The organism is Streptomyces sp. NPDC021093 (genome assembly GCF_044333135.1).
In the GTDB taxonomy this organism is placed as follows: Bacteria; Actinomycetota; Actinomycetes; order Streptomycetales; family Streptomycetaceae; genus Streptomyces.
The window spans coordinates 454,685-652,004 of sequence record NZ_JBIRQJ010000007.1 but is presented as its reverse complement, the minus strand read 5'-3'; the positions used below and the strand labels follow the sequence as shown (position 1 = coordinate 652,004).

173 protein-coding genes, 3 tRNA genes and 1 rRNA gene (1 of these 177 only partly in view) are annotated in these 197,320 nt (G+C 70.4%); 101 read left to right on the top strand and 76 right to left on the bottom strand.

The annotated features are described in order from the left end of the window. From rrf to ACH4SP_RS24970, 9 genes are all read left to right on the top strand, one after another. A 5S ribosomal RNA gene (gene rrf / locus ACH4SP_RS25010) occupies window positions 1-93 on the top strand; the annotation flags it as partial. A gap of 74 nt (window positions 94-167) precedes the next feature. Then, complete coding sequence (locus ACH4SP_RS25005) at window positions 168-812, top strand: HAD family hydrolase (protein WP_398417743.1); 645 nt, start codon at window positions 168-170, stop codon at window positions 810-812. Between the two features lie 102 nt (window positions 813-914). Further along, window positions 915-2,135 (top strand): MFS transporter, encoded by a 1,221-nt coding sequence (locus tag ACH4SP_RS25000; protein WP_398417742.1) that lies wholly within the window; start codon window positions 915-917, stop codon window positions 2,133-2,135. Next, window positions 2,104-3,279, top strand: a complete 1,176-nt coding sequence (locus ACH4SP_RS24995) for an acetoin utilization protein AcuC (RefSeq protein ID WP_398417741.1) — start codon at window positions 2,104-2,106, stop codon at window positions 3,277-3,279. The genes ACH4SP_RS25000 and ACH4SP_RS24995 overlap by 32 nt, the downstream gene beginning before the upstream one ends. Window positions 3,280-3,626: 347 nt before the next feature. Next, a complete protein-coding gene (locus tag ACH4SP_RS24990; RefSeq protein WP_398417740.1) occupies window positions 3,627-4,442 on the top strand; it encodes a phosphatase in 816 nt (271 codons plus the stop codon). Window positions 4,443-4,571: 129 nt separating this feature from the next. Next, on the top strand, window positions 4,572-4,784 hold the full coding sequence (locus ACH4SP_RS24985) for a helix-turn-helix domain-containing protein (protein ID WP_398417739.1): 213 nt from the start codon (window positions 4,572-4,574) through the stop codon (window positions 4,782-4,784). A gap of 129 nt (window positions 4,785-4,913) precedes the next feature. Beyond that, window positions 4,914-5,012 carry a 30S ribosomal protein bS22 gene (locus ACH4SP_RS24980; RefSeq protein WP_003948845.1) on the top strand — a complete coding sequence of 33 codons (99 nt, stop codon included), beginning with the start codon at window positions 4,914-4,916 and terminating at the stop codon, window positions 5,010-5,012. Between the two features lie 213 nt (window positions 5,013-5,225). Then, a complete protein-coding gene (locus tag ACH4SP_RS24975; RefSeq protein ID WP_398417738.1) occupies window positions 5,226-6,341 on the top strand; it encodes an NAD-dependent epimerase/dehydratase family protein in 1,116 nt (371 codons plus the stop codon). Window position 6,342: 1 nt separating this feature from the next. Next, window positions 6,343-7,413, top strand: a complete 1,071-nt coding sequence (locus ACH4SP_RS24970) for a lysophospholipid acyltransferase family protein (protein WP_398417737.1) — start codon at window positions 6,343-6,345, stop codon at window positions 7,411-7,413. A 204-nt stretch (window positions 7,414-7,617) separates the two neighbouring features. Here the strand turns inward: ACH4SP_RS24970 and ACH4SP_RS24965 are convergent, their stop codons facing one another. The 3 genes from ACH4SP_RS24965 to ACH4SP_RS24955 all read right to left on the bottom strand — a co-directional run bounded on the left by ACH4SP_RS24965 (window position 7,618) and on the right by ACH4SP_RS24955 (window position 11,242). Further along, the gene (locus ACH4SP_RS24965) at window positions 7,618-8,853 is read right to left on the bottom strand and encodes a DUF5667 domain-containing protein (protein ID WP_398417736.1); all 1,236 of its coding nucleotides are present in this window, start codon (window positions 8,851-8,853) and stop codon (window positions 7,618-7,620) included. Between the two features lie 254 nt (window positions 8,854-9,107). Next, window positions 9,108-9,893, bottom strand: a complete 786-nt coding sequence (locus ACH4SP_RS24960) for an ECF subfamily RNA polymerase sigma factor, BldN family (RefSeq protein WP_398417735.1) — start codon at window positions 9,891-9,893, stop codon at window positions 9,108-9,110. Between the two features lie 389 nt (window positions 9,894-10,282). Further along, on the bottom strand, window positions 10,283-11,242 hold the full coding sequence (locus tag ACH4SP_RS24955) for an HAD family hydrolase (RefSeq protein ID WP_398417734.1): 960 nt from the start codon (window positions 11,240-11,242) through the stop codon (window positions 10,283-10,285). A gap of 124 nt (window positions 11,243-11,366) precedes the next feature. Here ACH4SP_RS24955 and ACH4SP_RS24950 point away from each other — a divergent pair, with 124 nt between their 5' ends. The 5 genes from ACH4SP_RS24950 to ACH4SP_RS24930 all read left to right on the top strand — a co-directional run bounded on the left by ACH4SP_RS24950 (window position 11,367) and on the right by ACH4SP_RS24930 (window position 17,021). Further along, window positions 11,367-11,642 carry a glutaredoxin family protein gene (locus ACH4SP_RS24950; protein WP_398417733.1) on the top strand — a complete coding sequence of 92 codons (276 nt, stop codon included), beginning with the start codon at window positions 11,367-11,369 and terminating at the stop codon, window positions 11,640-11,642. Between the two features lie 390 nt (window positions 11,643-12,032). Beyond that, complete coding sequence (locus tag ACH4SP_RS24945) at window positions 12,033-12,815, top strand: redox-sensing transcriptional repressor Rex (RefSeq protein WP_398417732.1); 783 nt, start codon at window positions 12,033-12,035, stop codon at window positions 12,813-12,815. Further along, a complete protein-coding gene (locus ACH4SP_RS24940) occupies window positions 12,812-14,365 on the top strand; it encodes a glutamyl-tRNA reductase (RefSeq protein ID WP_398417731.1) in 1,554 nt (517 codons plus the stop codon). Before ACH4SP_RS24945 ends, ACH4SP_RS24940 begins: the two co-directional genes overlap by 4 nt. Next, the gene (hemC, locus tag ACH4SP_RS24935) at window positions 14,362-15,336 is read left to right on the top strand and encodes a hydroxymethylbilane synthase (RefSeq protein ID WP_398417730.1); all 975 of its coding nucleotides are present in this window, start codon (window positions 14,362-14,364) and stop codon (window positions 15,334-15,336) included. Before ACH4SP_RS24940 ends, hemC begins: the two co-directional genes overlap by 4 nt. After that, complete coding sequence (locus ACH4SP_RS24930) at window positions 15,333-17,021, top strand: uroporphyrinogen-III synthase (protein ID WP_398417729.1); 1,689 nt, start codon at window positions 15,333-15,335, stop codon at window positions 17,019-17,021. The genes hemC and ACH4SP_RS24930 overlap by 4 nt, the downstream gene beginning before the upstream one ends. 117 nt (window positions 17,022-17,138) lie before the next feature. On the opposite strand, the gene ACH4SP_RS24925 is transcribed toward ACH4SP_RS24930, so the two are convergent. After that, window positions 17,139-18,017, bottom strand: a complete 879-nt coding sequence (locus ACH4SP_RS24925; protein WP_398417728.1) for an ANTAR domain-containing protein — start codon at window positions 18,015-18,017, stop codon at window positions 17,139-17,141. 81 nt (window positions 18,018-18,098) lie between these two features. On the opposite strand from ACH4SP_RS24925, the gene hemB reads away from it, so the two are divergent. Beyond that, window positions 18,099-19,097, top strand: coding sequence for a porphobilinogen synthase (gene hemB, locus ACH4SP_RS24920; RefSeq protein WP_398417727.1), 999 nt, complete (start codon window positions 18,099-18,101; stop codon window positions 19,095-19,097). Here hemB and ACH4SP_RS24915 read toward each other — a convergent pair. From ACH4SP_RS24915 to ACH4SP_RS24895, 5 genes are all read right to left on the bottom strand, one after another. Continuing rightward, window positions 19,091-20,419 carry an META domain-containing protein gene (locus tag ACH4SP_RS24915; RefSeq protein WP_398417726.1) on the bottom strand — a complete coding sequence of 443 codons (1,329 nt, stop codon included), beginning with the start codon at window positions 20,417-20,419 and terminating at the stop codon, window positions 19,091-19,093. The two genes, hemB and ACH4SP_RS24915, sit on opposite strands and share 7 nt — an antisense overlap. Window positions 20,420-20,483: 64 nt before the next feature. Then, on the bottom strand, window positions 20,484-21,425 hold the full coding sequence (locus tag ACH4SP_RS24910; protein ID WP_398417725.1) for an META domain-containing protein: 942 nt from the start codon (window positions 21,423-21,425) through the stop codon (window positions 20,484-20,486). Window positions 21,426-21,464: 39 nt separating this feature from the next. Beyond that, window positions 21,465-21,980: a hypothetical protein gene (locus tag ACH4SP_RS24905; RefSeq protein WP_398417724.1), complete on the bottom strand. Its 516-nt coding sequence runs from the start codon at window positions 21,978-21,980 to the stop codon at window positions 21,465-21,467. A gap of 142 nt (window positions 21,981-22,122) precedes the next feature. Beyond that, window positions 22,123-22,356: a DUF397 domain-containing protein gene (locus tag ACH4SP_RS24900; RefSeq protein WP_398417723.1), complete on the bottom strand. Its 234-nt coding sequence runs from the start codon at window positions 22,354-22,356 to the stop codon at window positions 22,123-22,125. After that, the gene (locus ACH4SP_RS24895) at window positions 22,353-23,147 is read right to left on the bottom strand and encodes a Scr1 family TA system antitoxin-like transcriptional regulator (RefSeq protein ID WP_398417722.1); all 795 of its coding nucleotides are present in this window, start codon (window positions 23,145-23,147) and stop codon (window positions 22,353-22,355) included. Before ACH4SP_RS24895 ends, ACH4SP_RS24900 begins: the two co-directional genes overlap by 4 nt. A gap of 152 nt (window positions 23,148-23,299) precedes the next feature. On the opposite strand from ACH4SP_RS24895, the gene ACH4SP_RS24890 reads away from it, so the two are divergent. Then, window positions 23,300-23,794: an ATP-binding protein gene (locus tag ACH4SP_RS24890; protein ID WP_398417721.1), complete on the top strand. Its 495-nt coding sequence runs from the start codon at window positions 23,300-23,302 to the stop codon at window positions 23,792-23,794. Here the strand turns inward: ACH4SP_RS24890 and ACH4SP_RS24885 are convergent. Further along, window positions 23,713-25,098 (bottom strand): META domain-containing protein, encoded by a 1,386-nt coding sequence (locus ACH4SP_RS24885; RefSeq protein ID WP_398417720.1) that lies wholly within the window; start codon window positions 25,096-25,098, stop codon window positions 23,713-23,715. The two genes, ACH4SP_RS24890 and ACH4SP_RS24885, sit on opposite strands and share 82 nt — an antisense overlap. 51 nt (window positions 25,099-25,149) lie before the next feature. Beyond that, entirely contained in the window at window positions 25,150-26,028 is an 879-nt protein-coding gene (locus ACH4SP_RS24880; RefSeq protein WP_398417719.1) for an NAD(P)-dependent oxidoreductase, read from the bottom strand. A gap of 278 nt (window positions 26,029-26,306) precedes the next feature. Here ACH4SP_RS24880 and ACH4SP_RS24875 point away from each other — a divergent pair, with 278 nt between their 5' ends. Then, window positions 26,307-30,668, top strand: coding sequence for a hypothetical protein (locus ACH4SP_RS24875; RefSeq protein ID WP_398417718.1), 4,362 nt, complete (start codon window positions 26,307-26,309; stop codon window positions 30,666-30,668). Between the two features lie 5 nt (window positions 30,669-30,673). Here ACH4SP_RS24875 and ACH4SP_RS24870 read toward each other — a convergent pair whose 3' ends face one another. After that, window positions 30,674-31,504 (bottom strand): DUF4232 domain-containing protein, encoded by an 831-nt coding sequence (locus tag ACH4SP_RS24870; protein ID WP_398417717.1) that lies wholly within the window; start codon window positions 31,502-31,504, stop codon window positions 30,674-30,676. A 209-nt stretch (window positions 31,505-31,713) separates the two neighbouring features. Here ACH4SP_RS24870 and ACH4SP_RS24865 point away from each other — a divergent pair, with 209 nt between their 5' ends. Beyond that, on the top strand, window positions 31,714-33,303 hold the full coding sequence (locus tag ACH4SP_RS24865; protein ID WP_398417716.1) for a helix-turn-helix domain-containing protein: 1,590 nt from the start codon (window positions 31,714-31,716) through the stop codon (window positions 33,301-33,303). 72 nt (window positions 33,304-33,375) lie between these two features. Here ACH4SP_RS24865 and argS read toward each other — a convergent pair whose 3' ends face one another. Next, a complete protein-coding gene (gene argS / locus ACH4SP_RS24860) occupies window positions 33,376-35,157 on the bottom strand; it encodes an arginine--tRNA ligase (RefSeq protein ID WP_398417715.1) in 1,782 nt (593 codons plus the stop codon). Window positions 35,158-35,379: 222 nt separating this feature from the next. Here argS and lysS point away from each other — a divergent pair, with 222 nt between their 5' ends. Together lysS and ACH4SP_RS24850 are read left to right on the top strand one after the other, a co-directional pair. Continuing rightward, window positions 35,380-37,131 carry a lysine--tRNA ligase gene (lysS, locus tag ACH4SP_RS24855; protein WP_398417714.1) on the top strand — a complete coding sequence of 584 codons (1,752 nt, stop codon included), beginning with the start codon at window positions 35,380-35,382 and terminating at the stop codon, window positions 37,129-37,131. Window positions 37,132-37,411: 280 nt separating this feature from the next. Then, entirely contained in the window at window positions 37,412-37,627 is a 216-nt protein-coding gene (locus ACH4SP_RS24850; protein WP_398417713.1) for a hypothetical protein, read from the top strand. Window positions 37,628-37,659: 32 nt separating this feature from the next. On the opposite strand, the gene ACH4SP_RS24845 is transcribed toward ACH4SP_RS24850, so the two are convergent. The 3 genes from ACH4SP_RS24845 to ACH4SP_RS24835 form a co-directional block, all read right to left on the bottom strand. Continuing rightward, window positions 37,660-39,069 carry a DUF2637 domain-containing protein gene (locus ACH4SP_RS24845; protein ID WP_398417712.1) on the bottom strand — a complete coding sequence of 470 codons (1,410 nt, stop codon included), beginning with the start codon at window positions 39,067-39,069 and terminating at the stop codon, window positions 37,660-37,662. A gap of 237 nt (window positions 39,070-39,306) precedes the next feature. Next, the gene (locus ACH4SP_RS24840; protein WP_398417711.1) at window positions 39,307-40,044 is read right to left on the bottom strand and encodes a DUF3558 family protein; all 738 of its coding nucleotides are present in this window, start codon (window positions 40,042-40,044) and stop codon (window positions 39,307-39,309) included. 71 nt (window positions 40,045-40,115) lie between these two features. Then, window positions 40,116-40,991 carry a DUF3558 domain-containing protein gene (locus tag ACH4SP_RS24835; protein ID WP_398417710.1) on the bottom strand — a complete coding sequence of 292 codons (876 nt, stop codon included), beginning with the start codon at window positions 40,989-40,991 and terminating at the stop codon, window positions 40,116-40,118. A 191-nt stretch (window positions 40,992-41,182) separates the two neighbouring features. Here ACH4SP_RS24835 and ACH4SP_RS24830 point away from each other — a divergent pair, with 191 nt between their 5' ends. Both ACH4SP_RS24830 and ACH4SP_RS24825 read left to right on the top strand, forming a co-directional pair. Continuing rightward, complete coding sequence (locus ACH4SP_RS24830) at window positions 41,183-42,376, top strand: RtcB family protein (protein WP_398417709.1); 1,194 nt, start codon at window positions 41,183-41,185, stop codon at window positions 42,374-42,376. 134 nt (window positions 42,377-42,510) lie between these two features. Then, window positions 42,511-43,359, top strand: coding sequence for a pentapeptide repeat-containing protein (locus ACH4SP_RS24825; RefSeq protein ID WP_398417786.1), 849 nt, complete (start codon window positions 42,511-42,513; stop codon window positions 43,357-43,359). Between the two features lie 974 nt (window positions 43,360-44,333). On the opposite strand, the gene ACH4SP_RS24820 is transcribed toward ACH4SP_RS24825, so the two are convergent. Next, window positions 44,334-45,092, bottom strand: coding sequence for an SDR family NAD(P)-dependent oxidoreductase (locus tag ACH4SP_RS24820; protein WP_398417708.1), 759 nt, complete (start codon window positions 45,090-45,092; stop codon window positions 44,334-44,336). Window positions 45,093-45,156: 64 nt separating this feature from the next. Continuing rightward, on the bottom strand, window positions 45,157-45,492 hold the full coding sequence (locus tag ACH4SP_RS24815) for a YnfA family protein (RefSeq protein WP_398417707.1): 336 nt from the start codon (window positions 45,490-45,492) through the stop codon (window positions 45,157-45,159). Window positions 45,493-45,558: 66 nt separating this feature from the next. On the opposite strand from ACH4SP_RS24815, the gene ACH4SP_RS24810 reads away from it, so the two are divergent. After that, window positions 45,559-46,071 carry a hypothetical protein gene (locus tag ACH4SP_RS24810; RefSeq protein WP_398417706.1) on the top strand — a complete coding sequence of 171 codons (513 nt, stop codon included), beginning with the start codon at window positions 45,559-45,561 and terminating at the stop codon, window positions 46,069-46,071. A gap of 51 nt (window positions 46,072-46,122) precedes the next feature. Here the strand turns inward: ACH4SP_RS24810 and ACH4SP_RS24805 are convergent, their stop codons facing one another. From ACH4SP_RS24805 to ACH4SP_RS24780, 6 genes are all read right to left on the bottom strand, one after another. Continuing rightward, entirely contained in the window at window positions 46,123-47,613 is a 1,491-nt protein-coding gene (locus ACH4SP_RS24805; RefSeq protein WP_398417705.1) for an FAD-dependent monooxygenase, read from the bottom strand. A gap of 117 nt (window positions 47,614-47,730) precedes the next feature. Continuing rightward, complete coding sequence (locus tag ACH4SP_RS24800; protein ID WP_398417704.1) at window positions 47,731-48,465, bottom strand: Mut7-C RNAse domain-containing protein; 735 nt, start codon at window positions 48,463-48,465, stop codon at window positions 47,731-47,733. A 195-nt stretch (window positions 48,466-48,660) separates the two neighbouring features. Further along, window positions 48,661-51,276, bottom strand: coding sequence for a PEP/pyruvate-binding domain-containing protein (locus ACH4SP_RS24795; RefSeq protein WP_398417703.1), 2,616 nt, complete (start codon window positions 51,274-51,276; stop codon window positions 48,661-48,663). 124 nt (window positions 51,277-51,400) lie between these two features. Continuing rightward, on the bottom strand, window positions 51,401-52,543 hold the full coding sequence (locus tag ACH4SP_RS24790) for a magnesium and cobalt transport protein CorA (protein WP_398417702.1): 1,143 nt from the start codon (window positions 52,541-52,543) through the stop codon (window positions 51,401-51,403). A 42-nt stretch (window positions 52,544-52,585) separates the two neighbouring features. After that, entirely contained in the window at window positions 52,586-52,774 is a 189-nt protein-coding gene (locus ACH4SP_RS24785; RefSeq protein WP_398417701.1) for a hypothetical protein, read from the bottom strand. A gap of 137 nt (window positions 52,775-52,911) precedes the next feature. Continuing rightward, the gene (locus ACH4SP_RS24780; RefSeq protein WP_398417700.1) at window positions 52,912-53,517 is read right to left on the bottom strand and encodes a hypothetical protein; all 606 of its coding nucleotides are present in this window, start codon (window positions 53,515-53,517) and stop codon (window positions 52,912-52,914) included. A gap of 124 nt (window positions 53,518-53,641) precedes the next feature. On the opposite strand from ACH4SP_RS24780, the gene hemL reads away from it, so the two are divergent. From hemL to ACH4SP_RS24740, 8 genes are all read left to right on the top strand, one after another. Then, window positions 53,642-54,949, top strand: a complete 1,308-nt coding sequence (hemL, locus tag ACH4SP_RS24775; RefSeq protein WP_398417699.1) for a glutamate-1-semialdehyde 2,1-aminomutase — start codon at window positions 53,642-53,644, stop codon at window positions 54,947-54,949. Further along, window positions 54,946-55,644 carry a histidine phosphatase family protein gene (locus ACH4SP_RS24770; protein WP_398417698.1) on the top strand — a complete coding sequence of 233 codons (699 nt, stop codon included), beginning with the start codon at window positions 54,946-54,948 and terminating at the stop codon, window positions 55,642-55,644. The genes hemL and ACH4SP_RS24770 overlap by 4 nt, the downstream gene beginning before the upstream one ends. Window positions 55,645-55,815: 171 nt before the next feature. Then, window positions 55,816-57,075 (top strand): hypothetical protein, encoded by a 1,260-nt coding sequence (locus ACH4SP_RS24765; protein WP_398417697.1) that lies wholly within the window; start codon window positions 55,816-55,818, stop codon window positions 57,073-57,075. Window positions 57,076-57,237: 162 nt separating this feature from the next. Next, a complete protein-coding gene (locus tag ACH4SP_RS24760; RefSeq protein ID WP_398417696.1) occupies window positions 57,238-57,861 on the top strand; it encodes a TlpA family protein disulfide reductase in 624 nt (207 codons plus the stop codon). 5 nt (window positions 57,862-57,866) lie between these two features. Next, window positions 57,867-58,631 carry a cytochrome c biogenesis CcdA family protein gene (locus ACH4SP_RS24755; RefSeq protein ID WP_398417695.1) on the top strand — a complete coding sequence of 255 codons (765 nt, stop codon included), beginning with the start codon at window positions 57,867-57,869 and terminating at the stop codon, window positions 58,629-58,631. A 4-nt stretch (window positions 58,632-58,635) separates the two neighbouring features. Beyond that, window positions 58,636-60,369: a cytochrome c biogenesis protein ResB gene (locus ACH4SP_RS24750; RefSeq protein ID WP_398417694.1), complete on the top strand. Its 1,734-nt coding sequence runs from the start codon at window positions 58,636-58,638 to the stop codon at window positions 60,367-60,369. Next, window positions 60,366-61,529: a c-type cytochrome biogenesis protein CcsB gene (gene ccsB / locus ACH4SP_RS24745; protein ID WP_398417693.1), complete on the top strand. Its 1,164-nt coding sequence runs from the start codon at window positions 60,366-60,368 to the stop codon at window positions 61,527-61,529. The genes ACH4SP_RS24750 and ccsB overlap by 4 nt, the downstream gene beginning before the upstream one ends. Before the next feature lie 64 nt (window positions 61,530-61,593). Then, window positions 61,594-62,115 carry an SRPBCC domain-containing protein gene (locus ACH4SP_RS24740; protein WP_398417692.1) on the top strand — a complete coding sequence of 174 codons (522 nt, stop codon included), beginning with the start codon at window positions 61,594-61,596 and terminating at the stop codon, window positions 62,113-62,115. A 76-nt stretch (window positions 62,116-62,191) separates the two neighbouring features. On the opposite strand, the gene ACH4SP_RS24735 is transcribed toward ACH4SP_RS24740, so the two are convergent. The 5 genes from ACH4SP_RS24735 to ACH4SP_RS24715 form a co-directional block, all read right to left on the bottom strand. Further along, window positions 62,192-62,797: a DUF4291 domain-containing protein gene (locus ACH4SP_RS24735; RefSeq protein WP_398417691.1), complete on the bottom strand. Its 606-nt coding sequence runs from the start codon at window positions 62,795-62,797 to the stop codon at window positions 62,192-62,194. Between the two features lie 67 nt (window positions 62,798-62,864). Next, a complete protein-coding gene (locus ACH4SP_RS24730) occupies window positions 62,865-64,544 on the bottom strand; it encodes an MFS transporter (protein WP_398417690.1) in 1,680 nt (559 codons plus the stop codon). Next, complete coding sequence (locus tag ACH4SP_RS24725) at window positions 64,537-65,253, bottom strand: HAD family hydrolase (protein WP_398417689.1); 717 nt, start codon at window positions 65,251-65,253, stop codon at window positions 64,537-64,539. The genes ACH4SP_RS24730 and ACH4SP_RS24725 overlap by 8 nt, the downstream gene beginning before the upstream one ends. A gap of 72 nt (window positions 65,254-65,325) precedes the next feature. After that, window positions 65,326-67,050 (bottom strand): carbamoyltransferase, encoded by a 1,725-nt coding sequence (locus ACH4SP_RS24720; protein ID WP_398417688.1) that lies wholly within the window; start codon window positions 67,048-67,050, stop codon window positions 65,326-65,328. Between the two features lie 243 nt (window positions 67,051-67,293). After that, window positions 67,294-67,773 carry a PLD nuclease N-terminal domain-containing protein gene (locus ACH4SP_RS24715; RefSeq protein WP_398417687.1) on the bottom strand — a complete coding sequence of 160 codons (480 nt, stop codon included), beginning with the start codon at window positions 67,771-67,773 and terminating at the stop codon, window positions 67,294-67,296. A 97-nt stretch (window positions 67,774-67,870) separates the two neighbouring features. Between ACH4SP_RS24715 and ACH4SP_RS24710 the strand changes: the two genes are divergently transcribed. The 3 genes from ACH4SP_RS24710 to ACH4SP_RS24700 all read left to right on the top strand — a co-directional run bounded on the left by ACH4SP_RS24710 (window position 67,871) and on the right by ACH4SP_RS24700 (window position 70,988). Then, window positions 67,871-69,322, top strand: coding sequence for a menaquinone biosynthesis decarboxylase (locus tag ACH4SP_RS24710; RefSeq protein WP_398417686.1), 1,452 nt, complete (start codon window positions 67,871-67,873; stop codon window positions 69,320-69,322). After that, the gene (gene mqnP / locus ACH4SP_RS24705) at window positions 69,319-70,230 is read left to right on the top strand and encodes a menaquinone biosynthesis prenyltransferase MqnP (RefSeq protein WP_398417685.1); all 912 of its coding nucleotides are present in this window, start codon (window positions 69,319-69,321) and stop codon (window positions 70,228-70,230) included. Before ACH4SP_RS24710 ends, mqnP begins: the two co-directional genes overlap by 4 nt. Before the next feature lie 62 nt (window positions 70,231-70,292). Further along, window positions 70,293-70,988 carry a UbiX family flavin prenyltransferase gene (locus ACH4SP_RS24700; protein WP_398417684.1) on the top strand — a complete coding sequence of 232 codons (696 nt, stop codon included), beginning with the start codon at window positions 70,293-70,295 and terminating at the stop codon, window positions 70,986-70,988. 14 nt (window positions 70,989-71,002) lie between these two features. Here the strand turns inward: ACH4SP_RS24700 and ACH4SP_RS24695 are convergent, their stop codons facing one another. Beyond that, entirely contained in the window at window positions 71,003-71,143 is a 141-nt protein-coding gene (locus ACH4SP_RS24695) for a hypothetical protein (RefSeq protein WP_398417683.1), read from the bottom strand. A 156-nt stretch (window positions 71,144-71,299) separates the two neighbouring features. Here ACH4SP_RS24695 and ACH4SP_RS24690 point away from each other — a divergent pair, with 156 nt between their 5' ends. The 7 genes from ACH4SP_RS24690 to ACH4SP_RS24660 all read left to right on the top strand — a co-directional run bounded on the left by ACH4SP_RS24690 (window position 71,300) and on the right by ACH4SP_RS24660 (window position 78,960). Further along, window positions 71,300-71,755, top strand: coding sequence for an Lrp/AsnC family transcriptional regulator (locus tag ACH4SP_RS24690; RefSeq protein WP_398417682.1), 456 nt, complete (start codon window positions 71,300-71,302; stop codon window positions 71,753-71,755). Window positions 71,756-71,857: 102 nt separating this feature from the next. Beyond that, on the top strand, window positions 71,858-73,021 hold the full coding sequence (gene mqnE, locus ACH4SP_RS24685; RefSeq protein ID WP_398417681.1) for an aminofutalosine synthase MqnE: 1,164 nt from the start codon (window positions 71,858-71,860) through the stop codon (window positions 73,019-73,021). 100 nt (window positions 73,022-73,121) lie between these two features. Further along, entirely contained in the window at window positions 73,122-73,655 is a 534-nt protein-coding gene (locus ACH4SP_RS24680) for a GNAT family N-acetyltransferase (RefSeq protein WP_398417680.1), read from the top strand. A 68-nt stretch (window positions 73,656-73,723) separates the two neighbouring features. After that, window positions 73,724-74,026: a DUF4229 domain-containing protein gene (locus tag ACH4SP_RS24675; protein ID WP_398417679.1), complete on the top strand. Its 303-nt coding sequence runs from the start codon at window positions 73,724-73,726 to the stop codon at window positions 74,024-74,026. A gap of 353 nt (window positions 74,027-74,379) precedes the next feature. Continuing rightward, window positions 74,380-75,768, top strand: coding sequence for a dicarboxylate/amino acid:cation symporter (locus ACH4SP_RS24670; protein ID WP_398417678.1), 1,389 nt, complete (start codon window positions 74,380-74,382; stop codon window positions 75,766-75,768). Between the two features lie 262 nt (window positions 75,769-76,030). Further along, window positions 76,031-78,010 (top strand): hypothetical protein, encoded by a 1,980-nt coding sequence (locus tag ACH4SP_RS24665; RefSeq protein WP_398417677.1) that lies wholly within the window; start codon window positions 76,031-76,033, stop codon window positions 78,008-78,010. 320 nt (window positions 78,011-78,330) lie between these two features. Continuing rightward, window positions 78,331-78,960: a TetR/AcrR family transcriptional regulator gene (locus tag ACH4SP_RS24660; protein ID WP_398417785.1), complete on the top strand. Its 630-nt coding sequence runs from the start codon at window positions 78,331-78,333 to the stop codon at window positions 78,958-78,960. A gap of 12 nt (window positions 78,961-78,972) precedes the next feature. Here ACH4SP_RS24660 and ACH4SP_RS24655 read toward each other — a convergent pair whose 3' ends face one another. The 3 genes from ACH4SP_RS24655 to ACH4SP_RS24645 all read right to left on the bottom strand — a co-directional run bounded on the left by ACH4SP_RS24655 (window position 78,973) and on the right by ACH4SP_RS24645 (window position 81,184). Continuing rightward, a complete protein-coding gene (locus ACH4SP_RS24655) occupies window positions 78,973-79,536 on the bottom strand; it encodes a Uma2 family endonuclease (protein WP_398417676.1) in 564 nt (187 codons plus the stop codon). A 178-nt stretch (window positions 79,537-79,714) separates the two neighbouring features. Next, window positions 79,715-79,921, bottom strand: coding sequence for a ferredoxin (locus tag ACH4SP_RS24650; RefSeq protein WP_398417784.1), 207 nt, complete (start codon window positions 79,919-79,921; stop codon window positions 79,715-79,717). A 48-nt stretch (window positions 79,922-79,969) separates the two neighbouring features. Then, a complete protein-coding gene (locus tag ACH4SP_RS24645) occupies window positions 79,970-81,184 on the bottom strand; it encodes a cytochrome P450 (RefSeq protein WP_398417675.1) in 1,215 nt (404 codons plus the stop codon). A 360-nt stretch (window positions 81,185-81,544) separates the two neighbouring features. Here ACH4SP_RS24645 and ACH4SP_RS24640 point away from each other — a divergent pair, with 360 nt between their 5' ends. Next, on the top strand, window positions 81,545-88,684 hold the full coding sequence (locus ACH4SP_RS24640; protein ID WP_398417674.1) for a LamG-like jellyroll fold domain-containing protein: 7,140 nt from the start codon (window positions 81,545-81,547) through the stop codon (window positions 88,682-88,684). Window positions 88,685-88,756: 72 nt separating this feature from the next. On the opposite strand, the gene ACH4SP_RS24635 is transcribed toward ACH4SP_RS24640, so the two are convergent. Genes ACH4SP_RS24635 through ACH4SP_RS24625 form a run of 3 tightly spaced genes read right to left on the bottom strand, consistent with a single transcriptional unit; the run spans window position 88,757 to window position 90,284 of the window. Continuing rightward, window positions 88,757-89,176: a hypothetical protein gene (locus ACH4SP_RS24635; protein WP_398417673.1), complete on the bottom strand. Its 420-nt coding sequence runs from the start codon at window positions 89,174-89,176 to the stop codon at window positions 88,757-88,759. Then, the gene (locus tag ACH4SP_RS24630) at window positions 89,176-89,421 is read right to left on the bottom strand and encodes a DUF397 domain-containing protein (protein ID WP_398417672.1); all 246 of its coding nucleotides are present in this window, start codon (window positions 89,419-89,421) and stop codon (window positions 89,176-89,178) included. Before ACH4SP_RS24630 ends, ACH4SP_RS24635 begins: the two co-directional genes overlap by 1 nt. Continuing rightward, window positions 89,418-90,284: a helix-turn-helix domain-containing protein gene (locus ACH4SP_RS24625; RefSeq protein ID WP_398417783.1), complete on the bottom strand. Its 867-nt coding sequence runs from the start codon at window positions 90,282-90,284 to the stop codon at window positions 89,418-89,420. Before ACH4SP_RS24625 ends, ACH4SP_RS24630 begins: the two co-directional genes overlap by 4 nt. A 128-nt stretch (window positions 90,285-90,412) precedes the next feature. Between ACH4SP_RS24625 and ACH4SP_RS24620 the strand changes: the two genes are divergently transcribed. Together ACH4SP_RS24620 and ACH4SP_RS24615 are read left to right on the top strand one after the other, a co-directional pair. Beyond that, entirely contained in the window at window positions 90,413-90,835 is a 423-nt protein-coding gene (locus tag ACH4SP_RS24620; RefSeq protein WP_398417671.1) for an ATP-binding protein, read from the top strand. Between the two features lie 101 nt (window positions 90,836-90,936). After that, window positions 90,937-91,581, top strand: coding sequence for a dihydrofolate reductase family protein (locus tag ACH4SP_RS24615; RefSeq protein ID WP_398417670.1), 645 nt, complete (start codon window positions 90,937-90,939; stop codon window positions 91,579-91,581). An 18-nt stretch (window positions 91,582-91,599) separates the two neighbouring features. Here ACH4SP_RS24615 and ACH4SP_RS24610 read toward each other — a convergent pair whose 3' ends face one another. Beyond that, window positions 91,600-92,460: a helix-turn-helix transcriptional regulator gene (locus ACH4SP_RS24610; RefSeq protein ID WP_398417669.1), complete on the bottom strand. Its 861-nt coding sequence runs from the start codon at window positions 92,458-92,460 to the stop codon at window positions 91,600-91,602. Between the two features lie 228 nt (window positions 92,461-92,688). Here ACH4SP_RS24610 and ACH4SP_RS24605 point away from each other — a divergent pair, with 228 nt between their 5' ends. Further along, window positions 92,689-93,468, top strand: coding sequence for an NAD(P)H-dependent oxidoreductase (locus tag ACH4SP_RS24605; RefSeq protein ID WP_398417668.1), 780 nt, complete (start codon window positions 92,689-92,691; stop codon window positions 93,466-93,468). 41 nt (window positions 93,469-93,509) lie between these two features. Here ACH4SP_RS24605 and ACH4SP_RS24600 read toward each other — a convergent pair whose 3' ends face one another. Both ACH4SP_RS24600 and ACH4SP_RS24595 read right to left on the bottom strand, forming a co-directional pair. After that, the gene (locus tag ACH4SP_RS24600) at window positions 93,510-94,280 is read right to left on the bottom strand and encodes a response regulator (protein ID WP_398417667.1); all 771 of its coding nucleotides are present in this window, start codon (window positions 94,278-94,280) and stop codon (window positions 93,510-93,512) included. Then, window positions 94,277-95,524 (bottom strand): sensor histidine kinase, encoded by a 1,248-nt coding sequence (locus ACH4SP_RS24595; protein ID WP_398417666.1) that lies wholly within the window; start codon window positions 95,522-95,524, stop codon window positions 94,277-94,279. Before ACH4SP_RS24595 ends, ACH4SP_RS24600 begins: the two co-directional genes overlap by 4 nt. A 138-nt stretch (window positions 95,525-95,662) precedes the next feature. Here ACH4SP_RS24595 and ACH4SP_RS24590 point away from each other — a divergent pair, with 138 nt between their 5' ends. Together ACH4SP_RS24590 and ACH4SP_RS24585 are read left to right on the top strand one after the other, a co-directional pair. Continuing rightward, window positions 95,663-96,073: a DUF4190 domain-containing protein gene (locus tag ACH4SP_RS24590; RefSeq protein WP_398417665.1), complete on the top strand. Its 411-nt coding sequence runs from the start codon at window positions 95,663-95,665 to the stop codon at window positions 96,071-96,073. Window positions 96,074-96,162: 89 nt separating this feature from the next. Then, complete coding sequence (locus ACH4SP_RS24585; protein ID WP_398417664.1) at window positions 96,163-97,731, top strand: alpha/beta hydrolase; 1,569 nt, start codon at window positions 96,163-96,165, stop codon at window positions 97,729-97,731. Window positions 97,732-98,279: 548 nt separating this feature from the next. Here ACH4SP_RS24585 and ACH4SP_RS24580 read toward each other — a convergent pair. The 11 genes from ACH4SP_RS24580 to ACH4SP_RS24530 form a co-directional block, all read right to left on the bottom strand. Beyond that, a complete protein-coding gene (locus tag ACH4SP_RS24580) occupies window positions 98,280-98,597 on the bottom strand; it encodes a hypothetical protein (RefSeq protein ID WP_398417663.1) in 318 nt (105 codons plus the stop codon). A gap of 565 nt (window positions 98,598-99,162) precedes the next feature. After that, on the bottom strand, window positions 99,163-99,765 hold the full coding sequence (locus ACH4SP_RS24575; protein ID WP_398417782.1) for an RNA polymerase sigma factor: 603 nt from the start codon (window positions 99,763-99,765) through the stop codon (window positions 99,163-99,165). 233 nt (window positions 99,766-99,998) lie between these two features. After that, a complete protein-coding gene (locus tag ACH4SP_RS24570) occupies window positions 99,999-101,057 on the bottom strand; it encodes a VWA domain-containing protein (RefSeq protein WP_398417662.1) in 1,059 nt (352 codons plus the stop codon). Between the two features lie 134 nt (window positions 101,058-101,191). Continuing rightward, the gene (locus ACH4SP_RS24565) at window positions 101,192-101,959 is read right to left on the bottom strand and encodes a nucleotidyltransferase domain-containing protein (protein WP_398417661.1); all 768 of its coding nucleotides are present in this window, start codon (window positions 101,957-101,959) and stop codon (window positions 101,192-101,194) included. A 125-nt stretch (window positions 101,960-102,084) separates the two neighbouring features. Beyond that, window positions 102,085-102,570, bottom strand: coding sequence for a GNAT family N-acetyltransferase (locus ACH4SP_RS24560; RefSeq protein WP_398417660.1), 486 nt, complete (start codon window positions 102,568-102,570; stop codon window positions 102,085-102,087). Between the two features lie 57 nt (window positions 102,571-102,627). Then, window positions 102,628-103,779: a serine hydrolase domain-containing protein gene (locus ACH4SP_RS24555; protein ID WP_398417659.1), complete on the bottom strand. Its 1,152-nt coding sequence runs from the start codon at window positions 103,777-103,779 to the stop codon at window positions 102,628-102,630. A gap of 511 nt (window positions 103,780-104,290) precedes the next feature. Next, window positions 104,291-105,142: an MBL fold metallo-hydrolase gene (locus ACH4SP_RS24550; protein WP_398417658.1), complete on the bottom strand. Its 852-nt coding sequence runs from the start codon at window positions 105,140-105,142 to the stop codon at window positions 104,291-104,293. A gap of 230 nt (window positions 105,143-105,372) precedes the next feature. After that, entirely contained in the window at window positions 105,373-105,792 is a 420-nt protein-coding gene (locus tag ACH4SP_RS24545) for a PIN domain-containing protein (RefSeq protein ID WP_398417657.1), read from the bottom strand. Continuing rightward, a complete protein-coding gene (locus ACH4SP_RS24540) occupies window positions 105,792-106,013 on the bottom strand; it encodes a type II toxin-antitoxin system VapB family antitoxin (protein ID WP_398417656.1) in 222 nt (73 codons plus the stop codon). The genes ACH4SP_RS24545 and ACH4SP_RS24540 overlap by 1 nt, the downstream gene beginning before the upstream one ends. Before the next feature lie 385 nt (window positions 106,014-106,398). Beyond that, a complete protein-coding gene (locus ACH4SP_RS24535; protein ID WP_398417655.1) occupies window positions 106,399-107,583 on the bottom strand; it encodes a lipase family protein in 1,185 nt (394 codons plus the stop codon). A 191-nt stretch (window positions 107,584-107,774) separates the two neighbouring features. Beyond that, entirely contained in the window at window positions 107,775-108,800 is a 1,026-nt protein-coding gene (locus ACH4SP_RS24530) for an AraC family transcriptional regulator (RefSeq protein WP_398417654.1), read from the bottom strand. An 86-nt stretch (window positions 108,801-108,886) separates the two neighbouring features. On the opposite strand from ACH4SP_RS24530, the gene ACH4SP_RS24525 reads away from it, so the two are divergent. Further along, entirely contained in the window at window positions 108,887-110,680 is a 1,794-nt protein-coding gene (locus ACH4SP_RS24525; protein ID WP_398417653.1) for an AMP-dependent synthetase/ligase, read from the top strand. A 163-nt stretch (window positions 110,681-110,843) separates the two neighbouring features. On the opposite strand, the gene ACH4SP_RS24520 is transcribed toward ACH4SP_RS24525, so the two are convergent. Next, on the bottom strand, window positions 110,844-111,050 hold the full coding sequence (locus tag ACH4SP_RS24520; RefSeq protein ID WP_398417652.1) for a cold-shock protein: 207 nt from the start codon (window positions 111,048-111,050) through the stop codon (window positions 110,844-110,846). A gap of 353 nt (window positions 111,051-111,403) precedes the next feature. Between ACH4SP_RS24520 and ACH4SP_RS24515 the strand changes: the two genes are divergently transcribed. After that, window positions 111,404-112,276, top strand: coding sequence for a menaquinone biosynthetic enzyme MqnA/MqnD family protein (locus ACH4SP_RS24515; protein WP_398417651.1), 873 nt, complete (start codon window positions 111,404-111,406; stop codon window positions 112,274-112,276). A 21-nt stretch (window positions 112,277-112,297) separates the two neighbouring features. Here the strand turns inward: ACH4SP_RS24515 and ACH4SP_RS24510 are convergent, their stop codons facing one another. Continuing rightward, window positions 112,298-113,314, bottom strand: a complete 1,017-nt coding sequence (locus tag ACH4SP_RS24510) for an alpha/beta hydrolase (RefSeq protein ID WP_398417650.1) — start codon at window positions 113,312-113,314, stop codon at window positions 112,298-112,300. A 252-nt stretch (window positions 113,315-113,566) separates the two neighbouring features. On the opposite strand from ACH4SP_RS24510, the gene ACH4SP_RS24505 reads away from it, so the two are divergent. Further along, window positions 113,567-115,282 carry a serine/threonine-protein kinase gene (locus tag ACH4SP_RS24505; protein ID WP_398417649.1) on the top strand — a complete coding sequence of 572 codons (1,716 nt, stop codon included), beginning with the start codon at window positions 113,567-113,569 and terminating at the stop codon, window positions 115,280-115,282. A 77-nt stretch (window positions 115,283-115,359) separates the two neighbouring features. Here ACH4SP_RS24505 and ACH4SP_RS24500 read toward each other — a convergent pair whose 3' ends face one another. Further along, entirely contained in the window at window positions 115,360-116,286 is a 927-nt protein-coding gene (locus ACH4SP_RS24500) for a hypothetical protein (protein ID WP_398417648.1), read from the bottom strand. Window positions 116,287-116,411: 125 nt separating this feature from the next. On the opposite strand from ACH4SP_RS24500, the gene ACH4SP_RS24495 reads away from it, so the two are divergent. The 5 genes from ACH4SP_RS24495 (at window position 116,412) to ACH4SP_RS24475 (ending at window position 120,885) form a co-directional block, all read left to right on the top strand. After that, the gene (locus ACH4SP_RS24495; protein WP_398417647.1) at window positions 116,412-116,876 is read left to right on the top strand and encodes a hypothetical protein; all 465 of its coding nucleotides are present in this window, start codon (window positions 116,412-116,414) and stop codon (window positions 116,874-116,876) included. A 363-nt stretch (window positions 116,877-117,239) separates the two neighbouring features. After that, window positions 117,240-118,436 carry a cyclic dehypoxanthinyl futalosine synthase gene (gene mqnC, locus ACH4SP_RS24490; RefSeq protein WP_398417646.1) on the top strand — a complete coding sequence of 399 codons (1,197 nt, stop codon included), beginning with the start codon at window positions 117,240-117,242 and terminating at the stop codon, window positions 118,434-118,436. Between the two features lie 7 nt (window positions 118,437-118,443). Next, window positions 118,444-118,998, top strand: a complete 555-nt coding sequence (locus tag ACH4SP_RS24485; protein ID WP_398417645.1) for an imidazolonepropionase-like domain-containing protein — start codon at window positions 118,444-118,446, stop codon at window positions 118,996-118,998. A 217-nt stretch (window positions 118,999-119,215) separates the two neighbouring features. Continuing rightward, window positions 119,216-119,908, top strand: a complete 693-nt coding sequence (locus tag ACH4SP_RS24480) for a demethylmenaquinone methyltransferase (RefSeq protein ID WP_398417644.1) — start codon at window positions 119,216-119,218, stop codon at window positions 119,906-119,908. Next, window positions 119,908-120,885 carry a glutaminase gene (locus ACH4SP_RS24475; RefSeq protein WP_398417643.1) on the top strand — a complete coding sequence of 326 codons (978 nt, stop codon included), beginning with the start codon at window positions 119,908-119,910 and terminating at the stop codon, window positions 120,883-120,885. The genes ACH4SP_RS24480 and ACH4SP_RS24475 overlap by 1 nt, the downstream gene beginning before the upstream one ends. Before the next feature lie 197 nt (window positions 120,886-121,082). On the opposite strand, the gene ACH4SP_RS24470 is transcribed toward ACH4SP_RS24475, so the two are convergent. Then, window positions 121,083-121,616 (bottom strand): GNAT family N-acetyltransferase, encoded by a 534-nt coding sequence (locus ACH4SP_RS24470; RefSeq protein ID WP_398417642.1) that lies wholly within the window; start codon window positions 121,614-121,616, stop codon window positions 121,083-121,085. A 117-nt stretch (window positions 121,617-121,733) separates the two neighbouring features. On the opposite strand from ACH4SP_RS24470, the gene ACH4SP_RS24465 reads away from it, so the two are divergent. Both ACH4SP_RS24465 and ACH4SP_RS24460 read left to right on the top strand, forming a co-directional pair. Then, window positions 121,734-123,017 carry a geranylgeranyl reductase family protein gene (locus ACH4SP_RS24465; protein WP_398417781.1) on the top strand — a complete coding sequence of 428 codons (1,284 nt, stop codon included), beginning with the start codon at window positions 121,734-121,736 and terminating at the stop codon, window positions 123,015-123,017. A gap of 246 nt (window positions 123,018-123,263) precedes the next feature. Then, the gene (locus ACH4SP_RS24460) at window positions 123,264-124,190 is read left to right on the top strand and encodes a threonine/serine dehydratase (protein ID WP_398417641.1); all 927 of its coding nucleotides are present in this window, start codon (window positions 123,264-123,266) and stop codon (window positions 124,188-124,190) included. A gap of 97 nt (window positions 124,191-124,287) precedes the next feature. Here ACH4SP_RS24460 and ACH4SP_RS24455 read toward each other — a convergent pair whose 3' ends face one another. The 3 genes from ACH4SP_RS24455 to ACH4SP_RS24445 form a co-directional block, all read right to left on the bottom strand. Continuing rightward, on the bottom strand, window positions 124,288-125,604 hold the full coding sequence (locus ACH4SP_RS24455; RefSeq protein ID WP_398417640.1) for a TolB family protein: 1,317 nt from the start codon (window positions 125,602-125,604) through the stop codon (window positions 124,288-124,290). Window positions 125,605-125,910: 306 nt separating this feature from the next. Continuing rightward, on the bottom strand, window positions 125,911-126,774 hold the full coding sequence (locus tag ACH4SP_RS24450) for an NAD(P)H-binding protein (RefSeq protein ID WP_398417639.1): 864 nt from the start codon (window positions 126,772-126,774) through the stop codon (window positions 125,911-125,913). A gap of 174 nt (window positions 126,775-126,948) precedes the next feature. After that, window positions 126,949-127,824 (bottom strand): C40 family peptidase, encoded by an 876-nt coding sequence (locus ACH4SP_RS24445; protein ID WP_398417638.1) that lies wholly within the window; start codon window positions 127,822-127,824, stop codon window positions 126,949-126,951. Between the two features lie 738 nt (window positions 127,825-128,562). Here ACH4SP_RS24445 and ACH4SP_RS24440 point away from each other — a divergent pair. The 15 genes from ACH4SP_RS24440 (at window position 128,563) to recQ (ending at window position 146,845) form a co-directional block, all read left to right on the top strand. Continuing rightward, entirely contained in the window at window positions 128,563-128,922 is a 360-nt protein-coding gene (locus tag ACH4SP_RS24440) for an NADH-quinone oxidoreductase subunit A (RefSeq protein ID WP_003967084.1), read from the top strand. An 18-nt stretch (window positions 128,923-128,940) separates the two neighbouring features. Continuing rightward, window positions 128,941-129,495: a NuoB/complex I 20 kDa subunit family protein gene (locus tag ACH4SP_RS24435; protein WP_384350743.1), complete on the top strand. Its 555-nt coding sequence runs from the start codon at window positions 128,941-128,943 to the stop codon at window positions 129,493-129,495. Continuing rightward, window positions 129,492-130,208 carry an NADH-quinone oxidoreductase subunit C gene (locus ACH4SP_RS24430; RefSeq protein WP_398417637.1) on the top strand — a complete coding sequence of 239 codons (717 nt, stop codon included), beginning with the start codon at window positions 129,492-129,494 and terminating at the stop codon, window positions 130,206-130,208. The genes ACH4SP_RS24435 and ACH4SP_RS24430 overlap by 4 nt, the downstream gene beginning before the upstream one ends. Continuing rightward, window positions 130,205-131,545 carry an NADH-quinone oxidoreductase subunit D gene (locus tag ACH4SP_RS24425; protein ID WP_398417636.1) on the top strand — a complete coding sequence of 447 codons (1,341 nt, stop codon included), beginning with the start codon at window positions 130,205-130,207 and terminating at the stop codon, window positions 131,543-131,545. Before ACH4SP_RS24430 ends, ACH4SP_RS24425 begins: the two co-directional genes overlap by 4 nt. Window positions 131,546-131,562: 17 nt before the next feature. Next, window positions 131,563-132,408 (top strand): NADH-quinone oxidoreductase subunit NuoE, encoded by an 846-nt coding sequence (nuoE, locus tag ACH4SP_RS24420; RefSeq protein ID WP_398417780.1) that lies wholly within the window; start codon window positions 131,563-131,565, stop codon window positions 132,406-132,408. After that, a complete protein-coding gene (nuoF, locus tag ACH4SP_RS24415; RefSeq protein ID WP_398417635.1) occupies window positions 132,408-133,775 on the top strand; it encodes an NADH-quinone oxidoreductase subunit NuoF in 1,368 nt (455 codons plus the stop codon). The genes nuoE and nuoF overlap by 1 nt, the downstream gene beginning before the upstream one ends. After that, the gene (locus ACH4SP_RS24410) at window positions 133,772-136,339 is read left to right on the top strand and encodes an NADH-quinone oxidoreductase subunit G (protein ID WP_398417634.1); all 2,568 of its coding nucleotides are present in this window, start codon (window positions 133,772-133,774) and stop codon (window positions 136,337-136,339) included. Before nuoF ends, ACH4SP_RS24410 begins: the two co-directional genes overlap by 4 nt. Further along, window positions 136,336-137,697, top strand: coding sequence for an NADH-quinone oxidoreductase subunit NuoH (gene nuoH / locus ACH4SP_RS24405; protein WP_398417633.1), 1,362 nt, complete (start codon window positions 136,336-136,338; stop codon window positions 137,695-137,697). The genes ACH4SP_RS24410 and nuoH overlap by 4 nt, the downstream gene beginning before the upstream one ends. Next, window positions 137,690-138,304, top strand: coding sequence for an NADH-quinone oxidoreductase subunit NuoI (gene nuoI, locus ACH4SP_RS24400; protein WP_398417632.1), 615 nt, complete (start codon window positions 137,690-137,692; stop codon window positions 138,302-138,304). Before nuoH ends, nuoI begins: the two co-directional genes overlap by 8 nt. Further along, window positions 138,301-139,149, top strand: a complete 849-nt coding sequence (locus tag ACH4SP_RS24395; protein WP_398417631.1) for an NADH-quinone oxidoreductase subunit J — start codon at window positions 138,301-138,303, stop codon at window positions 139,147-139,149. Before nuoI ends, ACH4SP_RS24395 begins: the two co-directional genes overlap by 4 nt. After that, on the top strand, window positions 139,146-139,445 hold the full coding sequence (gene nuoK, locus ACH4SP_RS24390) for an NADH-quinone oxidoreductase subunit NuoK (protein WP_069927518.1): 300 nt from the start codon (window positions 139,146-139,148) through the stop codon (window positions 139,443-139,445). The genes ACH4SP_RS24395 and nuoK (ACH4SP_RS24390) overlap by 4 nt, the downstream gene beginning before the upstream one ends. Before the next feature lie 16 nt (window positions 139,446-139,461). Further along, a complete protein-coding gene (nuoL, locus tag ACH4SP_RS24385; RefSeq protein WP_398417630.1) occupies window positions 139,462-141,357 on the top strand; it encodes an NADH-quinone oxidoreductase subunit L in 1,896 nt (631 codons plus the stop codon). Window positions 141,358-141,362: 5 nt separating this feature from the next. Next, complete coding sequence (locus tag ACH4SP_RS24380) at window positions 141,363-142,934, top strand: NADH-quinone oxidoreductase subunit M (protein WP_398417629.1); 1,572 nt, start codon at window positions 141,363-141,365, stop codon at window positions 142,932-142,934. After that, window positions 142,931-144,598 (top strand): NADH-quinone oxidoreductase subunit NuoN, encoded by a 1,668-nt coding sequence (gene nuoN, locus ACH4SP_RS24375; RefSeq protein ID WP_398417628.1) that lies wholly within the window; start codon window positions 142,931-142,933, stop codon window positions 144,596-144,598. The genes ACH4SP_RS24380 and nuoN overlap by 4 nt, the downstream gene beginning before the upstream one ends. A 159-nt stretch (window positions 144,599-144,757) precedes the next feature. Continuing rightward, window positions 144,758-146,845, top strand: coding sequence for a DNA helicase RecQ (gene recQ / locus ACH4SP_RS24370; RefSeq protein WP_398417627.1), 2,088 nt, complete (start codon window positions 144,758-144,760; stop codon window positions 146,843-146,845). Window positions 146,846-147,200: 355 nt separating this feature from the next. On the opposite strand, the gene ACH4SP_RS24365 is transcribed toward recQ, so the two are convergent. Both ACH4SP_RS24365 and ACH4SP_RS24360 read right to left on the bottom strand, forming a co-directional pair. Then, the gene (locus ACH4SP_RS24365) at window positions 147,201-148,403 is read right to left on the bottom strand and encodes an FAD-dependent oxidoreductase (protein ID WP_398417626.1); all 1,203 of its coding nucleotides are present in this window, start codon (window positions 148,401-148,403) and stop codon (window positions 147,201-147,203) included. Between the two features lie 146 nt (window positions 148,404-148,549). Beyond that, a complete protein-coding gene (locus ACH4SP_RS24360; RefSeq protein WP_398417625.1) occupies window positions 148,550-149,740 on the bottom strand; it encodes an ATP-grasp domain-containing protein in 1,191 nt (396 codons plus the stop codon). Window positions 149,741-150,015: 275 nt separating this feature from the next. Here ACH4SP_RS24360 and fahA point away from each other — a divergent pair, with 275 nt between their 5' ends. Both fahA and ACH4SP_RS24350 read left to right on the top strand, forming a co-directional pair. Further along, the gene (fahA, locus tag ACH4SP_RS24355) at window positions 150,016-151,242 is read left to right on the top strand and encodes a fumarylacetoacetase (protein ID WP_398417624.1); all 1,227 of its coding nucleotides are present in this window, start codon (window positions 150,016-150,018) and stop codon (window positions 151,240-151,242) included. Between the two features lie 165 nt (window positions 151,243-151,407). Continuing rightward, window positions 151,408-152,088 carry a GPP34 family phosphoprotein gene (locus ACH4SP_RS24350; RefSeq protein WP_398417623.1) on the top strand — a complete coding sequence of 227 codons (681 nt, stop codon included), beginning with the start codon at window positions 151,408-151,410 and terminating at the stop codon, window positions 152,086-152,088. Between the two features lie 104 nt (window positions 152,089-152,192). Here the strand turns inward: ACH4SP_RS24350 and ACH4SP_RS24345 are convergent, their stop codons facing one another. Beyond that, window positions 152,193-154,184 carry a CocE/NonD family hydrolase gene (locus ACH4SP_RS24345; protein WP_398417622.1) on the bottom strand — a complete coding sequence of 664 codons (1,992 nt, stop codon included), beginning with the start codon at window positions 154,182-154,184 and terminating at the stop codon, window positions 152,193-152,195. A 61-nt stretch (window positions 154,185-154,245) separates the two neighbouring features. Next, the gene (locus tag ACH4SP_RS24340; RefSeq protein WP_398417779.1) at window positions 154,246-155,661 is read right to left on the bottom strand and encodes a peptide MFS transporter; all 1,416 of its coding nucleotides are present in this window, start codon (window positions 155,659-155,661) and stop codon (window positions 154,246-154,248) included. A gap of 415 nt (window positions 155,662-156,076) precedes the next feature. On the opposite strand from ACH4SP_RS24340, the gene ACH4SP_RS24335 reads away from it, so the two are divergent. The 6 genes from ACH4SP_RS24335 (at window position 156,077) to ACH4SP_RS24310 (ending at window position 162,713) form a co-directional block, all read left to right on the top strand. Further along, window positions 156,077-157,087, top strand: coding sequence for a polyprenyl synthetase family protein (locus ACH4SP_RS24335; protein ID WP_398417621.1), 1,011 nt, complete (start codon window positions 156,077-156,079; stop codon window positions 157,085-157,087). 120 nt (window positions 157,088-157,207) lie between these two features. Continuing rightward, window positions 157,208-158,206, top strand: coding sequence for a CHRD domain-containing protein (locus tag ACH4SP_RS24330; RefSeq protein WP_398417620.1), 999 nt, complete (start codon window positions 157,208-157,210; stop codon window positions 158,204-158,206). A gap of 236 nt (window positions 158,207-158,442) precedes the next feature. After that, window positions 158,443-159,717, top strand: a complete 1,275-nt coding sequence (locus ACH4SP_RS24325) for an outer membrane lipoprotein carrier protein LolA (protein ID WP_398417619.1) — start codon at window positions 158,443-158,445, stop codon at window positions 159,715-159,717. A gap of 27 nt (window positions 159,718-159,744) precedes the next feature. Then, window positions 159,745-160,728, top strand: a complete 984-nt coding sequence (locus tag ACH4SP_RS24320; protein ID WP_398417618.1) for an ABC transporter ATP-binding protein — start codon at window positions 159,745-159,747, stop codon at window positions 160,726-160,728. A gap of 229 nt (window positions 160,729-160,957) precedes the next feature. Continuing rightward, on the top strand, window positions 160,958-161,821 hold the full coding sequence (locus ACH4SP_RS24315) for an ABC transporter permease (protein WP_398417617.1): 864 nt from the start codon (window positions 160,958-160,960) through the stop codon (window positions 161,819-161,821). A gap of 304 nt (window positions 161,822-162,125) precedes the next feature. Beyond that, entirely contained in the window at window positions 162,126-162,713 is a 588-nt protein-coding gene (locus tag ACH4SP_RS24310; protein WP_398417616.1) for a TetR/AcrR family transcriptional regulator, read from the top strand. A 60-nt stretch (window positions 162,714-162,773) separates the two neighbouring features. On the opposite strand, the gene ACH4SP_RS24305 is transcribed toward ACH4SP_RS24310, so the two are convergent. The 9 genes from ACH4SP_RS24305 to ACH4SP_RS24265 form a co-directional block, all read right to left on the bottom strand. Then, entirely contained in the window at window positions 162,774-164,174 is a 1,401-nt protein-coding gene (locus ACH4SP_RS24305) for a M28 family metallopeptidase (RefSeq protein ID WP_398417615.1), read from the bottom strand. A 224-nt stretch (window positions 164,175-164,398) separates the two neighbouring features. Further along, on the bottom strand, window positions 164,399-164,911 hold the full coding sequence (locus ACH4SP_RS24300) for a hypothetical protein (RefSeq protein WP_398417614.1): 513 nt from the start codon (window positions 164,909-164,911) through the stop codon (window positions 164,399-164,401). A gap of 309 nt (window positions 164,912-165,220) precedes the next feature. Further along, window positions 165,221-166,861 carry a ribosomal protection-like ABC-F family protein gene (gene abc-f, locus ACH4SP_RS24295; protein ID WP_398417613.1) on the bottom strand — a complete coding sequence of 547 codons (1,641 nt, stop codon included), beginning with the start codon at window positions 166,859-166,861 and terminating at the stop codon, window positions 165,221-165,223. Between the two features lie 306 nt (window positions 166,862-167,167). Continuing rightward, window positions 167,168-168,169, bottom strand: coding sequence for an EamA family transporter RarD (rarD, locus tag ACH4SP_RS24290; RefSeq protein ID WP_398417612.1), 1,002 nt, complete (start codon window positions 168,167-168,169; stop codon window positions 167,168-167,170). A 232-nt stretch (window positions 168,170-168,401) separates the two neighbouring features. Then, window positions 168,402-169,403, bottom strand: a complete 1,002-nt coding sequence (locus ACH4SP_RS24285; RefSeq protein ID WP_398417778.1) for a 2-oxoacid:ferredoxin oxidoreductase subunit beta — start codon at window positions 169,401-169,403, stop codon at window positions 168,402-168,404. Between the two features lie 124 nt (window positions 169,404-169,527). Next, window positions 169,528-171,438 (bottom strand): 2-oxoacid:acceptor oxidoreductase subunit alpha, encoded by a 1,911-nt coding sequence (locus tag ACH4SP_RS24280; RefSeq protein ID WP_398417611.1) that lies wholly within the window; start codon window positions 171,436-171,438, stop codon window positions 169,528-169,530. 463 nt (window positions 171,439-171,901) lie between these two features. Continuing rightward, a complete protein-coding gene (locus tag ACH4SP_RS24275; RefSeq protein WP_398417777.1) occupies window positions 171,902-172,561 on the bottom strand; it encodes a response regulator in 660 nt (219 codons plus the stop codon). An 813-nt stretch (window positions 172,562-173,374) separates the two neighbouring features. Further along, window positions 173,375-174,700, bottom strand: a complete 1,326-nt coding sequence (locus tag ACH4SP_RS24270; RefSeq protein ID WP_398417610.1) for a sensor histidine kinase — start codon at window positions 174,698-174,700, stop codon at window positions 173,375-173,377. A 105-nt stretch (window positions 174,701-174,805) separates the two neighbouring features. Beyond that, on the bottom strand, window positions 174,806-176,071 hold the full coding sequence (locus ACH4SP_RS24265) for a sensor histidine kinase (protein ID WP_398417609.1): 1,266 nt from the start codon (window positions 176,069-176,071) through the stop codon (window positions 174,806-174,808). Between the two features lie 208 nt (window positions 176,072-176,279). Between ACH4SP_RS24265 and ACH4SP_RS24260 the strand changes: the two genes are divergently transcribed. The 13 genes from ACH4SP_RS24260 to ACH4SP_RS24200 all read left to right on the top strand — a co-directional run bounded on the left by ACH4SP_RS24260 (window position 176,280) and on the right by ACH4SP_RS24200 (window position 188,368). After that, window positions 176,280-176,729: an NADH-quinone oxidoreductase subunit A gene (locus ACH4SP_RS24260; RefSeq protein WP_398417608.1), complete on the top strand. Its 450-nt coding sequence runs from the start codon at window positions 176,280-176,282 to the stop codon at window positions 176,727-176,729. Further along, window positions 176,720-177,373, top strand: coding sequence for an NADH-quinone oxidoreductase subunit B (locus ACH4SP_RS24255; protein ID WP_398417607.1), 654 nt, complete (start codon window positions 176,720-176,722; stop codon window positions 177,371-177,373). Before ACH4SP_RS24260 ends, ACH4SP_RS24255 begins: the two co-directional genes overlap by 10 nt. After that, window positions 177,370-178,656, top strand: a complete 1,287-nt coding sequence (locus ACH4SP_RS24250; protein ID WP_398417606.1) for an NADH-quinone oxidoreductase subunit C — start codon at window positions 177,370-177,372, stop codon at window positions 178,654-178,656. Before ACH4SP_RS24255 ends, ACH4SP_RS24250 begins: the two co-directional genes overlap by 4 nt. Further along, window positions 178,653-179,621 (top strand): NADH-quinone oxidoreductase subunit H, encoded by a 969-nt coding sequence (locus tag ACH4SP_RS24245; protein ID WP_398417605.1) that lies wholly within the window; start codon window positions 178,653-178,655, stop codon window positions 179,619-179,621. The genes ACH4SP_RS24250 and ACH4SP_RS24245 overlap by 4 nt, the downstream gene beginning before the upstream one ends. A 2-nt stretch (window positions 179,622-179,623) precedes the next feature. After that, complete coding sequence (locus ACH4SP_RS24240) at window positions 179,624-180,295, top strand: NuoI/complex I 23 kDa subunit family protein (RefSeq protein WP_398417604.1); 672 nt, start codon at window positions 179,624-179,626, stop codon at window positions 180,293-180,295. Window positions 180,296-180,303: 8 nt separating this feature from the next. Beyond that, on the top strand, window positions 180,304-180,954 hold the full coding sequence (locus tag ACH4SP_RS24235) for an NADH-quinone oxidoreductase subunit J (protein ID WP_398417776.1): 651 nt from the start codon (window positions 180,304-180,306) through the stop codon (window positions 180,952-180,954). Then, entirely contained in the window at window positions 180,954-181,358 is a 405-nt protein-coding gene (gene nuoK, locus ACH4SP_RS24230; RefSeq protein ID WP_398417603.1) for an NADH-quinone oxidoreductase subunit NuoK, read from the top strand. Before ACH4SP_RS24235 ends, nuoK (ACH4SP_RS24230) begins: the two co-directional genes overlap by 1 nt. Next, a complete protein-coding gene (locus ACH4SP_RS24225) occupies window positions 181,355-183,400 on the top strand; it encodes an NADH-quinone oxidoreductase subunit L (protein WP_398417602.1) in 2,046 nt (681 codons plus the stop codon). The genes nuoK (ACH4SP_RS24230) and ACH4SP_RS24225 overlap by 4 nt, the downstream gene beginning before the upstream one ends. Window positions 183,401-183,427: 27 nt before the next feature. After that, the gene (locus ACH4SP_RS24220) at window positions 183,428-184,984 is read left to right on the top strand and encodes a NuoM family protein (RefSeq protein WP_398417775.1); all 1,557 of its coding nucleotides are present in this window, start codon (window positions 183,428-183,430) and stop codon (window positions 184,982-184,984) included. Window positions 184,985-184,995: 11 nt separating this feature from the next. Next, on the top strand, window positions 184,996-186,588 hold the full coding sequence (locus ACH4SP_RS24215; RefSeq protein ID WP_398417774.1) for an NADH-quinone oxidoreductase subunit N: 1,593 nt from the start codon (window positions 184,996-184,998) through the stop codon (window positions 186,586-186,588). 157 nt (window positions 186,589-186,745) lie between these two features. Next, window positions 186,746-187,609 carry a zinc metalloprotease HtpX gene (gene htpX / locus ACH4SP_RS24210; protein WP_398417601.1) on the top strand — a complete coding sequence of 288 codons (864 nt, stop codon included), beginning with the start codon at window positions 186,746-186,748 and terminating at the stop codon, window positions 187,607-187,609. Next, window positions 187,606-187,998: a YccF domain-containing protein gene (locus ACH4SP_RS24205; RefSeq protein WP_398417600.1), complete on the top strand. Its 393-nt coding sequence runs from the start codon at window positions 187,606-187,608 to the stop codon at window positions 187,996-187,998. Before htpX ends, ACH4SP_RS24205 begins: the two co-directional genes overlap by 4 nt. A 97-nt stretch (window positions 187,999-188,095) precedes the next feature. After that, window positions 188,096-188,368 carry a GlsB/YeaQ/YmgE family stress response membrane protein gene (locus ACH4SP_RS24200; RefSeq protein ID WP_398417599.1) on the top strand — a complete coding sequence of 91 codons (273 nt, stop codon included), beginning with the start codon at window positions 188,096-188,098 and terminating at the stop codon, window positions 188,366-188,368. 19 nt (window positions 188,369-188,387) lie between these two features. On the opposite strand, the gene ACH4SP_RS24195 is transcribed toward ACH4SP_RS24200, so the two are convergent. The 3 genes from ACH4SP_RS24195 to ACH4SP_RS24185 form a co-directional block, all read right to left on the bottom strand. Next, a complete protein-coding gene (locus ACH4SP_RS24195; RefSeq protein ID WP_398417598.1) occupies window positions 188,388-189,044 on the bottom strand; it encodes an alpha-ketoglutarate-dependent dioxygenase AlkB family protein in 657 nt (218 codons plus the stop codon). Window positions 189,045-189,057: 13 nt separating this feature from the next. Further along, window positions 189,058-189,564: a methylated-DNA--[protein]-cysteine S-methyltransferase gene (locus tag ACH4SP_RS24190; protein ID WP_398417597.1), complete on the bottom strand. Its 507-nt coding sequence runs from the start codon at window positions 189,562-189,564 to the stop codon at window positions 189,058-189,060. A gap of 248 nt (window positions 189,565-189,812) precedes the next feature. After that, window positions 189,813-190,301, bottom strand: coding sequence for a YajQ family cyclic di-GMP-binding protein (locus ACH4SP_RS24185; protein ID WP_398417596.1), 489 nt, complete (start codon window positions 190,299-190,301; stop codon window positions 189,813-189,815). A gap of 203 nt (window positions 190,302-190,504) precedes the next feature. Here ACH4SP_RS24185 and ACH4SP_RS24180 point away from each other — a divergent pair. Next, window positions 190,505-190,586: transfer RNA gene (locus ACH4SP_RS24180), tRNA-Tyr, on the top strand. 132 nt (window positions 190,587-190,718) lie between these two features. On the opposite strand, the gene ACH4SP_RS24175 is transcribed toward ACH4SP_RS24180, so the two are convergent. The 3 genes from ACH4SP_RS24175 to ACH4SP_RS24165 all read right to left on the bottom strand — a co-directional run bounded on the left by ACH4SP_RS24175 (window position 190,719) and on the right by ACH4SP_RS24165 (window position 193,515). Then, the gene (locus ACH4SP_RS24175) at window positions 190,719-191,216 is read right to left on the bottom strand and encodes a GyrI-like domain-containing protein (protein WP_398417595.1); all 498 of its coding nucleotides are present in this window, start codon (window positions 191,214-191,216) and stop codon (window positions 190,719-190,721) included. A 103-nt stretch (window positions 191,217-191,319) separates the two neighbouring features. Then, on the bottom strand, window positions 191,320-191,976 hold the full coding sequence (locus ACH4SP_RS24170) for an NAD(P)H-binding protein (protein ID WP_398417594.1): 657 nt from the start codon (window positions 191,974-191,976) through the stop codon (window positions 191,320-191,322). A 240-nt stretch (window positions 191,977-192,216) separates the two neighbouring features. Then, window positions 192,217-193,515: an amidohydrolase family protein gene (locus ACH4SP_RS24165; RefSeq protein WP_398417593.1), complete on the bottom strand. Its 1,299-nt coding sequence runs from the start codon at window positions 193,513-193,515 to the stop codon at window positions 192,217-192,219. Window positions 193,516-193,764: 249 nt separating this feature from the next. On the opposite strand from ACH4SP_RS24165, the gene ACH4SP_RS24160 reads away from it, so the two are divergent. From ACH4SP_RS24160 to ACH4SP_RS24130, 7 genes are all read left to right on the top strand, one after another. Further along, window positions 193,765-193,837 (top strand) — tRNA-Thr (locus ACH4SP_RS24160). Between the two features lie 48 nt (window positions 193,838-193,885). Continuing rightward, window positions 193,886-193,958 (top strand) — tRNA-Met (locus ACH4SP_RS24155). Between the two features lie 89 nt (window positions 193,959-194,047). Continuing rightward, on the top strand, window positions 194,048-194,212 hold the full coding sequence (gene rpmG / locus ACH4SP_RS24150) for a 50S ribosomal protein L33 (RefSeq protein ID WP_007265873.1): 165 nt from the start codon (window positions 194,048-194,050) through the stop codon (window positions 194,210-194,212). 138 nt (window positions 194,213-194,350) lie between these two features. Next, a complete protein-coding gene (locus tag ACH4SP_RS24145; protein WP_362417159.1) occupies window positions 194,351-194,806 on the top strand; it encodes a MaoC family dehydratase N-terminal domain-containing protein in 456 nt (151 codons plus the stop codon). A gap of 1 nt (window position 194,807) precedes the next feature. Next, on the top strand, window positions 194,808-195,236 hold the full coding sequence (locus ACH4SP_RS24140) for a MaoC family dehydratase (protein WP_398417592.1): 429 nt from the start codon (window positions 194,808-194,810) through the stop codon (window positions 195,234-195,236). A gap of 146 nt (window positions 195,237-195,382) precedes the next feature. Continuing rightward, entirely contained in the window at window positions 195,383-195,940 is a 558-nt protein-coding gene (locus tag ACH4SP_RS24135) for a TetR/AcrR family transcriptional regulator (protein ID WP_398417591.1), read from the top strand. An 81-nt stretch (window positions 195,941-196,021) separates the two neighbouring features. After that, window positions 196,022-197,320, top strand: the 5' portion of a protein-coding gene (locus tag ACH4SP_RS24130; RefSeq protein WP_398417590.1) for a DHA2 family efflux MFS transporter permease subunit. It continues 141 nt past the right edge of the window; the window shows 1,299 of its 1,440 coding nt (coding positions 1-1,299); it begins with the start codon at window positions 196,022-196,024; the stop codon falls past the right edge of the window.

Sequence of the window (197,320 nt, the reverse complement as noted above, 5' to 3'; positions counted from 1 at the left end):
ACGCCCGGTTACATTCCGAACCCGGAAGCTAAGCCTTTCCGCGCCGATGGTACTGCAGGGGGGACCCTGTGGGAGAGTAGGACGCCGCCGAACAAATTTTAAAAAAGCCGCTGCCCCCGAGTCTGTTGACTCGGGGGCAGCGGCTTTTTTGCGTTTATGGTCAGTTCATGCGCTACGAACTGGTGATCTTCGACAACGACGGCGTGCTCGTGGACAGCGAGCCGCTCGCCAACCGGATTCTCTCCGGGTACCTGACCGAGCTCGGGCACCCCACGACGTACGACGAATCCCTGCGGGACTACATGGGAGCCGCCGTGCACCGTGTGCACGACCTCATCAGGGAGAGGACCGGACAGGAACTGCCGACGGACTTCGAGCAGACGCTGCACCAGAGAATCGTGGCCGGTTTCGAGCGGGAGCTTCAGCCCGTGCCCGGAGTCGAGGACGTCCTGGGCGGCCTGGTCGCCGACGGGGTTCCGTACTGTGTGGCCTCCTCGGGGAGTCACGACCGGATCAGGGCAGGGCACCTGAGGACCGGGCTCGACGAGTGGTTCGAGGAGGAGTGGCTGTTCAGCTCCGAGGACGTGGGGAAGGGGAAGCCGGCGCCGGATCTGTTCCTGTACGCGGCCGAGCGGATGGGGGTGGCGCCCGAGCGGTGTGTGGTGGTCGAGGACAGTCCGCTCGGGGTGGCGGCGGCACGGGCCGCCGGGATGGACGTGTACGGGTTCACCGCGATGACGCCCGTCGAGCGGTTGGACGGAGCCAACGGGTACTTCTCGGACATGAAGGAACTGCTCGGGCTGCTCGACTGAGAGCGGGGCGGGGCCGGCCCGGATGGGGTGCCGGAAGGGGTGCCGGATTGGGTGTGTGATCCATCTACCCATGGGTAGTCCGGGGTCGTACTCTCACCGTTCATGACAGATGCGCGCCTGCGGCACGGCAGGGCTTCCTTGGCGTTGAGCTTCTTCGCGCAGGGCCTGGCCTTCGCGATCCTCGTGACCCGAATACCGGCGCTGCAGAAGCAGTACGGGATGTCGGACGCGGTGCTTCCGATCTTCCTGGCCGCGGTGCCGATCCTGGCCGGGGCGGGGAGCTTCGTGGCCGAGGCGTTGGCGAAACGGGTGGGGCCGGCGCGGGTGCTGCGGTGGTCCCAGCCGGTCGTGCTGCTCGCCCTCCTCGGTGTGGGGGCGGGCCGCGAGATGTGGCACGTGGCGCTGGCGCTCGGGGTGTTCGGGCTCGCGGTGGGCATGCTGGACGCCTCGATGAACATGCTCGGGGTGAGCCTTCAGCGGGCGTACGGGCGCAGCATCATGCTCGGTTTTCACGCGGCGTACAGCCTCGGGGGGATCGCCGGGGCCTCGTTGGCCTGGGTGGGGGCGCACTGGGAGCTGTCGCTCCTGGTGTCGTATCTGCCGGTGGTGTGTGTTCTGGTGCCCGTGGTGCTGGTGGGGAGCCGGTGGTACGTGGACGCGGTGGCAGGAGAGGGGCAGGGGGCCGTCGCCGCCGGTGCCGGGGTCGGTGCGAAGGGGGCGGGGGGCTTCTCGTTCAAGCTGTTGCTGCCGCTGTGCATGGTGATGGCCTTCGCGTACATCGGCGACTCGACGGTGTCGAACTGGAGCGCCAAGTACCTGCAGGACGTGCTGGGTTCGTCGGAGGCGCTGGCGACCGTTCCGTACAACGTCTACATGGTGACGACGCTGCTCGGGCGGGCCGTGGGGGACTTCGGGGTGCGGCGGTTCGGAGCGGTGGCGGTGGTGCGGTGCGGGGCCGTTGTCGCCGCTGCGGGGTTCGCGGTGGTGGCGGCGGCTTCCGGGGCGTGGCTGGGGATGGCTGGATTCACGCTGCTGGGGCTCGGGTTGTGCGTGATCGTTCCGCAGACCTTCGCGGCGGCGGGGCGGATGTTTCCGGCCCACAGTGATGTGGCGGTGGCTCGGCTGAACGTCTTCAACTACGTGGGATTCCTGGTCGGGTCGCCCTTGGTGGGGGCGATCGGGGACGCGTGGAACTACCGGGGGGCGATGCTCGTGCCGATGGTTCTGGTGCTCGTGACGCTGGTGTACGCCCGGTCGTTCGAGGCCGAGGGCGACCGATACGGTGGCGGGCATGAGCGGCCGCGCACTGTTGATGTGGGATGACGCCGTCACGGCGTACAACTTCGGGAAGAACCATCCGATGGATCCGGTCAGGCTCGCGCTGACCATGGGGCTGGTACGGGCCTACGGGCTCGACGGGGCGGTGGAGATGGTGGCCGCGCCGGCGGCGGGGGACTCCACGTTGCAGCTCGTGCACCGGGAGGACTACGTCGCGGCGGTGCGGGCGGCTTCGAGGGCGCCGCGGGACGCGGATCAGGCGTACGGGCTGGGGACCGACGACGATCCGGCCTTCGTGGGCATGCATGAGGCGTCCGCGCTGATCGCCGGGCAGTCGGTGGGGGCCGCGGAGGCGGTGTGGCGGGGCGACGCGTCGCACGCGGTGAACTTCGCGGGCGGACTGCACCATGCGATGCCGGGGGCTGCGGCGGGGTTCTGCATCTACAACGACGCGGCGCTGGCGATCGCGCGGCTGTTGGAGATGGGTGTCGAGCGGGTCGCGTACGTCGATGTGGATGTGCATCACGGGGACGGTGTGCAGACGGCCTTCTGGGACGATCCGCGGGTGTTGACGATCTCGTTGCACGAGCACCCGAGGTTGTTGTTTCCGGGGACGGGGTGGCCGGAGGAGACGGGTGGCGAGGGCGCCGGGGAGGGCAGCGCGGTGAATGTGGCGCTGCCGGCGGGGACCGGGGACGCGGGGTGGCTGCGGGCCTTCCATGCGGTGGTGCCGGAGCTGTTGGCGGATTTCCGGCCGCAGGTGCTGGTCAGCCAGCATGGGGCGGATACGCACTTCGAGGACCCGTTGGCGCATCTGGCGGTGTCGCTGGACGCTCAGCGGGCGGTGCAGGCGGCCTGTCATGAGCTGGCGCACGAGTACGTGGAGGGTGCGCGGTGGATTGCCCTCGGGGGCGGGGGATATGCGGTGGTGGACGTGGTGCCGCGGTCGTGGACGCATCTGGTGGGGATCGCGGCGCATCGGCCGGTGGATCCGGAGTCGGTGATTCCGGCCTCTTGGAAGGACGAAGTCTTCGCGCTGACGCGGGAGTTGGGGCCGGGGCGGATGACGGATGGGCGGACGGTGGCCTGGCGGGGGTGGGAGGAGGGGTACGACCCTTCGGATCGGGTGGATCAGGCGGTGGTGGCGGTGCGGAGGGCGGTGTTTCCGTTGAGGGGGTTGTTGGCGTAGGGGGGTGGGGGCTTCCCCCTGCGCTCCCCCTCCTTGCCGGCTCCGGTTCGGCGTGCCGGTCGGGCGGGAGTGGGCGTGGGCCGGGGTGGGCGGGGGTGCTCCGCGTGGGGGCCGCCCCCTTGCCCACCCGTTCCGCCCCCGGGGGCGGCCCCGCTGCCCAAGGAGACGGCGGGAGCGGGTGAGGGGCGGCCCCGCTGCCTAAGGAGACGGCCGGGGGGGGAGAGCGGGTGAAGGGGCGGCCCCGCTGCCCAAGAGGGCTAGGGGCTGGGGGGTTGGGGGTTAGGCCAAGGGTGTGGGTGGGGTGGGGTTTTGGGGACAGGGGGTGGGGGGTTCGGGAGCATGGTGGGGTGTTGAGGAGCGGGGCGCTCAGGGCGCATTTGGTGCAGGCCGGATTGGCGGGGGTCGTGGCTACTTCGCGGGAGGCGAGTCTGCGGAGTTATCGGGCGTTCGGGGCGGGGGATCCGCGGGTGTTGTTGGGGCTGGAGCCCGAACGGGGGTGGGGGGAGGGGGAGTTGTTGGAATTGATGGCGGAGAGGTGCGGGGTGTCGGCGGATCCGGGATATCGGGTGGGGCCCGATGTCATTGATCCGGAGCGGACGTTGGTGGCGCTCGATGCCTTTGCGGAGAGGGTGGGGGAGGCGGCAGGGAAGGGGCTCCCGGTGCTGTTCGGAACCGGGCATCCGCACCGCCTGACGGCGTTCTACGGCGGCTTGGCAGACGCTTTGTCGGCGGCGGGGTGTGAAGTGCTCACCCCCGCGCAGGGGCGCCGTGTCGACATAACGACCCGGTTCGGCGTACGTACGTACAACCTTGACTACGTACGAGGAGTCGCGCTGGTGCGAGAACCCGGCGCACGGGGGAGCACGAGTGACACCGGCGTGCACTCCCATTCCCCGCTCCCGGTTCGGGTGGTTCTGGAGGCTGCGGCAGAGGGTGGAGGGCCGCTTCCGGGGCTGGTTGTGGGGGACCACGGATGGGTCTGCGGTGCAGGTCAGCTGGGGTTTGAGGCGATCGGGTTGGCGGATGTGGACGACCCCGCGCTGTTCGTCGGAGAGGCCGAGGGGCAGGTGTCCGTGGTCGTTCCACTTGATGACGGTGTGCGGTCTGATTACTACCGACCGCTTACTCGCTATGTACTCAATCGAGCGTGTCTGTCACGGTAGCGGGCCGATCGCATCTCCTCTTCCCCACTCGCATCACACGCCCCTAGTCTGGGGAGTGAGCGCACAGCGACGAAGAGTCACCGGAAGGGGAAGCCGGTGCGCGTCATGTGCGGAAGGTACAGGTGGGTCATGACTGCTGCAGGCGAGAGGCCTCTCAACGAGGTCAAGTTTCTGACCGTGGCGGAAGTCGCCTCGGTGATGCGAGTGTCGAAGATGACCGTGTACCGCTTGGTGCACAGCGGTCATCTGCCGGCGATCCGGGTGGGCAGGTCTTTCCGGGTTCCGGAGCAAGCGGTGCACGAGTACCTCCGCGAGTCCTTCGTGGGGGTGGAGACGGCTTAGATTCCCCTCGGATTACGTCACTCACTCGGTGGCGGGTAGGCTAGGCCCTTGCTAGGTCGTGTGGGCCCAGACGCCCCGCACCGATCTCCGCTGACGCGGAGGTGTTCCGAGTAGTGAGCGAGGGTAGTCGTGGGCTCTGTTATCAAGAAGCGGCGTAAGCGGATGGCTAAGAAGAAGCACCGCAAGCTGCTGAAGCGCACTCGCGTTCAGCGTCGCAACAAGAAGTAAGCGACAGCTGTACGCAATACGGAGCGGCCCCTTTGCCAGCAATGGCAAAGGGGCCGCTCTGCGTTGTGGGCGGCGGTGTTACGGGGCCTGTGGCCGAGTGTGCTGTGCGGTCATCACAGCGCAACATCCAAGCGCTACGGTGGCTCTCAGGGGACCCGGGGAGACTCGGGGAGACCCGGGGGAGCCCGGGGAGACCGAGGGAAGGCGCTGATCTTGGGCAAGGTCGTGCTCGTCACAGGTGTGGCCCGGCAGCTGGGGGGCCGCTTCGTGCGGCGCGTGCAGCGGGACCCCGAGGTGGACCGGGTGATCGGGGTCGATGCCGTTCCGCCCGAGCACCATCTCGGCGGGGCGGATTTCGTCCGGGCGGACATCCGGCAGCCCGCGATCGCCCGGGTTCTCGCCGAGTACGGGGTCGACACGGTCGTCCACATGGACGTGACCGGGACCCCGCTGGCCGGTGGCGGCGGCCGGACCACGGTCAAGGAGACCAACGTCATCGGCACCATGCAGTTGCTCGGCGCGTGCCAGAAGTCGCCGGCCGTGCAGCGCCTGGTCGTGAAGTCCAGTACGAGCGTGTACGGGTCCGCCTCGCGCGATCCGGCCGTCTTCACCGAGACGACGTCCCCGAAGGCGCTGCCCAGCGGCGGCTTCGCGAAGGACGCCGTCGAGGTCGAGGGGTACGTCAGGGGCTTCGCGCGGCGGCGTCCTGACGTGGCGGTGTGCGTGCTGCGGTTCGCGAACATCCTGGGGCCGTGTGCGGACTCGCCGCTCGCCGACTACTTCTCGCTGCCCGCGCTGCCGACGGTGCTCGGGTACGACCCGAGGCTCCAGTTCGTGCACGAGGACGACGTGGTGGAGGTGCTGCGGATCGCCGCGCACGAGCCCCGGCGTTCCACGCTGAACAGCGGGACCTTCAACATCGCGGGCGACGGGGTGCTGCTGCTGTCGCAGTGTGCGCGCAGGCTGGGGCGGCCGACGGTGCCGTTCCTGCTGCCCGCCGTACGGTGGGTGGGGTCCGCGCTGCGGACGGTGGGGATGAGCGACTTCTCGCCCGAGCAGATCCGGCTGCTGACGCACGGGCGGGTGGTGCGGACCACGCAGATGCGCGAGACGCTCGGCTTTGAACCCAAGTACACGACCGTGGAGGCCTTCGCGGACTTCGCGCGCAGCCGGGGCGGGGGGCTGCTGCCGCCCGAGATGCTGGCGTCCGCCGTGGACCGGACCGCCGCTTTCGTCCGCCGGAACGGCCCGAACGGCCAGGACCAAGTGAACGGCGAGAACGGCCAGGACCGCCAGAACCGTACGGAAGAACCCAAGGAGCGCATCTGACATGGCCGATGCCAAGGTCATCCCCTTCGGCGACGAGCCGCGGTCGCGGCGGGGCACCGGGGCCGCGCGCCCGGCCTCGGGGAAGCGCGGCGCCGGCGGCCGGAAGAGCGGGTCAGCGGCGGCCGGCGGGGGCGCCGCGCTCGCGCCCGTACCGGAGCAGCAGGGGACGTCCCCCGAGGCTCCCGAGACGCCCGAGGTCCCCGCGGCGGCCCCCGAGGCCGTCGAGCAGGGCGGCGGCTGGGACCGGCGGATCGCGGGCGGTCTCGCCTTCCTGCGGCGGCGGATCACCGGGGACTACGAGGTCGACGAGTTCGGGTACGACAAGGAGCTCACCGACCAGGTCCTGATGTCGATGATCCGGCCGTTCTACGAGAAGTACTTCCGGGTGGAGGTGAAGGGCATCGAGAACGTCCCCGCCGACGGCGGGGCGCTGATCGTCGCCAACCACTCCGGGACGCTGCCGCTGGACGGGCTGATGCTCCAGGCGGCGGTGCACGACGAGCATCCGGCGGGGCGGCACCTGCGGCTGCTCGCCGCCGACCTCGTCTTCGTACTGCCGGTGGTGAACGAGCTGGCGCGCAAGGCCGGGCACACCCTGGCGTGCGCGGAGGACGCGCAGGCGCTGCTGGAGCGCGGCGAACTGGTCGGGGTGATGCCCGAGGGGTTCAAGGGGATCGGGAAGCCGTTCAGCGACCGCTACAAGCTGCAGCGGTTCGGGCGGGGCGGCTTCGTGTCGACCGCGATGCGGGCGGGGGCGCCGATCGTGCCGTGCTCGATCGTGGGCGCGGAGGAGATCTACCCGATGATCGGGAACGCGAAGACACTGGCCCGGGTGCTGGGCTTCCCGTACTTCCCGATCACGCCGACGTTCCCGTGGCTGGGGCCGCTGGGGGCGGTGCCGCTGCCGACGAAGTGGACGATCCAGTTCGGCGAGCCGATCGAGACCAAGGGGTACTCGGCGGAGGCGGCGGAGGACCCGATGCTGATGTTCAACCTGACGGACCAGGTGCGCGAACAGATCCAGCACACGCTCTACAAGCTGCTGGTGCAGCGGCGGTCGGTGTTCTTCTAGGCCGGGGCCTTCTGGGCCGAGGGGCTTGCCGGCTCAGGGGATGGGCTGCAGGTCGGCGGACGGAGTCCGGCGCAGCTGTCCGAAGCCCGCGCAGCGGTGCGAGGACAGCAGACGGAGGGGCCAAGCTGCTGGTGCAGCGGCGGTCGGTCTTCTTCTAGGCCGAAGAGAGCGAACCGGCCGCCGCTGCACGGCAGTTGCTGGCGATTACTGCTTGCCGAGGTCCTCGCCGTCGATGCCCAGGCCCGGGAGTACGTCCGGGAGGATGGGCGGGATCGTGACGTCGGGGACGGTCGGGTTCTTGCCGGGGTCGCCCGGCTTGCCGGGTGCGGCGGGCGGGGCGGGCTTGCCGGACGGGGGGTCCAGCAGGTCGCCCGCGCCGCCGATCAGGCCTTCGGACGGCTTGCCGTCGGAGGTCGCGGGCGGTGGGCTGCCCGGTCGGCCCTGGTGGGGGCTGCCGGGGGTGGAGCCGGGTGCGGCGGGGCGCGTCCCGTCGTAGCGGTGGGGGGTGCCGGGGCGGTCCTTGTGGGCGCCCGGGGCGGCTGGCTTCTGGTCCGACTGCGGAAGCTTGGGCAGCAGCGACCGCAGCGGTCCGACCTCCTGGTCTATGGCGTCGAAGACCGAGCTCACCTGCGAGCCCACGTCGCCGAGCTGGGCGGGCAGCAGACCGCGCAGACTGCTCCAGCTGTCGCGGTGGGACTGGGCGAACGCGTCCAGGGCCTGGATGGGGCCGATGTTCCCGTCTCTCTCGTACGCCTCGTGGAGCAGCCGGTGGCCCTCGCCCACGTCGTGCTTCATCCCGGTCAACGTGCGTCTTACTTCGCCCAGTTGCTCGTGGTCGAGGTCGGCTGCCCTGCCCCGTTCCATGAGGCGTCGGGCCTCCTGGAGCCTGGTGGACGCCTGGTCGAGGTAGATCTGGCCCCGGTCGGACTCGTCGTCCGCCATGGTGAGCTTCAGATCTTCCATGCCGCGCTTGAGCCCGTACAGCGAATCACCGGGGAGGGCGTTGGAGCTGGCAGCGGCTACGCCGCCGAAGGCTCCGCCGACCACACCCACGGTGAGTCCGCCCGCCGCCAGGCCTTTCGACCAGCGGGAGCGGGGGCGCAGTTTGCGGAGGGCGGTCGCCCGGTGGGCGCCCCGCCCCGTGCGCTGTTCGGGCACTTGAGGGCCCGTGGGGCCCGCTGCGGTGCCTTCCAGCATCATGGCTTCCATGGCGGCGACGAGCTGGGCTCGTTGCACCACTTTGACCTCGGGGTCCATCTTCGGTGCGGGCAGGCCGCCCAGGTCTGTGACCAGGGACAGCAGTGCTCCCTGGTCAGCAGGCCTTTCGGCTGCTCCGGCCGTACCTTCGGGCTGTTCGGCCGCCGTGCCCTGGAGTTCCTGGTCCTCCAGGGCCTGGGCGAAGGCGTTGGCCCGCCGGTGCGCCGATACATTCGCGATCACTGGCGGCACCTCCTCTCGTCATGACGATCGACTCCCCGGGTGGTCCGGAAGGTTGCACGCCATGAGCGCATCCACACGATTGGGTGAGTGGCTGCGGGCATGGCGTGACCGCAGGGAGCCTGCATTCCGCACAACGAGCCTCTGGGCACTTGGGTTACGGACGAAAGATGATCCGACTGCCAGTTGTGCAGGATTGCGCGCGAACTTCGACGCCCGGTGATCGAACGGTCACCGGGCGTCGTCGGGGGATGTCGCTAGCGGGCGTCGTCGGGGAGGAGCCGGGCCAGGGTGCGGACGGCCCGGTACTGGAGGGTCTTGATCGCACCCTCGTTCTTGCCCATGACACGGGCGGTCTCGGCGACCGAGAGCCCTTGCAGGAACCGGAGTGTGACGCATTCCTGCTGCTGTGGATTGAGCTTTCGCACGGCTTCCAGGAGGGCCGCGTTGGAGAGCGACTCCAGGACGGAGTCCTCCGGACTTCGCTCGACTTCATTGGCATCGAGCATTTCGCCCGTGGTCACTTCGAGCCTGAACCTGCTCGATTTGAAGTGGTCCGCGACCAGGTTCCGGGCGATGGTGACCAGCCAGGCGCCGAAGTCACGGCCCTGCCAGGTGAAGGTGGAGATCCTCCGCAGGGCGCGCAGGAACGTCTCGCTGGTCAGGTCTTCTGCCGTCGCCTTTCCGCCGACGCGGTAGTAGATGTAGCGGTAGACCGTGTCGCTGTACTGGTCGTAGAGGCGGCCGAAGGCCTCGGCCTCGCCGCCCTGCGCCCGCTCGACGAGGTCCATCATGCGCGCGCTGTCGCTGTCGGCGGTGGGCCGACGGACGGTGGACGTGCCGGTGCCCGGGCTGGCGGCGCCGCGGCTGCGTCTGCCGACAGCGGCACCGCCGTCGGCCAGGGCGTAGCAGTGGCCTGCAGCTACAGGGGTGGCAAATGCGGGGACGGCGTACGCGGTGGGGACGAAGCCGCGCAGTCGGTCGATGACCGTTGCGCGCAGCGTAGCCAGGCCCGAGGCGTCAACCCCGACGTGTGGGTACACGGGACTCCCAGAGGCAGAGCTTCCATCACGTGCAGTGCCGGACTGTTCACTCGTGATGCTGATGAATGGGTTCCGGAATGCGTCTGAGGAGAATAACGCTTCGTACAGGCAGCACTACACCCAGTTGCTCAAATCATCGTTTCCGTCGCTTCTGTTACGTCTACGGGGCGGATCAAGGAGCAGATCTTGACTAGTTGTTGATCGAATCGGGTCACGATCTGCCTGATTGCAGGATCTGTTGTGGCCGAGTGCAGACAGGACGACTGGCGGGGGCGCCCCGGGGGTAAGACCTCGGGATTGGCCGTGGGACACGGAAGGGCCGGGCCCGCCCCACTGAAGTGGGGCGGGCCCGGCCCTTGTTCGTATCGGCCGTACGGAAGCGGAAGGTGTCAGCGGCGGCGGCGGTGCAGCGCGAGGGCCGCGGCGGTGCCGCCCGCGAGAGCGCCGACGCCCGCGGCGGCCGGGATGCCGACCTTCGCGGCCTTGCGGCCTGTGCGGTAGTCGCGCAGCCGCCAGTCGCGTTCGCGGGCGTGCTTGCGGAGCTTGGCGTCCGGGTTGATCGCGTACGGGTGGCCGACCAGGGACAGCATCGGGATGTCGTTGTGGCTGTCGCTGTACGCGGCGCAGCGGGTGAGGTCGAGGCCCTCGGCGGCGGCCAGCGCGCGGACCGCCTCGGCCTTCGCGGGGCCGTGCAGGGGTTCGCCGACCAGGCGGCCAGTGTAGATGCCGTCGTGGGACTCGGCGACCGTGCCCAGGGCGCCGGTGAGGCCGAGGCGGCGGGCGATGATCGTGGCCGTCTCGACGGGGGCGGCCGTCACCAGCCAGACCTTCTGTCCCGCGTCGAGGTGGGCCTGGGCGAGGGCGCGGGTGCCGGGCCAGATGCGCTCGGCCATGTACTCGTCGTAGATCTCCTCGCCGATGGTCATCAGCTCGGAGACCTTGTGGCCCTTGACGATGGACAGGGCGCTCTCGCGGGCGTCCTGCATGTGCTCGGGGTCCTCGACGCCGGCGAGGCGGAACCAGGCCTGCTGCCAGGCGAACCGGACCAGCTCCTGGCGCTCGAAGAACTTCCGCTTGTACAGGCCGCGGCCGAAGTGGAAGATCGCGGCGCCCTGCATGACGGTGTTGTCGAGGTCGAAGAAGGCGGCGGCCTTGGTGTCGCCGGGGACCGGGAACTCGGGTTCGGCGGGGGTTTCGTCGGCGGAATCGGGCGCGGCGGCGCGGGCCGCCTCCAGCTCTTCGAGCTCCTGTGACGACTTGCGTGCTGCTTCGGCTGCAGCCTCGCCCGCCAGCACGCTCCGTGCGGTCGCGGAGCGCCTACGGGGGGTGAGCCATCCCAGTGCGGCCATGTCGTGAGCATAGCCATTCTGTTCGGGAGTTCCCGATCCGGTGGGATGCGGGGGTGTGAACTCTCCGGGTCCGGACTGTTACGGCGGCGCCGGGGGCGCGCCGGACGGCGGCCAGAATGGGGGGATGAGCCCTTTGCTGCGACGTAGGAAGAAGGAGTCCGGTGAGCGTCTCGTCACGCTGATCGGCAAGCCCGGATGCCATCTGTGCGACGACGCGCGGGCGGTCGTCGGGGCGGTGTGCGGGGAGTTGGGGGTGCGGTGGGAGGAGAAGGACATCTCCGTGGACGCGGAACTGCACCGGCAGTACTGGGAGCAGATTCCGGTGGTGCTGGTGGACGGGGAGCAGCACACCTTCTGGAAGGTGGACGCCGGGCGCCTTCGGCGGGAGCTCGGGGGGTAGGGGGCTGGAACGTGCGGGCACGTCGTGGCTGGTCGCGCCCACGCGGCGGAGCCGCACAGTGATGCGGCCCCGCGCCCCTGAAGGCGCGGCTGCGCCGGCCTCAGGGGCTTGGGGCCGCAGGGATGCCGCGTACCATCGGGGGCGGTTTGGGTTGAGTTGGGGGCTGGCTTGTGAGGAGTGTGTACCGGTTTGCCCCCGATGGGACCGCGAGGTCACCGTGCGTATTTCGGTTCCAGGGTGACGTGGCGTGAACGCGTGACCCCGGTCACTTTGCTTGGACAAATCGGACACAATCTTTGTGCACGCGTTCACAAAGACATAGCCTGCATCCGACGGGGCGGTCTTGGGACATACGGCCGCCTACAGCCCCGCTCATCCCGCAGGAGCACCGTGGCAACTGGCCGAACTCACCGACCGGCGACCCGTAGCCGAGGCATTCCCGAGGCCACCGTCGCCCGCCTTCCGCTGTACTTGCGCGCCCTGACCGCGCTCTCCGAGCGCTCGGTCCCGACCGTGTCGTCGGAGGAACTCGCCGCAGCCGCGGGGGTCAACTCCGCGAAGCTGCGGAAGGACTTCTCGTACCTGGGCTCCTACGGGACGCGCGGGGTCGGCTACGACGTCGAGTACCTCGTCTACCAGATCTCGCGCGAGCTGGGCCTGACCCAGGACTGGCCCGTGGTCATCGTCGGCATCGGCAACCTCGGCGCCGCGCTCGCCAATTACGGCGGCTTCGCCTCCCGCGGATTCCGGGTCGCCGCGCTGATCGACGCCGACCCCGCGATGGCCGGGAAGCCGGTCGCCGGGATGCCCGTCCAGCACACGGACGAGCTGGAGAAGATCATCGCCGAGAACGGTGTGTCCATCGGCGTCATCGCGACCCCGGCGGGCGCCGCCCAGCAGGTCAGCGAGCGGCTGATCGCCGCGGGCGTCACCTCGATCCTCAACTTCGCGCCGACGGTCCTCCAGGTGCCGGAGGGGGTGGACGTGCGCAAGGTCGACCTGTCGATCGAGCTGCAGATCCTCGCCTTCCACGAGCAGCGCAAGGCCGGCGACGCCGAGGCCGCCGCTGCCGCCCTGCTGCCGCCCGCCGCGCGCGGCGGCGACGCGGGTCCGAACGCGGGCCCGAACCGGAAGGGACCCGACGGCGACGTGCCCGCCGTGATGCCGGCATGAGTCTTCTGGTCGTCGGGCTGAGCCACCGCAGCGCGCCCGTCAGCGTGCTGGAGCGTGCCTCGCTCGCCACGGACGCCAAGGCGAAGCTGCTCCAGGACACCCTCGCGTCCGAGCCGGCCGCCGAGGCGACGGTGCTCGCCACCTGCAACCGCATCGAGCTGTACGCCGACGTGGAGAAGTTCCACGCGGGCGTCGCCGAGCTGTCGACGCTGCTCGCCCAGCACAGCGGGGTGGGGCTCGAAGAGCTGACCCCTTATCTGTACGTGCACTACGAGGACCGGGCCGTCCACCACCTCTTCTCGGTGGCCTGCGGGCTCGACTCGATGGTCGTCGGCGAGGGGCAGATCCTCGGCCAGATCAAGGACGCGCTCGCGCTCGGGCAGGAACTGCACACCGCGGGCCGCCTGATCAACGACCTGTTCCAGCAGGCGCTGCGGGTCGGCAAGCGGGCGCACTCCGAGACCGGGATCGACCGGGCCGGACAGTCCCTCGTCACCTTCGGCCTCGAACAGCTCGCGGCCGGGGCGCCGGTCGCCGAATGGGCCGTCGGCAAGCGGGCGTTGGTGATCGGCGCGGGCTCGATGTCCTCGCTGGCCGCCGCGACCCTCGTCCGGGTCGGAGTGGCCGAGGTCGTCGTCGCGAACCGGACGGCCGAGCGCGCCGAGCGCCTCGCGGAGATCCTCAACGAGTCGGGCGGCGCCGCGCGCGCCGTACCGATGGACGACGTGGCCGAGGAACTGACACGAGTCGACGTCGCGGTCTCCTGCACCGGCGCGACCGGCCTCGTCCTGACCGTCGAGGACGTCGCGGGCGCACTGGGGCTGCAGGCCGACGCCGCCGCACGCGCGGCCGAGTCCGGTCATGTGCCGCAGATACGCGCCGAGAGCGACCCCAACTCCCTTGAACTGCACGGCGCCTGGGCCGACAACGGAGAGCTCGCCGCGCAGGCGCAGCCCCGGGTCAGGCCGCTGGACGCCGACGGGAAGGCCGTGCGGCTCGCGCTGCTCGACCTGGCGATGCCGCGCGACATCGACGGCGCCGCGCACCGGCTCGACGGCGTGCGCCTGGTGGACATCGAGTCCCTGGCCGACGCCGCGGCCGACGCGCCGATGGCGGCCGACGTGGACCGGGTGCGCTCCATCGTCGCCGACGAGGTGGCCGCCTTCGGCGCCGCCCAGCGGGCCGCCCAGATCACCCCGACCGTGGTCGCCCTGCGCAGCATGGCCGCCGACGTCGTGACCAATGAAGTGGCCCGGCTGGAGGGCCGTCTGCCCGGCCTCGACGCCAAGCAGCGGGCGGAGATCACGCAGACCGTACGGCGCGTGGTCGACAAGCTCCTGCACGCGCCGACCGTACGGGTCAAGCAGCTGGCCAGCGAGCCCGGCGGCGCCGGGTACGCGGACGCGCTGCGCGAGCTCTTCGACCTCGACCCGCAGACGGTCGCGGCGGTGAGCCGGGCCGACGGCCTCAAGGGCGGCCCCGAGAAGGGCCCGCAGGCCGACCGAGACGACACCGACGGTGCCGAGAGTGCGAAGAGAGGGCGGGCATGACTGATGCCGCTAAGGCCGGATCGGCCTTGAAGCTGGGGACTCGGCGCAGCAAGCTCGCCATGGCCCAGTCCGGACACGTCGCCGAGGCAGTGCGTCAACTGACCGGGCGCGACGTGGAGTTGGTGGAGATCACCACGTACGGCGACGTGTCGAAGGAGCAGCTGGCGCAGATCGGCGGCACCGGTGTCTTCGTCACCGCGCTGCGCGACGCCCTGCTGAACGGCGAGGTCGACTTCGCCGTGCACTCGCTGAAGGACCTCCCCACCGCGCAGCCCGACGACCTGGCGCTGGCCGCCGTACCCGTGCGGGAGGACCCGCGCGACGTGCTCGTGGCGCGTGATGGGCTGACCTTCGCGCAGCTGCCCGAGGGGGCGCGGGTCGGTACCGGCTCGCCGCGCCGGATGGCGCAGCTGAACGCGTACGCCCGCAGCCACGGGATGAAGATCGAGACTGTGCCGATCCGGGGCAACATCGACACCCGGGTCGGATACGTACGAAACGGCGAGCTGGACGCGGTGGTTCTCGCCGCGGCCGGGCTGCGCCGGATCGGCCGCGTCGACGAGGTGACCGAATTCCTGGCCACCGACCTGATGCTGCCCGCCCCCGGTCAGGGGGCGCTGGCCATCGAGTGCGCGGCGTCCAACGCCGACCTCGCTGCCGTGCTCGCCGAGCTCGACGACCCGCAGACGCGGTTCGCCGTGACGGCCGAGCGAGCCCTGCTCGCCGCCCTGGAGGCCGGTTGCAGCGCACCTGTGGGTGCCCTGGCCGACTTCTTGGTTGACGGGCAGATTGTCAATGAAATGCGCCTGCGGGGCGTTGTCGGCTCGACCGACGGCGCCGAGCTGGTGCAGCTGTCCACTACCGGTCCCGTACCCACGTCGCACCATGGCGCGCAGGCTCTGGGGCGCGAACTCGCGTCCGAGATGCTCGCCAAGGGTGCGGCCGGTCTTATGGGGGAGCGAGCACTTTGAGCCCCACCACCACACCTGCATCCTCGGCGTCCTCGGTGTTCTCCGCACCCGGGCACGTCACCTTCCTCGGCGCCGGCCCCGGTGATCCGGGCCTGCTGACTCTGCGTGCCGTCGAGGCGCTGGCGAGCGCCGACGTGCTGATCGCCGAGCCGGCTGTGCTCGACGTCGTACGTGCTCATGCCAAGGCGGGCGTAAGTACGCCCCAACTGGCCGTAGTTGACGACTCGTCAGTAACTTCGGGCACGTCTGCGATCCGGACGCCCATGTCGTCCAAGGTCGTGGTCAATCTTGTCATGGAGGCTGCGCGCGGCGGCAAGCGGGTCGTCCGTGCGGTCTCCGGCGACCCCGGCCTCGACGGCAACGCCGCCGAGGAGATGCTCGCCTGCGCGGCCGAGGGCGTCGCCTTCGAGGTCGTCCCGGGCGTCGCCACCGCGGTCGGCGTGCCCGCCTACGCGGGTGTTCCGCTGCGGGACGCGGCCGGGGCCGACGTGCGCTTCATGGACGCCCGTACGGCGGACGAGCGGTGCTGGAGCGAGGTCGGGGCGAGCGACGCCACGGCCGTCGTCTCCACGACGCTCGACTCGGTCGCCGCGGCGGCCGGCGAGCTGGTCTCGGCGGGCCGCAAGCCCGACACCCCGATGACGGTCACCGTCGCGGGCACCACCACGCGCCAGCGCACCTGGAACGCCACGCTCGGGACCGTCGCCCAGGTCCTCAAGCAGGCGAAGGTGCTGCCGTCCCCCGATGGCCACCAGCCCGTCATAGCCGTGGTCGGCGAGCGCAGCGCCGCTGCCCAGCGCGACCAGCTGTCGTGGTTCGAGTCGAAGCCGCTCTTCGGGTGGCGGGTGCTCGTTCCGCGTACGAAGGAGCAGGCGGCTTCGCTCTCCGACCAGCTGCGTTCGTACGGCGCGGTGCCGCACGAGGTGCCGACCATCGCGGTCGAGCCGCCGCGCACCCCGCAGCAGATGGAGCGGGCGGTGAAGGGCCTGGTCACCGGACGGTACGAGTGGATCGCCTTCACGTCCGTCAACGCCGTCAAGGCGGTGCGGGAGAAGTTCGAGGAGTACGGGCTCGACGCGCGTGCCTTCGCGGGGATCAAGGTCGCCGCGGTGGGCGAGCAGACCGCCGCCTCGCTGGTCGAGTTCGGCGTGAAGCCGGACCTCGTACCGAGCGGTGAGCAGTCGGCCGCCGGTCTGCTTGAGGACTGGCCGCCGTACGACCCGGTCTTCGACCCGATCGACCGCGTCTTCCTGCCGCGTGCGGACATCGCGACGGAGACGCTGGTCGCGGGCCTCATCGAGCTGGGCTGGGAGGTCGACGACGTCACCGCCTACCGGACGGTGCGCGCTTCGCCGCCGCCGGCGGACACGCGGGAGGCGATCAAGGGCGGCGGCTTCGACGCGGTCCTCTTCACCTCCTCCAGCACGGTGCGCAACCTGGTCGGCATCGCGGGCAAGCCGCACAACGTGACCGTCATCGCGTGTATCGGCCCTGCGACGGCCAAGACCGCGGAGGAGCACGGGCTGCGGGTCGACGTGCTGTCGCCGGAGCCCTCGGTGCACAAGCTGGCCGAGGCGCTGGCGGAATTCGGCGCGGCCCGGCGGGCGGCGGCCCTGGAGGCCGGCGAGCACGTGGCACGGCCGAGCGAGCGGCGGCCGGGGTCGCGGCGGCGGCGGACCACGTAGCACCGTGTGAGAAGTGTGCGGGGCGGGCCGGAGGTTTCTTAACCTCCGGCCCGCCCCTTTCTCGTACTTCTCGTGCTTCTCGTGCTTCTCGCACTTCTCGTACGTACGGGGCCTGGTTCAGCGGCGTCTGGAGGCGGTGCCGCGGCGGCGGGTGCCCAGGGCGTGGAGGTACTCCAGGGCGTCGAGCAGGACCGTGCGGTTGTACCAGGCGAGCCACTGGCCGGCCTGGGCGCCGAGCTCCGTCATGGCCGCGCTCTGCGCGGTGGTCATCGCCCTGACCGGACTCTCCATGTGCGCCGAGACCATGCCCAGGCAGACCCCGGCCGGGGTGAACAGCGGTGCGCTGTGGGAGGCGCGGCTGCCCGCCTCCAGGATCGCCCGGCGGGAGGGCTCGTCGAGGAGCGGGTCGGACTCGATGTTCCTGATGGTCACCTGGGAGACGATGCGGGCGGCCTCGGCGCACGAGGTGCCTTCCTCGCCGACGTGGGCGAAGAAGTCGACGAACTCCTCGGAGAGACCGGTGTGGTGTTCGAGGCGCAGGCCGCCGCGCACCCGGTCGGGGAGCTGCACGTTGCCCATGTCGGTGCCGGTCACGGCGAGCAGCTGGCTCAGTACGGAGCGCAGGACGGTGCCCTGGTGGAGGGCGTCGCCGTTCGTGCGGCGGGCCGCCTCGTAGGTGAGCGGCGGGGCCGGGAGGCGGGTGCGCCGCGGGAACCAGAGGGGGTGGTGGCACGGGTCCGGCTGCGGGGTGCGGATGACGGCCTCGACGAGCAGCCGCATGCGGACGTTGTGCTGTTGGGAGGCGCGCTGGAGGAGGGCGAAGGCGGATTCGCCGTCGGGGAGGGTGTAGCGCTCCTGGAGGATGCCCTGGGCCTGGGAGATGAGGGGGTGGGTGTGGGCGCGGGCGCGGAGGTGGCGGAGTTCGGCGTGGAGGCGGGCCAGGTCGGGGTGGGGAGGGGGTTGGTGGTCGGTCTGGTGGTCGGTCTGGTCCGTCACGGTGATTCCTTTCGGTGTGGGTGGAGGGGGACCGGCAGGGTGTCGGTAACGGGGGGTGCGGGGCGGGTTTAGCGTGGACGTATGACTGACTACGGATCCTTTCCGGGGGCGCGGCCCCGCCGACTTCGGACGACGCCTGTGATGCGGCGCATGGTGGCGGAGACGCGGCTGCACCCCGCCGATCTGATCCTGCCCGCGTTCGTGCGGGAGGGCATCAGCGAGCCGGTGGCGATTTCCGCGATGCCCGGGGTGTACCAGCACACGCTGGACACCTTGCGCAAGGCGGCAGTTGAGGCCGTGGCGGCAGGGGTCTCCGGGATCATGCTGTTCGGCGTGCCCGAGGACGCGAAGAAGGACGCGGCGGGGACGGCGGGGACGGACCCGGACGGGATCCTTCAGGTCGCGCTGCGTGCGGTGCGGGAGGAGGTCGGCGACGACCTGGTGGTCATGTCCGACCTGTGCCTGGACGAGTTCACCGACCACGGGCACTGCGGAGTGCTCGACGCGGAAGGGCGCGTCGACAACGACGCGACGCTGGAGCGGTACGCGGAGATGGCCCAGGTGCAGGCCGACGCGGGCGCCCACGTGGTCGGCCCGAGCGGCATGATGGACGGTCAGGTCGGCGTCATCCGCGATGCGTTGGACGGCATCGGGAGGGAGGACGTGTCGATTCTCGCGTACACGGTGAAGTACGCGAGCGCCTTCTTCGGGCCGTTCCGGGAGGCCGTCGGGTCCTCGCTGCAGGGCGACCGCAAGACATACCAGCAGGACTACGCCAACACCCGTGAGTCGCTGCGGGAGTTGGCGCTGGACCTGGCGGAGGGCGCGGACATGGTGATGGTCAAGCCGGCCGGTCCGTACCTCGACATCCTCGCGAAGGTCGCCGAGAGCTCGGACGTACCGGTGGCGGCCTACCAGATCAGCGGCGAGTACGCGATGGTCGAGGCCGCCGCCGAGAAGGGCTGGATCGACCGCGAGCAGGCGATCCTGGAGTCGCTGACCGGGATCAAGCGGGCGGGTGCGCAGATGATCCTGACGTACTGGGCGACGGAGGCGGCACAGAACCTCTCGCGTCAGTGAGGTAGTTGGGCGGGGGCTTGCGGGCGGGGCAGGAGGCGGAAGTCCTGCCCCGTCGCCGTGGACTTGGCGTCCCAGCCGTCGCCCCGTGCGTCGCGGGCGTACGTGAAGCCCGAGCCGATGCGGGTGAGGAAGTCCCGGCCGGCCGTTCGGTCCCGGTCCGAGCAGGTGGCTTCGTCCGCCGTCACCTCGACCAGATCCTGGATCCGCACCCGGTCGGGCGTGATCCTCGCGCGTGCGGCGAAGACCTCGCAGCCGGTGTGGCCCAGGAGGTACCCCTCCTCGTCGATGTGGAAGTACGGGGCCGGTGCGCCGCCGGAACCGGCGGACGGCACCGTCCAGGTGGCTCCCGCCAGGTCGTCGTCGGTCGCGCGGTCGGCGGGATCGGCGGGCCGGGGGACGGGCCCTCCCGCCGGGAGGGGGCGGCCCGGCGTGAACGAGGCGAAGGGCTTGCTGCCGTCCTCGCGCCCCTTGAGGATCAGCATCCGGAAGCGGTGGGTGTAGTTCCAGCGGCCGTCGAGGCGCCCCAGGAACTTCTTCTCGTACGCCCGCTGCTCGTCGGTGGTGCAGGAGGACGGGGCCTGCCGGGTCAGGCCGGAGAAGTCGATGGTGTGGTCGGCGGCCGACACCCGGGCCCGTGCCGTGAACCGGCGGCAGCCGCCGAAGCCGCGTACCGTGCCGTCCTCCTCGATCCAGAAGTACGGCGCCCGGTCCACTGGCCGGACCGGGGTGTCGGGGAACCACTTGGTGCCGGTGACCGGGCCGATCTGCTCCGGGGTGAGGGGCGCGCTGTCCGATGCGAACCCGCTGGATTCCAGGCCGGCGCTGTTGCTGATCTCCATGCGGGAGCCGTCGTACACCGTGTAGCTCATGTCCGGCTGTTCCAGCATTTCTTTCCAGCCGGACTGGGCGAAGGGAGGCTCCTCTTCAGGGCACTTGTTCTCCCCGACGGCGGTCAGGTTCTTGAAGACGATCTTCTTGTCGAGGGGGGCGGGGAAGCTGACACGGCCGGTGAAGTCGTGGCAGCCCGTGCTGCCGGACACCGAGTGGTCGTCCGCGATGGTGAAGTGCACGCCCTCGATGGGAGGGGACCAGTCGCCCTGGCCGTTCGTCCGGTTGGAGACGACCCACTTCCTGCCGACCAGGGGAAGCGGGCGGCCGGGTTGAAACACGGTGCTGGTGAAGGGAGTTGAGGCGGCCGGTTTCACGGGGCGGGGGCCGGAACCGGGGTCGTCGCCGGTGTTGCACGCGGTGGTGGCGAGCAGGGGCAGGAGTATGAGGGCGGCGGCGGGAGGGCCGATTTTCCGGCCGGGTGGGCGGGGCATCGTCGGATGGTAGCGAGTCGGCCGAGACCAACTCGCTTGAATTCGGCGGGGGTTGTGGCGTGACTCACTTCTTGTGGCGCAGGTGCAGTGTGCCCTCGTCGCCGCCGCTGAGGTCGAGGGCCCGGATGTCCGCCTGGTAGGTCCAGCTGAAGATGCCGTCGGTCAGCTTGTAGAACCCGGCGTCGAACTTGCCCATGGCGGAGGCGGGTTCGGCGTCGCACGCGCCGCCGTCGCGTCGTACGCCGGAGAACTTGACGGTGTCGTACGACTCCCCGTAGGTCCAGGTGCCCTCGAACTCCGAGCAGCCGGTGTCGCCCGCCACGGACCCGTCCTTGCCGAACTCGATCCACGGCTTGCCGCCGGTCCGTTCCGCCAGAACGGTCTTCGAGTTCCCGTCGAAGCCCGTCACCACGGCGTCCATCGACCACCTCTTCTGGTCCGTCAGGAGGGTGGGGGAGTGGGGTGCGGCCTTGATCGCGATGGTTCCGGTGCTGTAGGGGTCGCCGTCGGGGTCCAGGTAGAAGTCGCCCGTGTCGATGGTGCCCCGGTAGTTCAGCTCCACGTCGGTGAGTTTGGAGTGGAGGTTCTCCTCCCAGCTCTTGTCGTCGTTCGAGCAGGGCTTGGCGGCGCCCTCGGGTTCGTTCGGCTCCCTGACGAAGTCCGTGAACACGACGGTGTCCTTGCCCTTCCACCGTGCCCGGCCCGTGAAGTCGTGGCAGCCGAGGTTTCCGCGTACCGAGTCGTCGTCCTCGATGAAGAAGTACGAGTGCGGGATCTCGGGGCCCTGGTCACCCTGCTGGTTCGTCGTGTGCGTGACGTACCAGCGGATGCCCTTCGTGAGCAGGCCGCCGTTGGCCGCCTGCGGGGAGGAGGTGGGGGTGAGTACGTGGGGGACGGGGAGGGGGTCGCCGCTGCCGGTGCCTGTGTTGCCGCTGCAGGCGGTGAGGGCGAGCAGCAGGATGGCGGGTATCAGCAGGTGGCGGGGTCTGCGTGTGAAGAGGGACATGGGGCCAGAGGGTGGCACATGCCCTCCGCCGGCTGGCCGTCAGTGCCAGCGGGGGCGGTCGCCGGGGGCGGCCTGGCAGGTGATCGCAGTGCCGTTCGCGTCCACCGTGCTCACGCCGCGCAGCCTCTTCGGGCAGAACTGGCCGGCCTCGTAGTGCCTGCCGCTGGGGGAGAGGATCGCGCCGCTCGCCGGGGCCGGATCCGGAGCCGGGGCCTTGGTGCGCTTCGGCGGCTTCGGGGTGTGGGTGCGCTGGGGGGCGGGCGGCTCTACGAGGCGGAGCGGGGGCGCGGGGGGCGCCGGGGGCGCCGGGGGCTTCGGTGTGGCAGCGGAAGGTGTCGGTATCGCCGTGGGCGTGCTGGTCGCGGTCGCGGTGGGGGTCGGCGTCGGGGTCGCGGACTCGGTGGGGGTCGGCGATGCCGTGGCCGGTACGGACGGGGACGCGGAGCGTACGGGCGCCTTCGTGGTGTCCTGGCAGCCGGTGACCAGCAGCGCGGCGAGCAGGGCCGTGCCGGGCAGGGCGAGGCGGCGTACGAAGGTGGACGTGCGCGGAGACATGCGGGGCCGATCCTGGGCTGGGGTGGGGAGGGTCAGTCCCAGGTTCGTACGGGGCGGGTGGGGAAAGGCGTGCCGTTCGGCCCGTTTGGAGCGGCCGAAGGCCCCGGATCGGCGGGGCTTTCGGCGGGGTGCGGCGGGACCTTCAGACCGTACGGGCGAAGGCGGCCCAGGCAGTGGGGGTGAGGGTGAGGGTGGGGCCGTCGGGGTTCTTGGAGTCGCGGACGTGGATGGCGGTGGGGTGGGTGGCGATTTCGACGCACTGGCCGCCTTCGTCGCCGCTGTGGCTCGACTTGCGCCAGTCGTAGGCGATTTCGAGGCACTCGCCGCCGTCGCTGCCGCTGTAGCTCGACTTGAACCAGTGCAGTGTGGTGGTCATTCTTCTCCCAGCAGCTCGTCCAGCCAGGCCTTGGATCTCTGGGGTGTGAGGGCCTGTGACCGCAGCATTGCATATCTGCTGGCGAGGATGGATACGTCGTCCGGAACGGAAACCCACTGGCTGCCGCGCTGAGTTTCGGTGTACGCGATGTGCTGGTGATCCGGGGTCTCCATGAGGACGAACGGCCCGTCTAGGGCTGCGTGTTCGGCCGACGCGAGGGGCAGGGCCTGGACGGTGACATTAGGGAGGTCCATGCAGGCGCGTACGTGCAGCAGTTGCGTCCGGTGATCCTCCCTGTTCGTGCTCAGGGTTAGGCGGAGGACTGGTTCCCAGATGACGTAACTCACCTCGGGCGGGTCCTCGGCGTACAGGATCTTCTGCCGTTCGATGCGGGCCGTGGTGAGCGCTTCGATCTTCTCCGGGGTATAGCCGGGGACGCGGTTGTGGAAGACGTTGCGCGCGTACGACTCGGTCTGGAGCAGGCCCGGGAAGACCTGGTTGGCGTACAGCGAGATGGTGATCGCTTCCTGTTCCTGGGCCATGAACTTCTCGGCCCAGAGCGGGAATTGGTCGACCTCTGGCATGTTGTCCACGCCTGCGGCCAGCGTCCCTTTGGTGTCCAGGACGGCGTCGAGGATCTCGGCTAGTTCGAGCTGGAGGAGCCTTCGGCCCTGCTCGATCGAGGCGATGGTCTCTTCGTCGGCCGGTACGTCCGGGTGCTCGGACAGGGCTCGTTGGGTGTATCCGGCCGCGCGGCGGGCGGCGCTGAGTTGCTTGCCCACCATTTTCATGGCGGACGTGTTCTTCCGTGGACGCCTACCGGGGCTCATGCTCATGAAACTCCCCATACCGTACGGGACTTGACCCTGTGCGCGCCCGTACAAAAAAGGTGTACGGGTGCATGCCGTGTACCACGGTAGTTACTCTCCGCAACTCTCGTCCCGTGAACGAGACAACACAGGCGGCCCAACCGCCGCTGCTGCGAGAGAAGTGGTTCCGCCGGGACCGCAGGTCCGTCCCCGCCGCGCGGGCGTTCGCCCGCTGGGCGCTGGAGGACTGGTCCATGCGCGCGCTCGTCGACGACGTACTGCTGTGCGTCAGCGAGCTCACCACCAACGCGTTGGAGCACGGCGTCCCGCGGGGACGCGGGTTCCAGCTCCGGGTACTCGCCGAGAGTGATCTGCTGCGCATCGAGGTGCACGACAGTGGTGGCGGGACTGTGGCGGTCGGGCGGCCGGAGCTGGAGTGCGAGTACGGGCGCGGGCTGCTGCTCGTCGGGCTGGTGGCCGACCGGTGGGGGGTCGGGGAGCGGGAGGTCGGGAAGGTCGTGTGGTGCGAGTTCGAGGGGGACGGGGGTCAGGAGGTGGTGAGGGTGAACCCCGGTGTGCCGTTGAGGGGTTCGGCCCTCCAGCCCGTACCCGACTCGTCGCGTTCGTAGCGGAAGCCGGAGGCGAAGCGGGTCAGGAACTCGTGGCCTGCGGTCCGGTCGGGTTCGGAGCAGCGGGTGCCGTTCGTCGTCACCTCGGCCACGTGATGGACGGTGACCCGGTCGGCCGTGATGTTCGCCTGGGCGGTGAACGTCTCGCAGCCGGTGTGGCCGATGGCGAAGCCCCGTTCGTCGATGCGCAGGTAGGCGCCGGGGGCGGGGGCGATGCGTTCGCTGCCGGAGCCGGAGGAGTCGGGCTTCGGGGCGAGGGAGTCCACCGTCCAGCGGGGGCCGGTGAGTTCGTGGTCGTCCTGCCATGTGTCGGCCGGTGACGCAGGGGGTTCAGCGGTCTCCGGCGGACCGGGGGTGTAGGCGAAGAAGGCCTTGTCGTCCGACGTTCGGCGCATGAAGACCCGGTGGAAGCTCTGCTCGTACTTCCACGTCTCGTCGAACTTCCGGAGGAAGGCCTTCTCGTACGTCCCTTCCTCGTCCCCGCAGCTGCGGGGGCCCTGCGTCTGCGGACCGGAGAACGTCAGGCGATGAGTGGTGGTGTCGGTCTTCGCGCGGGCCGTGAAGGGGCGGCAGCCGGTGTGGCCGCGTACCGTACCGTCCTCCTCGATCCAGAAGTACGGGGCCGTGTCCTCGCCCACCGGCCAATTGGGCTTGTCCGGGTACCACTTGGTGCCGGTGAGGGGGCCGAGCTCCTCAGAGGTGAGCGGCGCGACCCTGGCGTTGATGTGCGTCGCGGCCAGAGCTCCCCCGGTCATGAGCGCCAGCGAGTCCTCGTAGGGGAGCTGGACGTACGTCAGTCCGGGTGTCCGGAGCGTGCTCTGCAGCAACCCTTCGAGGCTGTCGCTCAGTTCCGTCCGGCATTTCGCCTTCTTGTCGACGGTGACGTCGTGGAAGGCGATCGGGTTCGGAGTCTCGTCCGCGTGGTGCGCCTTCTGTTCCGGTGTGAGTGCGGGGAAGGAGACGCGGGCGGTGAAGTCGTTGCAGCCGGTGAACCCGCGTACGGAGAGGTCGTCGGCGATGGTCATGCGGGCGTTGTTCTCGAACCCGACTTTGCCGTCGCCGCTGCCGTCGTGCGTGTCGGTGAACTGCCAGGTCACGCCGGTGAGGGGGAGGGGTGCGCCGGGCTGGAGGTCCGCCGCGCGGAAGGCGGAGGCGCGGGTGGGGGCGGGTGCCGTTTTACGGGCTTCGGTCCCGCCGTCGCCGCCCGTGGCGCATCCGGCAGTGAGGAGGAGCAGCGCGGCGGTCACGCCGAGTGCTCGTTGTCCGGTCCGGCCGGCGGGCGGATATGCGGATGTGCGGAACATCCCTGGAGGGTACGCACAGCGTCCTGGAGCACCGGGAGCGGCCAGTGGCTGCTACCTGCTGAGGACTTCCGCGAGGCGGGAGAGGCCGTCGTGGCCGTGGCCCTCGGCGACCGCGCGGTCCAGCAGGGGCTGGAGGCCGGTGATCAGGTCGACCGGGAGGCCCTGGTCGAGGTGGGTGGTGAGGAGGTTGGGGAGGGCGGCCTGGTTGACGTTCAGGTTGGAGACGTCCGTGAGGTGGCTGTCGGTGTCGAGGGCCTTGCCCCAGTGGGCGGTGGAGGGGGCCATCGCGGCCAGCCACTGGTTCAGTTCCTCCGCGAACGGGGCGGTCGGCAGGCCCGCCGAGCGGATCAGGGCGAGCGCCTGGGTGGCGCCCGAGAACAGCCCGTACATGCCGGTGAGCAGCGCGACGTCGTACAGCGCGGCGAAGCCCGGGTCGGTGCCGACGAAACGGGTGTCGCCGAAGCGGGCGAGGGTCGGGCGGTGGGCGGTGAAGGCTTCTTCGTCGCCGCTGTAGTACACGTACGCGGCGGGGCCGCCGATCATCTCCGGGACGGCGATGATGCCGCCGTCGACGTACGCCGCACCGTGGTCCTTTGCCCAACTGGCAATCTCCCGCGCTTGGTTGGGGGTGCCGTTGGTGAGGTTGACGAGGGTCTTGCCGGTGAGGCCGCCGGACTCGGCGACGGGGGTCAGGGCCTCGGTCACGGTGTCGTTGGTGAGCAGGCAGGCGATGACGAGCTCGCTCGCGGCGACCGCGTCGGCGACGGTGGCGGCGGGGGTCGCGCCCCGGGTGGCGAGGGGGCCGGTGCGGGCGGGGGTGCGGTTCCAGACGGTGGTGGGGTGACCTGCCGTGAGGGCTGCGGAGGCGAGGGCCTGGCCCATGTTGCCGAGGCCGAGGAAGGTGACGGGGGCGGGTGTGTTCGTAGGCATGGCGGGGTGCTCCTCCGGGGAGTGGGTGCGGGTTTGGTGGACCCCTCGAAGGGGTCCTTCGAGGATGGGCGCGAGGGGTCCGGCCGATCAAGTACGCACCTATTTGTGGGTGGTTACCGCGAGGTGCGTGGGGAGGGGGAAAGTGCAGGTGGGAGGGGGTGAGGGGGCGTTGTCAGTGGGGGAACCTAGAGTGGATGCACTGATCGGGAACGGGTCGGCGGGCGGGCGGAGTGCGGCTGCTCACGGGGTGAAGTGCGGGCGGGACGGGGGCGGTTCGGGTGCTGTGGAAGATCGAGGTCGACGGGTACGCGGCGGGGCTGGACGCGGAGCTGGCGTGGGTGTTCCGCAATCCGCGGGGCGGGAAGCTGAAGCAGCTGCCCCGGAAGGTGGAGGGGCATCCGGAGCTGGCGCGGATGCGGCGACTGAAGCAGATCGCCCGTGCGCACGGGCGGGAGTGCGCGGAGCGGGCGGAGGAGTGGGCGGCTTCGGACGTCGTCGTGCCGGAGGAGCTGGCGGCGGCCGATCCGGTGTGGCGGGAGGCGCTGGAAGCGGCGGGGGTCCGGGTCCGGGACGGAGCCGGGGGCCGGGTCCGGGATGGTGCGGGGGTCCAGGTTCGGGACGGTGTCTCGGGTGAGGCCGATGAGGGGTTGATCGCGAGGGCGTACGTCCACGCGGTCAGTGGGCGGCGCCTTGTCCAGGTGATGGGGGAGGAGACCGCGCCTTACCGGGACGTGGTGATGCGGCACGACGGCTGGGAGCGGGCCGAGGGGTTCGCGACCGGGCTGTCGGGCCGCGTGGGCGATGCCGAACTGCCTTTCCCCGAGCGGGTGTTGGCCGCACACCCCGGCATGGTGGAGGTCGTGCTCGAAGCGGCGGACGGGCTGCGCGAGTGCGGGGCGTACAAGAAGAGCATCGACGCCTTCCTCAAAGGGCTGGAGAAGTCCGCGCCGGTGCTGCTGCCGGTGTTCCTCGACGCGGCGGCGGAGGCCTGTCTCGACGCCGAGTTCGGGGCGGACCCGGACGCGGCGGGGGCCTACTTCGGGCGGTCCAGGAAGGCGGAGCGGGAGCGCGGGCACCCGATGGACCAGGAGTGGGTGCGGGCGCGGTACCTGAAGTACGCGGACGCGAAGGCGCTCTCGGCCACGGCGGTGCGGGCGCGCGCGAAGGAACTGGGCGTCAAGGGCGCCTGCACGCCCGCGCGGGCGGCGGAGTTCCGGGAGCTGGTGACCCGGCGCGCGGCTGCCGCGGGCGGGGGCGACGGGGTCTACCCGCAGCTGGCGGCGGATGTGCGCAAGCTGGCCAAGGGCGCCGGGCTCGATCCGGAGGAGGAGCTCGCGGCGGTCCTCGTCGATTCGGGACTGGTGCGGGACATCTGGCTGAACAAGGACGAGTTCTGGACGGACGTGCTGAAGGGGAAGGCCTTCGACCTGGCGGTGGCGCGCGAGCCGGAGGCCGTGCGGGCGGGGGCGCTGCGGCTGGTTCCGGGGCCCTGGACGTCCTGGCAGGGACTGTGGGCGGAGCTGCTCGACCGCAGTGGCCTGATGGCCAGGCTCACCGGGAAGGAACCGGGACTGGCCGATGGGGAGACGGCGAGGTGGCTGCGCCGCTGTCTGAACTCGCTCAACGGCCGGCGCAACTGTCCGAAGCAGTGGATGTACGACCTGGCGGAGCGGCTGGCGCCACGGCTGACGGCCGACGGGGTGCCGGTGGACATCTGCTACGACCCGTCGAGCCGGGGCTGGCCGCAGGGACTGCCCCTGGACCTGGTCGACCTGCTGCTGGAGCACGGAGTGCCGGTCACGGACCCGCCGGAGCTGCTGGGCGGGTTCAGGCTCTCCTCGGTGCACGTGGAGCGGCGGCCGGAACTGCGGTTCGTACGGGCGGACCCCCGGTTCGCCAGGGAGCTGCGGGCGTTGCTGCGGGCGGGACTCGACATGCGGGGCGACGTCACCTATGGCGGCAACACCTGGTACCAGCCGCACGAGGCCAAGGGCTGGGCCGAGCTGCCGCCGCTGTACGCCCATGGGACGGGGCACGAGGTGGTGCGGGAATGGTGCGCGGCGGAGCGGGAGCTGCTGGCGAGGGGGCCCTCGCTGGAGCAACTCGCCCTGCTGCTCGGCCGGTTCGCGCACGCGGGGGCGGCGGTGGACACCGCGCTGAAGGACGCGGGGGCCGCGGAGCAGTTCGCGGCGGTGGACGTGGTGGAGCTGGTGCGGGCGGAGCTGCCGGAAGGGCCGGAAGGAGCGGCCGCGGACCGGTCCGAGGTGGCGGAGCTGCTCGCGGGAACGGCCGTGAAATCCGTCTACGCGAGCGAGCGGGCCCGGCTGGGGAGCCGGGGGTACGTGCTCCAGGTCGGGGCCAACTGTCTGGCGGGGCTGGAGCGGACGGTGGCGCAGCTGGCTCCGGAAGGGTGGAGGACGGCGGCCGCTGTCCGTGCGGAGGGCGGCGGTGCGGCCGGTGCCTCGGCTTCGGCAGGGGCATCGAATACCTCGGCTGAGGCAGGGGCGTCGGAGGGCGCGGTTTCGGCAGGGGCGTCAAACGGCGCGGGGAATCGCACGGGTGCGCACGAGCCGTCCGGGGGCTCCCACCCCCGGCCCCTCGGCAGCGGTTCCGGGGAGGGGCAGGGCGGGGGAGAGCCCGCCCTGAGCGGACTCGGTCTGGTCTGTCACCGGCTGGCGGAGCTGGCCACGGACCCGTCCGTCGCGATCTGGCGCGGCGAGCTCACGGCCCCGAGCGCCAAGTTCGAAGCGGGTCACGGCCTGGCTCGACAGCTGAAGAGCCTGCACGCCTTCACTGCCCGCCAGGCCCTGAGCCACGAGTCCCGCGGGCCGAACCGTAGCGCCGTGGCACCGGCGGTGTTCGCCGACTACGCGCACCTGCCGTTCGTCGGCGCCGCCGCCGAGCAGGCCGGCCGCTGGCGGGTCGTCCGTACGGAATGGAAGGGCGAGCGGGCCGGATTCGTCGGCGCGGCATACCGGACGGAGACCTCGGCCGCCGTCGTACTGGAGGCGTCGCCGAACCACCGGATCCTGCTCGAACACGCCCCGCGGGGCGAGTTCGGCGAAGGCGGCCCGCTGGCAGCGGGCGGCTGCGGGGCCACCTCCGCACAGCTGCTGAAGCCCCAGCGGGACGCCTCCTGGTACGCACGGTTCGCCGAGCTGTGGGCGGAACGGGGGCGGGTGCCCGCCCGGCCCGAGCTGGCCGTCGATTTCGCCGGGCGGACCGGCCTGCCGGTGGCGGACGCGGCACTGCTGCTCGTCGCGCACCTGGACTGCGACCCGTACCAACTCGCCACCGCGAACCCGGTGTTCACCACGATCGCCTGGCCGGAGGCCTGGCAGCTGAAGCGGGCGGAGGTCGACGCCGCGGCGGACGGCCTGGCCGGGCTGTTCGACCGGGCCGACATCACCGCGCTGTACGAGCGGCTGCTGCCCGACGACCCCGAGCGGCTGTGGACCGAGGGGCCGGACGTCGAGCGGGCGGTGCGCTGGTGGCGGGAGCGGTTCGGAGAGCCGATGCCCGTGCCGATCGAACTGCTCCCGCTCGCGGGCAAGGAGTCCGTACGGCCCAAGGGAGAAGACGCGCTGCCGCGCGACCGGGGCCGGGACCGGATGTGGTGGCCCACCTTCCGGTTCAACGCGGCCGCCGGGCGGCTCGTCTCGGGGGACGAGGTGCTCGCCTCCGGGCTGCCGCCCCTCGCCGGGCCGCCCGACCTGCTCGGTCCGGTGCGGGTCGCGGCCTGGCTGGCGTACCGGACCCCGGTGGGCGACCCGGTCCGGCCGGCCGTCGGTGCGGCGATCGGCCGGCTGCGGTCCGAACTGGCGGCGGGCCCCGGCCCGCTCACCCTCTTCTCCGTCCAGTCCAACTACCTGATGGGCGCCCCCGAATCGCCCGAGGACGCGGGCCTGACCACGCACCCCGCGGTGACGGTGGAGGACGACGCCACGTACGACATGCGCAACGTCCGGGTGGACCCGGCCCTGCTCTCCGGGGCGGACGACCCGGTCCTCGACCGGCTGGACGACTACCTGGACTCGGTGCTGCCCTCGCAGTGGGTCCCGGCGAGGAACGGGCTGCCGGGCATCGCGGACCTGCGGATACTCCTGTCGCCCGAGTTCGGGGAACTGGGCGAGCAGCTCGCCGGTGAACGGGGCGATCAGCTCGCGGGGGAGCACGCGGGGGGCAGCGCGAGGGGCAGCGCGAAGGGCAGCGCGGCAGGGTGGGCACAGGATCCCGCGCGGTCGGTGCCGCACCTGGTCTCGGCCTGCGCGGCGGCCTACGGGCTGAGCGCGGACGCGGCGGCGTACTTCCTGATGCTGGCAGCGCTGCCGGACCCGACCGACCGCATGGTCAAGCAGTGGACCGGCTGGAGCCCGGCCCGCTTCAAGGCCGTACGGGAGGAACTGGCCGCTTCCGGGCGGGTGGTGCAGGTGACCAGGTCGCGCGCCGGACGCGGTCTTTTCCTGGCCGGGCTCTGGCAGGAGCGGAAGGTTCCGCGCCTGCCGCTGGAGGCCGCCAAGCTGCGGCTGCTCGGCCCGACCGCCGCCGAGCGCCGCTCCACCTCCCACATGGCGACCGTTCCGCACGGGACGGTGGCGACGCTGTTCGAGAGGTGCGCGGCGGAGCGGGGGCTGGTGTAGGCCGGTCAGAGGCTGCTGACGGCGTCGAGGTCGTTCTGCCAGTAGGAGACGCGGACGGACGAGTCGATGTAGACGCCGTCCTTGCCGGAGAGGGGGACGTTGACGAAGCCGTCGAGGGGCTTCTGCTTGATGTTGTAGAAGCCCACGGAGAGGGTCTTCGCCCAGTAGCCGGGGTCGTCGGTCTTGTCGCCCTGGGTGAGCTTCACCGCCGCGTACGCGCTCTCGCCGGGCTTGATGCTGGTCACGGCCTGCCCCTTGGTGTCCTCCATGGCCGGCGGTACGGACTGCGCGCCCTCGAAGCGGAGGATGGGCGCTCCGCCGAAGTCGCACAGCTTCGAGCCGGTGTTGGTGGCCGTGAGCAGCATGGTGTCGATGGGGCGCTTCACCACCTGGGCGGTGATCTTGATGTTGCGGGAGTCGCAGATGGCGCGGTTCTTGGGGTCGTTGGGGTCGGAGGCGCCGGTGGAACCGGAGGAGCCGGAGGTGTGGGAGGAGCCGTTGGAGGAGCTGGAGGAGGAGCCCTTGGAGTCCTGGGAGCCCTGAGAGTCCTTGCCGGTGCTCGTACCGCTGTTGCCGTTTCCGGTGGTGGTGCCGGTGTTTCCGGTGGAGCCGCTCTGGCCCGGCTTGGATCCGTCGGCGGGCTTGCCGTCCGATCCGCCAGCCTGGGCGGAACCGCCGGTGGGGGCTACGGAACCGTTGGCTGCCCCCGCGTCCTTCGAGCCCTCGCCGTTGTCGCAGGCGGTGAGCGAGAGCGCCGCGGTGAGTGCGACTGCCGATACGGCGAGCAGGCGGGTGCGGCGGGCGGTGCGGGTGATGCGGGTGATGCGTGCGGACATGAGATGTCTCATTTCGGTGCGGTGGTTGGGAAGGAAGGGGGCCGCTCGGCCGGTGGAGCGGAGCGGCGTGCTTTGATGCCTGAAGCTTTGATCGAGGTGCGTCCCAGCCGCCAGAGCTGACGGGCAGTCGGGGACGCTGGAACGTTCGTACCGGCTGTGACCTGCGACGATGTGCCGTCCCTGGAACGCCGGAATGGGATGGAGGACCGGTGGCGGGGGCAGCAGAAGCGGCCGATCTCGCGGAATCGCTGCGCGAACTGAAGGGCCGTTCGGGCCTCAGTTACGGAGTGCTCGCCAAACGGCTGCACATGAGCACGTCGACGCTTCACCGGTACTGCAACGGGGACGCCGTACCGACGGAATTCGCACCGGTGGAGCGGCTGGCCAGGCTGTGCAAGGCCACGCCCGACGAGATGGTGCGGGTGCATCGGCAGTGGATCCTGGCGGATGCGGCGAGGGGGAAGAAGAGTTCCGGGGCGGGAGCGGAGGCGAGGGCTGGGTCCGCTGCCGGCTCCGGATCCGGGGACGGCTCTGAGGCGGCCGAGGCATCTGAGGTGTCCGAGGCGGCGGGGGCGGCGGAGACGGCCGAAGCAGCGGAGGCTCCTGATGAGGCCGGAGCATCCGCCTCCTCGTCCGGCGCTTCCGGCGCTTCCGGCGCGTCAGGTGTGTCACCTGTGTCAGGTGCGTCCGGTGAATCCGACGGCCTGCTTGTTTCGCTCCGTACGGACACCAGCACCGGCCTCGACACGGGTACCGGCACCGGCACCCGTACCGGTGCCGCCACCCGCTCCGGTGCCCCCGCCCGCAAGTCCCGGCGGAACGTCCTCATCGCCGTGGCCACCGTCCTCGCCGTCGGCGCCGCCACCGTGCTCGGCGTGAACCTGCTGGGCGGTGGGCCCGACGACGGTTCGGGCGGCAAGCGGTCCGTGGGCGCCGCGGCCTCGCAGCAGTCGGACGGCAGCAACCCCGACGGCCGGGCCGACCGCCCGGCACAGTCCCCTTCGACCCCCGGAACCGATGCCTCCGGCACCCCAGCCTCCCCCGACCCGGACGGTTCCGCCCCGGCCGGAGACGGGACCGGAACCGGCAAGGGCAAGGACGGCGAGGACGGCAAGGACGGCGGCAAGAACAGCGGCGAGGCCGGCGGCAAGAACAGCGGCAGCGGTGCCGCGAACGGCTCCACCCCGTTCACCGTCGCCACCCGCTCCTTCGTCTACGCGGACCCGTGCACCCAGCACTTCCTCGTCGACAGCGGGCCGAAGGACGTCTCCCCGCCCCCCAACGAGCAGGACGCCCCCGGCTGGGCCGCCTCCTACCGCGCGGTCTCCGCCGACGACCAGCTCGTCGGCCTGACCCTCCAGGGGAAGTCGCAAGAGACCGTCGTACTGGAAGCCCTGCACGTACGCGTCGTACAGAGCGGTCCGCCGCTGCCCTGGACCCTGTACTCCACGGGCGTCGGCTGCGGCGGTGGCGTCGAGACCAAGTCGTTCAGCGTCGACCTCGACGAGAGCCGCCCCGCCACCCGCCCCAAGGCGGGCCAGCGGGACTTCCCGTACAAGATCAGCGAGAACGACCCCGAGGTCTTCTACGTCTCCGCCCGCGCCCGCAGCCACGACGTCAGCTGGTACCTGGAGCTGGAGTGGTCCAGCGGCGGCAAGCGCCGCATCGAGGTCATCAACGACCACGGCAAGCCGTTCCGCACGAGCGGCGCGATCGGACGCCCCTACTTCCAGCACCCGCCCGGGGCGAACGAGTGGGGGTCCGTCCCCCCGAAGACCGCGGAGGACTACCAGTACTAGCGGCAACGTACACGGGCGGCCCCGGCGGAATCACTTCCGCCGGGGCCGCCCGTGTACATACGAAGGAGCAGGTCAGAGGCGCTCGGGGGTCCGGATGCCCAGCAGGGCCATGCCCTGGTGCAGGGTCGCGGCCGTCAGCTCCGACAGGAACAGACGGTTGGCCGCCACGTCCGCCGGGACCTCCGACTTCAGGATCGGGCACTGGTCGTAGAACGTCGTGAAGAGCGACGACAGCTGGTAGACGTACGCGGCCAGCTTGTGCGGCTCGTACGCGGCGGCCACCTCGGCCACCGTCTCGCCGAACTGGTCCAGGTGCAGGCCCAACGCCCGCTCTGCCGGGGCGAGTTCGAGCTCCGGGTGCGGCTTCGGCTCGACTGCGCCCGCGGCGTTGCGACTGATCGACTTCGACCGGGCGTACGCGTACTGCGAGTACACCGACGTGTCCCCGTTCAGCGACACCATCTGGTCCAGGTCGAACTTGTAGTCGCGCGCGGCCGACGTCGACAGGTCGGCGTACTTCACGGCGCCGATGCCGATCTGCGCACCGTTCTCGACGATCTCGTCCTCGGAGAGGCCGACCTTCTCGTTGTTCTTCTCGCGCACGACGGTCGTCGCCCGGTCGATCGCCTCGTCGAGCAGGTCCACCAGCCGTACGGTCTCGCCCTCACGGGTCTTGAACGGCTTGCCGTCCTTGCCGAGCACCGTGCCGAAGCCCAGCTGGTGCGCCGTGACGTCGTCCGTCAGCCAGCCGGCCCGCCGCGCCGTCTCGAAGACCATCTTGAAGTGCAGCGACTGCCGGACGTCGACGACGTACAGGAGGGTGTTGGCCTTGAGGTCGCCCACCCGGTTGCGGATCGCGGAGAGGTCGGTGGCCGCGTAGCCGTAGCCGCCGTTGGACTTCTTGACGATGAGGGGGGTCGGGTTGCCGTCCGGGCCCTTCACGTCGTCGAAGAACACGCACAGCGCGCCCTCGGAGCGGACCGCGACGCCCGAGTCCTCCAGGATCTGGCAGGTCTCTTCGAGCATGTCGTTGTAGCCGGACTCGCCGACCACGTCCGCGTCCTCGATCTGCATGTCGAGCTTGTGGAAGACGGAGTAGAAGTAGATCTTCGACTCGTCGACGAACCGCTGCCACAGCGCGCGCGACTCCGGGTCACCGGCCTGGAGCTGTACGACCCGGTCGCGGGCGCGCGTCTTGAACTCCTCGTCGGAGTCGAAGAGCACCCGGGACGCCTTGTAGATCCGGTTCAGGGCGGACATCGCCTCCTCGCCGTCGACCTGGTCGCCCTCGGCGCCGCCGTGGTCCAGCTCGCTCGGGTGCTCCACCAGGTACTGGATGAGCATGCCGAACTGGGTGCCCCAGTCGCCGATGTGGTGGCGCCGGACGACCTTCTCGCCGGTGAACTCCAGGATCTCGACCATCGCGGCGCCGATCACGGCGGAGCGGAGGTGCCCGACGTGCATCTCCTTGGCGACGTTCGGCTGGGCGTAGTCGATGACCGTGGTGCCCGCGTGCTCGTTGAACGGGACGCCGAGCCGGGCGTCCGCGGCGCGGGCGGCGAGGGTCTCGACGATGGCGCGGTCGGAGACGGTGATGTTGAGGAAGCCGGGGCCCGAGACCTCGATCTCCTTCAGTACGTCACCGGTGGCCAGACCCTCGACGACGGTGGCCGCCAGCTCCCGCGGGTTCGCCTTCGCCTTCTTGGCGAGGGCCAGGATCCCGTTGGCCTGGAAGTCGGCCCGGTCGCTTCGGCGCAGCAGCGGGTCCGCGGGAGCCGCATCCGGCAGGGCTGCCGAGAGTGCGTCCGCGAGCCGCTGGTTGACGGTCGAAGCGAGGGAGGGGACCGAGGCCATGGGGTGCCGTTCCTGTTGGTGGGTTCTTGGCATGCTGTGCCTTCGAGTATTTCACGCAGCTCCTCAGGGCCCGGCGCAACCTAATTCGGGAGGCCGCCGTCTGCCTGTCTGGGAGAATGGCGTACGCCAGCCTTCAAGGAATGCTGGCGTACGCCAGCTTTCAAGGAATGGCTGACGCAGCCTTCAAGACGCAGCCCTCAAGGAACCCGGAGAACCAAGGACGTGCCGACCGTGGCTCAGAGCAGCACCCCCGAGACCGACTGGGTCTCCCGTTTCGCGGACGATGTCATCGCCGAGTCGGAGCGACGTGCGCCTGGCAAACCGGTCGTCGTCGCGTCCGGCCTCTCCCCGTCGGGCCCCATCCACCTCGGCAACCTCCGCGAGGTCATGACCCCGCACCTGGTCGCCGACGAGGTCCGCCGCCGCGGGTACGAGGTCCGCCACCTCATCTCCTGGGACGACTACGACCGCTACCGCAAGGTGCCGAACGGCGTCCCCGGCATCGACGAGTCCTGGGCCGAGCACATCGGCAAGCCGCTGACCTCGGTCCCGGCCCCGGCCGGTTCCGCGTACCCGAACTGGGCCGAGCACTTCAAGGCGCCCATGGTGGCCGCCCTGGCCGAGCTCGGCGTGGAGTTCGACGGCATCAGCCAGACCGAGCAGTACACCGCCGGTACGTACCGCGAGCAGGTGCTGCACGCGATGAAGCACCGCGCGGACATCGACGCCGTCCTGGACAGGTACCGCACGAAGAAGGACCCGTCGAAGCCGGGCGGAACCGGCAAGAAGCCCCAGCAGAAGCCGGTCGACGAGGCCGAGCTGGAGGCCGCCGAGGGCTCCGGCGCCGCGGCCGAGGACGACGGCACGAGCGGCTCCTCGTACTACCCGTACAAGCCCTACTGCGGGCAGTGCGAGCGCGACCTCACGACCGTCACCTCCTACGACGACGAGTCGACCGAGCTGTCGTACACCTGCGTGTGCGGCTTCGCGGAGACCGTCTTCCTGAAGGAGTTCAACCGCGGCAAGCTGGTCTGGAAGGTCGACTGGCCGATGCGCTGGGCGTACGAGGGTGTGATCTTCGAGCCGAGCGGCGTCGACCACTCGTCGCCGGGGTCGTCCTTCGTCGTCGGCGGGCAGATCGTGCGCGAGGTCTTCGACGGCGTGCAGCCGATCGGGCCGATGTACGCGTTCGTGGGCATCAGCGGCATGGCCAAGATGTCGTCCTCCAAGGGCGGCGTGCCGACCGCGGGCGACGCGCTGAAGATCATGGAGGCGCCGCTGCTGCGCTGGCTGTACGCGCGGCGTCGTCCCAACCAGTCCTTCAAGATCGCCTTCGACCAGGAGATCCAGCGGCTGTACGACGAGTGGGACAAGCTGTCGTCGAAGGTCGCCGACGGGTCCGTCCTCCCGGCGGACGCGGCGGCGTACGCGCGGGCGGTCGGGACGGCGGCGGGCGAACTGCCGCGTACCGAGCGGGTGTTGCCGTACCGGACGCTGGCCTCGGTGGCCGACATCACGGCCGGTGCCGAGGACCAGACGCTGCGCATCCTGAGCGAGCTGGACCCGTCGGACCCGATCGTGTCGCTGGACGAGGTGCGACCGCGCCTCGACCGGGCGGAGTCGTGGATCACCGCGTACGTCCCGGCCGACCAGCGGACGCTGGTGCGGTCCGAGCCGGACGCTTCGATGCTCGGCGAGCTGGGTGACGCGGACCGGGAGTCGCTCCGACTCCTCGTCGAGGGCCTCGACACGCACTGGTCGCTGGACGGGCTGACGACGCTCGTCTACGGCGTCCCGAAGATCCAGGCGGGGCTGCCGGCGGACGCGAAGCCGACGCCGGAGCTGAAGGTGGCACAGCGGACCTTCTTCGCGCTGCTGTACCAGCTGCTGGTGGGCCGGGACACGGGGCCGCGGCTGCCTACGCTGCTGCTGGCGGTGGGGGCGGAGCGGGTGCGGAAGCTTTTGGGGGCGTAGGGGGGCGGTCTCGGGGGCGGGCGGTCGCGAGCGGTCGCGGGCGCGTGCCGTCGTGAGGGGGCGTGCTCCGCGTGGGGGCCGCCCCCTTGCCCACCCGTTCCGCCCCCGGGGGGCGGCCCCGCTGCCCAAGGAGGCTGGGGGCTGGGGGCTAGGGGGCTAGGGGGCTAGGCATCGTGGCTCTCAGGGCGAGAGCCCGCTGCACCTTTTGGTGGATTGCGGGGCTCTCCGTTCCGACCCGCGCAGGACGCGCTCGTAGCCCGCAGCGCGCGATCCTGGTCCCATGAAGAACGAAATCGTCCTCACCATCGGCTGGGTCGTCGCCATCCAGGGCGTCCTCGGCTTCGTCGGCCGCACCTGGTTCGACAACGACTGGGGCCTGCTGCACCTGTGGTTCACCCCGCCCACCGCGCTCTACATCGCGATGGCCGTCGTCGGCGCCGCACTCGCCTACGTCGGCGAGACGGCCAAGAAGCGCTCCAAGGCCCGGACCTACTGAGCGCTGCCTACTGAGCGCTGCCCATCGAGCGCTCAGGCGATGTGCTCGTCCAGCTCCAGCTGGAACCGCTCCTCGTACCGCTTCGTGTACGTCTCCAGCTCCTCCACCGGCAGCTGCTGCCCGTACAGGTCCTCCAGGTACGAACCGAACTGCAGCGGCGTCGGGAACGCCCCGTTCGCCCCCGCGCACTTGCGGAACGCGTCGTAGTACGCGTCGTCGTCCAGCACGAAATCGGCCTCCGCAGCGCCCTCGACGGACGCGAAGTCGGGCCCGAACTCGGCGTCGTAGTCAGGGTTGTAGCCCCCGAGCGGCCGGCTGCGACCGGGACCGGACGGCACCATCACCGGGTGCGCGTCCCCGTCGGCGCCGTACTGCCCCTGCTGCCCCTGCTGCTCCGGATACGCAGGCCCCTGCGAGTGCCCGACCGGCGCCGCGAACCACGGGCTCGGGTGTCCCTGCGGCTGCTCGGCAGGGACGGGACGGTCGGTGTCGGCGTCGGCGTTCGCGTCGGTCTCAACGTTGGCCTCGGTCTCAGCCTCCGGCACCTGCTTCTCCAGGTTCGCCCGGGGCCGGTCCTGCGCCTCGGGGCGACCGTGCACCTCCTCGGCCATCTCGGCTATCGGACCCGGGGCATCCGCACCCGTGTCCGCCGCATCCGCCGTACCCGCACTCTCCCCCTCCCGCCGCGCCGCAGGCAACGCCGGAGCACCGGCCGCAGCCGACGCCCCCACCGGTGCCGGAGGCAGCAGCATCGGCTCGATACCCGCCGCCGCGAGACCCGCCGCCGCGGTGTCCGCGATCGGGATTCCGTACTTCGCGAGGCGCAGCGGCATCAGAGCCTCCACCGGCGCCTTCCGCTTCCACGACCGCCCGAACCTGGCCTGCAGCCGGGACTGGTAGATCAGCCGGTCCTGCTCCAGCTTGATCACCTGCTCGTACGAACGCAGCTCCCAGAGCTTCATCCGGCGCCACAGCTTGAAGGTGGGCAGCGGCGACAGCAGCCACCGCGTGAGCCGCACGCCCTCCATGTGCTTGTCGGCCGTGATGTCCGCGATCCGCCCCACCGCATGGCGGGCCGCCTCGACGGAGACGACGAACAGGATCGGGATCACCGCGTGCATGCCCACGCCCAGCGGGTCCGGCCAGGACGCCGCACCGTTGAACGCGATCGTCGCCGCCGTCAGCAGCCACGCCGTCTGCCGCAGCAGCGGGAACGGAATCCGCATCCAGGTCAGCAGCAGGTCCAGCGCCAGCAGGACGCAGATCCCCGCGTCGATGCCGATCGGGAAGACCAGCGAGAAGCTGCCGAAGCCCTTCTCCTCCGCAAGCTCGCGCACCGCCGCGTACGAACCCGCGAAACCGATCCCCGCAATGACCACCGCACCGGCGACCACCACGCCGATCAGTATTCGGTGAGTGCGTGTCAACTGCATCGCGGCCACCCGCGATCCCCTCCCGTACGTCCACACCCGGCGGTACCAGCCCGGCGGCCACAGCCTGGCACACGCACGCGGGGGCCCGATCCCCGGATAAGGACCGAACCCCCGCAAGCCATCCCAAACCGGGCCCAGTTGTAGTCAAGTCGTTGACTACCCCCGTACGCACCGGCCGCTACTGCCCGCCGACCGAGACTGCCTGCCGACCGCGACTGCCCGTCGGCCTCTACTGCCCACCGGCTGCTACTTGTTCGCCGCGGCGATCGCCGCCACGACCTCCTTCGCCGCCTTCTGCGCACCCTGCATCAGGTCCGCCGAGTCCGGCAGCTTCGCGCCCGAGTAACCCGCACCGTTGTAGTCCAGCGTCACCACGACATTGCCCGTACGGGTCACCACGACCGCGTGCTGGAAGTCCGTGCCCGACTCGCGCGCCTTGTACGAGGTCATCGACGCCTCGTCACCGATCCCGCTCACCGGATTGGTCCTGGCGTCCTTCGCCCCGTCCTTGCCCTTCACCTTGGTGACCTGCTTGGCCAGCTGCTCACCGGCCCGCTTCTCACCGCTGCCCAGCGCCAGGTTCGACTCGAAGCGCTGCAGGGAGTAGGTCAGGTAGTGGTACTGCGAACCCTTCACGCCCTTGTCGTCCAGGCCCTTCCAGGAGCAGCCCCGGCGGATCTCCGGGTCCGAGGACTTGTCCGCCGTGCCGCCGGCCTCCTCGGCCTTCGGCACCAGCTCCTCGATGGTGTCCTTCGTCAGGGCCTTGCACGCGTCCGGCAGCTTCGGGAACTTCGCCGGAGCCACCGTCGGAGCGGCCGACGGCTTCTGCGTCGCCGCGGCACTCTGGTCCTTCTTCGCGCCGCCGTCAGAACCGGAACCCGAACCGGAACCGGAGTCCGACGAACAGCCGGCCACGACGAGCAGTGCCGGAGCGGCGACCGCGCAGGTCAGTATGCGGGCGATACGGGGGGCTTTTCGGTACATGGTTCCTGTGGTTCCTTCTCTGTCGCGCGCTGTGCGGATCACTCGCTGCTGTCGGTCACTCGCTCTTTCGCTCACTCGCTGCTGGAGGAGAACTGCTCGGCGAGTTTACGGGCCAGGCCCTGTGCCCGGTCCTGGAGCGCCTTGCTGTCCGGGATCTGGCCGGTGCCGCCCGGCTGCTCGACGTACTTGACGCTCACGATCACGTTGGACGTCCGGAAGACGACCGAGACCGTGAGGTCCTGGGCCGCGGCCGACCCCGCCTTCGTCTCGTCCAGGAAGGCGGCGTCCCCGAGACCGCCGAGGGTACGCGGCTCAAGGCCGGTCGAGTCGGCGGCCGGGGGCGTACCGGAAGGAGAATCGGGGGCTCCGGGGGTGCCGGTCACGGCCGGGGCGGAGGGGGACGCGGTCGAGGACGGGGTGGCGGGAGGGGCCGCCGGAGTGCGCGGCACGGGCAGGTCCGCGGCGTCCAACTTCTCTTCGTACACAGCCTGTGCGCGGTCGTCGTCGCTCACCGCGGCGTCGTACGAGACGACCCGCTCGAAGTCCACGCTGAGCAGGTGCGTGGCGTCCGGCGACTCCGCCTTCCAGTGGCAGCCGACCCGCCGGTCCGTGTCGTACGTCACCGCGGGATCGCCGCCGAACACCAGCTGCTGCTGCTCGTCGGGCAGCGTCTCCGCCCCCGGCAGCAGCGCCTTCAGCGTGGGCCGGTCGATGGTCCGGCAGGGCTCGGGGAGCGTGCGGTACTTGCCCGGCTGGGCGGCCGTCGCGGCGGACTCCCCGGACTTGGCGTCGACCGCGCCGTCCGCGGTGCCGCTGTCGCTTGAGCAGCCGGTGGCGCCCATGGTGAGGGCGGCGAGCAGCGCAAGGCCGGGCACCAGGCCGGGGACGCGCCCCCTGGCGGGCCCCTTGACGTACCCCTTGACGTACACAGACGGCTTTCGCGGCACGTTCGCAGGCCTCCTTCGGAGGAAATCTAGTTGCCGCCCGAAGGTGGCCGATGACCACAATGTGTATCGCACACGCCGGTGTGGATGCCGGTCCGCTGTCCATTTCGCGGGCTTTACCCACCCTTTTTGCGCTTTGCGAAAGTTGCTTGCATCTCGGGGGATCACTAAAACTTCGGGGGAATTGAGGAGAAATGTCGTACGTAGAGGTACCGGGTGCGAAGGTCCCGATCCGGATGTGGGCCGACCCGACGACGGTCGAGGAGGGCGCGATGCGCCAGCTCCAGAACGTCGCCACGCTCCCCTGGATCAAGGGCCTGGCCGTGATGCCGGACGTCCACTACGGCAAGGGCGCCACGGTCGGCTCGGTCATCGCGATGCAGGGCGCGGTCTGCCCGGCGGCGGTCGGCGTGGACATCGGCTGCGGAATGTCCGCAGTCAAGACCTCCCTCACCGCCAACGACCTCCCCGGCGACCTCTCCCGCCTCCGCTCCAAGATCGAACAGGCGATCCCGGTGGGCCGCGGCATGCATGCGGATCCGGTGGATCCGGGGAGGCTGCACGGTTTCGCCACGGCGGGGTGGGAGGACTTCTGGGGGCGGTTCGAGGGGGTGGCGGATTCGGTCAAATTCCGTCGCGAACGTGCCACAAAGCAGATGGGAACGCTTGGCAGCGGCAACCACTTTGTCGAGTTCTGTCTTGATGAGACAGATTCGGTCTGGCTCATGCTGCACTCCGGTTCGCGGAACATCGGCAAGGAGCTTGCCGACCACCACATCGGGCAGGCCCAGAAGCTTCCGCACAACCAGGGTCTGGTCGACCGTGACCTGGCAGTCTTCATCTCCGACACCCCGCAGATGGCGGCGTACCGCAATGACCTCTTCTGGGCCCAGGAGTATGCGAAGCACAACCGCGCGATCATGATGGGCCTCTTCCAGGACGTGGTCCGGAGGGAGTTCAAGAAGGCCAGGGTGACCTTCGACCCGGTCATTTCCGCTCACCACAACTACGTCGCGGAAGAGCGTTACGACGGGATGGACCTCCTGGTCACCCGGAAGGGTGCGATCCGGGCCGGTTCCGGGGACTACGGGATCATCCCGGGCTCGATGGGCACGGGTTCGTACATTGTGAAGGGCCTCGGCAACGTGGCGTCCTTCAACTCGGCGTCGCACGGCGCGGGTCGGCGGATGAGCCGTGGCGCCGCGAAGAAGCGCTTCTCCACGAAGGACCTGGAGGACCAGACGCGGGGTGTGGAGTGCCGCAAGGACTCTGGCGTCGTGGACGAGATCCCGGCCGCGTACAAGCCGATCGAGCAGGTCATGGAGCAGCAGCGGGACCTGGTCGAGGTGGTCGCGAAACTGAAGCAGGTCATCTGCGTCAAGGGGTGAGCCGTCGCCGGGACGCTGCTGCGAAGCTGCTGAGAGCTGTTGCCCCGCCGACACGGACGGGCCCCGGTTAAGGTGCCGGGGTCCGTCCGTATTGCCGTTTCTGTACAAGTGGAGTTTCCGGCGTGTCCGTGCCCGTGCCCCTTTCCGAGAAGTCGTCCGAGCTGCGTTCCGACTGTGGGAGCTGTTTCGGGCTGTGCTGTGTGGCGTTGACGTTGACGAAGTCGTCGGACTTCGCCATCGACAAGCCGGCCGGGAAGCCGTGCCCGAATCTGGGGGAGGAGTTCCGGTGCGGGATTCATTCGCGGTTGCGGGGCGAGGGGTTCTCCGGGTGCACCGTGTACGACTGTTTCGGGGCCGGGCAGAAGGTGTCGCAGGTGACCTTCGCCGGGGTCAACTGGCGGGGTGAGCCCGGGAGTTCGGAGCTGATGTTCGCTCTGCTGCCGGTGATGAAGCAGCTGCACGAGCTGCTCTGGTACGTGGGGGAGGGGCTCGCTGCCGATGCCGCGCGGCCCGTGCACCGGGAGTTGCGGAAGCTGAGCGACGAGACCGAGGAGCTGACCCGGGGGAGCGCCGAGGAGTTGGTGGCGCTCGATGTGGAGGGGCATCGGCAGAAGGTCAACGCGGTGCTGGTGCGGGTGAGTGAGCTGGTGCGCGCGGAGTGGGCCGCCGCCGTGCCGAGGAAGAAGAACGGGAAGAAGCGGAAGACGGATCTGCGCGGGGCGGATCTGATGGGGGCCCGGCGGGCCGGGGCGGACCTGCGTGGGGTGAATCTGCGCGGGGCGTATGTGATCGCTGCGGATTTGAGCGGGGCGGATCTGCGTGGGGCCGATGTGATCGGCGCGGACTTCCGGGATGCGGATGTACGGGGGGCGGATCTGAGCGCCGCGCTGTTCCTCACGCAGACGCAGGTGAATGCGGCGCGGGGGGACGCGGGGACGCGGATCCCCGAGGCGCTGGAGAGGCCTGGGCATTGGGTGGGGTGAGGGGATCCGTGGGCTCAGGCCCAGGGGGATGTGCGGGTGATCGTCCGGGGTGGAGCGGCGAAGGGGGACGCTCCGCTCGGCGATGAGGGGACGTTCGGGGTTGGGACTGGGGCCGGGACTTGGGGCCGGGGCCGGGCCGGTGGGAGTGTCGGTGGGGGCGCCGGCCTGTGGGCTGCTGCTGGGATGTAGGCGGGGCCCTGCGGGCCGCTGGTGGGATGCAGCAGGGCAGTGGGGGTTCCTGCGGGCCGCTGGTGGGATGCGGCAGGGCAGTGGGGGTTCCTGCGGGCTGCTGGTGGGATGCAGCCGGGGTCTCGCCGGGCCCTTGTCCGGCTGTCGCCGAGTCCCTGCCGGGCTAGTCGGGGCCGGGCCCCTGCCCGGCTGTCGTCGGGACCCTGTGCGGGCTGTTACCGGGATCCTGCCGGGGTTCCGCCGGGGTTCCGCCCGGCTCCCGCCGGGGTTCCGCCCGGCTCCCGCCGGGGTTCCGCCCGGCTCCCGCCGGGGTTCCGCCCGGCTCCCGCCGGTCTGCCGGTGGGAGCCACCGGCTTGCTGGGCTCCCGCCGGGGTGTCTCCCGCTCCTGCCGGGGTGTCCCCCGCCTCTGCCGGGGTGTCCCCTGCTCCTGCCGGGGTGTCTCCCGCCTCCGCCGGGGTGTCTCCCGCTCCTGCCGGGGTGTCCCCTGCTCCTGCCGGGGTGTCTCCCGCCTCTGCCGGGGTGTCCCCTGCTCCTGCCGGGGCGCCTCCCGCCTCTGCCGGGGCGTCCCCAGCCCCCGCCGGGCTGTCCCCCCCCGCCTCAGCCGGGGCACCCCCAGCCCTCCGCCGCAGTGCCCCCCAGCCTCCGCCGGGTAGCCAATACGCACGACCGTGCGTGGATTCGAGCGATCATCGCTCGAATCCACGCACGGTCCGCGGGATTGGGCTGCTCGCCCGGCCCGGCCCCGCTCCCGCTCCCGCTCCGGCCCCGCCCCGCCCGGCCAGGGCTACAGCTCGCGGTGGACCTTGGTGTTGGAGGCCTGGGCGCGGGGGCGGACGACGAGCAGGTCGATGTTGACGTGGCTGGGGCGGGTGACCGCCCAGGTGATCGTTTCCGCCACGTCGTCGGCGGAGAGCGGTTCGGCCACGCCCGCGTAGACCTTTGCCGCCTTCTCCGTGTCGCCGTCGAAGCGGGTGAGGGCGAATTCTTCCGTTTTGACCATGCCGGGGGCTACTTCGATCACCCGGACCGGGGTGCCGACGATCTCCAGGCGGAGCGTTTCCGCGAGGACGTGCGAGCCGTGCTTGGCCGCCACGTAGCCGCCGCCGCCTTCGTACGTGCCGTGGCCTGCGGTGGAGGAGACGATGACGATCGTGCCGTCGCCTGACGCGGTCAGGGCCGGGAGCAGGGCCTGGGTGAGGTTGAGGGTGCCGAGGACGTTCGTCTCGTACATCTGGCGCCAGTCGGCGGGGTCCGCCGTGGCGATCGGGTCGGCGCCGAGTGCGCCGCCCGCGTTGTTGACCAGGACGGCGATGGTGCGGAAGGCGGTGGCGAACTCGTCGACGGCCGCGCGGTCGGTGACGTCGAGGGCGTAGGGCATGGCCTGGTGGCCGGCTGCCGTGAGCTCCTCGGCGAGGGCTTCGATGCGGTCCTTGCGGCGGGCGGTCAGGACGACGCGGTAGCCGGAGGCGGCGAGCTGCCGGGCCGTGGCCGCGCCGATTCCGCTGCTCGCTCCGGTGACGACGGCGATGGGGGCGCTGGGCATGCGGCTGCTCCTCGTACGTAGGACGGTTGGCTTTCGTACGAGGATACGAGGGCGGCGGCCGAGGTCAGCGGCCTCGTGGGGCGTACATGATCAGGGCCATGCCGAGGAGGCAGACGAGTGCGCCCGCGATGTCCCAGCGGTCCGGGCGGTAGCCGTCCGCGACCATGCCCCAGGCGATCGAGCCCGCGACGAAGACTCCGCCGTACGCGGCGAGGATGCGGCCGAAGTCGCCGTCGGGCTGGAGGGTGGCGACGAAGCCGTAGAGGCCGAGGGCGATGACGCCGGCGCCGATCCAGATCCAGCCCCTGTGCTCCCGCACGCCCTGCCAGACCAGCCAGGCGCCGCCGATTTCGAAGAGGGCGGCGACGAGGAAGAGGGCTGCTGAGCGGTCTACGTGCATGGGCATAAGGGTGGCATGCGGGAGTGGCGGTGGGGGGTTTGGGGGGAAATGGGTAAGGGGGTGGGCATGTCATCTTTGTTGCGCAAGGGGTTGTTGGTGCTGGTTGCGGGGCTGCTTCCGCTGGGAGTGGCGGGAGTGGTGGGAGTGGCGGGTGCTGGGGGCGTGGCCTTCGCCGCCGACGGCGAGGCCGATCTCGGGCACCACGGACAGGTCGTGTATCAGGGCGGGCGGCTGGCCATGCAGCTGCGGACCTGGAACCACGGGCCGGTGAGCCTGGACTCGGGAGCGGTGCGGGTGTCCTTCTCAGCACCGGTGGAGGGGAAGATTCCGCGCGCGTGCGTGCGCCGGGCGCCCGCCGTGCTGGTCTGCGAGACCGGTGAGCTGCGGGCCGGGGCGGCGAGCGCGCGGGGGCTCGGCTTCGATCTGCGGGTGAGCGGGGCGCCCGTCGAGGTGGTGGTGGAGGTACGGACGGTACGGATGGGGTCGGCGGGACCGGGTCCGACGACGCGGGACCTCAACCCCGGCAACGACCGCCGACGGGTGCTGGCCCCGGACACCGGGGACGTCTACTACTTCTGACGAGCGGGCCCGGGGATGACGAGCGTCCCCGGGGATTTCTCAGGCCGCCTGCTAGCGCTTCTCGCGGCGCTCGTTCCGCCTCCGCGCCCGTTTCCCCGGTGCGTACGCCGCCCACGCCACGTATCCGTCCGGCCGGACCAGGAGCGACGACTGCCGGGCCCAGTGGGCCCGTACCGTGTGCGGCGGTACGTCGGTGGGGGTCGGTCCGTCGGCCGCCGCCACCAGTACGTACTCGCCCTTGCGCAGCAGCTCGTACAGGCGGCCCTCGGTGAGTGCCAGGTCCGGGACGCGGCGGCCGACCAGCGGGTGGGCGCCGCGCGGGGCGCCGTACGAGATGCCGATGCCGGAGACCATGCCCATCGCGCGCGCGGTGACGGGGCGGAGGGAATTGACCAGGCGGGTGGCGACCGCGCGGCCGGTGCGCTGGAGCGGGGTGTGGGCCATGGCGATCCGGATCAGGGCGCCGCTGGTGCGCAGGACCATCGCGCCGACCGGGTGGCGCTCGGCGTGGTACGTGTCGAGGAGTTCGTCCTCGGCGCGGCCGCGCAGTACGGCGGCGAGTTTCCAGGAGAGGTTCGCGGCGTCCTGGAGGCCGGTGTTCATGCCCTGGCCGCCGGCCGGTGAGTGCACGTGTGCGGCGTCCCCCGCGAGGAAGACGCGGCCGGTGCGGTAGGCGGGGGCCTGGCGTTCGTCGCTGTGGAAGCGGGACAGGAAGCGCTCGTCGTGCATGCCGAAGTCGTTGCCGAGCGCGGCGCGGGCGATGTGCCGGATCTCGGCGATGTCGACGGGGTCGGACTCGGGGACCTCGTGGTTCCGGTCCCAGCCCATGACCCGGTAGTAGCCGTCGCCGAACGGGACCATGAAGGTGAAGGCGTCGCCCTGGCCGCCGATGGTGAGGACGCCCTCGGGTTCGTCGGCGAGGCGTACGTCCGCGAGGACGATCGACTTGATGACGGACTCGCCGGGGAACGGCAGGCCGAGTGCGGTGCGGACGGTGCTGTGGACTCCGTCGGCGCCGATCAGGTACGGAGCGCTGAGCTCGCTCTCGGTGCCGTCGGGGGTACGGACGCGGGCGGTGACGGCGGTCGTGTGCGGGGTGAGGCCGAGGAGTTCGGTGTCGTAGCGGAAGTCCACGCCCGCGGCGAGTGCGCGGCGCTCCAGCAGGTGCTCGACCTCGTACTGCGGGGTGATCAGGACGAGCGGGAAGCGGGACCGCAGGCGGCTGAGGTCGAGGCTGAGGTTGCCGAAGAAGTTGAGGTGGGTGAGTTGCCGGCCCGTTTTGAGGAGTTCGTCGGCGAGGCCCCGGGCGTCGAGCACTTCGAGGGTGCGGGCGTGCACGGCGAAGGCGCGGGTGAGGTTGCCCGCGGTGTGCGCGCGGCGTTCGACGAGGGTGACGCGCAGGCCGGCGGCGGCGAGGTCGCCCGCGAGGAGCAGGCCCGTGGGGCCTGCGCCGACGACGATCGCGTCGGCCGTCCTGGGGGCGTCGGCGGGGGCCGGCGTCGGGGCTGCTTGAGGTGTCGGGGCGTCCTGGGGGCTCGGCATGACGGCACCCTCCCCGCGTCCTCGGCCGCGTACACCCCTGGAAGGGGAGACTCCGGAACGAACCCCCGGAGGCTCGGGAGCAAACCCCCGGAGGCTTGGGAACGAACCCCCGCAAGCTCACGAAGCCTGTTGGCCGAACTCCGCCACTGCCGTCTCCACGACCTCCGCCAGCCGCGCGTGATGTGCCCCGCGCCAGTACGGGCGGTCGCAGACCGTGCACTGGGCGAAGACGTCGTAGGAGCGTTCCGTGCCGCCGTGCAGCAGGTCGGCGACCGATTCCTTGGTGGCTTCCGTCAGCTCGCCGTTGCAGGCCGTGCAGCGGGTCCACGGGGTGAGGACGGGGGCGAAGCGGCCCAGTACGTCGCGGAGTTGCTCATCGGGCCGGTCGCTGTAGACGTACGCGCCCGCCCACAGCTCGCGGCGGCGCAGCAGTCCCCGGTCCCGGGACAGCAGGACGCGCTGTTCGCGTGCGGAGTGGGTGGCGAGTGCCGGGTCGCCGATGTCCTCGCTGAAGTAGGCGGTGTCGACGCCGAGCAGCCGCAGCCGGCGGGCGAGCGTCCCCAGGTGGACGTCGAGGAGGAAGCGGAGCGGGGCGCCGGGGACGGACTGGGGGCGGGTGAAGGGCCGTACCTCGATGTGCTCTCCGGCGGCGGGGATGTGCGCGGCGGTGACCGGCCGCCCGTCCACGTGCAGTTCGCCCGCCTCGGTCAGCGGTACGCCGAGCGATTCGACGACGTGGCCGAGAGTGGAGGCGCCGTCGGTGACGGCTTCGGTGCGGCCGGTGCGGCGGTCGGGGGCGACGAAGAGGTGGAGTTCGGGCGCGAAGGTTATGTGGATCCGTGGTCCGTTCACCGGGTCAGGATGCCATCGGGGGGCCGGGGGAGCACGGAGGTTTCGGCGCGGTGCGGCCGAGTGCGGCACGGTGCGGCCGTGCGAGCGGCACGGTGCGGCCGTGCGAGCGGCACGGTGCGGCCGCGCGAGCGGCGCGGTGCGGGCCCGTCGTCCGTGCGCGACGGTCGACGGCCCGCAGGTCCGCTGCTGCCCCGGTTACCGCCGGACGATCTCCACCGTGCCGCGTCCGCCGTCGACCCGGACGCGGTCGCCGGTGCGGATGCGGGTGGTGGCGTTGCCGCAGCCGACGACCGCCGGGATGCCCAGTTCGCGGGCGACGATCGAGGCGTGCGAGAGGTTGGCGCCGACGTCGGTGACGATCGCCGAGATCCGGGTGAAGAGGGGCGTCCAGCCGATGTTGGTGACCGTGGTGACCAGGATTTCGCCGCTCTGCAGCAGGTCGCCCTCCTCCACGGTGGCGATGACCCGGGCGGTGCCCTCGACGACGCCGCCGGACGCGGGCGAGCCGGTCACCGTGTCGGAGGGATCCGCCGGGGCGGCGGAGTGCGCGTGCGCGTCGTGGAAGTCGGCGCGGCGGTCCGGGTCGGCCGCCCAGCGCGCCGGGTCGAACTCGCCCCGGACGAGGGTCGGGTACGGGGGCAGCGCCGAGTAGCCCTCGTACGCGGCCCGGCGTGCGGGCACCGCTGCCAGCGGGGCCCGTTCCCCGTCGAGCACGGCGCGGATCTCGTCCGTGTGCAGGAAGAACAACTCCTCGCCGTCCCCGGTCAGTTCACCGGCCCGTACGACGAAGGTGCGCAGCAGCCAGAAGACCCGGGCGATCTCGGTACGGGCCGCTTCGCGCAGCCTGGCCGCCTGCGACCACTTGCGGACGGCCGCCCGCATCGGCGCCGCCTGCTTGGGGTGCGCGGCTTCGAAGCGGGTCCAGGCGGCGGTGCGGGCCTTGTCCTGGCGGCCGAGGCGGAGTGCGGCGTTCTCCTCGACGCGGCCGAGGGCCGCGAGCTGGGCATCGATCCAGTGCGGGTCCTCGGCCGGGCGGGGGCGCGAGATCTCGAACTCGTGCGGGCTGCGGTGTCCGTACCTGCGCAGGTAGGTGTCGCGGCCGATGGTTCCTGCGGCGAGCTGTTCCAGGCCCAACAGGGGCCCCATGCTGGCGAGTTGGCCGCCGTCCGCGGTCAGTCCCGTCGTCATCAGGTCGGCGTCCGTCTCGCCGGCCAGGTCGCGCAGCGAGCCCCGTACCTCGACCAGCATGTCGCCGTCCTGGCGGGTGGCGGCCTGGAGCATGTGGCAGCAGAGCCGGAAGTACGGGGCGATCTCGGTGTCGTACAACTCCCGCAGGGAGGAGGGGTGTTGGGTGCCGGACGTGCGTTCGCGGAGGTCGGTGCAGCGGTCCGGGGCGGTGGTGAGGAAGTCGTCGAGGAGGCGGCCGTTGGCGCGGACCCGCCGGGTGACGCGTATCGCCTCGCCGAGGGTGTCGCGGACGACGCGCAGGCGGGAGGCGGGAAGGAGGGGGACGGTGACTTTGTCGGGGAGGCGGCCGAAGACCAGCTCGTTCGCCTTGCGGAACTTCTTGGACTGGCCGAAGGCGGCGGCGAGCGTCGCCGTGACGGAGAGGTTCATGTAGAAGCGGCCGCCGATGTTGCCGTACATCGGGCGTCCGTCGAGCGTCGCGCCGACCATGACGTCGCCCATGAAGGCCTGGATGAACGACCAGGCGGCCGGGGTCATCACGTCCGGGACGGCCTCGCCCAGGTTCGCGCTGGTCCACAGGGAGTCGGTGCCGAGGCTGTCGTTCCACTCCTCCGGTACGGGGGTGGGGGCGGTGGTCGTGATCGGGCGGGCCTGGAGGATGTAGAAGGTGCCGTCCCTGCGGGCCCATTCGATGTCGCGGGGGTCGCCGTACAGGTCTTCCGCGTCCTGTCCGTGGCGGGCGAGCCGGGCCGCTTCGGCGGCGGAGAGCACGGCCGTGCGGCGGCGGTCCTGCGGAACCGGGGCCTCGTGCGTGCCGCCCTCCTCGGTGCGGACCGTCATCACGGTCTTGTCCGCCACCCTCTCCTCGACGACCGCCCCGCTCGCCCGGTCCACGAGCACCGTGTCGGGTGTGACCAGGCCGCTGACGACGGCCTCGCCGAGCCCCCACGCCGCGTTGATGAGGAGGCGGTCGGTGCGGCCGGTCGTCGGGTCGACGGTGAACAGGACGCCGGCGGCGTCCGCGTCCACCAACTCCTGTACGACGACGGCCAGTCGGACGTCTTGGTGGGGGATGTGGTTGCGGGCCCGGTAGTGCAGCGCGCGGCCGGTCCAGAGGGAGGCCCAGCAGTTCCTGACGGCTGCCAGGACCGCTTCCGTGCCCTGGACGTTGAGGTACGTGTCCTGCTGCCCGGCGAAGGAGAGGCCCGGCAGGTCCTCGGCGGTCGCGGACGACCGTACGGCCATGACGGCGCGGCCCCCGCCCACCGCCTCGTACGCCGAACCCACTTCCTTGGCGAGGTGCTTGGGCAGCTCCGCGCCCCGGAAGAAGCCCCGGATCCGTGCGCCCGCCGCCTCCGCGCGGTCCGCGTCGTCGGCCCCCGCCAGGCCCGCCAGGACGGCCTCGATCCGTTCGTCGATGCCCGCCGCCGTCACGAACTCCCGGTAGGCGTCCGTCGTGACGTGGAACCCGCCGGGCACCGGCAGTCCGCCTCTGGCCAGCTCCGCGAGCGCGGAGCCCTTGCCGCCGACGGCGTCGAGCGTGGCCGCCGGGTCGTCGAGCGGCAGGACGTACGGCAGGACGGGTGAGGCGGGGCGGGCGGGACGGAGCGGGTCGACAGCCATGATCGTGTTCTCCCACGAGGCGAAGTCTTCGGCACTTCTGTATCTTCAGAAGTTCGTGAAATGACTGTAGACGCGGAAGCGCCCCGAGGGCCAGTCGCGTACCGAGATCTTTTGGCGGGCCGCCTCACAGCCACCCGTTGCGCCGGAAGCTCCGGTGCACCGCGAAACACGCAAGCCCCATCACCACGAGGGCCAGCGGGTATCCGTACGTCCACTCCAGTTCCGGCATGTGCGCGAAGTTCATGCCCCAGACCCCGCACCCCATCGTCGGCACAGCGATGATGGCGGCCCAGGCGGTGATCTTCCGCATGTCCTCGTTCTGCGCGACCGTCACCTGCGCGAGGTGTGCCTGGAGTATCGAGTCGAGGAGGTTGTCGAAGGAGGTGATCTGCTCGACGGTACGGGCGAGGTGGTCGGCGACGTCCCGGAAGTACGGGTGGAGGTCCGGCGTGACGGGCGGCAGCGGCCGCAGCGGGTCGGCGAGCGTCTGGAGCGGGCGGGTGAGCGGGGTCACCGCGCGCTTCAGCTCCAGGAGTTCGCGCTTGAGCTGGTAGATCCGGCCGGGGTCGACGCGCCCGGAGTCCGCGCTGAAGACCGCGGTCTCGACCGCGTCGATGTCGTCCTGCACGGCCTCCACCACGGCTTCGTACTCGTCGACGACGTGGTCGGCGATCGCGTGCAGCACGGCGGCGGGGCCCTGCGCCAGCTGCTCCGGCGAATCCTCCAGGGCCTCCCGGATCGGGCCGAGCGACCCCGACCCGCCGTGCCGGGCGGTGATCACGAAGTCGGGTCCCGCGAAGACCGTCAGCTCGCCGGTGTCGACGATCTCGCTCGTCGCGGTCAGCTCCTCGTGCTCGACGTAGCGGACGGTCTTGAAGACGGCGAGGAGGGTGTCGTCGTGCCGCACCAGTCTGGGCCGCCGATGGCCCTGGGCGGCGTCCTGCACGGCGAGCGGGTGCAGCCCGAACAGGACGGCCAGCTCGTCGAGTTCGGCCTGCTGCGGCTCGTGCAGCCCGATCCAGACGAACGCCTCGCCGTCGCGCTTGCGGACCCGCTCCAGGGCCTCCGCCGCCGAGCAGTCGCGGGGCCTGCGCACGCCTTCCTCGAAGACCACGCAGTTCTCGACGGCGCTGCCCAGCGGCGAGCGGGCGGGATGGCTGAGATCCACCGTGCGGCGGACGGAGTCGAGACGCAGCCGGGCGGCCTTGCGCAGGCGGCGCATGCCGCGCTGCAGGGGGAGGTGCTGAGGCAGGTGCTTGAGAGGCATGCCCGGGAGTCTGCCCGGGATCAACGGCCCGTGCGCACCGGCTTACGCAGCTTTGACCAGCCCGGCCCGGACCGCCTCGGCCCACTCCACCAGCAGCTCTTGGTACCGCGCCTCGTCGGCGGCCGACAGTGCGCCGTCGACACGCGACCAGAGCGCGCGGATCTCGGCGTTGACGACTGCGGCGGACCGCACGGAACCAGGGGCATCGGGGGTAGGAGAGGTGAAGGACATGCGGACAAGCGTAGGTGGTGGCACTGACAATCGCCGTTCCAGGCAGCTGAGAATGGCCTGAAAACCGTATGAGCAAAGGGATGCAGAACGGGACGCAGCGGGATGTGCGGAGGGGTGCGGAGCGTCCGTGAAAGAGATCAGGGCCACACCAGGCAGTACGCCTGGTGTCCCGCCTCGTGCAGCCGGTGGCTGAAGTCCTGCCATTCGTGCAGCAGTTGGTAGACGTTGAACGCGTCGCTGGGGCCGCCCCGGTCCGGGACCGTCGACCAGATGAAAGCGGCCGCCCCCACCGATTCCTCGCCGACGCCGCGCAGCGGGTCGACGACCGTCATGGGGAGCTTCACCACGGCGTAGTCGGGGTGCAGGACGACCAGTTCCAGCGGAGGGACCTTGTGCAGGGGTATGCCCTGGATGCCGGTGAGGACCATCGCGGCCATCGTCTCCGGCTTGATCTTGGTGAACATGCCGCCCATGCCGAGCTCGTCGCCGCCCAGCTCCTCCGGGCGCATCGAAATGGGCACGCGGGCCGCCGTCGCGCCGTTGGGGGCGCCGAAGTACTTGTAGGTCACCCCCACCCGGCCAACCCTGCTCTCCCTGCCCGCTTCCGGTCCGGCATCGGCGACCGCGTCCATGTCCGAGGCGTCCGCGTGCACCGCACGCTCGCGCCGGCGGTGCCGCCCGCGCCTGGCCCGCTCGGGACCCAGATCGTCGGTCCCCTCACCCAGTCCGCCACCGCGATGCATATCTCCACCCGACCACTCGCGACCCGGGCCGCGCAACCCGATCATCGTCCCAGTGACCTCCCCAGCCCCCATGCGGTGAAACACCTGTCCGCAAGACCGGGCGGGCCTCTGACACCATTGCTCTGTGAGCCTCCCCTATGACGCCCCAGTTTCGCAGACGCTTTTCGACCGCGCGTCCCTCGTGACGCCCGGCGGCGTGAACTCCCCGGTACGGGCCTTCAAGGCCGTGGGCGGTACGCCCCGGTTCATGGTGTCCGGTACCGGTCCGTACCTCACCGATGCCGACGGCCGCGAGTACGTCGACCTCGTGTGCTCGTGGGGGCCGATGATCCTCGGCCACGCCCACCCCGAGGTCGTCGCCGCCGTCCAGGAAGCCGTCGCGCGCGGCACGTCCTTCGGTACGCCCGGTGAGGGCGAGGTCGCGCTCGCCGAGGAGATCGTCGCCCGGATCGAGCCCGTCGAGCAGGTACGACTGGTGTCCAGCGGTACGGAAGCGACGATGTCGGCCATCCGGCTCGCCCGTGGATTCACCGGGCGCGCGAAGGTCATCAAGTTCGCCGGCTGCTACCACGGGCACGTGGACGCGCTGCTCGCCGCCGCGGGTTCCGGCCTGGCGACCTTCGCGCTGCCGGACACGCCCGGGGTGACCGGCGCGCAGGCCGGCGACACCATCGTCCTGCCGTACAACGATCTGGACGCGGTGCACGCCGCCTTCCACGCGCACCCCGGCGAGATCGCCTGCGTGATCACCGAGGCGTCGCCCGGCAACATGGGCGTCGTCCCGCCCGGCGAGGGCTTCAACGCGGGCCTGAAGGCGGCCTGTGCGAAGAACGGCGCGCTGTACATCTCCGACGAGGTGATGACCGGCTTCCGCACCAGCAAGGCCGGTTGGTACGGCGTCGACGGGGTGAAGCCCGACCTGATGACCTTCGGCAAGGTCATGGGCGGCGGCTTCCCTGCGGCCGCCTTCGGCGGGCGCAGGGACGTCATGGAGCACCTGGCCCCGGTCGGCCCCGTCTACCAGGCGGGCACGCTCTCCGGCAATCCGGTCGCCACCGCCGCCGGGCTCGCGCAGCTGCGGCTGCTCGACGACGCCGCGTACGAGAAGGTCGACGCGGTCTCCGCCGAGATCCAGTCGCTGATCACCGGTGCGCTGACCAAGGAGGGCGTCGCCCACCGCCTCCAGACGGCGAGCAACATGTTCTCCGTCTTCTTCACCGACCGCGAGGTGCGGAACTACGACGACGCCCGTACGCAGGAGTCGTTCCGCTTCACCGCGTTCTTCCACTCGATGCTGTCGCAGGGCGTCTACCTGCCGCCGTCCGCCTTCGAGTCGTACTTCGTCTCCACCACCCACGACGCGCAGGCCGTCGAGCGCATCGCCGCCGCCCTGCCCGCCGCCGCCCGCGCCGCAGCAGAGGCCACCGCATGAGCAGCAGAAGTTCCAGCAACAAGAGCGATCTCACCGTCGTCCACCTGATGCGGCACGGTGAGGTGCACAACCCGGACGGCGTGCTCTACGGCCGCCGCCCCGGCTACCACCTCTCCGACCTCGGCCGGAAGATGGCCGACCGGGTCTCCGAGCACCTGGAGGGCCGTGACATCACGCATGTCGTCGCGTCCCCGCTGGAGCGCGCCCAGGAGACCGCAGCGCCGATCGCGACGGCGCACGGCCTGGAGCTGGCCACCGACCCCTCGCTGATCGAGGCGGCCAACGTCTTCGAGGGCAAGACCTTCGGCGTCGGCGACGGCGCGCTGCGCAAGCCGGCGAACTGGCGGCACCTGACCAACCCGTTCCAGCCGTCCTGGGGCGAGCCGTACATCGAGCAGGTCGTCCGCATGATGGGCGCGCTCAACGCGGCCCGCGACGCCGCCCGGGGGCACGAGGCGGTCTGCGTCAGCCACCAGCTGCCGATCTGGATCGTGCGCAGCTTCGTGGAGCGGCGCAGGCTGTGGCACGACCCGCGCAAGCGGCAGTGCACGCTGGCCTCGCTGACCACCTTCACGTACCAGGGCGACAAGATCGTCTCCGTCGGCTACTCGGAGCCCGCCCGGGACCTCGTACCGGCGCACCTGCTGGCCGGGGCGAAGCCGGTGAAGGGCAAGGCCAAGGCGTTCGGCGCGTGACCTGCTGACCGATCCGTCTTCTGTGCACATGAACTCCGCATGATCGACGCGTGATTTCACGAACACTCAGCGAATTATGTGCAATTTGCCGGAACCCTGGCGTTCGTCGCGCCCTCTAATCTCATGTCCATCCTGATGGGCCGAAGGCGCGACGAATGCGGATGGGGAGTTATGCGGGACATCAGTCGAAGGGGTCTTCTGGGAGCAGGCGCCGCGGGCGCGGCGGCGTTCGGTCTCGCCGCCTGCAACGGCGGCTCGGGGCCGACCGATCCCACCGGCAAGGGGCAGGGCACGAAGGCGCCCGGTGCGGACGGCACCCCCTCGCCGACCGAGGACGCCAAGCCGATCGGTGACGGTTCGACCGCCGATACCGGCAAGCAGCCGAACCAGCCGGAGAAGCCCGTGCCGCTGCAGCCGGGCGAGACCCCGCCGCAGTTCGTGATCTTCTCGTGGGACGGTGCGGGCGAGGTCGGCAACGGCCTCTTCCCCCGCTTCCTGAAGCTCGCCAAGGAACACGACGCGGCGATGACCTTCTTCCTCTCCGGGCTCTACCTCCTGCCCGAGACCAAGAAGAACCTCTACAAGCCGCCGAACAACAAGGTCGGCGCCTCCGACATCGGCTACCTCACCGACGAGCACATCAAGATGACGCTGAAGTACGTGCGTCAGGCGTGGCTCGAAGGGCACGAGATCGGCACCCACTTCAACGGGCACTTCTGCTCCGGCCACGGCACGGTCGGCAACTGGACGTCCGCCCAGTGGGAGAGCGAGATCGACCAGGCCATGAAGTTCGTCACCGAGTGGAAGACGATCTCCGGCTGGACCGACCTCGACCCGCTGCCCTTCGACTACAAGAAGGAACTGGTCGGCGGCCGCACCCCGTGCCTCCTCGGCCAGGACAACCTGCTGCCGATCGCCAAGAAGCTCGGCTGGCGCTACGACGCCTCCTCGCCCGGCGGCCGTCAGATGTGGCCCGAGAAGCGCAAGGGCGTCTGGGACCTGCCCCTCCAGCAGATCCCCTTCCCCGGCCGCGGCTTCGAGGTCCTCTCGATGGACTACAACATGCTCGCCAACCAGTCGAAGAACTCCACCAAGGGCATGACCTCGCGCTACCCCGAGTGGAAGAAGCAGGCGACGGGCGCGTACATCAAGGGCTTCCAGCGCGCGCACACCACCAACCGTGCGCCCTTCTACGTCGGCAACCACTTCGAGCAGTGGAACGGCGGCATCTACATGGACGCCGTCGAGGAGGCGATCAAGCACATCGCCGGTACGAAGGACACCCGCCTGGTCTCCTTCAAGCAGTACGTCGACTGGCTCGACGTGCAGGACCCCAAGGTCCTCGCGAAGCTGCGCACCCTCCAGGTCGGCCAGAAGCCGACGGGCGGCTGGAACGCCTTCCTGAAGCCGGGCGGCAAGACGGCCGGCTAGTCCCCGACGCGAGGGTGACCTGGTCCCTGACGCGAGGGTGACCTGGTTCCCGACGCGGGGCGACCTGGTCCCCGACGTCCCTTATAGGCCCTTGACAAGGGGCTTTGCGGGCACGTAGGGGGGTGCGGAAGATCGTGGGAACTGCCATGCGAAACTTTTCACATGAGTCCTGCCCGCGCCCCCCGCCGCCGCTCGACCCGCACCTCCCGTACCGCGCTCGCGGTCTGCGGAGTGTTCGTCGGCGCACTCGCCCTGTCGGCCTGCGGCGGCGACGGAAGCAAGTCGTCGGGCGGTGGCGGCAGCAACTTCGTCGCCGGCAAGGACCGCATCGACACCGTGCCCAGGGCGGACCGTCAGGCCGCCCCGAAGCTCGACGGCACGACCCTCCAGGGCGAGTCCTTCGACGTCGCGTCCCTCAAGGGCAAGGTCGTCGTACTGAACATCTGGGGCTCCTGGTGCCCGCCCTGCCGGGCCGAGGCGCCGACCTTCGCGAAGGTCTCCAAGGACCTCAAGAGCAAGGGCGTGGAGTTCGTCGGCATCGACACCCGCGACGACCAGAAGGCCCTGGCGATCCAGTTCGAGAAGGACGCGGGCATCGAGTACCCCAGCCTGTACGACCCGGACGGCAAGCTGATGCTGCGCTTCCCCAAGGGCAGCCTCAACCCGCAGGCCATCCCGTCCACGATCGTCATCGACAAGGACGGCAAGGTCGCGGGCCGCTCGCTCGCCGCACTCAACGAGAAGAAGCTCCGCAAGATGATCGACCCGCTGATCGCGGAGAAGTGACCGGCGTGGACGTCACTGTTCTCGCCGCCGACGCCACCGAGACGGTCCAGTCCGGCGCGCTGCTGCTGGCCCTGCCGATCGCGCTGCTCGCGGGCCTGGTCTCGTTCTTCTCGCCGTGCGTGCTCCCGCTGGTGCCCGGCTACCTGTCGTACGTCACGGGCACCAGCGGCACCGACCTGGCCGAGCAGCGCCGGGGCCGGATGTTCGCCGGGGCGTCGCTCTTCGTGCTGGGCTTCAGCGCCGTGTTCGTCTCCGGCGGCGCGCTCTTCAGCTACTTCGGCTCCACCCTCCAGTCGTACAAGGGCACCACCAACATCGTCCTCGGCGTCCTGATGGTGCTGATGGGCCTCTTCTTCATGGGCGCCTTCCCCTTCCTCACCCAGCGCGAGTACCGCTTCCACAAGAAGCCGGTCGCGGGTCTGGTCGGGGCACCGGTGCTCGGCGTCCTCTTCGGCATCGGCTGGACGCCGTGCCTGGGGCCGACGCTCGGCGTGATCCTCGGGCTCTCGATGAACGAGGCCGCCCCGATGCGCGGCACGCTGCTGATGGCCGTGTACTGCATCGGACTCGGGGTCCCGTTCATCCTGGCCGCGATCGCCTTCCGCAAGGCGCTCGGCGCGTTCGGCTGGGTGAAGAAGCACTACGTCTGGGTCATGCGGATCGGCGGCATCATGATGATCGCGACCGGACTCCTGCTCCTCACGGGCCTCTGGGACTCCGCGGTACAGAGCATGCAAAGCTGGTCCGACAGCTTCCAGGTGGGGATCTAGTTCCATGAGCAAGACCGAAGAACCGGCCGCGGCGACGGACGAGCAGGCGGCCGTCGAAGCGGGTCAGCAGACGGACGAGCGGACCGCGGGCGAGCGCCTCTCGACCGCCCCCAAGGACGACCGCGAGGACACTTCGCCCGCCCCGCAGGCCTTCGGCCTCGTCGGGTGGACCCGCTGGTTCTGGCGCCAGCTGACCTCGATGCGGGTCGCGCTGATCCTCCTGTTCATGCTGTCGCTGGGCGCGATCCCCGGATCGCTGGTCCCGCAGCGCAGCGTCGACGAGACGAAGGTCGCCGACTTCTTCAAGGCGCACAAGACGCTCGCACCGCTCTACGACAAGGTGCAGCTCTTCGACGTCTACAGCTCGGTGTGGTTCTCCGCGATCTACATCCTGCTGTTCATCTCCCTCATCGGCTGCATCGTGCCCCGCACCTGGCAGTTCGTCGGCCAGCTGCGCGGCCGCCCGCCGGCCGCCCCCGGCCGTCTGACGCGGATGCCCGCGTACACGACCTGGCGCACGGACAGCTCCCCCGACGAGGTCCGCGCCCTCGCCCTCGCCCTGATGAAGAAGCGCCGCTTCCGCGCGCACACCGAGGGCAACGCGGTCACCGCCGAGAAGGGCTACCTCCGCGAGGCCGGCAACCTGGTCTTCCACATCGCGCTGATCGTGCTCCTGCTGGCCTTCGCGACCGGCCAGCTCTTCAAGTCCGAGGGCGGCAAGCTGATCACCGAGGGCGGCGGCTTCGCCAACACCCTCACCCAGTACGACGACTTCAAGTCGGGTTCGCTCTTCGACCGCGACCACGACCTGGAGCCGTTCAGCTTCCGTCTGAACAACTTCGTCGGCACGTACGAGCGCACCGGCCCGCAGCGCGGCACCCCCCGCGTCTACGAGTCCCACATCACGTACTCCGAGGGCGCCGACGGCCCCACCAAGCAGGCCGTCATCGAGGTCAACACCCCCCTCACCGTCGGCGGCTCCAAGGTCCACATGATCGGCCACGGGTACGCGCCCGTGATCACCATCCGCGACGGCCGGGGCAAGACCGTCTTCAGCGGCCCCGCCCCGCTCCTGCCCACCGACGCGAACGTCACCTCCACCGGCGCGATCAAGGTGATGGACGGCTACCGCGACGCCAAGGGCAAGAAGACCCAGCTCGGCTTCACCGCCGTCTTCGTCCCGACCTTCGGCGGCGCGGGCAAGGGCAGCATGTTCTCCAAGTACCCCGGGCTCGACTACCCGGCGCTGGCCCTCACCGGCTACCACGGCAGCCTCGGCGTCGACGCGGGCCTGCCGCAGAACGTGTACCAGCTCGACACCCGCAAGATGACCCAGTTCAAGAAGCCCGACGGCAGCCCCTTCGCCAAGATGCTCCTGCCCGGCGAGAAGCTGGACCTCCCGGACGGCGCCGGCTCGGTCACCTTCGAGAAGGACATCAAGGAGTGGGCGACCTTCCAGGTCTCCCAGCAGCCCGGCAACATGTGGGCCCTCGCGGGCGCCGTCGCGGCCATCCTCGGCCTCGCCGCGTCCCTCTTCATCCAGCGGCGCCGGATCTGGATCCGGGCCGTGCGCGGCGACGACGGCGTCACCGTCGTCGAGATGGCCGGGCTCGGCCGCAGCGAGTCGGGCCGTCTCCCCGAGGAACTGGCCGCCCTGGCCGGCTCCCTCCACTCCCAGGCGCCGACATCCGCGACGCCCCTTCCTGCTGAACCCCCTGTTGAAGGAGCGCGCGCGTGATCCTCGCAGCCGCCGCAGTCACCGAAACGAACGAGAACCTCGCGCAGATCAGCAACGTCCTGGTCTACTCCGCGATGGCGGTCTACACCCTGGCGTTCCTCGCGCACATCGCCGAGTGGACCTTCGGCAGCCGCAGCAAGGTCGGCCGCACGGCCGCCGCGCTGACCCGGCCCGCCGCCGCCCCGGCGGTGACCGTACGGGCGAAGGGCTCGACGGCCGTCCTCGACAAGCCGCAGGTCGTCACCCGCGCGGCAGCCGGAACGCGGGACGCCGAAGACGGTGCGGGCGCCGCGGGCGGCACGGAGAAGGGCGACCTCTACGGCCGCATCGCCATCTCCCTCACCTTCCTCGGCTTCCTGATCGCCGCAGGCGGCGTCGCGTGCCGGGCCATGGCCGTGCAGCGCGCCCCCTGGGGCAACATGTACGAGTTCTCCATCACGTTCTCCACGGTCGCGGTCGGCGCCTACCTGGCCTTCCTGTTCACCAAGATGAACGTTCGCTGGATCGGCCTCCCGCTGGTCACCACGGTCCTCCTCGACCTCGGCATCGCCACCAAGTGGCTCTACACCGACAGCGACCAGCTGGTCCCCGCCCTGGACTCGTACTGGCTGTGGATCCACGTCTCCACGGCGATCTTCTGCGGCGCGGTCTTCTACGTCGGCGCCGTCGGCACCCTCGGCTACCTGCTCCGCGACCGCTACGAGGTCCGCGCCGAGCTCGGCGAGACGGCCGACGTCTTCAAGGCGCACCTGGCGACGCTGCCCGAGTCCAACGGCTTCGTCATGCTCGTCCGCAAGGCGCGCGTCCCGCTGCGCCGCGTCATGGACAGTGCGGTCTCCCGGCTGCCCTCGGCCGCCTCGCTCGACAAGTTCTCGTACCGCATCAACGCGGGCGTCTTCCCGCTGTGGACCTTCACGATCGTCGCGGGCGCCATCTGGGCGGGCGACGCCTGGGGCCGCTTCTGGGGCTGGGACCCCAAGGAGGTCTGGTCCTTCGTCACGTGGGTCGCGTACGCCTGCTACCTGCACGCCCGCGCGACGGCCGGCTGGAAGGGCCGCAAGGCCGCGTACCTGGCCCTCTTCGCCTTCGCGACCTGGCTGTGGAACTACTACGGCGTGAACATCTTCATCACCGGCAAGCACTCGTACGCGGGCGTCTGACCCGTTTAGTCCGTCCAGCCTGGCCCGGTCGCGTCCCGTACGCGGCCGGGCCAGGCTGTTGCGTATGACGACGGCGACCCCCTCCATCCCCTACGGCAAGGCCGAACCGCGCCCCGGCGCCTGGTTCCTCCGCTACGAGCTGCCGCTGGCGCACCCCCTGGACCACGTGTGGGCCGCGGTCGCCACCCCGGCGGGTCTCGGCCAGTGGCTCGCGGTGCCCGACCCGTGGGACCCGCACCTCGGCTCCCCGACCACCTTCACCTGGCAGTACGCGGGCGCGCGGCAGACCGAGGAGGGCCGCATCACGGCCTGGGACCCCGGCCGGGTGGCGGAGTACACGATGGCCGTCAACGGCCGCGCCCGCTTCCACCTGGAACCCAACGGCCCCGCCGCCACCGTCCTGCGCTTCACCAACGAGATCCGCGACCTCGACGAAGCAGACCGCAACAGCCGCCTCGCGGGCTGGCACGTCCACTTCGAGCTCCTGGCATCGGCCCTCGCCGGCACCCCCTACGACTGGTCGGTCTGGTCCCTGGACCGCTACCAGGAACTCCTGGCGGACTACGCGGACGAGGCCCAGGCCTAGGGCCCGTCGGGCTGCTCGGGCTGCTCGGGCTGCTCGGGCTGCTCGGGCCGGACGGGCTGCTCGGGCCGGACGGGCCCTAGGCCCCCAGGTGCCGGAGACCGCCCTCCGGCACCGGGTACGGCGACTCCACCGGCAGCAGCAGCGCCGCGCTCCGAGCCCCGTGCTCCCGCGCCGACTCGCGCATGGCCCCCGCCATCGGCGTCACGTTCCGGATGCCGACGATCCACTCGTCCGCGTACCGCTCGGCGGCCTCCCCGCTCAGCCCGAGCTGGAGCGAGCGGTACGGCAGCGGCCGCAGCCCGATGTCCCGCTCCGGATCCCACTGGGTCCGCACCGGCGAGGCCTTCAACTGCCGCTTCCAGGCCGCCTGGTCGGGGTGGACCGCCCGGTCGTAGTGCGAGAGGACCGCGTTCCTGAGCGCCCAGTCGAAGCCCTCCCGCCGGATCTCCACGGCCAGTACGACCTCCTGGTCGGGCTTGGTCGCCCAGCCGCAGCGGTACATCATCCACAGGAACGACGGCTTGATCCACGTCATCCGGTCCCGCTTCCACGTCCACGGAAACTTCCCGTCCCGCGCGGCGGCCAGCCCGATCGAGGGCGGGTACGCCTGGTAGACGGTGACGGTCTCCGCGGTGTGCAGCGCACGGATCTGCCGCTGCGGTACGGGCGATTCGGTGGTCATGCCGCTCAGGCTGGCGCACAGGGCGGGGCGGGGCCAGCGATTTTCAGGCGGTCGTCTCCGATCGGCTTCAGACCGCCGCCGGCTGCCGTGTCGCGGTGAGCCGGTGTGCGACGAGGGCCGTGCCCAGACAGAGCGCGCACACCGCGGCGAGCGACAGCGCGACCGTCGCGGGCCTGCCGGACTGCGCGGTGATCGCCATGCAGGCGGGGACCACGGTGTTGCCGAGCATGCACGACAGGGTGAGCAGGGACGTGGCCCGTTGCGGCACCGCGGCGGTGTGGGAGATCCATGTGATGAGGGTCGGGAGGATGGGCGCCAGGGCGATGCCGGCCAACGGGTAGGCGAACACCGCCGCGTACGGAACGGCGGCGGCCAGCAGGGCGCCCAGCGCCGCCGCCAGGTACAGCGGGATGGCCAGCCGCACGGGCAGGCGCTTCGCCAGGTACGGGATGATCAGGCGGCCGAGTGCGATCCCGCCCCAGAAGCCCGCCCCGGCCTGGGCCGCGGACGACTCGCTCCAGCCGCTCCACACCAGTTGGGTGGTCTGCCAGGCCCCGATGCTGGTCTCCAGGCCCGCGTACAGCAGGCCGATCGCGAGGAAGACCCCGAGACGGAGGCGGGTGAGTTCGTCCTTGCCCTGCCGGGCGCCGGCCGACGTGTGCCGGGGGAAGGACAGCGCGGCCCCGCACCGGTACGCCGCCAGGCAGGCCAGCGCCAGCACTCCGGCGACGAGCGGGAACAGCTGGATGTTCCACCGCCCGACCGCGCCGACGCCCATCGGCCCGAGGATGGCGCCGACGCCGAACACCGCGTTGAGCCGGTTCACCATCACGACGCTGTTGCCCGCGAAGCCGTGGGCGAACGCGGTGTTCAGCATGAGGGCCAGCCCACCGTAGCCGCTGCCGCAGACCGCCCCGGACACGGCGAAGCCGGTCCAAGTGGGGCTCGCGGCCATGCCCGCGGCGCCGACGACGAAGAGCGCGAGCAGGGCGCCGATGGCGGTCCTGGGCGGGAGCCTGCGGCCCAGCAGCCCGAGGAGGGCGACGGCGACGAGCGCGCCGAGGTTGTACCAGGTGACGATCCTGCTGACGTCGTGCCCGGTGCCGAAGTGCTCGGTGAGCAGCGGCAACGAGGCACCGAGCGAGGCCGTGGTGGCACCGAGGGTGAAGAACAGGACGAACGCGGACACGGTGGTCGACCGGGCGAGTACGGGGTGGGGCCCGGCCCCGGGCCCGGACGCGACCCCGTCCACCCCCGCAAAACCACCCCCGACCGAGCCGCCCTCTGCCGATCCGTTCGCAGACGGGCTGTTGCCTGCGGTGCCGCCCCCGGCCGAGCCGTTCCCCACTGTGCCGTTCCCGGACGGGCCGCTTCCCGCCGAGCCGGCCGAGCCGTCCTTCGCCGAGCCGCCCCCGACCGAGCCGTTCGCGTTCGCAGACGGGCTGTTGCCTGCGGTGCTGCCCCCGGCCGAGCCGTTCCCCACTGTGCCGTTCCCGGACGGGCCGCTTCCCGCCGTGCCAGACGAGCCGTCCTTCGCCGAGCCGCCCCCGACCGAGCCGTTCGCGGCCGGGCTGTTGCCCGCCGAGCCGTCCCCGGCCGAGCCGCCCTCTGCCGTGCCGTTCGTGGACGGGCTGTTGCCTGCGGTGCCGTTCCCGGGCGGGCCGTCCCCCGCCGAGCCGCCCCCGGCCGAGCCGTTCCCGGACGGGCCGTTACCGGTTGCCGCGCGGGTCTCCGTGCCGTCAGCCATCGGTGCGCTCCCCGCGCAGGGTGATGCTGATCTGGGCGGGCGTGCCTTCCAGTCGTACGGAGCCCGGTCCGTGGACCGCCTTGAGTGGGGTGAAGTCGGCCGTCACCACTGTCGCGCCCGCCTCGGTCAGACTCGCCGCGCCGATGCCCACGGTGATCGCTCCGGCGGCCGTGGCCGACTGCACGCCGCTGGTCGAGTCCTCGAAGACCAGCATGCGTCCGGCCTCGATGCCCAGAACCTCGGCGGCCGCCAGATAGGGCTCGGGGTGGGGCTTGCCCCGGGTCACGTCGTCCCGGGTGATCCGCAGGGGGAAGGCGTCCAGCAGGCCGAGCCCGCCGAGCGCGTTGTCGATCTTGCGGGGCCAGCTGCTGGTCGCCAGTGCCAGCGGGACGCCCGCCTCTTGGAGGGCCCGGACGAACGCGCCCACGCCGGGTATCGCCGCGTAGGCGGCTTCCTCCTCGATGCGGTCGACCTCTTTCCAGAGGGCCATCCGCTGGGTGTGCGTGTGCCGCGGGAAGAGTGCCCGCACCGTTTCCGCTCCGGTGCGCCCGTGTACGTAGTGCTCGAACTCCCTTGGGTCGACAGGGACTTCGTGCCGTCGGGCCACCTCCTGCCAGGCGTGTTCGATGACCGGCCGGGAATCGATGAGGACGCCGTCCATGTCGAAGACCACGCCATCGACGACGAACCGCGCGGGTAATGCGGTCACTCTGTTCCCTCTCTCGTACCTGGTGGTGGGCTCCCGCTGGACAGCGGGAGCCCACCTGGCGCCGACCTGCTGTCAGGCGCCGTGCTCGGCCATGAAGCTGCCGGGCTTCTCCTTCCATACCAGGTACACGTCGTCGATCAGGAGGAGATCGACGATCTCGTCGCGCAGCGGGTCGAGGGCGTCCCGGTGCGATCCCACGATGGGCTCCTCGTGCTTGTTGAACGAGGTGTTCACCAGCGCCGCCTGGCCGCTGCGGGCGTACCAGGACAGAAGCAGCGAGTGCAGGAAGGAGTCGTCCTGCTTCCGTACGATCTGCGGCCGCGCGGTGTTGTCGACGTGCACCACCGCGGGGCAGGTCTTGGCGAAGATCTCGGTGCACTCGTAGGTGAGCGTCATGAACAGGGGTGCCGGGTGCTCCGGCTTCCAGCCCACGTAGGCGTCGGCGGCCAGCTCCTCGGCCGTGAGCGGGGCGAACGGCATGAACTCCGTGCGCTTCAGCCGCTGGTTCAGCCAGTCGTTCATGGTCGGGTCGTCGGTGCTGTAGATGACGCTGCGCCGGCCGAGGGCGCGCGGGCCGAACTCCATGCGGCCGCGGTAGGTGCCGATCACCTGCCGTGCCTCCAGGGCGGCCAGCAGGGTGTCCTGGATTCCCTGGTCGGCCCGCTGGAAGCGGATGCCCGGGTAGTCCTTCAGGATCTCTTCCAGCTGTGCCTCGGAGATCGTGGAGTCGGGGCCGAGCGCCATCGAGGGGAGCCTCGACCGGGCGCCGGTCTCGCGGTACTCGGTCACGACCGCGGCCTGGAGCGGGAGTCCGCCGTCACCCATGGGCGGCAGGACGTAGAGGTTCTCGACGCCGGCCACTTCGAAGATCCGCTGGTTGAGCTTGACGTTGGCGAACACACCGCCGGACAGGCAGACGTTGCTGGTCGCGACCTTGTCGATGTGCCGGGCGACGACCGCGGTCAGCAGGTCCTCCACGTGCCGCTGGGCCGCCGCGGCCACGTCGGAGGGGTCGTGCCGGGCGATCTCCGCCAGCAGCTCCTCGGAGTACCCCTCGTACGACGGCTGGTAGTAGTCGCCGCAGCGGGCCCGTATCGCCCCGTCCTCCAGGCCGATCATCAGCTGCATCAGCGGCAGCAGCTTCTCCGGGTCGCCCTTGGCGGCCAGGCCGGTGATCTTGCCCTCGTGCCGGTTCGGCTTGAAGCCGAGCAGCTTGGTGATGCGGCCGTAGAAGTAGCCCAGGCTGTCGATGGAGGTCTCGCGCTGGAGCACCTCCTCGCCGTCGGCCGTGCAGTGCGTCACGGTGAGGGACTGGAAGTCGCCCCGGCCGTCGCAGGTGACGACGAGCGCGTCGTCGAAGGGCGAGCAGAGGAAGGCGCCGAGCCCGTGCGACTCGTGGTGGTCGGTGTAGACGGTCTTGGACCGCAGGCCGTTGCGGTCGACGAACTCGTCGAACTCCGCGCGCTTGGCCTTGTCGTTGTGCAGTTCGTCGGCGATCCGCTTGCGCAGGTGCGGCAGGCTGTCGGGGCGGAACCTGGCCTCTTCGGCGATGCGGTCCACGTAGAGCAGCAGGTGCTTGTCCGCGTCGAATCCCGCGGCCCAGCCGTAGGCCACCCGGTCGACCTCGTCCAGTGAGGTGCCGGCCTCCCGCAGGACGAAGTCGATGGACTGCTGGGGCCAGACCTTGTGGTCCTTGATCCGGGTGAAGCGCTCCTCACTGGCCGCGGCTATCACCTGCCCGTCCCGCACCAGGCATGCGCCTGCCAGGTCGTTGTTCGTAACCCCTAAAACAAGCACGCGGCTCTCCTGTCCGGCACCGGTCCCCTGACAGGAGGGGCCCGTGTGACCAGTGCGTCGTGTGTGACTGACAGGGAGAGTGAATCGCGCAGTGATCAACACGCGATAAACACAATGTGAACGAAGTTCATGCTTCCGGATCCCACCGGTCCGGTACGAGCGCGAAATGCGGCCAACTGCGAGGCCCGAAAGGACACTTGGGAGCAGGCCGCCCGGAAGCGGACTGCCCGGAAATCAGCCGAATTACTTGGCGGGTCCCTCGGGTCCCTCGGGTCCCTCGGGCCCCCCGGACCCCCCGGATCCGCCGGGCCCCTCGGACCCACCGGCCCCCGTGGAGCCGTCCTCGCCGCGCCGCTTCAGCTCCTCCTCGCGCCGCCGCAGGTCCGCCTCCCAGTCCTTCAGGAGCGACTCGTCCTTCTTCTTCTCGTCCTTCGCCTTCTCGTCCTTGATGGACTTCAGGAACTCGGGGTTGTCGTCGGGGGCCACCCACTGGGTGCGCCTGCTCCGCTGCCGGTCGGAGGGGGCGCCGCCGCCCCGGACCACGTGGCGGTTCTTGCCCGCGACGAGCCACACGATCGGTCCAACGACCCAGAACAGCAGAATGATGAAGACCCAGGCGACCTTCGGCAGGTGCTTGGACTCGTCCTCGGGGGTGTTCAGGCAGTCGATGAACGCGTAGATCGTCAGCGCCAGCGGCAGGATGAACATCAGTGCCCTGAGCATGGAGTGGCTTCCCCCTGGGAGCGTAAGAGCGTCAGAGGGGCCTTATCGGCGGCCCCGGTGAGGGCCCAAGGGTAGTCGGTGTCCGATACTGGACAGCATGGCTTACGACGATCTTCGCTCGTTCCTCCGTGCTCTGGAGCGCGAGGGCGACCTCCAGCGCATCAAGGCCGAAGTCGACCCCTACTTGGAGGTAGGGGAGATCGTCGACCGCGTGAACAAAGCGGGCGGTCCGGCGCTCCTCTTCGAGAAGGTGAAGGGGTCCTCGATGCCCCTCGCGATGAACGTCTTCGGGACGGACCGCCGCCTCCTCAAGGCGCTCGGCCTGAAGTCGTACGACGAGATCAGCGCGCAGATCGGCGGCCTGCTGAAGCCGGAGCTGCCGCAGGGCTTCATGGGCGTACGGGACGCCTTCGCGAAGCTGGGTTCCGTCGCCCACGTACCGCCCAAGAAGATCAAGGACGCCCCGGTCCAGGAGGTCGTCCTGACGGGCGACGACGTCGACCTGGACAAGCTCCCGGCGCTGTTCACCTGGCCCGAGGACGGCGGCTCCTTCTTCAACCTGGGGCTGACCCACACCAAGGACCCGGAGTCCGGGATCCGCAACCTCGGCCTCTACCGCCTGCAGCGCCACGACAAGCGCACCATCGGCATGCACTGGCAGATCCACAAGGACAGCCGCAACCACTACCAGGTAGCGGCCAGGAAGGGTGAGCGGCTCCCGGTCGCCATCGCCTTCGGCGCCCCGCCGGCCGTGACATACGCGTCCACCGCCCCGCTGCCCGGCGACATCGACGAGTACCTCTTCGCCGGTTTCCTCCAGGGCAAGCGCGTCGAGATGGTCGACTGCAAGACGGTGCCGCTCCAGGTCCCCGCGCACGCCGAGGTCGTACTCGAAGGCTGGCTTGAGCCGGGCCGGATGCTCCCGGAGGGCCCCTTCGGCGACCACACCGGCTTCTACACGCCGCAGGAGGACTTCCCCGCGCTGACGATCGACACGATCACCATGCGCAAGCGGCCCCTCCTCCAATCGATCGTCGTCGGCCGCCCGCCGACGGAGGACGGCCCGCTGGGCCGGGCGACGGAGAGCTTCTTCCTCCCGCTCCTCAAGATCATCGTCCCGGACATCGTGGACTACCACCTCCCCGAGGCGGGCGGCTTCCACAACTGCATCATCGTGTCGATCGACAAGAAGTACCCGAAGCACGCGCAGAAGGTGATGTCGGCGATTTGGGGCGCGCACATGCTGTCCCTGGAGAAGCTCATCGTGGTGGTCGACTCCGACTGCGACGTACGGAACTACCACGAGGTCGCCTGGCGGGCCTTCGGGAACGTCGACTACTCCCGCGACCTCACGGTCGTCGAGGGCCCGGTCGACCACCTCGACCACGCCTCGTACCAGCAGTACTGGGGCGGCAAGGCGGGCGTCGACGCCACGAAGAAGCTGCCCGAGGAGGGCTACACCCGGGACGGCGGCTGGCCGAACATGGTCGAGTCCGACCCGGCGACGGCGGCCAAGGTGGACCGCCGCTGGAAGGAATACGGACTGTGAGCGCCTCCGCCGCCGCACTGCCCCAGCCCCAGCAGCCGGGAAAGGTGAGGGCGTTCCTCAACCTGGTGCTCATCGAGCACTCGGTCTTCGCGCTGCCCTTCGCGTACATCGCCGCCCTCACCGCGATGTTCCAGCTGGACAAGAGCATCCACTGGGGGAAGCTGCTCCTCGTCACCGTCGCGATGGTGGGCCTGCGGACCTTCGCGATGGCGGCGAACCGGATCATCGACCGCGAGATCGACGCCCGCAATCCGCGCACCGCGAACCGCGAGATCGTCACGGGCGCGGTCAGCGTGAAGTCCGCCTGGACCGGCGCGGGCATCGCCCTGGCCTTCTTCCTCGGCTCGGCGGCCCTGCTCAACCCGCTCTGCCTGGCGCTGGCGCCCGTCGCGGTGATCCCGATGGTGGTCTATCCGTACGGCAAGCGGTTCACGAACTTCCCGCACGCCATCCTCGGCCTGGCCCAGGCGATGGGCCCGGTCGGCGCGTGGATCGCGATCACGGGTGAGTGGTCAGGCGACGCGGTCGTCCTCGGCCTCGCCGTCGGCGTCTGGATCGGCGGCTTCGACCTGATCTTCGGCTCGCAGGACGTCCAGGCCGACCGCGCGCACGGCGTGAAGTCGGTCCCGGCCCGCTTCGGCATCCCGGCCGCCCTGCACGGCGCCCGCGCCTGCCACGTCATCACCACGGCCCTCCTGGTCTGGTACGGAGTGCGCACGGACGCGGGAGTCTTCTTCTGGGTCGGCATGGCGATCGTCGCGGCGGCCTTCGTCTACGAGCACCGAATCGTCCGCCCGCACGACCTGTCCCGCCTGAACAGGGCGTTCTTCCAGGTGAACGGTTTCATCGGGATCGCGCTCTTCGTGTGCGCGCTGCTCGACCTGCTGGTGCGCGGCCTGACCGTCTGAGCTCTCACCCTCTGACTCACCTTGCCCGGCCCGCGCGATCCGGCCCCCGATAGGCTCCGTCCATGACTGAGCCCGTCGTCGACCAGCACCAGCAGCGCGAGCGCACCCCCTGGGTAGTAGGGGTGTCGGGAGCCTCCGGAACGCCGTACGCCGCCGCCGTGCTGCGCGGTCTGCTCGACGCGGGGGAGGACGTCGACCTCGTCGTCAGCCGGGCGTCCCGGCTGACGATCCTCGACGAGACGGGCATCTCGTTCCGCGACAGCCACTGGCGCGAGGACCTCGCGGCCTGGCTGGGCCGGGGTGCGGACGGCAAGCCGGACACCTTCCAGGACCTGGACCTGTCCGGCGTACGGCACTGGAGCGCGGGCGACCTCGCCGCCGGTCCCTCGTCGGGCTCGTACGCGGTGAAGGGCATGCTGATCGTCCCGGCCTCGACGGCGAGTGTCGCCGGAGTGGCGCTGGGACTGTCGAAGGACTTGCTGCAGCGGGCCGCGAGCGTGACGCTCAAGGAGCGGCGGAAGCTGGTGGTGGCGGTGCGCGAGACACCGCTCAACGGGCAGACGCTGAAGCATCTGGTGACGCTGGACGAGGCGGGCGCCGTGGTGCTGCCCGCCTCTCCTGCGTTCTATGCGGGTGCGACGCACATCCAGGATCTGGTGGACTTCGTCGCGGGGCGGGTGCTCGACGCGGCAGGAGTGCCGCACGGCCTGTACCGCCGGTGGGAGGGAGAGCTCCGGGGAGGCTCCCGTACCCAGTAGAAGGAAGTGGCTGGTCAGCCCTGCTTGGAGCGCTTCAGGCGGGCCTTGAGGCTGCGCACGGTAGCGGCGGAGGCGGAGGGCTTGTGGGCACGCGAGCTGTTGGCCAGTTCCTGAAGCTCGCGCATACGGGCGTAGGCCATCTCGGACGTGTACACGGTGGGTCACTCTCCTGGGAGCACATGCGTTCAGAACCGGATGTTCTGAAAGTTTTTCTTGGATCTGGTGAAAGATCTACAGGGGATTCGGCCCCTGTGCCTTAGATTCTATACGTAAACTCGCGGTATCGCTGAACAATGGAAGGCTTCAGGCATATGGACGCCGTGGACAGGCAGCTCATCCAGGCCCTTCGGGAGAACGGCAGGGCCTCGTACGCCGAGCTGGGACGCCTCGTCGGCCTCTCGGGCCCGAGCGTCACCGACCGCATCAACCGCCTCGAATCCGCAGGGGTCATCACCGGCTACCGCGCCACCGTCGACGCCAAGTCGCTCGGCCTCGGCGTCACCGCGCTGATCGGCATCTCGCTCTCGGACGCCGCCGACCACGAGGACGTGGCCCGCCGGCTGAAGGACCTGGAGGAGATCGAGGACTGCTGGTTCATCGCGGGCGACGACTCGTACATGCTCAAGATCCGCGCCGGGGACGTCGACGGCCTGGAACGCACCATCCGCCGCCTCAGCGGCACGAGGGGCGTGTCCCGCACCCGCACCACGATCGTGCTCTCCACCAAGTGGGAGAACCGGGTCGGGGGACTTCCCGAAGAGGGCTAGGCGCGGTAGCGCCGTAGTGGGGGCCCCTCCCGCCCGAAGGGTGGGGGAGTACCGTTGGCGGAGCTCTATCAGTACGTACGAAGACATGGGAGGCGGCCGGGTATGGACGCGGGACTCAAGCGCGAGCTGGAGGAGAAGGTCCGGGCCGGGGAGCGGCTGACCCGCGAGGACGGCATCGCCCTCTACGAGTCGGACGACCTGGCCTGGCTGGGCGGTCTCGCCCACGAGGTGCGCACGCGCAAGAACGGTGACGTCGTCCACTTCAACGTCAACCGTCACCTCAACATGACGAACGTGTGCACCGCGTCCTGCGCCTACTGCTCGTTCCAGCGCAAGCCGGGCGAGAAGGACGCGTACACGATGCGCATCGAGGAGGCCGTCCGCCTCGCCAAGGCGATGGAGAACGAGAACCTCACCGAGCTCCACATCGTCAACGGCCTGCACCCGACCCTCCCGTGGCGCTACTACCCGCGCTCCCTCTCCGCCCTCAAGGAAGCCCTCCCGCAGGTCTCCCTCAAGGCGTTCACGGCCACCGAGATCCACCACTTCGAGACGATCTCCGGGCTCTCCGCCTCCGAGATCCTCGACGAGCTGATCGAGGCCGGCCTGGAGTCCCTCACCGGCGGCGGCGCCGAGATCTTCGACTGGGAGGTGAGGCAGCACATCGTCGACCACAACACCCACTGGGAGGACTGGTCGCGGATCCACCGCCTCGCCCACGAGAAGGGCCTCAAGACCCCGGCCACGATGCTGTACGGCCACATCGAGGAGCCCCGCCACCGCGTCGACCACGTCCTCCGTCTCCGTGAGATGCAGGACGAGACCGGCGGCTTCCAGGTCTTCATCCCGCTGCGCTACCAGCACGACTTCGTGGACATGAAGGACGGCAAGGTCCGCAACAAGCTCCAGGCGCGGACGACGATGGCGACCGGCGCCGAGGCGCTCAAGACCTTCGCGGTCTCCCGCCTGCTCTTCGACAACGTCCCGCACGTCAAGGTCTTCTGGGTCATGCACGGCGTGCAGACCGCCCAGCTCGCCCTCCAGCACGGCGCGGACGACATGGACGGCTCGGTCGTCGAGTACAAGATCACGCACGACGCGGACGACTACGGCACCCCGAACAAGCTCGGCCGCGACGACCTCCTGGAGCTCATCCGCGACGCCGGCTTCCGCCCGGTCGAGCGGAACACGCGCTACGAGATCATCAAGGAGTACGAGGGCCCGGACCGGGACCGCCGCGAGAGCCCGCAGGCGATGCGCGTCTGACCAGCGGTTTCGTACCGCTTCGAGCAGCGGTTTCGTACGTGTGAGAGCCCCGGCCCACCCACTTGGCCGGGGCTCTCTGCATGCCCGCTACCGTGCGGCCATGTCCCACGAACCCCTCACTTTCGTCCTCGACCCGCCCGTGGACGCCGCCCTCCGCGACGGGCTGATCGCCCTGTGGGCGGACGTCACCGACGCGGGCGGCGCCGTCGGCTTCGTACCGCCGGCCGATCCGGAGGAGATACGTCCGGAGCTCGTGCACCACTTCGTCGCGATGGCGGAGGGCCGCACCCGGCTCCTCGTCGGGTACGACGACGGGGGCGGGGTCGCCGCCACCGCGTACCTCACCCGCAACACCCACCGCCTGATGACCCACTGGATCTGGCTCTACACGGTGATGGTCCACCCCAAGCACCAGGGCAAGGGCTACGGCCGGGACCTGATGGCCGCGGCCGCCGACGCCGCCCGCACGATGCCCGGCATCGAGGCGATCCGGCTGACCTGCCGGGGCGGCACCGGCGCGGACGCGTTCTACGCGGCGTGCGGATACCGGGAGGTCGGCCGCGTACCGGGCGCGATACGCGTCGGCCCTGGCGACGACCGGGACGACGTCATCATGCTGCTGCCGCTGACCTGATCATTTCGGGCCTGTGCTTGACTGGACGGTGTCCCCGTGAGTTCACCGCTGAGAAGAAGGTCCTGCCCGTGAGCACCAAGGCCGTGAGCACCAAGAACGCCACGCTCCGCTACTCCGCCATGCGCCTGGCCGTTTTCGCCGCCTGCTTCGCGGTGATCTGGGGCCTGGTCAGTCTGCGCGTGCTGCCTTCGGGCCTCGGCGGCGTCTCGAACGTCATGTGGGTGCTGCTGCTCGCCATCGTCATCTCGGCGCCCCTCAGCTTCGTACTGCTCCGCAAGCAGCGGGACGCGATGTCCGAGCGCATCGTGGCGAAGGTCGACGAGACGAAGACCCGGCTGGAAGCCAACCGCAAGCAGGAAGACCTCGCGTAAGGCCCCCTGTCGCACGGCTGTGTAAGCCGCATCACACTCGACGGCGCCCCGGGAACGAGCCACTGGCTCAACTCCCGGGGCGCCGCCCGTTTTTCACTGTGCCTGCTCCGCACCTGCCCCAGACTTCCCCAAAGAAGACCTTTGATGTTCTCAAAGTACAAGTGTTAACGTGTTCGACATGACGACATCCAGCGCGCCCCGCAACCCCATGAGCGTTCCGCTCGTGGCGCGCCTCGATGTCGACCTCTGCCGCCGTGTTTCGGCCGCGTGTCGCCGCTCCGTCTGAAGTTTTCAGCGCGACCCCTCTCTTCCCCTCTCCTGCCTCACGCAGCTTCCTTCACCGGAGTGTGTCCGTGTCCGCGTCCCCCGCGCAGAAGGCCGAGCAGGCTGATCAGCAGCCCGCGAAGCCCAAGAAGAAAAGCCTGATATCGAAGATCCCGTTCTGGGTGCAGATCCTCGCCGGTCTCGTCCTGGGCGCCCTCTTCGGCTGGCTGGCCAAGAGCCAGGACATCACCTGGCTGGCCACCACCCTCGACACCGTCGGTGACCTCTTCGTCCAGCTGCTGAAGCTGGCCGTCGCCCCGCTGGTCTTCTTCGCGATCCTCGTGTCGATCACCAACCTGCGGCAGGTCCAGAACGCCGCCAGGCTGGCCACCCGCACCCTCCTCTGGTTCATGATCACCTCGCTGATCGCGGTCGCGATCGGCCTGGTCATCGGCCTGCTCACCAACCCGGGCGCGGGTACGGGCCTCACCGCGGCCGACGGCAAGAAGCCCAAGAACGCGGGCTCCTGGATCGACTTCCTCACCGGGATCATCCCGACGGACATCATCACGCCGTTCAAGGATCTGGAAGTCCTCCAGATCGTCTTCCTGGCGGTCGTGGCGGGCATCGCGGCCCTCGCCCTCGGCGAGAAGGCCAAGCCGATCCTGACCCTCTCCAGCTCGGTCCTGGAGCTGCTCCAGAAGGCCCTGTGGTGGGTCATCCGGCTCGCCCCGATCGGCACCATCGGCCTCATCGGCCACGCGATCGCGGAGTACGGCTGGGACCTGATCGGCAAGTACGCGACGTTCACGGCGGACGTCTACATCGGTTGCGCCCTGGTCCTCTTCGGCGTCTACCCGCTGCTCCTGGCCACGGTCGCCAAGGTCAGCCCGATCCAGTTCTTCAAGGGCGCCTGGCCGGCCATTCAGCTGGCCTTCGTCTCCCGCTCCTCGGTCGGCACGATGCCGGTCACCCAGCGGGTCACCGAGCGCCTCGGCGTCCCGAAGGCCTACGCGTCCTTCGCGGTCCCCTTCGGCTCCACCACCAAGATGGACGGCTGCGCCGCGATCTACCCGGCGCTGGCCGCGATCTTCATCGCGCAGATCTTCGACGTGCAGCTGGGCATCAAGGAGTACATCCTGATCGCCTTCGTCTCGGTGATCGGCTCGGCCGCCACGGCAGGCCTCACCGGCGCGACGGTCATGCTGACCCTGACCCTCTCCACCCTGGGCCTGCCCCTGGAGGGCGTCGGTCTCCTGATGGCGATCGACCCGATCCTGGACATGATGCGGACCGCGACGAACGTGGCGGGTCAGGTCGTCGTCCCGGTGATCGTCTCGGCGCGCGAGAAGATCCTCGACCACGACGCGTACAACTCGGCGACGTCGTCCCCGCTGGACGACTTCGAGTCGAAGCCGGCGGTGGACGTGGACGCGGACGCCGAGTCGTCCAAGGAGCGCGTGCCGGTTCCTGCGTAAGGCAGGACCCGCCAGACCCTCCGGCATCGCTGATCGGCATTGCTGATCGGCATTGCTGAGGAAGCCCCCCACCACTAGAAATCAAGCACCGGTGGGGGGCTTCCTCGTGCTCCGAACGGATGCCGGGCGTATTTTCGCAACAGGTGCAGGTCCGATCGGCTGACGTACGCAGCGTGGTGGAGCCTCCCGCGGTGATCCAGGATCAAGGGTGGCGCCCAGGTGCCGCGCTCACGGCATCTTCTTTCAGCTCCGAGGAGTTGCTGTGCTGTCTTCCCTCCACCGTGCGGGCATTCCTGTGCGTGCAGTCCAGGGCGCGGTCACGCTGGGTGTGTCCGCCGCGCTGATGGCTCCCGGTATCGCCCGGGCCGCAGCCCCCGATTCGGCCGCGACGTTCGCGGCCCGTCCGGTGGCGGGCAAGGTGACGTCCCGGATCGGCCAGTTCGTCCGGGCGACGCCGACCACCCACGCCCGGAAGCTGGGCGAGTACCGGCCCGGTGCCCGGGTCTCCCTCAAGTGCAAGGTGCGCGGCCAGAACGTGGCGGGCAACAGCATCTGGTACCAGCTCTACGACCGCACAGGGTGGATGAGCGCCCGCTACGTCTCGAACTCGGCGCCCGTCATGTGGTGCCCGGACCTGGCCCCCATGCCCACCCCCACGCCCACCCCCACCCCGATCACCAGGGGAGAGAAGGGCGACCCCGGCCCCGCAGGCCCGGCGGGCCCCGCAGGTCCGAAGGGCGACCCGGGCCCGCGTACGAGCCCGGACGAGTGGACGGATGCGGAGAAGGCGGAGATGAAGGGCGAGAAGGGCGAGAAGGGCGACCCCGGCGGCCCGAAGGGGGACAAGGGGGACCCGGGCCCCGCAGGTCCGGCCGGTCCCAAGGGCGACTCCGGCACCGACGGTGCTGCGGGTCCCCAGGGCGACACAGGTGCCGCAGGGCCGCGGGGCGAGACGGGAGCTGACGGCCCCGCAGGCCCGAAGGGCGACCCGGGCCCGCGTACGAGTCCGGACGAGTGGACGGACGCGGAGAAGGCGGAGATGAAGGGCGAGAAGGGCGACCCGGGCACCCCGGGCGGCCCCAAGGGAGACAAGGGAGACAAGGGGGACCCCGGTGCCGAGGGTGCGGCGGGTCCGAAGGGTGACACCGGAGCAGCGGGCCCCCAGGGTGACCCTGGCGCGAAGGGGGAGCCCGGAGCTGCCGGTCCGGCTGGCCTCAAGGGCGACCCTGGTGTGGCAGGTGCGGATGGTGCCCAGGGCACCAGGGGCGAGAAGGGCGAGAAGGGCGAGAAGGGTGACGCGGGTCCGGCTGGCCCCAAGGGTGACCCTGGTGTGGCAGGTGCGGACGGTGCCCAGGGTGACGCGGGCGTGAAGGGGGACCCCGGTGCCGAGGGTGCGGCGGGTCCGAAGGGTGACACCGGAGCAGCGGGCCCTCAGGGTGACCCTGGCGTGAAGGGGGAGCCCGGAGCTGCCGGTCCGGCCGGTCTCAAGGGCGACCCCGGTGTGGCAGGTGCGGATGGTGCTCAGGGCAACAGGGGCGAGAAGGGCGAGAAGGGCGAGAAGGGTGACGCGGGTCCGGCCGGTCTCAAGGGTGACCCTGGTGTGGCAGGTGCGGATGGTGCCCAGGGCACCAGGGGCGAGAAGGGCGAGAAGGGTGACGCGGGTCCGGCCGGTTCTAAGGGTGACACCGGAGCCACCGGCCCTGCCGGGCCCAAGGGGGATCCCGGAGCTGCCGGTCCGGCCGGTCTCAAGGGTGACCCCGGTGTGGCAGGCGCGGACGGTGCTCAGGGCAACAGGGGTGAGAAGGGCGAGAAGGGTGACGCGGGTCCGGCCGGTCCCAAGGGCGACACCGGAGCCACCGGAGCCACCGGCTCTGCCGGGCCCAAGGGTGACGCCGGAGCGGCTGGGGCCAAGGGTGACACCGGCGCGGCAGGTTCCCAGGGTGTGAAGGGCGACAAGGGTGACAAGGGCGACCCCGGCCCCACGTCGAAGCCCGAGTACGTCAGCAACACCCTCACGGTGCCGAAGAACAGCAGCGGCAGGCCGTACACAGCGCCGAGCTGCCCCGCCGGTACGAACGTCATCGGCGGCGGCTACGGCTTCCCGACGAACACCACCCAGCTCCAGGTCACCGACTCGTACCCGAGCTCAGCAAGCAACCGCTGGACCACTTACGCCACGAACGCCACGTCAAATGACATCCAGCTCACCGTCTACGGCATCTGCCTCAAGTCGTCGGACTGAACGGCCGACGCTCGGACCGTCCCCTCACCCGGAGCCCGGACAGGGGTGACGTCGCATGCCGAACTGGGCCCGTCCGCACTCTGGTTCGGCGGGCCGTCCACCCGCCCGCCGGGCCCAGGTCCGTGCCGGACGGGCTGAGAAGGGGGCTCGCAGGCCCGTAGGCTTACCGGGGAGTAAACGGGCGGATGCGGCGGGGCGAAGGGAACAGGGATATGGGGGCGGACCGAGGGGACCAGACGGACCGGGCAGCCGGGGCGATACCGGCGGCGCAGTCGACGCAGACGGCGAAAGCGGTGCGGGCTCCCGTGCGGGCCAAGCGGATGCCCCGGGCCGTGCGGGAGCGGCAGATGGTGGACGCCGCCGTTCAGAGCTTCGCCCGGTTCGGGTACCGGGCCGCTTCGATGGATCAGATCGCCGAGGTGGCCGGGGTGTCGAAGCCCCTCGTGTATCTCTATCTCAACTCCAAGGACGAGCTCTTCACCGCCTGTATACGGCGGGAGGCCAAGGCCCTCGTCGAGGCGGTGCAGGCCGGGGTGGCGATCGATGCCACGGCCGACCGCCAACTCTGGGAAGGGCTCACCGCGTTCTTCACGCACACCGCCGAGAATCCCGACGGCTGGTCCGTCCTGCACCACCAGGCCCGTACGCACGGCGAGCCGTTCGCCGCCGAAGTCACCGTGATGCGCACGGAGATCACCGCCTTCGTGACGCACCTGATCGGCGACGCCGCCCGCGAGGCCCGCGGCAACCCGGACCTTCCGGACCGCGAGGTCGCCGGTCTTGCCCAAGCCCTGGTCGGCGCCGCCGAGGCCCTCGCGGACTGGGCGAACGACACCCCCGGCGTCACCGCCAGGGAAGCCGCCGCCACCCTCATGAACTTCGCCTGGGCGGGCCTGGGGAACCTGATGCGGGGCGAGAGTTGGACCCCGCCGCCGCCCCGGCACCGCTGACCGCGCGTACGGCTACGCCCCCGCCGCCTGCGCGTACGGCATCAGGGCACTCGTGTCGAGGGACCACTTCCCGAGCGGGATCGTGTCACCGAAGACGTAGTGCACGGTGTTGTTGTACGAGCCGCGCTGCGGGTCCCAGTGGTGCACGCACGTGCCGTCGCGCGGATCGACGATCAGGTAGTGCGGGATGTCCATGACCGGGTAGTCGCGGAGCTTGTCGATGTAGTCGTTCTCGGGGTTGGAGGGGGAGACCACCTCGACGACCAGCGTGACGGCGTGCGCGTCGACCGCGCCGGTCGTTTCCATGGCGGCTTCGTCGACGACGACGACGTCGGGGCGCCGCATCTTGGCGGCCAGTGGGTGCTCGATGTCGGCGGTGTAGGCGGCCAGGCCGGGGGCGAGCTGCGGGTCGAGCTGTTTGGTGATGCGCATCGCGTTCAGGTCGTGCGCTCCCGAGGGACTCATCATTATGACGAGCTGGCCGTTGCTGATCTCGACGTGAGGGCTGAACGGCGCGGGCGGTTCGAAGTGGTCCGCGAACTCCCGCAGGTGCCGGTAGATCGTCTCCTCGGTCATACCACCAGGATATGGGCGAGGCGGGCTGCTTGGCGCGGGGCGGCGGGTGGGTTGTACGTGCGGGTGCGTCGTGGCTGGTCGCGCAGTTCCCCGCGCCCCTAAATGCCTGCCCCCGCGCGGAGCCCCGCCCTCCCGAGCGCACGCCCTCGCCACCGCCCGCACGCCTCGCGCACCGCGCCTACCCGGCCACCCCCTCCTCCCGCACCGAGATCGCCGACACCGGACAGGCCCGCGCCGCCTCCCGCACCAGCGGGCTCCCGCCGCCGTCCTCCATTCCCGGCAGCAGCTCCGAGAACCCGTCGTCGTCCTGCGTGAAGACCGCCGGTGCGGTCAGTACGCACTGTCCGGCCCCGATGCAGACGTCCGTGTTGATCTCGATGTGCATGCGCGCGTCCGCGTCCACGTCAGCCACAGCTACTCCCTTCTCTTCGTCTCACCACGCCACCGGCAGCTCGGCGAACCCCTGGATCGTGTCCCCCGGCTTGCACGGGATCTCCGCCGCCGGCACGGCCAGCCGCAGCCCCGGCAGCCGCTTGAAGAGCGTGCTCAGCGCGATCTCCATCTCCGCCCGCGCCAGGTTCTGCCCCAGGCACTGGTGGATTCCGAAGCCGAACGCCAAGTGCCGTTCCCCGCGTTCCACATCCAGCTTGTCCGGTGCCTCGAACACCGTCGGGTCCCGGTTGATCAGCGACGTCGACAGGATCACCGCCTCTCCGGCCCGGATCGTCACCCCGGCGATCTCGATGTCCTCCAGCGCCAGCCGCGACATCCCGTCCGCGATCGACAGGTACCGCAGCAGCTCCTCGCAGGCCGCGGGCACTCCGGCCGGGTTGTCCCGGAAGCGGGCCAGCTGCTCCGGGTGTTCCAGCAGCGTGTACGTCCCCAGCGAGATCATGTTCGAGGTCGTCTCGTGCCCCGCGAGGAGCAGGATCGCCGCGAGCTGGACCAGTTCCTCCTTGTCCTCGAAGACTTCGACCATGTCGTCGAGCAGCCCGACCGGCATTCCGCTTTCCCGGGCTCGTTTCCGGTCAACCAAATCGCCGAAATATGCGTCCAGCGAGTCCCGAGCCGCCTCGACGTCCTCCGGCTCCGGCCCTCGCAGCAGCTTCCGGGTCTCCCCCTCGAAGAAGTCGTGGTCCTCGTACGGGACTCCGAGCAGCGCGCAGATCACGATCGAGGGCACCGGCAGCGCGAACGCGCTCACCAGGTCGATCGCCGTCCCCGGCGCCGCCGCCAGCTGTGCCTCCATCTCGTCGAGCAGCCGGTCCACGGTCGCCTGGATCGCGGGCCGCAGCCCCGTGGTCCGCTTGAGCGTGAAGCCGGGGATCAACTTCCGTCGCTGCACGTTGTGTTCGGGATCGTCGACTCCGAGCAGCTCAACGCGCCGCCGCTCGATCCCCTCCAGCCGTCGCTGGAACACCGGGAACTCCGGCCGTTCCCGGTTCGACGAAAGCCGCTGGTCGGCGAGGAGCGCCCGCGCCTCCGCGAGCCCGCTCACCATCCACACCTCGCTCCCGTCGTAGATCTGGACCCGGGTGACGGGCCGCCCCGTCTCGCGCACCGGGTCGTACCCGGGCGGAGGGGCGTACGGACAGGTGCGGTCCTGCGGAAACACGACGGGTGCCTTGGTCACGTGCGTCTCAGTCATGGACAACCTCACAGGGAAGTGGAGGGACCTCTACCGGCCACTTCCCACTAGATGCCCAAGGCACCTAGGTGTCCATGCGATGTTCGGCCAAAGGGGGGACGGGACCGGGGCGGGCCTGGGACAGCCCCCGGACCGGCCCGCCTTTCGGTGAGGTCACCCCGGAGGGGGCGTCGACACTTCCGGCCAATCTGTCAGCGGGAGGTCACGACGAGTGGTCAGCGGCGCCCAATTCCCGTTCCCGCATGGGGGAGCCGGGATGTGCATTTCCGCCATTGTCATGAACTCATGCGTTTCGCCGGGTGGTTGGGGGGAGTGTGCGGGGGCGAGGGGCGCCCCCGCCCCCGCTGGAGGGAATGACACGTGTCTGCGGATCTCCCGGCGAACAGCCGCCTCAAGACGTACAGCGATCGCGAGTACGTCCACACCACCCTGGTCCGGCACCAGGGCACCACCGTCGCGCTCGCCGTCGACAAGGACCGGCGGCTGTACTACACCGTGCTCGACCTGAACGGGCAGGCGACCGATCCCCACGCCGCCGACCCGTATGCCGCCCCCGACGGCGGCGCGGACCCCGAACGGCACTCCGCCCTCGACGTCAACCACTGGTCCGAGGAGCCGAAGGAGCTGCGCTTCCCGACCGAGATCGCCCGCTGCGGGTACGGCGCGGCCGGTGCCGCCGCGTTGCCCCGCGTGCCGCTCGGCGGTGGTGCGGCCGAGGAGGGGCCGGACACCTTCCTCCTCGACGACGAGGTGGACCCCTTCCGGTCGAGCACCGCACGGCTCACGGCCGCGTACGCCTTCCAGGCGGTCTCCGACGGCAAGCACATCTTCGTGTTCCGGCAGGCGGTCGGCGGTGAACACCCCGACGCCCTCTACCGGTTGAAGGGCGGCGGCACCACCGGCGACAAGGCCCACAAGCAGCGGCAAATCAGTGCGAAGAAGCCCGTCCAGGTCGCCCCGGACGCCCTCCTCTGCGACCGCTTCGTACTCAACGGCAGCGAGCTCACCCCGGTCCAGGAGGTCCGCTACCGGCGCAGCAGGCACCGCGACGAGCCCGAGTCCGCGAAGGACAGCCTCGGGACGGCCGACATGGACGGGCGGCCGTTCTACGAGCCGACCCTGGAGCTCGGATTCGCCGGAAAGGTGACCCGGGGCCGGTTCGCGGTGCTCCTGGTGCCCACGGCCGTCGCCGACACCAGCCGCTGGCAGTTCTTCCTCGCCGACGCCGCGGGGACCGGCATCGAGGCCGTCAACGTCGAGCAGGCCGAGGACGGGCTCTTCCACACCCTGGGCAGCCGCCTCTACGCATGCACCAACCCCGCCTGCAAGAGCGCCGTCCTGGACCGGTCGGAGCGCAGGTGCGAGAGCTGTACGTACTGGCTGAAGCCCGTGGCACCGGACGCCCGGTTCGCGGAATCCGCGCTCTCCCTCGACGGCGGGTACGTGGAACTCGCCACCGGGGCCGACAAGTTGCTTCCCACCGCCGCGTACACCTTGGAGGCGTGGGTCAGGCCGACCTCGTTCGGCGGGACGATCTTCTCCACTCTGGGTGGCGCCGACGGGACGGCCAAGGGCGGCATCAAGGTCGCCCTCGATGCCGACGGGAACCTCGTGGTCACGCACGGGCTCGCGGACGGGAGTACGGCGGAAGCCATGTTGGCGGGCATGAAGCTCGCCAAGGGCGTGTACCAGCACATCGGCATCCGCATCCGGGGGACCGAGCTCATGGGGTGGCGCGGTGGGTACTGGTGGAGGACCACCACCACGACGCTCGCCCCCGCCTCCGCCGCCGGAACCCGCCTGCTGATCGGCGCCGCCCCCGGCGCGGACGGCACGCCGGGCGACTTCTTCGCCGGAGAGATCGACGAGGTGCGCCTCTGGAACACGGGGAGGGCCGGTACCGACATCACCACCGCCTTCGCCACCCGCCTCCTCGGAGACGAACCGCGCCTGGCCGCCTACTACCGCTGCGACGAGGGCTCCGGCACCACCCTCCACGACCACAGCGGTCACGGCCGCTCCGCGACGCTCGGCGGCACCACCGCCTGGGTCGCGTCGGGAGCGCCGATCGCCGACCACCCGGGCATCCGTCGCGAGCGGTTCCAGGTCAAGGACCGGAAGGTCGTCGGCGGGCTGAGCGCCGTGCTCCACCACCAGCAGGAGGAGGGCGCGGTCGGCCACGAGGGCACCCCCAGGCCGCTGAAGCGCCAGGCCCGGGTGCTGGTGGCGTGGACGGCGGGCGAGAAGGGGGCGAACGCCTCGGCGAACCTCGGCCGGATCGCCACCCTCGATGTCGCGGTGGCGCAGGACGGCAGGCTCGCCCAGCTTCCCGACGTACTCGACCTGCCCGAGGTCGGCGGCAATGTGCAGACGGCCGACCCGGCGCGCGAGAACGTGCTCAAGCAGGAGGAAATCCCTGCGGCAGAGGCGGAGTTGGCAAGGGCCACGCGTGCGCTGGAGCAGCTGAAGGAAGACGTCAAGGACACGTTGAAGCTGAACACGGAGATCGACGATGCCCTGAGCGCGTCCATGGCCGCGAAAGGGCTGACCCGGACCCACGGGGCCACGTCCGACTGCCTGGTCGTCATCCATCTGGGGAATGCGAAGGGTTCCGACGGCGACTACTACCGGCACCTGCGGGTCACCACCGACTCCGCGAACGTTGCACGTGCGGGGCACGCCCCCGGGCTGCCGGAGGAGTCGGACAAGGAGGGGCGGTGGAAGGCGGAATGCTCCGACGATCCATGGGCGTTCGGGGGAAGCGCTTCCGGGGCCGCGGTCCGGTGGGCCCTCAGTAACGTAGCCGTCGGTGCGTCCCTGAAGTTCCGTGGCAGGGAGGTCGTCTTCACCGACCCCGGGGAAGAAGCGACCTACGCCGGGGGTGGCCTCACGTACTCCTATGACCGCGGCATGGAACGGTGGCGAGAGCTCGTTTGGAAGCCCTCCAGCGGCTTCAGCGCGCCACAACGGGGTGGCGTGGACGCCGACCCCGTCGACTTGGAATCCGGCAGCGTCGACGTCTACGTCGTACCGACCGCACCCGACCCGGCGAACGAGGCGGCCGTCAAGGCCACCGCCGACGTCATCGACGGTCTGCGCCGCGCCGGTGAGGTCGTCGCCGCCCGCACCGACACCAACCACATCAGCACCCTCACTGCCAAGCAGACCCAGCTGGCCAATCAACTCAAGTCCCTCCAGGAGGAACTCGGCCGCGTCTCCGGCGGCACCAAGGGCCGCAGCGACCACACCGAGCCCACCGCCCACCTCGGCCGCGACCGCTGCGGACTCGGGTACTCCGGCGCCCTCCTGGACTTCGCGAAGACCGGTACCACCCCCCACCTCACCGACAGCGGCACCGGCCACCTCGGCCTCTACTTCCGCGACGAGGAGGAACGCCTCACCGGCCTCTTCTACGACACCAACGTGGGCCGCTCCGGCAAGACCCTGAAGGCGAGCGACGGTACGACCGTCCAGCTCACCGCCCGGGACGCGGGCGTCGACCTCGCGGACGTCAAGGTCACCGTCACCGCCGACACCACCGGCCCCTTCGCCGACCGCTGCACCCTCACCCTCACCGCCAAGGACGGCGAGAGCGAGACCTGGGCGCTGCTGCCCCGCCGCGCCACCGCCCTCGCCGACGCCCTCAACGGGCTGCGCGCCGAACCCGCCCGTATCGGCACCGTCTCCTCCCTCAAGGGCGGCGTCCTCACCCTCGACGTCCACGGCGCGAGCCGCAAGCTGGCGGCCGGTGACCTCCTCGACGTCGGCGGAGAGGTGTACGCGCTGAAGAAGGCGGTCGCCGCGAAGGCGACCGAGCTGATCGTCAAGCACGGGCCGAAGGACGCCCAGCTGCCCGCAGACACCCCTGTGCGGCTGGTCAGTTACGACCCGTCCCTCGTCACCCACACCACACTCGGCTCCACCGCCGCGTTCGGCTCCCGGCTGGTGACGGCCGCGCTGATCGGCACCGCCGGGTCCGTCGTCGACGGCACCGCCAAGGACGAGGGAGAGGCCCGTCCGCCGCGCTGGTGGGGCGACCTGCCCGGCCGCGCACTGATCTTCACCGACACGACCACGCCGCCCGCCCTCCCGGAGGCCGTCCGCGAGACCGTCAAGCACCACGACGACCTCACCGTGGAGGCCTGGCTGCGCCCCAAGGCCGCCGACAACGCGGGTGACGCGGCGCGCATCGTGCACGCCCGCGTCCCCGACTCCCTCACCGGTACGGAGTCCCGCTACACCCTCGCCCTCGGCGCCCCCGACGGCGAAGGACGCCGCCCGCTCGTGGCCGGCGTCGGTGGCAGCCTGGTCACCAGCCGCGCCACCGTCCCGGGCGACGCCTGGACCCACGTCGCCGCCGCCTTCGAGCAGTCCTGGGCCCTGGACTTCGCGCACGGCCGCGCCGTCGTGGAGGCCCCGCACGCCGAGGACCTCGACATCTCCCGCGACCTGACCCTGGAAGTCTTCCTCCAGGCACGCCAACTCACCGGCGTACAAGGCCTGGTGTCGAAGGGCCGGATCGACGACGGCACCGGAAAGCGGGTCCCGTACCAGCTGTCCCTGCGCGCCGACGGAAAGCTGGCGTTCGCCTTCGAGGGCGGTACGGGTACGGAGATCCTGGCCGTCTCCACCGCCAAGGTCACCGCGGGGAAGTTCCACCGGATCGCCGTCGTCCGCAAGCTGAGCAGCAGCCGCGAGGAGACGATGGGCAAGAAGCTCATCTCCCTGATCGACGCGGCGGGCGCGTCGGTCGAGAGGGAGATCGACGCGCTGACGGGTGTCACCGTCGTCAAGCACACGGACCTCACCTTCTACATCGACGGCAAGGAGGCCGGTCACACCCGCTACGACGACACCCCCGACCTCGGCCACCCCGGCCCGCTCGACATCGGCCGGGCCCGCAGGGGCGGCGCCGACCAGCCGTTCTCCGGGATCATCAGCGAGGTGCGGATCTGGAACACCGCCCGCGCCGCCGACGTACTCGGCAAGGAACTGCCCCGTGAGGCGCCCGCCTCGCCCACCGGCATCCCGGTCCGCCAGGAGGGCCTGGTCGCGCACTGGCGGTTCGAGGAGAACGAGGGCAACGCGGCCCAGGACGAGACCGGCGGCCACACCGCGAAGGTGCGCGGCGCCCGCTGGACGAAGAACCCGGACCCCCGCGGCAGCAGGTTCCGCCTCTACCTGAACGGCCGGGCCACCGAGGCCCTGCCCGTCACCAAGGCAACCCAATTCCCTTACGGTGCCAAGCAGTTCACCCTCGGTGCCCGCACTGCCGACGACTCCACCACGACCGCCGACCGCTACCTCGGCATCCTCGAAGAGGTCCGCGTCTGGCGCACCGCCCGCACCGAGGAACAGCTCCTCGACAACCTGCACGGCCGGCTCACCGGCGACACCGCCGACCTCCTCGCGTACTACCCCTTCGACGACGAGTCCACCGACGCCGACGCCACGCAACTCCTCGACCACGGCCCGCGCGGCTGCCACCTGCCGCTGTCCGCCACGGCGGCCGAGAAGCCGCAGCCCGTCATGTCCACGGCCCCGATCTCCTCGGACACCCCCGAGGTGCGGTCCGCCTTCGCCACCGGCCAGCCCCTCTTCGTGCAGAAGATCACGGCTGCTCCCTCGGTCTCGGAGTACGCCGACCTCCAGGTCGTACGGGACGGCAGCACGCGCGGTGTCCTCAAGCGCGTGTACACGTACGTACAGAACGGCCAGTGGCAGTTGGTGACCGGTTTCAAGCTGGGTGACCTGAAGTCGGAGTGGGTGGGCCAGGTGCAGTTCGCACCGCAGCTCGTCGGGTACGTGGAGGGCGCGCCGCCGGTGCCCTCCGAGAACCTGGTGGCGACCCGCCGCCCCGGCTCGCTCAGCTACCTCAACACCACGTCCGTGGAGTTCAAGCAGGCCGACGAGGTCGTCCAGACCCTGTCCTCCAGCAAGGACACCAGCGTGGACGTCTCCCTCGAATACGAGGCGAGCGCCGAGTTCAATTACAAGTCCCGGATCATCAGCGCCCCGCTCGGCATCGGCATTTCGATGCCGATCACCGATGTCGCGGTCAACGTGCGCGGGGGCGCCGGCCTCGAATTCTCCAACGGCTGGGGCGACCAGACCGAGCTCTCCGAGGGCGTCAACACCACCCGCTCCACCCTGGTCGGCCTCGGCGGCGGCTGGGAACCGGAGGACCACATGGTCGACCCGGCGGGCGGCCGCCGCTTCCAGCCCACCAACATCGGCTTCGCGCTCGTCCAGTCCGAGACCGCCGACGTCTACGCGCTGCGGCTCGCCCACTCGGGCGCGGTCGTCGCGTACCGGATGCTCCCCAACCCGGACATCCCGCGCGACTGGAACCTCCTCCCGTTCGCCATCAACCCCCGCTACATCAAGCAGGGCACCCTCGACGGCACCGTCGGCTTCAAGGACGGCGCGAAGCTCTTCGACGCGGACTACGCGGGAGCCGGCGACCGGGGCGACTACAGCTACTTCAAGCCCAAGGAGGCGTACGCGCTCAAGCGCCGCATCGTGGAGGACATGCAGCGCAGGCAGGCGTACTACGACGGCGTCTCCACCGCGTCCCACACCACCGACCCGACGGCCGAACGCGCCCGCGGTCTGCTGAGTAGCTTCATGGGCCCGGTGCGCAGCCCGCAGGGCGCCCGCGGCGACTCCACCAAGCCCGGCAAGGAGGTCGCCGGTTTCGCCCGCCGCGACATCGTCAACACCTACGCCTGGTCGGCTGACGGCGGCTTCTTCGCCGAGACGACGGAGACCACGGACGTCGTCACCGAGACCACGTCCGGCGCGTACAGCTTCACGGGCAAGGCCACGGCGGGCGCGACGGCCGGCTTCTCGGTCGCCGGCGTCGGCATGGGCCTCCAGCTGGACGCATCGCTGGGCGGCAGCCTCACCCGCACCCGTTCCCGCAGCCGGGAGGCCACCCGCTCGTTCAGCCTGGACGTACAGGTGGACACCCCCGGTGACCTCCAGCTGTACGACAAGGACTCGGTCCCGCAGTACGACGCGGACGGCAACGCGATCGAGGTGCCGGGTCGCGTCGACGCGTACCGCTTCATGACCTTCTACCTGGACTCCGACAAGGCCAACTTCGAGGACTTCTTCGGCAAGGTCGTCGACCCGACCTGGCTGAACGGCCCCACCGCGAACGCGGCGGCCCTGCGCCAGGCCAACCAGGCCGACCACAAGCCCCCGTGCTGGCGCGTCCTGCACCGGGTCACCTTCGTCAGCCGCAAGCTCCCGGACACCGTGGGCGCGGGGGCGCCGCCGCTGGAGAAGGCGATGCGGGAGGCGAACGTGGCGAGCAACTTCGAACTCGTACGGAAGCTGGAACCGTACGTGGACCGGGCGGTCCGCAGCAGGTCGGAGCTGGCGGTACGGGTGCGGGACGCCATCAAGACCCACCTGCCCGAGCTGACCCCGCACTCGGAGACGATCGAGAAGTTCTTCGGCGACTACTACGGGCTGGAGGACCTGACGGCCTGACGCACGGGCGTGGCTGAGGCCTGGACCGACCGGCGGATCAGCGGTCGGTCCAGGCCTCGGGCGGCCCGGCGTTCACGACAGGTCGGTACGCCCCAGCCAGGCGGGCTTCACCGGCACTCCGTCGTCGTACCGCGCCGTCGTGTCCACGGGCTCGGGCTCCTGCACCGGTACGGGCTCCGGCTCCCGTACGGGTTCGGGCTCGGGCTCCGGCGCCACCGGGGCCGCACTGTCCTCCAGCACCTCCGCGAGCGTGAACCGCGTGTTGTACGACTGCCAGCTCCCGTCGATCACGAGCAGGAACCCGTCCGCGACCCGCAGGAGCCTTCGCCGTTGCGGATTGCGCGGATGCTCGGGCGAGTGGGCCCGCGCCCGCCGCTCCAGCTCCGCCATCGCCTCCTCGCGAGAGCCGTCCAACTGGGCCAGCACGAAAGCCTCTTGATGCTTGCGCTGGCCCGTTCCCAACGTCGTCTCGATGATCAGGCCCCATGCCATCAGCGGCGGGCGTACGAGACGAAGGTCGCCCAGGCGGTGGGGGATACGTCGAAGTGGGGGCTGGCGTCGGCGAGCTTGGAGTCACGGACGTGGATGGTGGTGGGGTGGGCGGCGACCTCTATGCATTCGCCGCCCGCGCCCCCGCTGTAGCTCGACTTCCGCCAGTCGTAAGCGACTTCGAGGCACTCGCCGCCCTCGCCGCCGCTGTAGCTCGACTTGAACCAGTGGAGCGCTCGGGTACTCATCGGTCTCCCAGAATTCTCTCGATCAACGCCATGGAAGGGTCCGGCCTGAGAGCCAGTGACTGCATGATCCCATAGCGCTCCTGGATCTCCCTGACCTCGCGGGGGTCGGTGATCAGGCGCGGATGCCCCTGTACCTCGGTGTAGGCCACGCGCTGTTCGTTCGGGGCGGTCAGCAGGGTGAACGCGCCGTCCATGTTGGGGTGTTGCTCGCACTCGGTTTCGATTACCTGGAGGGTGACATTGCGCATGGCCCCCGCCGTGAGCAGGCGGCGCAACTGCTCATGGTGTACGGCACGCCCACCGATCGGTCGCCGCAGCACCACTTCCTCGAAGATGAATCCGTACTGCGAAGGTGGCCACTTCTCCAGCACTTCCTGTCGCGACAGCCGGTCTGCGACCCGCTTCTCCACGGTCTCCTCGCTCAGCAGCGGTCGCCGCTGGGTGAAGATGGCGCGTGCGTACGCCTCGGTCTGGAGCAGGCCGTGCACGACCTGGTTGCTGTAGTGGTGGATCTCCAGGGCCTTCTTCTCGAAGTCGGCCTGGTCGCGGTACCAACTGGGGTGCCGGGTCCGGCTCCTGGCGAGCGCCTTCCTGACGTCCGGGACCGCCACCAGGAGCGTGCCGTGGGCGCCGAGCACGGGGTCGGCGGCGATCAGGAGGTCGGGCTGTGGGGTGCGTACGCCACGCTCGATGGAGGAGATGAGGTCGGCGCCGAAGTTCACAGCGGTCGCCAACTCGGTCTGCTTCATGCCCCGGTATTCGCGCAGGGCCTTGATCTGTTTGCCGAGCGCGCTGAACAGATGCGCGGTGCCGTCCTCTTGGGGCGGGGTCTCGGGGTTGCTCTCCTGCTCCGGATTCTGCATCACTCAGCTTGCCGCCTTCTGAGTCACGGTCGACTGGCCGTACTGTGCACGCCGTATGCCCGTACAACTACCCACAGTCGCCGGGCAATCCCTTTTCAGGGTAGGTCGAACCGACCACGCTCTGTCACATGAACACCGAAATCCCCACCCTCACCGCCGAGTTCGAGCAGCTGATCAGCTCCACCCGTCGCGGCGCCCGTCTCGCCCGGCTGCTCGCGCAGCAGCAACTCCTGGAGTGGGGCGTGCCGTACGGCTGCGACTTCGCCGACGCCGTCGTCTCGATCGTGGCGGAGCTGGCCGCCAACGCCGTACTGCACGGTCATCTCCCGGGCGAGGACTTCTCGGTCCGGCTCGCCCTGGGTGACGTACTCCGGATCGAGGTCTCCGACGCGCGCGGTGAGCGCCGGCCGGTGCCGCAGTCACCCGCCCCGGGCGCGGAGGGCGGTCTCGGCCTGCTCCTGGTGGCGGAGCTGGCGGCCCGCTGGGGGGTCACGGAGCGCGATCCCGGCAAGACGGTCTGGGCGGAACTTCCCTGGCCCGGCACGCCGTGACGGATCGATGAGATTCGCCGTCGGTTCCGGTCTCATTGCTGTCGAAATCGATCGCCGTCGTTCGACGTCTCTATGACATCGACTGTGCAGGAGGAGTACGGATGAGCCAGCTGCTGAGGGTCCAGAACTTCGTCGTCTCGCGCGACGGATTCGGGGCCGGTGAGAACCAGAGCCTGGAGAGGCCGTTCGGCCATGCCGATCCGGGGGAGTTGATGGCCTGGGCGGGGGCTACGGCGAGCTGGCCGAACCGTACCGACCCCGGGGGCAGCCGCGGCCTGGACGACTATTTCACGCGCGACTTCTCGCACAACGTCGGCGCCGAGATCATGGGCCGCAACAAGTTCAGTCCGCAGCGCGGGTCGTGGCTCGACCACGACTGGCAGGGCTGGTGGGGCGACGAACCCCCCTTCCACACACCGGTGTTCGTGCTGACCCACCACCTGCGCCCGTCCTTCACGCTCTCCGACACGACGTTCCACTTCGTCGACGGGGACCCGGCGACGGTGCTCGCGCGGGCGAAGGAGGCGGCTCAGGGCAAGGACGTACGGCTCGGTGGCGGGGCGACGACGATCCGTGAGTTCCTCGAAGCGGACCTGGTCGACACGTTGCACGTGGCGGTCTCGCCGGTGAAGCTCGGCTCGGGCGTACGGCTCTGGGAGTCGCCCGACGAGCTGCGCGACCGGTTCCACCTGGACGTCGTACCGAGCCCGAGCGGGGTGACGCACCACCTCTTCTGGCGGCGCTGAGCCAGGTCCCTCGCCGGGCTACTCGTGGGCCTGGGCGTTCACCGCGGCATGCGCCGCGCTGCTGTCCGCGCCCAGGCCCGCGAGCAGGCGCAGCCCGTCCTCGGCGGGGCTGCCGGGGGCCGCGGACAGCACCACCAGCTCCATGCCCGACTCGTCCGGCAGCGTGAAGTTCTCCTGGTGCATCTCCAGCAGCCCGACCAGCGGGTGCTGGTACGCCTTGCGGCCGTGGGTGCGGGCGCGTACGTCCGCGCGGGCCCAAAGGCGGCGGAAGCGCTCGCTACCCATCGCCAACTCGCCGATGAGGGAGGCCAGTTTGGGGTCGTCGGGGTACTGCCCGGCGGCCAGCCGCAGATGTCCGACGACGTCGAGGGTGCAGTTCTCCCAGTCCCCGTAGAGGCCGCGCTCGGCCTCCTCCAGGAAGATGTGCCGGGCGGTGTTCAGACCCGGTGCAGGGCCGGGCAGCGGGCGGCCGTAGAGGAGCTCGGCGAGGTGGTTCCCGGCGAGCACGTTCAGGCGGTGATCCATGATCATCGCGGGTGCGCCGACGACCAGGCCGAGGAGGCGCAGCAGCTCCGGCCGGACCCGCCCGCCCGGCGCCTTCGTAGGGCGGCGGCGCTGACAGGCGAGCCGGCGGAGGTGCCCGCGCTCGGTCTCGTCGAGGCCGAGGACGCGGGCGAGCGCGTCGAGGACCTGGTCGGACGGCTGGGTCGCGCGGCCCTGCTCCAGGCGTACGTAGTAGTCGACGCTGACCCCTGACAGGTGCGCGACCTCTTCGCGGCGCAGCCCTTCGACTCGGCGCCGCCTGTCGGTGGGAATGCCGACGGCCGCCGGGTCGACCCGGGAACGCCGGGTCCGCAGGAAGCTCGCAAGATCGTCCATGCCCCCAGTATGGGCGCGGGGGTGCCCGGGGCGGGGGCCGCGAAGGTGGTCCTGCGGATACCAGGAAGTCCGGTCCGACGGAGGCCCCGTCTGACGGAGGCCCTGTCCGACGGAGGCCCCGTCCGACGGAAGAGGCGCCCCTGAACGCCGGGCGCCGCAGCGCCCAGGATCGAAGGCATCCGATCCGCCCAGGATCGATGCACCCGATCCGAAGGAACTCGAACTCCCATGAAGACGCTGATCGTCCACGCCCACCCCGAGCCGAAGTCGCTCAACAGCTCGCTGAAGGACCTCGCGGTGTCCACGCTGGAGGCCGCAGGGCACGAGGTGCGGGTGAGCGATCTGTACGCGATGAACTGGAAGGCGGTCGTGGACGCCGCGGACTACGGCCCCGAAGCGTCGGATCCGCTGAAGGTCGCCCGGGACTCGGGCCGGGCCCTCACCGCAGGGACGCTCACCCCGGACGTCGTCGCCGAGCAGGAGAAGCTGCTGTGGGCGGACACGGTCATCTTCCAGTTCCCGCTCTGGTGGTACACGATGCCCGCGATCCTCAAGGGCTGGGTGGACCGGGTGTTCACGCACCGCTTCGCGTACGGAGTCGGTGAGCACAGCGCCACCAAGTACGGCGAGCGCTTCGGCGAGGGCACCCTCGCGGGCCGGAGGGCGCTGCTGTCGGTGACCGTCGGCGGCCCGGAGTCGCACTACTCCGAGCGCGGGATCAACGGCCCCATCGACGACGTGCTGTTCCCGATCCAGCACGGCATCCTCTACCACCCGGGCATCGAGGTGCTGCCGCCGTTCGTGCTGTACAGCGCCGACCGGACGACCGACGCGGACTTCCCGGACGTCGCCAAGGCCTGGGAGCAGCGCCTGCTCACGCTGGAGACGACCGAGCCGATCGCGTACCGGCGGCAGAACTTCGGTGACTACGAGATCCCCTCGCTGCACCTGAAGGAGGGCCTGGAGCCGAAGGGCCGCACGGGCTTCGGGCTGCATGTGCGGGGCTGACCCGGTGTTTTCCGGGCGGTCCGTCGTCGGCGGGGAGCGCGTCAGCCGGTGAACCCCGGCACCACAAGACCCGATTCGTACGCGATCACCACCGCGTGGGTCCGGTTCTGCGCGCCGAGCTTGGTCAGCACGTTCCCGACGTGCGTCTTCACCGTCTCCAGGCTCACCATGAGCGACCGCGCGATCTCCGGGTTGGACAGGCCGGTGGCCATCAGCCGCAGTACCTCCTCCTCCCGCTCCGTCAGCGCCGCCCTCGGCAGGGCCTCGGCGGAGTCCAGCGGGCGGGCGGCGACCATCCGGCGCAGGGTCGCAGGGAAGAGGATCGCCTCGCCCGCCGCCACCACGCGTACCGCCTCGGCGATCTGCCGGACCGGGAGCCGCTTGAGCACGAACCCGCTGGCTCCCGCGCTGAGGGCGGCGGTGACGTAGTCGTCGTTCTCGAAGGTGGTGATCACCACGACCTTCGGGGGATCGGCCGACCTGGCCGATCTGGCCGAACTGGTCGCCCCGGTCGCTCCGCCTGGCCCGGCCGTCTCGGCGAGGAGTTGCCGGGTGGCCTCGATGCCGTTGCGACGCGGCATCCGTACGTCCATCAGGACCACGTCGGGCCGCAGCCGCCGCGCCTGCTCGACGGCCTCGACGCCGTCGGCGGCCTCCCCGATCACCGAGATCCCGGGGTGCATCGCGAGCAGGGTGCGCAGACCGCTGCGGGTCACCTCGTCGTCGTCCGCGATCAGGAGGGTGACGGGGGCACCGGCAGGGCCGGTGGCGGTGCCGGGCGTGACGGCCGAGCCCGCGCCGGAGTCGGTCATGCCGAGCCCCGTACCGGCAGCCTGACCGCGAGCCGCCAGTGCCGCGGCCCGTCCGGGCCGACCTCGATCTCACCGTGCAGCAGCCGCACGCGCTCGGTGAGTCCTGGCAGGCCGTGCCCGGACGTCCGGAAGACGCCCGCGCCCGTACGCATGCCCGCACCCGTCCGCATGCCTGCGCCCGCCCCGTTGACCACACCGAGCTCAAGGAAGTCCGGCAGGGCCGCCACCCGGACCTCGACCGGACCGCCCGTCCCGTGCCGCAACGCGTTCGTCAGCCCTTCCTGCAGGATCCGGTACGCGGCCCGGGAGAGCGTCCCCTGCACCTGCGCCAGGTCGCCGGACAGCTCCACCTCAAGGACCGCGCCCGCGTGCCGCAACCGGTCGAGCAACTCGGGCAGGTCGGCCAGGGTCCGGGTCGGTGCCGTCTCCGCCTTCTCCTCGCGCAGTACGCCCAGTACGTAGTCCAGGTCCTCCAGCGCGGCCCTGGCCGACTCCTCGATGCTGCGCAGCGCGGCCCGCGCCGCCACCGGGTCGTCGGACAGCACCTCGCCCGCGACCGCCGCCTGGATCGTGGTCGCGGTCAGCGTGTGCCCGATCGAGTCGTGCAACTCGTGGGCCAGTTTGTTGCGCTCGGCAAGGCGCTGCTCCCGCTCGGCCATCAGCGCGAGTCGCTCCGCCGACGAAGGACCCAGGAGCCTGGGCGCCAGCCACCGCAGCACGCCCGACACCACCACGCACACGACTGCGGCCAGCAGCAGGCAGCCGAGCGCCACCACCCAGCTCTGCCAGCCACCGTCGGACCGCAGCGACCAGCCGAACAGGCTCACCCCGGCCTCGGCATCGAGCCAGTTCCCGGGGAGGGCGATCCCCATGAGGATCAGCACGCCGCTCGTCAGCGCCCCCGCCCACCCCAGCGCCACGTGCAGCAGCAGCCAGAGGGGAGTCCGCCAACGGTCGGTGCCGGCCGGCACGGCGGCAGGGGCCGGCAACGGCACCCTCAGAAGTTGGCGGGCGAACGAGATCAGCGCCCGCCGCGTGGTGCGGGCCAGGCCGACCAGGCCGATCAGCACTGCCCAGAGCAGGAGGACCAGGACGGCCTGCACTCCATAGGGAGCGGATGGCCACACCAGTGTCGGCAGCAGGGCGAAAGGCAGCAGCGGAAGGCTCGCCAACGCGCCGCAGTAGGCGAAGAGCATGCCCGAATACGTGGAGCCGCGCAGCAGCGGCCGAATTGCCCTGATCATGATCGCCCCAGTATGACCGGGCGGCTCACCGACGGCCTCCCCCGATCGGGGGAGCAAATTCTCCCGCCTTCCCGCGATGTGCGTTGGCGACCCCGGAAGCCAGGATCGTGCCCTGAGCAGTTGACCGGAGGACGTCTGATGAACACGCACGGAACGATGAACACGCACGGAATGGTGCATACGCAGGGAATGGTGCACACGCAGGGAATGCCGATGCCGCCGCATCGCACGGCATCGGCCAACGGCCTGGCCGGAGCCGCCATGGTGCTCGGCCTTATCGGCCTGAGCACGTCGATCTTCTTCATCGGCGGCCTGATCGGCGGCATCGGCCTGGTTCTGGGCATCGTCGCCCTGATCACGGCCAAGCGGAGCGGTGTCGGCCGGGGCAAGGCCCTCACCGGCGTGGTGACGTCGATCCTCGCGATCGTGGTGTCCGTCCTGGTCGCCGTCTTCTTCGCCTGGTACGCCAACAAGACGCAGGAGTGCTACCGGCCCGACAATTTCCAGCAGTACGTGCAGTGCGTCCAGCAGCAACTCACCGGGAAATGAACGGTAATTGACCGGCAATTGATCGGTAACGGACCGGGAATCGACCGGGAATCGATCTGTGACTTCTCCCAGCAAGGACGAGCATCACTGTGCGGAAAACACGAATTGCCTCTCTCCTGGTCGTCGGCACCGTGGCGACTTTCCTTTCGGTACCCACACCCGCGACGACCCCTTCTGGATCCGATGCCTCCGCGGCCAAGGACCCTCTGCGGCAGTACACGCAACAGACGCCGCGGTGGCAGCGCTGCGATGCGAAGAGCCCCGCCACCTATCAGTGCGCGACGTTCAAGGTGCCGCTGGACTACGGCGATCCCGGCGGCAGGAAGACGGACATCGCGATATCCCGGCTCAAGGCGGGCAGCGCGAAGGAACGTCGCGGCGTTCTGCTGCTCAACCCCGGCGGCCCCGGCGGTCCCGGCCTGGATCTGCCCGTCAGTGGGGGAGTGGCCCTCCCCAGGGAAGTGAAGGGGCAGTACGACCTCATCGGGTTCGACCCGAGGGGCGTCGGACAGAGCTCGCCCATCGGCTGCGGTCTGACCGCCGACGAACAGGACCTGGAGCGCCCGTACAGGGCCAAGGCCTTTGCGAAGGACGTGAAGTGGGCCCGTACGGTGGCCGAAAAGTGCCAGGCCGAGGAAGGCGACAGGCTGCGCCACCTCACCACCCGCAACACCGCTCGCGACATGGACGTCATCCGTGCCGTGCTGGGGGAGAAGAAGATCTCCTACCTGGGGTTCTCGTACGGCACCTACCTCGGCGCCGTCTACGCGCAGCTGTTCCCCGGGCGAACCGACAGGTTCGTGCTGGACAGTGCGGCCGACCCCGCGGGGTACGGGCGGGGCATGTTCCGGGCGATGGCGGAGAGGGCTGAGCCCGCCTTCGCGCGTTGGACCGAATGGACTGCCCGGCGACACGCGACGTACGGACTGGGCCGCACCCCGGCCGAGGTCCGCAGGACGTTCTGGGACCTCGTCGCCCAGGCCGACCGCACACCCATCGACTACGGCGGGAAGCTCCTCACCGGTGACGCCGTCCGCGCTCAGCGCGCCACGTTCTCGCACGCTCAGAAGGCCGCCGCCTGGGTCGCCGGGCTGAAGAAGACTGCCGAGGGCAAGAAGGCGGCCGAGGGCAAGGAGGCGGGCGAGGCCGGGAAGCCGGATCCGTCCGGTGCGCCCGAGCAGGTCCCGGCCGTCCAGGCCCCCGTCCGGCCGGAGTTCGCCCGTGACGTCCCTCCGGACAATGAGACCGCGGGCGCCTGGGCCGTCCTCTGTGCCGACACCCGCACGTCGTGGCCGCGCGACCCCCAGCAGTACCGCCGCGACGCGATCCGCGACAAGGCCCGGTATCCGCTGTCCGGCGACTTCGAGTCCAACGTCAAGCCGTGTGCCTTCTGGAAGCCGGGCAGCGTACCCAGGACAACAGTGGCCAACAGCCTCCGTGCACTCATCGTGCAGAACGAGTGGGACCCGGCAACGCCCCTGGCCGGCGGCCAGGCCATGCACCGGGCCCTGCGCGGATCCCGGATGGTCACCGTCGCCGGCGGAGAGGGACACATCGTCAACGGCACCAACGCCTGCGCGGACAGGAGCACCACGGTCTACCTGACCACGGGCCGACTCCCGGCCAAGGACCTGACCTGCCGGGCGACTGCCGGGTAGCAGGCGAGAACCCCGGCACGGCCGTTCACGTGCGACGCAGAGCCGACTGCCACCGCTCCTCGTCCCGGTGGCAGCCGGGGATCGTGCGGCCGGGGACGAGCCGCTACGGCCGGTCCGAGGCCCGCGGCCGGGCGGGCGGCGAGCCGGGGTTCGTCGATGGGGTCCTCTGCCGTACGCCCGGCCGCCTCCGAGCGCGGCCAGGCAGCCGGAACAGTCGGCGCCGGCGGGATCTCGTCCAGGCGAAGCCACCGCTCCTCGCCGTTCTGTGCGTCACCCTGCCGCGTACGCTCTCGCGACGTTCACCCTGGCAACGCCGCAGCCGCCGCATGCGGACGCGGTACCGGAGCACGGCCCGGGACCCGCTTCTGCGGCGTTCGGTGCTTCCTGCCCTGCGACGGACCGCGTCCGCCTGGTCGTACAGTCGCCCGGTCGCTCGGCGGCGTCATCCGAATCAACGCCCGCATGCGCGCGTGCTCCCGCGGTTCCCGCTCCCGCGGATCCCGCTCCCGCGGATCCCGCTCCCGCAGGTCCCCGCCCCGCCCCACTCCTCAGGCCGCAGCCCGAACCCGCCCCGGCAACGTCAAGTAGTAGAGCTCCAGGGACTCTTCGGGCCCGACCTCGTACCGGTTGACCACCTTGCTGAGCGGACTCCGCAGCATTCCGTCCGCCATCCGCATGCCGACGCGCTGCTGGAAGTAGTCCCGTTCGGGCTCGTCGAGGTCGACCCACTTCGAGCCCGCGTTCCGTACGAGGACTTCCCCCACGTACGCGCCGAGCCCGAAGAGATTCCGCGCGAGATCCGCCGGATCCGTTGCGCCTTGGCTCTCGCTCTCGCAGTCCCGCATCTCATCAATCAGAAAGTCCACGATCCGCAGACTCTTCACAGAGAAATCCAAAGGCAACCGATTCCCCATGGTCACCCGTTCCACATATCCCTGAGCAATGTGCCGCATGTCTACGGCTCCAGGTCTCCGCTTCTGCCTACCTCCGCCACCGGCCACGGCTCCCACCCCTCCCCATCCCATCCCGTCCCATCAGTCATCCGAATCCATTCAGCGGGGGGTACGGCATGCACCCCCCACTCACCTAAGCGGTCCCCACCCCACAACCGTCACACGATCTCCCGGTGGCCCTTCTCACGCCCCTATTTCCCACACCACGTACAACCCTTCACCATTCTCATTCGTCTACGTTCACAACTTGCCCCTCTTTTCGGTGCGTTGACGTTCTTGACGGTGTACATGCCGAATTTCCTGCATGTCCCATACATGCGGTACATGCGAATCGGCCGCCGGTATCCACCGACGGCCGAAACAAAGAATTCATGGTGGAGGCGGCCTTGAGCGGCCTCAGGTTGTCTCTTACGCGCTGTCCCTTACGCGCTGTCCCTTACGCGCTGTCCCTTACGCGCTGTCTCTTACGCGCTGTCTCTTACGCGGCCGCGGCAGCAACCCCGCACGCACTGTCCAGCTGCCCCGCCAGCCCCCGCAATCCCCGGTGAGCAGCCATCCGAACCGCGCCCGCCTGCTTCCCGAGCACGCGTCCGGCCTCCGGGCTGTCCAGCCCGACGAGCACGCGCAACAGCACGGCCTCGCCCTGGTCGACCGGGAGCTGACGAATCAGCGACATCACGCACGCGGTCGCGAGGGAATCCATCACCACCTCGGCCGAATCCCGCACGAGGGGCGCCACCTCAACCCCGCAGACTTCCCAGGACACTCCCTGAGGCCGGCTCCGCACTCGCCGCAGATGGTCGATGGCCCGGTTCCGCGCCACGGCCCGAACCCACCCGCGAAAGGCCGGTCCGTCCCCCCTGAACTCCCCTATGTCCCTGCTGATCTGCAGCCATGCGTCCGCGGCGACGTCCTCCGCCTCCTCGCCGACCATGGTCCGCAAGTACCCCAGCAGCTTCGGCTGTACGAGCCGGAAGAGCGCCGAGAATCCGTCCTGATCCCCGCCCCGCGCGCACTCGACAGCCGCAGTCAGATCAGACCCAGCGTCTACTTCTACTTCTGCTTCCGTATCCGTATCCAGGTATCTCTCACTGACGGACACACGTTCCTCTTCACGGCCGCTGGCACTGTTCATCGTGCCCATGTGTGCCGGGAGGCGCCCCTTGCACAGGAGACTCACAGCTTCCACGGCGGGCTACTCGTACCACAGGTGACACGGAGTTGTAAGGCGTGCTCACATAGCACCCGAATCACCCGACTTCACCCACGGCTTCATCCGCGACTTCACCCACGGCTTCGTCCGGCCGCGAAGGGTCAGAGCATGATGAGCAGCCGAGTCTTCGGCTTGAGCTTCCGGTTCACCGAACGGCTCTGCACGTACACCTCCAGCTTGGGGTTGTTCCCCGCCTTCACGGAGACGGTCCCCCGGACACCCGTGCCGAACAGCATGCTGCGCGCCGCGTCGCCCGTGTAGGCACGGTCGGTGTCCTTCTCGACCACGATGACCTCCTTGTCGGGCTGAACCTGAACCCGGGCGCCCAACTGGTAGTAGCAGGAGCCGCGTTGGTACGTCACGCCCGGATGCGAGTCGACGAAGGCCCGGATCTCGACCTCCGTGTCCACCTTCAGCAGCCGGTACTTGTCGGCCGGAACCGGTTCGAGGTTCGCCCGTACGTCGTCGACGGACACGTCCTGGCCGACCGCGAAGAGGTTCTTCGTACCGCGCACGCCCTTCTCGCGCCCCCGCAGGAAGCTGGTGGCGGCGGCGCGCACCGTACCGATCGCTTCCTCGACGCCCTCCTGGGAGTCCGCGTCCCAGATGGCGATGTTCCCGGCGGGGAAGCCGTAGTTCTGAGCGGTCCGCTTCGCCAGGGAGTTCGGCACGAGGATGGCCGAGGTCCAGTGCCCCGGCAGCCCGCCCATCTTGGCCGAGATCTTGTCGAGCCAAGGGCCGAGGATGGTCATGTCGCCGTCGTGCCGCCGGTCGCCGCCGGAGGCGTTCTCCTCGCCGTCCGTGACCACGATCTGGAGGAAGCTGTGCTCCCCGTACTCCTCCCAGATGTGTCCCAGGTCGTCCAGGGACTTCACCGAGGCTTCGATGAGGGCGGTGGCGCCGTTGTTGACCTTGTACAGGCCCCGCATGGACGGCAGGTGCTTCACGTCCATGTCCCAGACCAGGTTCTCCACCTGGTGGTCGAAGGAGTAGAGGCTGATCCGGGTCTCATGGCCGAGGCTGTCCGACTCCGCCTTCAACCCCGCCACGAACTCGTCGACCACACGCACCAGTTGACTCTGGTGCGGCCGCATCGACCCCGAACAGTCCACGACCAGCGCGACGTGATTCACCTTGTGCTGGATCTTGTTGGCAGACATGTTTGTGCTCCCTCTCGGAGGCTCCCCAAGTGATGTCTTCACACTAGGTCGAGCCACTGACAACGCCCCCTGACGGCCGCTCACACAGCCCCTGACCTGCTACGACGGCCGACCTGAGGGGAACTGGGGAGGGCCTACTCGGCGCCTTTGCCGCTCGCGGCCAGAGTGCGCTCGATGCCGCTCCGCAGAAAGGCACGGGCCTTCGCCGCGCGGCGGACACGCCGCACTACCCCGTTGACCGGCGCGGGGTGTGCGTAGCGGCGGTCGTGGATGTCCCGCACCACGTCTGCGGGCGCACCGAGCTTCTGCAGTTCCACGAGAGCGTCGCCCTTCGTGATCAGACGCCCGTCGCGCAGTGTGACGGTGGCGCGAGCCAGGACCAGCAGGCCCACGTCCACCCAGATGTCCTGGAGCCAGAGCCAGGGCCGGCCCGTGGCCGGAAGCCAGTACTCCGCCAGGTCGCGGAGGATGAAGTCCTCCAACTGCCGTGGGCGGAGCGGCGGGAGCAGTTCCACCGGCGAAGGACCCTGGAGTACGAGCCCGCTCTCGAACAGCTCTCGGCGGGTGACCGGAGTCACCGGGCGTTCCAGGATCGTGCTGGGGACCCAGGTGACATGGCGGGCCTCGGCCTCGGACACCGCCGCTCCGACCATGTACGAGCAGCGCAACTTGGCCGCAGCCGGCTCTTCGCCCAACAACCGCCGGTGAACCCTCACCAGCCCGCGCCTCTGGTCTCTGCTCAGCGGGTTCTCGCACACCGCGACGAGATCAAGATCGCTGCGTCCGGGCTGGAAGTCGCCCATCGCGAGAGACCCGTGTGCCCAGACGGCGACGGTCGGCACCGCGTGCTGCACCTCGGAGACGAACCGCTGGAGCACGCGATCGGTTTCGGCATCAGCCATGTACATGACTCTCGCACACGGGTGGGCCGATGAGGGGGTTGCCGAATCAGTCCGTGGTGAACTCCGCTTCACCAGTTGCCAGTTGCCAGTTGCCAGTTGCCGGCTGCCGGCTGCCGGCTGCCGGTTCAGGCGACGGGCCGCCGATAGACCTGCCGCGACCCGCCCTCAGGGCCCGGTTCGGCGGCCTCGGCGGGGGTGAAGCCCAGCGACTCGTAGAAGACGCGGGCTCCGCTGACAACGGCGCCCGGGTGGTCGGCCCCGAAGGTGACCACCTCCATGGTGCCCGGACCCCGTACGAACCTGCGTGACGCATCGTCCATCAGCGCGCGGCCGACGCCTTTGCCGCGACCCTCTTCCGCGACCACCAGCCAGTGGACGTGATAGACCGGCGCCTCCGCGCCGAACAGCATCCCGCCGAGAAGGTCACCCGATCCCGATCCCGATCCCGACCCTGAGGCGACGGCGACCAGCGCCATGGAGCTACGGATGTGCTCCTTCACGGCGTCATGGAAACCGGCCTCTTCGACCATCGGGCCGAACCAGTGCTCGACCTGGCCGGCCAGGGCCAAATAGCCTGGGAAGTCACGTTCCTGCGCGAGTCTGACGATCATCCGAGGAGTCTGGCAGACAGGGTGAACGCTGCCCGATCCGGCTCCGAGCGGGCCGGGTCACTCGCAGAGGGCGGTGTCCAGCAGCTGCTCGGTGTGGTGGCGGCCCTGCTCGGTGGGGCCCGGGTTGGCGCTGACGGCGATGGTGGCGGCGCGGCCGTCGTCGGTCGCGGCCGGGAAGAGCGTGTAGCCGCGGAAGTCGCCGTCGTGCCCCCACATCAGGCCGCCGCAGCTCAGCGGCTGGCTGGACAGGCCGAGACCGAACCGGGTGCCCTTCGGGTATCCGGCGTCGGCCGGGATCGCCACGGTCGTCCGCATCTGGGCGAGCTGCGCGGGCTTCAGCAGCCTGCCGCCGAGCAGGGCGCCGAAGAAGCGGTTCAGGTCGCTCGGGGCGGTGATCAGGGCGCCGGCGGCCCAGGCCACGGACGGGTCCATCTCGGTGACGTCGAGGAGCGGCGCGCCGGGCTCCAGCGAGACGTAGCCGCGCAGGTGGGCGCCCCGGACGCGCTGGTCGCCGACTCCCGGGAAGTAGGTGTGGCGCAGCCCGATGCGGTCGATCACCCGGCGGGTGATCTCCTCGCTCACCGGACGGCCGGTGACCTTCTCGACGAGCAGCCCGGCCACCACGTAGTCGGTGCTGCTGTACCCCCAGCCCTTGCCGGGCGGGAACTCCGCCTTGTGCTGGAGCGCGAGGTCGAGCAGCGTGCGGGGCTGGTAGTAGCGGTGGCGGTTGGCGACCAGGTCGTCCATGTACCGGACGTACTCGGGCAGCCCGCTGGTGTGCTGGAGCAGGTGGCGCACCGTGATCCGACGGCCGTCGATGCCGTCGCCGCGCAGCAGCCCCGGCAGGTAGGTCTCGACCGGGGAGTCCAGCGCGACCTTGCCCTCACCGACGAGCTGCAGGACGACGACGGCCGTGAATGACTTGGTGACGCTCGCGGCCCGCAACCGCCCGTCGACCGGCGCCTTCGCCCCGGTCCGCAGGTCCGCGACGCCTGCGGCGGCATCACGGGTACGCCCGTCGCGTCCGGTGGTCGCGGCCAGCGCGGCGGGGTAGCCGTCCTCCCGCACCAGCTGCTCAAGGCCGCGCTGCACCCGGCCGGTGGCCTGGGTCTGCACGGCGGACGCGGGCAGTGTGCCCGCCAGGGCCAGGGCGGAGGCGGCCAGCACGGCCGCCGCCGTGATCCGGCGACGGTGAGATCGCTTCGACATGAGGGGACCCTCCTCGTGTACGCGGCTGTGGCAGTGCGATCCAGCCTGCGGGGACGCGGGCCCGGCGCGCCATCCGGGCAGCCGGAGGAGTCCAACTGGGGCTGTCCCCATGCCAGTTGACCCAGGACGGCTGTGCAGCACGCCCAACGACTTCCCCGGGAGGCCGACCGATGCTCTTGGCATCGGTGATGAGGGACCTTCTGCTCCCTCGGAGCGGACGGGGCGACGGTCGAGCTCATACGCGCGGAGCTCACGACACCACATGGGCGGTCACCGGCCGCAGCCGCCTCCGGGCGCCCGGCCGAGTTCGTGTAGGGGCTCCCATACGTGGGTCTGGCACGGGCCGGCCCGAGCGGTCCCGGCTCCGTGTGCACGCGGAGCACCGTTCAGTTCAGCAGTAGCGCCCCAGAGGGCAACGGCGAGACGTACCTGCGTTGTTCCGCGCGAACATAAGAGACGGAAGGTCGGCCGGCGACGCGACGCGCGTCGCTGTTCACACCCCGTCGCGTTCTCAGGCGAGCAGCCCCAAGCCGCTGTACCAGAGCGGGCCGGGGTTGAGCCGGTCGCCGTGGAGCTTCATCATCTCGTCGAAGAACTCCAGTGGGGTCGGCCTGCCTGCCAGCAGTCGGATCGTGTCCCGCAGGTATGCGCGGGTCTCGTCCAGGATCTTCGGATCGTCGGGCAGGTGCTTGTTCTTGTGGCCGGCGACGACGTGGGTCGGGTGGAGGGCGGCGATCCGGTCGATTCCTTCGAGCCAGGCCTGAAGGCCGCCGTTGCCGCCTTCGAGCATCATCTGGTGCACGCCGTTGTAGACGACGTCCCCGGCGACGACGAGCCCGATCGACGGCACGTGCAGCACGCTGGAGTCGTCCGTGTCGGTGTGGCCGGTCTCGACCGCGTGCAGGACCTGGCCCTCCAGGTGGAATCCGTCGGCCGGTACGGGTACGGCGAGGATCGGCGTGTTCTCGGGGACCTGGGAGAAGGTCTTCGCGAACCCCTCCTCCTTTCCCTTCAGTTGCTCGTGCATCTGCTTGATGGTGCCTTCGGTGGCGTACACGACCGTCTCGTCGTCGCCGAAGTGCTCCAGCAGCGTCGCCGTGCCGAACCAGTGGTCGGGGTGGCCGTGCGTGATGTACACGTACGCCAGCCGCTTGCCGGAACGCCCCAGGCCCTCGGCGACCTGCGCGATCTGTCCGTGGGTCAGCGGCGGGTCCACCAGGACGGCGTCCTGTACCCCGTAAATCAGGGTGGACGAGATGGGAGAGGAGACGATCTCGTCGCCGTTCGGCAGCCGTAGGTCGATCTTCCTGGGGACGCCGTCCGCGATGAGCACCTCGTACGACAGGGGCGCGGGATCGGTCACTTTCGGCACCTTCTTCGTATGCCGGTGTGGATGCCGGTGTGGATACCGCAAGTCACTCTCGCACGGGGAGAAGCGGCCTGCCCGTCGACCGGCCACCGGATCCGTCGTCTCCCGCCGGGGGGCGGGAATCGTGCCGGTCGGTGCGCAGCAGCCCTTGCCCTGCCAGGCGTCGCGGCCTTCCTTGTCCGTCGTGCCCACCACTCCAGCTCGGAACCGTTTACGGGCGCGAATCAGCCAGGGAGATTGCGAATACTGCGTTCGCGCAGGTCGCGGGCGCTGCGGGCGACGGTCGCGAAGTCGTTGTCGTCGTGGAGCACGGTCAACCCGTGGTGGGCGGCGGTGGCGGACACCAGGAGGTCTACGAGCGAGAGCCCCCGGTGTTCGCCGGATGCCGCGAGCTTGTACTGCGCCGACTCGATCCACTGCCAGGCCGACTTCGGTACGGCGACGTCCGGATAGAGAACCGAGAACATCTCGCTCATGTCGTCGTACTCGTGACGGTCCCGCGCAGAAGCCCGGAACTCGCTCCGCTGCGGGGCGCAGGAGCCGACGGCTCCGTTGCCGATGACCTCGGACCAGGCGCTCAGCAGGGTCTTGTCCCGCTGAAGGCGCCAGAGTGCGGAGGAGTCGATGAGATAGCGCGGAATCATTACTGGCCGACGTTCTTCTCTGCCGCGTGACGGCGCTCCCAGGACTCGTAGTCCCAGGTCTGGGCGACTCCCGCGTAGTGCTCAAGCGCGGCGATGCGGCGATGGCGCTCGGTGAATTCGCGCAGCGCGGTGTTCACGGCTTCCTTCTTGGTCCTTATCCCGGAAACGCGCATCGCCTCGGCAAGGGCCTCGTCGTCAAGGTCAATCGTGGTCAGGCTCATGGGGCCCTCCATGTTGATGGACAACAGGTTGCTTAAACAGCATAGCTAGCTTACGCAACCAGGTGATGGCGGCCAGTGTGCGACGGAGACCGGGGCCCGGCGGGCGGCCGATCCCGATTTCGGCAGCCCCCTTGATCCAATAGGCGGCGTCTGCAATTTTTTGGAAAGCCTGCAAAATGCGCCTGCAACTAAACTGGGTCGAGTCAACCCTCGACGCCCCCTCGCCCGGACAGCGGGCACGCGCTGCCCTTCGAGCTGCCCGAGGTGTTCGTCCGTACCCTGACGGAGTTCGTGGACCGGCACCGGGCCGAGACCGCCGACGCTCCGGCGGCCTGAGGCCCGGCCGCGTCATGCGCGCAGCCGGGCCCCAACTCACCTCGTACGCCTAGCAGTTGCCGCCCGATGGCTTGCCCTCGAAGCGGTCGTTCAGCCAGGACATGGCCGGGAACGCGCCGACCGTCACCCCGCCGATGTGCTCAAGCAGCGGGTGCGAGCGCCACTGCACCTTCGTGCCCGCCCTGCACCAGTCCTTGCGCAGCTGCTCGCCGACCTTGTACGGGATCAGCTCGTCCAGGCCCGCGTGGTAGAGGTACACCGGGTGGTCCGGGGCGTGGGTGCCCAGCTTGGAGGCGGCCAGTTTGGCCTGCCAGTCCGGGGCCTCCAGCGGGCTGGTGGTCGTCACCTCGCTGATGCGCTTGAACGGGGCGGAGATCGCGTTGATCGCCACGCAGTTCTTGCGCATGAAGTCGACGTACGCCTTGCCCTGCGGGTTGAGGTAGGAGTCGAGCTTGAGCTCCGGGTAGGCGGTGTCGTGGCCGGCTGCCGCCATCAGGATCAGGCCCGCCCCGATGTTGCCGTCGTTGAACTTCGCGACCTCCATCAGGTCCGCCGGGACTCCGCCGGTCGCCGTGCCCTTGACGTTGAGTTCCGGGGCGTACGAGTCGTGGAGTTCGGCCGCCCAGCTGCTGGCCTGGCCGCCCTGCGAGTAGCCCATGATGCCGACGGGGGACGCGGCGGTGAGGCCGGTCCTGTCGGACGGGAGCTTCAGTGCGGCGCGGGCCGCGTCCAGGACCGCCTGGCCCTCCGCCCGGCCGACCGTGTACGTGTGGTCGCCCGGGGTGCCCAGGCCCTCGTAGTCGGTGACCGCCACCGCCCAGCCTCGCTGGACGGCCTGGTTGATGAGGGTGGCCTCGATCGTCGTCCCGTACGGGAAGCCCGCGCTCGGTGCGCACTGGTCGCCCATGCCGACCGTGCCGACCGCGTACGTGACGAGCGGGCGCGGGCCCTTCTTGCCGTCCTTCGGGACGATGACCGTGCCCGAGACGGTGTTCGGGGCGCCCTTCGCGGTCGTCGAGCGGTAGTTGATGTGCCACGCGTCGGTGTTGGTGGGCTGGAGCGGGAGGGGGTGGAAGGAGGTGGGGGCGGAGGAGACCAGGTCACCGGGGGCGGACGTGGTGGCCGGGGCTGCGGGCGGTGCGTCATCGGCGGCCGTCGCCGTCGCGGCGGTCGGCAGCGCGGCGGCCAGTGCGAGGGCCGCGGATGCGGCGAGCACTCTGTGACGTACGGACATCGGCTCTCCCTACGAGCGGGTGGGGGTGCAGGGTGCAGAGCGCAGCGTGCGGGTGCCGGTGCGGCGTTCTGCTTCGTGTTCGCGTTCGTGGGGAGAACGTAGTGACCGGCGAGTAAGAAACGCTCTGACCGGAATGCTCAGCTTCACTGACGCGGAGTCTCACAGGTGCGGAGTCTCACAGGTGCGGAGCCTCACGGACGCGGAGCCTCACAGGTACGGCTCACCCGGTACGCCCCCGGCGTCGTCCCCGTCCACCGCCGGAACGCCCGGTGGAAGCTCGTGTCCTCCGAGAAGCCCAGCCGGGCGGCGAGTTCGGCGATCGGTTCGCGGCCCTCGGCCAGGCCCGCGATCGCCGCGTCCCTCCGTACCGCGTCCTTGAGCTGCTGGAACGATGTGTTCTCCCGGTCCAGCCGACGCCGCAGCGTCGCCGGGCTGACCGCGAGGCGGGCGGCCGTGTCGGTGAGGGAGGGGAGCCGCGGGCCGGCCCGCAGCGCCTGGGCGAGCGAGCGGCGGACCTGCTCGGCGACCGTCGTGCCGTACTCACGGCGGGTGAGGAGGTCGAACGGGGCCCGGTGCAGGAGGGAGTTCAGCGATTCTTCGTCCTGTACGAGCGGGGCCGCCAGCCAGTGCACATCGAAGCCCGCCGCCGTGCGCGGGGCGCCGAACCGGACCGGACAGCCGAAGAGGGTCTCGTACTCGCCCTTGTGCGGCGGGGGCGGATAGTCGAACTCCGCCCAGCGGAGCGGGATCCGGCTGCCGGTCAGCCAGCTGCACAGCCGGTGCCAGATGATCACCATGCACTCGGTGAGGAAGCGGTCCTCGTCGGTGTCGAGGTTGTTGTGGACGGTGAAGACGGCTTCGGTGGGCGTGCGGGTGAGGGTCAGGTCGGGGCCGCCGTCGAAGAGGCCGTAGAACGCGGCGCCGCGTTCCATTGCACGGCCCAGGTCCGGGCAGGCCAGGGCCGCGTAACACATCATCGCGAAGGTGCCGGGGCGGCTGGGGGCCGCGGCCAGGCCCAGGAACTCGTCCTGCGTGGTGCGGTACAACGCCCGGAACAGACGGGCGAACTGGACCGAGGTGATCCGGGCCCGGTCGTCGCCGAGGAGCAGCGGCGGGATGTGCGCGGCCTGGAGGAGCGGGACGGTGTCGGCGCCCGCGCGCTCGGCACCGCGCAGTACGGCGCGTACGTGGTGCACGGTGATCGTCCGCTTGCCCATGGCGTGACGGTAGCTGAGCGCGCGGGTCAGCGGGGGTGACGTTTCCCGTCATCTCCCTTGGCCGGACGCGTACTTACCTTCGGGTCATGACGCATTCGAAGGCGACCAAGGGTGCAAAGGGTGCGATACGGCCGCGGCCCGCGGCCCTGGCGGAGTTCACCGAGTGGGCGGGCGAACGCTACGGCGACCTCCCCGCCCTGCGTGCGAAGGGAGCCGACCCGGTCTCGTACGCCCAACTCCGCGACACCGTACGGGAGATCGGGCGCGGCCTGATGGCGGCCGGGGTGGCCCCCGGCGACCGGGTCGCCCTCCTCGGCGAGACCCGCATCGAGTGGACGTACGCGCACTTCGCGGTGCTCGCGGTCGGCGCGGTCGTCGTCCCCGTGTACCCGACGGCGGGGGATGAGGAAGTGGCCTGGGTCCTCCAGGACTCGGGCGCGAGCCTGGTGATCTGCGAGAACGCGGACCAGGCGAAGCGGGTGGAGCGGGTGGCGGGGGCGAAGCCGGTGGAGGGGGTGGCGGGGCCCGGTGTCCGTACCGTCCCCACCCTCCTCATGCCGGACCTCGCCGCCCTGCCCCGTGCAGGGGTGACCCTCGCGGACTTCCTCGCCCGCGCCGCCTCCGTCGCCCCCTCCGACCTCTCCTCCCTCGTCTACACCTCCGGCACCACCGGTCCCCCCAAGGGCTGCCGTCTCACCCATGCCAACTTCGGGGCCGTGCTCGACGGCGGGGCCGAGATGATCGAGGGCGGGCCGGGGGACGTGACGTACCTCTATCTCCCGCTCGCACATCTCCTCGCCCAGCTCATCGAGTTCAACACCCTCATGTTCGGTGGGGAGTTGTGCTACTTCGGGGGGCGGATCGAGGACGTCATCGGTGAGCTGGGCGAGGTGCGGCCGACCCATCTGCCGTCCGTGCCGCGGCTCTTCGAGAAGGTGCACTCGGTGGTGCTGGGGCTGGCGGAGTCCCAGGAGGGCGGCAGGGAGCGGTTCGATGAAGCCGTACGGATCGGGGTCCTGGCAGCGGAAGGCCGTCTTCCGGACACTGACCGGGCCGCTTACGAAGCCGCCGAGAAGTCGCTCTACGGGCTCGTGCGCGGCGCCTTCGGCGGTCGGCTGCGGTGGGCGCTCACCGGGGCCGCCCCCATCGCCCCGCAGACCCTCGACTTCCTGCGGGCCTGCTCGGTCCCCGTGTACGAGGGGTACGGAATGACGGAGTCCGGCGGCGTCGTCTCGCTCAACCGGCCCGGCGCCGTCCGCTACGGCACGGTCGGCCGCGCGTACCCCGGCTGTGAGATCAGAATCGCCGACGACGACGGGGAGGTGCTGGCGCGCGGCGGGATGATCTTCCCCGGCTATCACGGGAACGAGGCCGCCACCCGCGAGACCCTCGACGACGAGGGCTGGCTGCACACCGGTGACCTGGGCCGGCTCGACGAGGACGGGTTCCTCGTCATCACCGGGCGCAAGAAGGACCTCATCATCACGTCCTCGGGCAAGAACCTCACCCCGTTGCTCGTCGAGCACGCGATCCAGCAGTCGCGGTACGTCTCGCACGCGGTGATGGTCGGCGACCGCCGGCCGCACCCCGTCGCGCTGATCACCCTGGAGGCCGACGAGATCGCCGGGTGGGCCGCCCGGGAGGGGCACGAGCTCGGTGAGCGGCCGGGGCTTCATCCCGCCGTACGGGAGCTGGTGGGACAGGCCGTCGAGCGGGCCAACGCGCAGCTCTCCCGGCCCGCCCGCATCCGGGCCTTCGCCGTGCTCGACGAGGACTTCAGCATCGAGGGCGGGGCGCTCACGCCGACGCTGAAGGTGCGGCGGAAAGCCGTTCTGGAGCGGTACGCGGCGGAGATCGAGGAGCTGTACGCAAAGCCGTAGAAGGCCCCGGAGAACCCGGAGAACTCGGAGAACCCGGAGAACCCGGAGAACCCGGAGAAGGGTGCGGGAAAAGGCAGGAGCCCTGTTCCGAATTCACGGGACAGGGCTCCTTGGGTACTGCTGTTCAATGACCGCGATCGGTCATTCCCACCAAGTCGAGGACTTAGTTGGCGGGGGTGACGTTCTCCGCCTGCGGGCCCTTCGGGCCCTGCGTGACGTCGAAGTTCACGAGCTGGTTCTCCTCAAGCGAGCGGAAACCAGCCGCGTTGATCGCGGAGTAGTGGACGAAGACATCCGGGCCGCCGCCGTCCTGGGCGATGAAGCCGAAGCCCTTTTCAGCGTTGAACCACTTGACGGTTCCGGTAGCCATAAGCCCTCCCATGGGCCAAAGGGTTGCCCTGCTCCAGAACCTACAAGGAAGTCTGAAAACAAAAGCCTGCGGGGTTACATGCTCCGCAGGCTCTGTACTGCAAGGGAAACCAAACTGCAACTTGCGGGCGAGCCTAGCACGCACCCTCAGCCAAGCGGTAGAGGGAAAGATCACGTCACTCGGATGTTTGACACGGGCGTGTCGGCTGACGTCAGGAGGGGTCTCAGAGGGATCCGAGGGAGGGGTGAGAGAGGGGTGGGGAAGGGTCGGGGAAGGCCGTTCGCCGACTCCGCCGGAGCTCCGCGCCGACCCCCGGAGGGGCCCTCCGGGCACTCCGGGTCTAGCCTCACGTTGTGGACAATTCAACCGCTGGCGAGCTGACGCCGAACCGCACCCGGCCCCGCGTCGGCCACATCCAGTTCCTGAACTGCATGCCCCTCTACTGGGGCCTCGCACGGACCGGAACCCTGCTGGACTTCGAGCTGACCAAGGACACCCCCGAGCGGCTCAGCGAACAGCTCATCCGCGGCGAGCTCGACATCGCACCCGTCACCGTCGTCGAGTTCCTGAGGAACGCCGACGACCTGGTCGCCTTCCCCGACCTCGCGGTCGGCTGCGACGGCCCGGTGATGTCCTGCGTGATCGTCTCCAAGGTGCCCCTGGAACAGCTCGACAAGGCGCGGGTCGCCCTCGGGTCGACCTCCCGCACCTCCGTACGCCTGGCGCAGCTGCTCCTCGCCGAGCAGTACGGCGTCGAGCCCGACTACTACACCTGCCCGCCCGACCTCTCGCTGATGATGCGCGAGGCGGACGCCGCCGTGCTCATCGGGGACGCCGCGCTGCGGGCCTCGCTGCACGACGCGCCCCGGCTGGGCCTGGAGGTCCACGACCTGGGGCAGATGTGGAAGGAGTGGACGGGGCTGCCGTTCGTCTTCGCCGTGTGGGCGGCCCGCAAGGACTACCTGGCGCGCGAACCGCACCACGTGAAGAAGGCGCACGAGGCGTTCCTGGCCTCCCGCGACCTGTCGCTGGCCGAGGTCGACCGGGTCGCCGAGCAGGCCGCGCGCTGGGAGGACTTCGACGCCGAGCTGCTGGAGAAGTACTTCACGACGCTGGACTTCCGCTTCGGGCCCGACCAGATCAAGGGCGTACGGGAGTTCGCGCGCCGCACCGGCGAGTCCACCGGCTACCCGGTGGACGTAGAGGTGACGCTGCTCGGCGACTAGCCCCGGACAGCGGGCCGCGCCTCACGGCGTGGGGACGGGGGCCTTCAGGTGGGAGCTGATCCAGCTGAGGCTGCCCGACTCCATGCCCCTGACGTACGTCGCCGGGTTGTGGACGCCGTCCGGGACGACTTCGAGCCGCGTCTTGACGGGGCCCTTGCCGTACTCCCGGATGAAGCGGTTCACCCGCGGCTGGAGGGTCTCCTTGCTGCCCACCTGGAACGCCACGTAGACGTCGGGGGTGCCCGGCTTCTTGATCAGATCGCCGGCCAGCTTGCGCGGATTGTTCGCGAGCTTCTCCCGCGGGTGGCCCTTCCACATCGGGGAGTCCGGCACGATGTCCGGGCCCGAGGAAATCACCGCCTTGAACCGGTCCGGGTGCTGGAGCACGGATTTCAGTGCGACGAATCCGCCGGACGACGACCCCATGAACGCCCAGCCGTCCCGCGAATTGAACGTACGGAAATTCGCCCTGACGAAATCGGGAACGTCTTCCGTCATCCAGGTGCCCATTTTGGGCTGCCCCGGAATGTCGCTTCCGTCGTAGTAGCGCTTTTCCGGATTCAGTACGGGCATGACGACGACGAAGGGCAGGCTGGTGCCCTCGTCGGACATCCGGGCGACCGTGTCGAGGAACGGGTTGGTGGGCTTCGTCCAGTAATTGCTGTCGAATCCGTACGACCCGGGCAGGGCGATCAGCACCGGAAAGCCGCTGTTCGCGTACTGGGGGTCGAAGTACTGCTTCGGCGCCCACACCCACACCTTGCCCGTGAAGCCGGACTTCGAGCCGGTCACCGTCGTCTGGGCGACCTTGGTGCCGTCGTCCAGGGTGCGGAAGACGGAGAAGTCCGCGCGCGGGCCCATCGGCATCCGGCTCACGCCGTCGCCGGAGACCGCGGCGTGCTGGACGGGATTGCCGCCGCTGCCCGCCGAGTTGAAGTCGTACGGGTCGCCCTCGTCCGAGCAGCCGGTCAGTGACAGGGCCAGTGCGGAGCCGATCATGGTGACAGCTATCAGACGGCGGCTGACCAGGCGATTCATGAGCGGACTCCGGGCGGGTGAGGCGGTGGGGGCGGACGAGGGCACTGGGAGATGCTGACAGAAGCGGGGAAAAGTGGTGGACGCGGTGTGGCGATTTCCGAACAAGGAGATGCGACCCGGGGGCCATCGGTTCACTTTGTGTCCGACTTGTCCTGAGTGATCCCGCACACGTCGGCCCTACTGTGGGAGACGGGTTCACCGGGCTCACGGGGAGTGGGCCACTGAGCGGGTCCTCGGGGGGAGCGCACCACCATGCAGCCGTTGGATGCGGGCGATCCGCAGAGTATCGGTGACTACCGGCTGCTGGGCCGCCTGGGGTCGGGCGGCATGGGCCGGGTGTATCTCGGGCGCAGTGCCGGCGGGCGGACTGTCGCCGTCAAGATCGTGCATCCGCACTTCGCCCTCGACGAGGAGTTCCGGGCCCGGTTCCGCCGTGAGGTCGAGGCGGCGCGAAGGGTCGGCGGGGCCTGGACCGCACCCGTGCTCGACGCCGATCCGGGCGCTCCGGTGCCGTGGGTGGCGACGGGTTACGTGGCGGGCCCCTCGTTGACGCAGGCGGTCGCGGGACACGGTCCCCTGCCGGACCCTTCCGTACGCGCGCTGGGCGCGGGCCTCGCGGAGGCGCTGACGGCGGTGCACGCGCTGGGCCTCGTACACCGGGACGTGAAGCCGTCCAACGTGCTGCTGACCCTCGATGGTCCCCGCCTCATCGACTTCGGCATCGCCCGCGCCGTCGACTCCACCGCCGCGCTCACCTCCACCGGCGTCTCGGTCGGCTCGCCCGGCTACATGTCGCCCGAACAGATCCTCGGCAAGGACGTCACCTCCGCCGCCGACGTCTTCTCACTGGGCGCGGTGCTCGCTTACGCGGCGACGGGCACGGCGCCCTTCCCCGGGGACTCGGCGGCCTCCCTGCTCTACAAGGTGGTGCACGAGGAACCCGAACTGGAGGGTCTCGGCGGGGACTTGCGCGCCCTGGTCCTCGAATGCCTCGCCAAGTCGGCCGCGGACCGGCCGACCCCGGCGGAGATCGCGGCCCGGCTGGCCCCGGACGGGGCGGCGGGCCTGGTCGCGGCGGGCTGGCTGCCGGGGCCGCTGGTGGCGGAGGCGGGACGGGGTGCGGTACGGCTGCTGGATCTGGAGGCTTCGGCGGGCGAGGCACCGTCGGGGCCCGTTCCCTTCACCCACGGGGTGGTGGGGAGCGGTCAGGTGTCCGGGGACAGGAGCGGGCTGCGGATTCCGCCGGTCCCCGCCTCGGCACCCTCCGCCGGGCCCGTGCGGCGGGAGGAGAGGGGGAAGGACGACGTACCCGGCAGGCCCGGACTCTCCGTGTCCGTCGCCACGGAGAACGGGCCCTCCGCCGGGTCCGAAGGCCGTGGCCGACGCCGCAGCTGCACGCTGGTCCTCACGGTCGCCGGAGCCCTCGCGGCCGTCACCCTCGGCGCCGGTCTGCTGTTCCACATGTGGCCGAGCGGCAGCAGCAAGGACGAACCGGGAGGCGCCGGCGCGGACCGGCCGCCCGCCGCCACGGCATCCACGCCCGCGACCGCCTCGGCATCCCCGTCCCGTACGGCATCCCCGTCCGCCCCCGCCGCGACCGGCGAAGTGCCGGACGGCCTGATCGGCACCTGGACCGGCGGCCTCACCGAGGCCACCACCAACCAGCCGCACGGCACCATCACCCTGGTGATCACCAAGGGCCGCAAGGGCCAGGACGTGTACAAGTCGGTCTACGAACTGGGCGGCGCCGTCAAGTGCTACGGCATCGGCCGGCTCGTCTCCGCGACCGCCGACGGGATCCGCGTCGTCGACCGCACCGACCCCGACCCGGCACGCCCGTCCACCCCGCTGCTCTGCTCCGGCGAGTCCAGCGACCTGACCCTCACCCGCAACCCGGACGGCACGCTCCAGTACACGTCGCCGTCCGCCGTCCAGGGCAAGCCGTACGGAAGGCTCAAGAAGCAGTAGCGCGTCGGAGGGCAGGGGCGCGCCGGAAGGCAGGAGCGCGTCGGAGGGCAGGAGCGCGCCGGAAAGGCCGGAGTGCGTCAGACGATCAGCTTGCGCAGCTCGGGCGACAGCTCCGGCACCTCGGCCCCCGCCCGCTGCGCCGCCGTCACCTCCGCCACGTACCGCGACGCCGCCTCGCGCAGCGCCCTGTGCCGGACGCCCTGGCGGTGGCCCGCCACCCAGACCAGGACGCCGAGGGCCACGAGGACCGGGATCAGGGCGTACCCGAACGGCTGGTCGTCGGCGTAGGCCCAGACACCCGCGATGCCGCCCGCCCCGAGGAGCAGCCAGCCCGCCTCGTCGTGCCAGCCGCCCTCCGTGCCCAGGGACTCGTACCGGACCACGTCGTACGGCTTCTCCGGTACGGGAGGAGGCGGAGCGGTGACTGCCGCTGCGGCGCTGTCGGTGTCGGTGTCCGGGCGGGGCTTGAGGTCCAGTTCCGGGACCGGGTGGGTCTCCTTGTCGGAGTACTTGTCGCGGCCCACCAGCCACGCAGGGGCGCTCCGTACCGGCACCCGGTGCGCGGTCGCGGTCGCCAGCACCAGGCGGTAGCCGACGAGTTCGGGGTGGTCCATCCGGCGGCCCGCCCTGCGGTGGGACTGGACGACGAGCACGAGGCCGATCACGAAGAGGGCGAGGGCCGGAGCGGCGTGCACGACCAGGGAGCGGGGGGCCAGGGCCAGGTCCGGCGGGCCGATGCCCATGAGCGTCGCGACGGGCCAGCAGACCGAGACGAGCAGGGAGATCCCGCCCACCCACGCCTTGGGGCTGTTCCGCAGCCGGTGTATCTCCTCCTTGTGCCGGGCGAGGAGAGCACCCACCGCTTCGTCGTCCGTGTAGTCCACTCCGTGCCGGGCGCCGAGCTGCCGGACGTCGGCGAGCAGGGCCGGGGAGCCGCGGAGAACGTCCCCGGGAACCGGGGGAGCGGGCGGGCGGGCCGGGTGCGCGGAGCGGTGCGAGGCCATGCGGTTCTCCGGAGGTCAGGGGCGGGCCGGGGTCAGGAGGGGCCGGGGTCAGGCGTGGGCCGGGAGCGATCGTGGGCAGCGTACGGGGGCCTGGGGGAACCGGTGAGGAAGGGGTGCGGGGTGCTGTGGCAGGCTGCCCGGCCATGGTCTTCGTCCTGCGCCCCAGCACCGTCCCCACCGTCGCCGCCCGCGCGGTCATGTTCGCCGTCGGCGGTCCGATGCTCTTCGCCGCGGTCGGCTACCTCGCCGGCGGGCAGCCGTCCGTCGCACCGATTCCCGGCGGCCTGGCCCTGGTGTTCCTCGCACTGTGGTGGCTCCTGCGCGACCGGCTGCCCGCGGGCGACGCCAGGCGGCTCCAGAACAAGGGGAGTCTGCTGGCGCTGCTGTCCCTGGCGCTCCTCGGGGCGGCCGTCCTGCTGCTGGGCGCGGAGGACCGGATCGGGTACGTCCCGGGCGCGCTCGGCGGTCTGGCGTTCGCCGGCTGCGTGGGGTGGCGGATCGCGGTGGGACTGGCCACCCGGGAGGCGAAGAAGGCGCAGGCGGCAGCGGCCGTCGTCCCGGTGTGGCGGCGGCCGGTGCACGAGCAGTGAGGAGGCCGGTGCGCGAGCGGCGAGGCGGCCTGTGCGCGAGCGGTGAAGCGGCCCTGTACGCGAGCGGTGAGGAGACCAGTGCGCGTGTGGCGAATCAGCCCGTGCACGAGCGGTGAGGCGGCCCGTGCGCGTGTGGTGAAGCGGCCCTGTACGCGAGCGGTGAGGAGACCAGTGCGCGTGTGGCGAATCAGCCCGTGCGCGAGCCGGTGAGGCGGCCCGTGCGCGTGTGGTGAGGGTGGCCGTGTCGCGCCGCCGCACCCCGTGGCCGCCCACAGGAGCCGCGTCCCCCTGGCGTACGCTGGATCGGTCTTGCCGTACCGCCCCGCACCCCGCTGTGCACCCCCTTGGGAAGGAACCGCCCCGGTGACCGAGAAGGCCGACCTCCAGTCTGTCCTTGACCGTGCCGCCGAGGGTGGCCGCATCACTCCCGAGGAAGCGCTCGACCTGTACCGCGACGCCCCGCTGCACGCGCTGGGCCAGGCCGCCGACGCCGTGCGCCGCCGCCGGTACGCGGGTACCGAGGACATCGCGACGTACATCATCGAGCGCAACATCAACTACACGAACTCGTGCGTCACCGCGTGCAAGTTCTGCGCCTTCTTCGCGGCTCCCAAGAGCCCCGACGTGTGGACCCGCGACCTCGACGACATCCTGCGCCGCTGCGCGGAGACCGTCGAGCTGGGCGGCACCCAGATCATGTTCCAGGGCGGCCACCACCCGGACTACGGCGTCGAGTACTACGAAGAGCACTTCGCCGCGATCAAGAAGGCGTACCCGCAGCTGGTCATCCACTCCCTCGGCGCCTCCGAGATCGAGCACATGGCCCGCATCTCCAAGGTGTCGACGAAGGAAGCGATCCAGCGGATCCACGCCGCGGGACTCGACTCCTTCGCGGGCGCGGGCGCGGAGCTGCTCCCGGCCCGCCCCCGCAAGGCCATCGCGCCGCTCAAGGAGTCCGGCGAGCGCTGGCTGGAGATCATGGAGGAGGCGCACGGCCTTGGCGTCGAGTCGACGTCCACCATGCTCATGGGTACGGGCGAGACCAACGCCGAGCGCATCGAGCACCTGCGCATGATCCGTGACGTACAGGACCGGACGGGCGGCTTCCGCGCGTTCATCCCGTACACCTACCAGCCGCAGAACAACGCGCTGAAGGGCCGCACCCAGGCCACCCTCTTCGAGTACCTCCGCATGATCGCCATCGCGCGGATCTTCCTCGACAACGTCGCGCACATCCAGGGCTCCTGGCTGACCACCGGCAAGGAGGTCGGCCAGCTGTCCCTGCACTACGGCGCCGACGACCTCGGCTCGATCATGCTCGAAGAGAACGTCGTCTCGTCCGCCGGAGCCAAGCACCGCTCCAACCGGATGGAGATCATCGACCTGATCCGCAAGGCGGGCCGCGTCCCCGCCCAGCGCGCCACGACGTACGAGCACCTGGTCGTGCACACCGACCCGGCCGACGACCCGGTCGACGACCACGTCGTCTCGCACCTCTCCTCCACGGCGATCGAGGGCGGCACGGCCCACCCCGAGCTGAAGCTCCTCGCCTCCAACTGACGCGCCCGTGCTGACGATTCACCGGGTCCTGGGGATCCGGGACGCGGACGGTACGGAGAGCGTGGCCGGGGACGCGGTCGTCGTGGACGGCGACCGCATCGCCGCCGTCGGTACGTACGAGGAACTGGCCGAGCACTACGGACCCCGGGCCCGCACCCGCACCTGGGACGGGTACCTCACCCCCGGCCGCTACGAGCCGGACGCGGTCGCCCTGCTCCAGACGCACTACTGGCCCGACCCCCGCGAGGCCGACGTGCTCGGCACCGAGCCGCTCACCGGGCAGGCCCTGCACGACCTGGACCTGACGGACACCCGGTGGGGCGCGAGCGCCAGGCGGGGCGTGCAGCGGCTGCTCTCCCGGGGGACGACGGCGGTCGCGGGTCCTTTCACCCGTCCCGCCGTACGGGTCGCGGTCGAACGCTCGCCGGTCCGCGTGCTGCATGCGCCGCGCCCGAACCCGCTGACACCTTCGGCGGTGGCGGACTTCGCGGTGTTCGCGGAGCCGGGCGGGGAGTGTCTGGTGACGGTGGTCGGGGGACGACTGGTGTTCCGGCGGGCCTGATCCCCTGCGGGTGCGTGCGGGCCTGATCCGTGCGGGTACGTCGTGGCTGGTCGCGCCCACGCGGCGGAGCCGCATGATCAACACAGCCCCGCGCCCCTAACTGCCTGCCCCCGTGCAGGGGTCCGGGGCGTAGCCCCGGCAGGAACAGCAACCACCCACCGCGCCGCGAGGGAGAGCCCCCCACGCCCGCCGCCCAGGCACCCTGCACAATGGGCAGGTGACCCGAGCATCCCTGGACAAGCAGCCGCACGAAGTCGCTTCGATGTTCGACGGAGTGGCGGCGAACTACGACCTCACCAACACCGTCCTCTCCCTCGGGCAGGACCGTGCCTGGCGCAAGGAAGTGGCCAGGGCGGTGGATGCCGGGCCCGGGAAGCGGATCCTCGACCTCGCCGCCGGCACCGCCACCTCCTCGCTCCCCTTCGCGGCCACCGGGGCGTACGTCGTCCCCTGCGACTTCTCCATCGGGATGCTGCGGGAGGGCAAGCGGAAGCATCCGTACCTGCCGCTCACCGCCGGTGACGCGACGAAGCTGCCGTTCCAGGACGAGTCCTTCGACGTCGTCACCATCTCCTTCGGACTGCGCAACGTCGTCGACACGGACGCCGCGCTGAAGGAGCTGTACCGGGTGACGAAGAAGGGCGGCCGGGTGGTGATCTGCGAGTTCTCGCACCCCACCTGGGCGCCGTTCAGGACCGTCTACACCGAGTACCTGATGCGGGCGCTGCCGCCGGTCGCCACGGCCGTCTCCTCCAACCCGGAGGCGTACGTCTACCTCGCCGAGTCCATCCGCGCCTGGCCCGACCAGGCCGGCCTCGCCGCCAAGCTGCAGGGCGCCGGCTGGTCGAAGGTCGCCTGGCGCAACCTGACGGGCGGCGTCGTGGCACTGCACCGGGGCGTACGGGTCTGATGGGCGCCGCAGAGGCCGTGGAGTCCGAGCACGGGCGGGAGTCCGAGCTGGAGCAGCCCGTCGACTTCGACTTCCAGGGCATCCTGCGGCAGATCGAGGAGGACGTCCGCCCGCAGATCGGGGCGGGCCAGGTCGCCGCGTACATCCCGGCGCTGTCCTGCGTCGACCCCGGTGGCTTCGGCATGGCGATCGCCGACCTCGACGGCAAGGTGTACGGGGTGGGGGACTGGCAGCAGCCGTTCTCCACGCAGTCCATCACCAAGGTCTTCGCCCTCGCGCTGGCCCTCGCCCAGGGCGGCGACGACCTGTGGGAGAAGGTCGGACGGGAGCCCTCGGGCAACCCGTTCAACTCGCTCGTACAGCTGGAGTACGAGAACGGCATCCCGCGCAATCCCTTCATCAACGCGGGCGCCCTCGTCGTGACGGACCGGCTCCAGACCCTCACCGGCGACGCGAGCAGCGAACTCCTTGAGTTCGTACGGCAGGAGAGCGGCAACCCGGACGTCACCTTCGACCCGGAGGTCGCCGCCTCCGAGTCCGACAACGGCGACCGCAACGCCGCCCTCGCCCACTTCATGGCGGCGTACGGCAACATCGCCAACCCCATCCCGGCCCTCCTCGACCACTACTTCTGGCAGTGCTCGATCGAGATGAACTGCTCCGACCTGGCGCTGGCCACCCGCTTCCTGGCCCGGCACGGGCTGCGCGCGGACGGGACGCGGCTGCTGCCGCGCAGGCTCGCCAAGCAGATCAACGCGGTGATGATGACCTGCGGGACGTACGACGCGGCGGGCGAGTTCGCGTACCGGGTCGGGCTGCCGGGCAAGAGCGGCGTCGGCGGCGGGATCGTGGCCGTCGTGCCGGGGGTGTGCACGGTGTGCGTGTGGAGCCCGGGGCTCGACCCGCAGGGGAACTCGGTGGCGGGCATAGCGGCACTGGACCGGTTCACGACGCTGACGGGACTCTCGGTCTTCTGACGTTCGTTGCTGACGTCTGTGGCTGACGTCCGTTGCTGACGTGCATTGCCGACGTGAGCCCTGGCCGACGTGAGCCCCTGTCGACGTGAGCCCTGCCGACGTGAGCCCTGCCGACGTGAGCCCTGTCGGCATGAGCCCTGTCGGCGGCCCGCACGCCGCCGACAGGGCTGGGTCACGACCTGCTCAGAGCCCCGGCCTCACAGCTCCAGCCGGAAGCAGTAACCCGACCGCTCCGGCTCGGAGTCCGGCACGGCGAAGGTCTCCGCGTGCCGCATCCCCAGCCGCTCGGCGACGGCGATGGAACGGGCGTTGCGCGAGTCCACCATCGCGGCCACCTCCGGTACGCCGGCCGCCCGTACCCGCTCCACGGTGACCTGCGCGGCGGCGGTGGCGTATCCGCGCCCCCAGTAGGCGCGGCCGAGCCGCCAGCCGATCTCGATCTCGCCGACCGGCCCGAAGTGGGTGTGCGGCCACGGCTGGGCGCCGGTGAAGCCGATCACCGCGTCGTCCTCGTCGAGCAGCGTCCAGAGACAGAAGCCCAGTTCGGCGTCGTGCTTGCGCTGGCGCGCGGTCAGCTCCTCGTACACGGAAACGCCGCGCGGCTTCCCGCCGTGGAACTCCATGACCTCCGGGTTCTTGAACACGTCGTACCAGGCGTACGCGTCCTCCTCGGTCGGCACGCGCAGCCGCACGGTGGGGAGTATGCGGGACGCAGGGGGCGTGAGGGTCATGTGGGCAGCCCTTCAGATGAGTGAGAGGTACGCCCCCATAGACTGCCCCTTGCCCTGTGCCGTCAAGGCACACCTCCGACATCGAGTCTTACGGGAGACCCCGCCGTGACCGAGCCCGTGACCGCGACCCCCTCCGAGCACAGCGCAGATGTGATCGTCGTCGGGGCCGGACCAGCCGGCTCCGCGACCGCCTACTACCTCGCCAAGTCGGGCCTGGACGTACTGCTCCTCGAAAAGACCGCGTTCCCGCGCGAGAAGGTCTGCGGCGACGGTCTCACCCCCCGCGCCACCAAGCAGCTGGTGTCGATGGGCATCGACATCTCCGAGGAAGCGGGCTGGCTGCGCAACAAGGGCCTGCGCATCATCGGCGGCGGCCAGCGCCTCCAGCTGGACTGGCCGGAGCTCGCCTCGTACCCGGACTACGGACTGGTCCGCAAGCGCGACGACTTCGACGAGCAGCTCGCCCGGCAGGCGCAGAAGGCGGGCGCGCGGCTGCACGAGCGCTGCAACGTCGGCGCCCCGATCCTGGACAAGCGCACCGGCCGCATCACGGGCGTCGAGGCCAAGCTCGGCGAGGAGAAGCTGCCCGTCACCTTCCACGCCCCGCTCGTGGTCGCCGCCGACGGCAACTCGACGCGGCTGTCCATCGCCATGGGCCTGCACCGCCGCGACGACCGCCCGATGGGCATCGCCGTCCGCACGTACTTCACCTCGCCCCGCCACGACGACGACTACCTGGAGTCCTGGCTGGAACTGTGGGACCGGCGCGGCCCCCAGGACCGGCTGCTCCCCGGCTACGGCTGGATCTTCGGCATGGGCGACGGCACGTCCAACGTGGGCCTCGGCATCCTCAACTCCTCGAAGGCGTTCAAGGAACTGGACTGGCGCGAGGTCCTCAAGGCCTGGTGCGCGTCGATGCCCGCCGAGTGGGGCTACACGCCCGAGAACATGACGATGCCGATCCGCGGCGCCGCCCTCCCCATGGCCTTCAACCGCCAGCCCCACTACACCAAGGGCCTGCTCCTGGTCGGTGACGCGGGCGGCATGGTCAACCCGTTCAACGGCGAGGGCATCGCCTACGCGATGGAGTCCGGCCAGATCGCCTCCGAGGTCATCGTGCAGGCGCACGCCCGCGCGACCCCCGCCCAGCGCGAGATGGCCCTGGCCCGCTACCCGCAGGTCCTGAAGGACACGTACGGCGGCTACTACACGATGGGCCGCGCCTTCGTGAAGCTGATCGGCAACCCCAAGATCATGAAGCTGGCGGCGGAACGCGGTCTCACGCACCCCGTCCTGATGCGCTTCACCCTGAAGATGCTGGCCAACCTGACCGACCCGACGGGCGGAGACGCGATGGACCGCATCATCAACGGACTGGCGAAGGTGGCTCCGAACTCGTAGTCCGCCCGGGGTACTTCACTCAGCCCGTCCGGCGTTTGAGGACGCGCGGCGCAGCCGTGCACCGGGCGCAGACCGGAACCCCCGCCCCCACCGGCGCCAGCCGTGAACCGCCCTGCGGCGAGCAGTTTCGGGAAGGGGCGGGGAGGGGCAGGCGCCGCAGGCAACCCGCACCACCCACCGGCCCGCACCGCGCCCGCCCGCCCCGCGCCTGACGCGCATGCCCTCCCCCGGACCTCGGAGCTCCCCGTGCCCCACCCCACCCCCTTCTCCCTCACCCCCGGCGAGATCAAGACCGCCGCCGACCGCATCGCCACTCACGTGCGGCCCGTCACGGTGGCCCAGACGTCTCCCGGCCTGTTCCTCGCCCTCGAATTCATGCAGCACACCGGCAGCTTCAAGGCCCGCGGTGCCATGAACTTCCTGCTCGCCCACCGCGAGGCGGGCCTGCTGCCCGAGGCCGGCCTGACCATCGCCTCCGGCGGCAACGCGGGCCTCGCGTGTGCCTGGGCCGCGCGCGAGCACGGCGTGCGCGCCACCGTCTTCCTCCCGGAGACCGCCCCGCCGGTGAAGGTCGCCAGGCTCCGCTCGTACGGTGCCGACGTACGCCTCACCGGCACCCGCTACGACGAGGCCCGCGCCGCCTGCGAGGAGTTCGCCACGACCTCGGGCGCGCTCGCCTCGCACGCGTACGACCACCCGCTGATCGCGGCCGGCGCGGGCACGCTGACGGAGGAGATCCTGCGGCGGGTACCGGGCGGGCTCGACACGCTGGTGGTGTCGGTGGGCGGCGGCGGCCTCTTCGCCGGAGTGGCAACCGCCGCGCTGGACAAGGGAATTGAGGTCGTCGCCGTCGAACCGGAGAACTGCCGCGCCCTGAACGCGGCCCTCGCCGCGGGCCGCGTCGTCGACTCCGCCGTGGACTCGGTCGCCGCGGACTCGCTCGGTGCGACGAGGGTCTCGGAGGCCGCGCTCACCGTCGCCCGCCGCGAGGGCGTGCGCTCCGTGCTCGTACCGGACGAGGCGATCGTACGAGCACGGCAGCAGCTGTGGGACGAGCACCGCCTCGCCGTCGAACACGCCGCGGCGACGGCCCACGCCTACGCGCCGAAGCCCGGAGAACGCGCCGCGATCGTCCTCTGCGGCGCGAACACGGGCCTCGGCGACCTGACTTAGGACAGGTTCATCTGGCTCATCCGGCTCATCTGGCTCATCTGGCTCATCTGGCTCATCTGGTTCATCTGGTTCATCTGGTTCATCTGGTTCGTCCGGTTCATCCGCGCAGACGCCGCACGAAACCGTCCCCCACGCCATTGGTGTCACCGGGGACGAGGTCGGGCGCCGTCGAGAAGAAGCCGAGCAGCCGTCCCTTGTCGGCGAACGCGGCGGGTGCCGCGTAGCCCCCGGTCTGCGGTCCTCCCGCGAGCGTGCGGGTGACGAGCTGGGTGCGGCCGGTCCCCAGGTCCCGTACGTGGACGTTGTTCACGGTCGGTCCGTCGCCCGGGGTGTCGTCGGTCATGTAGGCGAGCCGGCGGCCGTCGGGGCTGAGCAGACCGCCGCCCAGCTCGCCCTTGCCCTCGTGCGTGACCCACCGGGTCTTCCCCGTACGGCTGTCGAAGAGGTAGAGCTCCCAGGTGTACGAGGGCGCCCCGGGGACCGTGCTCTCGTCGAAGGAGGTGTACGAGACGAGGCTGCCGTCCGCGGACAGGCTGGTGCCCGCCGGCGTGCCGTTGGTGGGGCTGCCGTCGGATGCGGCGTTCACCAGCTTCTGCTCGCCGGAGCGCAGGTCGGCCAGCCACAGCTCGTGGCGTCCGCCGCGCGGGTGCCGCTGCACATAGGCCAGGTGGCTGCCGTCGGCGCTCAGATTGAGGCCGAAGACGTACCAGTCCGCGGGGATGTGGTCGCTGATCCGCTTGGCGGTGCCGGTGCGGCGGTCGACGACGTACGCGAGGTTCTGGTCCTTCGGGTCGCCCTCCATCTGCTTCGACGAGGCGTCGAAGGCGATGTACCGGCCGTCGGCGGACATGGAGAGGTTGTCGAAGGTGTGGGCGGAGCCGCCGCCGGGGGTGGTGCTCACCCGTTCCGTGCGGCCGGTGCGACGGTCGTGCAGGTAGACGTCCTGCGCGTACGTGGGCGGGGTCGGCCACTCGACGAGGTTCGTCGCCGAGGACATGAAGGCGACGTACCGGCCGTCGGCGCTGATCTCCGCGTAGTGGCTGGTGCCGTTCGCCTGCGTCCCGTCGGACGCCACGTTGACCCGCTCGACGGTGCCCCGGCTCAGGTCCCGGACGAACACGTCGTTCTGCTTGTTGGTGTCGCCCGGCACCACACCGGAGTCCCCCGAGGTGAACACGGCATAGCGCCCGTCGGCGCTCAGCCCGTTGACGCTCGTGGCCTCCTGGAGCTGCTTGCCGGTCGACGACAGCGTCACGCGCTCGGCCTGCGGTGCTGTCGTCGGTGCTGCTGCTGCCGGTGCGGCTGCCGCTGCTGGTGTCGCTGCTGGTGCCGCTGCCGCTGCCGGTGTCGGCGCCGCCGTCGATGACGTCGCCGACACCGCGACCATCGCTCCCGCGAGCACGGCGATGGACATCCCCCGAGTACTTCTGAACACGGTTCCCCCCGTTGCGCTTCGCCCCCGGCCGTCTGCCGAGGGGCCACAGCGAGGCAAACGCACCGCCTGCCACCGCGTCAATCCCCGAAAATGACCACAACCAGGGCGTGCGCTCATGCGTCTACGGGGGAATCGCGAGGTGAACCGGGCGAGGAACTGGGAGGTGAACCGCGAGGTGAATCGCGAGGTGAACCGCAGGTGAATCGCGAGGTGAACCGCGTCCAGGAACCCCGTTACGCAGCAGGAGACTTGTGCCCCCGCCTCAGCGCCTGTGCCGCCGCCCCCTCAGCGGAAGTCCTCCGCATGGTCCCTGGCCCACTCCTCGTACGTACGCCCCGGGCGCCCCAGCGCCTCGGCGAGGTCAGGCCAGGGGTCCATCAACTTCTCGAACGCCAGGTTCGGACCGGTGTCGTCCCCGCCGTCGAAACTCACGAAGCCGAGCAGCAGATCGGCCGACCGGGCGGCGAATCCGCCCTGCGCGTGCAGGATCTCGCGGGCCCGCTCCCGCGAGACCTCGTCGTACCGCACCTCCTCGCCCAGCGCCGCTCCGATCGCCGCGACCTGCTCGCGGACGGTGACGCGGGCGGGGCCGGTGAGGGTGTACGCCTTGCCCTGGTGGCCCTCCTCCAGGAGCGCGGCGACGGCCACGGCGGCAACGTCCGCCTCGTGGATGGGCGATGCGCCCGGATCGTCCCCGTACGGGTAGTGCACCACCCGCTCGGAGCGCACCATCGGCGCCCACACCTGGAGCAGGTTGGTCATGAATCCGGCCGGCCTGACGAAGGTCCACTCCAGCCCGGATTCCCTGACGGCCTCCTCGACCACCGGATGCACCACGGTGTCCATGCCGACCGTCACGGAGGCGGCGGACAGCACGACGATCCGACGCACCCCGGCCTCCTTGGCGAGAGCGACGACCTCGCGCGCCGTGCCGGGGGAGGGGAAGAGGTAGAGCCGGTCCACGCCCCGCAGGGCGGGCACGAGGCTGCTGGGATCGTCGAGGTCCCCGCCGACGACCTCGGCCCCGGCGGGCAGGGCGGCCTCGGCCGGGCGGCGGGTGAGTGCCCGCACACTCTCCCCGGCAGCGAGCAGTTGAGCGACGACCTGACGGCCGATTACACCGGTGGCCCCGGTAACAAGAATGGTCATGCCCGTCACGCTAAGTCCCAACCGCCCCTCCAGGCAGCCGAGTTAAGAGTTTTCACACTCCCGGATGCCTGGATGCATCCCGGACGCTGCCGGAAACGCCCGAGGGCCGCCGTCCCCGAGCGGGGGGACGACGGCCCTCGGCCGTACAGCTGAAGCAGGGAACGCGGAGCGAGATCAGAGCACGCGCACGGCGCCGGTCGGCGGGTCGTACGACAGCGGACGCTCCACCACACCGGTGCCGGAGTTCTGCGCACCGACGAAGTTGCCGCCGCCCACGTAGATGCCCACGTGGTACGCGCTGCCCGCGCCACCCCAGTAAAGGATGTCGCCCGGCTGCAGGTTGCCGAGTCCGACCTGCGTACCGCGGGTGGACTGGTCCTGCGAGACGCGCGGCAGGTCGACACCGATGGTGCGGTACGCGGCCTGGACCAGGCTGGAGCAGTCCCACGCGCTCGGGCCGGTGCTGCCCAGGACGTACGCGTCGCCGATGTGCGAGCGCACGAAGGAGATGACGGACGCGGCGCTTCCGGTCGCGGACGACGAGGAAGCCGAGCTGCCGGAGCCCTCGGAGGACGACGAGGACTTGGAGGAGTACGAGCTGAGGGAGGAGCGCTCGGAGGAACGCGAGGCGCGCTCCTGCTCGGCCTCCTGCTCGGCCTTCTCCTCGGCCTTCTTGCGGGCGGCCTCCTCGGCCTTCTTCTCGGCCTCCGCCTTGCGGTCCGCCTCGGCCTTGGCCTTCTTGGCGTCCTTCATGGCGGTTTCGGCCGCGGCGTCCTGGCGGACCTGGCGGTCGTACTCGAAGGCGATCTGCTGCGTCGCCTCGACGGCGGTGTTGACCGTGGCGGCGGACTGGGCGGGGGTGGCAGCGGCGGTGGTCGTCAGCTGGGGCATCTCGACGGTCTCGTGCACCGGATCCGCGTTCGCCGGAGCCGCCGCACCAGCCACCGCGATGGTGCTGAGGACGCCACCGGCAACTCCGGCACGGAGCGCCATCTTCGAGGCGCTGCGGCGGGGCTTCCGGTGGCTGGGTATGTGAGCGGTGTGGGACATGAGAACAACCGCTATCAGAGGTAACGAGTCGGCATCAAGAAACGTGGTCTCCGCCACAGTTGCCATCCAGCGGCCCGAATTCCGCGTCCGCGCGCCCTTATTGACGCCGTAAAGGGCAAAACGGGCATGGCCGATCAGCCCTGTGATCATGGGGTTTCCGCGATACGTCCGAAATGCCCCGACGCCTACCATCCGTTCACACGCATGGCCAAGCCCGCTTTTCTGACGACCCCTTAGGGGTGACGCAGGTCACAATCGCGGCCCGCCCTGCCGGCTTGTCCGCTCGTGAACGCGCGCACGAGTCCACTCGCCTCCCTGAACCCCCTCGCGAGAGTGAGGCGGAAGCGAGTTCGGGGCCTCTATCACTGGAGCCCGTCCATCACCAATTTGCCTGTAGGTGCCACCTCTTGATAGAGCGACACCTCTCCGACCAGCGGTAACACCACCGAATGTCACGTCAGGTGATCACTTGCGTGCTTCCGGTACGTAGATCACCGTGCATCCGCGTTCATGATCCTTCGTCAGGTGGTGGAGATCACAAAGGCGTTGTCGTACCCCGTGTCGCAGATCACAGACCGGCAGGCATAGGATGCGGGGCAGTCAGGCTTGTGAACTGCCTCACATATCCGCGATCTTCATACGGTTCTTCCGCGGCGAGGCGCACCGGCCCCCCGCGACGGGGCAAGTTCGAGCCCGGCGCGGTCCAACGGTCAAGGACGACTGGAAGGAGCGAGGAGGGTGAATGCTTACGCGCCCATCCTTGTGCTCGGCGCCCTCGGGGCAGGGTTTGCGATCTTCTCCGTGGTCATGGCCACGCTTATCGGCCCCAAGCGCTACAACCGGGCAAAGCTCGAAGCGTACGAGTGCGGCATCGAGCCCACTCCCACGCCGGCCGGAGGCGGCCGCTTTCCCATCAAGTACTACCTGACGGCGATGCTGTTCATCGTCTTCGACATCGAGATCGTCTTCCTCTACCCCTGGGCGGTCTCCTTCGACGCCCTGGGGATTTTCGGGCTCGTCGAGATGCTCCTCTTCGTGCTCACCGTTTTTGTCGCGTACGCGTACGTATGGCGTCGCGGCGGCCTGGAATGGGACTGAGGGGCTGAGGGATCACCCATGGGACTCGAAGAGAAACTGCCGAGCGGATTTCTGCTGACGACGGTCGAACAGGCCGCGGGCTGGGTGCGGAAGTCCTCCGTCTTCCCCGCGACGTTCGGCCTCGCCTGCTGCGCCATCGAGATGATGACGACGGGAGCGGGCCGGTACGACCTGGCCCGCTTCGGCATGGAGGTCTTCCGCGGTTCACCGCGGCAGGCCGACCTGATGATCGTGGCCGGCCGGGTCAGCCAGAAGATGGCGCCGGTGCTGCGACAGGTCTACGACCAGATGCCGAACCCCAAGTGGGTCATTTCCATGGGGGTTTGCGCCTCCTCGGGCGGCATGTTCAACAACTACGCGATCGTGCAGGGCGTCGACCACATCGTGCCGGTCGACATCTACCTGCCGGGCTGTCCGCCCCGCCCCGAGATGCTGATCGACGCGATCCTCAAGCTCCACCAGAAGATCCAGGGCTCCAAGCTCGGCGTCAACGCGGAGGAAGCGGCCCGCGAGGCGGAGGAAGCAGCACTCAAGGCGCTCCCCACGATCGAGATGAAGGGGCTGCTCCGGTGAGCGAGCAACACGAGGGCACGCCGAACGGCGTCCCCGCCCAGCGTGCGGACACCGGCGAGGTCCTCCGCACCCGCAAGGGCATGTTCGGCGCCAACAACGGCGGCGACACCACCGGTTACGGCGGGCTCGTCCGCACCGTCACCTTCCCCGGCGAATCGTCCCGCCCCTACGGGGGGTGGTTCGACGAGGTCGCCGACGAACTCGAAGGCGCCCTGGAGGAGCAGGACCTGCTCCCCTCGCACGCCATCGAGAAGACGGTCGTCGACCGCGGCGAACTCACCTTCCACATCGCCCGCGAGCACCTGCTGCAGGTCGCCCGCACACTGCGCGACGACCCGGCCCTGCGCTTCGAACTGTGCACCGGCGTCAGCGGCGTGCACTTCCTGGAGGACAAGGGCCGCGAGCTGCACGCGGTCTACCACCTGCGCTCGCTCACCCACGGCCGGCTGATCCGCCTCGAAGTCAGCGCCCCCGACGCCGACCCGCACGTCCCGTCCCTGGTCTCGGTCTACCCGACCAACGACTGGCACGAGCGCGAGGCGTACGACTTCTTCGGCCTGGTCTTCGACGGCCACCCCGCCCTGACCCGGATCATGATGCCGGACGACTGGCAGGGCTTCCCGCAGCGCAAGGACTACCCCCTCGGCGGCATCGCCGTCGAGTACAAGGGCGCCCAGATCCCGGCTCCGGACCAGCGGAGGTCGTACTCGTGACCACCCCCTCTTCATCCCCCACTTCCGCCTCGGCCCGCGAGACCACCGAAGGCACCGTCTACACGGTCACCGGCGGCGACTGGGACGAGGTCGTGCAGGCCGCGTCGAAGGCCGACGACGAGCGCATCGTCGTCAACATGGGTCCCCAGCACCCCTCCACGCACGGCGTGCTCCGCCTCATCCTGGAGATCGACGGCGAGACCGTCACCGAGGCCCGCTGCGGCATCGGCTACCTCCACACCGGCATCGAGAAGAACCTCGAATTCCGGAACTGGACGCAGGGCACCACCTTCGTCACGCGCATGGACTACCTGACGCCGTTCTTCAACGAGACGGCGTACTGCCTGGGCGTCGAGAAGCTGCTCGGCATCACCGACCAGATCCCCGACCGCGCCAGCATCATCCGCGTCCTGCTGATGGAGCTGAACCGGCTCTCCTCCCACCTGGTGTGCATCGCCACCGGTGGCATGGAGCTCGGCGCGACCACGATCATGATCTACGGCTTCCGGGACCGCGAACTCATCCTGGACGTCTTCGAGCTGATCACCGGGCTGCGGATGAACCACGCCTTCGTCCGCCCCGGCGGCCTCGCCCAGGACCTCCCGCCCGGGGCCATGGACAAGCTCGGCGAGCTCCTGAAGACCATGCGCAAGAACCTGCCGGAGTACGACAAGCTCGCCACCGGCAACCCCATCTTCAAGGCCCGTATGCAGGACGTCGGCTACCTCGACCTCACCGGCTGCATGGCCCTCGGCGCCACCGGGCCCGTGCTCCGCTCGGCCGGCCTGCCGCACGACCTGCGCAAGACCGACCCGTACTGCGGCTACGAGACCTACGACTTCGAGGTCCCCACCGCCGACACCTGCGACTCCTACGGCCGCTTCCTGATCCGGCTCGAAGAGATGCGCCAGTCCCTCGACATCGTCGAGCAGTGCCTGGAGCGGCTCAAGAAGCCCGGTGACGTCATGGTCGCGGACAAGAAGATCGCCTGGCCCGCCCAACTGGCCATCGGCGCCGACGGTCTCGGCAACTCGCTCGACCACATCAAGAAGATCATGGGCACCTCCATGGAGGCCCTGATCCACCACTTCAAGCTGGTCACCGAGGGCTTCCGGGTCCCGGCCGGCCAGGCCTACGCGGCCGTCGAGTCCCCCAAGGGCGAACTCGGCGTGCACGTCGTCTCCGACGGCGGCACCCGCCCCTACCGGGTCCACTTCCGCGACCCGTCCTTCACCAACCTCCAGGCCATGGCGGCGATGTGCGAGGGCGGCCAGGTCGCCGACGTCATCGTCGCCGTCGCGTCCATCGACCCCGTGATGGGAGGCGTCGACCGATGACCGATGTGTCACTGGGCATGCCCCAACTGCCCGCCCCCGCCTACCCGGACGAGGTCAGGGCCCGCCTCGAAGCGGACGCGAAGGAGGTGATCGGCCGCTACCCCGACAGCCGCTCCGCGCTGCTGCCGCTGCTGCACCTCGTGCAGTCGGAGGAGGGGCACGTCTCCCGCACCGGCATGCAGTTCTGCGCGGAGGTCCTCGGCCTGACCACCGCCGAGGTCACCGCCGTCGCCACCTTCTACACGATGTACCGGCGCAAGAAGTCCGGCGACTACCAGGTCGGCGTCTGCACCAACACCCTGTGCGCGGTGATGGGCGGCGACGCCATCTTCGACGAGCTGAAGACCTACCTGGGCGTCGGCAACAACGAGACGACCGGCGACGGCAAGGTCACCCTCGAACACATCGAGTGCAACGCCGCCTGCGACTACGCCCCCGTGGTGATGGTCAACTGGGAGTTCTTCGACAACCAGACCCCCGAGTCGGCCAAGCAGCTCGTCGACGACCTGCGCTCGGGCCGCCCGGTCGAGCCCACCCGCGGCGCCCCCCTGTGCACCTACAAGGAGACCGCCCGCATCCTGGCCGGTTTCCCCGACGAGCGCCCGGGTGCGGTCGAGGCATCCGGAGGCGCCGGGCACGCCTCGCTGATCGGCCTCAAGCTCGCCAAGGGCGAGACACCGGCCCAGGCCCGCGTCGTCTCGCCGCGAGCGGGAGCCAGCAGGGACGCCGCCCCGCACGACGCGCCCCAGCCGGGCTCGCAGCACCTCAGCTCGCACGACGCCCCGCAGCAGACCTCGGCCTCCGACCCGGCAGCCGCACCCGAGCAGCACCCGGCAGGCCCCGCCTCCGAGGAGGGTGAGTGATGACCTTGGCCACCGAGATGACCGGAAACGGCAACGGCAACGGAGACAGCCCCGAGAAGCTGCTCTCGCCCGTCCTGTCCGCCTTCTGGGACGACCCGAAGTCGTGGACGCTGGAGACCTACCGGAGGCACGAGGGGTACGAGGGTCTGCGCAAGGCCCTCGCCATGACTCCGGACGACCTCATCGCGTACGTGAAGGACTCCGGTCTGCGCGGTCGCGGCGGCGCCGGATTCCCCACCGGAATGAAGTGGCAGTTCATTCCGCAGGGCGATGGAAAGCCGCACTATCTAGTTGTCAACGCCGACGAATCGGAGCCGGGGACCTGCAAGGACATCCCGCTCCTCTTCGCGAACCCGCATAGCCTCGTCGAGGGCATTGTCATTGCGTGTTACGCGATCCGGTCGAATCACGCGTTCATCTATCTGCGCGGAGAGACCGTCCCCGTGCTGCGCAGGCTGCACGAGGCCGTGCGGGAGGCGTACGACGCCGGCTACCTCGGCACGAACATCCTCGGCAGCGGACTGGATCTCGAACTCACCGTGCACGCAGGGGCGGGTGCGTACATCTGCGGAGAAGAGACCGCGCTGCTGGACTCGCTCGAAGGCCGTCGTGGCCAGCCCCGGCTGCGTCCTCCCTTCCCTGCGGTCGCCGGGCTCTATGCCTGTCCCACTGTGGTGAACAACGTCGAATCGATCGCATCCGTTCCCGCAATCCTCAATCGGGGCAAAGAATGGTTCCGGTCGATGGGAAGCGAGAAGTCCCCGGGCTTCACGCTGTACTCGCTGAGCGGCCACGTCACCAACCCGGGCCAGTTCGAGGCCCCGTTGGGAATCACCCTGCGCCAGCTGCTCGACATGAGCGGCGGAATGCGCGCGGGGCACCGGCTCAAGTTCTGGACCCCGGGCGGCTCTTCGACCCCGATGTTCACCGACGAGCACCTCGACGTGCCCCTCGACTACGAGGGGGTGGGCGCCGCCGGATCCATGCTCGGCACCAAGGCGCTCCAGTGCTTCGACGAGACGACGTGCGTCGTACGGGCCGTGACCCGCTGGACCGAGTTCTACGCCCACGAGTCCTGCGGCAAGTGCACGCCCTGCCGCGAAGGCACCTACTGGCTCGTCCAGTTGCTGCGTGACATCGAGGCCGGAAAGGGACAGATGTCCGACCTCGACAAGCTCAACGACATCGCGGACAACATCAACGGCAAGTCCTTCTGCGCCCTCGGGGACGGAGCGGCCTCGCCGATCTTCTCCTCGCTCAAGTACTTCCGCGAGGAGTACGAGCAGCACATCACCGGCAAGGGCTGCCCCTTCGACCCCGCCAAGTCGACCCTGTGGGCCGACAAGCACCTGGAGGTGAACGCATGACCGTCACGACAAACAGTGCTCCCTCCGGGGGCGGCGATGCGGCGGTTCCCCCGGAGGACCTCGTATCGCTCACGATCGACGGCATCGACATCAGCGTCCCCAAGGGCACGCTGGTGATCCGCGCCGCCGAACTCCTCGGCATCGAGATCCCCCGCTTCTGCGACCACCCCCTCCTCGACCCGGCCGGCGCCTGCCGCCAGTGCATCGTCGAGGTCGAGGGCCAGCGCAAGCCGATGGCGTCCTGCACCATCACCTGCACCGACGGCATGGTGGTGAAGTCCCAGCTCACCTCGCCGGTCGCCGACAAGGCGCAGCGAGGGGTGATGGAACTCCTCCTGATCAACCACCCGTTGGACTGCCCGGTCTGCGACAAGGGCGGCGAGTGCCCCCTGCAGAACCAGGCGATGTCGCACGGCGACGCCGACTCCCGCTTCGACGGCAAGAAGCGGACGTACGAGAAGCCCGTCCCGATCTCCACCCAGGTGCTCCTGGACCGCGAGCGGTGCGTGCTCTGCGCACGCTGCACCCGGTTCTCCAACCAGGTGGCGGGCGACCCGATGATCGAGCTGATCGAGCGCGGTGCGCTGCAGCAGGTCGGCATCGGCGAGGGCGACCCCTTCGAGTCGTACTTCTCAGGCAACACCATCCAGATCTGCCCGGTGGGCGCGCTGACCTCGGCCGCCTACCGCTTCCGCTCCCGCCCCTTCGACCTCGTGTCGAGCCCGTCCGTCTGCGAGCACTGTGCCGGCGGCTGTGCGACCCGTACCGACCACCGTCGCGGCAAGGTCATGCGGCGGATGGCGGCCGAGGACCCGGAGGTCAACGAGGAGTGGCTGTGCGACAAGGGGCGCTTCGGCTTCCGCTACGCCCAGCGCCCCGACCGGCTGACCACTCCGCTCGTACGGAACGCGGAGAGCGGTGAGCTGGAGCCGGCGAGCTGGCCGGAAGCCCTGGAAGTCGCAGCAAAGGGGCTTCGCGCGGCACGGGGCCGCGCCGGTGTCCTCACCGGTGGCCGGCTGACGGTCGAGGACGCCTACGCGTACAGCAAGTTCGCCCGGGTCGCCCTCGACACCAACGACGTCGACTTCCGCGCCCGTGTGCACAGCAGCGAGGAGGCCGACTTCCTGGCCTCCCGCGTCGCCGGGCGCGGCCGGGACCTGGGGGGCACCTCCCTGTTCGAGCGAAGCCGAGAACTTGGGGGAGGCACCGGGACGACGTACACCACCCTGGAGAAGGCCCCGGCGGTACTGCTCGCCGGGTTCGAGTCCGAGGAGGAGGCGCCCGGCGTCTTCCTGCGGCTGCGCAAGGCCCACCGCAAGCACGGCCAGCGCACCTTTGCTGTCGCGTCGCACGCCACCCGCGGACTGACGAAGGCGGGCGGCACCCTGCTCCCCGCCGCCCCCGGCACCGAGACCGAATGGCTGGACGCACTCGCGGGCCACGCGGGCCTGGACGCCGAAGGGGTGAAGGCGGCCGACGCACTGCGCGAGAGCGGTGCCGTCATCGTCGTCGGCGAGCGCCTGGCCGGTGTGCCGGGTGCTCTCACCGCTGCCGTACGGGCGGCCTCCGCGACCGGCGCCGAACTGGTCTGGATCCCGCGCAGGGCCGGAGAGCGCGGCGCCGTCGAGGCGGGCGCGATCCCGTCGCTGCTGCCGGGCGGCCGCCCGGCGACCGACCCCCGTGCACGCGAGGAGGTCGCCGCGGCCTGGGGCGTCGCCGAACTCCCGCACCGCTACGGCCGCGACACAGGTCAGATCGTCGAGGCCGCCGCGACCGGCGAACTCCTCGCCCTGGTCGTCGCCGGAGTCGAGACGGCCGACCTGCCGGACCCGGCACGCGCGCGCGTGGCGTTCGACGAGGTCCGCTTCCTGGTGTCGCTGGAGCTGCGGCCCAGCGAGGTCACCGAGCACGCGGACGTCGTCCTTCCGGTGGCCGCGGTCGCCGAGAAGCCCGGCACCTTCCTCAACTGGGAGGGCAGGGCCCGGATGTTCGAGGCCGCGCTGAAGCCCGAGCAGATGACGCGCCGCCTCGCCCCGAGCGACGCGCGCGTGCTGCACATGCTGGCCGAGGAACTGGACGCCCACTTCGCGCTGCCCGACCTGAAGGCCGTACGCAGCGAGATGGACCGGCTCGGCGCCTGGGACGGGCCGCACGCGTCCGCCCCGCTGGAGACCTCCCGGCCGCTGCCCCGTGCGGGCGCGGGGGAGGCCGTGCTCGCGGGCCACCGCCTGCTGCTCGACCAGGGCCGGCTCCAGGACGGCGACGAGGCCCTCGCGGGCACCAGGCACGCGGCCGTGGCCCGGCTCTCGGCGGCCACCGCCGGTGAGACCGGCGTCAAGCACGGCGACGTACTCGCCGTCACCGGGCCCGCCGGGACGGTCGAACTGCCGCTCCAGGTCGGCGAGATGCCCGACCGCGTGGTCTGGCTGCCGATGAACTCGACCGGCGGCGGCGTCCTCTCCGACACCGGGGCCCGCCCCGGCCAGTTGGTCACCCTCGCGCCCGCTTCGCCCGCGAAGGCGGTCCCGGGCGCCCCGACGTCCTCGACGGAGGTGACGTCATGACGACGTACACACTCGCCGCGGAAGACCTGTCCATGTTCGGCACGGACCCCTGGTGGCTCGTCGCGATCAAGGCCGTCTTCTGCTTCGCGTTCCTGATGGTCACCGTGCTCTTCTCCATCGTGTGGGAGCGCAAGGTCGTCGCCTGGATGCAGCTGCGCATCGGCCCGAACCGGCACGGCCCCTGGGGCATGCTCCAGTCCCTCGCCGACGGCATCAAGCTCATGCTCAAAGAGGATGTGATCGTCAAGCGCGCGGACAAGGTCGTCTACGTCCTCGCGCCGATCATCGCCGCCATCCCCGCCTTCATGGCGATCGCGGTCATCCCCTTCGGGCCGGCCGGGAACGAAGTCTCGATCTTCGGCCACCGCACGTCGATGCAGCTCACCGACCTTCCGATCGCGATGCTCTACGTCCTCGCGTGCGCGTCGGTCGGCATCTACGGCATCGTGCTGGCCGGCTGGTCGTCCGGGTCCACGTACCCGCTGCTCGGCGGCCTGCGCTCCTGCGCGCAGATGATTTCGTACGAGATCGCGATGGGCGCCGCGTTCGCCTCGGTCTTCCTCTACTCCGGGTCGATGTCGACCTCGGCGATCGTGGAGGCGCAGGCGGACCGGTGGTACATCCTGCTGCTGCCGGTGTCGTTCATCATCTACGTCGTGACGATGGTCGGCGAGACCAACCGCGCACCGTTCGACATGCCGGAGTCCGAGGGCGACCTCGTCGGCGGCTTCAACACCGAGTACTCGTCGATCAAGTTCGCGCTGTTCATGCTGGCCGAGTACGTCAACATGGTCACCGTCTCGGCGGTCTCGGTCACCCTCTTCCTGGGCGGCTGGCGGGCCCCGTACCCGATCAGCTCGTTCTGGGAGGGCGCGAACCACGGCTGGTGGCCGATGCTCTGGTTCGTCCTCAAGGTGCAGCTGCTGCTGTTCTTCTTCATCTGGCTGCGCGGCACGCTGCCACGCGTGCGCTACGACCAGCTGATGAAGCTCGGCTGGAAGGTCCTGATCCCGCTCTCGGTGGTCTGGCTGATGCTGGTGGCGACCGTACGGGCGCTGCGCAACGCCAACGTCGAGTACCAGCAGATCGTGCTGTACGTCGCGGGGGCGGTCATCGGCGTGCTGCTGCTGTCCTTCGTGTACGACGCCTTCCGGCGCAGCAAGTCCGAAGAGCCGGACGACGAGCCCGCTTTCGACCCGATGGCCGGTGGATTCCCGGTGCCGCCGCTGCCCGGACAGACCCTGCCGCCGGTACCGCGCAGGCGGTCCAGGCAGGAGCGGGAGCTCGTTGTCAGTGGCGGGAGCAATACTGGCGACAGTGCTACTCAGAGTGACGGAAAGGAGGCGGACGGTGTCTGAGGCATCTTCCCGGGGCGAGGACCCCCGGGCCCCCTGGCAGAACCCCGTGGCCGGCTTCGGCGTGACCTTCAAGGCCATGTTCAAGAAGCGGCTGACCGAGCAGTATCCGGAGACGCCGAAGGTGACGGCGCCGCGCTTCCACGGCCGGCACCAGCTCAACCGGCACCCGGACGGCCTGGAGAAGTGCATCGGGTGCGAGCTCTGCGCCTGGGCCTGTCCGGCCGACGCGATCTACGTGGAGGGCGCGGACAACACCGAGGAGGAGCGCTACTCCCCGGGCGAGCGCTACGGCCGCGTCTACCAGATCAACTACGCCCGCTGCATCCTGTGCGGGCTGTGCATCGAGGCGTGCCCCACGCGCGCGCTGACGATGACCAACGAGTTCGAACTGGCCGACAGCAGCCGCGAGAACCTCATCTACACCAAGGACCAGCTCCTCGCCGGACTGACCGAGGGCATGGTCGAGTCCCCGCACTCGATCTTCCCCGGCACCGACGAACAGGACTACTACCGGGGGCTGGTCACCGAGGCCGCGCCGGGTACGGAGCGGCAGGTCGCGGTCAGCAAGGGCGAACAGCCCGCGGGGGAGAAGGCGGTGGAGGTATGACCGCGCTCGCAGCCGCCGCCTCGACCGGTGAGGCCGTGCAGTTCTGGATCCTCGGCACGATCGCCGTCGTCGGCGCCCTGTGCACGATCCTGATGAAGAAGGCGGTGCACAGCGCGCTGTGCCTCGCCGGGACCATGATCATCCTGGCGGTCTTCTACCTCGCCAACGGGGCGTACTTCCTGGGCATCGTCCAGATCGTCGTCTACACCGGTGCGATCATGATGCTCTTCCTGTTCGTGGTCATGCTCGTCGGCGTCACCGCGGCGGACTCCCTGAAGGAGACCCTGAAGGGGCAGCGCTGGCTGGCCGCCGGATGCGGGCTCGGCTTCGGCATCCTGCTCATCGCGGGCATCCGCAACGCCCAGCTGAAGGAGTTCAACGGGCTGGGCAAGGCCAACGCGGGCGGCAATGTCGAGGGCCTGGCGGAGCTGATCTTCACCAAGTACGTCTTCGCCTTCGAGATCACCGGCGCCCTGCTGATCACCGCCACCGTCGGCGCGATGGTCCTCACCAACCGCGAGCGCACCGAGCGCGCCAAGACCCAGCGCGAGCTGGCCGAACAGCGCGTACGCGAAGGCAAGCACCTGCCGCCGCTGCCCGCCCCCGGCGTCTACGCCCGGCACAACGCGGTGGACATCGCCGGTCTGCTCCCCGACGGCACCCCGTCCGAGCTGACCGTCATGAAGACGCTGCGCGAGCGCGGCCAGATCCGCGACGTGTCGACCGAGGCCATGGACAGCCTCAAGGCCCTGGAGCAGCGCTCCGAGGAGCGCCTCGGCAGGGAGACGGACCACCACGAGGCGGAGTCCCAGGCGTCGCAGCGAGAAGAGGAGGCAGCCAAGTGAATCCGGTCAACTACCTCTATCTGGCAGCCCTGTTGTTCACCATCGGCGCGGCAGGAGTGCTGATCCGGCGCAACGCCATCGTCGTGTTCATGTGCGTCGAGCTGATGCTCAACGCCTGCAACCTGGCATTCGTCGCGTTCTCCCGGATGCACGGCAATCTCGACGGCCAGATCATCGCCTTCTTCACGATGGTCGTCGCCGCCGCCGAGGTCGTGGTCGGCCTGGCGATCATCGTGTCGCTGTTCCGGTCCCGCCACTCGGCCTCGGTCGACGACGCCAGCCTGATGAAGCTGTAAGGGGTCGTAAAGAATCGTGGAGAACTTGATCGCGCTGCTCGTCGCGGCGCCACTGCTCGGAGCGGCCGTACTGCTGTGCGGCGGACGCCGGTTGGACAAGGTCGGACACTGGCTGGGCACCCTGCTCGCCGCCGGGTCGTTCGTCATCGGCGCCGTGCTCTTCCTCGACATGATCGGCAAGGGTGCCGGTGAGCGGGCCCTGCACCAGAAGCTGTTCAGCTGGGTCCCGGTCGCGGACTTCCAGGCGGACATCGCCTTCCAGCTCGACCAGCTGTCGATGACCTTCGTCCTGCTGATCACCGGTGTGGGCACCCTGATCCACATCTACTCGATCGGGTACATGGAGCACGACGAGCGCCGCCGGCGCTTCTTCGGCTACCTGAACCTCTTCCTCGCGGCGATGCTCCTGCTCGTCGTCGCCGACAACTACCTCCTGCTGTACTTCGGCTGGGAGGGCGTCGGCCTCGCCTCGTACCTGCTCATCGGGTTCTGGCAGCACAAGCCGAGTGCGGCGACGGCGGCCAAGAAGGCGTTCCTCGTCAACCGCGTCGGTGACATCGGCCTGTCCATCGCGATCATGCTGATGTTCACCACCTTCGGGACCTTCGCCTTCGGTCCTGTCCTGGGCGCGGCGGAGGGCGCGAGCGAGGGCAAGCTCACCGCGATCGGGCTGATGCTGCTGCTCGCCGCGTGCGGCAAGTCGGCGCAGGTGCCGCTGCAGTCCTGGCTCGGCGACGCGATGGAGGGCCCGACCCCGGTCTCGGCCCTCATCCACGCGGCGACCATGGTGACCGCGGGCGTGTATCTGATCGTCCGCTCCGGTGCCATCTTCGATGCCGCGCCCGACGCCCAGTTGGTGGTCACCGTCGTCGGAGCGGTCACGCTGCTCTTCGGTGCGATCGTCGGTTGTGCCAAGGACGACATCAAGAAGGCGCTCGCCGGATCGACGATGTCGCAGATCGGCTACATGATCCTCGCGGCCGGCCTCGGCCCGATCGGCTACGCCTTCGCGATCATGCACCTGGTGACGCACGGCTTCTTCAAGGCGGGCCTCTTCCTCGGTGCCGGATCCGTCATGCACGGCATGAACGACGAGGTCGACATGCGGAAGTACGGCGGCCTGCGCAAGTACATGCCGGTCACCTTCGTGACGTTCGGGCTGGGATATCTCGCCATCATCGGCTTCCCGGGGCTGTCCGGCTTCTTCTCCAAGGACAAGATCATCGAGGCGGCGTTCGCCGCGGGCGGCGTCCAGGGCTGGATCCTCGGCGGAGCCACCCTGCTCGGCGCCGGACTCACCGCGTTCTACATGACGCGCGTGATGCTGATGACCTTCTTCGGCGAGAAGCGCTGGCAGCCCGACGCCCAGGGCAAGGAGCCGCACCCGCACGAGTCGCCCAGGTCGATGACGATCCCCATGATCGTGCTCGCCTTCGGGTCGGTCTTCGCCGGCGGGTTCTTCTCCCTCGGCGACAGGTTCGTCAACTGGCTGGAGCCGGTGACCAAGTTCGAGCACCCGCACCCGCCGATCAGCGTCCCGGTCATCACCGGTGCGACGATCGCGGTCCTGCTGCTCGGCGTGGTCGCCGCGTACTTCCAGTACGGCCGCAAGCCCGTCCCGGTCGTCGCCCCGCGCGGCTCGCTGCTCACCCGGGCCGCCCGCCGCGACCTCCTCCAGGACGACTTCAACCACGTCGTCCTGGTCCGCGGCGGCGAGCACCTCACCCGCTCGCTCGTCTACCTCGACCACAGCGTGGTCGACGGCGTGGTCAACGGCACCGCCGCCTCGGTCGGCGGGCTCTCCGGCCGGCTGCGCAAGCTCCAGAACGGCTACGCCCGCTCGTACGCGGTCTCGATGTTCGGCGGTACGGCGATCCTCATCGCCGCGACCCTGCTGATGAGGGCGGTCTGATCACGATGTCCTTTCCCCTGCTCACCGCGGTGGCGGTCCTCCCGGCGGCCGGTGCCATCCTCACCGCCGCCGTGCCGGCCGCCCGTCGCACGGCCGCCAAGTGGCTCGCGCTGCTGGTCTCGCTCGGCACGCTGGTGCTGGCCGCGATCGTCCTCGTACGGTTCGAGCCGGGCGGCGACCGGTACCAACTGACCGAGTCGTACGCCTGGATCAAGGACTTCGGAGTCCGCTACGAACTGGGCGTCGACGGCATCGGCGTGGTGCTCGTCGCGCTGACCGCGCTGCTGATCCCGTTCGTGATCGTCGCCGGGTGGAACGACGCGGATCCACTGGAGACGAAGAGCAAGCGCTGGCGCCCCACCCAGGGATTCTTCGCGCTGATCCTGATGGTCGAAGCGATGGTGATCATCTCCTTCGAGGCCACCGACGTCTTCCTCTTCTACATCTTCTTCGAAGCCATGCTCATCCCGATGTACTTCCTCATCGGCGGCTTCGGGGACCGGGCGCACGCGGGCACGGACGAGGCGGCGGCCACCCAACGGTCGTACGCGGCGGTCAAGTTCCTGCTCTACAACCTGGCCGGCGGCCTGATCATGCTGGCCGCGGTCATCGGTCTCTACACGGTCACCGGGACGTTCTCGCTCTCGGAGATCGCCGAAATGCGGGCCGCCGGCACCCTGGAGATGTCGACCAACATCGAACGGCTGCTGTTCCTCGGGTTCTTCTTCGCCTTCGCGGTCAAGGCCCCGCTCTGGCCGCTGCACACCTGGCTGCCGAACGCGATGGGGGAGGCGACCGCCCCGGTCGCCGTCCTCATCACCGCGGTCGTCGACAAGGTCGGCACCTTCGCGATGCTGCGCTTCTGCCTCCAGCTCTTCCCGGAGGCCAGCAAGTGGGCGACGCCCGTCGTCCTCGTACTGGCGCTGATCAGCATCGTGTACGGGGCGCTGCTCGCCGTCGGCCAGCGCGACATCAAGAGGCTCGTCGCGTACGCGTCGATCTCGCACTTCGGGTTCATCATCCTGGGCATCTTCGCGATGACCAGCCAGGGCCAGTCCGGCGCGACGCTCTACATGGTCAACCACGGGATCTCGACGGCCGCGCTGATGCTGGTCGCGGGCTTCCTCATCTCGCGGCGCGGCTCGCGGCTCATCGCCGACTACGGCGGGGTGCAGAAGGTGGCCCCGGTGCTCGCCGGAACCTTCCTGATCGGCGGTCTGGCCACGCTGTCGCTGCCGGGACTCGCACCGTTCGTCAGTGAATTCCTGGTCCTGGTCGGGGTGTTCGCCGCGTACCCGGTGGTCGGCATCATCGCCACCACCGGCATCGTCCTCGCCGCGCTCTACGTCCTCGTGCTCTACCAGCGCACGATGACCGGCCCGGTGAAGGCCGAGGTCAGCGGGATGCCGGACCTCAAGGCACGGGAACTGGCAGTGGTCGTTCCGCTGATCGTGATGCTGGTCGGGCTCGGCGTCTACCCGAAGCCGCTGACCGACATCGTCAACCCGGCGGTGACCCACACCATGCACGACGTGAACAAGCAGGACCCCAAGCCTGAAGTGGAGGCCGCGAAGTGAGCGCACCAACTGTCCACAGCCTGTGGACGAATCTGGCGGCGGCCGCTCCTCCCGGCACCCCGGGGTCGACCTTCGAGGCGCCGACCATCGAGTACGCGCAGCTGTCGCCGATCCTCATTGTCGTCGGCGCCGCGGTCCTCGGCGTACTGGCCGAAGCGTTCGTGCCCCGAAAAGGGCGCTACTACGTCCAACTGTTCATCGCGGTGGTCGCGATCGCGGCGGCCTTCGCCTCGATCGTCGGGCTCGCCGCCAGCGGGTTTGCCACCACCAAGGCGCAGATCTCGGCGATGGGCGCCATCGCCGTCGACGGCCCGGCGCTGTTCCTCCAGGGCACCATCCTGCTGGCCTCGCTGGTCGCCGTCTTCACCTTCGCCGAGCGCCGGCTCGACCCGGAGGCGCACGGCAACCGGATCGACTCCTTCGCGGCGGACGCCGCTGCCGTGCCCGGCAGTGATGCCGAGAAGGCCGCGGTCAAGGCCGGGTTCACCACCACCGAGGTCTTCCCGCTCGCGATGTTCGCGGTGGCCGGACTGCTCGCCTTCCCGGCGGCCAACGACCTGCTGACGCTGTTCATCGCGCTCGAAGTCTTCTCGCTGCCGCTCTACCTCCTGTGCGCCGTCGCCCGCCGCAAGCGGCTGATGTCGCAGGAGGCGGCCGTGAAGTACTTCCTGCTCGGCGCGTTCTCCTCCGCGTTCCTGCTGTTCGGCATCGCCCTGCTCTACGGCTACGCGGGCTCGGTCTCGTACGCGAAGATCGCCGACATCGTGGACGGCACCGTCCAGCAGATCGACCCGGCGCTCGCCGACACCATGGGCAACGACGCACTGCTGCTCATCGGCATGGCGATGATCCTGATGGGGCTGCTCTTCAAGGTCGGCGCGGTCCCGTTCCACATGTGGACCCCGGACGTCTACCAGGGCGCCCCGACGCCGGTCACCGGCTTCATGGCGGCGGCGACCAAGGTCGCGGCGTTCGGTGCGCTGCTGCGGCTGCTGTACGTGGTCCTGCCGGGGCTCACCTGGGACTGGCGGCCGGTCATGTGGGGCATCGCGATCGTCACCATGCTGGGCGGCGCGGTCGTCGCGATCACCCAGACCGACATCAAGAGGCTGCTCGCCTACTCCTCGATCGCACACGGCGGATTCATCCTGGCCGGTGTCATCGCGGCCACCCCCGACGGCATCTCGTCCGTCCTCTTCTACCTGCTCGCGTACTCCTTCGTCACGATCGGCGCCTTCGCCGTCGTCACGCTGGTGCGCGACGCGGGGGGCGAGGCGACGCACCTGTCCAAGTGGGCGGGGCTCGGCCGGCGCTCGCCGCTGGTCGCCGCGGTCTTCGCGGTCTTCCTGCTCGCCTTCGCCGGAATTCCGCTGACCTCCGGGTTCTCGGGGAAGTTCGCGGTCTTCAAGGCGGCGGCCGAGGGCGGGGCCGGGGTGCTGGTCGTGGTCGGTGTGCTGTCGTCGGCGGTCGCCGCGTTCTTCTACATCCGGGTCATCGTGCTGATGTTCTTCAGCGAGCCGAAGGCGGACGGCCCCACGGTCGCCGTGCCGTCGCCGCTGACGATGACCGCGATCGGGGTGGGTGTGGCGGTGACGCTGGTGCTCGGCGTCGCCCCGCAGTACTTCCTGGATCTGGCGGGACAGGCGGGCACCTTCGTCAGGTAGCGGGTCGGGCGGCGCTGCCGTCCCGCGGCTGTTCTGTGGTGTGCGGCCACTGCCCGGCATCCCCTCGTGGGGTGCCGGGCAGTGGCTTTTGGTCCCGGTTGTCAGTCCGTACCCCTACCGTGGTGGGAGGGTGCAGATCGGAAGCGGGGGGACAGCGCGATGGACGGGACGAGCGGAGTGGTGGACGTGGACGGGACGGTCGGTACAGCCGATACGGAGACGGTTGCGGGCGTCGCGGAGAGTGATGCGCTGCGCACGCTGCACCGGATCTTCGGGTACGACGCGTTCCGCGGCGAGCAGGCGGAGATCATCGAGCAGGTGGTGGGCGGCGGCGACGCGGTCGTCCTGATGCCGACCGGCGGCGGAAAGTCCCTCTGCTATCAGATCCCGTCCCTGGTCAGGCCCGGTGTGGGCGTGGTGATCTCGCCGCTGATCGCGCTGATGCAGGACCAGGTGGACGCGCTGCGGGCGCTCGGTGTGCGCGCCGGGTTCATGAACTCCACGCAGGACTTCGACGAGCGGCGGACGGTCGAGGCGGAGTTCCTGGCGGGCGAGATCGACCTCCTGTACCTGGCGCCGGAGCGGCTGCGGCTCGACTCGACGCTGGGGCTGCTGTCGCGCGGCAAGATCTCCGTCTTCGCGATCGACGAGGCGCACTGCGTGGCCTCCTGGGGGCACGATTTCCGGCCGGATTACCTGGCCCTTTCCGTGCTGGGCGAGCGCTGGCCCGACGTCCCCCGGATCGCCCTGACCGCGACGGCCACGGCCGCCACGCACAAGGAGATCACCGAGCGGCTCGGCATGCCGGACGCCCGGCACTTCGTCGCCAGCTTCGACCGGCCGAACATCCAGTACCGGATCGTGCCGAAGGTCGACCCGAAGAAACAGCTGCTCGCCTTCCTCAAGGAGGAGCACGCGGGCGACGCGGGCATCGTCTACTGCCTGTCGCGGAAGTCGGTGGACGCCACCGCGGAGTTCCTGTGCAAGCAGGGCATCGAGGCCGTGCCGTACCACGCGGGGCTCGACGGGGGGACGCGGGCGCGCAACCAGGCGCGGTTCCTGCGCGAGGAGGGCCTGGTGGTCGTGGCGACCATCGCCTTCGGCATGGGCATCGACAAGCCGGACGTCCGCTTCGTGGCTCATCTGGATCTTCCGAAGTCGGTGGAGGGCTACTACCAGGAGACCGGGCGCGCAGGGCGCGACGGGGCACCGTCGACGGCCTGGATGGCGTACGGACTCCAGGACGTCGTGCAGCAGCGGAAGATGATCCAGAGCGGGGAGGGCGACGAGGCCTTCCGGCGGCGGGCCGCCTCCCATCTGGACGCGATGCTGGCGCTCTGCGAGACGGCCGACTGCCGGCGCGGCCAGCTCCTGGCGTACTTCGGGCAGGAGGACGCGCCCGAGAAGTGCGGCAACTGCGACAGCTGCCTGAACCCGCCGGAGACCATCGACGGAACGGTGCCCGCACAGAAGGTGCTGTCGACGGTGTGGCGGCTGAAGCGGGAGCGCAGGCAGAAGTTCGGGGCCGGCCAGATCATCGACATCCTGCTCGGGAAGAAGTCCGCGAAGGTCATCCAGTTCGACCACGACCAGCTCTCCGTCTTCGGCATCGGGCAGGACTTCGCCGAGGCCGAATGGCGGGGCGTGGTGCGGCAGTTGCTCGCGCAGGGGCTGCTGGCGGTGGAGGGCGAGTACGGGACGCTGGTACTGACCGACGCCAGCGGGACGGTACTGGGCGGCGAGCGCGAGGTCCGGCTGCGGAAGGAGCCCAAGCGGGTCGCCGTGGCGCGGGCGGAGCGGGGCGAGCGCAAGGCGAAGGCGGCGGCCGCGGCGGCGGATCTGCCGGCGGAGGCGGCGCCGGTGTTCGAGGCGCTGCGGGCCTGGCGGACCGCGCTCGCGAAGGAGCAGGGGGTGCCGCCGTACGTCATCTTCCACAACGCGACGTTGCAGGAGATCGCGGTGGTGCGGCCGGGGTCGATGGCGGAGCTGGGAGCGATTGGGGGGCTGGGGGAGAAGAAGTTGGCCACCTATGGGGAGGGCGTGCTGGAGGTCCTGGCGGGGGTGGGTGGAGTTGTTCCGGCCCCGGCCCCGGCCCCGGCGGCGGCGGCGGCGGCGGTGTCTGCGGCTCCGGCCGCTTCGGCTCCGGTCCCGGCACCGGCTCGGGGACGGGCCGCGTCGGAGCCCGAGTGGGACTGGGATGCGGAGCCGGAGGCGGACTGGGGGATGGAGCCGCCGCCGGAGGGGTAGACGGGGCCGGTCGCGCTGGCGCGGGTGGGTGAGCCGCTTCGCGGATTCGGCCCCTCCCCGCCGTGACACTTTGCGGCTCCGCCGCGTGGCGCTGGCCGCGGGGCTGGACGCTTCGAGGCTGGCGCCAGTGGGGGCTTACGTCCCGGGCTGCGCCCGGTGCACGGCTGCGCCGCGCGTCCTCAAACTCCCCCAAGGCCTTAAGGACCAGGGGGTACCCCCTCGACGGGCTGAAGCTCCCCGCGGGGGTCAGGTGTTCAGGGGCGCGGGGAACTGCGCGACCAGCCCCCATGCACCCGCACGAACCGACCCGGGGGCCGCGCCACCCACCGGCCCCCGCACGCCCCCAGGGTCCCTGCTACCCCAGCCGTGCCACCGCCCCCGCCACCCTCGGGGACGCGTACTCCGTGCCGCACACGAAGCGCATGACCGGGCCGAAGGAGGACGCCGACGGCAGGCCGGTGAAGTGGAGGCCGGGGACGGAGGAGCCGTAGCCCGCGTCCAGGACCGGTGCGCCGCGGGTCGTGGTGAGGGCCGTGCGGATGCCGTCGCCCAGGAAGGGCATCGAGGTGATGTCGGTCCGGTAGCCGGTCGCGGCCATGACGTGGTCGGCGGCGAGTTCCGCGGAGGGGCCTTCGCCGCCGCCCAGGGTGAGGGTGGGGCGCCCGTCCTCCACCCGGGCCCGGACGATGCGGCGTCCGTCCGTCACCTGGACCCGCCCCGTGAAGCGGTCCCGCAGCCACCACGCGCCGAGCGGTCCGAGCACGCGCCGGACCAGGTAGTGGCGTACGGGCGCGGGGAGTTGGCGTACGTACGAGGCGTGGTAGCTGAGGCCGTAGAGGGACCAGGCCCGGCCGAAGGGGGACTCCGGGCGCAGCCGCGGCTGCCGGTCGGGGGAGTCCCCGAAGGTCACCGCGCCGCGCCGCCGCGCCACGATGCGTACCGACGAAGCACCTGCCTCCGCCATCAGGACGGCGTTCTCGATGGCCGACTGGCCCGCGCCGACCACGACCACGTCCTTGCCCGCGAAGGCCGAGAGATCGCGGTGCTGGGCCGCGTGCGAGACGGGGCCGGTGGGGGAGGGGCCGTCCGGGACGGCCGCCGCCAGCTCGCGCGGCATCCGGGCCAGGCCCGACAGGCCGGTGGCCACGACGACCGCCCGCGCCCTGAACTGTTCGCCGGAGTCCAGCTTGAGGGAGAAGGTGCCGTCCTTGTCGTGGTCGACGGAGACGACCCGTACCTGCTCCAGTTCCGGAACGAGCCGGTCCGCGAACCACTGCCCGTACGCGGCGAAGTCCTCCACCGGGATCAGGTCCCAGTCCGACTCGTAGCGCCGTACCCCCGCCTCCGCGCAGAAGTCGATCAGGTCGTGCCCGGGCTGCGGTGCGTCGATGTTCGAGGCGACGGGCGTCGATTTGAGCAGCATCCCGGCGGGCATGCGGGTGCGCCAGGCCACCATCGGGTCGCCGAAGACCCGTACCGGGATGCCGCGCGCCCGCAGATGGGCGGCGGTGGACAGGCCGTACGGCCCGGCCCCGATGACAACTACCGGAAGAATCACGTGAAAGTTCCCCTCCCCAGGGTGAAACATGAACATGGCGCCCAACGGATCTCTCCCGAGACCCAACGGATCTCTCCCGAGACCCAACGGATCTCTCCCGAGACCCAACGGATCTCTCCGTAGACCCAACAGATCTCTCCCGAGATCTACCCGCCGCCCCGCCTCGCTCCGTACATCTCGTACAGGTGCCGCGCCCCCGGCCGCACCATCCGCGCCAGCATCATCAGCGCGGGCCGCACGTCGTCCGCCGCGAACCACGCCAGCTCGGTGGAGTCCGCCCGCGCGGGCGCGTGCGGCGTCGTGTAGCCGCTGCGGCGGTACGCGAGGAGGGCGGGGAGGTCGATGTTCTCGACCACATAGCGGTGACCGGCGCGCTGCTCCCCCTCCGGGACCGCGCGCCCCGTCAGGTCCAGATGCTGCGCCCGTACGACGTCCACGCCCGCCTCGTTCTCGAAGAGCCGGAACTGGGCGCCCATCCGGGGGTTGAAGTCGAGCAGTTTGTACTGCCCGTCGCGCCGGTCGTAGCGCAGATCGAGGTCGACGATTCCGCTGAACCCGATCCGCTTGATGAACTGACCGGCCAGGGCCGCGAGTTCGGGGTTGTCGACGACGTACGCGCACGCCGTCATGCCCGCGTGCGGCGGCCAGGACCGCACCTTCACGCCGGTGAACATCGCCCGCGGCTCGCTGTGCGCGTCGAAGTAGGCGTGCACGATCCAGTCCTCGGCCTGGTCGCGCGGCAGGTACTCCTGGAGGATCACGCCGGGTTCGTCGCCCCAGCCGCGGGCCAGGGCGAGGAGTTCGTCCGGGCCCGCGATGCGCGTGGTGCCGCGTACGGCGGGGCGGTGGCGGCGTACGAAGGCCTCCCGGTTCTTGGCGACGACCGGGAAGACGGCCTGCTCGGCGAAGGCCGCGACGTCCGCGTACGAGGACGGGAAGGCGGCCTGCGGGGTCGCCACCCCGTGCTCCGTGCACAGCTCGTGCAGGCCCTGCTTGCTGGCGAGCCGGCGCGGCAACCCGGCCTCGGTGCGCGGGAAGAGGAAGGGTCCGGCGAGCACGTCCTGGTGCTCGGCGATCAGTACGGCGGCCTCCTCGTCGGTGGGGACGAGGACGGTCGGGCGGCCGATCAGCCGGCCGACGCGCAGCATGCCCTCTATGAGGCGGTCGGGTTTCTCGGTGCCGGTGGTGGGCCAGACGTACGCCCGCTCCAGATGGCGGGAGAGCGCCGCCGGGGTCCACCGGTCCTCGGTGATCGCGTACATGGGTATGCCGAGCCGGCCCAGGCTGCGGATCGCGCCGACGCCGCCGTGGTGCAGCGGATAGTTCCCGAATTTCACGATCAGGGCCGGAACAGCCCGGTCCGCCGTGACCCTCCGTGCGCCGTGTGTGCTGCCCCCCGCTCCCGTTCCCCGTACCGTTCCGCGTAAAAGTCCCCGCACTAGTCCCCCCTGGACTTTCCGTACGCTTCCCACCCCTGCCCCCAAGGACGCTAAGCCGGAATTCCCGCCTCCACGTGGGTCTTTCCGGACATTACGAACTCTTTAGCCACTGCCGTCCCTGGCCTCCCCCACGTAACGTGTGTTCCAACGACCTGGAAAGCGAGGCAGCATCCATGCCCGAGCAGTCCCCGCTCGACGTCGCCGAAGGTGACCCCTTCGGCCCGCACAACCTTCCGTACGGTGTGTTCTCCACCGCGGACGCGCCCGAGCGGCGCCGTGTCGGAGTCCGTATCGGCGGCCATGTGCTGGACGCGGGTGCTGCCGCGCTGGCGCTCGGCTCCCCGTACGCCCAACTCCTGGCGCAGTCCTCGCTGAACCCGCTGCTCGCGGCGGGGCGCACTGCCTGGCGCGACGTGCGCCGGGCGCTCACCGCCTGGGTCACCAGCCCCGCGCACCGCGAGGACATAGAGCCGCTGCTGCACCCGCTCGGCGCCGTCACGCTGCACCTTCCGTACGAGGTCGCCGACTACGTCGACTTCTACGCGAGCGAGCACCACGCGACGAACGTCGGCAAGATCTTCCGCCCGGACGGTGACGCGCTCACCCCCAACTGGAAGCACCTGCCGATCGGTTACCACGGCCGGTCCGGCACCGTTGTGGTCTCCGGCACGGACGTGGTACGTCCTTCTGGTCAGCGCAAGACCCCGGCGGACGCGGCTCCGGTCTTCGGCCCGTCGGTGAAGCTCGACATCGAGGCCGAGGTCGGCTTCGTCGTCGGCACGCCGTCGGAGCTGGGCAGGGCCGTCCCGCTGGCCGACTTCCGGGACCACGTCTTCGGCCTGTCGCTGCTCAACGACTGGTCGGCGCGCGACGTCCAGGCCTGGGAGTACGTGCCGCTCGGCCCCTTCCTCGGCAAGTCCTTCACCACGTCGGTGTCGGCCTGGGTGACTCCTCTTGAGGCGCTGGAGGCGGCCCGGGTCGCCCTGCCGGCGCGCGACTTCCCGGTGCTGCCGTACCTGGACGACGAGGACGAGGAGGAGCCCGGCGGCTTCGACCTCCGGATCTCCGTGACGATCAACGGTGCTGTCGTCTCCGAGCCGCCGTTCTCGACCATGTACTGGTCGGCGGCGCAGATGCTGGCCCACATGACGGTCAACGGCGCGTCGCTGCGTACCGGCGACCTGTACGGGTCGGGCACGGTCAGCGGCGCGGAGGCCGGACAGCGCGGCTCGCTCCTGGAGCTCACCTGGAACGGCAGCGAGCCGCTGGAACTCCCGTCCGGCAAGCGGACGTTCCTGGAGGACGGCGACGAGGTCACGCTGACGGCGTGGGCCCCGGGCCCCGACGGGACGAAGGTCGGACTGGGCGAGGTCACGGGCCGGATCGTGGCTTCGGGCTGAAATGTGACATCGGGCTGAATGGTGACATCGGGCTGACCAGCGGGCCGGCCCGTGGGCCGGTTCACCAGCTGTTCGGCCATCCGTGTCGCAGGCCGGTGCGCAGGGTCTGAAGCGTCGGCTTCGGGGAATCCTGACCGAAGTCGACCGCTGGAGGCTGATGCGCTGATGTCACCCCTGCCACCCCTGTCGCTGCCGGAGGAACTCCTGCTGCTCGGGCTGCAGCCCGAGCGGGGCGGCATGCGCGTCAAGGTCAGCTACGTCGAGTACGGCGTCGCCGGCGCCGTGCTCGCGGAGCTCGAACGGGTCGGCTGCATCGAGCAGGACCGGGGCCGGGTGCAGATCCGCACCCCGGTCCCGCCGCCCGCCCTGACGTCCGGGCCGACGGCGGACCCGGTGGCCGTGCGGGTGCTGGCGGGTCTGCCGGGGCCGGGGAAGGGGCGGCACGGCGGTGTCCGTACCGCCTCCTTCGTACGGCGCGCCCGGCGCGAAGTGACGGGACAGTACCTGGACCGGCTGGTCGAACGGGGCGCGCTGCGCCGGGAGTCGAAGCGGGTGCTGGGGCTGTTCCCGGTGGTCCGCCATCCGGCAGCCGGAACGGACTGGTCCGCTCCGCTCCAGCACCGTCTGCAGAGCGCCGCGAAGTCCGGCTTCCCCGACCACCGCGACCAGCTCCTGGCGGCGTTCCTGTGGGCCACCGACCTGGCGAACAAGCACTTCCGGGGGAACGCGGCACGTCAAGTACGGGCACGGATGCGGGACTTCGGCCGCCGCGAATGGGCGGCCAAGGCGGTGCACAGCGCGGTCGCGGGCGAGAAGGCGGCGGCACAAGGCGGCGGCGGGGGCTGAGCGCACCGCCGGCGGCACAGGGCGGCGGCGGGGGCTGAGCGCACCGCATGGCTCGGTCACCTGCGGAATGCGCCCCGCCGCCCCGCCGCCCCGCCGCCACCGGGCTAGCCCGCCACCCGTGGAATGCGGCGTTCCCACACCCGGTGGAAGACGACCTCTCCGCCGTCCTTGCAGGTCACCTCGTTGTACGTGAGGAAGTCCGCCGCGTCGCAGGTGATCTCGGAGCGGGTCGTGATCTCCGTGTCCCAGTCCCGCTCGGGGCGGCGGAGGCGGATCGTCCAGTCCGACCGGGTGCGCGCGGACAACGGGTCCCGTTCGTTGATCGTGTACGTCTCCAGTGCGTCCTCGGTGAATTCGAGGCCGTCCGGATAGATCCGCGTACCGCCGTAGCGCGGGTCCACCTCCAGCCTCCACTCGCCCTTGGCCACGTCCCGTACGACCAGGCGCTCGGGCCGTTGGTCCGGGTCGGCGGGGAACTTCACGTCCAGCGGAGGCGACTGTTCCGGTGCCTCGAACACAATTCCCGGGTCCTCCGTGTGCGCGCGCACCGGCAGCTCCAGCGACGAGCCCGCCGGGTCGAGCACGAAGCCCGCGGACTGCGGCTGCGGCCAGATCCATGGCCAGTACGCGGACGAGACGGCGAGCCTGACGCGGTGGCCCGGCGGGAAGGTGTGCCCGATGCCGTTCAGCTCGAACTCGACGTCCTCGCAGGCACCCGGTGACCACGAGTCCGCCCGGTCGCGGCCGTTGCGGGCCGAGAGGTTGAGGACGCCCCGGGTGACGAGGGTCGACGACCCGTCGGGCGCCACGTCGCAGACCCGCGCGATCGCCTGCCCGGTCGGCGCGTCCATGGTCAGGCGGAGGCGGACCTTCGGCCGGCCCAGGATCTCGATGGGCGCGTCCGTCACAGGGAAATCGAAACTCGCCGATTTGGCGTCTTCGTCCCGCTGGTCGGGCGGCAGGTCCGAGTCGTTCCCGAACGGGAAGAACCGGCCCGCGTCCAGCCCCGTGTGCATGGGCGAGTCGACGACGACCGGCGCGCCCTGGAGTCCGTACGACACCGGGTCGACCAGCTGCGACGGCCATGCGGTGTCGCCGACCCAGCGGCCTGGCAGCTCCGGGTAGGTCGTCGCGGGCGGGTGCGACTCGCTGATCCAGGAGCGGAGGAGGGGCTCCTCCATGACGCCCGTCGCCTCCTCTTTGAGGTGCTGGTCCCACCAGCGCAGGGTCTCCTGCAGGAAGCCGATCGCAGGGCCCGGCGGAAGCCCCCGGTCCGGATACTGGTGCGACCACGGGCCGATCAGCCCCCGCACCTTCGACGGGTCCAGGTGCTCGACCAGCCGCAGCACGGTGTCGCGGTACGGATCGTGCCAGCCGCCGACCGCCAGGACCGCCGCGTCGATCGCCGAGTAGTCCTCGCAGACGCTGCCGTGCCTCCAGTAGTCGTCGCGGGTCTGGTGGGCCAGCCAGGTGTGGATGAAGGGGTCCACGGCATCCAGCCGCTTCAGCCACATGTCCTTCCACCCGTCGCCGACCTGCGCCGGGTCCGGCGGCCTGGACACGAAGGCGAGCATGGTGGCCGCCCAGGCGTGCATGTCCACGGCGAGCAGGGAACCACCCATGTAGTGCACGTCGTTGTCATAGCGATCGTCCGCCGAGCAGACGGTGACGATCGCCTTGAGCGGCTCGGGTGCCAGCGCCGCGATCTGGAGGGAGTTGAAGCCGCCCCAGGAGATGCCGAACATGCCGACCCGGCCGGTGCACCAGGGCTGCTCGGCGAGCCAGTTCACGACCGCGACGCCGTCGGCCAGCTCCTGTGCGTCGTACTCGTCGCCCGGCAGGCCCTCGCTGTTGCCGTGCCCGCGCACGTCCACCCGCACCGAGGCATAGCCGTGGCCCGCGTACCAGGGGTGGCGCTGCTGGTCCCGGGGAGCGGTCCAGTCGCTCAGCCGGTACGGGAGGTACTCAAGGATCGCGGGGACGGGCCCGTCGGTCACCGGCCGCCAGATCCGTGCGTACAGGCGCGTGCCGTCCTTGACCGGGATCGTCACGTCCTCGCAGGTCGTCGCGTACGGGAATTCAGTGCGTATCTGCATGGGGAAATCACCTCGGTGAAGCCCGGTGAACGGGATCGATGAACGGGCTCAGTGAACGGGCTCAGTGAACGGGGTGCATGGTGCGCTTGAGCCAGGGGGCGGCGGCGATGACCGCGAGGCCCGCCGCGACCGCGACGGCACCGTTGACGCCGAAGTACACGGGGTTGGAGACCTGTCCGTAGAGCTTCACGGTCTGCGCCTGGATGCCGTTGGCGAGCGCGAGGGACAGGAACCAGAGGGCCATGGTCTGGCTGGCGAAGGCCTTCGGCGCCAGCTTGGTGGTGGCCGACATGCCCGACGTCTGGAGCAGGATGTCGCCGAGCCCGAGCAGCAGGTATGAGCCGACGATCCACCAGGCCGCCATCTTGTACGTGTCACTGGTGTGCCCGGACGTGGGCAGCACCATCAGCAGGAACGACAGACCGCCCAGCACCACACCGATCGCGATCTTGTTGGACGCGTGCGGCTGCCGCTTGCCCATCCGCACCCACAGCGCGGCGACGACGGGCGCGAGCAGCACCTCGAAGGCGCCGAGCGCGGACGCGTACCAGCTGACCGGGAAGTCGAAGCCCAGGATGTGCGTCTCGGTGTTCGTCGACGCGAGCAGCATCATCGTCGAGTACGCCTGGAACAGGATGAAGTTGAAGGCCACCGAGGCCAGGAACAGCACGATGTACGGCCGCAGGTGTGCGCGCTCGGGGGTGGTCACCCGGGGGCTGCTGAACATCACCGCGAAGTAGACGACCGGCGCGATCACCGAGATCAGGGTCAGCACGTCGACGAAGCGGTCCATGGTCAGCCAGCCGACCAGCGCGAGCAGCGTGCACACGGCGGCCACCACGACCAGTCCGGCGACGATCGCCCATACGGTGCGGCGCATCTTCTCCGGCGGCAGCGCGAACTCCGCGCGGTTCTTGCGCCCGGCCAGGTGGCGGCGTCCGACGACGTACTGGATCAGGCCCAGCGTCATGCCGAGCGCGGCGGCAGAGAAGCCCCAGTGCCATCCCTTGTGGTCGGCGAGCCAGCCGGTGACCAGCGGGCCGAGGAAGGCGCCGATGTTGATGCCCATGTAGTACAGGGCGAATCCGGCGTCCCGGCGCTCGTCGGCGGTCCGGTAGAGCTTGCCGACCATGTTGGCGACGTTGGGCTTCAGCAGACCGGTGCCGGCGCTGATCAGACCGAGGCCGACCCAGGTGAAGACGTCGGTCGGCACGGCCATCGCGTAGTGGCCGCAGGCGATGAGGACACCGCCGTAGAGCACGGCCCGGTACGAGCCGAGGATGCGGTCGGCGAGCCAGCCGCCGGCCACCGAGACCAGGTACACGAGCGTGCCGTACGCGGCGCCGAGGGAGGCCGCGTTGCCCGCGTCCATCCCCATGCCGCCGTCGGCGACCGTGGCCGCGAAGTACAGCACGAGGATCGCCTGCATGCCCAGGAACGAGAACCGCTCCCACACCTCCAGGCCCGACAGGGTCATCAGACCCATGGGCTGGCCGAGGAAGGCGGTGTCGTCGCCGGGCGGCGGCTCGGTGGGGTCCCCGGGGCCGGCCGTGGCACCGGACCCGCGTTCGGCCGTGGTACCGGACCCGGGTTCGGCCGTGGCACCGGATCCGGGGCCGGCCGTGGCGCCGGACTTCGGGGGCTCGTCGGGCTGAGGGTCGGACTCTGAAAGAGACAAAAGGCCTACTCCTGGTCGTATCAGCTCATGACGAACATACCGGTGAGGTTCGGACCGTGCGCAGGGGGAGCGGGCCGGTCACGGCCGGGAGAGAGCGGCGCTGCCGGGGCGGGGGCCTCGGTGATCGAAAGTCGACGGGATAGGCTGACTTGTTGAGTGATGCCAGCGACAGATCGACAATCCGTTTGATCGTCAGCAGACAGGAGTAACCCTCGTGACCGTCGTCGGGCCGTTCGGACTGAGCGTGCGGGACCAGGCTCTTGAGACCGATGTCCAGACCGGACTGGCAGCCGTCGAGGAGGGGCTCCTCGACGCGACCAAGAGCGAGGTCCCCTTCATCACGGAAGCCGCGCAGCACCTCGTACGCGCAGGTGGCAAGCGTTTCCGGCCGCTCCTTGTGATGCTGTCCTCGCAGTTCGGCGATCCGTACGCGCCGGGTGTCGTGCCCTCGGCGGTGGTCGTGGAGCTGACGCACCTGGCCACGCTGTACCACGACGACGTGATGGACGAGGCGGACGTACGGCGCGGAGTGCCGAGCGCGAATTCGCGCTGGGGCAACTCGGTCGCCGTGCTCACCGGGGACTTCCTGTTCGCACGCGCCTCGCACATCCTTGCGGACCTGGGTCCCGAGGCGGTGCGGATCCAGGCGGAGGCGTTCGAACGCCTGGTCACGGGCCAGATCCTGGAGACCGCGGGGCCGCGCGACGGGCGTGACCCGATCGACCACTACCTCGACGTGATGTCGGGCAAGACCGGGTCGCTGATCGCCGTCGCCTGCCGGTTCGGCGCGATGATCTCCGGTGCCGACGAGAGCGTCGTCGACATCCTCACCCAGTACGGCGAGCGCCTGGGCACCGCCTTCCAGCTCGCCGACGACGTCCTCGACATCGCCAGCGACAGCCACGAGTCGGGCAAGACGCCCGGCACCGACCTGCGCGAGGGCATCCCCACCCTGCCGGTGCTGCACCTGCGCGCCATGGCCGAGGCCCAGGGGCGGCCGGAGGACGTCGAGCTGTGCGCGATGCTCGACGGCGACCTGTCGGGCGACGCGGAGCTGGTCGAGGTGCTGCGCAGGCTGCGCGCCCACCCCGCCCTTGAGCAGGCCCGGCGCGACACCGTGCGGTACGCGGAGGAGGCGCGGGCCACCCTCGCCCCGCTGCCGGACTGCTACGCGAAGTCGGCGCTGGCGGAGCTGTGCGACGCGGTGGTGCACCGGGCGGGCTGAGCCCGTTCACGCAAATGTGACGCAGGTCACATCATTGGATTGAGTCCAGACTCGGATCCGCTCCGTACTCATGCCCAGAAGCTGACGCAGGGGGCGTTGGCTCCGGTACGGGGAGCAATCATGACGAAGCGTGTGAAGAGCATCGTTGTCGGTACGACCGCTGTCGCCGCGGCGGCGGGGGTCACCTTCGCGGTGCTCCCGGCGTTCGCCGACGGGGGCAGCGGGGCCGGATCCGGTCACGGTACGCATGCCACGAACGAGGGCGTCGCCGTCCAGGCCGGTGACCTCGGCGACGGCCGGGGAGCCTCCTTCTTCGCCGCGAGCCTCAACGGGGCCAATGAGATTCCGACCCCCGGCGGCCCGGCCGTGGGCGACCGGGACGGTGTCGCGCTGGAGTTCGTGAAGGTCAAGGGCGATGTGGTCTCCTTCGCGGTGAAGTGGCGGGGGACCGACCGGCCGTCCGCGCTCCACATCCACCAGGGCGACCGCGGAGTCAACGGCGGCATCAAGGTCGACTTCACCAAGGAGCTGGGGGACTCCGGAAGCGGGCGTACTGCTTCCGGTTCGGTACGGGTCGAGGACCGGGCCCTGCTGGCCGCGCTGAAGGCGAACCCGACGGGCTTCTACGCCAACCTGCACACCAAGGAGTTCCCCGGCGGTGCGGTGCGCGGCCAGCTGCACAAGGTCACGAACTCCTTCGACTTCGGGCGCGCGCTGGAGAACTTCCAGGCCTCGGTCGTCCGCGGCAAGCAGATCTACCAGTGCAAGAAGGCCCCGGACGGGACCACCTCCTTCCAGCAGCGCGACGTGCGGGCCGTGCTCGCCGGGAACATCGCGCACTCCTTCGTCGCCCCGAACTCCGGCACCCCGCAGTGGATCGCCAGGGACAGGAGCAAGGTCGTCGGCACGCTGATCAGCAGGAGCCCGAACGGCGAAGGGAACATCCCGGAGCTGGACCTGGCGGGCAGGCCGTCGGGCAGGCCGGGCGGCCTCTTCTCCCGTACGACCGAGATCCTGCGGCTGAACACGGTGGGCGGCGTCGCCCCGGCCGGGAGCTGCGACCCCGGGACCCTCTCAGGGGTGCCCTACCAGGCCGATTACGTCTTCATCCAGCGCTGACCAGCAAAGACAAGGGTCGTTGTAGGAGCCACCCTCCACCCTCCCCCCTCTGTTGGTGGAGGATCGGGTGGCTCCTGTCATCCCGTGGGTGTAGATGAGGTTGCTGCCGAGGGCTGACGCATTGTGCGCGTCATTTTGGTCAGATTGACCTCACCACACCTGGCCAATACGGGCGAGAATGGCGGCGCAGGGTGGGACGAGTGCAGATGGCCGCCAACCACGGAGGTAGGGCACACATGGCACCGAACGGCACGGCACAGAACACCAGCACCGACGGGACCGGCCCCGTGCGCCGCCGCAAGGCCGCGCGTTACATCGTCCCGGTCGCGGTGGCGGGAGTGGCCGCGGCGACCATCGGTCTCGTACCGGCCCTGGCGAGCGCGGGGGACCCGGACCTGCCGAAGATCACCGCGCAGCAGCTCATCGAGAAGATGGCCGCCTCGGACACCCAGCAGCTGTCCGGCACGGTCAAGATCAGTACGGACCTGGGGCTGCCCTCGCTCGACGGCCTGGCCGGCAGCCTCGGCGGCGCCAAGGGCGGCAGCGAGGGCGGCTCGGGCGCCGACCCGCAGGCCAAGCTGATGCAGCTCGCCTCCGGTACGCACACGGTGCGCGTCGCGGCCGACGGCCCCGACCGGCAGAAGGTCTCGCTCCTGGACGACGCCGCCGAGTACAGCCTGATTCACAACGGCGACGAGGTCTGGGCGTACGACAGCGCCTCGAACGAGGCGTACCACGCGAAGGCGCCCCAGGGCGCGGGCAAGGACGCGGGCAAGCACCCCGACAAGCGGCAGAAGCTGCCCGAGGGCCTGCCGACCACGCCCAAGGAGTTCGCCGAGCAGGCGCTGAAGGTGGCCGAGAAGGACACCTCGGTGACCGTCGACGGCTCGGCCCAGGTGGCCGGCCGGGACGCGTACCAGCTGCTCATCAAGCCCAAGCAGACCGGCTCGACGATCGGCGAGATCCGCGTCGCGGTCGACGCCGAGACGGGCACCCCGCTGAAGTTCACGCTGCTGCCGAGCGCGGGCGGCAAGGCCGTGGTCGACGCGGGCTTCACCAAGGTCGACTTCGCCAAGCCGGCCGCGAGCACCTTCGACTTCACCCCGCCCAAGGGTGCGAAGGTGACCGAGGCCGACAAGCTGAAGGGCCCCGAGGGCAAGAACGACAAGGACTTCGGCAAGGAGTTCGAGAAGGAGTTCGGCAAGGGCTTCGGCAAGGGCGGAGCCGGTGACGTCAAGGTCATCGGCGAGGGCTGGACCTCGATCGCGCAGATCAGCAGCGGGGCCGAGGGCGCCAAGCCCAGTGCGGGTGCGGGGCAGCAGAAGGACAAGCTGCCCGCCGAGGCGCAGGGTCTCCTCGACTCGCTGGGCGACAAGGTGACCGGCAAGTTCGGTGAGGGCCGGGTCTTCTCGACCCGCCTGATCAACGTCCTGATGACGGACGACGGCAAGGTGTACGCCGGCGCGGTCACCAAGGACGCCCTGGTGAAGGCGGCCAACGCGGCCAAGTAGGACGACAGGCAGAGGAGCTGGGGCCGGATGGGGGACGAGCTGTCCGTGGCGGAAAGAGCGCCGGTGGCGTCTGTGATCGAAACGCGCGGGCTCACCAAGCGGTTCCGCGGCGGGCAGCTCGCCGTCGACGGCCTCGACCTGTCCGTCCCGGCCGGGAGCGTGTTCGGCTTCCTCGGGCCCAACGGCTCGGGGAAGACGACCACCATCCGGATGCTGATGGGCCTGATCGAGCCGACCGCCGGCTCGGCACAGGTGCTCGGCGAGCCGATGCCGCGCGCCGCCCGCGCCGTACTGCCGCGGGTGGGGGCCCTCATCGAGGGCCCCGCGCTGTACGGATTCCTCTCCGGCCGCGACAACCTCGCGCGGTACGACGCCGCGGACCCCACCGCCGACCCGCGCACCCGGCGGGCCCGGGTGGCGGCGGCGCTGGACCGGGTCGGTCTCGCCCCCGCCGGGGCCAAGAAGGCGCGGGCGTACTCCCTGGGCATGAAGCAGCGGCTCGGCCTCGCGGCGGCCCTGCTCCAGCCCCGCGAACTGCTCGTCCTGGACGAGCCGACGAACGGTCTCGACCCACAGGGGATGCGCGAAATCCGCACACTGGTACGGGAGTTGGCGGGCGACGGCACGACGGTCTTCCTCTCCTCCCACCTCCTGGACGAGATCGAGCAGGTCTGCACGCACGCTGCGGTGATGGCCCGGGGCCGGCTGGTCGTCCAGGGCCCGGTCGCCGAACTGGCGGCGGGCGCCCGGGGCCGCCTGGTCGTGACCACCCCGGACCCCGGCGACGCGGCCCGCATCCTCAAGGAGCAGGGCGTCACCGACCTGGAGACCGGCGAGGGCCGGGTCACCGGCAGCGCGCCACCCGCGGACTCCCCGGGCCCGGACCTCGCGGACCTCAACGCGGCGCTGGTCCACGCCGGGGTCCGGGTCACCGGCTTCGGGGTCGAACGGGCCTCGCTGGAGGACGCGTTCGTGGCACTGACGGGGGAGGGCTTCGATGTCGCGGGCTGAGGACGAAGCACTTCCGGGTACGGGGGCGCGGGCTGAGGGTGAAGCAGGTCCGGGTACGGGGGCGCGGGCTGAGGGTGAAGCAGGTCCGGGTACGGGGGCGCGGGTCGAGGGTGAAGCAGGTCCGGGTACGGGGGCGCGGGTCGAGAGTGAAGCAGGTCCGGGTGCTTCGGGGCGGGCTGCGGGCGAAGCGCCTCAGGGCGCTCTGTCGCGGGCCGAGGACGGGGCGCTCATGGGTACCCGGGCGCGGTCCGTGCGCCCGCTCTGGACGCTGGGGCTGCTCAGGTCCGAGCTGACCGTCACCTTCCGGCGCTGGCGCACGCTCGCGCTGCTGGTGGTGCTCGCCGGGGTACCCGTACTGATCGGCATCGCCGTGAAGATCGAGACCGGCGGTGGGTCGTCGGAGGTCGACGGCGGGGGGCACGGCCCCGCCTTCCTCTCCCAGATCACCAACAACGGGCTCTTCCTGGTCTTCGCGGCCCTCGCCGCCACCCTCCCGGTGTTCCTCCCCATGGCCGTCGCCGTCGTCGCGGGCGACGCGATCGCGGGCGAGGCGAGCGCCGGGACGCTGCGCTACCTGCTGGTCGCGCCCGCCGGACGCACCCGCCTGCTGCTCGCCAAGTACGCGACCACGCTCGCCTTCTGCCTGGTCGCCACCCTCGTCGTGGCGGCGTCGGCGCTCGCGGTCGGGGCGCTGCTGTTCCCGGTCGGCGAGGTCATGACCATCTCCGGCGTCCCGATCGGCTTCGGCGACGGGCTGATACGGGCAGGGGCGATCGCCGTCGCGGTCGCGGCCTCACTGATCGGGTTCGCGGCCCTCGGCCTCTTCGTCTCGACGCTCACCAACAGCGGCATCGCGGCGATGGCGGCGACCGTCGGTCTGCTGATCACCGCACAGATCCTGGACACGATCCCGCAGCTCGACGCGGTCCACCCGTACCTCTTCCCGCACTACTGGCTGTCCTTCGCGGACCTGCTGCGCGAGCCCGTCTACTGGGACGAGCTGTGGAAGAACCTCGGGCTGCAGGGCATGTACGCGGCGGTGTTCGGCTCGGCGGCCTGGGCGCGGTTCACCGCGAGGGACATCACGGCCTGAAGGCCCGGAGGCGTACGGGGACCTGAAGGTCCGGAAGCGTACGGGGCCTGAAGGTCCGGAGGCGTACAAGGACCGGAACGCCCGGAAGGGCGTCCAGCGGCCCGAATGCCTGGAGGGGGAGGTACGGGCTGGGCCCGTACCTCCCCCTCCGGCGCGCGGGACCGGCCCTGAGCCTGTGCCGTGTCGAGCCGTCCCCCGATGCGACTCGACACGACACGGACCGTTCCCCCTCGGGTGGCTATTGTTGGAGGCTGGTCCTTCCGCTGTCAACACGCGGGGGATCGGTGACGGCTAAACTCCCCGAGTGAGCGCGACGCCCAATCCGCAGCGACGCAGCGAGAAGTCCCGGCAGGCGATCCTCGCGGCCTCCATCGGCCTGTGCACCGAAAAGGGGTACGGGGGCGTCACCATGGAAGCGATCGCGGCCCGGGCCGGCGTCAGCAAGAAGACGATCTACCGCTGGTGGACGTCCAAGGGCGCCGTGCTGATGGAGGCCGTCGGGCAGGGGACCGACACCCACACGCCGTTCCCGGACACCGGGGACCTCGTCGCCGACATGTACACCCAGATGACCGGTGCGGTACGGCAGCTGACGACGCCGCCCTTCGGCCCCGCGTACATCGGCATCCTCTCCGAGCTGCACCACGACGAGGAGCTCACCCGGGCGGTCCAGGAGAAGTTCATCAATCCGCGCTTCAACGCCGCGGTCGACCGGCTCAGGAGCGCGCAGCGCCAGGGCGCGCTGTCCGAGGACGCCGACCTGGAACTGGCGGTGGAACTGCTCTACGGCCCGCTCTACTACCGCATCGTGCTGCGCAAGCCGATGTACACCCCCGAGCGCATGGCGGAACTGGTCGGCCATGTGCTGCGGACGCTGGACTGCCGCCCCTGACGCGGTAGTCGGCGCGCGTCGGGGGCGGCAGGGTCTTCAGCGGGACGGTGCTTCTGCGGCTTAGAAGGTGAGCTTCCAGCTGTTCAGCGTGCCGGAGTCCTGGGCGGCCACGTCCTGGACGCGCAGCTTCCACACCCCGTTCGCTGCCTCGCTCGACGCGTTCACCGTGTACGACTCGACGATGTTGTCCGCCGAGTCGTTGCTGCTGGAGTTCTTCAGCCGGTACGCGGTTCCGTCCGGGGCCAGCAGGTCGATGACGACGTCGCCGCGCCAGGTGTGCTTGACGTCCACCGACACCTTGAGCGTGGCGGGCGCGTTGCCGGTACGGCCCGCGACGGTGATCGGCGAGGTCACGGCGGCACCGGCGTCGGGGATCGCGACGGCGGCGGTGCTCTCGTAGTCAGTGCCGGTCGGGGGAGTCGTGCCGCCGACGGACAGCGTCCACAACGCGTGCGCCACGGCGTCGCTGTTGCGGTCGAGAGCGGTGTCGTTGATGTTCGTCAGGCCGTCGCACGACGAGTGGTAGCAGCGGTCGAAGGCCTGGCCCGCGGTGCCGCCCCACTTCTGCGCCTGCGCGGCCGTCTTGCGGTAGTCGGCGCCGGAGAACAGGCCGCCGACCGGTATCCCGACGTTCTTGAACGGGGCGTGGTCGGAGCGGCCGTCGCCCTCGGTCTCGATCTCGGTGGATATGCCGAGGCCCGCGTAGTAGTCCTTGAAGGTCTTCTCGATGGTCGGGTCGTCGTCGTAGACGAAGTAGCCGGGGTTCGGCGAGCCGATCATGTCGAAGTTGAGGTAGCCGGCGAACTTCGCGCGGTCGGCCGCGGAAAGCTTGGCGACGTAGTCCCGGGAGCCGACCAGCCCTATCTCCTCCGCGCCCCACCAGCCGAACCGCAGGTGCTTGTCCGGCTTCAGCTGCGCCCGGGACACCGCGAGCGCGGTCTCCAGCACGGCCGCCGAGCCCGACCCGTTGTCGTTGATCCCGGCCCCCGAGGACACGGAGTCGAGGTGCGCGCCCGCCATCAGGACCTTGTTGGGGTCACCGCCCGGCCAGTCGGCGATCAGGTTGTAGCCGGTGGTGCCGCTCGCCGTGAAGGTCTGGATCGAGGTGGTGAACCCGGCCGCGTCCAGCTTGGCCTTCACGTAGTCGATGGAGGCCTTGTAGCCGGGACGGCCGTGCGCCCGGTTGCCGCCGTTGGCGGCGGCGATGGAGGAGAGCTGGTTGAGATGGGCCTTGACGTTGGCGAGCGGGATATCGGGCGCGGCTGCTGCCGCTGTCGTGCCCGCTGCCCCTGCCGTACGTACGGGGGCTGGTGCGGCGGCGGTGGTACCGGCGGTGGTCGCGAGCAGACCGGTGACGGCGAGGGCGGCGACGGCCGCGGCTCGTCCGGTCCTGCCTGTCCTGCCGGCGCTGCCTGTTTTGCGGGCACCGCGGGATCTGCTGAGGCTGGAGGAAAGCGTCATGTGGGGGCTCCGGATTTCCGAACGGGGACGGGACGGAACGTGCGGGAAGTGGCCGAACTGGTATGACTCGCAAGGCGGTTGAGAGGTGACGCGTGCGCTGTGCGTGCCTGATGTTCAGCGAGAGTTCGTCCCACCGTCAAGGGCGTAATCCGGTCAGGGCCGTTCGGATAGCGGACTCGATCCGTCGGAGGCGGTCATCGGCCGCTCCTTGATGCTCCTTGGTGCTACGTGGTGCGCCGTACGAGATAGGCGACGGCGGTCCGGTCGTGCTCTCCCCGGGCGGTTTCGACCATGACGGTGCGCCCGGCGGGGTTCAGCTGGATGATCCGCTCTGCCGGGGACGTGCAGTCGACGCGCTTCTGGATCCGGGTGCGGCCGGACGAGACGGTGAAGGCCGCGGCCCCCTGCCCCACACAGGCCACCTCGACCACCAAGGACGTGCCTGTCCGGCCGAGGTCGCTCTGACTGGCGCTCCTCGGATCGGCGGAGGACCCGGACGCGACGAACTCCCCGTCGGCCAGCTCGTCGGGGTCGCTGAGCAGGGCGCGGGCGCGCTCCTGGAGTTCGCGGCTGGACCTGATCTCGGCCTGCTCCGCCTTCGCCTGCGCTGCTCCGGGCGCGTCGGGTGCGTCGGGTGCTACGTGGGCTCCGGGTGAGTCGGTGCAGGCGGTCACGGTCCCGGCGAACAGTACGACGGCGGCGAGCGCCCCGGCCGTACCCCTGGTGATGTGCTGCATGGGTGCCCCCGTGGCGGTGTGTGGTGCGTGCGGTGCGTGCCTGCGTTCGGCTGTGGCTGTGGCTGTGGCTGTGGCTGCGGCTGCGGCTGCGGCTGCGGAGATCATTCCGCGCGGGCCCGCGTTCCAATCCGGGAAGTGCACGCAGGGGGAGGGCAGGGCCGGGCGGGGCCTGTACGGGCCCAGGGTTCGGGTCCGTACAGGCCGCGGTGCGGGCCGACCCAGGGTGCGGGTCCGGGCTCGGGTCGTTCGGCCCAGGGCCCAGGGCTCGGACCCTGGTCCTGCCTCAGCCCGCGAACATCACCGCCCGCCTCAGCCCGCTGATACCACCCGTCCCGCCTCCAACTCCAGCCTCGTCCCTGCGAACCCGCTCCGGAACCGCCGGTCGTGCGAGACGACCACCACCGTCCCCGGGTAGTCGGCGAGGGCCTCCTCCAGTTCCTCCACCAGGCTGAGCGCGATGTGGTTCGTCGGCTCGTCGAGCACGAGGAGGTCGGCGGGCCGGGACACCAGCCGGGCCAGCTCCAGCCGCCGCCGCTGCCCGATGGACAGCGCCGCCACCGCAACCCCCAGGTCGGCGGCCCTGAACAGCCCGAGCCCGAGCAGTTCGTCCTCGTACTCCTCGGGGAAGCCGGGCCGGCCGGCCGCGAAACCCGCCAGGAGGGACCGCCGGTCGGAGGTCGCGGCCAGCTCCTGCCGGAGATGGCCGAGCCGCTCCGGCCGTACGACGGTGCCGGTGTCGGGAGCCAGATCACCGGCCAGTACGCGCAGCAGTGTGGACTTGCCCGCGCCGTTCGGACCGGAGACCAGCAGCCGTTCCCCGGTCTTGATGCTCAACTCAGGTACATGCAGCCGCTTGCCGACCGTGACGTCCTTCAACTCGGCAATGACGTCCGGCTGTTCACCCTGAGGGTCGGCCACATCCAGTTTCACGTGAAACCGAAGCGGAACAGGCGGAGCCGGTACGGGGGATTCCCGCAGCACCTCCAGCCGCTGACGGGCCGCCCGCACCCGCCCCGACAGCTTGGCCTCGCTGGACCTGCGGTGCTTGCCGAAGCCCTGCCCCGGGTCCTTTCCGGTGGCGGCGAGCCGCTGCCCGGACGCCTCGACCAGGGCTTCGGTGCGGGCCAGCTCGTCGACCCATTCTTGGTGCTCCTGCGCCCACCGGCGCCGGGCGGCGGCCTTCGCCGTGCGATAGCCCTCCCACCCGTCGCCGTACCGGCTCACCGCCCGCAGATCGCGGTCCACCTCCAGAACGGTGTCGGTCACCCGCTCCAGGAAGGCGCGGTCGTGCGTGACGGCGACGACGGTGCCGCGGTGGGCGCGCAGCTGGTCCTCCAGCCAGGAGGTGGCGTGCCGGTCGAGGTGGTTCGTCGGCTCGTCGAGCAGCAGCAGCTCGGGCGCCGCCGCGAGTACGCAGGCGAGGGCGAGCCGGGACTGTTCGCCGCCGGAGAGCGAGCCGAGGACGCGGTCGCGGGTGATCCGGGCCAGCCCGAGCCCGTGCAGGGCGGCGTCGACGCGGGCGTCGGCCTCGTAACCGCCCCGGTCCTGGTACGTGGCGAGCAGCTCGCCGTACGCGTCGAGCTCGGCGGGCGTGGCATCGCCGAGCAGCGCCTCGGCGTCCCGGATCGCGGCCTCCAGCGCGCGCAACTCGGCGAGCGCGGAGTCGACGGCGTCCTGGACGGTGAGGTGCGGGGCGAGGTCGAGGGTCTGTGCGAGGTGCCCGACGCCGCCGGGGAAGACAACGGCCACTTCACCGTCGTCGGGCTGCTCGGTGCCGGCGATCAGCCGCAACAGGGTGGACTTGCCGGACCCGTTCTCCCCGACCACACCGGCTTTCTCACCGGGGCGGAGGGAGAGGGAGACCTGATCGAGGACGACACGGTCCCCGAAGGCCTTGGAGACGTTACGGAGGGTGAGCTGGGCGTGCTGGGCGCTGTGGGTGCGGCGCATGGTGATTCCCCTGGGGTGCGAAGTTCTGCTCGCTTCTGCGGACCTGAGGGCGCGCGAACGCTCGGGCGGGGCGAGGGCTCAGCCACTCGCGCACACGCCCGCGTCCGCGCGGGGAATCACAGAAAGAAGTAGTGCCTGCCCATGCCTCGACTCTAACCCGTCCCGAACCGCACCGTCTCGCCAATTAATGGGCGGGTGGTCTTCGTGCGGGTGCGTCGTGGCTGGTCGCGCAGTTCCCCGCGCCCCTAGATGCTTGCCCCCCAACCCCCTAGCCTCCTTGCCCATCCGACCCGCACGCCCCGCGCGCTACTTCCCCTCCACCCCCGCGCCGACCCCCGCCTCGGCAGCCGGAGCCGGAGCCGGAGCCGCCTGTGCCGCTGCCGAAGCCGCCACCATCCCCCGCGCGACCCCCGCCCTCCGAGCCGCCCTCACCGCATCCCAAGTCAGCAACGTCAACGCCACCCACACCAGCCCGAACCCCGCCCACCTCTCCACCGGCATCGCCTCGTGGAAGTACACGACCCCCAGCACGAACTGGAACACCGGTGCCAGATACTGCAGCAGCCCCAGCGTCGACAACGGCACCCGGATCGCCGCCGCCCCGAAGCACACCAGCGGAATCGCCGTCACCACACCCGTCGCCGCGAGCAGCGCCGCATGTCCCGCCCCGTGCGCGCCGAACGCGGCGGAACCGGAAGCTCCCAGCCACACCAAGTACCCCAGCGCGGGCAGGAACTGGATCGCCGTCTCGGCGGCCAGCGATTCGAGCCCACCCAGGTTGACCTTCTTCTTCACCAGCCCGTACGTGGCGAAGGTGAACGCCAGGGCGAGCGAGATCCACGGCGGTTCCCCGTACCCCACCGCCAGCACCAGGACCGCGGCCGCGCCGACCCCGACCGCCGCCCACTGCACCGGCCGCATCCGTTCGCCGAGCAGCAGGACTCCCATGGCGATGGTGACCAGCGGGTTGATGAAGTAGCCGAGCGACGCCTCCACCACGTGGCCGGAGTTGACCGACCAGATGTACAGGCCCCAGTTGACGGTGATGACGGCAGCGGCCACGGCTATCAGACCGAGCTTCTTGGGCTGTCGGACGAGCTCGCGGATCCACCCCCAGCGCCGTACCGCCAGCAGCGCGACGGCCACCACGGCCAGCGACCACGCCATCCGGTGGGCCAGGATCTCGATCGCCCCGGCCGGCTTCAGCAGCGGCCAGAAGAGCGGGACGAAACCCCATATTCCGTATGCACCGATGCCGTACAGCAGACCCGCCCGCTGATCCTTCTTGGTATCCGACGACGTCGACACCGGCCTGGCCTCCCGCCCGGAACGTGCACCCTGCACACACCCGTCGCGCTCGACGGTAAGCCCGCCCGGCCCCGTATGTCATGTCCGTCCTGCAATACGGTCATGACACCCGCCCCGCGCCCGGATGCACGAAAGGGGCGCCCGGCCCGTACGGCCCGGGCGCCCCTTTCGGACGTACCGGAAAGCGATCAGAAGCGGCTCGGAAGCGGCTCGGAAAGAGACCGGAAGCGGCTCAGCCGACGACGGTCCAGGTGTCCTTGCCCGCCAGCAGCGCACCGAGGTCGCCCTTGCCGTCCCGCTCGATCGCGGTGTCCAGCTGGTCGGCCATCAACGTGTCGTACACCGGCCGGTCGACGGAGCGGAACACTCCGATCGGAGTGTGGTGCAGCGTGTCCGGGTCGGCCAGGCGCGACAGTGCGAACGCGGTGGTCGGCGAGGGACTGTGCGCGTCGTGGACGAGGATCTGCGACTGGTTCTCCTCGGTGACGGCCACCACCTTGAGGTCGCCGGTCAGCGGATCCCGTACGACGCCCTTCGCGCCGTCAGCCCCGAAGCGGATCTGCTCGCCGTGGGTGAGCCGGATCACCGCTTCCTCGGCCTGCTCCTTGTCCTTCAGGACCTCGAAGGCGCCGTCGTTGAAGATGTTGCAGTTCTGGTAGATCTCGACGAGCGCCGTGCCGGGGTGGTCGGCGGCCTGGCGCAGTACCTCGGTGAGGTGCTTGCGGTCGGAGTCGACGGTGCGCGCGACGAAGGACGCCTCGGCGCCGATCGCCAGCGATACCGGGTTGAAGGGCGCGTCGAGGGAGCCCATCGGCGTCGACTTCGTGATCTTGCCGACCTCGCTCGTCGGGCTGTACTGGCCCTTGGTGAGCCCGTAGATCCGGTTGTTGAAGAGGAGGATCTTGAGGTTCACGTTGCGGCGCAGTGCGTGGATCAGGTGGTTGCCGCCGATGGACAGCGCGTCGCCGTCACCGGTCACCACCCAGACGCTCAAGTCCCGCCTGGAGGAGGCGAGTCCGGTCGCGATGGCCGGGGCGCGGCCGTGGATGGAGTGCATCCCGTACGTGTTCATGTAGTACGGGAAGCGGGAGGAGCAGCCGATTCCGGAGACGAAGACGATGTTCTCCTTCGCCAGCCCCAGCTCCGGCATGAACCCCTGCACGGCGGCGAGCACCGCGTAGTCGCCGCAGCCGGGGCACCAGCGCACTTCCTGGTCGGACTTGAAGTCCTTCATGGACTGCTTGGCGTCGGCCTTGGGCACGAGGGACAGCAGCGTGTGAGCGGGCGAGGTGTGAGCGGGCGAGTGTGCGGGCGTGCGCGAGGGCGCGTGCGAGGTGTCGCTCGAAGAAGTGACCGTCTCAGTCATTGATGGCCTCCTTGAGGGCCGTGGCCAGCTGCTCGGCCTTGAACGGCATTCCGTTGACCTGGTTGTACGAGAGCGCGTCCACGAGGTACTTCGCCCGGATCAGCGTGGCGAGCTGACCCAGGTTCATCTCCGGGACGACCACCTTGTCGTAACGCTTCAACACCTCTTCGAGATTCCTCGGGAAGGGGTTGAGATGGCGCAGATGCGCCTGCGCGATGGCCACGCCTTCGGTGCGCAGCCGCCGTACCGCCGCCGTGATCGGCCCGTACGTCGAACCCCAGCCGAGCACCAGCGTGCGGGCGCCGTCCGGGTCGTCGACCGCCAGGTCCGGGACCGAGATGCCGTCGATCTTGGCCTGCCGGGTGCGGACCATGAAGTCGTGGTTGGACGGGTCGTACGAGATGTTGCCCGTGCCGTCCTGCTTCTCGATGCCGCCGATGCGGTGCTCAAGACCCGGCGTGCCGGGTACCGCCCACGGGCGGGCCAGGGTCTCCGGATCGCGCTTGTACGGCCAGAACACCTCGGTGCCGTCCGCCAGCTCGTGGTTCGGTCCGGTCGCGAACCGCACACGCAGATCGGGCAGTTCGTCGACGTCGGGAACCCGCCAGGGCTCCGAACCGTTGGCCAGGTAACCGTCGCTCAGCAGGAAGACCGGAGTGCGGTAGGTCAGCGCGATCCTCGCCGCGTCGATCGCCGCGTCGAAGCAGTCGGCGGGTGTCCGGGGTGCGATCACGGGCACCGGGGCCTCGCCGTTGCGCCCGTACATCGCCTGCAGCAGGTCCGCCTGCTCGGTCTTGGTCGGCAGTCCGGTGGACGGGCCGCCGCGCTGGATCGCCACGATCAGCAGCGGAAGCTCCAGGCTCACCGCGAGCCCGATCGTCTCCGACTTCAGCGCGACGCCGGGGCCCGAGGTGGTGGTCACGGCCAGCTGACCGCCGAAGGCCGCCCCGAGGGCGGCGCCGATCGCCGCGATCTCGTCCTCGGCCTGGAAGGTCCGTACGCCGAAGTTCTTGTGCTTGCTGAGCTCGTGCAGGATGTCGGACGCCGGGGTGATCGGATACGAGCCGAGGTAGAGCGGCAGATCCGCCTGCTGCCCGGCCGCGACCAGCCCGTACGAGAGAGCCAGGTTCCCGGAGATGTTCCGGTACGTGCCCGGGGGGAACGCGGTGGTGGCCGGGGCCACCTCGTAGCTCACCGCGAAGTCCTCGGTCGTCTCGCCGAAGTTCCAACCCGCCCGGAAAGCAGCCACGTTGGCCTCGGCGATGTCGGGCTTCTTCGCGAACTTCTGCCGCAGGAACGCCTCCGTGCCCTCGGTGGGCCGGTGGTACATCCAGCTGAGCAGACCCAGCGCGAACATGTTCTTGGACCGGCCCGCGTCCTTGCGGGACAGCCCGAACTCCTTCAGCGCCTCCACGGTCAGCGTGGTCAGCGGCACCGGGTGCACGCTGTAGGCGTCCAGCGAACCGTCCTCCAGCGGGGACGTCTCGTACCCCACCTTGGCCATCGGCCGCTTGGTGAACTCATCGGTGTTGATGATGATTTCGGCCCCGCGCGGCACATCGGCGATGTTCGCCTTGAGCGCTGCCGGATTCATCGCCACCAGTACGTTCGGGGCGTCGCCGGGGGTGAGGATGTCGTGGTCCGCGAAGTGCAGCTGGAAACTGGAGACGCCCGGCAGGGTCCCTGCGGGGGCCCGGATCTCGGCCGGGAAGTTCGGCAGGGTCGACAGGTCGTTGCCGAACGACGCGGTTTCCGACGTGAACCGGTCACCGGTGAGCTGCATGCCGTCACCGGAGTCGCCCGCGAAACGGATGATTACCCGGTCCAGGCGGCGGACCTCTTTCTCCGGGGCCGTGTTGGCTCCGTCGGCCTGTTCGGCCGGGCTACTGACCTGGCTGGTCACTGAACTGGACCTCCCTCAGAGGCGGCTGTTCGGGAACGGCCGGACGACCGGTCGTCCCGGGGCAACCCTACGTCTGCAAGGGTCGCGTTCCTTGGCCCGCCCCAAAGGCGAAACCGCTTTTGAGACACCCAGCTGTCATGATTCATCACGATTCATCCGCCCCCTGGCCCCTGTGCTGAAGACGCTCCTTGCTCATCCTTTGGTTCTGGTCCTACGGCCCCGATCGAGGCGCGCTCGACCTTGTTATCTGACGACCCGTCAGAAATCCAGTGTCCGGGATCCCCGGCCGGGTCCTTGCACGGCCTCCGGGACGGGGTTCCGCCCCGGAGCCCACACCCGGAACCGCGGTTCGGAAGTGCGGTCCGGGAGTGCGGTTCGGAAGTGCGCCCCCGAGCACCGAAGTCCGCTCCGGAGCTCGGGAGTTCAGCAGCTCAGCTGTTCAGGTACTCGGGCACTCGGGTGCTCAGGAGTTCAGATAGGTCAGCACCGCAAGCACCCGCCGGTGGTCCCCGACGCTCGGCGACAGACCCAGCTTCAGGAAGATGTTGCTGACGTGCTTCTCGACCGCGCCGTCGCTCACCACCAGCTGCTTGGCCACCGCCGAGTTGGTCCGGCCCTCCGCCATCAGCCCTAGGACCTCCCGCTCGCGCGGGGTGAGCCCGGCGAGCACGTCCTGCTTGCGGCTGCGGCCGAGCAGCTGGGCCACCACCTCGGGGTCCAGGGCGGTACCGCCCCTGGCCACCCGCACCACGGCGTCCACGAACTCCCTGACCTCCGCCACCCGGTCCTTGAGCAGATAGCCCACGCCCGTACTGGACCCGGCCAGCAGCTCGGTGGCGTACTGCTCCTCCACGTACTGGGACAGCACCAGCACCCCGATCCCGGGATAGTCCCGGCGCAGCCGCACCGCCGCCCGCACCCCCTCGTCGGTGTGGGTCGGCGGCATCCGTACGTCCGCCACCACCACGTCCGGCAGCTGCCCCTGCGCGGCCAGGTCGCCCACGGTCTTGACCAGCGCCTCCCCGTCCCCGACGCCCGCGACGACGTCGTGCCCGAGGTCGGTCAGCAACCGGGTCAGGCCCTCCCGAAGCAGTACCGAATCCTCGGCGATGACCACGCGCACCCTGTCTCCCACGACTTTTCCTGCCCCCAGGTTCTGGCGGGTACGGCTGTGTACCGCACTCAACTTCCCCCAGCATCCCAGCATCCGGACCGGGGTGCGCCCAGGTGTCGGGAAGAGGGGGACAGGACTCCGGAGCCCTGCTGCTCCGGAAGCCCGGAAGCCCGGATGTCCGGAAGTCCGGACGTCCCGCAGTCCCGAAGCCCGGGAGCCGAGGAGCCCGGGAGCCGAGGAGCCCCGCCGCTCCGCAGGCCCGGGGACCTACCGCTCCGGAAGCCTCGGCGACCGGCCGCACCGGAGCAGCCCGATGGATCGGCCAGGCCGCAGTCGGCCGGGACGGGTCGGCCAGGCCGCAGTCCGGCCGGTCAGCCATGCCGTACCGCGGCCGGTCAGTCAGGCCGTACCTCGGCCGGTCAGCCACGCCGCACCTCGGCCGGTCAGTCAGGCCGGTCAGTCCGACTGGTCAGTCCGGCCGCAGGCCAGCGGCTCCCTCGCTTGCCGCCGGGTCGGCTTCAGCTGCCCCCCCGGGGGCAGCTCGTCGGTCCCGGTACTCAGTAGTCCCGGGGCCTCTCGTCCGTCCCGTGCTCAGTTGCACAGGGCAGTTCGTCGGGCCGGTGGCTGGAGGGACGGCGCCGGCCTGCCCCGGGGCAGCCCCGCGCCGGTAGGCAGTCAGCCAGCCCTCCCCAGGGGCCGCGCATCAGCCCGTTGTCCACCCGTCCCGGGACGGGTGTCAGTTCGTTGCCCAGCTGTCCCGGGGCCGCTCGGCGGCCGGTTGCCCGGCTGTCACCCGCTCGGGCCCGCCCGTCGGGCCGGTGATCAGCCGCGCCAGGGCAGCTCGGCCGTGATCGTCGTCGGGCCGCCGACGGGGGAGTCCACCACCAGGATTCCGTCCACCGCGTCCAGCCGTTCCGCCAGACCCGCCAAGCCCGAGCCGCCGCCGGTGCTCGCGCCGCCCCGGCCGTCGTCGGTCACCTGGAGCATCAGCCGACCGCCGGTCTCCCACACCTCGACCGAGGCCCGGGTGGCCTGTGCGTGCTTGCTGACGTTCTGCAGGAGCTCGGAGACCGTGAAGTACGCGATGCCCTCGATGGCCGCGGCCGGCCGGGCCGGCAGATCCACCTCGACCTTCACCGGCACCGTGCACCGGGAGGCCACCGCGGACAGTGCGGCGTCCAGGCCCCGGTCGGTCAGTACCGCCGGGTGGATGCCGCGGGCCAGGTCGCGCAGCTCCTGCAGCGCCACCTTCACCTCGCCGTGCGCCTCGTCCACCATCCGGGCCGCCGCCTCGGGGTCATTGGTCAGCTTCTCCTTCGCCAGGCCCAGGTCCATGGCCAGGGCGACGAGCCGGGCCTGCGCCCCGTCGTGCAGGTCGCGTTCGATGCGCCGCAGGTCGGCGGCGGCCGTGTCGACGACCACGCCCCGGTCGGACTCCAGCTCGGTGACCCGGTCGTCGAGGGCGGACGGGCTGAGCAGGGTGGCCACCATCAGCCGGTCCACGGACACCAGGGCCCGGGTGATCCACGGGCAGACCAGCAGCACGACCAGGCCGGTCGCGCTGGTGAGGGCTGTTTCAAGGGGTGCGTTGAGGTAGACCTCGTTGTGCATGCCGCCGTAGAGCTGGATGCCGCGCGTGCCGTTGCTCTGCGTGATGGCCCATCCGTACAGCGGGTACGTGAAGGCCATCAGACCGAACGACCAGAAGATCACCGAGACACCGAACGCGAAGACCGCCCACGGCATGTGCAGGATCCCGTAGAGCAGATGACGCCAGGACACCCCGCTCTTGAGGACGGCCCCGACCCAGCCCATCAGACCGGGCTTGGCAGGGCGCAGCGGCCGGGGGCCCGGTACGTCCAGCCCCAGCAGACCCCGTGCCCGAGCCCGCTCCAGTACGCCGAAACCGCGGAACAGTGCGAGCCCCGCCGCGAGCACCGGGATGCCGAGGAAGGTCACCAGCAGGGCGGCACCCAGCGAGAGGGTCGTTATCGCGAGGACGAAAGCCACCATGCTGATCGGCAGGCTGAACAGCACATAGCCGAGCTCGCGCCAGGCGCGGCCTTCGAACGGCGCGCGCAGCACCGGCGGGACGCGGTGCTGCCGGGGCCGGTGTTCCCCGGTGCGAGGTGCGTAATCCGTGGCCATGATCGGGTCCGTTTCTTCCATGTGGTGTCAGCAGGTGCGATGTGGTGTCAGCAGGTGCGTTGAATCAAGACTGCGGGAGCGCGGCGCCCCGGACCATGAGGTAATTCACCGTCCTTTCCTGGGGTTTTCCCCACCCCTGGCACTGCGCTTTCCCACAGACCGGCCACGCCCCGCAGGTGCTCCCGCGCCCGCCGACGTCCGCTCCCGCCACGGCAGTTCCGCCGTCACCGTCGTGCCCGCGCCCGGCGGCGAGTCCACCGTGAACAGTCCGTCGACCGCGCCGAGCCGGTCCGCGAGCCCCGCCATGCCGGTGCCGCCGTCCAGCCGCGCGCCCCCGCGCCCGTCGTCCCGTACCTGAATCAGCAGCCGCGCCCCGGACCGCCACACCTCGACCGTCGCCGTCCGGGCCCCGCTGTGCTTGCTGACGTTCTGCAACAGCTCGGAGACCGTGAAGTACGCGATGCCCTCGATGGCCTCCGCAGGACGCTCGTCCAGGTCGGCGTTCACCTTCACCGGCACCGTGCACCGCGACGCGATCGCGGACAGCGCCGCGTCCAGGCCCCGGTCGGTCAGTACCGCCGGGTGGATGCCGCGGGCCAGGTCGCGCAGTTCCTGCAGCGCCAGCTTCACCTCTCCGTGCGCCTCGCCGACCATCTGCGCGGCGGTCTCCGGGTCGTCGAGCAGCTTCTCCTTCGCCAGCCCGAGCCCCATCGCCAGGGCGACGAGCCGGGCCTGTGCCCCGTCGTGCAGGTCGCGTTCGATGCGCCGCAGGTCGGCGGCGGCCGTGTCGACGACCACACCCCGGTCCGACTCCAGTTCGGCGATACGGCGCTCCAGTTCGCCGGACGGCGACAGCAGCCCGCGCACCATCGCCCGGTCCACGTTGGCCAACCCCCGTACGACGTAGCCGAGCACCGGCCACAGCACGATCAGGCTCACCAGCGTCAGCGTGAACGTCAGCACGCCCCACGGCAGCCGGATCACCGAGTACAGCACCGAACGCCAGCCCACCGGATCCTTCAGCGTCGCCCACAGCCAGGGGAAGAAACCGTCCTGCTCCCGCCCGGCCCGCAGCGGACTCGGCTCCTCCACCTGCACCCCGAGCAGCACGCGCGCACGCGCGCGCTCCCAGCTGCCGATCCAGCGCGCCCCCATCAGCCCGGCCGCCAGCAACGGCAGCCCGACCACGGTCACGGCGAGACCGGTGCCCAGCACGACGGACACCACCGCGTACACGAACCCGAGCAGGGCCGCGGGGAGGTCGAGCAGCAGATGCACGACCTCCTTCCAGGTGTGCCGGCCAAAGGCGAAGGCGGCGGGAGGAGGCAGCAGGTCGGAGCCGGGCGAGTGCGCGCCGGAGCTTACGGTCATATGGCCAAGACTGCCGGTACCGGCATCCGGACGCCATGGGGTGGGCGGGGTGCCGGAGGTAGGGACAACCCCACCACCGTCCGGTTGCCGAAGTGACATGACTGCTTACTGAACCTTTACCAGGCCCTAGACTCCCGTGCGTACAGATCAACGACCGCCGACCGGCGGCCGACAGGGTGCCGAGAGGCCGGGGAGCGAGGGACGGGACGTGCCGGAACCGACCGTGCCGATCGAGTTGGCGGCGGAACACTTCTCGGCGGCGGAGCACTCCGCCGCCACCGTGTCGGCCGCGAGCTACTTCCAGAGCTACTCGGTCGTCGGCCTGCTCGCCGTCGTCGGGGTGCTCTTCGTCGCCGTGGCCTTCGGCGCCGGGCGCCTGCTGCGCCCGGTGGTGCCGACGCCGGAGAAGCTCCTGACGTACGAGTGCGGAGTCGACCCCGTCGGCGAGGGCTGGGCGCACACCCAGGTCCGCTACTACGTCTATGCGTTCCTGTACGTGATCTTCGCCGTCGACTCGATCTTCCTGTTCCCGTGGGCGACGGTGTTCGCCGCACCCGGATACGGCGCCACGACGCTGGTCGAGATGTTCATCTTCCTCGGCTTCCTGGCCGTGGGTCTGCTGTACGCATACAAGAAGGGCGTCCTCGAATGGACGTGACCCCCACTCCGCAGCCTGCTCCGGAGACCGCACCCGGGACCGGTCCGGTGGACCTGCCCGCCCCGCAGCGCCTCGGCGTCCTCTCCCGCCTCGCGCCCGAACCGATGAAGGTGGTCCTCAACTGGGGCCGCCGCTACAGCCTCTGGGTCTTCAACTTCGGCCTCGCCTGCTGTGCCATCGAGTTCATCGCGGCCTCCATGGCCCGCCACGACTTCATCCGGCTCGGCGTGATCCCCTTCGCGCCCGGCCCGCGCCAGGCCGACCTGATGGTCGTGTCCGGCACGGTCACGGACAAGATGGCCCCGGCCGTGAAGCGCCTCTACGAGCAGATGCCCGAGCCCAAGTACGTGATCTCGTTCGGCGCCTGCTCCAACTGCGGCGGCCCGTACTGGGACTCGTACTCCGTCACCAAGGGCGTCGACCAGATCATTCCGGTCGACGTGTACGTGCCGGGCTGCCCACCCCGCCCCGAAGCTCTCCTCCAGGGCATCCTCAAGCTCCAGGAAAAGATCGCTCGCGAGTCACTGGCGGAGCGCTACGGGAACTCGGCGGCCCGCCCGTCCGTTACCGCATTGCAGAGCAGCCTGGTGCCCCCGCCGCCGACGCCTTCTCCCGCCCCCGCCCCGGGAGTTGGTGACCGGTGAGCGTCTACGACGGTCTGCCCGACACGGTCACCGAGGTCTTCGGCGCGGAGGCCACGGCCGAGCGGGCGTACGACCTGCTGACGGTCGACGTGCCCATCGGTGCGTGGATCTCCGCACTCGAAATCGCCAGGGACAAGCTGGCCTGCACCTATTTCGACTGGCTGAGCGCGGTCGACGAGCCGGGCACGGGCTTCCGTGTGTCCGCCCACGTCGTCTCCCTCGAAGGCCGTTCGGTCCGCCGCCTCCTGATCCGTACGACCGTGCCGCACGCCGCCCCCGTCCTCCCCACAGCGGTGGACGTCTACGCGGGCGCCGCCTGGCACGAGCGCGAGACGCACGAGATGTTCGGCATCGACTTCACCGACCACCCGCACCTCGCACCCCTCCTCCTGCCGGACACCTTCGAGGGACACCCCCTCCGCAAGGACTTCGTCCTGGCGGCGCGGGTCGCCAAGGCCTGGCCCGGCGCCAAGGAGCCGGGCGAGTCCGAGCACGGCGGCCCCAAGCGCCGCCAGATGCTCCCGCCCGGCGTCCCCGATCCCAACGAATGGGGCCCCCTCAAGGGCCAGCTTCCGGCAGCCCCGGCACGCCCGGCACGGGGAGCGCGGGCGGGTGCGGCGGGTGCGAGCACCGGCGCCGCCGCCCGTGCCGGTACGGGCGCTGCGCGTGCGGGCACCGCGGGTGCGGCCGACCGCCCGGCCCGCCGCAGCCGCAGCGTGAGCGAGGGCTCGGCATCGCAGGTACCACCGGAGACCAGCCCCGGCACAACGGGCTCTCCGGCCGCACCGGCCGTATCGGAGACCTCGGCCGCGCCGACCGCTCCCGCCCGCCGTTCCCGCAGCGCGAGCCAGGGCTCCGTCAGTCAGGCGCCGCCGGAGGCAGCCGCTCCTGGGGCTCCGGCGCCCCCGGCCACGGGTCCTGAGGCCTCGGGAGCTTCGACGGCGAGGCCGCCCCGGCGCAACCGCAGTGCCGCAGACGGATCGGCGAGCCAGGCGGCTGCGGGTACGAAGCCCGGGGCTGCCGCGTCCGGCACACCCGCACCGGACGCCCCCGCACCGGACGCCCCCGGACCGGACGCCCCCGCACCGGATGCCCCCGCACCGGACGCCCCCGCACCGGACGCCCCCTGGCACCACGCCCGCCCCACCTTCGACGAGCCCGAGCCCGTACCGCCGATGGAGTCCGAGCCCGAGGCCGAGTCCCGCCCTGCCCCGTCGAACGAGCCGGACCGTCCCCAAGGTCCCGACGACCCCACCCACCCCGCCGGAGGCGATACCGCGTGAACGACGTACTCGACGTCGCCCTCCGGCTGGTCCTCGTCTTCGTCCTCTTCCTGGTCCTGCCCCTCGTGGTCGGCCAGACCGAGCACAAGGTGATGGCCCACATGCAGGGCCGCCTCGGCCCCATGTACGCGGGCGGCTTCCACGGCTGGGCCCAGCTCGTCGCCGACGGCGTGAAGTTCGCGCAGAAGGAGGACGTGGTCCCGACGGGCGCCGACCGCCGGATCTTCCAACTCGCTCCCGCCGTCGCCCTCCTCCCGTACCTCCTGGTACTCCTCGTCATTCCGATCGGCCCGAGCGAGTCCGCCGTCGGCCAGCAGATCGACGCGGGCATCTTCTACGTACTCGCGATCATGGGCGTCGGAGTGCTCGGCTCGCTCATGGCGGGCTGGGCGTCGGCGAACAAGTTCTCGCTGCTCGGCGGTCTGCGCACCGCCGCCCAGCTCCTCGCGTACGAGCTCCCCATGCTGCTGGCCGCCGCCTCGGTGGCGATGGCGGCCGGCACGGTCTCGCTGCCCGGCATCCTGAACGCCTGGGAGTGGTGGTGGCTGCCCTGGCAGATCATCGGCGCGTTCATCTTCTTCACGGCCGGGCTCGCGGAGCTGCAACGCCCGCCGTTCGACGCCCCGATCGCCGACTCGGAGATCATCTTCGGTGCGTACACCGAGTACACGGGTCTGCGCTTCGCGCTGTTCCTGCTCGCCGAGTACGCGGGCATCGTCATCGTCTGCGGCCTGACCACTGTCCTGTTCCTCGGCGGCTGGCACGGCCCGTGGGGCGCCGAAGGACTCGGCTGGGTCTGGACGCTCCTCAAGACCGCGGTGCTCGCCTTCGTCGTGATCTGGCTCCGGGTCAGCTATCCGCGACTGCGCGAGGACCAGCTCCAGAAGCTGTCCTGGACCCTCCTCATCCCGCTCGCACTCGCGCAGATCGCGCTCACCGGCATCGTGAAGGTGGCGATCCAGTAGTCATGGCACCCATTCCCGGGTCGGGCCTGGCCAAGGGCCTCGCCGTCACCCTCCGCACGATGACGAAGAAGACCGTCACCGCGCAGTACCCCGAGAAGCAGCCCGAACTCCCGCCCCGTACGCGCGGCGTGATCGGCCTGTTCGAGGAGAACTGCACGGTCTGCATGCTGTGCGCCCGCGAGTGCCCCGACTGGTGCATCTACATCGACTCCCACAAGGAGACGGTGCCGGCCGCCGCACCCGGCGGGCGCGAGCGCAGCCGCAACGTCCTCGACCGCTTCGCGATCGACTTCTCGCTCTGCATGTACTGCGGGATCTGCATCGAGGTCTGCCCCTTCGACGCACTCTTCTGGTCTCCGGAGTTCGAGTACGCGGAGACCGACATCCACGAGCTGACCCACGAGCGGGACAAGCTCCGCGAGTGGATGTGGACCGTGCCCCAGCCGCCCGCCCTCGACCCGCGCGCCGAGGAACCGAAGGAGATCGCGGCGGCCCGCAAGACCGCCGACAAACTCGAAGCGGCCCAGCAGGCAGCCCAGGCGGAAGCGGCCCAGGCGGCTCAGGAAGCTCAGGCAGCTCAGGGCCAGCAGGCGGCAACTGCTGCCCAGGACCAGCAGGCGACAGCCCAGGAACAGCAATCGACGGCCCCGGACCAGCAGGAGGGCCCGGCGTGATCACGACCCTGACCCTCTCCGCCGCCAGCCACGGCTTCCTCTCCCCGACCGGGGTCGAGATCGCCTTCCTCCTGGTCGGCATCGTCACCCTCGGCGCGGCCGTCGTCACGGTCACCACCAAGCAGCTGGTGCACGCCGCTCTCTGGCTCGTCGTCGCCCTCGGCGGCCTCGCCGTCGAATACCTGCTCCTGACCGCCGAGTTCATCGCCTGGGTCCAGGTGCTGATCTACGTCGGCTCCATCGTCGTCCTCCTCCTCTTCGGCCTCATGCTCACCAGGGCCCCCATCGGGCGCTCCCCGGACGCCGACTCGGGCAACCGCCCGGCCGCCCTCACGGTGGCCGTCGCCGCGGCGGCCGCCCTGGTCTGGGTGGTCGTCGACGCGTTCCGCAACACCTGGATCGACCTGGACGGACCGGTCCAGGGCTCCACCAAGGTGACCGGCGAAATCCTCTTCCAGCACTGGGTGCTCCCCTTCGAAGCACTCTCGGTCCTGCTCCTGGCCGCCCTGGTCGGCGCGATCGTCCTCTCCCGCAAGAACACGGCGGCCGAGGACGAAGCGGCAGCCCCCGACGCCAGGACGAACGCCCGCGACACCGAGAAGAACGCCCGCGACGCCAGGACGAACGCCCCCGACGCCGAGAAGAAGGAGCAGCGCTGATGCACCTCGCCTACCCGGCCGTCCTCGCCGCCCTCCTCTTCTGCGTCGGCCTCTACGGAGTACTCGCCCGCCGCAACGCGATCCTGGTCCTGATGTCCGTCGAGCTGATGCTCAACGCCGTCAACCTCAACCTGGTCGCCTTCGACGTCTGGCTCCGCGACACCCTGCACACCGGCCAGGCCCTCACCCTCTTCACCATCGCCATCGCCGCCGCCGAGATCGGCATCGGCCTGGCGATCGTCCTGATGGTCTACCGCAACCGCGGCACCTCGGACATCGACAAGCTCCGCGACACCGCCGAGACGGCAGACCCGACGGACCCGGCAGACCCGACAGACCCGGCGGGCGACCAGGCGGACGGACCCGCCGACGGCCCGGCACAGAAGGCAGAGGCCGCCGCGTGACCACCACGACCCTCGCCGTCCTCGTCCCCCTCCTCCCGTTCCTGGGCGCCGCCGCCGGCCTGCTCCTCGGCCGCAAGGCCCCCGGCTTCGTACGCCCCCTGGCACTCCTGCCAACGCTCGCCGCCCTGGCGCTCGCGATCACCGTCGCCGCGCACCAGGGCGGGGGCAGGCCGATCGACGCCGCCACCCGGCTCACCCCGACCGGCTCGGTCCCCATCGACCTCGCCCTGCACATCGACGGCTTCGCGGCCCTGGTCGCCGTCCTGGTGACCGTCGTCGCGACCTGCGTCCAGATCTACTCGACGGCCTACCTGCGCGACGACCCGCGCTACGCCTCGTACGCCGCTCTCGTCTCCCTCTTCACCTCCGCGATGCTGCTCGTCGTCTACTCCGGCGACCTGATGGTGCTGCTGGTCGGCTGGGAGATCATGGGCATCTGCTCGTACTTCCTCGTCGGCCACTACTGGGAGACGCCCGAAGCCCGCGCCGCCTCCCTCAAGGCCTTCCTGGTCACCAAGCTCGGCGACGTCCCCTTCCTGTTCGGCCTGTTCGCACTCGCCGCAGACGCCGGTACGTTCCGGATCACCGGCATCCTCAATGCCGTCGCCACCGGCGGCCTCGACCATCCGACCCTGATCGCGCTCCTGCTCGTCGCGGGCGTCGCGGGCAAGTCGGCGCAGTTCCCGCTGCACACCTGGCTGCCGGACGCGATGGCCGGCCCCACACCCGTCTCCGCGCTCATCCACGCCGCGACGATGGTCGCCGCCGGTGTCTACTTCGTGGCCCGCCTCCTCCCCGTCTTCGCGGCCTCCGCAGCCGCCATGACCGTCCTCGCCGTGATGGCCGCGGTCACGATGGTCGGCTCGGCCCTCGCCGCGCTCGCCCAGGACGACATCAAGCGGGTCCTCGCCTACTCGACCATCGGCCAGCTCGGCTACATGACCGGCGCCCTCGCGGTCGGCGACCGCGGTGCCGCCGTCTTCCACCTCCTCTCGCACGGTGCTTTCAAAGCCCTCCTCTTCCTTGGCGCCGGCGTGATCATCCACGCCGCCGGCACCAACTCCCTGGCCGCCATGTCCCGCATGGGCGACCTGCCCAAGCGGATCCCGGACGCCTACTGGACGATGACGATCGCGCTCCTCGCGCTTGCCGCCATCCCGCCCTTCGCCGGCTTCTTCTCCAAGGAAGCCGTCCTGGTCGCCGCCGAGCACACCGCCTTCGGCGACTCCGCCACCGGCCCCTCGGGCGCCGGTTGGATCGTCCTGGTCTCCGGTCTCCTCACCGCCCTCCTCACCGCCGCGTACGCCACCCGCCTCTGGCTCCTCGCCTTCCGGGGCCGCGGCCCCGCCGCCCCCGATCACGGCAAGCAGCCGCTCGCGATGAGCACCGTCCTCTGGGTCCTCGCCGTCCCCTCGCTCGCCCTCGGCCTGGCCGTCGGCCAACTCGCGGGCTGGTTCGACGTCCACGCCCTGACCCCGACCGTCACCACCGCCGTCCTCGGCACCGGCGTCGCCGCCGTCGGCGGGATCATGACGTACGCGTCCTGGCGAGCCCTCCGCTACAAGGCCGGCAGCAACATCCCCCTGGGAGCGGTCGCCGCGAACCCCGAAGCGGACCCGGTCACCTCCGAGGAGGAAGCCATCGCCACCCACGAAGCGGCCTACGGCACAGCCCGCCCGTCGCCCGACCACCGCCCCTCAACGAGCCACTTCGTGGCGCCCCTTCCGACTGCCCAGGACCCCGGTGACCCCGGACGCCTCCTGCTCGGCCCGCTCCACCGCCACGCGGCCACCGGCTTCCACCTGGACGCCCTCTACCGCACCCTGTTCGTCCGCCCCGTCCAGGCGGCCGCCGAACTGGTCCGCTTCCTGGACCGCGAGGTCGTCGACACGTACGTCCGGGGCGCGGGCGCTCTCCCGCGCTGGCTCGGCTTCGCGGTCCGCCGCTCCCAGACCGGCAACGTGCAGACCTACCTCGGCGCCCTGGTCGCAGGCTCCGTCGTCCTGGCAATCGCCGCCGTCCTCGTCGCCGCCGGAGCGTGAGCCGTGATCGATATCAGCGCATCCGTCATGCAGTTCCTTCTCGCACTGATCGTCGTCGGCCCGCTCATCGGTGCCGTCGCCGCCCTTCTCCCGGCCCCGCCCGGACTGAAGGGCCGCAGCCCCGACCAGGCCGTCCTGCGCCACGGAGTCGTCGTCACAGGCGTCGTCCTCCTCGCGGCGATCGTCCTCGCGCTCGGCTTCGACCACAGCCACCCCGCGAAGATGCAGGCCACGACCGACATCAGCTGGATCCCGGCGCTCGACATCCGGATCCATCTCGGCACCGACGGCATCTCGCTCCCCCTCCTCGTACTGACCGCGCTGCTGACCTTCCTCTGCGCGCTCTACAGCTACTTCAAAATGCCGACAGGCCCGTCCGCCAAGGCATTCGTCGCTCTTCTCCTCGTCCTGGAGTCCGGCACCCTCGCCACCTTCGCCGTCCTCGACCTGGTCCTGTTCTTCCTGGCCTTCGAGATGGTCCTCATCCCGATGTACTTCCTGATCGCCCGCTGGGGCGGTGCCCAAAAGACCCGGGCCGCCTGGAAGTTCATCCTCTACACGCTGCTCGGCTCCGTCGTGATGCTGCTCGGCCTCCTCCTCATCGGCCTGAAATCCGGCACATTCGACATGGTGGCACTCGCCACTGACAACGGCCGTGGGCTGACAACGTCCGTGCAGGTCACGGCAGTTCTGGCGATCGCGATCGGCCTCGCGGTCAAGACCCCGATGTGGCCCCTGCACAGCTGGCTCCCGGACGCGCACACCGCCGCCCCCACCGTCGGCTCGGTCCTCCTCGCCGGAGTCCTGCTGAAGATGGGCACCTACGGCTTCGTCCGCATCGCCCTGCCCATCGCCCCCGAGGGCATGCAGACCTTCGCCCCGTACCTCGCCGCCTTCGCGGTCGTCGGCATCATCTACGGATCCCTCGCCTGCCTCTCCCTCGCCCGCAAGGGCAACAAGGGCGACCTCAAGCGCCTGATCGCGTACTCCTCCGTCGGCCACATGGGCTTCGTGCTCCTGGGCATCGCCTCCATGACCCCCACCGGAGTCAACGGCGCACTCTTCGCGAACATCGCCCACGGCCTCATCACCGGCCTGCTGTTCTTCCTGGTCGGCGCCCTCAAGGACCGCTACGGCACCGCCGACCTCGACACCCTCGCCGGGGCCACCGGTGCGGCCCTCTACGGCCGTGCCCCCCGCCTCGGCGCCCTCCTCGCCTTCGGCGCCGTCGCCTCCCTCGGACTGCCGGGACTGGCGGGCTTCTGGGGCGAGATGCTGACGATGTTCGGCGCGTTCGACCCCGCCCCCGGCCTCAGCCGCCCCGCCTTCCTCACCTTCATGGCGATCGCCGGCCTCGGCACCCTGCTCACCGCCGCGTACCTGCTGACCGTCGTACGCCGCGTCTGCATGGGGGAGCGGCGCGAGAACGCCGAGCAGCCCGCCGTCGCCGACGTACAGGGCTACGAGTTCGCCGCCTGGACCCCGCTCGTCGCCCTCACCGTCCTCGCCGGCCTCTGGCCCGCGGTCCTCCTCGGCCTCACCGACCCGGCCGTCCAGAAGCTCCTCGCAGGAGGCAAGTCGTGAACGCCGTCCCCATGGCCGCCGAGAGCGCCAAGGGCGCGGCCGGCCTCGTCCAGTCCGTCGACTGGCTCGCCATCGCTCCGCCCGTCGTCGTCGCGGCCGTCGCCCTGGCGATCCTGGTCGCCGATCTGTTCGTACGAGAGAGCCGCAAGCACCTCCTCGGCATCGCCGCCGTCGCAGGCCTCGCCGTCGCCCTCGCAGCGCTGATTCCCCTGCGCAAGGGCGACCGCAAGACCTTCTGCCTCGTCGACGACCCGGCCGTCTGCAGCTACACCGCCGACTACTTCGCCCTGGTCATCCAGGCCCTTGTGCTCGGCGGCGCCCTCCTCACCGCGCTCCTGTCCATGACCGCGGCCAAGGACGACAAGAAGCTCCCCGCAGGCGAGTACTGGTTCCTGCTGCTGTCCTCCGCAGCCGGAGCGGCCCTCCTGCCCGCCTCCCGCGACCTCGCCACCCTCGTTGTCGCCCTCGAAGTCGCGTCCCTGCCCGCCTTCGCCCTCGTCGGCCTGCGCCGCGGTGACAAGCGGTCCTCCGAGGCGGCCCTGAAGTTCTTCCTGTCCTCCGTCACCGCGACCGCCGTGATGCTCCTCGGCGTCAGCTTTGTGTACGCGACGACGGGCACGATGCACCTCACCGAGATCGCCACCCGCCTCGACGACGTCCCCGTCCAGCTGGACACCCTCGCCAAGGCGGGCGTCGCCCTCACTCTGGTCGGCTTCGCCTTCAAGACGGCCGCCGCGCCCTTCCACTTCTGGGTCCCCGACACCTACGTCGGCGCTCCCCTGCCGATCGCCGCCTACCTGTCCGTCATCGGCAAGGCCGTCGGCTTCTCCGGCCTCATCCTGGTCACCGTCGTGGCCTTCCCGTCGTACGCCGACGTCTGGGGCCCTGCGCTGGCCGTCCTCGCAGCCCTCACCATGACCGTCGGCAACGTCGCCGCGCTGCGCCAGTCCACCACGCGCGTGCGCAGCGCCGTCCGACTCCTCGCCTGGTCGTCCGTCGGCCAGGCCGGCTACCTCCTGGTCCCGATCGCCGCAGCCGCGTACTCCAGCGACACCCAGATCGGCTCCACCGTCGCGTACGCCCTGATGTACGCCGTCGTGAACCTCGGCGCCTTCGCCGTCGCCGCACTCGTCGCCCGTACGAAGCCGCAGCACCGCATCGCCGACTACCGCGGCCTGTACGCCACCAACCCCCTGGCAGCGCTGGCCCTCGGCTTCTTCCTGCTCTGCCTGGCCGGCCTGCCCCCGGGCATCATCGGCCTCTTCGCCAAGGTCACCGTCTTCTCGGCGGCGGTCGACGCGGGCCTCGGCTGGCTCGCCGTCGTCATGGCCGTGAACGTCGTGATCGCGCTCTACTACTACCTCCAGTGGACGGCCCTGCTGTTCCGCGCACCGGCGGGCGCACCGGCACCTCAAGAGGCTGCGGCAGCCCCTCAAGAGGACGCACCGGCACCTCAAGAGGCCGCGGCGGCGCCCCGCCGCAACAGGCTCCCCGTCCCGGCCCCTCTGGCCACGGCCATCGTCCTGACATTCGCAGCCGGAATCGTCCTCTCCGGCGTCCCCCAGCTCGTCCTCCGCTTCGCCACCGGCGACCTCTTCCAGTAGCCGCGGCACACCCACCCCGGACGGCCTAACCGCCCTCCCCGGTGCACAAGGGAACTAGCTCCCCCCGCCTGGCGTTGACCAGTAAGGGAGGGTCCACTGAACGTGGAAGCACCACCGAGCCAGGAGTTCCCCTGCCGCACCATTTGGAGGGCGCACCGTGCACCGCCGGCACAACGGGCTGAGGACCGCCGTACTCCTCGGGGGACTGTCCGCACTGATCCTCGTCATCGGCGGCTTCTTCGGCCGTACGGGACTGATCGTCGCGCTCCTCGTGGCGCTCGGTACGAACGCGTACGCGTACTGGAACAGCGACAAGCTGGCCCTGCGCGCCATGCGCGCCCGGCCGGTCAGCGAGTTCGAGGCCCCGGAGCTCTACCGCATGGTCCGCGAGCTCTCCACGGCCGCGCGCCAGCCCATGCCCCGTCTCTACATCTCGCCCACCCAGGCGCCCAACGCCTTCGCCACCGGCCGCAACCCGCGCAACGCGGCCGTCTGCTGCACCGAGGGCATCCTCCAGATCCTCGACGAGCGCGAGCTCCGCGGCGTCATCGGCCACGAGCTCAGCCACGTCTACAACCGCGACATCCTGATCTCGTCCGTCGCCGGAGCACTCGCCTCCGTGGTGATGTTCCTGGTCAACTTCGCCTGGCTGATCCCCGTCGGCAGATCCAACGACGACGAGGGCCCCGGCATCTTCAGCATGCTGCTGATCATGATCCTGGGCCCGCTCGCCGCCTCCGTCATCCAGCTCGCCGTCAGCCGCTCCCGCGAGTACGAGGCGGATGCGTCCGGTGCCCAGCTGACCGGCGATCCGCTCGCCCTGGCCAGCGCTTTGCGCAAGCTCGACGCGGGTACGAAACAACTGCCGCTGCCCCCCGAGCCCCGGATCGAGACCGCGAGCCACATGATGATCGCGAACCCCTTCCGCCCGGGCGACGGCACGGCGAAGCTGTTCTCGACCCACCCGCCCATGGCGGAACGTATCGCCCGACTCGAACAGATGGCAGGCCACCGCCCGTGAAGACAATCCTCAACGTCATATGGCTGGTCCTGAGCGGCTTCTGGCTCTTCCTGGGCTACCTGCTCGCGGGCCTCCTCCTGTGCGTCACGATCATCGGCATCCCGTTCGGCCTGGCCGCGTTCCGTATCGGCCTGTACGCCCTGTGGCCCTTCGGCCAGACCGTCGTCGACCGCCGCGACGCGGGCGCCCCGTCCTGCGTGGGCAACGTGCTGTGGCTGATCCTCGCCGGCTGGTGGCTCGCCCTCGGCCACATCATCACGGGCATCGCCCTGTGCGTCACCATCATCGGAATTCCGTTCGGCATCGCGAACTTCAAGCTGATTCCGGTGTCCCTGCTGCCCCTCGGCAAGGAGATCGTTCCCACGGACCAGCCCTTCGCCGCCCGCTGACCTGCGCAACCCCTGCCGCCCCGAGTGCGTCTTCCCGTACGTAGAACAGAGCACAAGCACCACGGACACCTACGTACGCACCCACGGGGGGACCCTCATGAGCATCCTCGGCTGGATCGTCCTCGGCCTGATCGCCGGAGTCATAGCCAAGGTCCTGCTGCCGGGACGCGACCCGGGCGGGCTGATCGGCACCACCCTGATCGGCATCGCCGGCGCCTTCATCGGCGGCTGGATCTCGACGCGCTTCCTGGACCGCGAGATCGCCAACCAGTTCTTCGACGGTCCGACCTGGCTCGCGGCCATCGGCGGCTCGCTCGTCCTGCTCGTCGCGTACCGGATCCTCTTCGGCCACTCACGCTCGCGCCACTAGCGAGCGGGCCGGTGCGGCCTCAGCCCAGTCCCGTCACCCGCAGCGTGATGTTCAGCCGCCCGGCGGCCAGCCCGGTCGCCGGATCGCCGGTGCCGGGCCGCACCTTCGGCACCCCGTGGTACGCGAACCGCGACTCCCCGCCGAAGACGAAGAGATCCCCCGACCCCAACTCCACATCCGTGTAGGGCCGGCCGCGCCCCTCCGTGTTCCCGAAGCGGAACACACAGCTGTCGCCGATGCTCAACGACACCACCGGTGCCGACGACCGTTCCTCACGGTCCTGGTGCATGCCCATCCGGGCGTCGCCGTCATAGAAGTTGATCAGCCCGGCGTCCGGTGCGTACCCGTCGCCGGCGCTCCGGTCCTCGTACGCGTCGGCCAGCGCGCGGCGGCCCAGGTCGCCGAGCCAGTCCGGGAATTCGGCCACCCGCGCACCGTTCACGTCGGCCGCCGTGCGCGTGTAGCGGTACGGCTGCCAGTGCCAGCCCAGGCCCACCGACCGCACCGACATGACCCCGCCACCGGGCAGCCGCGTGTGCCGCAGCGGCACCGGCCCGCGCGCCCACGCACGGCACGCCACGACCAACTCCCGCTGCTCCTCCAGCGACAGCCACCCGGGTACGTGCACCGCGCCCGGCGCCACCTCCGCCCGGGGCAGCTCGAACAACCCGGTCACGGCACTGCCTCCCTCACGCCGACGGGCCGCATTCCAGGTCCAGCAGCAGCCGCTTCCGCTCCAGCCCGCCCGCGTACCCCGTCAGCGAACCGTCCGCCCCCACGACCCGGTGGCACGGCCGCACCACCAGCAGCGGATTGCGCCCGATCGCGGTGCCGACCGCCCGGACCGCCGCCCGCGACGCCCCGATCGACTCGGCGAGCTTTCCGTACGACGTCGTCTCCCCGTACGGAATGCCGTCCACCGCACTCCACACGCGGCGCTGGAACTCCGTCCCCACCCCGTCCGCGTACGTGACCTCGAACCGCGTCAGCTCCCCGGCGAAGTACGCCTTCAGCTGCGCCGCCACCGCGCCGAACAGCTCCGGTGCGTGCCGCCACTCCTCCCGGACGACGGCGCCGCCCTTCTGCCCCGGCACCGACAGCGACACCAGTGCGATCCCGCCTGGCTCAGCCCGGGACTCCTCGCCCACCAGCAGCAACTCGCCCAGCGGGCTGTCGAGGGTCGCGAAAACAGTCATGACCCCATCCTCTCCGCGCAGTGCTCACCACGCTCCACGCCTCCGATTCTGCGCCCCCGGCCGCACCGGATCTGGCGGAATTCGGACATGGTGCTCGCGGCGGAGACGGCCCTGCGCGGCGGGGACGGCCGTGCGAGGGGCGCGAGAGGGGGGGGAGGAGGTACGCGAAGGGGGCGGGAGTCGGCCCGAAGCCGCCCACCGCCCCCGTTCGAAGAACGCCTACCGCATCAGTTGCCGGCGGCAGCGCCTCAGCGGTAGTTCACAAACTGGATCGCGAACTCGAAGTCCTTGCCCTTGAGCAGCGCCTGCACGGTCTGCAGGTCGTCGCGGCTCTTGGAGCTGACCCGCAGTTCGTCGCCCTGCACCTGCGCCTTGACGCCCTTGGGGCCCTCGTCGCGGATGATCTTGGCGACCTTCTTCGCGTTGTCCTGGGAGATGCCCTCCTCGATGGACGAGAAGATCTTGTACTCCTTGCCGGACAGCTGAGGCTCGCCCTTGTCCAGCACCTTCAGCGAGATCCCGCGCTTGATCAGCTTGGTCTCGAAGACGTCCATGATGGCCTTGACGCGCTCCTCGGAGTCCGCCTCCATCAGGATCTTCTCGCCGGACCACGAGATCGAGGCGCCGACGTTCTTGAAGTCGTAGCGCTGCGAGATCTCCTTCGCGGCCTGGTTGAGGGCGTTGTCGACCTCCTGCCGCTCGACCTTCGAGACGATGTCGAAACTGGAGTCGGCCATGTCCTGTGGCTCCTTGATGTGGGTGACGGGTACGGCGTGCAAGCCCCGGGCACAAGGCCCGGAGTACGGCACAAAGCCTAGCCACCCGTACGGACGGCGGGCACTGATCAATCGAGTGGCGGAGCACCCCTGGTCATCAGGTATCGTTTACGTCGTCCCCAGGGAAAAGCGCCGCAAGGCGAAGATCCGCGGTGACATCCCATGGCGGTGTGCCCGAGTGGCCAATGGGAACGGACTGTAAATCCGTCGGCTTAGCCTACCCAGGTTCGAATCCTGGCGCCGCCACAAAAGAAGGCCCCTGATCTGCGGAAACGCGGAGCGGGGGCCTTCGGGTTTTCCCGACCGGCCGCTGCCCGGACGCCAGACCTGGACACCAGACCCGGACACCAGACATCGATTGCTGCCCGGACGCCGGCGCTACCCGGACACCAGACGGAAAGCCAGCTCCGTCTCCCACTTGCTCAGGTCCGGCTCCACGCGCGGATCCGTCTTGTACGTCTCCAGCCGGCCGACCCAGTGCTCACCGTCCTCCGCCGCCGTCATGTCCCACTCCAGACCCCGCCCTTCGGCCCAGGCGAGCAGCTCCGCCGTGACGCCGATCAGCCCGTCGGGGTGGCCGACATGCGTCACCGTCGCGTACCTGCCCGCGGGCAGCAGCCCCGACAGCACGTCGCCCTCCGGCTTCAGCGACACCGCCACCGGAACACCCGCCTCGATCTCCAACTCCCCCTTCGCGCCGATCAGGTTGTACCGGAAGAACGGTCCGCCGACCGGTTCGGTTCCCCGTGCGGCGAGCCAGCCGAAGAGCTCCGGGAACCGGTCGGCGATCAGACGGAAACCGTCCATGCGGACGTGCCCCCGGAACGCCACATAGGGCTGCTCGCCCCGTTCCACGACCACAGGTTCCGTGTGCATGCGACTCCTTCGCTCCGGTTCGCTCCGGCTCGGATCCGTTGCGGTGACGACTGCGCGGCGGCACCGAACTCATCGGTCCCGCCGCGCAGTTCCGTCCCGCCGCTCAGTTCCCGGCCACGTCCTTCACCGCCACCGAAACCGGCACGCTTCCCCCGATCAGCTCCAGCGTCAGCCCGGCCGTCGACGGCGTCTCCAGCAGCTCCGCCAGCACCGCCGCCACGTCGTCCCGCGTCACCGGCCCGCGCCCCGTGGCAGCGCCCAGGGTCACCAGCCCGGTCCCCGCGTCGTTCGTCAACTGCCCGGGCCGCAGGACCGTCCAGTCCAGGCCGGCCCTGGCCCGTACGTCCGCGTCCGCGGCCCCCTTGGCCCGCAGGTACGCGTCGAAGATCTCGTCGCCCGGGTGCGCCGGGTCGGCGCCCATCGAGGACACCACCACATAGCGGCGCACTCCCGCCCGCTCGGCGGCGTCCGCGAACAGCACGGCCGCGTCGCGGTCCACGGTGCCCTTGCGGTCGGCCCCGCTGCCCGGACCCGCGCCGGCCGCGAAGACGGCCGCGGTGGCGCCCTCAAGGGCGGCGGCGACCTCCTCGACCGACGCCGACTCCAGGTCGAGCACGACCGGTTCGGCGCCCGCCGCCCGCAGGTCGTCGCTCTGCTTCGGGTCACGGACGATGCCCGCGACCTCACCTCCGCGTGCGGCGAGCAAACGCTCCAGCCGCAGCGCGATCTGACCGTGTCCACCAGCGATGACAGTGCGCATGTTCCCGACCGTACGCCCACCGGGCCGCCCCCGCTCAGAGCGCTGCCCGCACCACCCTCCGAGCGGCTGTACGGTCACCCGGCCGACGGCGCCTGCGCCTGCCGCTCCGCTCGACGTGCCCGCCCACCCTGCTCGACGGCGCTCAGAGCCCCGTACCGGCCCTCTCAGGGCCCGCACCGACCCCGCGGGGGCGTGCGCCGCCCAGGCGACCCCCAGTGCCCCGCTCCGCCCCCACGGCGCTCACGCCCCGGTCCCGCCCCCGGTCCCCGTGCCTGTCCCCGTCCCCGACCGCCCCTGGCGCGGCAGTTCGAGCTCCACGGCCGCCACCGTGTCGCAGTACTCGCGCACCGCGCTGGTCCGCGCCACCACCCGCCCCCGGTGCACCACGATCCGGCTGTACGCGAGCGACAGCACGCCCGACAGCCGCTCGCCGCGGACCGCCACCAGCTCCGCCGGGAACCCCGCCTCCAGCCGCACCTCGGGCAGCCCCATCGCCTCGCGCGCCGCCGTCGCCACCGCGTCGTACGCGTCCTGCGGGCGCATCCCGCTCTGCGAGGCAAGCAGGTACGCCGCCTCAAGAGGGTCCCCGCGACCGACCGGGTTGGCCACGTCCCGCAGCGCCCCGCTGCCCGCCGCGAGCCGCACTCCGGCCGCCCTCAGCAGCCGTACCGGCGCCACTCCCCGCTGGTCCACCCCGCCGCACCCGCCCTGTGGCTGGCACACCACGCTCACCCCGGCCGCCGCGAGCTGATCGGCGGCCCGCGCCGCCACCTCAAGAGGCAGCCGGGAGAGCCCTCCGCACGGACCGATCGCGACGCCGGGGCGCAGTCCGCCGGCCATCGCCGCGAGCCGTGCCAGCCGCGCCGGGTCGTCACCGTCCGTGTGCAGGTCGACCGGGCAGCCGTGCTCGGCGGCCACTTCGAGCACCCGCTCCACGTACCCGGCCGGATCCGGGTCCAGGTCCGGGCAGCCGCCCACCACAGCGGCGCCCATCTTCACCGCGTCCCTCAGCATCGCCAGACCGTCCGCCCCGGCTGCCCCGGTCAGCAGCCGGGGCACGGCCACCGCCGACAGGTCCACGAGCCCGCGCAGCGTCCGCCGCGACTGGAGGACCGCCTCCATCGGGCCGAGCCCGTGCACGTCCCCGATCCGTACGTGCGAGCGCAGCGCCGTCGCGCCGTGTCCGAGCTGCAGCAGCGCCGCCTCCGTGGTCCGCCGCTGGACGCCCTCCGGCGCGTACGAGGCGGGCCCGCCCGCGTCGGCCGTCAGCGCGGTGTCGCTGTGCGCGTGGGGCTCGGCGGGGGCGGGCAGCAGCAGGAAGCCGGAGAGGTCCTCGCGCGACGCGGTGTGCGCCGGAAGGCTCCCCGCCGTACCGACCGCCTCGATGCGCCCCCCGCTGAGCAGTACGTCGACCGTGCGGCCGTCGGTGAGGCGGGCGCCGCGCAACAGCAAAGTGGCGGCGGCACCGTCGGGGGAGGGGACGCCGGAGCTGCCGGAGTTCCCCCGGTGGCGAGGCGGCTGCGGCTGACTGTCGGACATCGCGCTCCTGGCGGGCTCGGGCGGAGAGGGGCGCGGCGGGGGAGGGCCCGGCACCCAAGATCACGCGGCGTCCGATCGAGCCTAGGGGCCCCTGTTCACGGCTTCGAGGAAGAGCGGAATAGTCGTACCGGAGTGACCTCCGGTGGCCTACGTGACGGGTGGTGGGAGCGGGTCCGGGAGGGGGCCGAAGAGGGGCCCGGATACGGATTTGGGGGATCGGCGCAGACCCGTGTAATGTCTTCATCGCTCGCCCCAATAGCTCAGTCGGTAGAGCGTCTCCATGGTAAGGAGAAGGTCTGCGGTTCGATTCCGCATTGGGGCTCTGGTGTTCGGAGATCCTCCCCCTCGGGGGAGGTGATCCAGACATCAAAGCGGTGTAGCTCAGTCGGTAGAGCAAGCGGCTCATAATCGCTGTGTCACCGGTTCAAGTCCGGTCACCGCTACGCGCAGTAGCCGATTGTAGGGTCGGTCCTCCGATCGGCTACTCTTTTTTGCGTTCATCCGTACATCCGTCCGTCCAAGGAGCACTCACGTGGCTGCCACCGACGTCCGCCCGAAGATCACGCTGGCCTGCGTGGAGTGCAAGGAGCGGAACTACATCACCAAGAAGAACCGGCGTAACAACCCGGACCGCATGGAGATGAAGAAGCACTGCCCGCGTTGCAACTCGCACACGGCGCACCGCGAAACGCGCTAAGCACAGGCTCGTACACGAGGCCGTCCCCGATTGTTGGGGGCGGCCTCGTGTCGTTTGTCACGCCCCGTTTCCCTTTTTCGAAGATCCCCGTAGATCTCCGAAGATCCCTTTCGGAACTCACTCAGGAGGTACGAGTCCATGGCGCTCGACCAGTCCTTCGTGGGGCGGTCCTATCCGCCCACCTCGGCGTACGAGGTCGGCCGGGAGAAGATCCGCGAGTTCGCCGAGGCCGTCGGCGACAGCAATCCCGCGTACACCGATCAGGAAGCCGCCAAGGCGCTCGGGCACCCCGATGTGATCGCTCCGCCGACCTTCGTGTTCGCGATCACGTTCAAGGCCGCAGGGCTGGTGATCGAGGACCCGCAGCTGGGGCTCGACTACAGCCGGGTGGTGCACGGGGACCAGAAGTTCGCCTACTCCCGTCCGGTGCGGGCGGGCGACCGGCTGTCGGTCACCTCGACCATCGAGGCGATCAAGTCGATGGCGGGCAACGACATCCTGGACATCCGTGGCGAGGTCCACGACGAGAGCGGTGAGCACGTCGTGACCGCCTGGACGAAGCTGGTGGCGCGTGCCGCCGCCGAGGAGGCGTGAGATGGCTGCCAAGATCGCTTACGCGGACGTCGAGGTCGGCACCGAGCTGCCCGCGCAGTCCTTCCCCGTGAGTCGCGCCACACTGGTGCGCTACGCGGGTGCGTCCGGTGACTTCAACCCGATCCACTGGAACGAGAAGTTCGCGGTCGAGGTCGGGCTGCCCGACGTGATCGCGCACGGCATGTTCACCATGGCCGAGGCGATCCGCGTGGTCACCGACTGGGCCGGCGACCCGGCCGCGGTCGTCGACTACGGGGTGCGCTTCACCAAGCCCGTCGTCGTGCCGAACGACGAAGAGGGTGCGCTGATCGAGGTCAGCGGCAAGGTGGCCGTCCTGCTGGACGACAACCGGGTCCGGGTGGACCTCGTCGCGATGAGCGCAGGCCAGAAGGTGCTGGGCATGTCCCGCGCGGTGGTCCGGCTCGGCTGAGACGATCGCGGGTGGGTCGAGGGTAAGGGGCGGTCTCCAGAGAGGCCGCCCCTTACTTCACAGCAGCCAGAGAGGCATCCCCTTGCTTCGCGGCAGTCCTGGCGAATCTCTTGACGTTGTTAGTGATTGGCCACTAACTTTCTTGCATGGTCAGGATGAGCGCAGAGGAGCGACGCGAGAGCGTGGTCCGTGCGGCGATGGTCGAGTTCGCCCGCACGGGATACCGCGGCACCTCCACCGAGGTGATCGCCAAGCGGGTCGGCGTCTCGCAGCCGTACCTCTTCCGCCTCTTCCCGAACAAGCAGGCCATCTTCCTCGCCGCGGCGAACCGTTGCGTCGAGGACACCACCGCGGTCTTCAAGAAGGCCGCGGAAGGACTGCAGGGCGCCGAGGCGCTGGACGCCATGGGGACGGCGTACCAGGCGCTCATCGCCGACGACCCGGACATGCTGCTCATGCAGATGCAGTTGTACGTCGCCGTGGCGTCCGCCGAAGTGGCCGGTGACCACGAGTTCGGCGAGGAGGTCAGGGCGGGCTGGATGGAGATGTACGACACGGTCCATCTCGCGCTCGGCGCCGACGCCGGGGAGACCACGCAGTTCTTCGCGTCCGGGATGCTCATCAATACCCTCGTCTCCCTGGGCTACCCGCCCGAGCACCGGGTCTGGACCGGTTTCCACGAATCGACCCATCCCAAGAAGTGAGCAGTGTGCGCCTCGCGCCATCCGCTTTCTCGTACCCGCAAAAGTTAGTGATCAATAACTAATCTGTAGGGGGAACAAGCAATGAACGAGCGAACGGGGACACCCCGGCGCACCGGCACCACCTGGACCCTGGTCATCACCAGCGTCGCCGGCTTCATGGCGGCGCTCGACAACCTCGTCGTCACCACCGCCCTGCCCTCGATCCGCGCGGACCTCGGCGGCGGACTGGCCGACCTCCAGTGGACGGTGAACGCCTACACGCTCACCTTCGCCGTCCTGCTCATGCTCGGCGCCGCACTCGCTGACCGCTTCGGCCGCCGCCGCCTCTTTGTGGTGGGCCTCGGCATCTTCACCCTCGCGTCGGCCGCCGCCGCCCTCGCGCCCGGAATCGACTCCCTGATCGCCGCCCGCGCGATACAGGGGGTCGGCGCCGCCATCATGATGCCGCTGACCCTCACCCTGCTCACCGCGGCCGTTCCCGCCGCCCGCCGCGGCGCGGCCCTCGGCATCTTCAGCGCCGTCACCGGCCTCGCCGTCGCCAGCGGCCCGCTCATCGGCGGCACCCTCACCGAGCACCTGTCCTGGCAGTGGATCTTCTGGCTGAACGTGCCCGTCGGCCTGGTCCTGCTGCCCCTCGCAGCCCTCCGCCTCAAAGAGTCGTACGCGCCGAACGCCCGCCTCGACGTCCTCGGCACCCTCCTCGTCAGCGGCGGCCTCTTCGGCATCGTCTACGCCCTGGTGAACGGCCAGGAGGACGGCTGGACCAGCGCGCCGATCCTCGCCGGACTCCTCGTCGGCACCGCGCTCCTGGGCGGCTTCGTCCACCACGGGTTCCGCAACAAGAACCCCATGCTCCCCATGCGCCTCTTCAAGAGCCGTGGATTCCTCGGCATCAACCTCGCCAGCCTGCTGATGTTCCTGGGCATGTTCGGCGCGATCTTCCTGCTCAGCCAGTTCCTGCAGGGCGTCCTCGGCCACTCGCCCACCGAGGCGGGCCTGCGGATGCTCCCCTGGACCGGGATGCCGCTGCTCGTGGCGCCGTTCGCGGGCATCCTCTCCGACCGGATCGGCGGCCGCCCGGTCGTCGCGGCAGGGCTCGCCCTCCAGGCCGTCGGTCTTGCCCTCTTCGCGCTGGTCATCGGCCCCGACGTGTCGTACGCGGCCCAGTTGCCCGGCCTGATCGTCGGCGGCGTCGGCATGGCCCTGTACTTCGCCCCGGCCTCCAGCGTCGTCATGGCGAGCGTCCGCCCCGCCGAACAGGGCATCGCCTCCGGCGCCAACAGCGCCCTGCGCGAGGTCGGCGGCGCCCTCGGCGTCGCGGTCCTGGGCGCCGTCTTCTCCGCACAGGGCGGCTACGAATCACCGGCCGCCTTCACCGAC

Excerpts from the sequence above, each read along its gene's own strand:
- ACH4SP_RS25005 (WP_398417743.1), top strand. The coding sequence starts at position 168 with ATGCGCTACGAACTGGTGATCTTCGACAACGACGGCGTGCTCGTGGAC.
- ACH4SP_RS25000 (WP_398417742.1), top strand. The coding sequence starts at position 915 with ATGACAGATGCGCGCCTGCGGCACGGCAGGGCTTCCTTGGCGTTGAGC.
- ACH4SP_RS24995 (WP_398417741.1), top strand. The coding sequence starts at position 2,104 with ATGAGCGGCCGCGCACTGTTGATGTGGGATGACGCCGTCACGGCGTAC.
- ACH4SP_RS24985 (WP_398417739.1), top strand. The coding sequence starts at position 4,572 with ATGACTGCTGCAGGCGAGAGGCCTCTCAACGAGGTCAAGTTTCTGACC.
- ACH4SP_RS24970 (WP_398417737.1), top strand. The coding sequence starts at position 6,343 with ATGGCCGATGCCAAGGTCATCCCCTTCGGCGACGAGCCGCGGTCGCGG.
- ACH4SP_RS24955 (WP_398417734.1), bottom strand. The coding sequence starts at position 11,242 with ATGGCCGCACTGGGATGGCTCACCCCCCGTAGGCGCTCCGCGACCGCA.
- ACH4SP_RS24950 (WP_398417733.1), top strand. The coding sequence starts at position 11,367 with ATGAGCCCTTTGCTGCGACGTAGGAAGAAGGAGTCCGGTGAGCGTCTC.
- ACH4SP_RS24940 (WP_398417731.1), top strand. The coding sequence starts at position 12,812 with ATGAGTCTTCTGGTCGTCGGGCTGAGCCACCGCAGCGCGCCCGTCAGC.
- hemC (WP_398417730.1), top strand. The coding sequence starts at position 14,362 with ATGACTGATGCCGCTAAGGCCGGATCGGCCTTGAAGCTGGGGACTCGG.
- hemB (WP_398417727.1), top strand. The coding sequence starts at position 18,099 with ATGACTGACTACGGATCCTTTCCGGGGGCGCGGCCCCGCCGACTTCGG.
- ACH4SP_RS24915 (WP_398417726.1), bottom strand. The coding sequence starts at position 20,419 with ATGCCCCGCCCACCCGGCCGGAAAATCGGCCCTCCCGCCGCCGCCCTC.
- ACH4SP_RS24910 (WP_398417725.1), bottom strand. The coding sequence starts at position 21,425 with ATGTCCCTCTTCACACGCAGACCCCGCCACCTGCTGATACCCGCCATC.
- ACH4SP_RS24905 (WP_398417724.1), bottom strand. The coding sequence starts at position 21,980 with ATGTCTCCGCGCACGTCCACCTTCGTACGCCGCCTCGCCCTGCCCGGC.
- ACH4SP_RS24900 (WP_398417723.1), bottom strand. The coding sequence starts at position 22,356 with ATGACCACCACACTGCACTGGTTCAAGTCGAGCTACAGCGGCAGCGAC.
- ACH4SP_RS24895 (WP_398417722.1), bottom strand. The coding sequence starts at position 23,147 with ATGAAAATGGTGGGCAAGCAACTCAGCGCCGCCCGCCGCGCGGCCGGA.
- ACH4SP_RS24885 (WP_398417720.1), bottom strand. The coding sequence starts at position 25,098 with ATGTTCCGCACATCCGCATATCCGCCCGCCGGCCGGACCGGACAACGA.
- ACH4SP_RS24880 (WP_398417719.1), bottom strand. The coding sequence starts at position 26,028 with ATGCCTACGAACACACCCGCCCCCGTCACCTTCCTCGGCCTCGGCAAC.
- ACH4SP_RS24870 (WP_398417717.1), bottom strand. The coding sequence starts at position 31,504 with ATGTCCGCACGCATCACCCGCATCACCCGCACCGCCCGCCGCACCCGC.
- argS (WP_398417715.1), bottom strand. The coding sequence starts at position 35,157 with ATGGCCTCGGTCCCCTCCCTCGCTTCGACCGTCAACCAGCGGCTCGCG.
- ACH4SP_RS24850 (WP_398417713.1), top strand. The coding sequence starts at position 37,412 with ATGAAGAACGAAATCGTCCTCACCATCGGCTGGGTCGTCGCCATCCAG.
- ACH4SP_RS24840 (WP_398417711.1), bottom strand. The coding sequence starts at position 40,044 with ATGTACCGAAAAGCCCCCCGTATCGCCCGCATACTGACCTGCGCGGTC.
- ACH4SP_RS24830 (WP_398417709.1), top strand. The coding sequence starts at position 41,183 with ATGTCGTACGTAGAGGTACCGGGTGCGAAGGTCCCGATCCGGATGTGG.
- ACH4SP_RS24820 (WP_398417708.1), bottom strand. The coding sequence starts at position 45,092 with ATGCCCAGCGCCCCCATCGCCGTCGTCACCGGAGCGAGCAGCGGAATC.
- ACH4SP_RS24815 (WP_398417707.1), bottom strand. The coding sequence starts at position 45,492 with ATGCACGTAGACCGCTCAGCAGCCCTCTTCCTCGTCGCCGCCCTCTTC.
- ACH4SP_RS24810 (WP_398417706.1), top strand. The coding sequence starts at position 45,559 with ATGTCATCTTTGTTGCGCAAGGGGTTGTTGGTGCTGGTTGCGGGGCTG.
- ACH4SP_RS24805 (WP_398417705.1), bottom strand. The coding sequence starts at position 47,613 with ATGCCGAGCCCCCAGGACGCCCCGACACCTCAAGCAGCCCCGACGCCG.
- ACH4SP_RS24795 (WP_398417703.1), bottom strand. The coding sequence starts at position 51,276 with ATGGCTGTCGACCCGCTCCGTCCCGCCCGCCCCGCCTCACCCGTCCTG.
- ACH4SP_RS24790 (WP_398417702.1), bottom strand. The coding sequence starts at position 52,543 with ATGCCTCTCAAGCACCTGCCTCAGCACCTCCCCCTGCAGCGCGGCATG.
- ACH4SP_RS24785 (WP_398417701.1), bottom strand. The coding sequence starts at position 52,774 with ATGTCCTTCACCTCTCCTACCCCCGATGCCCCTGGTTCCGTGCGGTCC.
- ACH4SP_RS24780 (WP_398417700.1), bottom strand. The coding sequence starts at position 53,517 with ATGCATCGCGGTGGCGGACTGGGTGAGGGGACCGACGATCTGGGTCCC.
- ACH4SP_RS24770 (WP_398417698.1), top strand. The coding sequence starts at position 54,946 with ATGAGCAGCAGAAGTTCCAGCAACAAGAGCGATCTCACCGTCGTCCAC.
- ACH4SP_RS24765 (WP_398417697.1), top strand. The coding sequence starts at position 55,816 with ATGCGGGACATCAGTCGAAGGGGTCTTCTGGGAGCAGGCGCCGCGGGC.
- ACH4SP_RS24760 (WP_398417696.1), top strand. The coding sequence starts at position 57,238 with ATGAGTCCTGCCCGCGCCCCCCGCCGCCGCTCGACCCGCACCTCCCGT.
- ACH4SP_RS24750 (WP_398417694.1), top strand. The coding sequence starts at position 58,636 with ATGAGCAAGACCGAAGAACCGGCCGCGGCGACGGACGAGCAGGCGGCC.
- ACH4SP_RS24740 (WP_398417692.1), top strand. The coding sequence starts at position 61,594 with ATGACGACGGCGACCCCCTCCATCCCCTACGGCAAGGCCGAACCGCGC.
- ACH4SP_RS24735 (WP_398417691.1), bottom strand. The coding sequence starts at position 62,797 with ATGACCACCGAATCGCCCGTACCGCAGCGGCAGATCCGTGCGCTGCAC.
- ACH4SP_RS24730 (WP_398417690.1), bottom strand. The coding sequence starts at position 64,544 with ATGGCTGACGGCACGGAGACCCGCGCGGCAACCGGTAACGGCCCGTCC.
- ACH4SP_RS24715 (WP_398417687.1), bottom strand. The coding sequence starts at position 67,773 with ATGCTCAGGGCACTGATGTTCATCCTGCCGCTGGCGCTGACGATCTAC.
- ACH4SP_RS24710 (WP_398417686.1), top strand. The coding sequence starts at position 67,871 with ATGGCTTACGACGATCTTCGCTCGTTCCTCCGTGCTCTGGAGCGCGAG.
- ACH4SP_RS24700 (WP_398417684.1), top strand. The coding sequence starts at position 70,293 with ATGACTGAGCCCGTCGTCGACCAGCACCAGCAGCGCGAGCGCACCCCC.
- ACH4SP_RS24690 (WP_398417682.1), top strand. The coding sequence starts at position 71,300 with ATGGACGCCGTGGACAGGCAGCTCATCCAGGCCCTTCGGGAGAACGGC.
- mqnE (WP_398417681.1), top strand. The coding sequence starts at position 71,858 with ATGGACGCGGGACTCAAGCGCGAGCTGGAGGAGAAGGTCCGGGCCGGG.
- ACH4SP_RS24680 (WP_398417680.1), top strand. The coding sequence starts at position 73,122 with ATGTCCCACGAACCCCTCACTTTCGTCCTCGACCCGCCCGTGGACGCC.
- ACH4SP_RS24660 (WP_398417785.1), top strand. The coding sequence starts at position 78,331 with ATGCCCCGGGCCGTGCGGGAGCGGCAGATGGTGGACGCCGCCGTTCAG.
- ACH4SP_RS24655 (WP_398417676.1), bottom strand. The coding sequence starts at position 79,536 with ATGACCGAGGAGACGATCTACCGGCACCTGCGGGAGTTCGCGGACCAC.
- ACH4SP_RS24650 (WP_398417784.1), bottom strand. The coding sequence starts at position 79,921 with ATGCACATCGAGATCAACACGGACGTCTGCATCGGGGCCGGACAGTGC.
- ACH4SP_RS24645 (WP_398417675.1), bottom strand. The coding sequence starts at position 81,184 with ATGACTGAGACGCACGTGACCAAGGCACCCGTCGTGTTTCCGCAGGAC.
- ACH4SP_RS24635 (WP_398417673.1), bottom strand. The coding sequence starts at position 89,176 with ATGGCATGGGGCCTGATCATCGAGACGACGTTGGGAACGGGCCAGCGC.
- ACH4SP_RS24630 (WP_398417672.1), bottom strand. The coding sequence starts at position 89,421 with ATGAGTACCCGAGCGCTCCACTGGTTCAAGTCGAGCTACAGCGGCGGC.
- ACH4SP_RS24625 (WP_398417783.1), bottom strand. The coding sequence starts at position 90,284 with ATGCAGAATCCGGAGCAGGAGAGCAACCCCGAGACCCCGCCCCAAGAG.
- ACH4SP_RS24620 (WP_398417671.1), top strand. The coding sequence starts at position 90,413 with ATGAACACCGAAATCCCCACCCTCACCGCCGAGTTCGAGCAGCTGATC.
- ACH4SP_RS24615 (WP_398417670.1), top strand. The coding sequence starts at position 90,937 with ATGAGCCAGCTGCTGAGGGTCCAGAACTTCGTCGTCTCGCGCGACGGA.
- ACH4SP_RS24610 (WP_398417669.1), bottom strand. The coding sequence starts at position 92,460 with ATGGACGATCTTGCGAGCTTCCTGCGGACCCGGCGTTCCCGGGTCGAC.
- ACH4SP_RS24605 (WP_398417668.1), top strand. The coding sequence starts at position 92,689 with ATGAAGACGCTGATCGTCCACGCCCACCCCGAGCCGAAGTCGCTCAAC.
- ACH4SP_RS24600 (WP_398417667.1), bottom strand. The coding sequence starts at position 94,280 with ATGACCGACTCCGGCGCGGGCTCGGCCGTCACGCCCGGCACCGCCACC.
- ACH4SP_RS24595 (WP_398417666.1), bottom strand. The coding sequence starts at position 95,524 with ATGATCAGGGCAATTCGGCCGCTGCTGCGCGGCTCCACGTATTCGGGC.
- ACH4SP_RS24590 (WP_398417665.1), top strand. The coding sequence starts at position 95,663 with ATGAACACGCACGGAACGATGAACACGCACGGAATGGTGCATACGCAG.
- ACH4SP_RS24570 (WP_398417662.1), bottom strand. The coding sequence starts at position 101,057 with ATGTCTGCCAACAAGATCCAGCACAAGGTGAATCACGTCGCGCTGGTC.
- ACH4SP_RS24565 (WP_398417661.1), bottom strand. The coding sequence starts at position 101,959 with ATGGCTGATGCCGAAACCGATCGCGTGCTCCAGCGGTTCGTCTCCGAG.
- ACH4SP_RS24560 (WP_398417660.1), bottom strand. The coding sequence starts at position 102,570 with ATGATCGTCAGACTCGCGCAGGAACGTGACTTCCCAGGCTATTTGGCC.
- ACH4SP_RS24555 (WP_398417659.1), bottom strand. The coding sequence starts at position 103,779 with ATGTCGAAGCGATCTCACCGTCGCCGGATCACGGCGGCGGCCGTGCTG.
- ACH4SP_RS24545 (WP_398417657.1), bottom strand. The coding sequence starts at position 105,792 with ATGATTCCGCGCTATCTCATCGACTCCTCCGCACTCTGGCGCCTTCAG.
- ACH4SP_RS24540 (WP_398417656.1), bottom strand. The coding sequence starts at position 106,013 with ATGAGCCTGACCACGATTGACCTTGACGACGAGGCCCTTGCCGAGGCG.
- ACH4SP_RS24535 (WP_398417655.1), bottom strand. The coding sequence starts at position 107,583 with ATGTCCGTACGTCACAGAGTGCTCGCCGCATCCGCGGCCCTCGCACTG.
- ACH4SP_RS24530 (WP_398417654.1), bottom strand. The coding sequence starts at position 108,800 with ATGGGCAAGCGGACGATCACCGTGCACCACGTACGCGCCGTACTGCGC.
- ACH4SP_RS24525 (WP_398417653.1), top strand. The coding sequence starts at position 108,887 with ATGACGCATTCGAAGGCGACCAAGGGTGCAAAGGGTGCGATACGGCCG.
- ACH4SP_RS24520 (WP_398417652.1), bottom strand. The coding sequence starts at position 111,050 with ATGGCTACCGGAACCGTCAAGTGGTTCAACGCTGAAAAGGGCTTCGGC.
- ACH4SP_RS24510 (WP_398417650.1), bottom strand. The coding sequence starts at position 113,314 with ATGAATCGCCTGGTCAGCCGCCGTCTGATAGCTGTCACCATGATCGGC.
- ACH4SP_RS24505 (WP_398417649.1), top strand. The coding sequence starts at position 113,567 with ATGCAGCCGTTGGATGCGGGCGATCCGCAGAGTATCGGTGACTACCGG.
- ACH4SP_RS24500 (WP_398417648.1), bottom strand. The coding sequence starts at position 116,286 with ATGGCCTCGCACCGCTCCGCGCACCCGGCCCGCCCGCCCGCTCCCCCG.
- ACH4SP_RS24475 (WP_398417643.1), top strand. The coding sequence starts at position 119,908 with ATGGGCGCCGCAGAGGCCGTGGAGTCCGAGCACGGGCGGGAGTCCGAG.
- ACH4SP_RS24470 (WP_398417642.1), bottom strand. The coding sequence starts at position 121,616 with ATGACCCTCACGCCCCCTGCGTCCCGCATACTCCCCACCGTGCGGCTG.
- ACH4SP_RS24455 (WP_398417640.1), bottom strand. The coding sequence starts at position 125,604 with ATGTCCATCGCCGTGCTCGCGGGAGCGATGGTCGCGGTGTCGGCGACG.
- ACH4SP_RS24450 (WP_398417639.1), bottom strand. The coding sequence starts at position 126,774 with ATGACCATTCTTGTTACCGGGGCCACCGGTGTAATCGGCCGTCAGGTC.
- ACH4SP_RS24445 (WP_398417638.1), bottom strand. The coding sequence starts at position 127,824 with ATGTCCCACACCGCTCACATACCCAGCCACCGGAAGCCCCGCCGCAGC.
- ACH4SP_RS24435 (WP_384350743.1), top strand. The coding sequence starts at position 128,941 with ATGGGACTCGAAGAGAAACTGCCGAGCGGATTTCTGCTGACGACGGTC.
- nuoE (WP_398417780.1), top strand. The coding sequence starts at position 131,563 with ATGCCCCAACTGCCCGCCCCCGCCTACCCGGACGAGGTCAGGGCCCGC.
- nuoF (WP_398417635.1), top strand. The coding sequence starts at position 132,408 with ATGACCTTGGCCACCGAGATGACCGGAAACGGCAACGGCAACGGAGAC.
- ACH4SP_RS24410 (WP_398417634.1), top strand. The coding sequence starts at position 133,772 with ATGACCGTCACGACAAACAGTGCTCCCTCCGGGGGCGGCGATGCGGCG.
- nuoH (WP_398417633.1), top strand. The coding sequence starts at position 136,336 with ATGACGACGTACACACTCGCCGCGGAAGACCTGTCCATGTTCGGCACG.
- ACH4SP_RS24395 (WP_398417631.1), top strand. The coding sequence starts at position 138,301 with ATGACCGCGCTCGCAGCCGCCGCCTCGACCGGTGAGGCCGTGCAGTTC.
- ACH4SP_RS24380 (WP_398417629.1), top strand. The coding sequence starts at position 141,363 with ATGTCCTTTCCCCTGCTCACCGCGGTGGCGGTCCTCCCGGCGGCCGGT.
- recQ (WP_398417627.1), top strand. The coding sequence starts at position 144,758 with ATGGACGGGACGAGCGGAGTGGTGGACGTGGACGGGACGGTCGGTACA.
- fahA (WP_398417624.1), top strand. The coding sequence starts at position 150,016 with ATGCCCGAGCAGTCCCCGCTCGACGTCGCCGAAGGTGACCCCTTCGGC.
- ACH4SP_RS24350 (WP_398417623.1), top strand. The coding sequence starts at position 151,408 with ATGTCACCCCTGCCACCCCTGTCGCTGCCGGAGGAACTCCTGCTGCTC.
- ACH4SP_RS24345 (WP_398417622.1), bottom strand. The coding sequence starts at position 154,184 with ATGCAGATACGCACTGAATTCCCGTACGCGACGACCTGCGAGGACGTG.
- ACH4SP_RS24340 (WP_398417779.1), bottom strand. The coding sequence starts at position 155,661 with ATGACCCTGTCGGGCCTGGAGGTGTGGGAGCGGTTCTCGTTCCTGGGC.
- ACH4SP_RS24330 (WP_398417620.1), top strand. The coding sequence starts at position 157,208 with ATGACGAAGCGTGTGAAGAGCATCGTTGTCGGTACGACCGCTGTCGCC.
- ACH4SP_RS24325 (WP_398417619.1), top strand. The coding sequence starts at position 158,443 with ATGGCACCGAACGGCACGGCACAGAACACCAGCACCGACGGGACCGGC.
- ACH4SP_RS24320 (WP_398417618.1), top strand. The coding sequence starts at position 159,745 with ATGGGGGACGAGCTGTCCGTGGCGGAAAGAGCGCCGGTGGCGTCTGTG.
- ACH4SP_RS24315 (WP_398417617.1), top strand. The coding sequence starts at position 160,958 with ATGGGTACCCGGGCGCGGTCCGTGCGCCCGCTCTGGACGCTGGGGCTG.
- ACH4SP_RS24305 (WP_398417615.1), bottom strand. The coding sequence starts at position 164,174 with ATGACGCTTTCCTCCAGCCTCAGCAGATCCCGCGGTGCCCGCAAAACA.
- ACH4SP_RS24300 (WP_398417614.1), bottom strand. The coding sequence starts at position 164,911 with ATGCAGCACATCACCAGGGGTACGGCCGGGGCGCTCGCCGCCGTCGTA.
- abc-f (WP_398417613.1), bottom strand. The coding sequence starts at position 166,861 with ATGCGCCGCACCCACAGCGCCCAGCACGCCCAGCTCACCCTCCGTAAC.
- ACH4SP_RS24285 (WP_398417778.1), bottom strand. The coding sequence starts at position 169,403 with ATGAAGGACTTCAAGTCCGACCAGGAAGTGCGCTGGTGCCCCGGCTGC.
- ACH4SP_RS24270 (WP_398417610.1), bottom strand. The coding sequence starts at position 174,700 with ATGGCCACGGATTACGCACCTCGCACCGGGGAACACCGGCCCCGGCAG.
- ACH4SP_RS24265 (WP_398417609.1), bottom strand. The coding sequence starts at position 176,071 with ATGACCGTAAGCTCCGGCGCGCACTCGCCCGGCTCCGACCTGCTGCCT.
- ACH4SP_RS24255 (WP_398417607.1), top strand. The coding sequence starts at position 176,720 with ATGGACGTGACCCCCACTCCGCAGCCTGCTCCGGAGACCGCACCCGGG.
- ACH4SP_RS24240 (WP_398417604.1), top strand. The coding sequence starts at position 179,624 with ATGGCACCCATTCCCGGGTCGGGCCTGGCCAAGGGCCTCGCCGTCACC.
- nuoK (WP_398417603.1), top strand. The coding sequence starts at position 180,954 with ATGCACCTCGCCTACCCGGCCGTCCTCGCCGCCCTCCTCTTCTGCGTC.
- ACH4SP_RS24220 (WP_398417775.1), top strand. The coding sequence starts at position 183,428 with ATGCAGTTCCTTCTCGCACTGATCGTCGTCGGCCCGCTCATCGGTGCC.
- ACH4SP_RS24215 (WP_398417774.1), top strand. The coding sequence starts at position 184,996 with ATGGCCGCCGAGAGCGCCAAGGGCGCGGCCGGCCTCGTCCAGTCCGTC.
- ACH4SP_RS24200 (WP_398417599.1), top strand. The coding sequence starts at position 188,096 with ATGAGCATCCTCGGCTGGATCGTCCTCGGCCTGATCGCCGGAGTCATA.
- ACH4SP_RS24190 (WP_398417597.1), bottom strand. The coding sequence starts at position 189,564 with ATGACTGTTTTCGCGACCCTCGACAGCCCGCTGGGCGAGTTGCTGCTG.
- ACH4SP_RS24185 (WP_398417596.1), bottom strand. The coding sequence starts at position 190,301 with ATGGCCGACTCCAGTTTCGACATCGTCTCGAAGGTCGAGCGGCAGGAG.
- ACH4SP_RS24175 (WP_398417595.1), bottom strand. The coding sequence starts at position 191,216 with ATGCACACGGAACCTGTGGTCGTGGAACGGGGCGAGCAGCCCTATGTG.
- ACH4SP_RS24170 (WP_398417594.1), bottom strand. The coding sequence starts at position 191,976 with ATGCGCACTGTCATCGCTGGTGGACACGGTCAGATCGCGCTGCGGCTG.
- ACH4SP_RS24165 (WP_398417593.1), bottom strand. The coding sequence starts at position 193,515 with ATGTCCGACAGTCAGCCGCAGCCGCCTCGCCACCGGGGGAACTCCGGC.
- ACH4SP_RS24145 (WP_362417159.1), top strand. The coding sequence starts at position 194,351 with ATGGCGCTCGACCAGTCCTTCGTGGGGCGGTCCTATCCGCCCACCTCG.
- ACH4SP_RS24140 (WP_398417592.1), top strand. The coding sequence starts at position 194,808 with ATGGCTGCCAAGATCGCTTACGCGGACGTCGAGGTCGGCACCGAGCTG.
- ACH4SP_RS24135 (WP_398417591.1), top strand. The coding sequence starts at position 195,383 with ATGGTCAGGATGAGCGCAGAGGAGCGACGCGAGAGCGTGGTCCGTGCG.